Origin of the sequence: Zunongwangia endophytica (assembly GCF_030409505.1) — a bacterium.
Taxonomy (GTDB): Bacteria; Bacteroidota; Bacteroidia; order Flavobacteriales; family Flavobacteriaceae; genus Zunongwangia; species Zunongwangia endophytica.
In genome coordinates this window covers 980,413-1,211,098 of the sequence record NZ_JAUFPZ010000002.1, presented here as the reverse complement: position 1 = coordinate 1,211,098, position 230,686 = coordinate 980,413, and the positions used below count along the sequence as shown (strand labels likewise).

General features: G+C 32.7%; 200 protein-coding genes, 2 tRNA genes and 4 pseudogenes (1 of these 206 cut by a window edge). 50 read left to right on the top strand and 156 right to left on the bottom strand.

The window, feature by feature from the left end:
• The 22 genes from QWY91_RS05470 to QWY91_RS05365 all read right to left on the bottom strand — a co-directional run.
• Positions 1 to 158: the 5' end (the start) of a hypothetical protein gene (locus QWY91_RS05470; RefSeq protein ID WP_290232405.1), read on the bottom strand. It extends 823 nt beyond the left edge of the window; only the first 158 of its 981 coding nucleotides appear in the window; it begins with the start codon at positions 156 to 158; its stop codon lies off the left edge, out of view.
• A gap of 223 nt (positions 159 to 381) precedes the next feature.
• Positions 382 to 1,011, bottom strand: a complete 630-nt coding sequence (locus tag QWY91_RS05465) for an AbiU2 domain-containing protein (RefSeq protein WP_290232403.1) — start codon at positions 1,009 to 1,011, stop codon at positions 382 to 384.
• 73 nt (positions 1,012 to 1,084) lie between these two features.
• On the bottom strand, positions 1,085 to 1,951 hold the full coding sequence (locus QWY91_RS05460; RefSeq protein WP_290232401.1) for an IS3 family transposase: 867 nt from the start codon (positions 1,949 to 1,951) through the stop codon (positions 1,085 to 1,087).
• Positions 1,948 to 2,337 (bottom strand): DNA-binding protein, encoded by a 390-nt coding sequence (locus tag QWY91_RS05455; protein WP_290232399.1) that lies wholly within the window; start codon positions 2,335 to 2,337, stop codon positions 1,948 to 1,950. Before QWY91_RS05455 ends, QWY91_RS05460 begins: the two co-directional genes overlap by 4 nt.
• A 208-nt stretch (positions 2,338 to 2,545) precedes the next feature.
• Complete coding sequence (locus tag QWY91_RS05450; RefSeq protein ID WP_290232397.1) at positions 2,546 to 3,598, bottom strand: serine hydrolase domain-containing protein; 1,053 nt, start codon at positions 3,596 to 3,598, stop codon at positions 2,546 to 2,548.
• Between the two features lie 165 nt (positions 3,599 to 3,763).
• Entirely contained in the window at positions 3,764 to 4,582 is an 819-nt protein-coding gene (locus QWY91_RS05445) for a hypothetical protein (RefSeq protein WP_290232395.1), read from the bottom strand.
• Between the two features lie 163 nt (positions 4,583 to 4,745).
• Entirely contained in the window at positions 4,746 to 5,462 is a 717-nt protein-coding gene (locus QWY91_RS05440; protein WP_290232393.1) for a hypothetical protein, read from the bottom strand.
• Between the two features lie 222 nt (positions 5,463 to 5,684).
• Complete coding sequence (locus tag QWY91_RS05435; protein ID WP_290232392.1) at positions 5,685 to 6,263, bottom strand: hypothetical protein; 579 nt, start codon at positions 6,261 to 6,263, stop codon at positions 5,685 to 5,687.
• A gap of 259 nt (positions 6,264 to 6,522) precedes the next feature.
• Positions 6,523 to 8,073: a HEAT repeat domain-containing protein gene (locus tag QWY91_RS05430; RefSeq protein WP_290232390.1), complete on the bottom strand. Its 1,551-nt coding sequence runs from the start codon at positions 8,071 to 8,073 to the stop codon at positions 6,523 to 6,525.
• A 167-nt stretch (positions 8,074 to 8,240) separates the two neighbouring features.
• Positions 8,241 to 9,353, bottom strand: a complete 1,113-nt coding sequence (locus tag QWY91_RS05425) for a hypothetical protein (RefSeq protein WP_290232388.1) — start codon at positions 9,351 to 9,353, stop codon at positions 8,241 to 8,243.
• Between the two features lie 164 nt (positions 9,354 to 9,517).
• Positions 9,518 to 10,027 carry an SLATT domain-containing protein gene (locus tag QWY91_RS05420; RefSeq protein WP_290232387.1) on the bottom strand — a complete coding sequence of 170 codons (510 nt, stop codon included), beginning with the start codon at positions 10,025 to 10,027 and terminating at the stop codon, positions 9,518 to 9,520.
• A gap of 1 nt (position 10,028) precedes the next feature.
• Positions 10,029 to 10,934: a hypothetical protein gene (locus tag QWY91_RS05415; protein WP_290232385.1), complete on the bottom strand. Its 906-nt coding sequence runs from the start codon at positions 10,932 to 10,934 to the stop codon at positions 10,029 to 10,031.
• Positions 10,935 to 11,105: 171 nt separating this feature from the next.
• Entirely contained in the window at positions 11,106 to 11,978 is an 873-nt protein-coding gene (locus tag QWY91_RS05410) for an XAC2610-related protein (RefSeq protein ID WP_290232383.1), read from the bottom strand.
• A 223-nt stretch (positions 11,979 to 12,201) separates the two neighbouring features.
• A complete protein-coding gene (locus QWY91_RS05405; protein WP_290232381.1) occupies positions 12,202 to 12,717 on the bottom strand; it encodes a hypothetical protein in 516 nt (171 codons plus the stop codon).
• A gap of 222 nt (positions 12,718 to 12,939) precedes the next feature.
• On the bottom strand, positions 12,940 to 14,118 hold the full coding sequence (locus QWY91_RS05400; protein WP_290232380.1) for a PIN domain-containing protein: 1,179 nt from the start codon (positions 14,116 to 14,118) through the stop codon (positions 12,940 to 12,942).
• A gap of 823 nt (positions 14,119 to 14,941) precedes the next feature.
• The gene (locus QWY91_RS05395) at positions 14,942 to 17,236 is read right to left on the bottom strand and encodes an nSTAND3 domain-containing NTPase (protein WP_290232378.1); all 2,295 of its coding nucleotides are present in this window, start codon (positions 17,234 to 17,236) and stop codon (positions 14,942 to 14,944) included.
• 945 nt (positions 17,237 to 18,181) lie between these two features.
• Positions 18,182 to 18,793 carry a DUF4377 domain-containing protein gene (locus QWY91_RS05390; protein ID WP_290232376.1) on the bottom strand — a complete coding sequence of 204 codons (612 nt, stop codon included), beginning with the start codon at positions 18,791 to 18,793 and terminating at the stop codon, positions 18,182 to 18,184.
• A gap of 301 nt (positions 18,794 to 19,094) precedes the next feature.
• Complete coding sequence (locus QWY91_RS05385; protein WP_290232375.1) at positions 19,095 to 19,439, bottom strand: hypothetical protein; 345 nt, start codon at positions 19,437 to 19,439, stop codon at positions 19,095 to 19,097.
• A 374-nt stretch (positions 19,440 to 19,813) separates the two neighbouring features.
• The gene (locus QWY91_RS05380) at positions 19,814 to 20,251 is read right to left on the bottom strand and encodes a hypothetical protein (protein ID WP_290232372.1); all 438 of its coding nucleotides are present in this window, start codon (positions 20,249 to 20,251) and stop codon (positions 19,814 to 19,816) included.
• Positions 20,252 to 21,164: 913 nt separating this feature from the next.
• On the bottom strand, positions 21,165 to 21,743 hold the full coding sequence (locus QWY91_RS05375; protein ID WP_290232370.1) for a CPBP family intramembrane glutamic endopeptidase: 579 nt from the start codon (positions 21,741 to 21,743) through the stop codon (positions 21,165 to 21,167).
• A gap of 358 nt (positions 21,744 to 22,101) precedes the next feature.
• The gene (locus tag QWY91_RS05370) at positions 22,102 to 22,641 is read right to left on the bottom strand and encodes an NUDIX hydrolase (RefSeq protein WP_290232368.1); all 540 of its coding nucleotides are present in this window, start codon (positions 22,639 to 22,641) and stop codon (positions 22,102 to 22,104) included.
• A gap of 1,661 nt (positions 22,642 to 24,302) precedes the next feature.
• Positions 24,303 to 24,376, bottom strand: a tRNA-Met gene (locus QWY91_RS05365).
• A gap of 170 nt (positions 24,377 to 24,546) precedes the next feature.
• Between QWY91_RS05365 and QWY91_RS05360 the strand changes: the two genes are divergently transcribed.
• Positions 24,547 to 24,936 (top strand): START-like domain-containing protein, encoded by a 390-nt coding sequence (locus tag QWY91_RS05360; protein WP_290232366.1) that lies wholly within the window; start codon positions 24,547 to 24,549, stop codon positions 24,934 to 24,936.
• A 52-nt stretch (positions 24,937 to 24,988) separates the two neighbouring features.
• On the top strand, positions 24,989 to 25,834 hold the full coding sequence (locus tag QWY91_RS05355; protein WP_290232364.1) for an aminotransferase class IV: 846 nt from the start codon (positions 24,989 to 24,991) through the stop codon (positions 25,832 to 25,834).
• A gap of 24 nt (positions 25,835 to 25,858) precedes the next feature.
• On the opposite strand, the gene QWY91_RS05350 is transcribed toward QWY91_RS05355, so the two are convergent.
• The 5 genes from QWY91_RS05350 to QWY91_RS05330 form a co-directional block, all read right to left on the bottom strand.
• Positions 25,859 to 26,419 (bottom strand): YqgE/AlgH family protein, encoded by a 561-nt coding sequence (locus tag QWY91_RS05350; protein ID WP_290232363.1) that lies wholly within the window; start codon positions 26,417 to 26,419, stop codon positions 25,859 to 25,861.
• Positions 26,420 to 26,542: 123 nt separating this feature from the next.
• Complete coding sequence (locus tag QWY91_RS05345; RefSeq protein WP_013071944.1) at positions 26,543 to 26,815, bottom strand: HU family DNA-binding protein; 273 nt, start codon at positions 26,813 to 26,815, stop codon at positions 26,543 to 26,545.
• Between the two features lie 184 nt (positions 26,816 to 26,999).
• Positions 27,000 to 27,944 (bottom strand): methionyl-tRNA formyltransferase, encoded by a 945-nt coding sequence (fmt, locus tag QWY91_RS05340; RefSeq protein ID WP_290232357.1) that lies wholly within the window; start codon positions 27,942 to 27,944, stop codon positions 27,000 to 27,002.
• Between the two features lies 1 nt (position 27,945).
• Entirely contained in the window at positions 27,946 to 29,847 is a 1,902-nt protein-coding gene (locus QWY91_RS05335) for a RecQ family ATP-dependent DNA helicase (protein WP_290232355.1), read from the bottom strand.
• Positions 29,848 to 29,849: 2 nt separating this feature from the next.
• On the bottom strand, positions 29,850 to 30,389 hold the full coding sequence (locus QWY91_RS05330; RefSeq protein ID WP_290232353.1) for an AAA family ATPase: 540 nt from the start codon (positions 30,387 to 30,389) through the stop codon (positions 29,850 to 29,852).
• Between the two features lie 85 nt (positions 30,390 to 30,474).
• On the opposite strand from QWY91_RS05330, the gene QWY91_RS05325 reads away from it, so the two are divergent.
• The 3 genes from QWY91_RS05325 to murA all read left to right on the top strand — a co-directional run bounded on the left by QWY91_RS05325 (position 30,475) and on the right by murA (position 32,857).
• Positions 30,475 to 30,768, top strand: a complete 294-nt coding sequence (locus QWY91_RS05325; protein WP_290232352.1) for a DUF493 family protein — start codon at positions 30,475 to 30,477, stop codon at positions 30,766 to 30,768.
• A gap of 114 nt (positions 30,769 to 30,882) precedes the next feature.
• Positions 30,883 to 31,527, top strand: a complete 645-nt coding sequence (locus QWY91_RS05320; RefSeq protein WP_290232350.1) for a DUF4290 domain-containing protein — start codon at positions 30,883 to 30,885, stop codon at positions 31,525 to 31,527.
• Between the two features lie 16 nt (positions 31,528 to 31,543).
• Positions 31,544 to 32,857 carry a UDP-N-acetylglucosamine 1-carboxyvinyltransferase gene (gene murA / locus QWY91_RS05315; RefSeq protein ID WP_290232348.1) on the top strand — a complete coding sequence of 438 codons (1,314 nt, stop codon included), beginning with the start codon at positions 31,544 to 31,546 and terminating at the stop codon, positions 32,855 to 32,857.
• Between the two features lie 67 nt (positions 32,858 to 32,924).
• Here murA and QWY91_RS05310 read toward each other — a convergent pair whose 3' ends face one another.
• From QWY91_RS05310 to QWY91_RS05300, 3 genes are all read right to left on the bottom strand, one after another.
• Positions 32,925 to 33,641 (bottom strand): DUF4198 domain-containing protein, encoded by a 717-nt coding sequence (locus QWY91_RS05310; protein WP_290232346.1) that lies wholly within the window; start codon positions 33,639 to 33,641, stop codon positions 32,925 to 32,927.
• 54 nt (positions 33,642 to 33,695) lie between these two features.
• Positions 33,696 to 36,020: a TonB-dependent receptor gene (locus tag QWY91_RS05305; RefSeq protein ID WP_290232344.1), complete on the bottom strand. Its 2,325-nt coding sequence runs from the start codon at positions 36,018 to 36,020 to the stop codon at positions 33,696 to 33,698.
• Positions 36,021 to 36,282: 262 nt separating this feature from the next.
• Positions 36,283 to 37,740: a TonB-dependent receptor gene (locus QWY91_RS05300; protein ID WP_290232342.1), complete on the bottom strand. Its 1,458-nt coding sequence runs from the start codon at positions 37,738 to 37,740 to the stop codon at positions 36,283 to 36,285.
• A gap of 101 nt (positions 37,741 to 37,841) precedes the next feature.
• On the opposite strand from QWY91_RS05300, the gene QWY91_RS05295 reads away from it, so the two are divergent.
• From QWY91_RS05295 to QWY91_RS05285, 3 genes are all read left to right on the top strand, one after another.
• Positions 37,842 to 38,612, top strand: coding sequence for an MBL fold metallo-hydrolase (locus tag QWY91_RS05295; RefSeq protein ID WP_290232340.1), 771 nt, complete (start codon positions 37,842 to 37,844; stop codon positions 38,610 to 38,612).
• Entirely contained in the window at positions 38,602 to 39,102 is a 501-nt protein-coding gene (locus QWY91_RS05290) for a hypothetical protein (RefSeq protein ID WP_290232337.1), read from the top strand. Before QWY91_RS05295 ends, QWY91_RS05290 begins: the two co-directional genes overlap by 11 nt.
• Before the next feature lie 64 nt (positions 39,103 to 39,166).
• The gene (locus QWY91_RS05285) at positions 39,167 to 39,685 is read left to right on the top strand and encodes a DUF6624 domain-containing protein (RefSeq protein WP_290232335.1); all 519 of its coding nucleotides are present in this window, start codon (positions 39,167 to 39,169) and stop codon (positions 39,683 to 39,685) included.
• Between the two features lie 199 nt (positions 39,686 to 39,884).
• On the opposite strand, the gene QWY91_RS05280 is transcribed toward QWY91_RS05285, so the two are convergent.
• The 9 genes from QWY91_RS05280 to QWY91_RS05240 all read right to left on the bottom strand — a co-directional run bounded on the left by QWY91_RS05280 (position 39,885) and on the right by QWY91_RS05240 (position 50,499).
• The gene (locus QWY91_RS05280; protein ID WP_290232333.1) at positions 39,885 to 41,078 is read right to left on the bottom strand and encodes an acetate/propionate family kinase; all 1,194 of its coding nucleotides are present in this window, start codon (positions 41,076 to 41,078) and stop codon (positions 39,885 to 39,887) included.
• A 1-nt stretch (position 41,079) separates the two neighbouring features.
• Entirely contained in the window at positions 41,080 to 43,173 is a 2,094-nt protein-coding gene (gene pta, locus QWY91_RS05275) for a phosphate acetyltransferase (protein ID WP_290232331.1), read from the bottom strand.
• 204 nt (positions 43,174 to 43,377) lie between these two features.
• Positions 43,378 to 44,037, bottom strand: coding sequence for an alpha/beta hydrolase (locus tag QWY91_RS05270; protein WP_290232329.1), 660 nt, complete (start codon positions 44,035 to 44,037; stop codon positions 43,378 to 43,380).
• Positions 44,037 to 44,375, bottom strand: coding sequence for a magnetosome magnetite crystal formation protein family (locus tag QWY91_RS05265; protein ID WP_290232328.1), 339 nt, complete (start codon positions 44,373 to 44,375; stop codon positions 44,037 to 44,039). The genes QWY91_RS05270 and QWY91_RS05265 overlap by 1 nt, the downstream gene beginning before the upstream one ends.
• A 4-nt stretch (positions 44,376 to 44,379) precedes the next feature.
• On the bottom strand, positions 44,380 to 45,639 hold the full coding sequence (locus QWY91_RS05260; protein ID WP_290232325.1) for a dihydroorotase: 1,260 nt from the start codon (positions 45,637 to 45,639) through the stop codon (positions 44,380 to 44,382).
• A complete protein-coding gene (locus QWY91_RS05255; protein ID WP_290232322.1) occupies positions 45,636 to 47,561 on the bottom strand; it encodes a BatA domain-containing protein in 1,926 nt (641 codons plus the stop codon). The genes QWY91_RS05260 and QWY91_RS05255 overlap by 4 nt, the downstream gene beginning before the upstream one ends.
• 148 nt (positions 47,562 to 47,709) lie before the next feature.
• Complete coding sequence (locus QWY91_RS05250; protein ID WP_290232321.1) at positions 47,710 to 48,930, bottom strand: sensor histidine kinase; 1,221 nt, start codon at positions 48,928 to 48,930, stop codon at positions 47,710 to 47,712.
• Positions 48,931 to 49,026: 96 nt separating this feature from the next.
• Positions 49,027 to 49,791 (bottom strand): TIGR02757 family protein, encoded by a 765-nt coding sequence (locus QWY91_RS05245; RefSeq protein ID WP_290232319.1) that lies wholly within the window; start codon positions 49,789 to 49,791, stop codon positions 49,027 to 49,029.
• 48 nt (positions 49,792 to 49,839) lie between these two features.
• Positions 49,840 to 50,499, bottom strand: a complete 660-nt coding sequence (locus QWY91_RS05240) for an ABC transporter ATP-binding protein (RefSeq protein WP_290232317.1) — start codon at positions 50,497 to 50,499, stop codon at positions 49,840 to 49,842.
• A 178-nt stretch (positions 50,500 to 50,677) separates the two neighbouring features.
• Between QWY91_RS05240 and msrA the strand changes: the two genes are divergently transcribed.
• Both msrA and QWY91_RS05230 read left to right on the top strand, forming a co-directional pair.
• Positions 50,678 to 51,217: a peptide-methionine (S)-S-oxide reductase MsrA gene (gene msrA / locus QWY91_RS05235; RefSeq protein ID WP_290232315.1), complete on the top strand. Its 540-nt coding sequence runs from the start codon at positions 50,678 to 50,680 to the stop codon at positions 51,215 to 51,217.
• Between the two features lie 74 nt (positions 51,218 to 51,291).
• Entirely contained in the window at positions 51,292 to 51,591 is a 300-nt protein-coding gene (locus QWY91_RS05230; RefSeq protein ID WP_290232313.1) for a hypothetical protein, read from the top strand.
• Between the two features lie 84 nt (positions 51,592 to 51,675).
• On the opposite strand, the gene QWY91_RS05225 is transcribed toward QWY91_RS05230, so the two are convergent.
• The 8 genes from QWY91_RS05225 to QWY91_RS05190 form a co-directional block, all read right to left on the bottom strand.
• Entirely contained in the window at positions 51,676 to 53,979 is a 2,304-nt protein-coding gene (locus QWY91_RS05225) for a TonB-dependent receptor (protein ID WP_290232311.1), read from the bottom strand.
• A 71-nt stretch (positions 53,980 to 54,050) separates the two neighbouring features.
• Positions 54,051 to 54,371 (bottom strand): hypothetical protein, encoded by a 321-nt coding sequence (locus QWY91_RS05220; protein ID WP_290232309.1) that lies wholly within the window; start codon positions 54,369 to 54,371, stop codon positions 54,051 to 54,053.
• 3 nt (positions 54,372 to 54,374) lie between these two features.
• A complete protein-coding gene (locus QWY91_RS05215) occupies positions 54,375 to 54,674 on the bottom strand; it encodes a DUF6787 family protein (protein WP_290232307.1) in 300 nt (99 codons plus the stop codon).
• Between the two features lie 45 nt (positions 54,675 to 54,719).
• The gene (locus QWY91_RS05210; RefSeq protein WP_290232305.1) at positions 54,720 to 55,145 is read right to left on the bottom strand and encodes a DUF6146 family protein; all 426 of its coding nucleotides are present in this window, start codon (positions 55,143 to 55,145) and stop codon (positions 54,720 to 54,722) included.
• Between the two features lie 25 nt (positions 55,146 to 55,170).
• On the bottom strand, positions 55,171 to 55,782 hold the full coding sequence (locus QWY91_RS05205; protein WP_290232303.1) for a DUF937 domain-containing protein: 612 nt from the start codon (positions 55,780 to 55,782) through the stop codon (positions 55,171 to 55,173).
• Positions 55,783 to 55,857: 75 nt separating this feature from the next.
• Positions 55,858 to 56,829 (bottom strand): NAD(P)-dependent oxidoreductase, encoded by a 972-nt coding sequence (locus QWY91_RS05200; protein ID WP_290232301.1) that lies wholly within the window; start codon positions 56,827 to 56,829, stop codon positions 55,858 to 55,860.
• A gap of 20 nt (positions 56,830 to 56,849) precedes the next feature.
• A complete protein-coding gene (serC, locus tag QWY91_RS05195) occupies positions 56,850 to 57,914 on the bottom strand; it encodes a 3-phosphoserine/phosphohydroxythreonine transaminase (protein WP_290232299.1) in 1,065 nt (354 codons plus the stop codon).
• Positions 57,915 to 57,999: 85 nt separating this feature from the next.
• On the bottom strand, positions 58,000 to 59,067 hold the full coding sequence (locus QWY91_RS05190; RefSeq protein ID WP_290232297.1) for an acyl-CoA reductase: 1,068 nt from the start codon (positions 59,065 to 59,067) through the stop codon (positions 58,000 to 58,002).
• Between the two features lie 143 nt (positions 59,068 to 59,210).
• Between QWY91_RS05190 and QWY91_RS05185 the strand changes: the two genes are divergently transcribed.
• Positions 59,211 to 59,558, top strand: a complete 348-nt coding sequence (locus QWY91_RS05185) for a 4Fe-4S dicluster domain-containing protein (protein WP_290232296.1) — start codon at positions 59,211 to 59,213, stop codon at positions 59,556 to 59,558.
• Positions 59,559 to 59,608: 50 nt separating this feature from the next.
• Here QWY91_RS05185 and QWY91_RS05180 read toward each other — a convergent pair whose 3' ends face one another.
• Complete coding sequence (locus QWY91_RS05180) at positions 59,609 to 60,487, bottom strand: AraC family transcriptional regulator (RefSeq protein ID WP_290232295.1); 879 nt, start codon at positions 60,485 to 60,487, stop codon at positions 59,609 to 59,611.
• Between the two features lie 218 nt (positions 60,488 to 60,705).
• Between QWY91_RS05180 and QWY91_RS05175 the strand changes: the two genes are divergently transcribed.
• On the top strand, positions 60,706 to 61,281 hold the full coding sequence (locus QWY91_RS05175) for a T9SS type A sorting domain-containing protein (RefSeq protein WP_290232294.1): 576 nt from the start codon (positions 60,706 to 60,708) through the stop codon (positions 61,279 to 61,281).
• Positions 61,282 to 61,429: 148 nt separating this feature from the next.
• Here QWY91_RS05175 and QWY91_RS05170 read toward each other — a convergent pair whose 3' ends face one another.
• Positions 61,430 to 62,119 carry an NUDIX hydrolase gene (locus QWY91_RS05170; protein ID WP_290232293.1) on the bottom strand — a complete coding sequence of 230 codons (690 nt, stop codon included), beginning with the start codon at positions 62,117 to 62,119 and terminating at the stop codon, positions 61,430 to 61,432.
• Between the two features lie 256 nt (positions 62,120 to 62,375).
• Between QWY91_RS05170 and QWY91_RS05165 the strand changes: the two genes are divergently transcribed.
• The 18 genes from QWY91_RS05165 (at position 62,376) to QWY91_RS05080 (ending at position 87,399) form a co-directional block, all read left to right on the top strand.
• Positions 62,376 to 65,453 (top strand): SusC/RagA family TonB-linked outer membrane protein, encoded by a 3,078-nt coding sequence (locus tag QWY91_RS05165; protein ID WP_290232292.1) that lies wholly within the window; start codon positions 62,376 to 62,378, stop codon positions 65,451 to 65,453.
• A gap of 11 nt (positions 65,454 to 65,464) precedes the next feature.
• A complete protein-coding gene (locus QWY91_RS05160) occupies positions 65,465 to 67,033 on the top strand; it encodes a RagB/SusD family nutrient uptake outer membrane protein (protein ID WP_290232291.1) in 1,569 nt (522 codons plus the stop codon).
• A gap of 20 nt (positions 67,034 to 67,053) precedes the next feature.
• Positions 67,054 to 68,598 carry an alpha-N-arabinofuranosidase gene (locus QWY91_RS05155; protein WP_290232290.1) on the top strand — a complete coding sequence of 515 codons (1,545 nt, stop codon included), beginning with the start codon at positions 67,054 to 67,056 and terminating at the stop codon, positions 68,596 to 68,598.
• Positions 68,599 to 68,603: 5 nt separating this feature from the next.
• Entirely contained in the window at positions 68,604 to 70,226 is a 1,623-nt protein-coding gene (locus tag QWY91_RS05150; protein ID WP_290232289.1) for an arabinan endo-1,5-alpha-L-arabinosidase, read from the top strand.
• Positions 70,227 to 70,236: 10 nt separating this feature from the next.
• Complete coding sequence (locus tag QWY91_RS05145; RefSeq protein WP_290232288.1) at positions 70,237 to 72,621, top strand: glycoside hydrolase family 127 protein; 2,385 nt, start codon at positions 70,237 to 70,239, stop codon at positions 72,619 to 72,621.
• Positions 72,618 to 73,580, top strand: a complete 963-nt coding sequence (locus QWY91_RS05140; protein WP_290232287.1) for a glycoside hydrolase family 43 protein — start codon at positions 72,618 to 72,620, stop codon at positions 73,578 to 73,580. The genes QWY91_RS05145 and QWY91_RS05140 overlap by 4 nt, the downstream gene beginning before the upstream one ends.
• Position 73,581: 1 nt before the next feature.
• The gene (locus QWY91_RS05135; RefSeq protein WP_290232286.1) at positions 73,582 to 74,577 is read left to right on the top strand and encodes an arabinan endo-1,5-alpha-L-arabinosidase; all 996 of its coding nucleotides are present in this window, start codon (positions 73,582 to 73,584) and stop codon (positions 74,575 to 74,577) included.
• Between the two features lie 24 nt (positions 74,578 to 74,601).
• On the top strand, positions 74,602 to 75,702 hold the full coding sequence (locus tag QWY91_RS05130; RefSeq protein WP_290232285.1) for a glycoside hydrolase family 43 protein: 1,101 nt from the start codon (positions 74,602 to 74,604) through the stop codon (positions 75,700 to 75,702).
• 259 nt (positions 75,703 to 75,961) lie between these two features.
• Complete coding sequence (locus tag QWY91_RS05125; RefSeq protein WP_290232284.1) at positions 75,962 to 77,635, top strand: ribulokinase; 1,674 nt, start codon at positions 75,962 to 75,964, stop codon at positions 77,633 to 77,635.
• 6 nt (positions 77,636 to 77,641) lie between these two features.
• Positions 77,642 to 78,346, top strand: a complete 705-nt coding sequence (locus QWY91_RS05120; protein WP_290232283.1) for an L-ribulose-5-phosphate 4-epimerase — start codon at positions 77,642 to 77,644, stop codon at positions 78,344 to 78,346.
• 20 nt (positions 78,347 to 78,366) lie between these two features.
• Positions 78,367 to 79,875: an L-arabinose isomerase gene (gene araA, locus QWY91_RS05115; RefSeq protein WP_290232281.1), complete on the top strand. Its 1,509-nt coding sequence runs from the start codon at positions 78,367 to 78,369 to the stop codon at positions 79,873 to 79,875.
• 12 nt (positions 79,876 to 79,887) lie between these two features.
• On the top strand, positions 79,888 to 81,072 hold the full coding sequence (locus QWY91_RS05110; protein WP_290232279.1) for an aldose epimerase family protein: 1,185 nt from the start codon (positions 79,888 to 79,890) through the stop codon (positions 81,070 to 81,072).
• Positions 81,073 to 81,076: 4 nt separating this feature from the next.
• Complete coding sequence (locus QWY91_RS05105) at positions 81,077 to 82,780, top strand: sodium:solute symporter (protein WP_290232278.1); 1,704 nt, start codon at positions 81,077 to 81,079, stop codon at positions 82,778 to 82,780.
• A gap of 554 nt (positions 82,781 to 83,334) precedes the next feature.
• Positions 83,335 to 84,357 (top strand): LacI family DNA-binding transcriptional regulator, encoded by a 1,023-nt coding sequence (locus tag QWY91_RS05100; RefSeq protein WP_290232276.1) that lies wholly within the window; start codon positions 83,335 to 83,337, stop codon positions 84,355 to 84,357.
• Between the two features lie 172 nt (positions 84,358 to 84,529).
• Positions 84,530 to 85,069: a hypothetical protein gene (locus QWY91_RS05095; protein ID WP_290232274.1), complete on the top strand. Its 540-nt coding sequence runs from the start codon at positions 84,530 to 84,532 to the stop codon at positions 85,067 to 85,069.
• Entirely contained in the window at positions 85,066 to 85,926 is an 861-nt protein-coding gene (locus tag QWY91_RS05090) for an ABC transporter ATP-binding protein (RefSeq protein WP_290232272.1), read from the top strand. Before QWY91_RS05095 ends, QWY91_RS05090 begins: the two co-directional genes overlap by 4 nt.
• 1 nt (position 85,927) lies before the next feature.
• Positions 85,928 to 86,743, top strand: a complete 816-nt coding sequence (locus QWY91_RS05085) for a DUF2705 family protein (RefSeq protein WP_290232270.1) — start codon at positions 85,928 to 85,930, stop codon at positions 86,741 to 86,743.
• Complete coding sequence (locus QWY91_RS05080) at positions 86,740 to 87,399, top strand: hypothetical protein (RefSeq protein ID WP_290232269.1); 660 nt, start codon at positions 86,740 to 86,742, stop codon at positions 87,397 to 87,399. The genes QWY91_RS05085 and QWY91_RS05080 overlap by 4 nt, the downstream gene beginning before the upstream one ends.
• Before the next feature lie 78 nt (positions 87,400 to 87,477).
• Here QWY91_RS05080 and QWY91_RS05075 read toward each other — a convergent pair whose 3' ends face one another.
• The 65 genes and pseudogenes from QWY91_RS05075 to QWY91_RS04760 form a co-directional block, all read right to left on the bottom strand.
• The gene (locus tag QWY91_RS05075; RefSeq protein WP_290232267.1) at positions 87,478 to 88,431 is read right to left on the bottom strand and encodes a hypothetical protein; all 954 of its coding nucleotides are present in this window, start codon (positions 88,429 to 88,431) and stop codon (positions 87,478 to 87,480) included.
• Between the two features lie 93 nt (positions 88,432 to 88,524).
• Positions 88,525 to 89,556, bottom strand: a complete 1,032-nt coding sequence (locus QWY91_RS05070) for a serine hydrolase domain-containing protein (protein WP_290232265.1) — start codon at positions 89,554 to 89,556, stop codon at positions 88,525 to 88,527.
• A gap of 246 nt (positions 89,557 to 89,802) precedes the next feature.
• Positions 89,803 to 90,603: a type 1 glutamine amidotransferase domain-containing protein gene (locus QWY91_RS05065; protein ID WP_290232263.1), complete on the bottom strand. Its 801-nt coding sequence runs from the start codon at positions 90,601 to 90,603 to the stop codon at positions 89,803 to 89,805.
• 74 nt (positions 90,604 to 90,677) lie between these two features.
• Positions 90,678 to 91,262 (bottom strand): Crp/Fnr family transcriptional regulator, encoded by a 585-nt coding sequence (locus QWY91_RS05060; RefSeq protein WP_290232261.1) that lies wholly within the window; start codon positions 91,260 to 91,262, stop codon positions 90,678 to 90,680.
• A gap of 289 nt (positions 91,263 to 91,551) precedes the next feature.
• Positions 91,552 to 92,652: a TlpA family protein disulfide reductase gene (locus tag QWY91_RS05055; RefSeq protein WP_290232259.1), complete on the bottom strand. Its 1,101-nt coding sequence runs from the start codon at positions 92,650 to 92,652 to the stop codon at positions 91,552 to 91,554.
• Between the two features lie 54 nt (positions 92,653 to 92,706).
• A complete protein-coding gene (locus tag QWY91_RS05050) occupies positions 92,707 to 93,561 on the bottom strand; it encodes an IS3 family transposase (RefSeq protein WP_290232257.1) in 855 nt (284 codons plus the stop codon).
• Positions 93,558 to 93,929 (bottom strand): transposase, encoded by a 372-nt coding sequence (locus QWY91_RS05045; RefSeq protein ID WP_290232255.1) that lies wholly within the window; start codon positions 93,927 to 93,929, stop codon positions 93,558 to 93,560. The genes QWY91_RS05050 and QWY91_RS05045 overlap by 4 nt, the downstream gene beginning before the upstream one ends.
• A gap of 163 nt (positions 93,930 to 94,092) precedes the next feature.
• Complete coding sequence (locus QWY91_RS05040; protein ID WP_290232253.1) at positions 94,093 to 94,761, bottom strand: hypothetical protein; 669 nt, start codon at positions 94,759 to 94,761, stop codon at positions 94,093 to 94,095.
• Between the two features lie 813 nt (positions 94,762 to 95,574).
• Entirely contained in the window at positions 95,575 to 95,892 is a 318-nt protein-coding gene (locus QWY91_RS05035) for a type II toxin-antitoxin system RelE/ParE family toxin (RefSeq protein ID WP_290232252.1), read from the bottom strand.
• On the bottom strand, positions 95,883 to 96,125 hold the full coding sequence (locus QWY91_RS05030; protein ID WP_290232249.1) for a hypothetical protein: 243 nt from the start codon (positions 96,123 to 96,125) through the stop codon (positions 95,883 to 95,885). Before QWY91_RS05030 ends, QWY91_RS05035 begins: the two co-directional genes overlap by 10 nt.
• A gap of 1,348 nt (positions 96,126 to 97,473) precedes the next feature.
• Entirely contained in the window at positions 97,474 to 98,346 is an 873-nt protein-coding gene (locus QWY91_RS05025; RefSeq protein ID WP_290232248.1) for an XAC2610-related protein, read from the bottom strand.
• A gap of 160 nt (positions 98,347 to 98,506) precedes the next feature.
• The gene (locus tag QWY91_RS05020) at positions 98,507 to 99,325 is read right to left on the bottom strand and encodes a sulfurtransferase (protein WP_290232246.1); all 819 of its coding nucleotides are present in this window, start codon (positions 99,323 to 99,325) and stop codon (positions 98,507 to 98,509) included.
• A gap of 2,254 nt (positions 99,326 to 101,579) precedes the next feature.
• Positions 101,580 to 102,188 carry a DUF4145 domain-containing protein gene (locus tag QWY91_RS05015; protein WP_290232245.1) on the bottom strand — a complete coding sequence of 203 codons (609 nt, stop codon included), beginning with the start codon at positions 102,186 to 102,188 and terminating at the stop codon, positions 101,580 to 101,582.
• Positions 102,189 to 102,248: 60 nt separating this feature from the next.
• The gene (locus tag QWY91_RS05010) at positions 102,249 to 102,524 is read right to left on the bottom strand and encodes a hypothetical protein (RefSeq protein ID WP_290232243.1); all 276 of its coding nucleotides are present in this window, start codon (positions 102,522 to 102,524) and stop codon (positions 102,249 to 102,251) included.
• A 53-nt stretch (positions 102,525 to 102,577) separates the two neighbouring features.
• Positions 102,578 to 103,432, bottom strand: coding sequence for an IS3 family transposase (locus QWY91_RS05005; protein ID WP_290232192.1), 855 nt, complete (start codon positions 103,430 to 103,432; stop codon positions 102,578 to 102,580).
• The gene (locus QWY91_RS05000) at positions 103,429 to 103,800 is read right to left on the bottom strand and encodes a transposase (RefSeq protein ID WP_290230433.1); all 372 of its coding nucleotides are present in this window, start codon (positions 103,798 to 103,800) and stop codon (positions 103,429 to 103,431) included. Before QWY91_RS05000 ends, QWY91_RS05005 begins: the two co-directional genes overlap by 4 nt.
• A 188-nt stretch (positions 103,801 to 103,988) precedes the next feature.
• Positions 103,989 to 104,633: an alpha/beta hydrolase gene (locus QWY91_RS04995; protein ID WP_290230421.1), complete on the bottom strand. Its 645-nt coding sequence runs from the start codon at positions 104,631 to 104,633 to the stop codon at positions 103,989 to 103,991.
• A 132-nt stretch (positions 104,634 to 104,765) separates the two neighbouring features.
• Positions 104,766 to 105,322: pseudogene (locus tag QWY91_RS04990) on the bottom strand (CPBP family intramembrane glutamic endopeptidase).
• A gap of 1,101 nt (positions 105,323 to 106,423) precedes the next feature.
• Entirely contained in the window at positions 106,424 to 107,386 is a 963-nt protein-coding gene (locus QWY91_RS04985; protein WP_290232241.1) for a hypothetical protein, read from the bottom strand.
• A 693-nt stretch (positions 107,387 to 108,079) separates the two neighbouring features.
• Positions 108,080 to 108,277 (bottom strand): hypothetical protein, encoded by a 198-nt coding sequence (locus QWY91_RS04980; RefSeq protein WP_290230428.1) that lies wholly within the window; start codon positions 108,275 to 108,277, stop codon positions 108,080 to 108,082.
• Between the two features lie 143 nt (positions 108,278 to 108,420).
• A complete protein-coding gene (locus tag QWY91_RS04975; RefSeq protein WP_290230430.1) occupies positions 108,421 to 109,728 on the bottom strand; it encodes an erythromycin esterase family protein in 1,308 nt (435 codons plus the stop codon).
• A gap of 53 nt (positions 109,729 to 109,781) precedes the next feature.
• Complete coding sequence (locus QWY91_RS04970; RefSeq protein WP_290230431.1) at positions 109,782 to 110,636, bottom strand: IS3 family transposase; 855 nt, start codon at positions 110,634 to 110,636, stop codon at positions 109,782 to 109,784.
• Entirely contained in the window at positions 110,633 to 111,004 is a 372-nt protein-coding gene (locus QWY91_RS04965) for a transposase (protein WP_290230433.1), read from the bottom strand. Before QWY91_RS04965 ends, QWY91_RS04970 begins: the two co-directional genes overlap by 4 nt.
• Before the next feature lie 933 nt (positions 111,005 to 111,937).
• A complete protein-coding gene (locus QWY91_RS19360; protein ID WP_353958638.1) occupies positions 111,938 to 112,129 on the bottom strand; it encodes an integrase core domain-containing protein in 192 nt (63 codons plus the stop codon).
• Positions 112,075 to 112,791: pseudogene (locus QWY91_RS04960) on the bottom strand (IS3 family transposase); the annotation flags it as partial. The gene QWY91_RS19360 and the pseudogene QWY91_RS04960, both read right to left, overlap by 55 nt.
• Positions 112,788 to 113,159, bottom strand: coding sequence for a transposase (locus QWY91_RS04955; protein WP_290230433.1), 372 nt, complete (start codon positions 113,157 to 113,159; stop codon positions 112,788 to 112,790). The pseudogene QWY91_RS04960 and the gene QWY91_RS04955, both read right to left, overlap by 4 nt.
• 253 nt (positions 113,160 to 113,412) lie before the next feature.
• A pseudogene (locus QWY91_RS04950) lies at positions 113,413 to 113,628 on the bottom strand (HepT-like ribonuclease domain-containing protein); the annotation flags it as partial.
• Between the two features lie 82 nt (positions 113,629 to 113,710).
• Positions 113,711 to 114,046, bottom strand: coding sequence for a nucleotidyltransferase family protein (locus tag QWY91_RS04945; RefSeq protein ID WP_290230436.1), 336 nt, complete (start codon positions 114,044 to 114,046; stop codon positions 113,711 to 113,713).
• 799 nt (positions 114,047 to 114,845) lie between these two features.
• Positions 114,846 to 115,295, bottom strand: a complete 450-nt coding sequence (locus QWY91_RS04940) for a hypothetical protein (RefSeq protein WP_290230438.1) — start codon at positions 115,293 to 115,295, stop codon at positions 114,846 to 114,848.
• 204 nt (positions 115,296 to 115,499) lie between these two features.
• A complete protein-coding gene (locus QWY91_RS04935; protein ID WP_290230440.1) occupies positions 115,500 to 116,165 on the bottom strand; it encodes a hypothetical protein in 666 nt (221 codons plus the stop codon).
• Between the two features lie 84 nt (positions 116,166 to 116,249).
• Positions 116,250 to 117,116 carry an IS3 family transposase gene (locus QWY91_RS04930; RefSeq protein ID WP_290230442.1) on the bottom strand — a complete coding sequence of 289 codons (867 nt, stop codon included), beginning with the start codon at positions 117,114 to 117,116 and terminating at the stop codon, positions 116,250 to 116,252.
• Positions 117,113 to 117,502, bottom strand: coding sequence for a DNA-binding protein (locus QWY91_RS04925; protein WP_290230444.1), 390 nt, complete (start codon positions 117,500 to 117,502; stop codon positions 117,113 to 117,115). The genes QWY91_RS04930 and QWY91_RS04925 overlap by 4 nt, the downstream gene beginning before the upstream one ends.
• 208 nt (positions 117,503 to 117,710) lie before the next feature.
• The gene (locus tag QWY91_RS04920; RefSeq protein ID WP_290230446.1) at positions 117,711 to 118,334 is read right to left on the bottom strand and encodes a hypothetical protein; all 624 of its coding nucleotides are present in this window, start codon (positions 118,332 to 118,334) and stop codon (positions 117,711 to 117,713) included.
• Positions 118,335 to 118,597: 263 nt separating this feature from the next.
• The gene (locus QWY91_RS04915) at positions 118,598 to 118,921 is read right to left on the bottom strand and encodes a type II toxin-antitoxin system PemK/MazF family toxin (protein WP_290230448.1); all 324 of its coding nucleotides are present in this window, start codon (positions 118,919 to 118,921) and stop codon (positions 118,598 to 118,600) included.
• Positions 118,912 to 119,157, bottom strand: coding sequence for an AbrB/MazE/SpoVT family DNA-binding domain-containing protein (locus QWY91_RS04910; RefSeq protein ID WP_290230450.1), 246 nt, complete (start codon positions 119,155 to 119,157; stop codon positions 118,912 to 118,914). Before QWY91_RS04910 ends, QWY91_RS04915 begins: the two co-directional genes overlap by 10 nt.
• Before the next feature lie 256 nt (positions 119,158 to 119,413).
• Positions 119,414 to 121,297 (bottom strand): hypothetical protein, encoded by a 1,884-nt coding sequence (locus QWY91_RS04905; RefSeq protein ID WP_290232239.1) that lies wholly within the window; start codon positions 121,295 to 121,297, stop codon positions 119,414 to 119,416.
• Between the two features lie 235 nt (positions 121,298 to 121,532).
• The gene (locus tag QWY91_RS04900; RefSeq protein WP_290232238.1) at positions 121,533 to 122,531 is read right to left on the bottom strand and encodes a glycosyltransferase; all 999 of its coding nucleotides are present in this window, start codon (positions 122,529 to 122,531) and stop codon (positions 121,533 to 121,535) included.
• Between the two features lie 2,352 nt (positions 122,532 to 124,883).
• On the bottom strand, positions 124,884 to 125,279 hold the full coding sequence (locus QWY91_RS04895) for a hypothetical protein (protein ID WP_290232236.1): 396 nt from the start codon (positions 125,277 to 125,279) through the stop codon (positions 124,884 to 124,886).
• Between the two features lie 147 nt (positions 125,280 to 125,426).
• The gene (locus QWY91_RS04890) at positions 125,427 to 125,906 is read right to left on the bottom strand and encodes a hypothetical protein (protein WP_290232235.1); all 480 of its coding nucleotides are present in this window, start codon (positions 125,904 to 125,906) and stop codon (positions 125,427 to 125,429) included.
• Positions 125,887 to 126,588, bottom strand: a complete 702-nt coding sequence (locus QWY91_RS04885) for a serine hydrolase domain-containing protein (RefSeq protein ID WP_290232233.1) — start codon at positions 126,586 to 126,588, stop codon at positions 125,887 to 125,889. Before QWY91_RS04885 ends, QWY91_RS04890 begins: the two co-directional genes overlap by 20 nt.
• A gap of 237 nt (positions 126,589 to 126,825) precedes the next feature.
• A complete protein-coding gene (locus tag QWY91_RS04880) occupies positions 126,826 to 127,755 on the bottom strand; it encodes an alpha/beta hydrolase family protein (protein WP_290232231.1) in 930 nt (309 codons plus the stop codon).
• Between the two features lie 247 nt (positions 127,756 to 128,002).
• Complete coding sequence (locus tag QWY91_RS04875) at positions 128,003 to 129,271, bottom strand: chloride channel protein (protein ID WP_290232229.1); 1,269 nt, start codon at positions 129,269 to 129,271, stop codon at positions 128,003 to 128,005.
• Positions 129,272 to 129,333: 62 nt separating this feature from the next.
• Complete coding sequence (locus QWY91_RS04870) at positions 129,334 to 130,200, bottom strand: IS3 family transposase (RefSeq protein WP_290232227.1); 867 nt, start codon at positions 130,198 to 130,200, stop codon at positions 129,334 to 129,336.
• The gene (locus QWY91_RS04865; RefSeq protein ID WP_290230444.1) at positions 130,197 to 130,586 is read right to left on the bottom strand and encodes a DNA-binding protein; all 390 of its coding nucleotides are present in this window, start codon (positions 130,584 to 130,586) and stop codon (positions 130,197 to 130,199) included. The genes QWY91_RS04870 and QWY91_RS04865 overlap by 4 nt, the downstream gene beginning before the upstream one ends.
• A gap of 870 nt (positions 130,587 to 131,456) precedes the next feature.
• Entirely contained in the window at positions 131,457 to 133,520 is a 2,064-nt protein-coding gene (locus QWY91_RS04860) for a hypothetical protein (protein WP_290232225.1), read from the bottom strand.
• An 845-nt stretch (positions 133,521 to 134,365) separates the two neighbouring features.
• On the bottom strand, positions 134,366 to 135,253 hold the full coding sequence (locus QWY91_RS04855) for a YDG/SRA domain-containing protein (RefSeq protein WP_290232223.1): 888 nt from the start codon (positions 135,251 to 135,253) through the stop codon (positions 134,366 to 134,368).
• 185 nt (positions 135,254 to 135,438) lie between these two features.
• Entirely contained in the window at positions 135,439 to 135,936 is a 498-nt protein-coding gene (locus QWY91_RS04850; protein WP_290232221.1) for an ASCH domain-containing protein, read from the bottom strand.
• Complete coding sequence (locus tag QWY91_RS04845; RefSeq protein ID WP_290232219.1) at positions 135,933 to 136,895, bottom strand: hypothetical protein; 963 nt, start codon at positions 136,893 to 136,895, stop codon at positions 135,933 to 135,935. The genes QWY91_RS04850 and QWY91_RS04845 overlap by 4 nt, the downstream gene beginning before the upstream one ends.
• Before the next feature lie 338 nt (positions 136,896 to 137,233).
• Positions 137,234 to 138,283, bottom strand: a complete 1,050-nt coding sequence (locus tag QWY91_RS04840) for a hypothetical protein (protein ID WP_290232217.1) — start codon at positions 138,281 to 138,283, stop codon at positions 137,234 to 137,236.
• An 82-nt stretch (positions 138,284 to 138,365) separates the two neighbouring features.
• Positions 138,366 to 138,932, bottom strand: coding sequence for a hypothetical protein (locus QWY91_RS04835; RefSeq protein WP_290232215.1), 567 nt, complete (start codon positions 138,930 to 138,932; stop codon positions 138,366 to 138,368).
• A 267-nt stretch (positions 138,933 to 139,199) separates the two neighbouring features.
• Positions 139,200 to 139,709: a hypothetical protein gene (locus QWY91_RS04830; protein ID WP_290232213.1), complete on the bottom strand. Its 510-nt coding sequence runs from the start codon at positions 139,707 to 139,709 to the stop codon at positions 139,200 to 139,202.
• 63 nt (positions 139,710 to 139,772) lie between these two features.
• Positions 139,773 to 140,639 (bottom strand): IS3 family transposase, encoded by an 867-nt coding sequence (locus tag QWY91_RS04825; protein WP_290232211.1) that lies wholly within the window; start codon positions 140,637 to 140,639, stop codon positions 139,773 to 139,775.
• Positions 140,636 to 141,025 carry an IS630 transposase-related protein gene (locus QWY91_RS04820; RefSeq protein WP_290232209.1) on the bottom strand — a complete coding sequence of 130 codons (390 nt, stop codon included), beginning with the start codon at positions 141,023 to 141,025 and terminating at the stop codon, positions 140,636 to 140,638. Before QWY91_RS04820 ends, QWY91_RS04825 begins: the two co-directional genes overlap by 4 nt.
• A gap of 334 nt (positions 141,026 to 141,359) precedes the next feature.
• On the bottom strand, positions 141,360 to 142,214 hold the full coding sequence (locus QWY91_RS04815; RefSeq protein ID WP_290230874.1) for an IS3 family transposase: 855 nt from the start codon (positions 142,212 to 142,214) through the stop codon (positions 141,360 to 141,362).
• Entirely contained in the window at positions 142,211 to 142,582 is a 372-nt protein-coding gene (locus QWY91_RS04810) for a transposase (RefSeq protein WP_290230433.1), read from the bottom strand. The genes QWY91_RS04815 and QWY91_RS04810 overlap by 4 nt, the downstream gene beginning before the upstream one ends.
• Positions 142,583 to 143,236: 654 nt before the next feature.
• A complete protein-coding gene (locus QWY91_RS04805; protein ID WP_290232207.1) occupies positions 143,237 to 144,007 on the bottom strand; it encodes a phospholipase D-like domain-containing protein in 771 nt (256 codons plus the stop codon).
• Positions 144,008 to 144,168: 161 nt separating this feature from the next.
• Complete coding sequence (locus QWY91_RS04800; RefSeq protein WP_290232205.1) at positions 144,169 to 145,110, bottom strand: 5'-nucleotidase; 942 nt, start codon at positions 145,108 to 145,110, stop codon at positions 144,169 to 144,171.
• Between the two features lie 173 nt (positions 145,111 to 145,283).
• Positions 145,284 to 145,436: a hypothetical protein gene (locus QWY91_RS04795; protein WP_290232204.1), complete on the bottom strand. Its 153-nt coding sequence runs from the start codon at positions 145,434 to 145,436 to the stop codon at positions 145,284 to 145,286.
• Between the two features lie 58 nt (positions 145,437 to 145,494).
• Positions 145,495 to 147,044: pseudogene (gene tnpC, locus QWY91_RS04790) on the bottom strand (IS66 family transposase).
• Positions 147,045 to 147,119: 75 nt separating this feature from the next.
• Complete coding sequence (tnpB, locus tag QWY91_RS04785) at positions 147,120 to 147,461, bottom strand: IS66 family insertion sequence element accessory protein TnpB (RefSeq protein ID WP_290232202.1); 342 nt, start codon at positions 147,459 to 147,461, stop codon at positions 147,120 to 147,122.
• A gap of 121 nt (positions 147,462 to 147,582) precedes the next feature.
• The gene (gene tnpA, locus QWY91_RS04780) at positions 147,583 to 147,738 is read right to left on the bottom strand and encodes an IS66 family insertion sequence element accessory protein TnpA (RefSeq protein WP_290232200.1); all 156 of its coding nucleotides are present in this window, start codon (positions 147,736 to 147,738) and stop codon (positions 147,583 to 147,585) included.
• A 195-nt stretch (positions 147,739 to 147,933) separates the two neighbouring features.
• Positions 147,934 to 150,237: a PHP domain-containing protein gene (locus QWY91_RS04775; RefSeq protein ID WP_290232198.1), complete on the bottom strand. Its 2,304-nt coding sequence runs from the start codon at positions 150,235 to 150,237 to the stop codon at positions 147,934 to 147,936.
• Between the two features lie 192 nt (positions 150,238 to 150,429).
• Positions 150,430 to 151,011 carry a hypothetical protein gene (locus QWY91_RS04770; RefSeq protein ID WP_290232196.1) on the bottom strand — a complete coding sequence of 194 codons (582 nt, stop codon included), beginning with the start codon at positions 151,009 to 151,011 and terminating at the stop codon, positions 150,430 to 150,432.
• 213 nt (positions 151,012 to 151,224) lie between these two features.
• Entirely contained in the window at positions 151,225 to 152,877 is a 1,653-nt protein-coding gene (locus tag QWY91_RS04765) for a HEAT repeat domain-containing protein (RefSeq protein WP_290232195.1), read from the bottom strand.
• A gap of 225 nt (positions 152,878 to 153,102) precedes the next feature.
• Positions 153,103 to 153,969: a LysR family transcriptional regulator gene (locus QWY91_RS04760; protein ID WP_290232194.1), complete on the bottom strand. Its 867-nt coding sequence runs from the start codon at positions 153,967 to 153,969 to the stop codon at positions 153,103 to 153,105.
• A gap of 105 nt (positions 153,970 to 154,074) precedes the next feature.
• Between QWY91_RS04760 and QWY91_RS04755 the strand changes: the two genes are divergently transcribed.
• Entirely contained in the window at positions 154,075 to 154,707 is a 633-nt protein-coding gene (locus QWY91_RS04755; protein ID WP_290232193.1) for a LysE family translocator, read from the top strand.
• Between the two features lie 81 nt (positions 154,708 to 154,788).
• Here the strand turns inward: QWY91_RS04755 and QWY91_RS04750 are convergent, their stop codons facing one another.
• The 31 genes from QWY91_RS04750 to QWY91_RS04600 all read right to left on the bottom strand — a co-directional run bounded on the left by QWY91_RS04750 (position 154,789) and on the right by QWY91_RS04600 (position 185,132).
• Positions 154,789 to 155,643 (bottom strand): IS3 family transposase, encoded by an 855-nt coding sequence (locus QWY91_RS04750; protein WP_290232192.1) that lies wholly within the window; start codon positions 155,641 to 155,643, stop codon positions 154,789 to 154,791.
• A complete protein-coding gene (locus QWY91_RS04745) occupies positions 155,640 to 156,011 on the bottom strand; it encodes a transposase (protein WP_290230433.1) in 372 nt (123 codons plus the stop codon). Before QWY91_RS04745 ends, QWY91_RS04750 begins: the two co-directional genes overlap by 4 nt.
• A gap of 185 nt (positions 156,012 to 156,196) precedes the next feature.
• Positions 156,197 to 157,183, bottom strand: a complete 987-nt coding sequence (locus QWY91_RS04740) for a hypothetical protein (protein WP_290232191.1) — start codon at positions 157,181 to 157,183, stop codon at positions 156,197 to 156,199.
• 190 nt (positions 157,184 to 157,373) lie between these two features.
• Positions 157,374 to 158,903 carry an LA2681 family HEPN domain-containing protein gene (locus QWY91_RS04735; protein ID WP_290232190.1) on the bottom strand — a complete coding sequence of 510 codons (1,530 nt, stop codon included), beginning with the start codon at positions 158,901 to 158,903 and terminating at the stop codon, positions 157,374 to 157,376.
• 235 nt (positions 158,904 to 159,138) lie between these two features.
• Positions 159,139 to 159,462: a hypothetical protein gene (locus QWY91_RS04730; protein WP_290232189.1), complete on the bottom strand. Its 324-nt coding sequence runs from the start codon at positions 159,460 to 159,462 to the stop codon at positions 159,139 to 159,141.
• Positions 159,453 to 159,926 (bottom strand): hypothetical protein, encoded by a 474-nt coding sequence (locus QWY91_RS04725; RefSeq protein ID WP_290232188.1) that lies wholly within the window; start codon positions 159,924 to 159,926, stop codon positions 159,453 to 159,455. Before QWY91_RS04725 ends, QWY91_RS04730 begins: the two co-directional genes overlap by 10 nt.
• Before the next feature lie 881 nt (positions 159,927 to 160,807).
• Positions 160,808 to 161,446: a DUF3885 domain-containing protein gene (locus tag QWY91_RS04720; protein ID WP_290232187.1), complete on the bottom strand. Its 639-nt coding sequence runs from the start codon at positions 161,444 to 161,446 to the stop codon at positions 160,808 to 160,810.
• Between the two features lie 141 nt (positions 161,447 to 161,587).
• Positions 161,588 to 162,490, bottom strand: a complete 903-nt coding sequence (locus QWY91_RS04715) for a hypothetical protein (RefSeq protein ID WP_290232186.1) — start codon at positions 162,488 to 162,490, stop codon at positions 161,588 to 161,590.
• A 169-nt stretch (positions 162,491 to 162,659) separates the two neighbouring features.
• Entirely contained in the window at positions 162,660 to 163,340 is a 681-nt protein-coding gene (locus tag QWY91_RS04710; RefSeq protein WP_290232185.1) for a hypothetical protein, read from the bottom strand.
• A 1,050-nt stretch (positions 163,341 to 164,390) separates the two neighbouring features.
• Positions 164,391 to 165,014 carry a hypothetical protein gene (locus QWY91_RS04705; RefSeq protein ID WP_290232184.1) on the bottom strand — a complete coding sequence of 208 codons (624 nt, stop codon included), beginning with the start codon at positions 165,012 to 165,014 and terminating at the stop codon, positions 164,391 to 164,393.
• Positions 165,015 to 165,211: 197 nt separating this feature from the next.
• Complete coding sequence (locus tag QWY91_RS04700) at positions 165,212 to 165,739, bottom strand: DUF6933 domain-containing protein (RefSeq protein WP_290232183.1); 528 nt, start codon at positions 165,737 to 165,739, stop codon at positions 165,212 to 165,214.
• Between the two features lie 379 nt (positions 165,740 to 166,118).
• Positions 166,119 to 166,685, bottom strand: a complete 567-nt coding sequence (locus QWY91_RS04695; protein ID WP_290232182.1) for an outer membrane beta-barrel protein — start codon at positions 166,683 to 166,685, stop codon at positions 166,119 to 166,121.
• A gap of 161 nt (positions 166,686 to 166,846) precedes the next feature.
• Positions 166,847 to 167,389, bottom strand: coding sequence for a hypothetical protein (locus QWY91_RS04690; RefSeq protein WP_290232181.1), 543 nt, complete (start codon positions 167,387 to 167,389; stop codon positions 166,847 to 166,849).
• Positions 167,390 to 167,504: 115 nt separating this feature from the next.
• A complete protein-coding gene (locus tag QWY91_RS04685; RefSeq protein ID WP_290232180.1) occupies positions 167,505 to 167,966 on the bottom strand; it encodes a hypothetical protein in 462 nt (153 codons plus the stop codon).
• Between the two features lie 171 nt (positions 167,967 to 168,137).
• On the bottom strand, positions 168,138 to 168,746 hold the full coding sequence (locus QWY91_RS04680) for a toll/interleukin-1 receptor domain-containing protein (protein WP_290232179.1): 609 nt from the start codon (positions 168,744 to 168,746) through the stop codon (positions 168,138 to 168,140).
• 1 nt (position 168,747) lies between these two features.
• Positions 168,748 to 169,632, bottom strand: a complete 885-nt coding sequence (locus QWY91_RS04675; RefSeq protein WP_290232178.1) for a DUF4231 domain-containing protein — start codon at positions 169,630 to 169,632, stop codon at positions 168,748 to 168,750.
• A complete protein-coding gene (locus QWY91_RS04670; protein WP_290232177.1) occupies positions 169,632 to 170,219 on the bottom strand; it encodes a TIR domain-containing protein in 588 nt (195 codons plus the stop codon). Before QWY91_RS04670 ends, QWY91_RS04675 begins: the two co-directional genes overlap by 1 nt.
• 170 nt (positions 170,220 to 170,389) lie before the next feature.
• A complete protein-coding gene (locus tag QWY91_RS04665; protein WP_290232174.1) occupies positions 170,390 to 170,572 on the bottom strand; it encodes a hypothetical protein in 183 nt (60 codons plus the stop codon).
• 80 nt (positions 170,573 to 170,652) lie between these two features.
• Complete coding sequence (locus tag QWY91_RS04660; protein WP_290232172.1) at positions 170,653 to 171,225, bottom strand: hypothetical protein; 573 nt, start codon at positions 171,223 to 171,225, stop codon at positions 170,653 to 170,655.
• Positions 171,226 to 171,420: 195 nt separating this feature from the next.
• Positions 171,421 to 172,095 carry a hypothetical protein gene (locus QWY91_RS04655; protein ID WP_290232170.1) on the bottom strand — a complete coding sequence of 225 codons (675 nt, stop codon included), beginning with the start codon at positions 172,093 to 172,095 and terminating at the stop codon, positions 171,421 to 171,423.
• A 226-nt stretch (positions 172,096 to 172,321) separates the two neighbouring features.
• Positions 172,322 to 173,851, bottom strand: coding sequence for a hypothetical protein (locus QWY91_RS04650; protein ID WP_290232168.1), 1,530 nt, complete (start codon positions 173,849 to 173,851; stop codon positions 172,322 to 172,324).
• Positions 173,852 to 174,060: 209 nt separating this feature from the next.
• Positions 174,061 to 175,902, bottom strand: a complete 1,842-nt coding sequence (locus QWY91_RS04645; protein WP_290232166.1) for an ATP-binding protein — start codon at positions 175,900 to 175,902, stop codon at positions 174,061 to 174,063.
• Between the two features lie 246 nt (positions 175,903 to 176,148).
• Positions 176,149 to 176,589, bottom strand: a complete 441-nt coding sequence (locus tag QWY91_RS04640) for a hypothetical protein (RefSeq protein ID WP_290232164.1) — start codon at positions 176,587 to 176,589, stop codon at positions 176,149 to 176,151.
• The gene (locus tag QWY91_RS04635; RefSeq protein WP_290232161.1) at positions 176,573 to 177,898 is read right to left on the bottom strand and encodes an AAA family ATPase; all 1,326 of its coding nucleotides are present in this window, start codon (positions 177,896 to 177,898) and stop codon (positions 176,573 to 176,575) included. Before QWY91_RS04635 ends, QWY91_RS04640 begins: the two co-directional genes overlap by 17 nt.
• Positions 177,899 to 178,227: 329 nt before the next feature.
• Positions 178,228 to 179,043, bottom strand: a complete 816-nt coding sequence (locus QWY91_RS04630; protein WP_290232158.1) for an 8-oxoguanine DNA glycosylase OGG fold protein — start codon at positions 179,041 to 179,043, stop codon at positions 178,228 to 178,230.
• A gap of 453 nt (positions 179,044 to 179,496) precedes the next feature.
• Entirely contained in the window at positions 179,497 to 179,865 is a 369-nt protein-coding gene (locus QWY91_RS04625; protein WP_290232157.1) for a hypothetical protein, read from the bottom strand.
• A 177-nt stretch (positions 179,866 to 180,042) separates the two neighbouring features.
• Positions 180,043 to 180,774 (bottom strand): DNA-deoxyinosine glycosylase, encoded by a 732-nt coding sequence (locus QWY91_RS04620; protein ID WP_290232155.1) that lies wholly within the window; start codon positions 180,772 to 180,774, stop codon positions 180,043 to 180,045.
• A 167-nt stretch (positions 180,775 to 180,941) separates the two neighbouring features.
• Complete coding sequence (locus QWY91_RS04615) at positions 180,942 to 181,613, bottom strand: hypothetical protein (RefSeq protein WP_290232153.1); 672 nt, start codon at positions 181,611 to 181,613, stop codon at positions 180,942 to 180,944.
• Between the two features lie 230 nt (positions 181,614 to 181,843).
• Positions 181,844 to 182,959: a hypothetical protein gene (locus QWY91_RS04610; protein ID WP_290232152.1), complete on the bottom strand. Its 1,116-nt coding sequence runs from the start codon at positions 182,957 to 182,959 to the stop codon at positions 181,844 to 181,846.
• Between the two features lie 704 nt (positions 182,960 to 183,663).
• Complete coding sequence (xerA, locus tag QWY91_RS04605; RefSeq protein ID WP_290232150.1) at positions 183,664 to 184,875, bottom strand: site-specific tyrosine recombinase/integron integrase; 1,212 nt, start codon at positions 184,873 to 184,875, stop codon at positions 183,664 to 183,666.
• Positions 184,876 to 185,058: 183 nt separating this feature from the next.
• Positions 185,059 to 185,132: transfer RNA gene (locus QWY91_RS04600), tRNA-Arg, on the bottom strand.
• Positions 185,133 to 185,348: 216 nt separating this feature from the next.
• On the opposite strand from QWY91_RS04600, the gene QWY91_RS04595 reads away from it, so the two are divergent.
• A complete protein-coding gene (locus QWY91_RS04595) occupies positions 185,349 to 186,323 on the top strand; it encodes a type I phosphomannose isomerase catalytic subunit (protein ID WP_290232148.1) in 975 nt (324 codons plus the stop codon).
• A gap of 96 nt (positions 186,324 to 186,419) precedes the next feature.
• Here the strand turns inward: QWY91_RS04595 and QWY91_RS04590 are convergent, their stop codons facing one another.
• Both QWY91_RS04590 and QWY91_RS04585 read right to left on the bottom strand, forming a co-directional pair.
• Complete coding sequence (locus QWY91_RS04590; protein ID WP_290232147.1) at positions 186,420 to 186,806, bottom strand: cytochrome c oxidase assembly factor Coa1 family protein; 387 nt, start codon at positions 186,804 to 186,806, stop codon at positions 186,420 to 186,422.
• A gap of 4 nt (positions 186,807 to 186,810) precedes the next feature.
• The gene (locus tag QWY91_RS04585; protein WP_290232145.1) at positions 186,811 to 187,218 is read right to left on the bottom strand and encodes a hypothetical protein; all 408 of its coding nucleotides are present in this window, start codon (positions 187,216 to 187,218) and stop codon (positions 186,811 to 186,813) included.
• A gap of 121 nt (positions 187,219 to 187,339) precedes the next feature.
• Here QWY91_RS04585 and QWY91_RS04580 point away from each other — a divergent pair, with 121 nt between their 5' ends.
• Entirely contained in the window at positions 187,340 to 187,696 is a 357-nt protein-coding gene (locus tag QWY91_RS04580; RefSeq protein ID WP_290232143.1) for a nuclear transport factor 2 family protein, read from the top strand.
• A 104-nt stretch (positions 187,697 to 187,800) separates the two neighbouring features.
• Here QWY91_RS04580 and QWY91_RS04575 read toward each other — a convergent pair whose 3' ends face one another.
• From QWY91_RS04575 to QWY91_RS04565, 3 genes are read right to left on the bottom strand one after another with little or no spacing between them, the layout of a single operon-like run.
• Positions 187,801 to 188,331: a GNAT family N-acetyltransferase gene (locus tag QWY91_RS04575; RefSeq protein ID WP_290232141.1), complete on the bottom strand. Its 531-nt coding sequence runs from the start codon at positions 188,329 to 188,331 to the stop codon at positions 187,801 to 187,803.
• Between the two features lie 50 nt (positions 188,332 to 188,381).
• On the bottom strand, positions 188,382 to 189,080 hold the full coding sequence (locus QWY91_RS04570) for a carbon-nitrogen hydrolase family protein (RefSeq protein ID WP_290232139.1): 699 nt from the start codon (positions 189,078 to 189,080) through the stop codon (positions 188,382 to 188,384).
• 13 nt (positions 189,081 to 189,093) lie between these two features.
• Positions 189,094 to 189,933: a metallophosphoesterase gene (locus QWY91_RS04565; protein ID WP_290232137.1), complete on the bottom strand. Its 840-nt coding sequence runs from the start codon at positions 189,931 to 189,933 to the stop codon at positions 189,094 to 189,096.
• Between the two features lie 151 nt (positions 189,934 to 190,084).
• Here QWY91_RS04565 and QWY91_RS04560 point away from each other — a divergent pair, with 151 nt between their 5' ends.
• Positions 190,085 to 190,291 carry a hypothetical protein gene (locus QWY91_RS04560; protein WP_290232135.1) on the top strand — a complete coding sequence of 69 codons (207 nt, stop codon included), beginning with the start codon at positions 190,085 to 190,087 and terminating at the stop codon, positions 190,289 to 190,291.
• Positions 190,292 to 190,875: 584 nt separating this feature from the next.
• On the opposite strand, the gene QWY91_RS04555 is transcribed toward QWY91_RS04560, so the two are convergent.
• Together QWY91_RS04555 and QWY91_RS04550 are read right to left on the bottom strand one after the other, a co-directional pair.
• Complete coding sequence (locus QWY91_RS04555; protein WP_290232134.1) at positions 190,876 to 191,223, bottom strand: hypothetical protein; 348 nt, start codon at positions 191,221 to 191,223, stop codon at positions 190,876 to 190,878.
• A gap of 117 nt (positions 191,224 to 191,340) precedes the next feature.
• Entirely contained in the window at positions 191,341 to 191,535 is a 195-nt protein-coding gene (locus QWY91_RS04550; protein ID WP_290232132.1) for an FUSC family protein, read from the bottom strand.
• A gap of 266 nt (positions 191,536 to 191,801) precedes the next feature.
• On the opposite strand from QWY91_RS04550, the gene QWY91_RS04545 reads away from it, so the two are divergent.
• From QWY91_RS04545 to QWY91_RS04530, 4 genes are all read left to right on the top strand, one after another.
• Positions 191,802 to 193,475 (top strand): M1 family metallopeptidase, encoded by a 1,674-nt coding sequence (locus QWY91_RS04545; RefSeq protein ID WP_290232130.1) that lies wholly within the window; start codon positions 191,802 to 191,804, stop codon positions 193,473 to 193,475.
• 101 nt (positions 193,476 to 193,576) lie between these two features.
• The gene (locus QWY91_RS04540; RefSeq protein WP_290232128.1) at positions 193,577 to 194,965 is read left to right on the top strand and encodes an aminopeptidase P family protein; all 1,389 of its coding nucleotides are present in this window, start codon (positions 193,577 to 193,579) and stop codon (positions 194,963 to 194,965) included.
• A gap of 180 nt (positions 194,966 to 195,145) precedes the next feature.
• The gene (gene lacZ / locus QWY91_RS04535) at positions 195,146 to 198,280 is read left to right on the top strand and encodes a beta-galactosidase, LacZ type (RefSeq protein WP_290232125.1); all 3,135 of its coding nucleotides are present in this window, start codon (positions 195,146 to 195,148) and stop codon (positions 198,278 to 198,280) included.
• A gap of 919 nt (positions 198,281 to 199,199) precedes the next feature.
• On the top strand, positions 199,200 to 201,446 hold the full coding sequence (locus QWY91_RS04530; RefSeq protein ID WP_290232124.1) for a S9 family peptidase: 2,247 nt from the start codon (positions 199,200 to 199,202) through the stop codon (positions 201,444 to 201,446).
• Positions 201,447 to 201,463: 17 nt separating this feature from the next.
• Here QWY91_RS04530 and QWY91_RS04525 read toward each other — a convergent pair whose 3' ends face one another.
• On the bottom strand, positions 201,464 to 202,306 hold the full coding sequence (locus tag QWY91_RS04525) for a helix-turn-helix domain-containing protein (protein ID WP_290232122.1): 843 nt from the start codon (positions 202,304 to 202,306) through the stop codon (positions 201,464 to 201,466).
• Positions 202,307 to 202,439: 133 nt separating this feature from the next.
• On the opposite strand from QWY91_RS04525, the gene QWY91_RS04520 reads away from it, so the two are divergent.
• The 11 genes from QWY91_RS04520 to QWY91_RS04470 all read left to right on the top strand — a co-directional run bounded on the left by QWY91_RS04520 (position 202,440) and on the right by QWY91_RS04470 (position 224,539).
• Positions 202,440 to 203,357, top strand: a complete 918-nt coding sequence (locus QWY91_RS04520) for a dihydrodipicolinate synthase family protein (RefSeq protein WP_290232120.1) — start codon at positions 202,440 to 202,442, stop codon at positions 203,355 to 203,357.
• 18 nt (positions 203,358 to 203,375) lie between these two features.
• The gene (locus QWY91_RS04515) at positions 203,376 to 204,944 is read left to right on the top strand and encodes an aldehyde dehydrogenase (NADP(+)) (protein ID WP_290232118.1); all 1,569 of its coding nucleotides are present in this window, start codon (positions 203,376 to 203,378) and stop codon (positions 204,942 to 204,944) included.
• A 6-nt stretch (positions 204,945 to 204,950) separates the two neighbouring features.
• Positions 204,951 to 205,952, top strand: a complete 1,002-nt coding sequence (locus QWY91_RS04510; RefSeq protein WP_290232116.1) for a 4-hydroxyproline epimerase — start codon at positions 204,951 to 204,953, stop codon at positions 205,950 to 205,952.
• Between the two features lie 10 nt (positions 205,953 to 205,962).
• Positions 205,963 to 207,204 (top strand): NAD(P)/FAD-dependent oxidoreductase, encoded by a 1,242-nt coding sequence (locus tag QWY91_RS04505; RefSeq protein WP_290232114.1) that lies wholly within the window; start codon positions 205,963 to 205,965, stop codon positions 207,202 to 207,204.
• 243 nt (positions 207,205 to 207,447) lie between these two features.
• The gene (locus QWY91_RS04500) at positions 207,448 to 210,441 is read left to right on the top strand and encodes a SusC/RagA family TonB-linked outer membrane protein (protein ID WP_290232112.1); all 2,994 of its coding nucleotides are present in this window, start codon (positions 207,448 to 207,450) and stop codon (positions 210,439 to 210,441) included.
• An 11-nt stretch (positions 210,442 to 210,452) separates the two neighbouring features.
• Positions 210,453 to 212,045 carry a RagB/SusD family nutrient uptake outer membrane protein gene (locus tag QWY91_RS04495; RefSeq protein ID WP_290232110.1) on the top strand — a complete coding sequence of 531 codons (1,593 nt, stop codon included), beginning with the start codon at positions 210,453 to 210,455 and terminating at the stop codon, positions 212,043 to 212,045.
• A gap of 199 nt (positions 212,046 to 212,244) precedes the next feature.
• On the top strand, positions 212,245 to 214,497 hold the full coding sequence (locus tag QWY91_RS04490) for a S9 family peptidase (RefSeq protein WP_290232109.1): 2,253 nt from the start codon (positions 212,245 to 212,247) through the stop codon (positions 214,495 to 214,497).
• 117 nt (positions 214,498 to 214,614) lie between these two features.
• The gene (locus tag QWY91_RS04485; RefSeq protein WP_290232107.1) at positions 214,615 to 217,668 is read left to right on the top strand and encodes a beta-L-arabinofuranosidase domain-containing protein; all 3,054 of its coding nucleotides are present in this window, start codon (positions 214,615 to 214,617) and stop codon (positions 217,666 to 217,668) included.
• A gap of 56 nt (positions 217,669 to 217,724) precedes the next feature.
• Positions 217,725 to 219,419 carry a DUF885 family protein gene (locus QWY91_RS04480; protein ID WP_290232105.1) on the top strand — a complete coding sequence of 565 codons (1,695 nt, stop codon included), beginning with the start codon at positions 217,725 to 217,727 and terminating at the stop codon, positions 219,417 to 219,419.
• Positions 219,420 to 219,437: 18 nt separating this feature from the next.
• Positions 219,438 to 221,756, top strand: coding sequence for an alpha-L-arabinofuranosidase family protein (locus QWY91_RS04475; RefSeq protein WP_290232103.1), 2,319 nt, complete (start codon positions 219,438 to 219,440; stop codon positions 221,754 to 221,756).
• Between the two features lie 86 nt (positions 221,757 to 221,842).
• A complete protein-coding gene (locus QWY91_RS04470) occupies positions 221,843 to 224,539 on the top strand; it encodes a DUF5695 domain-containing protein (protein ID WP_290232101.1) in 2,697 nt (898 codons plus the stop codon).
• Positions 224,540 to 224,785: 246 nt separating this feature from the next.
• Here QWY91_RS04470 and QWY91_RS19355 read toward each other — a convergent pair whose 3' ends face one another.
• Both QWY91_RS19355 and QWY91_RS04465 read right to left on the bottom strand, forming a co-directional pair.
• The gene (locus tag QWY91_RS19355) at positions 224,786 to 224,938 is read right to left on the bottom strand and encodes a DUF2726 domain-containing protein (protein WP_353958661.1); all 153 of its coding nucleotides are present in this window, start codon (positions 224,936 to 224,938) and stop codon (positions 224,786 to 224,788) included.
• Positions 224,939 to 225,126: 188 nt separating this feature from the next.
• Positions 225,127 to 227,247, bottom strand: coding sequence for an AAA domain-containing protein (locus QWY91_RS04465; protein WP_290232099.1), 2,121 nt, complete (start codon positions 227,245 to 227,247; stop codon positions 225,127 to 225,129).
• Positions 227,248 to 227,442: 195 nt separating this feature from the next.
• Between QWY91_RS04465 and QWY91_RS04460 the strand changes: the two genes are divergently transcribed.
• Positions 227,443 to 227,892: a CHY zinc finger protein gene (locus QWY91_RS04460; protein WP_290232097.1), complete on the top strand. Its 450-nt coding sequence runs from the start codon at positions 227,443 to 227,445 to the stop codon at positions 227,890 to 227,892.
• Between the two features lie 464 nt (positions 227,893 to 228,356).
• On the opposite strand, the gene QWY91_RS04455 is transcribed toward QWY91_RS04460, so the two are convergent.
• On the bottom strand, positions 228,357 to 230,678 hold the full coding sequence (locus QWY91_RS04455) for a penicillin-binding protein 1A (RefSeq protein WP_290232095.1): 2,322 nt from the start codon (positions 230,676 to 230,678) through the stop codon (positions 228,357 to 228,359).
• Between the last annotated feature and the right edge of the window lie 8 nt (positions 230,679 to 230,686).

The window sequence follows — 230,686 nt, the reverse complement described above, 5'->3', positions numbered from 1 at the left end:
CCTTTTTGAATAAAAGGCAAAAAGTCCTTTTCTCCTATTCCGACTTTTAGACTATCATTTTTTACAGGTTCGTAATATTCAACCATTTTCTGTGAAAAAGATTTCGTGCTAAAATTAGTCAGGAAGAGTATAATTAATACCTTAAAAGGTGTTTTCATTATCGTTTTTTTAAATTACGCACAACGGTATTGTATATGAAAAGTAGCGCTGAAAAAGTGCGCAAACCATTCGGTTGAACTCAAGCCGAATTTTTAAATTTTTCTATTTATCTTTTTTTCTCAAATAGCCAAATTTAAAAATTTGGCGACCTCGAAAAAGTGCCCGAACCTTTGTGTTGGCAACAACTCGCGCTATTTTTTATATACATTGTTCTATGCAGTACTATTCCGTCATCTTTTTGAAAAGTTCAGACCTTTCCTTTTCTTCAATAACGTTCATTTTGCATAATTTCTCTATTATGTTTTCGAGACTTGTAGCTGGCGAAGCTAAAATATCAAATTGCATAGATGTTTCGTAATGAACTAGATATAATTCTTTAATCAAGTCTTTAACTATTCCCAAAAGTTTTTCCGTTTGAGTATGACTAACTAAATTCCTTATATCTTGATTATTTCTGTCTTCGTGAGCATAAACTTTGTCTCTTTGCTCTATTAAATTGTCAATTAGATGCTTATTATCCTGAATTCGGATTAAAATTGCATCTAAAAATTCGGCATCGAAGTTTAGTGATTTAAAATATCCATTTGGTTTAAGTTTAGATACGAATTTTGGAATATTAAATTTCTCATTTTCTTTCTGATTGAATAATTTTGACAGCTCCAAGACAGTATTCCTCCAAAAATATATCTTGCAGAAATAGAAGAAAGGATTTATGTTTTTTAAATAGCTTTCATATTCAGAGGAATCAATGTTTTTGTAAAGCTCTTTATTTATCAAGAACGTTTCTTGGGCAGAAAAGTATATGTCTTTAATCCGTTTTAAATCATTCTCGAACTCTTTCTTTTTACTCATAATTTGATGATTGGCACGATGTTTTGTATTATACTGAAATAGGTTGACCATTTTTGGTTCAATTTTGGACATTTTAAATGGTCAATACTTCTAAATTCTGTTTGTTCCTTTTGTAGGAATGATAGTCTACATTTTTGTTCAAATGAACAAAGTTAGGGGTGTTCAATTTGAGACTAAAATGTGGTCGCTTATTGTTATAAATTTCCACGGCTCGTTTGACCATCTTCTTGGCTAATTTAGTGTTTTTTATGGTACGTTTTAAATCGTATTCATATTTGAGTGTTCTGTTAATGCGTTCTGCTATCGCATTTTCATAAGGATCATACTTTTCGGTCATACTCATAAGTATTCCTTCTTGCTCAGCGAAGCCGGTATATAGTGGATTACAATACTGAATTCCTCGATCGGAATGATGGATGAGTTTCTGATTTTTGTATTTTCTATTTTTAAGCGCCATTTTAAGTGCATCTATACAAAGAGAGGTTTTCATATGGCTTGCTAGTTTATACCCCATAATTTGCTTTGAATAGGCGTCTGTGACCAGAGCCAGGTAACTATGGCCACTCTGTGTTTTGATATAGGTGATATCGCTTACCCAAAGTTGTTCAGGTCTACTAGGTACTTTATTCTTTATCAAGTTTTTGTATTTAAAGAATCGATGTTTTGAATCGGTTGTAATATGGGATCGCTTTAATTTAGGAACGAGTAGGTTATTCATTCGCATTACTCGATAGAATTTATCTCTTCCTATTTTGATACCGAGTCGGTTCATATCATCCTTTAATTCTTTATAGAGTTTAATCCCACCGGTACGCATTCCATACTTACTTCGGTAGTCTTTTATAAGCCGAATGATCAGCTGTTGCTGAACTTGTCTGGTCTTTTGAGATCTTAATTGTTTATAAAAAGCTTGTTTAGAAATCCCAAAACATTTGATCAACCATTTTCTTTTGAACGGTTTAGTTTCTTTTTTTCGATCTCGTCTGCTAATGTTTTGGGCAAAGACTTTTTTGCCATATCAACTCCTGTAATAAGTTCCATGTCAGCAATAATATCTTGCTGGAAGTCTTTTACAAACTCGAGTTCCTCTATTTTTTCTTTAAGTTTCTTGATTTCATCTTTCTTGCTCATCACTAGTTTCTTTTGTTCTAAAGTACTGTATTTTTTTAACCAGTAATAGATGGAAGCTCTGGAAACTTGATATTTAATAGCAGCACGATTAATAGAAATCTGTGCATTTTGGATCTGATCGATGATCAGCAGTTTAAGATCGTAACCTACTTTTTTGTAGGAATTTTTTCGACAGTGTTCATTTTGTTCATTCATTAGGTATAGTACTAAAAGGTTTAATTTTTAGTCAACCTATTTCAGGAAAGTACATCAGGAGTTATTTTGGCTAACGGTCTCGTATAATCGTCAGTTGCGGTTTGGTTAAAAACTAAGATAGCTAAAATTCCTGACTTTTATACTTACGCGATCGTGTCCGCAGGACACAAAGCCGCAATTGCTATTATACGTTGTTGGCGGTAGTTTTTTATTCGATAAGGCTAAATATTTTGTTACTTATTTGTTCTAAATCTGCCGTGTCCGTATTGCAGAGAATAATCAATATTCTATTAAATTCTTTGTCCGTTATAATTTCTGAGTTAAAACCGTCGATATTTCCTCCTCGTCTCAATACAGGAAAAGAATATGTTTTATCATCCAAGAAAAAACCATATGTCGGAAAACCTTGTAACCAATCTATGTAATTCTCATTCTGTTTTGTAACTAAATATCTAATATTATTTTTTTTAGAAATCAATTTGTTATTACGTAATGCATTGAGTAATTTATGTAAATCTTGAGTAGTAGAATAGATTTGACCTGCACCGAAATAATTTGATATAAATCTCCTATCATTGTAAAGTTTATCCTCGGGTTTTCCACTTCCAAAAGTATAATTATGATAGCCGTAAGCGAGATTAGGAATAACTTCGCTTTCATTTATAAAACCTGTATTGTTTAATTCTAATGGTTTTATAATCATATTGTTGATTGCGTTCGAAAATTTTTCTTCTGTAATATTTTCTATGATTTTTGATAGCAGAACATAATCCACATTATTATAATTAAAATCGATTGTATCTAATGGTTGCTTTCTTTTGACAAAATCTTTGATAAAATCATCTATTTTATATTTAGAAAGATAAGCTTTTATAGGTTCGTTATACAACCCGGATTTATGAAGTAAAAGGTCAGAAATTGTAATATTTCCGCAATTCTTTAGTAAACTATCAATATATTTTGTGACTTTATCCTTAAACTGAATTTCTCCTTTTTCTTGAAGTTGTAAAATTGAAATTGCAGTAAACAATTTTGTGGTTGATGCAATCGGGAATTTTGTATTGTTATCAATTGGAACTTTAAATTGGAAATTTGCGAATCCTTTATTTAAATCGGTTATTACTTTTCCATTTTTTATTACAAGTATTGAACCGTTAAAATGACCTAATTCGTGCTCTTTATTTATAATACTATCAATTTGTTTCTTTTGTCCAAAACAAAAAGTAGAAATGAATAAAATTAAAAAAAGACTATTTTTCATTGAATTTCTGTTTTTTTTAAAATTACCGCCAACGGTTTTGTGTATGATTTCGTTGCGTGTTTCAGCACTAAAGTTAGCAAATAAATCACAGATAGAAAGTCCGCGAGGACTTTCGTAAGTAGGCTAGAACTAGCAATGAATTATACACGGTGTTGGCAACAGTTTTTATTTTTCGTAAAACTCTTTTAAGATAATATTTTTCCCTTCTTTTAATTTTCTCAATTCACTTAAAATATAATATCTATGCATAAACCCGCAAAGCACAACAATTTTTTTACCTTGATTCTTTTCAGAAATTTGCATTATGTTTTTAGCCATTGTTTGATTTCTTAAATCCCAAAAAACATCAGCTAACTGATATCCATCTCGGTAACTAATTTTTTCTCCGTTTGGTTTGGTATGAAAACGAGTTGCAAATTCATCTCTTTTATTCGTTATTTTTTTTAGCATTTTATATTGATAATATTGTCTTTCGGCACAAATACTGTCAGTTGATGCGTTATTGAATTTTTCGGGGGATTTAGATGCTAATATTATTAATGGATCTAAGAGCGCTTTGTATTTATTATGAATTTTAGCTTCTTTATCAGATAATAAACCAACATTATTTAAACTATCTATGAGTTTTGTTGTTAATCCATCTGTAGGTCGTGAGCCAGTATTTATCCTATATTCATTTCTACCTTCAAATTCATATGGTCTCAATTTAGTTGTCGGGTATTTTTCAATATATTTTTCCGATGCCATTCGTTCATTACTATTTGAAACATTTTTGTGTCTAAAATTAGAAGTGAAGAAAGAAGAGTCTAGTTCTTCTAATATAAAATCGGGTTGTACATCTTCCAATATATTGAAGAGAATCTCAGAATTAAAATTATATTCTGGTTTATGAAGTGTTCCAATAACTATTATCTCAGTTGACTTTTCAGTTTTACAAGATAAAAGTGTTATTAAAATCAGTATTATTATTATTGGTTTACTCATTTTTTAAATTGTTGCCAACGTGATTGTGTATGATTTCGTTGCGTGTTTCAGCAACTAAATTAGCAACTACAAACCAAATAGGAAATCCGCGAGGATTTTCGTAAATAAGCCTGCACTAGCAATGAATCATACACGTTGTTGTAAGTAGTACTTTCTCGCTAATTTATAAATTCGGATTTGGAATTGTACTTTCATTATTCCATTCACGATTATGCCAAAAAGTATTCGTTTCTGGTCTTTTATAACCATAAAGTCCACGACTACTTTTCATAACTTTTAATTCTTCTCCTTTTCTCCATAAAAACCCAATATCAACATTTCCTTTGGTTTCTAAATTTGGGTCTTCGTATCGTGTGAAATTTAATTTATAACCTGTAATCCAATCTGGAATTTCAGAAATCAATTCATTAGCGATTTTTTCTGCTTCCGCTTTGAAGTTCGCTATATTTTTTTGTCCGTAAACAACAATATTTCCACGTAATGTATTAATTCCGCAATAAGCTGTAGATTCTATTGAACCATAATAATCTGGTTCAAAATTTTTATGATTCTCAAACTGTGATTTTATTTTTTTGTCTAAAATTTTAATAACATCGTAATGATAATAGCTATCTATTTCTTTTAATTTCGAAATAGGAATATTCAGTTTTTCAGCAAGTTTATTATAATCAGTTCCCATTCTTGTCCCAATATCTCCTCCATTATTCCATCTGTCAACATTCATATATTGATGAATATTTTTTATTTGTTCCATTGAAAAGCCATTTAATTCAGCTGGAATTTCAGGAACTTCATTTTGTTTTTTGTCAGATTCAGATTTCGATTCTTTGCAACTTATTCCTAAAGTTAAAATCAAAACGATTAATATTAATTTTCTCATTGAAGTTGGTTTGGGTATTACTTACAACGGTCTTGTATATGGATCGTAGCGTGTAAATTAGCGATATTTATTCGGATTGAGCACAAGTCAGATTTTTAAATTTTACTATTTATCTTTTTTTATTGGAAATCGTCAAATTTAAAAACTTGGCGACTTTCCAAAATGCCTTAATTTCGATTAAGCAACTGATTAGCTATGAGCTATATACGTTGTTGTAAACAGTTAATTTATTTGTTTCCATAGTTCTTTGTTTTCGAAATCATAGAATTCTAAAATTCCTCCTGGATTTGCTTTTAAAATATAACCGATTTTTGGATTTGAATTGATTGTGTCTTTCAGAATGAACAGTACATCATTATAATCTGTTCCATTAAATTGGAAATTCTGATAGTATTCGATTTGTGAATATTCAAAATTATTGCTTGAGAAATTTGTCGGTCCAACTAAACCGAAAGTATCATTTTCCGTAAAGGAAATTAAAATTCCATCTTGAAATGAATTATAATTCTCTTCAAAATATTCTCTGATGAAGTATTCATCTTGCACATCGGTTTGGTAAAATTTTTCCTCAAAACAGTCGTAGTCCATTGCCAATCCAGTAAATGAACTTGGTTCCGTTCTATTATAGTCATTAACTGTAAATTTTAATGTGTCATTTTCGTTGGTGTATAATATTGTATCGTTCAATTCAAATGAAATGTATTCATCGTACTCTTCTGGGAAGCCAAAACAATCGTATTCACAGGATGTTATAGAAATTAATATTATTAGTACTACGCAGAATAAATAAATCTTTCTCATTGGTTCTTTAATTGTAGATGTTGAGACTACCCATAGGTTGCGTTTAATTGTTTACAACGTGATTGTATATGAAAAGTAACGTCGAAATTAGCAATTATTTCTCCGGCATAAAACAAGCCAAAACTTTTGCATTTTGATTTTATCTATACTTTTCAAAAGCCAAATCAAAAGATTTGGCGACTTACCAAATATACCAAAAATTTCAGTTTAGAAAAGACCTAGCTATTTTTTATATACGTTATTACAAGCTGGCTTTCTTTTATTTGAAGTAAAAGTCAAGTCCACTTACTGGGTTTGTTTTAAAATATTGTTTGTCTTCGTGGGTCTCGTTTACAAAGCTGAAAATCTGTTTTGCTCTTTCAACTTCCCCTTGTTTTGGTGTTGAGAATAGTCTTACTGCTCTAGTTCTCCAAATTTGCAAATAGCCAAACGCCAATTGTCTAATGTTCTCGTTTTCATCAATTGTTCCAATCATTAAATCAGGAATTGCTGTCCAACCACCAACTTTGTTAAAGAGTTTTAGCATTGACTTTTTTAATTCATAGTTACCTGTTTCGTAAATGGTTTTTGCCTTTGTCAAAATTTCTTGTCGCGGAATGTGGGATAAAAATTCAATGATTACGTTTCTAAGTCCAATGTATTGGCTGTCAAGATTGGCAAAAGCAAAGTCATAAGCACATTCTTCGTCAAGTTTGCAAAGAGCCAAAAATGCTGTCTTTTTAATTTTTATTTTTTTGTCTTTCAGATATGACTTAACTATTTCCAAATACTGTTTACCTTCAGTTTCAGCAAGTCCGCTTAATGACCCAATGACTTGTTTGTTTTCTTGTAAGTTGTCATTGTAAAATTTGGCGAAGTCAATGTTTGAATGTTTAAGCGTGAACCTTGCAAAATTTCTTATTGTCGCGGAACTGTCCGCTAAAAATCCCTTTACTATTGTTTTAAATTCGCTTTGGTCCTTAAGACAGTAAAGTGTTTGTAGTCGAATTTTTGCAGACTTGTCATTGAGTAATTGGTCGATTTCACTTTCACCAAGCATTTCAAAATGCTCAATGGCTAAGTTTCTAATTAAAAAATGTTTATCGTTTAGTAAAAGTTTCAGTTCTGCTGATTTTTGGGTCAGAGAAATTGAAATATGTTTTGCTAAAAGCAACCTTATTTTGTCTGGATATTTTTTGAAATTTTCAATGACATATACTCTGTTTGTCGAAGCTATGAACTTAATAATATCTTGATAAACACCACTTAAGTTCGTCCGTTCGACTTTTTGTAGCCACTCAAAAATTGGCAAATTATCAATTAAGCTGTCAATGTAATTGGTTGTTTTGTAGTTGTTAATGCCGTTTAGTGCAGCTTGTCGAACCGGCAAAACCCAATCAGCTAAGCGATAGATTAAAAATTGAATAGCTCTTGAACTATCAATCTGTGAAAGTTTTTTAACTGCTTTTTCTCTAACGTACCCACTTCCATTTAATGAACTAATTGCTAATAATTCTACATATTGGTCCTTTGGGAAATTTGCTTCATAAAAGTCAATATCACTTTTTGAAATTCCACAATGTTTAAGAGTGTTGTAATATCCTTTTTTGCTGTCAATCTTTTTAAATAGGTGAGTAATTGTCTTGGAAGTGGTTTCTCTTATTTCATTGTTGTCGTCTTTCAGAAACTCTGTCAAGCTGCAAATAAGATTTGAATAACCTTCATTGGCAATTTTAATCAAGGCGTTAATTTTCTCTTCTGTGTTGTCCTTTGAGAAAAACCAAGTCTTGTTAGGTCGTCTTAAAATTTCTATGTATTGCCAAATTTCCATTTCTTGCTGTGTCGTCTTTTAAGCTTGCTTTTAACGTGATTGTGTATGATTAGTGGCGTTTTTAAGTACCTAATTTAGCAAATAAAAAACGAATAGAAAATCCGCGAGGATTTTCGTAAGTAGGCGAGAACCAGCCATTAATTATACACGGTGTTGTAAGTAGTACTTTATTCATTTTTCGGCATTGGCTTTAAAACTAATTCCTCAATTATTTCATAATCTTTATCTCCCCAATGTCTATCTCCTGGAATTGCAGGAATTTCTAACCAATGTGTTACTTCGTCTTTTTCAAGTGATTTCTTTTTAGGGAGTAAATCTCCTCTTTGATTTTTTTGAATGGAATTTAGAGTTTCGTCAAGTTCGTTTATTGATTTGTATTCTGTTACAATAAGTGAAATTAGATTGAAAAGACCAATTAAAGCATTATCAACTTTTTCCTTACTTAATTGTTTACCATTATGAATGAAGTCATTTCGAGTTTTTCTCGCAAGATTGAGAAGTTCATAAACCTCAATTGGAATAAACTCCTTTTGAAATAAAACTTCTATACGTGTAGAAGTGGTCCAACTACGGAAATCTTTAAGGAAATCTTTTCGACCTGCTATAACTCCATTAATTTCTTTATCGATAACTTCTGATTTCCAAATTTGATTAACAAGTTGTTCAATTGAAGTCCAAAGAAAAATTAAACTTTCAGACCATTGATTTCGAACATAATGAGATGTTCCGTCAAGTAACATATTTGGTGAAAGGTTAGGAATCTTGTCAAAAATATTTTTCCCTTTTAGATAAGCGCTTTTTAAGACACTTACACTAATTGACTTTGGTTCAAGTAATTTAATAGAATCCATAGTTCCAACAAGTTTACTTCTTATTGATTTATGAAATCCTGCAATTAACCCTGAACTTCCTCCGTGAATTTTTATATAGCCATTAAAAAATAATGTCCCATAAGAAATATTGTCAGGTTGGACAGATTCAGAATATATTCCACCTAATAGAAGTATTCCCAATGTTTGATTAAATTTCTCAAGTGAATTTTCCTTATTAGCAAAATCTTTAGTTGCTGGCAAAACTAAACTCCCATCGTATCCAATCCCTAAAGAAAAAGGTGCTATTCCAATATCAATAAACGTTGACATTCTATTCAACTTGACATAATCATATTCATTTTCGTTAATTTCTTTAAGTGATGCATTCCAATTATCAGTTTCTCTTTCAATTATTCTGAAAGGTCTACAATTTCCTATTATAATTGGTGTGTGATTATTTTCTTCCAATTTGAGTTTTTGTTGGTTTGGGTATTACTTACAACGTGTTTGTGTATGGCTCGTTGCGGAAAATCAGCTATGATTTTACGCCGCAACCTAAAGATAGCAAATTGCAATGAATTCCGATTAGGAATTTAACCGTAATGAGCTATACACGGTGTTAGCTGTAGTTTTTATTCCTCAATAGTTTCTAAAAAACTTAATTCTTCTGGATATTTTTTCAAATCTTTGACGGTTTTCTTACCCTTTTTAAATTTTCGATTACTTACGTAAACGGATTTTAAATCAGCCCATTCGTTTTTTATTATTTCTATTTCTTGAGTTCTATTTTCATTTGTCATATTAGTATTTAAAATTAACTCAATACTATGTCTCATTTTCTCATAATTGAAACCTATGCGTTTATGATTTTCCGCTTTTTCACTTGGTTTTAAAAATGTTTGAAGACCAGTTAAAATTGCCACAATTAATAAGATAAATGGAAATAAATAATCTTGAACCCAAGGAATATGAATCTTTGGAAATCGATAAGAAAACGCTACAATAGTTGAAATTATAAAAGCACTAATCCCAATCCATTTTTCAAAAGTTGACCAAAATATTGATTGATAACAATGAGCGTATTCTAACTGATGAATTTTTCTCATCCAATCTAATAACATTCTTCTTAGGCTCTCATCCATATTATATTTGGGTATTAATTTTGTTCAATAATTCTGTTGGGTCGATAATCATTTTTCGATTAATCTCCGATTCTGAAATATGTTTAGGTCCAATCACAATAGATTTATCTAATCCGTTTTTCCCAGTAAAAGAAAAGAACGTAGCAGAAGGTAAAGGTGAATTTGTATGACCTGATTTATGTAATTTTCCGGCATCTATTTTATAATTTCCGTTTTTGAAATGTATTTCTTCGGATGTTTGATAAAGTTCTATATCGATTTTTTCATTTACAGCTTTGGACGTGTGTCGGTTTACTTCGTTTAATGAATCGTTATAAACTACTTTGAAAAAAGAGTGTTTAGAATTCTTTGAGTTAATATTATAATCAAATCTGTTATTAATTATTCGTCCTGTTATTACCCAACTTTCAGCAAAAAATGTATGCGTATGAATTGAAAAGTTCTCACACTTTTCTGTATCAATATATTGATTTAAAGAATCGTCCCAAATGTGTAATCTAATGAAATCGAAGTTTTCTAAGGATTCATCAAATTTATATAATGGAATTGACAAAAAACCTTGTGAACCGATTGATGAAATTGTGTAATTTATTGGAATAATTTTGATTGATTTTGAAATTAGTTCCCAAACGAACTTTATATCTAATTTTTTCTTGTTTTCTCTACAGTAAATTATTTCCCTAACTCCAATAAGCCTACAAACTATAGATTTTACGTAAATATCTGTCTCTTTTTTGATTAGACTTATAAGTTTATCAATTGAGACTATTTTTGAATCTAAATAGATTAGCTCACAAATATCATTTTTAGACTTTATAACAGTTTTAAATTCCCCTCCGTATCCTTTGAGTAAAGGTTCGTAAAAAGTTTTAAATTCTTTTTCGCTTATATCTTTGTTTTGATTCATTAATTACTTTGTTTTCAGTTTCGTGGCAAATTACAGCTAACGGTTTTGTATAACAATCAGTTGCGGATTGATTAAACACTAAGATAGCTAAAATTACCGATTTTGTGCTTGCGTGGTCGTATCCGCAATAGACAAATCCGCAATTGTTGTTATACGGTGTTAGCACCAGTTTTATTCACATTCAACTTCAATAAAATCTTTTTGCTTTTCATCATAATCAAGGCATTCTTCTTCTATTAAAACCATTTCATTATCGTCCACTTTATAAGTAGCGTTCCTATGACTTCTACCAGCACAACATTGATTATGTTCGTAAATGAGTTTTGATTCATTATCAAATTCTAAAGAAGTCCCGCTAAAATTACTTTTTATATACTGGTTTGAATTTGGGTCCCTTAAGATGTAAATACTCGAGGTATTTGGTCCAGCATAACTGGCCTCAAAAACGGAAAAATCTTCAATACCGTCAAAGTTGTAATCTCCAACACTCACGTTATCAATTCCGAACAGTTGGCAATCTAATTCTATAGTTTGTATTAGTTTGTCTGACTTTTTTTCAAATATTTTCACACCAGAAATTCTTCCATAGAGTTGTCCTTTTTCTTTTGTGATTATCGTTTTGAAATAATGTTCCTCTGTAGTGTTTGATTGAATAAGTTCCCTAGTTTTCCATTCAACATTATTACCATAATCAATTTCAAAATCTTTTTTTAATGAAATTGGATAAGTTTTAGATCCATCAATACTAATCCATTTTCCTTTAATGGTTTTATCACTTTCTTTGAAATCTTTAAAAATCAAAATGGCAGATTTTTTTTCGGAATAATCTTTTTCTAAAAGTTTTAATTCTCCATCTTCTAATCTACCATTAATTGTAATTGGAGTATCAAATTTGTCATAAACATAGTAAGCACGTGAATCGCCATCTTTGTAATGATACATTATTAATGTTATGTTATACTTTCCTAAATTACCAGAATAGCTAGATTGACTATTTCCAGAAATTGAAGTTAGTATCATTAATAATAAAAGTTGTATTTTCATTTTTGTCAAATTGGTGCTAACGAGTTTGTATATGGAAAGTAGCGTAAAAACAAGCACAATTTATTCGGTTTAACACAAGCCAAAACTTTTGCATTTTGTTTTTAACTTTACTTTTCAAAAGCCAAATCAAAAGATTTGGCGACTTACCAAATATACCGAAAATTTCGGGTTAGGGCAGAAGAAGCTATTTTTTATATACGTTGTTAGCCACCGTTTTTTTCGTTTAACTTACCCAACTTCCGAGACTTTCTTTTTCAATCCATTTTCCGTTTACTAATTTGTAAATCCTTTCTTCTCCGCCACCACATAGTCGTCCGCAAACAGTCCCGATTTGTACATATGCTAAATTGAATGCTTCATTAAATATCGGTTTGCTTATTGAGCAGTATCCATTTTCGCAATTTGTATCAAACCAATCCCAAAATCGAAATTTACTATTTTCTGACTTTTGTTTAAATTCTTCAAACTGTACTTGAGTTAAAATATTCTTGTTAGGAACTAAGTCCGCTGTGATTTTAAACTTTTTGTAAAGTCTTGATTGAATTTTTAAATGAACAGTATCTTTTATATTCAAATTATCCTTTACATAGTCATTAAAATTCGAAACCATTGAATGAGAAACTGCTCTTGGTTTTTCTGTTATGCAACTCGACATTAAATATCCGTTTCTTTTTTCTTCTAAAATATGTGTTATTAATTCATTCGTTTTTTGAGCGTCCAAATCCTTCAATTTTTTCAAATCAGTTTTATTGTCCGTTTTGCAACTAAAATTCAAAATGAGAATTAAAAATGATATGTAGAATGTTGTTTTTTTCAAATGGTGGCTAACGGTCTCGGCTATGAGTAGTTGCGTGGGTTAGTACTTAACTTTGCAAGTAAACACCAAACTGAAAATCCGCGAGGATTTTCAGAAATAGACGAGAACAAGCAATTACTTATAGCCATTGTTGGGCACAGTTTTTTAATTATTCCTTTTGTAGTTAATATAATTATGTTTTAGTTTACTTAATCTTTTCTGTAACATTTCTCTTTCTGTCTCCATTTCTTTTTTATGTTCCATCATTATTCTGTAATGCTCGGGTATTTCCTTGTCCATTTTCTCTCCTTCATAATATTTCGCAATATTTTGTTGAGAATAGTTATCCAAATCATCATCCATATTTCTAATCACATAGTTTAATTCGTCTAATTGTTCTTGACTGTTGACAATTTCGTTTTTAATGAAGTTCAACTTTTTTAAACGATTTTTTTTATGAATTTCAATCTTTTTAATTTCTTCCATTTCGGCTTTTTTCATAGCCATAATTTCGTTTAAAGCTTGTTTATTTATTTGTTCTTTTAGAAATGTTTGTCCATAGCTTAAGAATTTTTCTGATGAATACATATGAAATTCCATACCAGATTTTTCATAAATTTCCTCTACTAATTCCTGTCTTGGTCCCATATTTCGACCATCTTTAATTTTCCACCACCAATCAATTTTTCTTTCATCAGTAATTAAAATGACGTTTTTCTTTTGAGTTTTTGCAATATCTATAATTTGATTCCATAAAACTAAATCTCCGTATTTTCTGTTGTCCTTTTTAGTTTTTTCATCTTCGTAACCAGGTGGTATCTTATTTTTATATCGACTTTCACCTTCTTTAAATACTTCCTCTAACTTTTCCTGATTATATTTCTCAGATATCTTCCCTTTGAAAAGATTTGAAATCTCATCGTAAACAGGGTCTTCTTTTAGATAATCACAGTACTTTTTAATACTTACTTCTACTTCAGAGTTAACATTTTCAAAAACCGTATTCAAATCTTCATCGACCTTTTGTGATAAGAAAGGTGGCTTATTTGTTGTTTGCAAATCCTTTTGAATTTGCGTTATTTTTCCTAAGAACTCTTTGTATGCTTTTTCTTGTTCTGCAATTACTTCGTATCTATTTCTATTATACTCTAAAGCTGACTGATAAGGTAAAAAGATTTGTTGTGAAAACTTTGAAATTAAGTGAAGAATTGTGTTTTTGGTTTCGTTAGAATACCTATAAAGGTTTAATAATACATTTGCATCAAAGGCAATGATTCCTGATTTCCAAATATTCTTTATATCAGATTCTGTTTTCCTTGAATAACCGGGAAATAATTCTTTCATATTTGTTTCGTTAAATTGTGCCCAACGGCTTCGTATAATCGTCAGTTGCGGGTTGTTTAAAACTAAGATAACTAAAATTACCGACTTTTATGCTTGCGCGATTATGTCCGCAGGACAAAAAGCCGCAATTGCTATTATACGTTGTTACCTTTCTGTTGCGACACGTTCTGGTTTAAAGATTTCCTTTAAAAATTATAGTCAGATTTATCGAATATTGGCTTATAAGAGATTTTATTCTTTATTGTTTTTCAGAGTGGGAGAGAACCTTTTGAGATTTAATTTTATGGTGAAATTCTATAGTTTTAAGTTTCTCCAGCGTTGCTTTTAAATTTTAAGTTGAATTTTTCAAGTATTATTTTGGGAGAGATTGATTCCCGCGTAATATTTGGTTTTTTAAGTTTCAAATTCTATCTAATTTCCGCCAAGAAGCTTTATTCTTTGTTTTAGAAGTGAATAAAAATAGTACCTGATTTTATACAATTTCGATAATATTATTCTGATTTGTCGTTTGCGTTGTTGCTAATTTTTTAAGTTCATCTTTTGATTTAAATAATTTTAGGAGTGATTTTTTCGGTTAATTTTATAAATAATTTAGTCTTATTTTATCGAATTTCGAGTTAAATTTTCCTGCGGTTAGTTAGCCTTTTGGGAGAGATTGGGATCAGGAGCAATTGAAGGTAACGGTTACGGTTATCGCAAGTTACGGGAGTAAGGACGCGAAATTGTCGGATTAAATTTTTTTTTCCTGGTTTCTAAAATTACACTTTTTCCGCAATACCCGTTATTTGCGATTAACCGATGTTGGCAACTGTTTCTTAGACAATTATCTTTCGAAGATTGAATCTATATCGTCTTCTAATGAGTAACTAGATCTATAGCTTCCCCTATGATCATCATCATAATAAGAATCACGCGCGTAATTTTCTAAATAGATGTTTGCCCTATGATCCATATCTATGTTTGATACAATATTCCCAATATTAACATCAATTCTATCCAAAGCGGATTGGTTGAAATCTGATAAAAAATCACTAAGTCTATCATATGCTTCGGACTCCGCCCCTGATATGTCAATCTCAAAATCACGATTGCCATCGGGATAATATATATTATTTATATAGTTTGAAAAGTCTATATCCAAGTTATATTCGGATGCCATTTGTTCTAAAAAGACTTCGATATGGTCTTCTACTACTGATAATATATGGGAGTCATTTACATTGAACTCCTCGATAAAATTTAATAATATCTTTAACGTATCTTCATCTAACATTGTATCAATAAATTTATATAAAAAATCATAGTTATCAAACTTCAACTTGTATTCCACTCCTGTCAAAATTCTAAGAAGTTCATATAGATTTTGACCACAAGGGCATTCAGAATTAGTCAGGGTTTTGATGAAAAGTTTTATTTCGGTTTCCAACTGATCATTAAAATAATCTAGATAAATTAATGTTATTAAAAAATCCCAATTTTCCTCTTCCAATTTTTTTTGATAAAAGTTTTTAAACAATTTTTCTTGTACGCTTCTTAAGCATAGTTTTTTTACTTTACCAGATAATGAAATACTTTTAAAATAGCTTATTGCATTCTCGCTATTCAATGAAATCAAAATATTGGAAATTAATTGACTTTCTCCCGAATATGAATTAAGTATAAAATCCGCAATAGACGGATTGAATAAAGTGTATTCATATTTATCAACTCCAATATGATTTCTATTCAATAAAGATTTAGTAGCAAGCTTTCTAACGGCTTCAAAACTTTTATCAGAATGATCACCCAAATTAATGGAATGAATTTCAAGAAATTGGTTATATGATTCTCTTAGTAAATCTTCTGAAATTTTTCCATTGTTATAAACAGTTAAAAATGTCAATGCACGTACGCAATCATCTGTTTGATTTTGAAAGTAATCAGCCCAAATATCCTCGGGGTGTTCTAAGCTCTTTTTAATATAATTCCAATAGTTTTCAGATTTAATATTTCCCACTCTAACGCTATCCGTTACAAAACCTATGATTCTAGGATTAAAATTTCTGTGCTTAATAATTGCCTTATAACGCTTTTCTTGATAAATCTTATCGATATATTCTTTAGCCAATTGTGAATGATATATATGGTTATATAAGATTTTTGCTTTATCAATTAAAGTCAAGTTTTCTACTCTAAGTAAAAATTCGTTATCTCGGATCTTGCCATTCTGAAATTGATGGCTAAAGCTATAAGCCTTATTTAAAATGTTTGTTCTTGAAGTCAAGATGAATTTTTTGGAATTATCTTGAGAAACTCTATTTATAAATTTTACTATATGAGAATCTCTTTTATTATTTATAGCATCATAAAGATTACTTCCCAAAAAGTCATCACAATAGAATAATATCTTTCTTTTTTCATTATGTCTGAATAGGCTTTCAGCTTCACTTATACTTTCTTCAATATCATAGAACTCATATCCTTTTGCGATGTAAATCAATGCTAAATTATCGGCCAGCGTAGTTTTTCCAATTCCTGGTTCACCGGTTAAAATGATTACATTTTTATCCTCTAAAATCTTTAATCCTTTCTGGTGATTTTCAGTTATCGCGTATTTATGGTTACTTCCTTTTATTTCACGTATAGTGTTTTCGCTTCTTCCTTTGATAGCATTATTATAAATGATTTCCAGAATTGAAGAACTTGAAATCCAAAGTTTAAAATTTTGTTCAACTATGTCTTGATTTTCTCTTTTCGACAAAAAACTATTTAAATCTTCTCTCCCGAAAATATCATCTTCTCGAAGGATAAAAGGGGCAAAAATTTGTTTTATTTCTTCTTTATTAGATCTTGATAGATTTTTAGAAGTAACGAAAATGTATTTACTAGGTTTTAGTTTTTGAACTTTTTTAAATTCTTCTGTTTTTAATTTATAAATAAGATTTTTGTAAGGTGTTTCGAAATAGTGCTTGCATTGGATAATTGCCTCTTTTTCTTTGCCAATCCAGAAGCGGCCATCAACTCCTCCATCCTTACCAGGCTTAAAAATCTCAACTCTTTTGTCTAATATTCTTTCTATTATTGAAGCTGATAGTACTTCAAATTCCCTGTCGTTAAGTTTTGAAAAATCAAATTTCATTTAGATTAAGTCTTTCTCAAATTTAAATCTTTTAAATAAGATTATTTTAATGAGGATTTGAATTGCTGTAGAGAAATTGTTGCCAACGTCTTCGTATAATCGTCAGTTGCGGATTGGTTGAAAACTAAGATAGCTAAAATTACTGACTTTGATGCTTGGGCGATCGTGTCCGCGGGACACAAAGCCGCAATTGCTATTATACGTTGTTGTAAAATGTAGCGACACATTCTGCTTGGTACGTTCTACTATTTTGTCCGTTTAAATTATTGGTCAAAATTATCCAATATTAGATTTCTATAGAATGTTTTAAATTTTGAGAGTGGGAGGTAAGTCATTTGATTTTATAAATTTTTATTCTAATTTTTTACATTTTGAATTTCTTTAGGGTTTTGGCTTTTTTAATTCTAAGGTTAGAACTTTCCAATTTTTAGATCTGATTAATTGATTTAGCATACTGCTTTTCCACACAGTTTTTTACTTCTTTAATTTTTTTTAAATTTTAAGTTCTTATTTCTGCGTTCTGTTTTGCGTAGATATTTTTCCGCTATTTTTCTCCGCATTGTTGCTCAAATTTAAGGTCAATTTTCATTTAGAATAAAAACGAGAGAGCGATTTTATCAGTTTATTTTTACTTAAAGTTCTAAAATAATTAAGTCTGATTTTATCGAATTTTGATTTTTTTCTGTGCGACCAGTTCTGCTTTTGGTAGAGATAGGGATCCGGAGCTATTTTTTACAACGGTGCGGTATAACCGTCAGTTACGGGTTAATATGCGTTAATTTTCGGTTTAGCACAGTCATTCGCAATTATGAATGTATTCGGACATAGTCAAATCCGCCGTAATTGCGGTTATACATTGTTATATGCCGTTTTTTTGTTCAATTGTTAAATAGTAGATAAATATTAAAGTAAAATGTTTATTCGGGAACTCAATGATTTTTATACCTATTCTTGTGATATAATATCAATCAAAACGTATTTTACAGAATATGGTTCTGCTTGAATAATCTTTTCCACGTTTAATCTATATGTATAACCTTCTTCATAATCGAATCCTTCTATATTTAATAAAGGCTTCTTATAATCTTCACCACTTTCCTTGACAAATAAGGCTTGTTGAATTCCGTCTTCTAAAAGTGAAATAAATCCAACTTTTGTCGGGCCAACTTCCATTTCAAATTGTTGTTCACTATTTTGAGTAATAGCTTTTTCCTTCGAAAGTGTTTTTATAAATTCAAAATTGATTGATGATCCATCTTGTGGTGGATTTTTTAAAAAAGTTTTTCTTGCCTCTATTTTGTATTCATAACCCTTTTCATAATTTAAGTTTGCATAAATATTCCCTCCATTTGTCAAAATTCTTTTTTCCTGATTATCGCTCTCCGAAAATAATAAAAATTCCCCATACACATCTGTTGAAAAAAGAAATCCTCCAATTCCTGTTTCTGGATAAATTGTCATTTCAACTATTTTTTCCATATCTCCGTCATCGTCTTTAGAACAACTAGAAATAAATATAATTATTAAAAAACATAGTAATATGTTTAAATTTCTCATTTTGGCTATTTTTCAAATTATTATTTAACTATAAGATGTTTATTATATCAAAAGGTTGCGTTATAAAGGATTTTACAAATGGCATATAACGGTCGAGTATATGAAAAGTAGCGCTGAAAAAGTGCGCTATCCATTCGGTTGAACTCGAGCTGAATTTTTAAATTTTTCTATTTATATTTCTTTTTTCAAATAGCCAAAATTAAAAATTTGGCGACCTCGAAAAAGTGCCCGAACCTTCGTGTTTTCAACTGCTCGCGCTATTTTTTATATACATTGTTACCACACGTTTTTATTTTCCATTTCAGAAAATCAGATGTTCAAGTTGATTTCTGATTGAGAATAGAAAAATCAAAATTAAAAGTGTAATCACATTTGTTTTGAAATTCACATATTCTTGCTTTTTATACTTTTTTATAATTCTGTAGACCAAAAATCCGCCAACGAGTAAAATCGGCAGAAAATTTAAAATTAAGTCAACATACCATAAATTTGCAATTCTGCTGGAAGTTGCTCCTGAACCATAAATTAAGAAAAAAGCAAATATCTCAATCAAAATCAGAAGTAATAAAATTCCAAAAAACAGAACTGACCTTATTCCAATTCCGAGATAATTTGTCTTTATTTTCCAAAATTCCGCAGTTTTCAATTCCCTCGTTTTAGTTTTTTTTAAATATTTTGAATGCAATTCCGGCAACAACTATTATCGGAATAACATACATAATTAGTTTTGTCAATCCATTATTCATAACACTACTTGCTTGTCCGCCTTCGCCGAAAACCAGTAAGAAAATTATAGTTTCTAAGAAGTACAAAAATATCAATAGAATTAATAATCCGATGATTTTTAGTGCTATTTTCAATGTTGAGTTCAAATGTGTGGTAACGGTTTCGAGTATGGACAGTTGCGAGCTGGTTAACTAGGTTTTGTCCATTTAAAATAAATGTAGCTAAAAACATCGAATATCGATTAAATATTTAGCCGCAATTGGCTATACGCGTTGTTGTGCGTTCGTACTTTTTTTATTCCAATGTCATTTGCAATACCAATTTCATTCGTCCATTTTTTCCATCACTATTCCGTTCCCAGTAATAAAAATCGTAACGTTTACTTTTATTTTTTTGTCCGAATTCGATTAAGTCCAAAAGTCCGAAAGATAATTTATTCCAATATTTGTCTGATTCCGTTATTCTTAATTTCCGATTTTTTTCATCACGAACGAATAAAATGTATTTACAATTCGAACATCGAGTGTCTTTTCCATAACGAATTGAAATTGTATCAGAATCTTTGATTTCAGATTTCTTTATTTTGATATCTAAGTCTTTAGAAACAGAGTTGAATTTCGCGATTATTTTGTCATTCTTATAAACGTGCCAATAGTCCAAAGTATCTAATTCCGAACTAAATCCTTTGAAGGATAAAGTAAGTAGTAATATGATAATTATTTTACTCTGCATTGTTTTCAGGTATAACGCACAACGGCTCCGGTTATGATTTGTTGCGGAAAAGTCCAACAGGACTTTTCGGTTACGGCTGTAATTTAGCAAATATTCCTGGAATTTTTGGTATAAAATTCCGCCGCAATGAATTATAACCGTTGTTAGCCAATGTAACGACACGCCAAATTTTGTTTTTAGTTCTTATTCTTTAAAAATGTTATCAGATTTATCGAATATCGGCTTAGATTAGATTTTAAATTTTAATGTTTTTCAGAGTGGGAGAGGAGTATAAAATTCTAAAATTTAAAGCGAAATTTTACAATTTGAACTTTTTTCAGTGTTGCTTTTTAATTGTTAGCTGAATTTTCAATTCATATTTAGGGAGAGATTTGTTCTGCGTGATGATTTCCGCATCGCTGATGATTCTAGAGTTTAGATTTCATTTAAAAGTTCAAATTTTCAGTATTTTTTCTCGTGCTTGCCCACTTAAAGTCAGTTTTAGCTTCTAAAAATAGCCGTCAATTTTATCCAATATTGGATTTCATTTATTTGGTTTTTTTATTCTTTAAGTCTTTAAAAATATAGTTCGATTTTATCGAATTTTGATTATAATTTTTTGCGATCAGATCGGTTTTATCAGCGAGTTTTTTCCGCTTTTCTTTTTAAAAATGTTCTTCGTTTTTATGGAATTTCGAGTGTTGATTTTCCTGCGGTCAGTTCGGTTTTCAGAAAGTGTTTTTGTCAGGAGTTATTTTGGCTAACGGTTTTGAGTATGGACTGTTGCGGATTTATTCGCCAGGTTCTGTCCGCTTAAAATAAAGATAGCTAAAAACATCGAATATCGATTAGGTATTTAGCCGCAATTGTCTATACGCATTGTTGGCAGCTGGCTTTTCCCTTCTATTTTATAAAATAAATTCAAGTACTTTACTTAACTAAAGAAATTATTAGATAAATTTATTAATGAATGTATTACTATGGGTATTACTAGATTCCTTGTTTTAATATAAACTAAACTTAATATTATTCCTATAAAAAATGCTGTTGAAAAAAACGAATAATCCAAGTGTCCCAAACTGAACAAAAAACTTGAAATTAATATTGCAGTAATAGTTTTATATTTTTCATTGATTTTTTCAAAGATTATTTTTCTATAAAAAGTTTCTTCCAATATAGGCATTAACAAAAGAGTCCTTAAAGAATAATAGCACTGTTCGAAACTTGTTATATTCCAAGTTATCTTTTGTAAAGAATAGCTGTAAATTTTTTCTTCGTTTAAAATTTTATCTATTAGGTCAGGTAAATCCAGAAATGGCCAGATAACAACAATTAAAATTGTTACAAAAATACAAACCATAATATTCCTTAAATTAGGAATTTTTACATTCTTAAGAGTATTATTTTTATAATAATATGTATAAAAACAAACCACAATTAACAATCCTAGATCAATACTAATAGCCATTTCGGTTCTAGTATAATCATCATTTTCAATAGTCGTATTCACCATTAAAAATAACGAAATTTGAAGAACTACTAATAAGAGGAAAAGGCCCAAAACTTGGATAATCGGATTGTAATTTTTATACGTCAAGATATTATCTTTAGGTCACATTTATTTTTTATGTGTAATTTTAGCTTGCTGCCAACGAGTTTGTATATGGAAAGTAGCGTAAAAACAAGCGTCATTTTTTCGGTTTAGCACAAGCCAAAACTTTTGCATTTTGATTTTATCTTTACTTTTCAAAAGCCAAATCAAAAGATTTGGCGACTTACCAAATATACCAAAATTTACGATTTAGAAAAGAAGTAGCTATTTTTTATATACGGTGTTGTGCCACGTATTTTTCCCAATTATTTTTGTGATTTTACAAGGTATAAAATTCTTCTAATATTTTCATTTTCCAATTTTCATTTTCCTTGTACTGAAGTAAAGTTCCACCCCAAACTTCATTTGGTTTGGTCATTGTTTTTTCAATCATTTCGTTAATGTGAGGGAAAGTAATAGTTTCAATTGCTTTGTCAACAGATAGCCACTTTATTTCTTCAATTCCATCGGGTTTTTTAATATTCTCTTCTTTTACTTTTGCAGTATAAACATTTCTCAAAGATGTTGATTTTTCTCCTTTTAGCTCTCTTTTTAATATGAAAACTCCATTTAATTTAAGGTTTTCTATTTTAATTCCATACTTTAAGGCAATACTGTCCAAGCCTTTTTTAATTGATAATTCTTTAGTTTGGTACATTCCTGGCGTTACCCAAAAATCAGCGTTCTCAATTTTAACTACCATTAATTCATTTTCAGCGTTCAAAATTACAAGTCTATGGAATATTGGAATGTCCTTTTCAACTTGAGCATTAACTGATTGAAATAAGACAAAAAATATTAGGATGACAATTTTTTTCATAATAGTGTTTTTTTATATGTGGCACAACGGCCCCGGTTATGATTTCGTTGCGGATTGTTTTGAGCGGACTTGTCCGCTTCGCCTAATTTAGCAAATATTCCTGGAATTTTTGGTATAAAATTCGGCCGCAATGAATTATAACCGTTGTTAGCCAATGTAACGACACGCCAAATTTTGTTTTATTTCTTATTCTTTAAAAATATTATCAGATTTATCGAATATCGGCTTAGATTAGATTTTAAATTTTAATGTTTTTCAGAGTGGGAGAGGAGTATAAAATTCTAAAATTTAAAGCGAAATTTTACAATTTGAAGTTTTTTCAGTGTTGCTTTTTAATTGTTAGCTGAATTTTCAATTCATTTTTAGGGAGAGATTTGTTCTGCGTAATGATTTCCGCATCGCTGATGATTCTAGAGTTCAGATTTCATTTAAAAGTTCAAATTTTCAGTATTTTTTCTCGTGCTTGCCCACTTAAAGTCAGTTTTAGCTTCTAAAAATAGCCGTAAATTTTATCCAATATTGGATTTCATTTATTTGGTTTTTTTATTCTTTAAGTCTTTAAAAATAGAGTTCGATTTTATCGAATTTTGATTATAATTTTTTGCGATCAGATCGGTTTTATCAGCGAGTTTTTTCCGCTTTTCTTTTTAAAAATGTTCTTCGTTTTTATGGAATTTCGACTGTTGATTTTTCTGCGGTCAGTTCAGTTTTCAGAAAGTGTTTTTGTCAGGAGTTATTTTGGCTAACTCGTTATATCCTCATAAAAATACACTTTTAACCGGTTCATTTTCCGGATATCGACACTTTTTAAACTTTTTCACCAAATTGTGTTATTTATATTAATAAATATTTACTAGCATGTTTTAAGAGCAAATAATTTAATTACAGTTTAAGTATTTGGTAGAAGTTATTAAGCAAAATCTTAGAAATCTCAGCGTTGCTATTTTCTTTAAAAACTATAATGAAAGACTTTATAAAATGAAATTAATAAAAGTTTTTACAAAATTTTTATGAGTCCTGCTTGACCTTATTGATTTATAAAAGCTAGGCTTAAATTCTATATACCAATTCGGTGATAAAATACTCTGGATGTAGGTTTTATAGGAATTTAACTAACCTACGCTAGTTCTATCCTTATATATTAATTTTTACATTAAACGCTCAGATGACTTGAAGACCTTTAAAATATATGGTTGTAGTCTATAACTCACCCGACTTTAGATCAACAAACTAAACTTAAAGTAACAATCTTTTTACTCACAATTATCAAAGCATATTTTTTATCGATAAGGTTACGCAGTAAATGGTAATATATTGGAGCGACTTTTTAGAGATATAATTTTTCGGAAGAATTAGAATTTTAAAATTATTTATACATCCTTTTCAGAAAAATAAAGTGAAAATAAATTAAATATTTAGGGGAAATATTTTAAGTAAGACAGTTAAGTTCTTAAAATTTTGTTGTCAAATGATGAATCCATTCAAAAAACTTCAAATAAAAAATTAGATATTAATCTTAAAATTTGATCTCAATTATCATCAAATGAGATTATTCTAAGTCACTAATTTTAATTTATCTGAAATAGATAAAATTCTGTACCTATTCTGTACCCATTAAAAAACAAAAAGCTTCACATTTCTGTGAAGCCTTGTTATTACTGTAGCGAGACCGAGATTTGAACTCGGGACCTCCGGGTTATGAATCCGACGCTCTAACCAACTGAGCTACCTCGCCGTATCTTGCAGTATTACTGCCTTCAAAACAATTGCGGTGTGCTGCAAATGCGGGTGCAAATATATAAACAATTTGAAAAGCCACAAACATTATTTTAGAAAATATTTAAATTGTTTTCTTTTAATGTTACTAATTAATATATATATTGCTCGAAACTAATAAATCGAAAAATGGAAGATAAGATAAAGTACGAAATGGAATTTCCAATACATGCTTCTCCTTCATTGCTATATCAATATATTTCAACTCCTTCAGGATTAAGTGAATGGTATGCCGACAATGTAAATTCGCGTGGCGAATTATTTACCTTCATTTGGGAAGGTAGTGAGGAACAAGCTAAGCTTGTAAGTAAAAAAAGTGATGAGCGTGTTAAATTTAGATGGTTAGAGGAGGAGGATACTCCATTTTTCTTTGAAATTCGTATACAGGTAGATGATATCACTAAAGATGTGTCTATAATGATAACCGATTTTGCTGAAGATGAAGACGAAGTTGAAGAAGGAAAAATGCTTTGGGAAAATATGATTACAGATCTTAAACAGGTTTTAGGATCGGTTTAATATTCGATATATAAAACTTACCTTTGCCCCGCTATAAAAACGGGGCTTTTTTATGATTAATTTTAACGGAAACATACAGGAAGAGGATAAAGCAAATCTATCGATTACTAATCGTGGTTATGCTTATGGTGATTCGGTATTTGAAACGATAAGAGTTATTAACGGAAAGGTAATGTTTTGGGAAGATCATTATTTTAGATTAATGGCTTCCATGCGTATCATGCGGATGGAAATTCCAAACCAATTTTCTCCGGAGTTTTTAGAAGAAGAGATTCTTCAATTAATTGAAAAAAATAACCTTCAGTCGAAGCCTGCACGTGTTAAGTTTTCCGTTTTTAGAAAAGAAGGAGGTTTTTATACACCGGAGGTTAGGGACATAGAATATTTTATTCTTGCTTCAGAAATTAATAATGCTTTTTATATTCTGAATGATGACTTTTATGAAGTAGAGCTTTTTAAAGATCACTACGTAAATTCGGGATTGTTATCTACTATTAAGTCAAACAATAAGGCTATAAACGTTTTGGGAAGCATATTTGCCAAAGAAAACGATTATCATAACTGTTTATTGATCAACGAAAATAAATCTGTTGTAGAGGCGCTTAATGGCAATTTGTTTTTGGTAAAAGGAAATACTATTAAGACGCCCCCTTTAACTGACGGATCTTTAAACGGAATTACGAGAAAGCAATTAATTAGTATTATAAAGAAGCTTCAGGAATATAATTTTGAGGAAAAATCTATTTCTCCATTCGAATTACAAAAGGCAGATGAGCTTTTTATTACCAATGTGATTGTTGGAATACAGCCCATTTCAAAATACCGAAAGAAGGAATACGAAAATACAGTAGCCAAAGATCTGCTTGCTAAACTTAATGCGAAAGCAAGGTTAGGCTAATGAAGTAATTTAGGAAGTCTAATTTTAATTATAACTAGGGTTTTCTGGTGCGTTAGACCATAATACATACTCACCGCCCAATTGCATCATTTGGTCTTTCCAAAACGAATCGTATGGTCTTTCGATTACATTCTTTTGATCTTCGTTAGTTACTACAATCCAAGAATTCGCATCTAGCTCAATATTTAATTGTTCAGCGTCCCATCCGGAGTAGCCTAGGAAAAACCGAATTTGCTTTTCGTCAATTAAATTCTGAGAAATTAATGTTGTTACGGCATCAAAATTTCCACCCCAGTAAATTCCATCAGCTATTTCTACGCTATCTGGGATTAAATCTGGAATACGATGTATAAAATAAAGATTATCCTGTTCGACGGGACCCCCGTTATAAATTTTAAAATCTACATTTAAATCGGGGAGAAGGTCTTTTAAGGTAAAATCAAGCACCTTGTTTAAAATAAATCCAACAGAACCATTATCAGAATGTTCCGCTAGCAAAACGACTGATCTGTTGAAAGATACGTCTCCGGTAATAGAAGGCTCAGCTATTAAAAGGTGGCCTTTAGAGGGTTTTAGTGCAATCATAGGCATACTTTTTAACTAATCTAACTAATAATTATTAGTCGTACAATAAAATATTAAAAAAATCAATAAAAAAAGCTTTCCGCTAGGAAAGCCTTAATACTTTAACTAAAAAGGTGAAAATTATTAGTTTACAGCTTTTTGTAAGTCTGCACCAGCTTTAAATTTCACTACGTTTTTAGCAGCAATTTTAATTGTCTTTCCAGTTTGTGGATTTCTACCTTCACGTGCTGCTCTTTTCGATACAGACCAAGATCCAAAACCTACTAGGGAAACTCTATCTCCTTTTTTTAGAGAAGTTTCAATTCCTCCTAAAAATGATTCCAATGCTTTTTTAGCTGCCGCTTTAGAAATTCCTGCGTCCTCAGCCATTGCGTCGATTAAATCTGTTTTGTTCATAATTTGAATTTAAATAATTGTTGGTTAAACACTCTGTTCAATTGCACTTACAAATTTATATGGATTTCTCAGCCATGCAAGGAATAGCAAGGGAAAACGGATTGTTTGTTGATAACTTTGGCAAAATGTTAATAATTGAGCCTTAAATTTATTGATTTTTTATGATTTCAGTATTCACAAGGGTTCAGAGCATATAGGCCTCTTCTTCCAGGGTTAAACCGTTTAGCAAATCTTTTACTCTCATTTTTCGTTTTCCCGGTAACTGCATTTCGTTTACTAAAATAAAACCATCCGACGCTGCAATTTTAATTTGGTGATTTTCAACACTTACTTTTCCTATAGATTCTTTATGTTCTTTCAGGATCATTTCGCAATCAAAAATCTTCACATTCATTTTGTCGCCATTCTGAAAAAAGCACCACGCTGCAGGATAGGGATTAAGTCCGCGAATAAGATTGTAGATCGTTGTGGTATTTTTTGTCCAATCGATTTTGGTGTTCTCACGTGTTAATTTTGGAGCGGGTTTCAGTTCTACCTCTTTATTTTGTAAAATGGTCTTTACTTCACCATTTTCGATTAATTTTAAGGTATCTACAATTAATTCAGCCCCCATATTCATTAAGCGATCATGAACTGCTCCTACGTTTTCTGTTGCCTGGATATCTATTTCCTTAGATTTTATAATCGCACCCGTATCTATTTTTTCATCAATAAAAAAAGTTGTTGCTCCAGTAGTTTTCTCGCCATTGATCACAGCCCAGTTAATGGGCGCCGCACCGCGATATTCGGGTAGGAGGGAAGCATGCAAATTAAAAGTCCCGTACTCTGGGAACTTCCATACTTTTTCTGGTAACATTCTAAAAGCAACTACAACCTGTAAATTTGGATTGAGTTCTTTAAGCTGATTCTCAAATTCTTCAGATTTTAAATTGGTTGGTTGTAAAACAGGCAAACTTTTAGTGAGCGCAAACTTTTTAACAGCACTTTGGTTTAATTTTCTACCACGCCCTGCAGGTCGATCGGGAGCAGTAACCACACCAACGACGTTGTAGCCCGCTTCGAGAATTTTCGCAAGACCTTCGACTGCAAAATCTGGTGTTCCCATAAATAATACTCGTAAATCCTTCATTTTAATTTGCTTTATAGGTGTTTGTTGGTGTTCTTTTAATTCTATTTTTTTCAACTAAAAGTCGTAAAACTTCTAAAATATGAGATTCAGAAAAAGCTAATTCAGCGACTAATTCCCTTGATGATTTTTCAGAATGTCTCAATTTTTTCATGAGTTCCAAATAAATCATATTCATTAAATCTCGAGTTAATTTTCCTGCTTGTTGTTTGGTACAAACAGAGCATATTCCGCAGTTATCAATTTCTTTTTCGCCAAAATAACTCAATAGTTGTTTGCTTCTACAGGTTTTGTCGTTGTCGATATACGTTAAAACTTGCTCTATTTTTTCTTTTTTATTCTGAAGATATTGCTGAATGAATTTTGTATGCGGAATCAAGGTACGTTCATCTTCCCGAGGTACTAAAAACGTGACTGAAGCATCGTGCTGGGCATGATCAAATTCAATAATTTCATCTTTTTCCAATTTCTGAAGTAATCGCAACGCCTCGTCTTCAGTACTATTTGTTTTTTTAGCTAATGATGTAATGTTTATGGCAGTGAGATTTTCAAAAACACCGCCATAAGTGCGTAAAATAGATCTTGCAAATTCAGAAATTTCAGGGCGCGATTGTAAATAATGATTTAAACTTCCCGGGGAAACTTCAAATTTCACAAATGTCTTTTTGTGAAATTCTTCACTCAGTTTCAAAATAGAACAGCGCTCTAATATTTGCAAAGCCGAATATGCTTTATGAATATTGAAAGCGTATTGTTTGCAAAAAGAGTTGAAATTGAAGTTGAAGATTTCCTGTTCTCCTTCGCCGTAGGCTACTCTAAAATAGCTAAATAACTTTTTGTAGATTTCCTTAATTTCAGAAATTGAAGGTAGTTTCGCCAAAAATTGATTTTCTAAAACGGGAATATCGCCTTTATTGGTAATGGCTGTTGCCGTTGCAAAATTTCCATCTCTACCAGCACGACCCGCTTCTTGAAAGTAACTTTCTAGATTTTCGGGTAAGTTTAAATGAATAACGTGTCTAACATCGGGTTTATCGATGCCCATGCCAAAGGCAGTTGTGGCAACCATTATCCTAAATTTATTCTTTAACCAATCTGCAAGCTTTCGCTTTTTTTCCTGCTGTTTCATTCCGCCGTGAAATGCTTCAGCCTGATAGTTTTGCGATTTTAGATAATTGGCAATTTCTGTGGTTGCATTTCTACTTCGAACATAGATGATAGCCGTTTCTTCCGTAGAAGTTAAAAGTTTAGAGACCTCATAAAATTTATCTTCAGCAACTTTTACATTGTAAGCGATATTAGGACGATAAAAGGATTTTTTGTGTAGCTTTAAATCGGGTAACTCCAATTGATCCTTTATATCTTCAATAACATCCAAAGTTGCCGTTGCGGTTAACGCAATTAGTGGAATGTCTGGTTTCAAGGCTTTAAAAATAGAGATATTGCGATAAGCTGGTCTAAAATCGTGTCCCCATTGTGAGATACAATGTGCTTCGTCTATTGCAATTAGATTCACATTCATTAGCCGAATTCGCTCTTGCACCAGTTCCATTTGCAATCTTTCTGGCGAGAGATACAGGAATTTGTAATTTCCGTAAATACAATTATCCAGTTTTTTGTCAAGATCATCAAAAGAGATCCCTCCCGTAATAGCCATCGCTTTTATTCCGCGGGACTGGAGGTTGCTTACCTGATCTTCCATTAACGCAATTAGCGGAGAAACGACGATACAAATACCATCCTGTAATTGCGCAGGTACCTGAAAACAAATAGATTTTCCGCCTCCGGTTGGTAATAGCGCAAGTACGTTTTCTCCTTCTAGAACCGAAGAAATTATAGGCCACTGTAGCGATCTAAACGCTTTATGCCCCCAATATTGGTCTAATATTTTTAAAGCTTCCTGCACTATTAGCGCTCGATATGTTTTAAAATAAAATCAGCTCGTTCTTTTACCGTTCCGGTAGGAACTACTAATGGCTTATAACCGTAGTTAATGTAAGTATTCGATAAAAACTGAGATATTTTCTCGGCTTCCTCGAAACTTTCATAGCGTTCGTTATCGCTTTTATAAATTTCTTCCCAAGGAGGTAACATAAACACCTGCTCATATTTCCTTTGTTTACAAGTAGAAATAAAAGGTTCGTCATATTTGGTATTAAAATAATCCATATATGCCACCACGTCATGCACGCCACGATCTATAAAAATAAGATCTTGCTCAGAAGCTTCTGCTTCGCGATATTGCGCATCTCTACCTTCTAGGAGTTTTTCACTAAAGAGCAGAGGTTGCTCCAGGAATAATTGATCTATTCCCTCTTTTTGAGCTTCTAAGGTTACCTGTCTCGAAATTTCGTGCAGGCAAGTGTAGCCTCTTTTTTCCAGTTCGAAAATAATCGAAGATTTTCCCGTTCCTGGTCCGCCGGTTATTACAATTTTCTTTGCTTTCACTTCGCAAATTTCGACATTTGATTTTAATTATAAAAATGGTATAAAGCTTGTATCTTTGTTACCTTAAATTTTTGAATAGAAAATTATGAGTGAATCTAAAAATCCTGACGAATTTTACGCAAAACTGAAAACTCAACTTCAGGATACAGCGATATGGCCTTCAGAATATTTGTACAAATTTATTGTTCCTTCAAAAGAAGAGAAAATAAAAGGAGTTGAGGATATTTTTGACAATATGGGCGCGGTTATTACTACCAAAAAGTCTAAAAAAGGAACCTACACTAGCGTTTCCATAAACGTAACGATGCAAAATCCAGATGCAGTAATTTCCAAATACAAAGAAGTGGGACAAAAAATAGAAGGTGTAATTTCCTTATAGCACTTTTATTGCTAAAAACCCGTTATCTTTTATTCAACTTGGTTAATATTTCTTATTTTGCAGGCAGAATAAACTTCTGCAATTAAATATTACCTAATTTAAATCGAATTTTTTTTGACAAACGCATTAGAATATAACTCTGAGAGGAGTACGTTGATAATTCCTGAATACGGAAGACATCTACAGAAAATGGTAGAGCACGCCGTAAGTATTGAGGATGATGAAGAGAGAAACCGCGTGGCTAATTCTATAATCGCGGTAATGGGGAATATGAATCCGCATCTTCGTGACGTGGCAGATTTTCAACATAAGCTTTGGGATCAACTTTTTATTATCAGTGATTTTAAATTAGATGTAGAATCACCGTTTCCAAAACCTAGCCGTGAACAATTGGAAGAGCGTCCAGATGCTCTAGATTATCCACAAAATTTCCCTAAATATCGTTTCTACGGAAATAATATTAAGAGGATGATCGATGAGGCAAAAAAATACGATGATGGTGAATTTAAAGATGCATTAGTGTTAGCGATTGCCAATCACATGAAGAAATCTTTTCTTAATTGGAATCGTGATACTGTAGATGATAATGTGATTTTTGAGCATTTGAAAGAGTTGAGTGATGGTGATTTGAATCTGAAGAATTCAGATGAGGATTTAAGTGATTCTTCTAATCTTATGCGTGGTGGTGGTAAAAAGAAATACACCAAAACCAACAATAATCCAAAAAGACCTAGTCGTAAAAGCCGTAAACGCTACTAAAATTTAACCAAATTAAATGGGAACTTTTCAGATAGAAGGGGGGCATCAGCTTCAGGGGAAAATTCAGCCTCAGGGAGCAAAAAATGAAGCCTTGCAGATTCTTTGTGCAGTGTTATTAACTTCAGAAGAAGTAATTATCAATAATATACCAGATATTATTGATGTCAATAAATTAATAACCTTATTAGGGAATCTTGGCGTTAAGATTCAGAAATTAGGGAAAGGTCGCTATTCTTTTAAAAGTGATCAATTAGATCTTGAATATTTACAAAGCGAGCAGTTTAAGAAGGACGGAAGTGGCTTAAGAGGTTCTATTATGATCGTTGGCCCACTTTTAGGAAGATTTGGTAAAGGATATATTCCTAAACCAGGAGGTGATAAAATTGGTCGACGTCGTTTAGATACGCATTTTGAAGGTTTTATAAATCTTGGAGCTACTTTTCGATACAATAAAGAAGATCGTTTTTATGGAGTGGAAGCTCCTAACGGACTTAAAGGAAAGTACATGCTTTTAGAAGAAGCATCGGTAACCGGTACTGCTAATATCGTGATGGCTGCTGTAATGGCAGAAGGAACTACGACAATTTACAATGCTGCTTGTGAACCTTATCTACAACAGCTGTGTAAGATGTTGAATTCTATGGGAGCTAACATTAGTGGCGTAGGATCCAACTTATTAATTATTGAAGGAGTAAAAGAATTAGGAGGTTGCGAGCATACTATTTTACCAGATATGGTAGAAATAGGATCTTGGATTGGTCTTGCAGCAATGACGAAAAGTGAGATTACTATTACCAACGTGAATTGGGAGATGCTAGGTTTAATTCCTACTACCTTTAAAAAACTGGGAATTAGAATTGAGCGGCGAGGTGACGATATTTTTATTCCCGCACATACTGAGGGTTACGAGGTACAAAGCTTTATAGATGGCTCTATAATGAATATTAGTGATGCACCCTGGCCTGGTTTTACACCCGATTTGCTGAGTATCATTTTAGTAGTTGCTACGCAGGCTAAAGGCAGTGTGCTTATACACCAGAAAATGTTTGAAAGCAGACTTTTCTTCGTAGATAAGCTTATCGATATGGGCGCGAAAATTATCCTTTGCGATCCGCATCGAGCTACAGTTATTGGCCATGATTTCCAGTCAACATTAAAAGCGACTACAATGACATCGCCAGATATTAGAGCGGGAATTTCCTTATTAATTGCGGCACTTTCTGCAAAAGGAACATCTACGATCCATAATATCGAACAAATCGATAGAGGTTACGAAGATATTGAAGCTCGATTAAAAAGTATAGGTGCTAAAATAGAACGTATAGAATAATTGTCGGAAAATATATAAAGTAATAAAAAAGCCTCGAAAATCATTTTCGAGGCTTTTTTATTTAAAATTATTTCTTCGGAAAACAATAGGTAGCACAATGCCAGATAAATTCGTAATCTTCCCCATTGTAAGTTCCCGGAACTTCTTCATTTTTGGTAGTTTCTACCGTATAGGTTGTATTCCAAGGAAGTTTAAAAGAAATTTCACCTTCAGCATCTGTAGTTAGTGTTTTAGACCATAGATCTGAAATATAAATTTTCACTTCCTGTTCTTTTAAAGGCTGACCTTTGTAGTTTACCTGAAGTATTTTTTCTTCATTTTTATGCGGAAGCTCTTTAATGCTTAGTCCATGTTCAGTAATAGTTGAAGCCGCATCGGTTTTTCCTACCTTAACTTTTGCAAAAGATTGGTAATAGGTTTTAAAAATTCCGAAGTCATATTCAGAATAATCTACAACATCAATATTATCATTCTTTAGCTGAACAGTGTAAACACCATTTGTAGTAGGAGTGAAGCTACCAGAATAATAATCTTCTTTTTTATCTAAATTCAGCTTAGTGGAAGTTCCATCGGGATGAATTACCCAAACTTCAAATTTAGCAACACTTTTAAAGGCTTCTCCGTCGGTTTTTTCAATAACACCATAAGTATACTCGCCGTAGTGAATTTTTACATTTTGCTCTTGATTAAGTTTACCGCTGGGATTTGTTTCTATCCATAAATAATGAGCAAATGATGTGCTGTAGCAAAGTAAGAATAGAAAAATTAGGCTTAGTTTTTTCATTGAATGATAGATTTATAGTGTTTGTTATTAGATTTTTGAATTTAATAATAAGATTTAAAATTTATAGTTAAGGCTTAATCTAAAGTTTCTGCCCGGTTCACTTTGCCAGTAGACGTATGTACCATAATCTGCACCAGAGTATAAATATTCGTTTAGGAGATTATTTAGGTTAACTGACACGCGGAAGTTATCATTTTCCCAACTTAAAGCACCGTCCATTCTAAAATAATCTGGAAGATCTGTCTGTCCATTGGCTCCCCAAACCCAAGAAGAACGATCTATTAAATACTGGTAACCTAGTGAAAGACCCACTCCTTTTAAATTTTGCGTCTGAAACTTATAATCTAACCATCCATTAGTGATGTGTTTAGAAAATCCGGCAATTGGGTTTCCATCGGCATCTTCTACGTTTGTATAGGCATAGTTTAGAATAAGATTTAAGCCTTTGGTAATTTCACCGCGGGTATCAAACTCGAAACCACGAGAAGTAATATCGGTATCGACCTGCACTGAATAGTTGGCATCTTCAGGATCTGCAACCAGAAATTTATCTTTATGAATATCAAAATAAGTAGCGGTAGCATTCCAATTACCGTTGAAGAATTCAAATTTTAAGCCTCCTTCGATATCTTCAGCAGTTACAGGATCAAAGGGTTCACCAATTCTATTGGTTCCCTGTTCTGGCAAGAAAGTTTGGTCGTACATTCCGTAAGCAATTAAATTATCTAAGATCGAAAAGGAAACTGCAACACGAGGTGTAAATACTTTATCATTTGAAGGTACACCGTAAGCACTGCTTTCAAATTCGGTGTATCTTCCTGCAAGTGTCACGCGAAGATCATCATCTAAAAAGCCTACTTGATCCTGAATATAATAAGACAGATAATTGGAAGTTATAATTCCACTGGCGCGTTGTTGTAGTTCCGTACTTCTATCAAATTCTGGCAATATAGCTGCAGGCTGAGGATCATAGATATTAAATGGATTATCCTGTGTATCTAAATTGACGCTTTGTGCCCAATCTGCGATATAGTTTTTATTTCCGTAGTCTAAACCGCCTAAGATCGTATGGGAAATATCACCAGTTAATTCTTTACCATTAATAAATACCTGTCCCAGTTTTTGTTCTTCTTTAGCATCCCATATACTAATACTTCTTAATAAATCACCATTATCCTTAACTCCAAATGAACTGTCTAACCAAAGACTGGAGCCTTCGTGCTCATAATTGATATAACTAAGCTGTGCGGTTAAATTCCAATGCTGATTTAACTGATGTTCAAAATTGATAAAGCCGTAATGCTCTTTCATAACCGCAGGCCCAAGTCTTGGATCAGATAACGTGAAATCTCGATCCACATCGGCATATTCGTTAGGAGCAAAAACATAGGCAGATCCTATAAGTTTTGTTTTGTAATATTGATAAGTATACTGTGCAGTTATTGATGTTTTATCGTTAAAGTTATATTTTATACTCGGTGCGATCGTGTAACGATTTTCTGGCTCGTAATCTCTATGAGCTTCTTTAGTTGACGCGGCACCTACAAATCGATATTGTAGTTTTTTATCTTCAGATAAATTGCCTTCGATATCTGCAGTAGCACGCAATGTACTGTAACTACCGGTAAGAATACCAATTTCGCCGCCAGGGTTTCCTGTTGGTTTTTTGGTAACTACGTTATAAAGTCCGCCAGGCTCACCGCTAGAAAGCATAAAGGCAGATGGCCCTTTAACCACTTCAATCCGATCTACTAAAGCAAGATCTTCAGCCATTGGGCCCCAGGTGGAAAGAACGTTCATTCCATTTCGAAAAGGCGGAATTCTAAACCCACGCATATTGATTCTTGCAAAATTTCCCCAATGTTCGATCATTTGCGCGCCACTTACGTTTCGGGTAACATTTTCCATGATAGAAATTGTGGCTTGATCTTTTAATACATCATTGGTAATGATCTGGATATTCTGAGGAATATTAATGATTTCTTCGTTTAGTTTTAGGGAAGGTGAGACTTTGCGAGTGGTGTATGAAGTTTCTTTTTCTCCTGAAATCAAAACATCAGACAGCGAATTAATTTCTTTTTGAAGCTTGATTTCGATGTTTTCATTGGATTGAATATTGATCTTCAATTCTTTTTTTATAAAGCCAATTTCAGAAATTATAATCGTGTATTCCCCTTTTTTGATGTTATCAAGTTTAAAAGAACCATCTTGATTGGTATAGGTGCCGTAGGTAGAATTCTTTAAATATACGTTGGCGTTGCTAATGGGGTTTTGCTGTTCATCAAAAACATACCCGCTTAGTTCTACATCCTTATTTTGAGAATAACTGACGTAGAATCTACTTAGAATAAGAAGAAGTAAAAGTAGTGTTTTTTTCATTTTTATTTAGATTAATTATAAATAATAAAACAAATGTATAAAAGGAGCGCTAAGAATCACAAAAAAGTGTGGCTTATTTTTAATGATTCTATATAATATTTTGAAAATGAAATTTATTCGGAGATATAATGTTGAATTACAGTATATTGAATCTCACTAATAGAAAGTGAAAAATTTTAAGTAATACATCTTTTGAGATAAACTCTAAAAAAAAGCGATCAGAATTTCTGATCGCTTTTTTATGAATATGATTTAAAGAGTATTAGACTTTTTCAGCCTTCTCTTTATTTTCTTTGTAATGAAATAAGTTTTGTTCTTTAATCATGCTAGTCGTTTTTTCAGGTAGCATATCTTCCCAGCCTTCTTTACCATCGGTTATCATTTGTAACACTTCTCTAGAGTAAATATCAAGAATTTCTGGATTATAATTTTCTATATCTTCTACACGACCATTATACTTAAAGAATTTGTACAATTCTTTCATTCTTGGGTGCACCATTAAATTTTCACTCGTGGTAATTTCACCAGTTTCAGAATCTTTCAGTGGATATAGATAAACTTTTAAATCTTTAAAAAATAATTTACCAAAAGCTTCCAGAATTCCACCGCTTAAATGGCGATAGTATTTTTCATCAAAAACATCGATTAGGTTATTTACTCCCATAGCAAGACCCATTCTCATTTTCGAGTATTTGCTAAAGTATTCTACCACCTTATAATATTCCTGAAAATTAGAGATCATTACTGTTTGTCCCAAAGAGCAAAGAAGCTCTGCGCGATCCATAAAATCTCTTTCATCGATCTCACCTTCAGCTCTTAGATTGGATAGTGTAATTTCAAAAATCACCTCGGTATCTTCTTCAGAAACTCTATTTTCACTAAAGAATAATTCTCTGGATTTTTCAAACATATCCATGTTTACCTTAGTTACAGGTCTAAAACTACCGCGAAGGGCAAGGATATTTTTCTTGTAAAGAATTTTTGCTGGTAAAACATTATTTCCGTTCGGGCTAAACATTACCGCATCGGTCATTCCGTTTTTAACCAACTGTAAGCTCATCAATCGATTATCAACTTTATCGAATCTTGGTCCAGAAAAGTTAATGGTATCAATTTCTAATTGATCTTTGTCGATGTGATCGTATAAATAGCGAAGTAATTTTTTAGGGTTATCGAACTTATAATAAGCGCCGTAAATAAGATTGACACCTAAAATTCCTAAAGTATTTTGTTGATGGCGGGCATCGTTTTCTTTAAATCGAAGGTGAAGACTAATTTCATTATAATCTTCCTCTGGACTTACCTGGTAACGAATTCCAACCCAACCATGACCTTTATATTTTTTTGCAAAATCGATTGTAGCCACCGTATTGGCGTAGCTAAAGAAAAGTTTATTGGGGTGTTTCTCTCTAGAAATTCTTTCTTCGATTAATTTAATCTCGTGAGAAAGCATTTTTTTAAGTCGGGCTTCAGTAACGTATCTTCTGTCATCTTCAACGCCATAAATAGCATCACTAAAATCCTTATCGTAAGCACTCATCGCTTTGGCAATCGTACCCGATGCACCACCGGCTCTAAAAAAATTTCTTACAGTTTCCTGTCCTGCGCCAATTTCAGAGAAGGTACCATAAATATTTTCGTTTAGATTGATGCGTAGCGCTTTACTTTTTATAGAAGGAACATTCTCAAATTCCTTGTCGCCCATTATGGTGATTGGCATATTTTTCCTTTTAGATGAATTCCTTTTTTACGCTGTCAAAGGTACTAAAACACCAAGGTAAACAAAAAATATTAATTAACTTTGTCAGAAATATAACATTCTTGAAAGTTACATTTCTAGGCACAGGCACATCACAAGGAATCCCAATTATTGGAAGTAATCATCCCGTTTGTTTAAGCGAAAATCCTAAGGATAAACGCTTAAGGGTTTCGATTATGGTCGAGTGGAACGATCTAAATATACTTATAGATTGCGGCCCCGATTTTAGAATGCAGATGCTGGCAAATAATTTCAAAAAGTTGGATGCCATCCTTTTTACTCACGAGCATAATGATCATGTTGCTGGTTTAGACGATATACGCCCGTTTTTCTTTAGACAGGGCGATATTCCAATTTACGCACATAATCGTGTTTTAGATGCTTTAAAAAAGCGATTTGACTACATTTTTGTTACTGAAAATAAATATCCGGGAGCACCTGGCGTTAAGCAGCATATCGTTACTAATGATAGTTTTGAGATCGGTGGAAAAGAAATTATTCCGGTAAGCTATTTACATAATCGATTACAGGTCTACGGTTATCGAATGGAAAAGTTTGCGTATTTAACCGATATAAAATCTATTTCTGAAAAAGAAGCCGAAAAACTGAATAATCTTGATGTAGTCGTTGTTAGTGCATTACGTGTAGAGCCTCATCATTCGCATTTCAATTTAGCTGAAGCACTAGAGTTTATCGAAAAAATTCAACCCAAAAAGGCATATTTAACGCATATAAGTCATTTGCTTGGTTTTCACGAAGAGGTAGAGCAATCTTTACCCGAAAATGTACATTTAGCTTATGATAATTTGAAAATAACGATTGATGAAAAATAAGATCCTACTATATTTATTCATATTCGCTGCGCTGTTTGCGATATTTATTTATGTGAACGACAAGAAAATTTTGGACGATCAAACAAGCAGAATCGTAAGTCTCCAAAAGAAATTAGATAAGTTAGAAGCTGAAGAGGAAAATACAGAAACTAATGCACCTGAAGGTTTTTATGATTTTAGTCTGAAAAGAAATGAGCCCGCAATCACCTATTTTGAAAATAATGGATTTCAAGCGGCTGAAGTAGAGCAGAAAGTTCAGGATGCTTTAATTGATATGAATAAAGCGGAAGAGGATAACGAGATGGTTCCTTTTGAAGGCATGAAAGATCCTATGCGTATCAATAAAATCAAATTGCTTAATCACAAATGGGTAATCGCTGAATTCACCGATGGAGAACATTGGGGAGAAGTTTTATTGAAGTATTTTATTAGTGACGATGGAAGCGTTGAATTTGAGCCACTAAACTCTTTTCTATATCCTGCCGAATAATTTTTATACCTAATTACGATTAACAAATCTTTACCTGATTCGTCTTTATAGAAAGACATAAATCATGCAAAGATTATCATCAGTAATTTTAGTGCCGCTTTTATTTATATTTCATGCTGTTTTTGGCCAAAATGAACAAATTTTGGCACAATTAGATTCTATTTGGAACACAGATCAGGGAATAAGGATGAAGTTAGTGAAACTTCAACAGGAAGGGAAAACTAAAACTTCAGAATTCAAAGATCTTATTTCTGAAATGAAAATTCAGGATTCGATCAATCAAAAAAAAGTGGATGAAATTTTACAAAATGGATGGCCAAAAAACCTTAATCTTCAGCAAAATCGTACCTTATTTTTAGTCATTCAGCACGCCGATTTAGAGACACAAAAAATGTATCTTCCTATTATCGAATCTGCGGTTAAAAATGGGCAAACTTTACCTTCAAATCTTGCATTATTAAAAGACAGAGTGGCACTTAGAGGAGGAGGAAAGCAAATTTACGGAAGTCAGGTTTGGATCGATAATACCACTGGTAGAAAATATGTTCGGCCATACAAAATCCTGAAAAAGTTGATAGCATAAGAGCAGAAGTAGGTCTACCTGATATGCAAACTTACCTTCTGCAAGGATTTCAAATGAAATGGAGTCTTGAAAAATATTACGAACAATTACCGAAAGTGAAAGCGCTAACTGGCAAGAAGTAATTCTTCAATTTCAAATTATATAAAAAAAGCCCAGATTATTTAAAATCTAAGCTTTTTTTGTTTTAGAGATAACTAATTTATTTAATCAAATTATATGATTGCTTAGCAATTTCCAACTCTTCGTTAGTAGGAACGATTAAAATTTGTTTCTCTGCTTCAGGCGAATTTATAGGACGAATTGTTTTTCCGCGAACATCATTTTTTCGATGATCCAGATGAAGCCCTAGATATTCCATATCTTCTAAAGCAATCTTTCTAATAACACTGCTATTTTCACCAATTCCGGCTGTAAATACAACGGCATCAACGCCATTTAAAGCAGCGATATAAGAACCAATATATTTTTTAATGCGATACCCGTTCATGTAAAGCGCTAATCGACAGGTTTCATTACCTTCAGCCGATTTCTCTTCAATATCGCGCATATCGCTATAACCGGTAAGTCCTAACATTCCGCTTTCTTTCAGCAAAATATCATTTACTTGTTGCGGAGTGTAACCAAGCTTATCGATTAAATAAAAGATTACAGATTGATCGATATCACCAGCACGAGTTCCCATTATAAGTCCGTTTGCCGGTCCCATTCCCAAAGAATGATCGATAGCAATTCCATCTTTAATAGCACTAATGCTGCATCCATTACCAAGATGTACTGTGATTATTTTTTCTGAAGGAAGGCCTTTTTCATTCAAATATGCAATTGCTTTTTCAGAAACATATTTATGGCTGGTTCCATGAAAACCATAAGATCGTACCGCATTTTCTTCCATAAACTTTTTAGGAATAGCATATTGATATGCTTTTTGCGGCATAGTATGGAAAAAGGCAGTATCAAAAACGACTACTTGTTTCGCATTTGCAAAAACTTTTTCAGCTACTTCAATTCCTCTTAAATTATGAGGATTATGTAAAGGAGCCAACGGAAATACATTTCTAATCTCTTCTTTAACTTCAGCAGTAACTTCAACTGTTTTTGTTAAACTTTTTCCGCCGTGAACCACACGATGTCCAACAATCTGAATATGATTTTCATCCTCTATTACACCAACGTCACTATCCATCAAAAAAGCAGTAATTCTTTTTAGTCCGGTTTCGTGATCTGGGATTTCTACTTCTTTACTAAGTTTGGTTTCACCTGCATTATAATGTATTAAGGCTCCCTCTAAACCTATGCGCTCTACCAGTCCGCTAGCCGCAACAGTTTCTTCTGGCATTTTTATAAGTTGGTATTTTATAGAAGAACTCCCTGAGTTTATAACTAAAATGTTCATATTAAATTCCTTGTGCCTGGATAGCTGTTATAATTACTGTATTAAAAACGTCGTCTACGGTACACCCTCTACTTAAATCGTTAACCGGTTTATTAAGTCCCTGTAACATTGGCCCTATAGCCAAAGCTCCGGTTTCTCTCTGTACTGCTTTGTAAGTGTTGTTACCAGTATTGAGATCTGGGAAAATAAGTACACTGGCTTGTCCTGCAACTTCAGAATCTGGTAATTTACTTTTACCAATTGTAGCATCGACCGCAGCATCGTATTGAATTGGACCTTCCACCTTAAGATCTGGTCGTTTATTTCTAACAATTTCTGTAGCTTCACGAACGCGGTCTACATCTTCACCTTTACCTGAAGTTCCTGAAGAATACGACAGCATTGCAATTTTAGGTTCAATACCAAATGCGAGACTACTTTCTGCGGAAGAAATTGCAATTTCAGCAAGTTCTGCGGCATTAGGATTAGGATTAATCGCACAGTCGCCAAATACTGAAACTCGATCTTCTAAACACATAAAGAATACTGAAGAAACTACTGATACTCCTGATTTAGTTTTAATAAACTGAAGTGCAGGCCTAATGGTGTGTTGGGTAGTATGTGCAGCTCCAGAGACCATTCCGTCGGCATCACCTTTATGGATCATCATGGTTCCGTAGTAAGAAACATCGGCCATCATATCTCGAGCCATATCCATATTTACATTCTTATGTTTTCTTAGTTCATAAAAAGTTTCTGAATACTCGTCGTATTTATCTGAATGCACCGGGTCGATCACATCGATTTTGCTTAAATCGATATTTAGACCAAGATCGGCGATCTTATTTTTAATTTTATCGATACTTCCTAACAGCGTAATGTCTACAATATTCAGTGCAATAAGACGCATTGTGGCAATTAAAATACGCTCGTCTGTACCTTCAGGAAGCACGATTCTTTTTCTAGATTGCTGCGCACGCTTGTAAAGACTATACTGAAACATCTTTGGCGTAAGCGCTTTTGGCTGAAAATTGAAGAGTTTTTCAGTAAGACTATCAAGATTTAAATATTTATCTGAAACAGCCAGAGACGTCATGATCTTCTGTTTACTGTCTTTATAAATTTTGGACTTGATATTACCAATACGGTTAGTCACATTAAAAGTTCCACCTTGTACAGAAACTATAGGAACGATTTGTGAAAGTCCTTCGATTAGTTTTAAGATACTATCCTCGGGGATTAGTCCGCCGGTAAGAATAATTCCTGATATTGGAGGATAATTAGCTGAAATATGTGCTTGCAACGCACCAAGAATAATATCTGCGCGATCTCCCGGAGTAATGACTAGACTATTTTCTTTAAGTTTGGTGAGATAGTTACGCAGTTGCATTGCGCCAACTCCAAAATTCCCGGTTTGATTATTTAAATGCGTTTCTCCAAATATAACTTTACCTTCCAGTTCTTCTACAATCTCTTTGATGGTAGGGTGGAGCAAAGTCTTTACCATGGGTACGATAGAAACTTCTACTTCTTTCGGGAAAAAATTATTGAGATCGGTTCTAACATTTTCAATATTTTCTTCCTGAATTTTATTAGCAACTACGCCAATAACTTTAACATCACGATTCGTGAACGAGCTGTAAACAAAATTCAGTGCGTCAACGAGTTCCTTCTGACTTTTATCCTTACCGCTTGAAATAATTATTGTAGGAAGGCCCAGGTTTTTAGCAATGGTTACATTGGTGTCGAATTCAAAAACATTTCCTTTTACAGAAAAGTCGGTACCTTCAACCAAAACAAAATTGAATTCTTCTTCCAGTTTTTTATACTTCTGGATAATAACATCAATTACCTCGCCTGCTTTACCGTCATTTCTTTTATCAACCAGTTCTTTTCGGGTTACTCCGTAGGCTTCTTCGTAAGGAATTTCTATATCGAATTGCGATAAAACCGTTTCGATATGATTATCTTTTTGACCGTCGGGAAAATCGTCAATAATAGGTCTAAAATATCCTACTTTATCTGTTTTACCTAAAAGCGTTTGCATTAGTCCCAGGGAAATTAAAGACTTTCCACTGTCTTCTTCCATGGTAGCAATGTAGATACCTTTATTCATAGTGCTTATTTTTTCTCTTAATGAGATTTGATGCTATTTCCCAAATTTTGTTGGGATATATAACAGTTAAATTAGTTTCAATCACTTTCTTTTTCTTCTGAAAGTGTTACAAATTTACCAGTAATTTGAAGCATGAAACCTAACAAATGTCATATTAAAAAGTTAAAATAACTTTAAATAAAAAGATCAAAATCGATAAATAAGCTATGTTCTCTTCTCCAACCACTCCTTAAGTTCAAAGAAGTTTTGTGGCGCTACACCATGACCTACGGGAAATTCAGAATAGGTGTTTTTGATATTTAATTCATCTAAAAACGGCTTTGTTTTTCTAGCCCATTCGATAGGAATAACCTGATCTACGCTTCCGTGGGAGCAGTAAAAATCTAAATGTTCAAAATCGTTATTTTCAAAGCCATTTTTAATAATGTCTTTATTTACATAACCACTTAGCGCAATTATATTTTTGATTTTTTCGGGATAGGAGAGTGCCACAGCATAACTTAAAATACTGCCTTGGCTAAATCCTAAAATGCTGACTTTCTTTTTATCTATAGGATAAGCGTCTATGGCTTCATCTATAAAATTAGCTATCAAATCTCTAGATTTTATAGCCTGCTCATCATCACTAAATTTGCCGTTTGCATCGTCAAAATAAATAGTATACCACGCGTTGCCACTAGGCTGCATTGGGTAGGGAGCTTTTACCGAGATCACAAAAAACTCTTCCGGTAATTCGCCGGCAAAACTGAAAAGGTCTTGCTCGTTGCTTCCGTAGCCGTGAAACATAAAAACTACTGGAGCTTTTTCGGTTTGACCTTTGGGTTGCTTTATAACGTGTTCTAAAGAAAGTTGTGCTGTTTGCATTACGTAATTGATTTAAACCATTTTTGAAAATACTCACCGATATACGGAATTAACCTAAACTCACCCTGTATGGCCGCTATTAGTCCGTAGATCGCTAAAACAACATAAACCAAATAAAATGCGGTAGGTATAAAAAAGTTAGTGAATATAGATGCAATAGCGCCCAAAACATAAAATAGTATATGTGTGCCTAGAGCTTGCCGTATATGGAAGCTAGCAAATTTATGTTTGTTTTCCATATTGAAAAAAATGGCAAGTACAAGGCCAAATATTGTAATGTAGGCCGTTATCGCAGCAGTTTTACCATTTGTAGGGGTATTTTGGGTATTCTGATTCATTCTTTTAAAATTCTTCGGAAATAATTAATTGATTGTTATTGAAAATTCCGATCGCTTTTCCTTTTAATTGTTGGCCTAGAAATATACTATTTTGAGAAATAGAAAGAATATCAGATTTTTCAAAAGTGTATTTTTCTTCAGGTAAAAAGAAACTTAATTTAGCTAATTTTTGTTCTGCTAAAGTCGAAATTTCAGCTTTAAAGCGTTCTTTGTCACGCGTTAAGATCGCTACAGTTTCTTCCGTAGAAAAAATAGTTTGTAAAGCACCAAAAGCACTTTCTAAACCAATGCTTCCGTAGTTGGCATTATCGAATTCTACTTTCTTATTTTCAATATCTATAGGATCGTGATCGCTGGTAACAAAATCGATAACACCATCTTTTAAAGCTTTAATAAGCGCTTTAGTATCTTTTTTAGTTCTAAGCGGCGGCATTACTTTGGCGCGAGTATCAAACTCACTGAGCAAATCGTCGGTAAGTACTAAGTTATGGATGGCAACGCTGCATGTTATGTCTAAACCTTTCTTTTTAGCCTCTTTAATTAAGGCAACCGATTTTTCTGTAGAAATTGTAGGAATGTGCAATTTGCCACCAGTATATTCTAACAAATACAAATCTCGTGCAATTTGTAAGTCTTCTGCAAGATTAGGAATTCCTTTTAATCCTAAAAGCGTGCTGTTATGATGCTCGTTTACAATTCCCTTACCGGCAATACGTTTTTCTAACGGAAAGGATTGTACCAATCCGCCAAAATTCTGTGCGTACTGCAATGCAATTTTGAGCAAATTAGGATTGCTAACGGGCTTTTTATAATCTCCAAAGCTAACCGCTCCGGCATTTCCCATATCGTAAAGCTCGGCTAGATCTACACCTTTAGATGCAACTGTTAATGTCCCGGTTGGCAGTAAGTTGACGGCGTTTCCCTGCGCTTTTGCTTTAACTGAATAAATCGTCGAACTATTGTCGATGGTTGGCTTCGATTGCGCATTTAAAACAACATCGGTAAAACCGCTAAAAGCCGCAGTTCTTAATCCATTTTCTATAGTTTCACGCTCTTCGTAACCTGGTTCTCCAAAACTTACGCTGGTATCCAGCCAACCTTGCGAAACATGTAAACCTTTAATATTTATTTCTTTATCGGCTTCAACTTCAATAGCATTTCCGATTTTTTTAATGATGCCGTCCTGAATAAGAATATCGGCTTGTTTTAAATGATAATCGCTTTGTTTATCTACGATTGTGGCTGATTTTATAAGTAGCTTCATTTAAAGAATTTTAAGAGGAGCATCTCTATGGTTAAAAAGATTAGTGCAAAAATAACAAACCATTTCCAAAGCACATCGATTTGTTGCGCTGCTTTTACCGTTTCAAAATAGGTATTTAGATTCGGTTGTTTTTCGATATTTACAAACTCATTTATATCCAGATAATTAAGTTTACTTTCTTGTCTTGGATAATTGTAACTTATAGGTAAAATCTTTTCATCTTGATAGGCTACCATAAAGTTTCCTGCCGTTTCTGGAAGATTTGATGTTGTTACTGTTATTTTATCTGAAGTGTTTTGCTGAAGCGGAATAAAACTATCGCCAGAATTTTGCTGAATCTCTACAACCTGATCGGCATTTCCTGAAATATTTACATCGAACGAATTTTCCTGCCCAACCTCGAAATATAAATCTGGTATTTTTATTGCTGAAATTCCCATATTATAAAACACCGGAACGATTAAAGGTGAATTCTGAAAATTAGAATTCTGCTGATTAATTGCTGCGGAAAACATATAATTTTGACCTGAATTTAGCAAAAATGCATCGTTATTCTGAAAGCTTAAAGCCGCAGTTGCTATTGAAGTGAAGTTGTAAGAAGTTTGAACTTGGGGATACTGAAAATTATCAATTTCTTTCTCGAATGTATTATCAAATATCGGATGCTGAAAAGCAATATCTGTAATTAATAACTCTCGATTTTGTTTTTGCTGAAGTAGCGGTAAATTAAGATTCGATAAAAGCTGATTGTAATTTTCAATAGAAAGTTCAGAAGGTGGGATTATACAAATTGTTACGCCTTTTTTAGATCCTTCAATTAACTGATTCTGCAAAGCGGTATTTAATTGCTTCACTTCATTCAAAATAATAACATCGGCATTGCTAAATACACTGTAATCGACTTCTTCTTCAGTGAAGTTGGTATATTCAAATTGATCTTCAGTAAAAATTCGGTTCAAAAAGTCGGAATCTTGATCTGAAACACTTATAACTTTGATTTTTGGAGATTCCGAAGAACTAAAAAACAGCTCGTTATCATAATACAAACCATTATCTTCAATAGTGATTACACCGTTTTCGATTTCTTCAGCCTGCAATCTAAATTCTATTTCTTGCTTCTTATCTTCTTTAAAATTAATGCTCTTTTTAGCTAATATCTGTTCTCCATTTTTCAGGGTTATAGCAATATCTCGATCTAATTTTTCAGTATTACTAAATGTTGCTTTTAAATTAATATGATTCAGGTTTTTATCAATCACAAAAGCCGAATCGATGCTGATATTTTTAATTTCCTGAGGTTCATTTTTTACAAAATGATATTCTACATTATCGAGCTTATCTAATTTGCCTAAATTTTGCTGAAAATCAGATACCAAAACCAATCGCTGTAGCTCGGCTGGATGGTTTTTGAAAAACTGTTGCGCTTTTAAATTAATGATATCGAAATTAAGCGAATTTGAGCTGTAATCAATATTCTGTATTTCTGCCAGATTTTCTTTGGGAGAAATTATTCCGAAGTCATTTGTGTTGGTGAATAAGCCAAAAGAAGTATCATCTTCAGCATTTTCTAAGAATTGCTGAATATTATAGGCTAACATTGGCCCGTGTTCGCCGCGCAATTGCATGCTAAACGAATTGTCTAGATAGAATAGGGTAGAAGTGGTTTGCTTAGCGGTTTTTCCCGAAGGAAAAAAGGGCTGTGCAAAAGCTAAAATCAATGCACCAAGCGCCAGCGTTCTGGCTGTAAGAATCAGCCACTTTTTAAGCTGATTACTTTTTCGATTTTCCTGAACTACTTTTTTTAGAAACTTGACGTTGGTAAAAGCTTCTTTTTGAAATCGGCGAAATTTAAATAAATGAACGATAAATGGAATAACCAGTAAAATAAGCGCATATAGAACTTCTGGATATTTAAACTGCATACCGGATTTAAAGATTTCTCAAATATAAAGAAATTGTGTGGCAGGCAAACTCGATAATCGAGATTAAATGTAACCAATCTGGTAGCTTTCGGGAAAATTTAAAGTAAATAGGCAGTGTGCTTTCTATATCAATTGATCTGCTCAATTTTTAAAGAGAAAGCGATTTTTTTATACTGAAATCAAAACATGTGCTTTCTCCTAAAACTGATTGAACACTAATTTTTCCACCAAGTGAATTCACTAATTTTTTTACGGTAGAAAGCCCAATACCGTTTCCTTGATTACCCTGCCTATCGGTAATATAAAGTGTTTTGAATAACTGAAAAATATTAGATAGCTGATCTTCAGGAATGCCAATTCCGTTATCTTTTACTGTGAAGTGATAAAAATTTTCATCCTTAAAACTTTCAATATCAATAACAATTTTCTCTTTGTTATTATACTTAATGCTATTGTTTATCAGGTTGATAAAAATCTGTTCTAAGGCAGATCGATTACAATTCAGCATCATATTATCTGATGGAAAATTGATTTCACATTTATCATTAATATTCATTAAATCGATAATATCTTCTAAAAGATGATGGAAATCAAATTCTACAAGATCAGAAGATGCAATGCGATCACTCTCGTAGTGATTCAGTATTCCGTTAATATAATCGCTAAGCTTTAAAGCCGACTTTTTTAAATTAGAAAGATGTTCTTGCCCCTTTTCATCAACATGATCTTTGTATCGAGCTTTAATCAAGTCTGCTGTGATAATCATATTGGCCAAAGGCATTTTCATGTCGTGAGAGACTACTCCGGCAAAATCTTTTAATAAAGAGTTGTGATCGTCTAATTCTTGCTTAATCTTTTCTAGATATAGATTTTTACGTCGCAATTCGAATAATTTCTCTACTTGCTTCGCTAAAGCTTTTAAAGCGCTTTTTTGATCTTCATTTAATTTATTAATCTTAGTATCTAGCACACATAAGGTTCCTAATGCAAAACCATTATTATCAAGTAAAGGCATACCTGCGTAATAAAGAATAGGCGATTCTGGGTTAGAAGTGAAGGGATTATCTTTAAATCGCAAATCTTCTCGTAAATCCTCGACTTCCATTAGATCATCAGGTTCAAGAATAGCATGAGCGCAGTGGGAAAGTCTCCTTTCAGATTCAGCAATCGAAGGGCCGCCATGATTAGATTTGTACCAATTTTTTTCGGTTTCAACTAAAGTAATTAGCGAGATTGGTGTTTTGCAGATGTAGGACGCAAGCTGCGTGATGTTATCGAACTCTTCTTCAGAAACTCCTTTAAGAAGCTCTATGGAATTTAGGGAACTTAAACGTTCCTTTTCATTAAGAGGTGTAGCGGGTTGGATCATGGAATTTTCGCAATTTTCTGATTGAAAAACGGAAATAACGTAAAAACGTTAAGACAAATTTAACAAATTTAAATAGAAATCAATTAAATAGGGCCATCAATATTTTTCGAAGGCTCCAAGTCCAAATAATGCAAAATCATATTTTACCGGATCTTGATGATCTAGTTTACGAAGTGCGGTATCTAATTCAGCTAAAGCTTTAGCATCGTTTTGCTTTCTTTTCAGCAATTTTAATTTTCTTGCAATATTGCCAGAATGCACATCGAGCGGGCAGGAGAGTTGTGAAGAAGAAATCGACTCCCAAATACCAAAATCGACTCCACAATTATCATTTCTTACCATCCAACGTAAAAACATGTTTATACGTTTAGCTGCGGAATTTTTTAGCGGATCGCTAACGTGTTTTTGTGTTCTTTTTTGATGCGGAAGTTCAAAAAAAATCTTTTTAAACTCATGTATTGCTGGCTGAAGCGAGATTGCAGTGGCATGAGTACTGAAAATTTTTTCCAGACCGCCGTGATTCTTATAAATATTTTGAAGGGACCACATAAAATAGCTAAGATCGATACTATTGAAGGTTCGATGTACAAAACCTTCCATGGTTTCTAAATTATTATCGCTAAAATTCAGAATAAAATCATGTGGCGATCGCTCCATGCGCTCCATAAGATCATTCGCATTTTTCAGAATACTTTTTCGATTTCCCCAAGCGATAGTTGCAGCCAAAAAACCTGCAATTTCGATATCTTCTTTTTTACTGAATTGATGCGGAATTTGAATAGGATCTGTACCTATAAAATCTGGAGTGTTATATTGATTAACTTTAAAATCTAGAAATTCTTTTAGTTCGCTTTTCTTCAAAAATATAAACTTTTAGAGGCGATGCTTAGTCGAAAATTACTTAGAAGATTACACAATTTCACCATCAACCATCGTCAATTTTCGATCGGCCATATCGGCAAGCTCTTCGTTGTGTGTTACAATTACGAAAGTTTGTCCAAATTCATCTCGTAGTTTAAAAAAGAGTTTGTGAAGATTTTCAGCAGACTCACTATCCAAATTACCAGACGGTTCATCAGCAAAAATAACTGCGGGGTTATTCATTAATGCTCGCGCTACCGCAATTCGTTGTTGTTCTCCTCCACTTAATGTTGAGGGTTTATGCTTTGCTCTATTTTTTAGTCCTAAAAAGCCTAAAAGCTCCATCGCTCTTTTTTCGGCTTCAGCTTTTGGAGTGTTTTTGATGTACGCCGGAATGCAGATGTTTTCTAACGCAGTAAATTCCGGTAATAATTGATGAAACTGGAATATAAAACCAATATGATCATTCCTGAATTTCGCCAGGCTTTTAGCATTTAGACCATAAATATCAGTTTCGTTGATTATAAGTTTAGATTCCTTATTTTTTTCAGGTAAATCTAATGTTCCCAAAATCTGAAGTAAGGTTGTTTTCCCGGCACCCGAGGCACCAACTACAGAAACAATTTCGCTTTTCGCGATATGAAGATCAACACCTTTTAAAACGTGTAAATCGCCGTAATACTTATGGATATTTTTAATTGTGATCATAACTTCTATAAACAGCTCGAAAATTAGCCAATTTAATCGCGACCCCCAAGTATAAAATCTTTTAATTATTTGCTGAAATACGAAGCGGTAGCTATCCTTTAATTTTTATTAAAATAACGTGAACGGGCTATGCCTTTGCTATTGTAAATCTTACATTTGAGATAAATATTTGCTATTTATGAAAAATGAAGAGTTAGCCACGTTGGCTGCAGGATGTTTTTGGTGTACCGAAGCTGTTTTTCAGCGTCTGGAAGGTGTGAGTGATGTGAAATCTGGATTTACCGGCGGATTCATTAAAAATCCTCCATATCGTGAAGTTGTGACGGGAAGAACGGGACATGCTGAAGGTATTCAGTTTACATTTGATCCTGAGATTATAAGTTTTCAGGAATTATTATTAATCTTCTTTTCTACTCACGATCCCACAACTTTAAATCGCCAACAAAACGATAAAGGAACGCAATATCGTAGTGCTATTTTTTATCACTCAGAAGCACAAAAGCGAATAGCAGAGCAGGTAATTGCTGAATTAGAAAATCAGGAAGTTTTTCAAGATCCTATAGTTACTGAAGTTACAGAAGCATCAGCATTTTATGAAGCGGAAGCCGAACATTATGACTTTTATAATCAGAATCGAGAACAACCTTATTGCCAATATATTATCGATCCTAAAATTAAGAAACTGAATGCTCTTTTTGCAGAAAAACTAAAGCAATAATTATAAAATATTAGTAAGTACCTGAAAACTGGCACTTTATTTGATTTAATTAACTGAATCAATACAAAAAGAAGATGCTAAAAGATAAATTGTTTTTTAAAGGACTATTGCTAGATGGTATTGGTATGCTTACTATGGGAGTTCCTTTAATTGGTCCTTTTTTGGATATTTTGTGGGCACCCTATGCTGCTCGAAAAATGAGAGAAATGTATCCCGGTAAAAAAGGAAAATTAGCTTCGGCTATTGTTTTTATAGAAGAGATTCTCCCATTTACTGATATCGTTCCGACTTTCACGTTAATGTATTTATATACTTACGTGTATAAAAAAGACACTGTTGGTCAAGTACGTACCATCGAAGTTGAAAGCTGGTAATATTATCAAATATTAAATAACAAAAAAGCCTGTTTGAATTCTCAAACAGGCTTTTTTGTTATAATGTAATTCTAAAGTTTAGGATTATAAAAACCACTGAACTGAAACCATAATATTTCTTCCAATATTGGCAATCCCATCGGTTTTAAGTCGGGAAAGATGCGCAATGTATGATTTATCCAGAAGGTTGTTTCCGTTGATAGAGATCTGCACTTCAGATTTTTCTAATTGTACTCGGCCGCCAATTCCTGCTCCTAATAAAGAATAACCTCCAGTTCTAGTTTCAAAAGCGCTGGTGTTCTCTTTATCGAAAACATTCTTTAAGCGAATAAAAGCATACTTATTTTTGATAATCTCACCTTCATTAAATTCTACTCTAAACGTATTGGTAATGCTGTTAGCCGGTATTAGCGGCAAATAAGCATCATCACTTCTTTTACCGGTTACGGTTTCAAAACTGCTTTCTATATGTAACCAATCCCATGGATGCGGGTGGATGTGAATACCTGCTTCACCACCATATAATTCAGCATCATCCTGTACATAATCATACACGGGATTTTCATTCATTGTTTCGCCTGTTGGGCTTAGATAGATGTAATTGTTGATGGTGTTGTGAAAGGCATTAGCAAAAGCTTCAAAATGCTCATTTCTCCATTCAAGAGAAAAATCTATCTGAAAGTTTTGTTCGTTATCCAGATTAGCGTTTCCAACCTCATAACGATTTGCGCCGTGATGCGAACCATTGCTGGTAAGTTCAGCTAAATTAGGAGCTCTAAATCCGCTTGCTAAATTTAGGCGTGCATTTAAATGTTTATTAAACTGATACTTCGCACCAAAGGCACCATTAAAACTATTAAAGTCACGATCGATGGCCTGAATGTATTCAGCATCATCTAAATCACCATACACTTCGCTATCGATATTTCTGGTATCATATCTTAAACCAGCCTGAAAATCCCACTTTGTTAAGTGAAAATGCGTTGTAGCGAATATTCCAAAGTCTACCGTTTCAGCATTAGGGATTAAAACTTCTTCTCCCGTATTTCTATTTTCCTGCCACATTCCCTGTATGCCGGCAATGGTTTCAAAATTACCGAGTTTAGGCAGATTATATTTAATATTATAATTGAAGGTTTCCAACTCCATATCTAAAGCAGGATCTAATGTTTCGCCTTCCTCATCGTGATGATCATGCTCTTCGTGCTCACCTTCGTGATCGTGTTCCTCTTCAGCATGATCTTCATGTTCTTCGCCATGCTCGTGGTGATCTTCAAATTCTTTTCGATTATTAAATTGATAACCAAATTTTGCATCAATACTAGAGTTTGCAAAATAAATTTTATTGTCTAAACTTAGAATATGGTTATCTATTTGTTGGTATGGCAACACAAGAGTTTTCGATGTCGTTTGTTCGCCAATTTCTTCAGGAATTCCTAGCTCGCTACGATTAAAATTGTAACGTAGATCAGATTTAAACTTTTCATTTTGATAAGCAATTCCTGTTTTTAGATCTTTTTCGTTGAATCTCGTATTAGTAACTCGATCACCATTTCCAGCTTTGTAATCTGAATGTTCTGCTAAACTCCCACGAGCGATAAACTTTAGTTTTTCTCCGGAAGTTTTTGCCATGGCACTGGCCTGATAGCCCAAAGTATTACTGAAGTAATCGCCATTTACTTCAGCATTTGTTTCTCCAACCGAAGCATATTGTTCAGGATTCAGATAAAGAACACCGCCCAGCGCATCACTTCCGTAGAGAAGAGAAGCAGGGCCTTTAATTACTTCTACACTACCTATACCTTTAGAGCTAATTCCCAAACCATGTTCACCACCAAACTGCTGATTTTCCATACGAACACCCTGAGTATACGTAAGCACACGATTAGAGCTTAATCCTCTAATTACAGGTTTCCCAATACCGACACCGGTGCTTAAGTTTTCTACTCCGGCTATTTGAGAAATTCCATCAGCAAGGGTTACTGCACCTTTTTTGTTAAGCTCAGAAACACTTTCGCGCTCTACTCGCATCACATTTTCACTTTGTAACTGGTGAAAAGGCGTCGATACAATAACTTCTTCCATTTCTACTGCGGAAGGATTTAAAACAAGCTCAAAGTTAGTTGAAGGGATCGTTACTTCTTGAGAATACGAAGTAAAACCAATCGAAGAAACCACTAATTTGCAATCTCCTGAAGGTAAATTTTTAATTATGAAATTACCATCAATATCTGTAGTAGTACCTTTTTCTAATCTTGGAAAGTAAACGGTAGCACTAAAAACAGGTTCTCCGGTTTCTTGATTCGTTATGTGACCGCTAAATTGATTTTGAGCGTATATAATAGGAGCAATTGCTATAAACAGCAAGGTAATGAGCACTGTTCTCATTGTATTTTATTTAAATGAATTACGAAAAATTTAATTCCGATCTAAGAATATCGAAAAATTGAGATCTTTAATCAAGATAGGCTAGGAGGGCCTCGAAGCTCAAAAGAGAGTTTTTGGTAATCACTTAAAAAATCGTAAAAACTAAAAATATGTTTAACCTGTGAATGAACTATAACAGGTTCGAATGTAAAAACACCGAAATTAAAAGAAGGACTCTGATGAAATTTAGCAAGATCACAATCTAAATCTGACTGATGGATGTGTTGTTTCGCATAATTATCACAAAGACCGTGATGATGACCGCTAAAAATATGTGCGCAATTAGCAATTGCCGGGAATACGATAATAAACGCCGCAAAAACTATGAGGATATTTTTAAGGGTTTTGATCATCTATTATTTAAAAAATTTACCAAGTCCAAATCTGCTTAGCATTTTCTTTTCGAAGGCCCAGAAAAACTCAAATTGGCCAAAAATCCATCCAATTGCTACCAGCAAAACCTGATAAATAGGGAATATCAGCAAGATTCTTGCAGGCCAGTAAATATACCATCCATGCTCTGAAGTAATGCCTAGAAAAGCTGTAACCGGTGTAGCTAATTTTGCAGCCGTAGATCCGGTAATTGCAAAAACTATAAAGATTACAATAAGCTGGCGGTTAGAAGTTAATCCCCAGCGTTCTTTTAATTTCTCCATGTTGCAAAGATATGAAAACCAATGAAGTTATGAAGAGTTCACCACTTAAATGCGAGTCGGGACGCTAAACCTCTGGTTATATTGCCGGCTTAAATAAACAAAATAGTAGTATAGAAGATAATTTACTTCGTATCCATAATCGATCTGAGGATCGTAATTAATTTGCTGCACGTAAAGATTATCGTTATAACGCATCGGTTGGAGCACGCGATTATTATAATCTGTTACTAAAATGCGGTTTTTATTTTCTAAGTAATTTTGAGAATAATAACCTTCAGGGCGTGCAATACTGTTTATAAACAAATTGAAGCCAGGTTCAATTATTATAATTTCATATTCCAGGCTATCATTTGCAATTCGAACGGTATCGTTTTTTGCATTGGCGTTTCTACCGCTTCTACCATTATTCTTGGTTAAACCACAGCCGTATACGAACAGCACCAATAAAACTAAATAAAGTAAATTTTTCATTAGGGCAATTTAGTTAAAAAGATATTTATTTACCACCTGTATATCCTTTTAAAACACCTTCTTCATTATTTTGCTTTCCCAGCACCATTCCAGAAGTTTCATTTATAATATTTGGATCATCCTGCTGGTCTAAAATAGTTTTTAGAAAAGAGTTATTATATTCTGATGTAGAACCTAGCGCGCTATCTATTAGAGATTCTATATCGGTGTCCCTCAAATGCTCTTCTTTCTTTTGTATGCTTAGTATTGCAACGATCACCGGAATAGCAATCTTAGTAATTTGCTGTACAGCAGTTGGAATGATATCTAAAGACACCCCTATAGTTTCTGAAATAATCGAAAGGTTTTCTCCTAAAATTATTTCACTATAATCTTCGCCGTACTCTAAAATTTCTTTTGGTTCCTGATCTGAAATTTTCTTTAAAAATTTATAAGGATCTGGAGCTACTTTTAATAATTCATAGAGACTATCGATACTGCCTTCCTGAATTTTGTTTTTGAAATTACCCAGAATGATGGGCAAAACCATACTAAAAACCGAAGAAACTTTTTCTGAAGATTCTCCGGTTTCAGTTGAAGCTTTTTTTATAATATCTTTTCCAAGATTTGTATTTAAAACATCTAATATCGAGGCCATAACTATTCATTTTTACTGAATGTAATCAATAAAATTTAGCTTGGATGTTAAAGCATTATTATAATCTTGAAAATATTATTTGAAAAAATCCATACCCGATTTTCCATGAAATTTTGAGATGATATCTTTTGCAATCTGTTCTCCGGCATTTTCTGTCGCAACTCCAGTAAGACTACCAATATGTGGCGTAAGCGAAATTCGCTCGTTCATTAAAAGCTTGATGGCTGGCGTAGGTTCGTTCTCAAATGTATCTAAGCCAGCAAATTTTAGTTTGGCTTCCTCTAAAGCTGCTATTAAGGCTTCTTCATCAATTGCTTTTCCGTTAGAAATATTAATGATTCCTGCTTCAGGCTTCATCATAGCAATTTCTTTAGCTCCTAATAATGCTGTTTTCTGAGTTGAAACACTTACACTAACAACATCTGAATTTTTTAGTACTTCTTCCAGAGAAACAGTTTCAAGCTTAATATTTACGGTTTGTTCCTGAATTTCTAATTGAACATTAGATTCAGCTACATTAGGATCTGTAGCAATTACCTTCATTCCAAAACCTAAAGCGATTTTAGCCACTTCGTGACCTACTTTTCCTAGACCAATAATTCCTAAAGTTTTGTCTTTTAGTTCGATTCCGCCGGCATAGAAATTTCTTAAGTCTTTAAAACTCATATCACCTTCTAATGGCATCGTTCTATTGGCATGATGCAGGTAACGACTTCCGCCTAATAAATGAGCAAAAACAAGTTCGGCTACAGATCTACTAGCTGATGCTGAAGCTGTGATCATCTGTATTCCATTCTTTTCGGTACGCGCTACAGAATCTAGGATTTTATGATCACCAATAACCGCAATAAATTTAAGTTGCGGGCACTCATCTACAATCTCATTCTCGATATAAGTAGATCGAGAAATGATCCCTTCAATGTTTTTAGCGTTAATATATTCTTTTAGTTGAGCTTGGGCTACTTTGACCGATAATACATTAAAGCCGGCTTCAGTTAATTGAGAAACTGCGGCTTGTGCAAGCCCATCGGTAACTAAAATATTCATGGATTGATTTAATTTAATTTTTAAGAAATTTTTTCAAAATGCTGCATTACATCGACAAGGACCTGAACACTTTCTATAGGTAAAGCATTGTACATAGAAGCACGATAGCCTCCAACACTTCTGTGGCCATTTAGACCGTTTATGTTCGCTTCTTTCCAAAGCTTATCAAAAGTTGCTTTATCTGCTCCTTCAGCCAGATTAAAAGTAGGATTCATATTAGAACGGTCTTCTTTTTCAGCAAAACCTTTAAATAAAGAATTACGATCTATTTCAGTATAAAGCAATTCTGCCTTTGCATTATTTTGTGCTTCAATTCCTGAAATTCCACCTTTATTTTTCAGCCATCTTAAATTCAGTAAAGAAGTATAAATAGCAAAAACAGATGGAGTATTGAACATGCTATCTTTATCGATATGAACTTTATAATCCATCATCGAAGGGATTTGGCGTTCTACCCTTCCTAAGATGTCTTCTTTAACCACTGCTAGCGTAACTCCCGCAGGTCCCATATTTTTTTGAGCACCAGCATAGATTAAGTCAAATTTTGAAAAATCTAAAGTTCTGGACAATATATCACTACTCATGTCACAAACTAATGGAGCGCTAGTCTCTGGAAAAGATTTCATCTGGGTACCATAAATAGTGTTATTACTGGTACAATGAAAATAGTCTGCATCTTCAGGAATCTGATAATTTTTTGGAATGTAATTGAAGTTTTTATCTTTAGAAGAAGCAACTTCTACAACCTCGCCAAACATTTTAGCTTCCTTTATTGCTTTAGAACTCCAAGTTCCTGTATTGGTATATGCTGCTTTTTTCTGAAGTAGATTGTAAGCCACCATCAAAAATTGCATACTGGCACCACCATGTAAAAATAATGCCTGATATCCTTTATTTTGAAGACCCAAAAGCTCTAGTGATAAAGCGCGCGCTTCTTCTATAACAGAAACAAATGCTTCACTACGATGCGAAATTTCTAAGATGGAAAGTCCGCTGTTATTAAAATCTAGTACTGCATGTGAAGCTTTTTCAAAAACTTCCTGTGGCAGGATGCAAGGGCCGGCACTAAAATTATGTTTTTTCATATAAACTTCAAGATTTGAAACTTTTTCAAGGATTATGGCTTCTGAAATAGATAAATATTCTATTCCAAAATCTGCCAGATATACGTTAGTTTAGGTTAATTAAGAACTGAATGGTATCTACACCATCGGCATAATCCCATAATTTGGGATGTTGTGTTTCTCCGAATTTCACTTCATTTTTCACAGAAGCTTCTTTTCTTACAACACACTGTAACTTTTCAGCTTCTTCTTCTAAATGTTGCTGAAGTTGATTTTGGTCGTCATAATATTCATAAAATAACACCGAGATAGGGGAGCCGTAGTTTTCATCTTCTTTCAGCATTAAAAATCCGTTATCAAGAATATTAAACTGACTCATTAAGTAAACCGCTTTATTGTAATCGTAATTATTCGCGTATTTGTTTTGATTGATAATGTCATTCCAATGAAAAATTCCTTTAAAGAAATGATCAAAATCGTAATTTCTAGGCAAAAATAATTTTGAGACGTTGCGACACCCTAAACCATAGTATCTAAAAATATCTTCGGAAAGTAATTTTAATTCTTCTTTGGATTCCTCACCAGTAATTATAGCGACTGAATTTCGATTCTTACGAATGATATTGGGCTTATTTTTGAAGTAATATTCAAAATATCTCGCGGTATTGTTGCTACCTGTCGCAATCACTGCATCAAAGTCTTCCAGGCGATCTTTGGTAATTCTGATCTTAGATTCAAATTCTGAATTTAATTCAGTTAAATAAGCGCAAATTAAGGGTAAAAGTTGCTTATCATTATCAGACTGTTTAATAAGCACATTATTACCGCTAATGAGAACGCTTAAAAAGTCGTGAAATCCTACCAAAGGGATGTTACCCGCCATAATTATGGCGATCGTTTTAGGAGTTTGTTCCTCTGGGAAGTCATACGGAGATAACCAGCGTTCAAGATTTCCTGAAGATAATGCTTTGCTCCATTGATCTAGAGAGAATAAGACATTTTCTTTTGTAAACCAGCCATTATGATGTACTGCTGAATTGACTTTTTTTTCAAGTTGGTCAAAATATTTCCGGTCTATTTCTGATAGATTTAAAGCAGAAGTGTCCTCAGCTTTAAAATTATTAAGAAAATCGCCTAATTTGGAAAAATATGAAATCCGTTCTTTTATTGTCATTCCTAGATTTGGTTATGAAAAGGCTTCACGTTAAATTTGTAAAAGCGAAATTAAAACTTCCTAGCTGGAAAAACTATAAAATTTCCTAAAAGCTGGCGTAGAAAATAAGATTCGCTTTATTTTTACAACTTAAAAAAACAGCTATGGCAATCATTATAACAGATGAATGTATAAACTGCGGCGCTTGTGAGCCAGAATGTCCTAATACTGCGATTTATGAAGGAGCAGATGATTGGCGCTATGCAGATGGTACCGATCTTTCTGGTGATATCGTTTTACCATCGGGTACCGAGGCAAATGCAGAAGAAGCACAGGAACCGGTAAGCGATGAATACTATTATATCGTACCAGATAAGTGTACAGAATGTAAAGGTTTTCATGAAGAGCCACAATGTGCGGCGGTATGTCCTGTAGATTGTTGTGTGCCCGATGACGATCACGTAGAGAGTGAAGAAATATTGCTAGAAAAGCAAAAGTTTATGCACGATTAAGGAATTTTTTATTCTGAAAAATATAAAGTCCGCTATTTGGCGGACTTTTTTTATGAAATTTGCACGCGTAATTCGTTTCTATATATAGAAGGAGATTTTCCAGTAAATTTTTTGAACTGTTTATTGAAGTGACTAAAATTATTAAAACCACATTCATAACAGATATCAGTAATACTCATTTGTTCTTCGTGTAAAAGTTTAGCTGCATGTGAAAGTCGATATTCGTTTACAAATTGAGTAAAAGTTTTTCCTGTAATTTTTTTGAAAAACCTACAAAACGCCGGTACCGTCATGCTGGTTAATTCTGCTACCTCTTCTAAAGCTATAGAACGCTTAAATTCTTCTTTTACAAAATTGAAAATTTGATTAATACGATTATTATCCTGTAGTTCGGTTTCTAATACAAAACCTTTAGCATTTAAGATAGTGTAATTTTTCGCTTCTTCTAAATGATTAAAAATCTCCAATAAAGCGATAAGTCGGCTAAAAGGTGAACGATACTTAAGTTCTTCAATTTTTTCACCTATATATCTTTTGTCTTCACCATGAAATACAATTCCTTTTTTAGCGGTTTCTAAAAGCGTTACAATATTTTTTGTTTCGGGAATATTGAAAAAAGTATCTCCTAAAAACTCAGGATGAATTTGAATTACGGTTTCTCGCTCGTATTTGTTCAGTTTTTCAGTAAAACCACAATGCGGCAAATTAGATCCTATTAGAATAAGATCCCCTTGGCGGTAATAGGAAACGTGACTCCCAATTTGTCGTTTACCAGATCCACTGCTTATATATACTAATTCAATTTCAGGGTGATAATGCCAAAAGTTATTAGTTTGATTTTGATGAAGATAATCGAAGGTTTCGTATTTAAAAGAACTACCAAATTGAGGTTCTATCTTTTGAAAAGCTGCTCTTTGTGATTTTATCATATCGATAACGTTTTAGTGGATTTTGGGGTGTCTTTTATGAATAATTAATTCTGTCTAAAATTACCCCATATGTGTTAAATTTGCAATATAATAGATTTACGATAATATTTTCGGTTAATATAGCACATGTTTTAGTATATTTTCTACCTAGCTGCGGCTAAGTTTCGCTTTATATTTGCTGAACAATAATTAGAGAATTAACAAAAATCCCGAAAATTATGAAAAATCTATCTAGAATAGCAGTTTTGGTTTTAGCATTAGTATTAACTAATACTTTGAGCGCTAAAGATATAGAAGTTAAAATAAACGATGACAAATTAGTAGTTGAATTAGATCATAGTCAAAAAGGATCTACTTTGGTTCTTACAGATACTAACGGAGAAGTTCTTTTTAGAGATGCACTTATGGAGACCTCTTATAAAAAAGCCTTAGATCTTCACACGATTCCAACTGGAACATATTTCTTAGACTTTGAAAAAGACGATAGTATACTTACTACTGTAATTACTAAAAATGCAGACGGTGTAACGGTAAATAGAAGTGCTTCTAAAATTTTCTTCAAACCATTTTACAAAACAGTAGAAGATAAAGTTTTGGTTTCTTTTACAAACCCAGGGTATGATAATGCAACTTTCAAAGTATACGATCAGTCAGGAAATTTAATGTCTTCTTCTACAAATAACGACTTAGTAGTTAAAAAGACTTTTGATTTTTCTGAAGTTCCTGCTGGAAAGTATGTAATCGCTCTTAAGGTAGCTGGACATACTATCACTAAGACAATAACACTAGGATAAGAAATTCCCAAACAAATTTTGAGAAAAGCCAGACTGAGAAGTTTGGTTTTTTTTATTTTATGAAATAAGACTCGTCTAACTAGTAAAATTTTAAAGTCCAAAACGCGTTTCGCTAAAATGCGCCGTGGGTTTGTTAAGGAGAAAGTTTCTATAGTTTGAAAGAAAAGCCATCATCAGCTTTTCTTTTGTATTTTTCCTGATCGAATTTGTATAAAAAAGAACCTTTTCTTGATGAACTCATGTCTTTTTCTTCCAGTTTGACCAAAATGTCAAACGAATTTATCTTATTAATAAAATTTCTTTTATCCAGTTTTTCGCCTAAAATTGCTTCATAAAGTTTTTGTAATTGGCGCATTGTGAATTTTTCAGGTAAAAGTTCAAATCCTACTGGTCCATTAGATGCTCTATAGCGAAGTCGGCTAATCGCGCGCTTTACCATTTTAGTATGGTCGAATATTAACGAAGGTGCTTCAGATAACGAAAACCATTTGGCTGAATAATTCTCTGTTAGTTCGGTGTCGTGCTCAGTAATATTAATAAGTGCAAAATAGGAAACAGATAGAGTTCGCTCCACTGGATCTCTATCTACCTTACTAAAATTATATAGTTGTTCTAGATATACATTATTTAAACCGGTGAGGTGATGGAGAATTCGATTTGCTGCATGATCTAAATTTTCATGTTTTTTTAGAAAGCCTCCCATAAGCGACCACTTTCCCTTTTCTGGTTCGAAATCTCTTTTAATAAGTAAAATCTTCAGCTCCTCGTCGTCGAAGCCGAAAATAATACAGTCCACAGCAAGTAGAATTTTATCCTCAGAACTATAACTATGAATCATTGGTTGAAATTAGTTGGGCAATTTAGGTTTTTTCAAAAATAAATCATAATTACATTAACTTTTTTGATATATTCGAAATTTTAACAATTAAAGCATGATACCACAGGATACTGCATGTTTGAGGGGATGGAATTATCAAATTCATTTATTTTAAGACCTAAAGTTAAAAATATGTAAAAAATTATTTGCAAATTTAAGTAAACTTTAATTACATTTGGAAATGTAAAATTCACACTTATAAACTAAAGTTTAACTTATGCTAATTTTAAATTTACTTTTAAGAGCATTTAGCACAACTCGAAAACCTTTTCGTGTCTTAGCCTTTTTCATTTTGATAGGCTTTTCTGCTAATGCGCAAGATGGCCAGTTGATTACTGGTACTGTAACTTCTGAAAGCGATGGTCTGCCATTGCCCGGGGTTAATGTTATTATTAAGGGTACAAACAATGGTGCAGTTACCGATATCGATGGTAATTACTCTATTGAGGCTAACGCAAACGATGTAATTGTTTATTCCTTTATTGGATTTAAGCCGCAGGAGGTTTCAGTTGGTGCCCAAACTGAAATTAATGTTGCATTATCTGATGATTTGAATGCCTTAGACGATGTCGTTGTAGTTGGATATGGTACGCAACGTAAGGAAGATCTTACGGGATCGGTTAGTGTAATAGACGCCGACGAAATCCAGAAAGTTTCTAACAGTGATGTTTCTCAAATGCTACAAGGTAGAACAGCCGGTGTTACGGTTACTGCTGATGGACAGCCGGGAGCTGGAGCAAATGTTAGAATTCGTGGAGTAGCTACTTTTGGTAATAGCCAGCCACTTTATGTTGTAGACGGTGTGCCAGTTGGAACATCGATCAGGGATTTTAATCCAAATGACATTGAAAGTATTCAGGTTCTTAAAGATGCTTCCGCAGGTGCAATCTACGGATCTAGAGCAGCCAATGGAGTTGTAATTATTACTACAAAACAAGGTAGAAAAAATTCGCCATTAAAAATTCAATACAGTGGATATTACGGTATTGATGAAGTGGCTCAAAGAATTCCTGTTTTAGGTAGAGAAGATTACCAGATGATCTCTAATGAGAAGAGATTGAATGCTGGACAGCCTCTAATACCAGGAAACGATCCTAATTCTGATTTATTTGTCGATGATATTAATACAGACTGGCAATCAGTTGGTTTAAAGAATGGACACCGACAAAATCATAACATTGGCTTATCTGGTGGTGGTGAAAATATAACTTATAATGCCTCTATCGATTATTTTGAAAATGAAGGGATTTTTGTAGGTAATGGACCAGATTATGAAAGATATTCTGGAAGAATTAATACCGTAATGGAGAAAGGAAGATTTAAGATATCTCCATCGCTTTATTACACACATAGTTTTGAAAATTCATTGACGTTTAGAGACGATGTATTAACTGGGGGACGTCCTCCTTTAATTAATGATTTAATTAATTCTATTCCAACGTTAGGAATTTACGATGAAAATAATGAAGGTGGTTATGCTGGAACGTCATCTGAAATTCACCAGGAAATTATTTTAAACGTACCGGGTATAAATAGTCTTTTTACAAATAATGTTGAAGTAGATAGAATTTTTGCGATCGTTAATCCAGAATTTAAAATTATTGATAACGACAATCACGAATTAACCTACAAGTTAAACACGAGTTATGACAAAACTCATGTGAGAAGTTTTTCTTTTGTTCCTGAATTTGAGATGGGTTATTTCTTTGGATCTGGGATATCTCGTTTAGATGACAATTCTACTATATATACTGTAGGACTTATAGAAAATACGCTGAACTATAAAACTACCTTAGGTAAAAATACTTTTGATCTTATTTTGGGGCAAACTTATCAGGAAAATAAGACTGTCATAAGAACTGCACATTCTGAAGACTTACCTAAGCCGTATTATCCTATACTTTCTAATGGTGTTAATCAAACAGTAGGAGGTCAGCAAATTGAAAGCTCAATTGCGTCATATTTTGGTAGACTTAACTATAATTTTGACGATAGATATCTTTTAACAGCGACGTTAAGAAGAGATGGTTCTTCTAGGTTTAAGGAAGAAAATAGATGGGGAACTTTTCCATCTGTAGCTTTAGGATGGAGAATAAATAACGAAGAGTTTTTTAATGTTTCTGATGATCTAGTAAGTAATCTAAAATTAAGAGTAAGTTATGGTGAACTTGGTAATCAAAACATAGGTGATTATCTTTATCAGGCAGTTATCAATAGAACTATTCCGTATAACTTCAATCTAAATAGAGTTTTAGGTGGCTTGCAAACTAGTGTTATTAACGAAGATATAATTTGGGAGACTACAAAATCGCTAGATATAGGATTGGAAACTAGCTTGTTTAATAACAGGATTGATGTAACTCTGGACTATTATAGAAGAGAGACGGAAGATATACTAGTAGGAGTTCCAATTCCGTGGTCAACAGGTTCTGTTAATGTAAATCCTTTAGTAAATGCTGGTAGTATTAGAAATTCTGGTTTCGAGGGAGAAGTAACTTATCATTATACTAGTGAAGATTTTAATTTTGATATTTCTGCAAATGCGAGTACTATAGATAATGAAGTATTAGCATTAGGAGGAAATCAAGAGCCGATTAATGGAACTGGATCTAGGACCCAGATCGGAAGAGAAGTAGGCGAACATTTCGGATTTGTGTATGACGGTATTTTTCAAACTCAGGCAGAAGTGGATGATCATGCGCTTCAACCTGGAGCTGCGCCCGGGGATGTAAGATTTGAAGACCTAAATGGTGACGGCGAAATCAATGCTGATGATAGAACATTTTTAGGTAGCGCGCTTCCAAGTGTTACTTTTGGATTAAATTTCACAGCTAATTATAAAAGATTTGATTTTACTATGTTTACTTCAGGTGCAGCAGGTTACTATATAAATAGTAGATTATATAGATCGCTAATGCTTTCTACTGGATACATTAATGCTCATGAAGATATTTTGGATCGATGGACACCGGATAATACAGATACGAATATTCCTCGTGTTGTTGCCGATGATCCTAATAACAATGCACGTGATTCCAACAGGCCAGGTTGGTTGCAAAAAGGAGATTATCTACGAATCAATACCTTGTCTTTAGGATATACTTTACCAGAAGATGTTTTTGATAGTGCTATAAACTCTTTGAGAGTGTATGGAACAGTTCAAAATTTACACACTTTTCAGCACTATAAAGGATACAATCCTGATTTTAATTCGGGAATCTTGAATCCAGGTTTTGATAATGGAACTTATCCAAGACCTAGGACTTTTATGCTAGGTGTTGATTTATCATTTTAAAAAAGAATATTATGAAAGTTAGAAATATATTAATGCTATCTATAGGCATGCTAGCAATTACTGGTTGTGAAGATGAACTAAACTTAGAAAATCCAAACAGCATGACCGCTTCTCTGTATTGGGCAGATGAAGATCAAGCTTTAGCTGGAATCAATGCTGTATATACTCCTCTTATTAACGACGGATATTATATGAGGATGACTCCTGCTTTGACGGATGGCCGTGCAGATGATTTTAAGGCAGATAGTCCATGGCCAGATTTGGGCCAAATCTCGAATTTTACTATTTTGCCTACTTCAGATCCAATAAGATGGATGTGGGAAGCTTATTATCAACAGGTTTTTAGAGCCAATCAAGTGTTACAAAATGCTCCAGATATTGAAATGGATGAGGATCTAAAGCAAAGAATTCTAGGTCAGGCATATTTTTTAAGAGGTTTGGCTTATTTTCATTTGGCCATCAATTTTGAAAAAGTACCTATTCCCCTAACTCCTGCTCAAGTTCAAGAGGATTATTATCAACCAACAGGTACAGAAGAAGAATTATGGACGCAAATAAAATCTGATTTTGCTCAAGCTCAGCAAATGCTACCGGTCGATTATGAAAATGTAAACGGACCCGATCGAGCTCAGTTAGGAAGAGCAACCAAAGGTGCAGCTACAGGTTTTTTAGGTAAAGCACATTTATATCAAGAAGAATGGAGCGATGCAGCTGCTGAGTTTAGAAAATTGATTGATGGCCCAGAAGTAAATATCTATTCATTAATGGATGATTATAGAGATAATTTTAGTCCATTTAGTGAAAATAATGCAGAATCTTTATTTGAAGTTCAATTTGCTAATCCAGATCAAGTAGGAGGTTCTGTCAAAAATTACGGTGGAGAGCCACAGAATGCTTGGCAGCAAGTTTCTTCAACTGGTCATACTTATGCACAAGACGGGTTTGGATACTCAGATTTTCTGCCTACAAGATGGATTTATAATAAATACAAAGAAGAAGAAACCGTAGATGACAATATAGATCCTAGATTGTTAGTAACTATTGCTTCTAACGAACCAGAAGCAAATTCAACCACAGTATACGGAGGAGTAGAATGGCCACATGCTCCCGATGCTATTTATCCAAGAAAGTACACACATGATGGTTTAGGTTTTGATTCTGAAAGTGAGGGAGGTAACGAACTTTCTGAAATTAACTATCGCTTAATGAGATATGCTGATGTTTTACTAATGTATGCAGAGGCTTTAAATGAATTGGGGCAGACGCAAGAGGCGTATCAGTATATAAATCAAGTTAGAAATAGAGCAAATCTTGCAGATCTTGAGGATATTGCGCCAAGTCTTTCTCAAGAAGATATGAGAGATCAATTGGCAGAAGAAAGAGCACTAGAGTTCGCAATTGAAAGTATAAGATGGCATGATATTAGACGATGGGGATGGTTATATGATGCTGATAAATTAGCTGAACTTAGATCGCGCGATAATGAATTTGACTCTTGGAGAGCCGGAAAAGAGTATTTGCCTATTCCACAATCTGAGTTAGATGTAAATCCTAACGCTGAACCAAATTCAGCTAATTAATAAACCATTTTTAATTGACTATGAAGAAAAACAGCTTAACAAGATTATCAATAGTTTTATTTCTATTAGGATTTTCAGGACTTAGTGCTCAAACTAAGGTTGATATTGAGGATCAAGATTCCTTATTGATCAATAGAAATATCTACGGTCATTTCGCAGAACATTTAGGACGTAGTATTTACGATGGTTTATATGTAGGAGAGGCTAGTGATATTCCAAATACCGATGGGGTAAGGAATGATCTTATCGAAGCCTTAAAAAATCTTCAAATTCCGATCTTAAGATGGCCGGGAGGATGTTTTGCTGATACTTACCATTGGATGGACGGGATCGGTCCCAAAGAGGATCGCCCGACAATAGTGAATCAATGGTGGGGTGGAGTTACCGAGGATAATAGCTTTGGTACGCATAACTTTCTTAACCTTTGTGAAGAGCTTGGAGCCGAGCCTTATTTAGCGGCGAATATTGGTAGTGGTACCGTAAAAGAATTTGCAGATTGGATTCAATATGTAAATCATGATGGTACTAGTCCTATGGCAGATCTTCGTAAAGAAAATGGAAGAGAAAAATCATGGGGAGTCAAATATTGGGGTGTAGGTAACGAGATGTGGGGCTGTGGTGGAAACATGACACCAGAATATTACGCAAATCTTTACCGTCAGTATGCTACATTTATGACCAGCTGGGATAATGAAACTGGTTTATATCGTATCGCTTCTGGTGCTAATGTGGATGATTATCACTGGACAGAAGTTTTGATGCGTGATGTTCCTCATAATCTAATTGAAGGTGTGGCTTTACATTCTTATTCTTTTGTAGAGTGGGGTAATAAAGGAGACGCTGTAGATTTTAACGAGGCACAGTATTTTTCTACTATGCATACAGCTTTAAGAATGGAAGAGTTGGTAACTAAGCATAGTGCGATAATGGATAAATATGATCCTAAAGGAAATATTGAGCTTATCGTAGATGAGTGGGGAGGATGGTATGACGTTCAGGAAGATACAAATCCTGGGTTTTTATATCAACAAAATACGATGCGTGATGCAATGATTGCGGGAGTTTCCTTAAACATCTTCAACAATCATAGTAAACGTGTGAAAATGGCAAATCTTGCTCAAACTGTTAACGTATTACAAGCAGTAGCGCTAACTGATGGAGCTAAGATGTTATTGACACCTACGTATCATGTAATGGAAATGTATAAAGTTCATCAAGATGCTAAGTTACTTCCGGTTTCTTTTGATTCACCTCAATATTCTTATGAAGGAGAATCTCTACCTGCAGTATCAGTATCTGCGTCTAAAGACGATAAGAATGTTATTCATATTTCCGCGGTGAATATAGATTCTGAAAAAGAGAACGAAGTTGAGTTCGATCTTTCAGGATTTGATATCGATGATTTTGATGCAGAAATATTGGTTTCTGATAAACTTCAGGATCACAATACTTTTGATATTCCAGAAAAAATAATTCCGAAACAATTCAAAGATTTTAAATTCAAAAGAGGGAACTTGAAGATTACTTTACCTCCTTTTTCTGTAGTTGTTTTGGAGAGTAAATAAAAATTATGATAACAATAAATGAAAAATCATATATTAAAAGATTAATAGCAATATTAATCATCATCGGAGCATATTCTTGCTCCGATGATGATTCTGGAGGTTTCGTAGAGGAATCTGAAGAAGAGGAAGAAGAAACTATAGATGAGGAATCAGATTTTGATGGACCTACTTATGATGATGATTATACATCAATTGCATCATGGGAAAATCGATCTTCCTGGAACTTAGCAAATGTTCACGATCCAAGTATAACTAAAGATGGTGACTACTTTTATATGTACCAAACAGATGCATCTTACGGGAATGCACACGAGGGAAATGGTCATTTTCCATACAGAAGATCATCAAATTTGGTAGATTGGGATTTTCAGGGAATGGTATTTTCAGAAGTGCCATCCTGGATCAAAGATTCATTAAATAGTATGCGATCAAATATGGACCCGCCTTTGCCGGCTATAGAAAACCCAACTTATGGTTTTTGGGCTCCTGAAATTGCTGAGGTTGACGGTAAATATAGATTTTATTATAGTGTAGTCGTTACTAATCCTATCGTAGGAAATGACGATAGTGCTTCTTGGACAGAGCGTGCATTTATAGGTTTAGCAGAAACCGACGATCTTGCTTCGAATAACTGGGAAGATAAAGGAATGGTTGTAAGCTCGATTTCGGATGGTTTAGAAACTTATACCAGAACTGGTAGTGGAGATTGGAGTGGCTATTTTAAATATAACGCTATCGACCCCTCTTTTATTAAGGCTGCTAATGGTGATCATTGGTTAATTTATGGTTCTTGGCATTCTGGGATTGCTGCAGTTAAAGTTGACCCATCTACTGGGAAACCATATCAATTAAGTTCTTTAGAGGATTATGGTACGCGCGTTGCCGGTAGAGGTAGCGTAGACCAAAATCGTTGGCAGGCTTTAGAAGGTCCAGAGATTATTTATAATGAGGAGACTGGCTTTTATTATTTATTTCTGGCTTATGATGAATTATCTGTAGCGTACAATACACGTGTTGCAAGATCAGAAAATATTGAAGGTCCATATTTTGGAATTGACGGTGGAAATGTAACCAATGGCGCAGAAGCGTTTCCTGTATTAACACATCCATATCAATTTGATAATCACCCGGGATGGGTTGGTATTGCACATTGTACTGTATTTAAAGATGAAGATACCGGAAAATGGTTTTATTCTTCACAGGGCAGGTTGCCTGAAGGTGTAGAAGGAATCAATGCTTCTAATGCAGTAATGATGGGACAAATTCGAGAAATTTACTGGACTGAAGAAGGTTGGCCGGTAGTAGCACCAGAGAGATATGCAGCGGTTCCAGAGGAAAAAATAGTTAAAGAAGACTTGATCGGAACATGGGAGCAAATCACCTTGCAGTATCAATATAGAACCATGCAAACTTCTGTTGACGTCATTCTTAATGAAGATAACACGCTGGGAGGCGCAATTAGTGGCTCATGGTCTTTTAATGAAGATGCCCAGATATTAAGTATTAACGGAAATAGTTTTATCTTAGATAATGCATGGGATTGGGAGGCATCTCCTAGAAAAACAACAATGACTTATGCAGGTATAGCAAATAACGGCTATTCTGTTTGGGGTAAGAAATCCAGATAATAAAACATCAATGAAATTTAGAATTCTTAGTTTAAAAAGAACAGGTTTAGCATTAGGAGTTATGTTTCTAACTTCAGTAACATTTGCTCAGCAAAGCAAGTTATCACATTTTAAACTTAAGGATGTAAAACTTCAAAATAGCTTATTTGAAGAAGCTATGCATACCGATTTGGAGTATATTATGGAAATGGATCCAGATCGGTTGCTAGCTCCTTTTTTGCGTGAAGCGGGTCTAAGCCCTAAAGCAGAAAGTTATCCCAATTGGGAAAATACCGGGCTCGATGGCCATATTGGAGGTCATTATTTGACAGCTCTTGCTCAGATGTATGCTTCAGCAGGTAGTGAAGAAGCTTTAGAGCGTCTTAATAACATGATTACGGAGCTAAAAAAAGCTCAGGATGCGAATGGCAATGGATACATTGGCGGAATTCCTGAAAGTAACCGAATTTGGAAAGAAATTTCAGAAGGGAACATTAAAGCTGGTGGTTTTAGTCTTAACGATGGCTGGGTACCACTTTATAATATTCATAAAACCTATTCTGGTTTAAGAGATGCTTATCTTATTGCTGGTAATAAGGAAGCAAAACAAATGCTTATAGATCTAACCGATTGGATGATCGATATTACTTCAGATCTTTCTGAAAATCAAATTCAGGAAATGCTTATTTCAGAGCATGGTGGATTAAACGAAACTTTCGCAGACGTTTACAAAATTACAGGAGAAAAAAAGTATTTAGATTTAGCTTATGCTTTTACCCAAAAAGAAATACTTCAGCCCTTAGCGAATAATAAGGACATGCTAAACGGAATGCATGCCAATACACAGATTCCAAAAGTAATAGGTTTTGAAACTATTGCTGCGCTCGATGATAATCAACAATATCATAACGCAGCTTCTTATTTTTGGAAAAATGTAGTCAATAAAAGAACAGTGTCCATCGGCGGAAATAGTGTAAGAGAGCATTTTCATCCCTCAGATGATTTTTCTAGCATGATAAATAGCGTTCAGGGACCAGAAACCTGCAATACTTATAACATGCTAAAGCTGAGTGAAAAGTTGTTTTTAGCGAATCCTGAAGAAAAATATATAAATTTTTATGAGCAGGGATTGTACAATCATATTTTATCTTCCCAGCATCCGGAAGGCGGCTTCGTGTATTTTACACCTATGCGCCCCGATCATTACCGCGTGTATTCCCAACCTGAAACCAGTATGTGGTGTTGCGTAGGTTCTGGTTTAGAAAATCATGGAAAGTACAATCAAATGATTTATACGCATAGCGAGAATGAGCTATACGTAAACCTTTTTATCCCTTCGGAAGTAAATTGGGAAGACAAAAACTTTAAATTAATTCAGACAACTGAATTTCCGAATTCTGAAGAGACTTCATTTAAAATTGAAACCCAAAAACCACAAAAATTAATTATAAATCTTCGTTATCCTTCTTGGGCTGGTAACGGTTTTAAGGTGGAGGTAAACGGAAAAAAAGTGAAATTCGATAAAAAGCCGGGTTCTTATATATCGATCAATAGAAAATGGAAAAATGGAGATCAAATTTCCATGAAATTACCAATGACTATTTCTTCGGAAAGATTACCTGATGGATCCAATTATGAATCTTTAAAATATGGTCCTATTGTACTTGCCGCCAAAACGGGTAAGGAAGATCTAAAAGGCTTATTTGCCGATGCAAGTAGGGGAGGGCATATTGCAGAAGGCGAAAAAATTGCACTTTCAGAAGCACCAATGTTTGTTTTGAATGATATAGAAGATCTAACTTCTAAGGTTACCTCAAATTCAACTGAAAATTTAAGATTTTCAGTTAAGGATGTTTTATACCCTTCAACTTATAGCGATCTAGAATTTGTGCCTTTTTACGAAGTTCACGATTCACGTTACGCCATTTATTTTCCAGTAGAAACTCATAAAAGTCTGGAAGCGATTCAGCAAAAAAGAAAACAGCAGGAAATTGCCGAACGTGAGCTAGAAGAAGCAACGATAGATCTTGTGAATCCTGGTGAGCAACAACCCGAATCTGATCATTTTATTAAATCTGAAAATTCTAATGCTGGCGTAAATAAAGATCGTCACTGGAGAGATGCTTCAGGCTGGTTTAGTTATGAACTTCAGGATGAAAATAATGAAGCCGCTCGAGTGCAAATCACTTATTTTGGTTTGGATGCTAACCGTAAATTTTCAATTTTAGTCAATGGCGAAGTAATTATAAAAGAATCCTTAAAAGGTGAAAAAGGAGAAGATTTTTTCACTAGAGATTATCAACTACCCAAGAAAATTATAGAACAAAAAAACAAAACCCTAACCATTCGCTTTGAAGCAGAAGCAGGCTCTCGTACTGCTGGTATTTACGGCGTAAGATTAATGAAAAAACAATGATGAAAATTTCTAAACTCGTATTATCTGGATTTTTAATAGCTTCTTCAACATTAGCTATCTCACAAGAAGAAAATTTCAATAATCCAATAATTACTGAGAAATATACTGCAGATCCGGCAGCGCTGGTTTATAAAGATTCGGTATACATATATGCTGGGCACGATGAGGCACCGCTAGATCGTAATTTTTATAAGATGGATGAGTGGCTGGTGTATAGCTCTGCAGATATGGTGAACTGGAAAGAACATAAAGTACCTTTAAAAGCGACAGATTTTAAATGGGCTAAAGGATCTGCCTGGGCTGCTCAGGTGATTGAAAGAGATGGTAAGTTTTATTGGTATGTTACTGTAGAACATGATGATAGTCATCCAGGAAAAGCCATTGGTGTTGCGGTTTCAGATTCTCCCGTGGGGCCTTTTAAGGATGCTCGTGGTAGTGCTATAATCACTAACGATATGACTACTGAATATACAGATATTTCTTGGGATGATATCGATCCTACCGTTTGGATCGAAGACAATGGTGATGCTTATTTATATTGGGGGAATACGCAGTTATATTGGGTGAAATTAAAAGATAATATGATTGAATTTGAAGGAGAAATTCAAACTGTAGATCTTCCTCATTTTACCGAAGCGCCATGGATTCATAAAAAGGACGACTGGTATTATTTATCGTATGCCTATAAATTTCCTGAGAAAACAGCGTATGCCATGAGTAAATCTATAGAAGGACCATGGGAGTACAAAGGTATTTTAAATGAAGTTGCTGGAAATTCAAATACCAACCATCAAGCAGTTATAGAATTTAAAGATAAGTGGTATTTTGTTTACCATAACGGAAGTATTCCAACTCACGGCGGAAGTTTCCGAAGATCAGTATGCATCGATAGGCTTTACTATAACGATGATAACACGATTAAAAGAATAATTATGACCTCTGAGGGAATACAGAAATAATATGAAAAATATAAAATATTGCTTATTAGGGATTGTGCTAAACAGCTTTTTTGTTTCGGCACAAATGGTGACACCAACCAACGAAACTATGGTTCACGATCCGGTAGCCATAGAGGCAGAAGGGAAGTATTATATGTTTTGTACCGGTAGAGGAATTTCAATGTTTTCTTCGGAAGATTTAAAAGAATGGAAACATGAAGCTCCGGTTTTTGCTGAAAAGCCATCCTGGACAGATAGTGTGGTGCCAGAGTTTAGAAATCATATTTGGGCCCCAGATGTTGTAGCGCATAATGGTAAATTCTATTTATACTATTCGGTTTCCGCTTTTGCCAAAAACACTTCTGCCATCGGTCTTACAATCAATACTACTTTAGATCCAGAAAGCCCAGATTATAAATGGGAAGATCAGGGAATAATCGTTCAATCTGTTCCTAATCGCGATATGTGGAATGCTATAGATCCTAATATTGTTTTTGATGAAGAGGGAACGGCCTGGATGAATTTTGGGTCATTTTGGGACGGACTCAAATTGGTTAAATTGAGCGAAGATTTAAAATCAATTGCTCACCCAGAAGAATGGTATACAATCGCGAGAAGAGAGCGTTCTTTCGATATCGAGGATAAAAATCCTGGTGATGCAGCGCTAGAAGCACCTTTCATCTTTAAAAAGAATGAATGGTATTATCTTTTTATTTCCTGGGATCTATGTTGCCGGGGTGAAGAAAGTACGTACAAGGTAGTTGTTGGACGCTCTAAATCTGTAAAAGGACCATATTTAGATAAATCTGGTAAATCTCTAGCCATGGGCGGTGGTACTTTAGTAGTCGAAGGGAACGAAAAGTGGTATGGTGCTGGTCACAATAGTGTTTATACTTTTGATGATAAAGATTATATGTTTTTCCATGCTTATGATGCTCAGGATGGTGCAAAACCAAAACTCAGGATTAAAGAATTAAGTTGGGAAAATGAATGGCCAAAGCAGCTAAAACTGAATTAAAAACTCACACGAAAAACAATGAATATGAAGTTTAAATCATTTTTAAATATGTTTTTGATGGTCTTCTCAATTTTTGGAATGACCAGCTACTCACAATTAAATGCACAGCAAACATCTAAAGATAAAAATTATGTAAAATCTAATGATCCTATAGTGCTACAGCGGGCAGATCCCTTTATTTATAAGCATACAGATGGTTATTATTATTTTACTGGTTCTGTACCTACCTACGATGCTATCGAAATAAGAAGAGCAAAAACAATCAAAGGATTACAAGATGCCAAACCATTTAAAGTTTGGAAAAAGCATGAAAGCGGACCCATGAGTCGGCATATTTGGGCACCAGAAATTCATTATTTAGATGGAAAGTGGTACGTTCATTTTGCTGCAAGTGAAGAAGACGATATTTGGAAACTAAGACCTTACGTTTTAGAATGTAAAGGTCAGGATCCACTAAAAGATGAATGGGTTGAACTTGGACAAATGCAGGCAGCAGATGACGATCCTATGAGTTTTACCGATTTTTCTTTAGACGGAACTGTTTTTGAGCATAACGGAAAACGTTACTACTGTTGGGCAGAAAAAACCGGCGGACAGTTCGCAGCTTCTAATTTGTATTTAGCTGAAATGGAATCTCCTATAAAACTGAAAACAGTTCAGTTTATGTTGACCACACCAGATTACGATTGGGAACGTATAGATTTTTGGGTGAATGAAGGTCCTGCAGTCATTAAGAATGCGGGTAAAATTTTCATTACTTTTTCAGCAAGTGCGACGGGAGCTTCTTATAGTATGGGAATGATGGAAGCAGATGAAGATGCAGACTTATTGGATAGAAATTCCTGGAAAAAATCAAGAAATCCAGTATTAGAAACAAACGAAGATAAAGACATCTATGGTCCTGGTCACAATTCTTTTACAGTAGATGAAAACGGAGATCCTTTAATGATTTATCATGCAAGAGATTACGAAAAGGCTGTTGGAGATCCTAAAATGGTGCCAGACTCAGACAAACGATCTTTAGAAGAAATTAAAGCAGATCCATTGTATGATCCTAATCGTCATGCACGGGTAATGGAAGTGAAATTCGATGAAAATGGCAGACCTGTTTTTGAATTATACTAGAGAATTTAACAATATCGAGTTAAATTAGGAGTCGATTAAATTTTAGTAAATTATGATTTAATCGTCAATATTCTTTAGATGCTTCAGTAAAAATAAAATCAATTGAGAATAAGGTGAATTTGGAATATAAAATTCATTTAAAGAGTAGCCTTATTCTTTTGATCTTTTAAGATTAAAGAAATCTTAAAATTATAAGTGTTTTGATTACACTTAATAAAAGTAAAATTATATATTTGTTTCAGACTAAAAGTTAAAATACATGGAAAGTTATGTAATAGGACTTGATTACGGGACAGATTCTGTAAGAGCTGTTTTAGTAGATAGCAAAAGTGGAAAGGAGCTTGCTTCAGACACGTTTTGGTATCCGCGATGGAAAAAACAACTTTTTTGTGATGCAAGTCTCAATCGATTTCGGCAACATCCTTTAGATCATATTGAAGGTCTGGAGAAAACAATAAAAGGAGTCATTGAAAAAAGCGGCGTAAAAGGCGAAGCTGTAAAAGGTATCTGTATTGATACCACAGGTTCTTCTCCTGTACCGGTTACAGAAGATGGAACTCCTTTAGCATTAGTAGATGGATTTACTGATAATCCAAATGCAATGATGATCCTTTGGAAAGATCACACATCTATTAAAGAAGCTAACGAAATTAACGAGTTAGCGGAAAATTGGGGTGGAGAAGATTATACAAAATATGAAGGAGGTATTTATTCTTCTGAGTGGTTTTGGGCAAAAATCACACATATTGTTCGAGAAGATGAAGCCGTTAAAGATGCTGCATATTCTTGGATGGAACATTGTGATATTATGACATATCTTCTTATTGAAGATACCGATCTAGCTTCTTTTAAAAGAAGTAGATGTGGAGCAGGGCATAAAGCAATGTGGCACGAGAGCTGGGGAGGTTTACCTTCAGAAGAATTTTTAGGAAAATTACATCCTTATTGTGCTGCTTTACGATCGAGATTGTATACTGAAACTTATACTTCAGATGAAGTTGCTGGTAATATTAGCAAAGAATGGGCTAAAAAATTAGGACTTTCAGAAGATACTGTAATCGCAGTAGGTACTTTCGATGCACATTCAGGAGCAGTTGGAGCCAAGGTAGAAGAACATGCACTAGTTCGTGTAATGGGAACTTCAACTTGTGACATTATAGTTTCTCCATACGATGTAGTAGGAGATAAAACTGTTAAAGGAATTTGCGGACAAGTAGATGGATCTGTGATACCAGGAATGGTTGGTTTAGAAGCTGGACAATCTGCTTTTGGCGATGTGTTAGCATGGTTCAAAAATGTTTTGTCATGGCCTTTACATCATTTAGTATATAATTCTGAAGTTCTTTCAGAAGATCAAATTAAGGCTTTAAAAGAGGAAGTAGATAAGAACTTTATTAAAGAGTTATCTGCTGAAGCGGAAGCTATAGATATTAATGACAGCATTCCAGTTGCTTTAGATTGGATTAACGGTCGCCGTACTCCAGATGCAAATCAGGAATTAACAAGTGCCATTAGCAATCTTTCTCTAGGAAGTAAAGCTCCTCATATTTTTAAAGCATTAGTAAATTCTATTTGCTTTGGTGCGAAAGAAATAGTTGATCGTTTTAAAGACGAAGGAGTAGAGATTAAATCTGTGATTGGTATTGGCGGCGTAGCGAGAAAATCTCCGTATATCATGCAGACTTTAGCAAATACTTTAAATATGCCAATTAAGATAGCCTCTTCAGATGAAGCGCCGGCTTTAGGATCTGCGGTTTATGCTGCAGTGGCTGCTGGTTTATACGACGATGTTATTACAGCTAGTAAAACTTTAGGAAGCGATTTCGAAGCGGAGTATTATCCTGAACCAGAAATGCTTGTTGAATACGAGAAACAAATGGCAGCTTATAAAGAGTTAAGTCATTTTGTTGAAGAAAGTATCACAAAAAAATAATAGATAATGAGTTCTAAATATCAATCACTAAAGGAGGAATGTTACGAGGCGAATATGCAATTAGATGCATTAAATCTGGTAATTTATACTTTTGGGAACGTTAGTGCAGTAGATCGCAAAGAAAAAGTTTTTGCTATCAAACCTAGCGGTGTACCGTACGCAGAGCTTAAGCCTGAAGATATTGTAATTCTAGATTTCGATAATAACGTTATCGAAGGAGAGATGCGACCATCTTCTGATACTAAAACCCACGCATATTTATATAAGCATTGGGAAAATATAGGGGGAATTGCTCACACCCATGCAACATATTCTGTAGCATGGGCTCAATCCCAGTTAGATATTCCAATTTTTGGAACTACTCATGCAGATCATTTAACTGCAGATATTCCTTGTGCTCCACCAATGAAGGATGAGTTGATTGCTGGTAATTATGAATATAATACCGGTATTCAGATTCTGGATTGCTTCAAGGATAAAGGTTTATCTTATGAGGAAGTTCAAATGGTTTTATTAGGAAACCATGGTCCTTTTACATGGGGACCAACTGCGGCGAAGGCAGTATATAATAGTAAAGTATTGGAAGAAGTTGGTAAAATGGCTTATCTAACTTTACAAATTAATCCTAATGCCCCAAGATTAAAAGATTCTTTAATTAAAAAACATTACGAGCGTAAGCATGGTAAAAATGCCTATTACGGTCAAAACTAATAACCCTAACAAAATAATCAATGGTTGCTATAGAAAGTAAAGAAATCTGGTTTATAACAGGAAGCCAGCATTTGTACGGACCTGAAACTTTAGAGCAGGTAGCAAAAAACTCAAAAGAAATCGTAGAAGGATTAGATACTTCTTCAGAAATTCCGGTTAAAATTGTTTATAAGGACACCGTAAAAACTGAAGATGAAATCGCAGCAGTTATGCGCGATGCTAATAATTCAGAAAAATGTATCGGCTTAGTAGCCTGGATGCATACGTTTTCTCCTTCAAAAATGTGGATTAAAGGTTTAACTTTATTAAGTAAGCCAATTTGCCATTTACATACGCAATTTAATGCTGAAGTGCCGTGGAGTGATATCGACATGGACTTTATGAATCTGAACCAATCTGCTCACGGTGATCGTGAATTTGGTTTTATGATGTCTAGAATGCGTAAAAAACGTAAAGTAGTAGTAGGACACTGGAAATCGGATAGAGTACAAAAGAAACTTGGTATTTGGTCTCGCGTAGCTTTAGGATGGGACGAAATGCAAAATTTAAAAGTTGCTCGTATTGGAGACAATATGCGTAATGTAGCCGTAACTGAAGGTGATAAAGTGGAAGCGCAGTTGAAATTTGGAGTTGCTGTAAATGCATACGATTCTTCTGACGTTGTAGCCAAGATTAATGAAATTACCGATGAGGAACTAAATCAACTTTTAGATACTTACGCTAAGGATTATAATCTTACTGATAGTCTTAAGGAAGGTGGCGATCAAAGACAATCTTTAGTCGACGCTGCTAAAATTGAACTAGGTTTACGTAAATTTTTAGATGAAGGCGGTTTTAAAGCATTTACTGATACTTTCGAAAATCTTGGAGAATTAAAACAATTACCAGGTCTTGCTGTGCAACGTCTTATGGCAGATGGTTATGGCTTTGGTGGAGAAGGAGACTGGAAAACAGCTGCTCTAACCAGAGTAATGAAGGTTATGGCTTATGGCCTAGAAGGTGGAACTTCTTTTATGGAAGATTATACTTACCATTTCACTCCAGAGAAATCTTTAGTAATGGGATCTCACATGTTAGAGATTTGCCCAAGTATAGCAGATGCAAAACCTTCTTGTGAAGTTCATCCATTAGGAATTGGAGGAAAAGAAGATCCTGTACGTTTGGTGTTTAATTCTCCAGCAGGAGACGCAATCAACGCTACTTGGATCGATATGGGAAATCGCTTTAGACTTATAGTAAATGAAGTTGAAGCAGTTGCTCCTGAGCAGGAATTGCCAAAATTACCTGTAGCTAGAGTTCTTTGGGATTGTAAACCAGATCTTGAAGTAGCTGCGACAGCTTGGATTTTAGCTGGTGGTGCACACCATACAGTTTATTCTCAGGCCTTAACTACAGAATATATGGAAGATTTTGCAGATATTGCCGGAGTAGAACTTTTGGTAATAGATGATAATACCAGAATAAGAGAATTTAAAGATACGTTGAATGCAAATGAAGCGTATTACCATCTCTTTCAACATAAAATGTAACTGTTTTAAATTATGAGAAAAATAAAGCATACGGTTTACTTCCTATGTTTATTCAGTTTTCTGTTTTCCCTTACCAATTGTAAGGGAGACGGAAAGTCTGAAAAAACAGAAGAAGAGGTAACCACAACCGAATCCGAAATCGATTTCTTATCTAAAGAAGATTACGGTACAACTGCTGAAGGTGAAAAGGTAGAGCAATATACCTTAACAAATGAGGCTGGGATGGAAGTGAAAATAATCACTTACGGTGGTCGTATAACGTCACTTAAAGTTCCAGATAAAAATGACGAATTTGAAGATGTAATTTTAGGCTTCGATTCATTAAGTCAGTACACTTCAGAGCACCCTTATTTTGGTGCTTTAATTGGTCGATATGGGAATAGAATTGCAGATGGCAAATTCAGCCTGGATGGTGAAGAATATCAACTTCCGCAGAATAACGGAAAAAACTCTCTTCACGGTGGTGATCAAGGTTTTGATAAAGTAATGTGGACAGCAGAAGTTCCATCCGATAGTACTTCTTTAGTACTTAAATATGCTAGTAAAGACGGAGAAATGGGATATCCAGGAAACCTTGATGTTACTGTTACTTATACTCTGAATGAAGATAATTCTCTTGATGTAGCGTATGAAGCTGAAACTGATAAGAAAACTGTTGTTAATCTTACACAACATTCTTATTTCAATTTGACCGGTAATTTTGACGAAACGATTTTAGATCATGAAGTGACTATAGCTGCAGATGAGTTTTTACCTGTAGACGAAACTTTAATTCCTACCGGAGAGTTTAAAATGGTTGAAGGTACTCCTTTCGATTTTACTGAAGCTAAGAAAGTAGGTAAGGAGATTGAAGCTGAAAATAAACAATTAGAATTAGGACAAGGTTATGATCATTGTTGGGTTTTGAATGATCAATCTGAAAGCATGCATTTTGCTGCTTCAGCTTATGATCCAGAAAGTGGTCGTTTTCTAGAAGTTTCTACTACCGAGCCGGGAATTCAATTTTACACAGGTAATTTTCTTGACGGGACTTTACCACGCCAGGGTGGAGAAGGTACTTATGCAAAACGTTCAGGTTTTTGTTTAGAAACACAGCATTATCCGGATTCACCAAATCAGGAAAAATTTCCTTCAGTAGTTCTAAATCCTGGAGAGAAATACAATTCGAAAACAACATTTAAATTTTCTGTAAAATAGTAATATGCAAACATTCGAATTTTTAGACTGGGTCGTTATTGGTGTTTTTTGTCTGCTACTTATAGGAGTTATTGTCTATGTTGTGAGCCAAAAATCTAATAATTCTGAAGACTATTTTTTAGGAGGAAAGGACGCTGGTTGGATCGCAATCGGAACATCGATATTTGCTTCGAACATTGGTTCTGAACATTTAATCGGTCTTGCCGGGGCTGGAGCTTCCAGTGGTATGGCAATGGCACACTGGGAAATCCAGGGATGGATGATACTTATATTAGGATGGGTTTTTGTTCCTTTTTATAGTCGAAGTATGGTATATACTATGCCAGAATTCTTAGAACGTAGATATAATAAAGAGTCACGTACGATTCTTTCAGTTATATCTTTAATTAGTTATGTACTTACCAAAGTAGCCGTAACAGTTTATGCTGGAGGATTAGTTTTTCAGGAAGTTTTTGGTATTGAAACGCTTTGGGGAATTGATTTCTTTTGGATTGCTGCAATTGGATTAGTATTAATTACTGCTTTATATACCATATTTGGTGGAATGAAGTCGGTGTTATATACTTCAATTTTACAGACACCAATCTTACTTTTAGGTTCAGCTATAATTGTTGTATTAGGACTTAAAGAATTAGGAGGCTGGGATGAAATGATAGCCATTACTAGTGCTGTAGAAGTTAATGACTACGGAGATTCTATGGTGAATCTAATAAGAAGCAATAAAGACGAGAACTTCCCATGGTTAGGTGCATTAATTGGATCTTCTATAATTGGATTTTGGTACTGGTGTACAGATCAATATATCGTTCAAAGAGTGCTTTCAGGTAAAAACCTAAAAGAATCTCGACGTGGAACTATATTTGGTGCTTATTTAAAATTATTACCTGTTTTTCTATTCTTAATTCCAGGTATGATAGCATTTTCACTTCACTATCAAAGTGTATCTACAGGAGGAGAAGGTTTCTTACCATTTTTAGATAACGGTGTAGCGAATGCCGATGCGGCTTTCCCTAATTTGGTCGCCAAATTATTGCCTGCCGGAGTAAAAGGATTGGTAGTTTGTGGAATTTTAGCAGCCTTGATGAGTTCTTTAGCTTCTTTATTCAACTCTTCTGCAATGCTATTTACCATAGATTTCTATAAAAAACTGAAACCTGAAACACCAGAAAATAAGTTAGTAAGAATAGGACAAATTGCCACCTTAGTAATCGTGGTTTTAGGTATTCTTTGGATTCCTATTATGCGAAGTGTTGGTGATGTATTGTATACCTATTTACAAGACGTACAATCTGTATTGGCACCAGGTATCGCAGCTGCTTTCCTATTAGGAATTACATGGAAGCGTACCAGCGCGAAAGGCGGTATGTGGGGATTAATTTCAGGTTTGATTATTGGATTAACTCGTTTAGGCGCAAAAGTATATTATAGTAATCTAGAGGTATCTGATGATACAATATTCAAATACCTTTTCTACGACTTAAACTGGCTTTATTTCTGTGGTTGGATGTTCTTATTCTGTATACTAGTAGTGGTAGTCGTTAGTTTATTAACGGAAGCACCAGATACTGCTAAAATAAAAGGTTTAGTATTTGGAACTACCAGTAAAGAGGATGATGATGAAGATCGTAAAAGTTGGAATAAATGGGATGTTATACATTCTGTAGTTATTCTAGGACTAACAGGAGCATTCTACTGGTATTTTTGGTAGAATTGTTTTGATATTTTTAAAAACCGGTAATGTACATTACCGGTTTTTTTATGAGCTATTTCATTGAAATTGAATAAATTGTTTTATTTGCTAAAAGGTTTTATGTATATTTGATTATTACTTTGAATATACAATACACTTAGAGTTTGTAAGTGTGAATTTTACATAAAGGGGAGAGAGGGTAGTGTCTCTCTCCCTATTCTAAGAGCTTCTTCGTACTGTGTCAAAATCGTATTTTCTCAATCTTTTCATTTTTTGAATTTTATTTCCAAAAGCAGTAATTTATTCATATTATAAATTATGTGTTCCGACGGTTAAATAGCTGTATTTATTCAAAAAATTAAGGGTCAAATGAAATAATTTTCGTTTCTTTTAATAAAATTCTATGGATATTTAGGTGTTGTTTATTTCTGTCAAATAGTAAAATTCAGCCGTTTAAATCTAAGAATTTCTAAATGTTACTGGATTGATTATGTCAATATATTAATCTGTTTTCAGAAAATGAAAATCGAATAAACAAACTATAATTTTACGTACTATAACTCTCTATTAAAATGAAAAATAAGCGCTACTCCATTAAAGATATTGCTGCAGCTTTAAATGTATCTGTGACTACAGTTTCGTTTGTGCTGAATGGAAAAGCTAAGGAAAAACGTATTTCAGATCAGGTAGCAAAGAAAATTATCGAATATGCGAAATCAATAAACTATAAACCCAATTTGCTTGCTCAAAGTTTACGTACTGGACGCAGTAAAATTATAGTGGTAATGGTTGAAGATATTTCAAATTACTTTTTCTCTAAAGTAGCGCGTATTATTGAAGATATTGCATACGAAAAGGGGTATAAGGTATTATTTTGTAGCAGTGAGAATGATGATGAGAGATCAAAGGAATTGATTAATTTGTTTAGAGAACGCCAAGTGGATGGCTATATAATAGTGCCTTCTCCCGGCATAGAAAGTGAAATTCAGGATTTAGTAGAAGATGATATTCCTGTAGTTTTATTTGATCGTTACTTTCCCGATTTAGAAACGAACTATGTGATTGTAAATAATGCTGAAGCAGTTCAACATGCAACCAATCGTCTAATTGAAAATTCGTTTAAGAAAATAGCATTTGTAACCATCGCATCAGAGCAAACGCAAATGCAGGATAGAAAAAACGGATATAAAATCGCGTTAGAAGATAACAATCTTAAAGAATTCATTTTAGAAGTTCCTTTTTATGAAAATAATAAGTCAAAAATTAAAGCACTGATTCAAAATTTTCTGAATAAAGAAGACGTAGATGCGCTATTTTTCGCAACCAATTATCTAACTCAAATTGGGTTAGAGGTGATCACGGAATCTTTTCCTGATCTGATGAATAAAATAGGAATAAGTACTTTTGATGATAACGACTTTTTTGAAATTTATTCGCCTTCTATTACCGCCGTATCTCAACCTATGGAAAAAATAGGGCAGGAAGTGATGAATATTATGCTAAAAATGTTGAAAGATCCTAGCGGAAAACCCATTACCAGTCAAAAAGTTCTTTCTACAACCTTAAACGAACGGGATTCATCTACTGGGCGTTAGTAGAGTTTATATATCTAATTTAATGGTTCTTAAATAGACTTTAGAAGCTTGATGACATTATAAAATAGAGATATATTTCACCGATTATAAATTTAAGTTAAAGCGGATCAATGAATGTACTCGTGTGAAACAATGATTTTATATTTGCAAGGATTGTTATTGCCTTTCCAATATGAACTTCCATGATTTACCAAAACAGCCCACAATTTTAAAATCTTATTGGAATGTAGGGAAACTGTTATACGGTGCACTTCTATTATTTATTATAGAAACTCTTTTCTATTATTCTGAATTCCATAAATCCTTAGATTCTGAAGATCTACTGATTATTAGCTTTTGGTTGTGGTGTTTGATGTTCTCTTTTATCCACATGTTTTTGGTACTGGCAGATGTTTGGTCCAGATTTCAAAATTATAAAAGGGTAAAAGATCAATTATTTCGACATGGATTTACTTCAAAAATCGCCAAAAATTATATGGGAAGTAAGTGCCAGCGAATGGCATTTTTGGCAGCCGCAAAAGAGCTTGGCTTAGATAACGATGTCAAACGATATTATCAAAAAAGTGGCGTAGCCTGGTATCATTTTATTCCTATATTTATGCTTAAAGATCCCTTATTTCTCTTCCGAAGATATTTTTGGTCGCGTACATTTTTGGAGCGTTATTATTCCCCTAAATTTGATTTTAGAAACCATCAAAATCTACTTTATTGATTTTAGAGGTAACCAATTTAACCAAAAGATACAAATCTGGTAATGCAGTAGATAACATTTCTATTCAGCTAAAGTCAGGAGGAATTTACGGTTTGCTAGGTAAGAATGGTGCTGGTAAAACCACATTATTTAAACTATTAACGAACTTGATTACGCCAGATGAAGGGTCTCTTAAAATTAATTCGGCTAAATTGAAGCCTATTGGAGCGATTATCGAAAATCCCGGCTTGTATGGTTATCTAAATGCTTACGAGAATCTTAAGATTTTTGCTGAAATTCAAAATGCTCCAAGAAATAATGTAAGTCTTCAAGAATATTTAAAAAATGTCGGACTCCCACTAGATAGAAAAGATGCAGTACGTAATTTTTCTATGGGAATGAAACAACGGTTAGCAATTGCGATAGCGCTTCTAAATGATCCCGAAATTATCATTTTAGACGAACCTTTTTCAGGATTGGATCCTACCGGAGTTTCGTCTTTGATTCAGCTTATCAAATCACTTGCTGCAAATAATAAAGCAGTGCTTATCTCTTCTCATTTAATGAATGAATTACAGAATTGCTGTAATTATTTATACGTAATCGATAATGGGAAAATCGTTAATCAAGGAGACACCAATATATTATTTGAAAATTGTGTTTCAAAATATGTAATTAAAGGAGATGGAATAGAAAAAGCGGAAAATTTGTTACCAAATCTAATTTCTTCAGAAAAAAATAGAATAACGATTGCATGCGCAACTTCTGAAATTTCTGAGGTTTTACAAAAGCTACTTGAAAATGGATTCTTAATTGCAAGCTGCACCCCTCAGGTAACCTTAGATGAGCTTTTAAATCCCATCCGCAATGTTGTATAGGATGTTAAAGATAGAGCTATTTAAGCTCTTCAAAGAAGCAAAAACCTGGTATGCCATTGCTGCGGTATTAATCATAGAATTCATCATCTTTTTTGCGGCCTATTATCAGGGAAGAACTGTTTTAGAACTCTTATTAGATAATTTGAGGCAATCTTTTTATTTTGAAGGGAACCTGCTTAACGGTAACCTTTTACTTTATATAGTATTAAATTCACTTTGGTTTAATCTTCCCTTAATTTTGATGATCGTGAGTTCAGCATTAATTACTGAGGAATATAAAACCGGAACGCTTAAAACGCTTATGCTACAGGCAGTGAGCAAAAAAAAGCTAATTATAGCCAAGTATATTACCTCTCTTATATTTACAATTTTGATGTTGGGAATCTTAATGCTCACAAGTTTTTTACTGGCTTACAGCATTTTTGGTGATGGGGATTTAGTAGTTTATCTGGGAACTTTAAATTTTTTCTCTTCGGAAGAAGCCTTTTTTCGAATCATTTGTGCTTTTGCTTCAGGAACATTAAGTATGATTTTCTTCACTACCGTAAGCATAACTTTGGGAATTTTCCTGAAGGAGCCAACTAAAACCTGGATAGCATCTGCGCTATTCTTAATTCTGTGCTCTATTATTTTAAAAGCAGATTTTGGAATGATGAATGATCTATTATTTCCGAAATTAACTAATTCCTGGCAGCAGTTTTTCAATTACGACTTGGATATAAAGAAAATCGCCTTTAATAATTTACTTCTTTTTATCTATACGTTGTTGTTTGCTGGTTTTGGGATTTATAAATTTAGTAAAAGCGATATTGGATGAAATTGAACATATTTTTCTGCATTTTACTTAGTGTTACTTCAGCTTTAAAAGCTCAGGAAATAGATGAGGATCTATTAGCGATTAAAAAACAAATGGATCAGATTTCTCATTTTACCGCTGATATTGTAATTGATGTGGAAGCCCCTTTTATAAATATGCCATCAAAGAGTGCTACTATGAATTACAATCGTGGTGAGAAAGTAAAGTTTTCTAGCAATGACTTTCTAATCTTTCCTAAACGTGGATTGGATTTTACGTTTTCAGAACTTTTTGAGCATCCATTTATTAGCGTAGATCGAGGCTTCCAAACGGTCGACAATAAAGAATTAAAAGTTTTAAGTATTATTCCGAAAGATGATAAGGCCGATATGGCGATGGCAACTCTTTATCTGGATACTGAAAATAAACATATCATTATTTCAGAAATTACAACAAAAAAACAGGGAAGTTATCGTCTGGATATGAATTACACTTCCGAAGAAATATTACCTAGTTATGTTGAAGTTTCTTTTGCTATCGAGAATCTTAAGATTCCGCTTAATTTTATGGGGAGTGATACCAAAATCGATCGTAAAACCATGCGAAACTCAGATACCAATACAGGTAAGGTAAAACTACAGATAAAAAACTATAAGATTTCAAGAGATTTTAGATAATCTGAAAATGAAATTTTTGGGATTAGTTTTCAATTCTATTTCAAGAATAAAATTGCTACTGACTAATCTTGAATTGAATTACTTTATTCCAAATCGATTATTCACCAAGTCAATAACTATCGTATTATTCATAAAAAGGTCATTCCCAATAACACCTTTTGCATTTTCAGATTCTAAAGTTTTTACTGCAGTTTTTGCTTCCGTAAAAAAGGCTTTTTTGTTGTTTATCGGTAGGTTTAAATCGGCAATTTTAACTGCAGTAGTTATATCGCTTCCTGTAAAGCTTATTTTTTCTCCGAAGGATCTGAGTTGCTTATTTTGTTTAAAGCTTTTATTGGTTAATTTATCAAACAAATTTTTATCTACAGTGGTTAGCGGAAATAGACTAGCCTGAGTACTATACATAAAACGATGGCTATTGCCGCCTGCGATTAGATCTAAATACAGCTGGTTATTTTGGAATTTTAAGGGTGTAAAACTAAAATTCTGTTCTTCCCAGGTTTCAAGTTTATCGGTAATAACTAGGTTTTGAGATTTAAAGTTGATTATAAGAATTTTGCCTTTAATTTCATTGGCACCAATTGTACCAATAAGATCTAGATCATTAAGATCTCCATTATCGCCAAAATTCTGCTGAATAAATAGATTGTCAGATTTTAATTTTTGATCATTTCTGAAAGCTAGTTTGTTGTAAAATACATTATAACCATCTCGATGCTGAATATTCTGACTTAGTTTAGGATATGCTGATGTAATTACTTCTAACGAATCGCCATAAATTACGTTGTGATTAATCCCAAGATCCAATTGCATCTTGAAAGTTTTGTCGATACCTTCAAATTTAACAGGTAAAAGAATAGCGCCGTGATTTATAGTGATGCCATCTTGTTTCAGTTTGAGCCATTGAAAATTGACGGTGTCTGAAGCTATTTGATAATCATCTTCTGAAATTTTCACGTCTTTCTTACAAGCAAAAGCTAAGGAAACGATGATGCTGTAAGCAAAGATTTTAATAGCTGATTGGCGAAACATAGTAACTGAGTTTGATTGATGGCGTTAATTGAAAACTAATATAATATATTTTACATATCAATTATAGCGGGATGAAGAAGAATGGTATATTTTTTACTTACGAAGTATTTTAACGATTCTGTTATATACTATTTCGTTTAAATTCCATTCGTAGCCGTCAAAGTTTGTAGTATTTGTAAATTGAACAACGACCGCATCGATATCATCATGATATTTAGCAATGGTTTGATAACCGGGTATTAAACCGGTGTGGTTATATCGATAAATTGAAGAATAAATGTCTTTTTCTTTTTGATCTTTAAAAACACTACCATCGTTAAGAGCCCTAATAAATTTTCCTACATCTTCTGCGGTAGAGACCATTGAATCTACTTTGTCCGTTTTTAAATCCTGCTCGTAACCAATATAATAACCGCTCATTACATTATTGATATCTACATCTTCAATCGATCCATGAGTATTATTAAGATCTAGCGGATCTAATATATTTTCTTGAATGTAAATAAATGAATCGTACCCTAGCACTCGATTGATAATACGATCAATTAGTAGGTAATTGGTATTAGAATATTCATAATCGTCTCCCGGATCGAACTTAGCAGGTAAATCTAAAACCAACGCCAAGTTTTCATCTGCCGTTTCTTTTGGGGCAGCCCAATACATATAAGTATCGGTATAATTAGGAATACCACTTCGATGCTCTACCATCATTCTCAAAGTAATTTTATCAGCATTTTCTATTCTGTTTTTTAATTCAGGCAAATAATCACTCAATGTTTTATCTAAAGATAGTTTTCGTTCTCGTACTAATTTTGCTACAGTCACTGCTTTATACAATTTGCTTACACTTGCTATTTTGAATAGTGTATTAGGATCGGCCGGAACTTTAGTTGCTCTATTTTTATATCCGGCAGTGTAAAATTCAGATTCGCTATCTTTCTTATCTACATATATAATGATTCCATCAAAACCAAGTTTAATAGCTTCATTCGCCTGTTCCTGAATAGTAGTGGGTAAAGGCATCAACCAGGCTTTTAATAGTATCCACGGAACAAAAAATAAGGAAATAATTGTACCTAAAGCTAAGCCAATGCGCAGTATGTTTTTGGAAGTTTTACGAGACAATTTTAGAAATAAAGATTTTAAAAAGGTTATGAAATTTTAGAGTGATTAAATGTAATAAAAATAATAATTTGAAATGCTAACGAATTTGAGACGGTGCTTGTATTTTTATTAATATAAGTGTTTTAAAAAACTGAAAATTAATAGGTTAGTGGTTTGGTTACTTCATTTTATTCATTAATTATTTCAAAAATAAACCGCAACTTGAAAGTCTCAAGTCGCGGTTTTAAAATGCTTGAGAATTTTTTATTACTTCAATCTTTGAGCTAAAATTTCAGCAACTTTTTCTGAAGATGCAGGGTTTTGTCCGGTAATCAATAAACCATCTTCTACAGCATACGGAGTCCAGGCTTCCTTTTTAGAATAAACACCACCATTCTTCTTCAGCATATCTTCTACTAAGAATGGAACTACATTGGTAAGTTGAACCGCTTCTTCCTCTTCATTTGTAAATCCGGTTACTTTTTTTCCTTCAACTAAAGAAGATCCGTCAGCATTTTTAGTGTTTTTAAACACACCTGGCGCGTGGCAAACTGCGGCAACCGGTTTGTTATGATTATAAAAATCTTCAATTAGGGCGATAGAATTTTTATCTTCAGCTAAATCCCATAACGGTCCGTGGCCACCAGGATAAAATACCGCATCGAAATCTTCCTGATCTACAGTTGCTAACTTCAATGTTTCAGCTAGCACATTTTGTGTAGCTTCATCTTTATAGAAACGTTTTGTAGCAGTGGTTTGAGCGTCTGGAGATTCACTTTTAGGGTCTAATGGCGGTTGCCCACCTTTTGGTGATGCTAAAGTAATCTGAAACCCCTTATCTTTTAGAAGATAGTAAGGAGCTGCAAATTCTTCAATCCAAAATCCGGTTTTTTCTCCGGTTTCTCCTAAATCTTCGTGACTAGTTAATACAAATAATACCTTTTTCATTTCAGTGTTTTTTTTAGGATGTTCGCTTTTACTTTGTGTATTCGAATTTTCTTTTTTTGTGTTTTGACCACAAGAAGAAAATAAAGCAATAGCGAATATCGCTGTTAATACTCGTTTCATTTATTGTTTCAATTGTTTAACAAGTACAAAGCTAAGGGAGAAGTAGAATTTAAAAATTGATGTATGATAAGAAATTACTTTGCGTGGCTTTCTTTTCGTATTCGACTTAAACTTTCTGTAGTTATGCCCAGATACGAAGCGATATGGTAATTTTTTACATTTTGCTCTATATCTGGATAAGACTTTATAAATGCAGAATATCGTTCTTTTGCAGGTTGTGCTAAACTGGCTAATATTCTCTTCTGAAAACTTGCAAAAGCGCCTTCCATTTTTTTTCTGAAGAACGTCTCCAGTTGCGGGATCTCTGCAAATAGGCTTTCCATACTCGCTTTAGAAATTCTATAAAGTATCGCATCCTGAATACACTCAATATTCATAATAGCTGGAGTAGAGGAGAAGAAGGCCGTGTAATCGCTAATCCACCAGTCTTTAATAGCAAATTGTAAGGTATGTTCTTTCCCAGCTTGGTCTATAAAATAGGTTCTCAGACAACCCTCATTTACATAATATTGAAAATGAACTATTTCTTGGACTTTTAATAAAGTATCGCCTTTTTTTAAAGTAATTTTTTCAATTTGATTTTCAATGAGATCAATTTGATGAGGAGAAAAGGATACTCCTTTAAAAATTTCGAATACAATTGAATTTTCGGGTTGCATATAGATTAGTAGAAAACTTTATAATTCAATATTAATAAATTAAATATTGAATTACGGAAATTTAAAAATCCTATTGAGGTAGAATTTTAAATATTTATCTACTTGCAATAATAAAATTGACAGTGTAGTACTAAAGGGTTTAATTTTTAGTCAATTTATTTCGGGAAAAGTACAGTAGCGGAAGATGGGACGCGGACTTGTCAGCTTAACTTTTACTTACTTGTTTTATAAAATTACCTTTTTTTAAATAAAAACTGCTACTTGGGATTAATCGTTGTTGCCTGCAGTTTTACTCGTTAATTAAGTTTTGAATATCCTTTTCTATATCCTCTGAGTAAACAACATATTCTTTTTTTACTTTACCTTCTTTATCAATAAGAAAATATCTAGGAAAACTATCAACTCTATATTTTTCATGAATAGTTTGATCACCAAGTAAATTTGGAAACGTTATACCTTTTTCCTGTATTAGTTTTATAGCATTTTCTTTGTTTTCTGTTACTACTCCAATTACTGAAAGGTCTTCATTATATCTTGTTTTTAATTCCTGTACTTTAGGAAACGATTTTATACATGGACTGCACCAGACTTCCCAAAAGTCTATTAGGGTAACTTTTCCATTTTCAAGAATGAGGTTTTTATTATCATTCTGTAAATAAGGTAAATCAATTTTTGGAAATTGTTTATTTAAAATTGGATTAGGAGTTTGTTTCTTTTCACCAATATATTGAAAATTAGAAATTTTGTTTTTAATATCTGAAACAGAATTTTTAACTTCTTGATTAATTTTTACATTGTTTAATTCGTATTGATACATAGAATTGTTTCCTAGCGATTTTTTGCGGTTTATAATCTTAATAGGAAAGAAATCTTTCTTTCTTAATTCGATTATTTTTTCTCTATCGGTTATTTCATATACTGTATCAGCCTCAAATGAATATTTAAGAATATACTTGTTTTCTTTCTCTAATAATTCCAAGTTTTCATATATAGAGTCGAGTTGAAAGATGTTTTCTACAACCATTTGACCACCAGGACTTCCTAAAACTCCTTTGTGGTAAATAGATTTAAAGCTGTTTTCTTGATCTTTGATTTCAAATGCCTTGCTATTTTCATATAAATTAGCTTTGTCCAAATCGTTTCTTTTACCGTAGAATGAAAAGCCAAACATCTTATCTTGAGGTCTTTTTTCAATGAGTGCATATCCTGTGTTATTCCAAACAAAGCCGTCTGAAAAAGTATCAATTCTTTGCACTTTATACTCTACTTTATCAATGTTTTCTACATGCCGATGGAATTCAGCTATTACATCCTCTAAATTTTTCTTTTTCTCCTTTTGACAGCTACAAAATGTAATAACTGCTAGAAGCATTAATAATATTCTTTTCATTGAATTCTTATAAAAATGTCTAGTCCTAAAATATGGCTACAGGTTAAAATTGATTTACGCTGTTAATTTATACACCATATTTGGTGTTTGATAGTCTAAAGATAAATGTAATCTTATTTCATTATACAAATTAATTGCATTTTTTGTAGCCCTCTTAGCATGTTGTAGGCTATCAAAGGTCTGGTCGAGATAGAATTCGTCTTTTAATATGCCATTTACCCGTTCTGCGATTGCATTTTCGTAGCAATGATTTTCTTCAGTCATACTGATTTCTATGCTATTTCTTTTAAGGATTTGAGTGTATACATTGCTACAATACTGAATACCTCTGTCGGAATGGTGTATTAGCCCGGTAGTATCTTCAGCTTGATATAAAGCTTTGTTAAAAGCTCTCTGACAGCCTTTAAGTTCTAGGCTATTGCTTATATCATAACCAACTATTTTACGACTGTGCATATCTGTAATTAGCGCCAGATAACAAAAGCCCTTTATGGTCCTTATATAAGTAATATCACTTACCCAGACTTGGTTGGGTTTTGTTACTTTGAGGTATTTGATGATATTTTTGTATTTGCGGAACCTGTGCAATGAGTTGGTGGTTCTGGAACTGTATTTTTTTCTAAGTGTAAGCATATTATGTTTTCTAAGAATGTTGAATAAGGTATCCCTACCTATTTTTAAATCGGCATTTGTAAACTCTTTGTCGAGTGATCTGGTCAGTTTTCTAACACCTTCCCTAGGAAGGGATCTGCGCCTTTTCTTGACTATGGCAACAACCTTATTTTCTACTTCTGAACGTTGGTCTTCTCTATGTTTGTATTTATAGTAGGCGTCACGTTTAAGGCCAAAATAGGCTGTTATGGCTGAAAGGGATGCAGATCCTCTGGATTTATGCTTGGCCTTGATCAAGGCTTGATACTTAGTTTTTTTTTAAGTTCAAGCACTGATTTATAGCCCAGCTGTTCTGCTGCCACTTCAAGATAAGAATCTTCTATAAGGGCGTCCATATCCTTTTTCAAAAGAAGTTTCTTCAGCTGTTCAATTTCTTTTTGAAGCTGTTTGATGCGTGTAATCTCATCTTTTGTTTTCACAGTCACTCTGGTGTTCATAAGGTCTTTACGGTTATATTTTTTGATCCACTCGTTGATGGTTGTTGGAGCAATACCGTAAGCTTTACCTAGTTGATACTTGTTTAATTTTCCTGCCGTAAGTTCGTCTAAAATTTTTAGTTTGAACGATTCGGAATACCGTCTGATTACTCTGTCATTTTTATACATAATGTTTGAAATTATGTAGCCTTTATTCAGGACGAGTCAATATTACCGCTAACGTGTTTGTGTATGGTTAGTTGCGTGGTTAAGCAACTAATTTAGTAAACAAAAACGAACGTGAGAAAATTCCGAAGGAATTTTCCAAATAGGCAACGACCAAAGCAATTAATTATACACGTTGTTGTGCGTAGGCTTTTGTTTCATTCAGTTCCACGGCTTTCATTAATATATTGTCAATATGTCGAGTCGATATTTTTCTATTAAATTCGTTTTTCAATTTGTTTTTTTGAGCAAAACATTTATAAAAAAAGGATGCGTATTCTTTATCAGCATTTTCCGAATTAATTTGTTCTTTGTATTTATATTGAAATTTCGTCTTTAAAAGTCCAATTGCTTTTACAGCTCTTGTATCATAAATAAAAAATAAGTGAGGAAGATGGAAATGTAAATATTTTGAAGAAAAAGATCTTTTGTTTTGCTCTGTTAATTCCTTAATCAAACTAGTTAAATAAAAATGAACTTTTAAAATTTCGGGAATATTTTTTTCGTCCAGTTCTGTTTCAGATTTCAGTTTTTCTAAATAAAAATCCAATTTTGATTTTTTAAATTCAGGTGCAACTTTGTCAATATAAAAATTATCGTTTTGTTCCTCTTTGGTTTTATTTTTTCTTCTTTCAATTGCAGCTGCATAAGTTCGACCAATTAAAACGGTTTTTCCAATAATTTTGTCCGTTTGTGTATGAGTGAAATTTTCTCTGCACATTGAGTAAAGAATTTCGTTGCTAAAATCCCATTCAGAACGTTCGGTTTTGTCAATAAATTCTTTGTCAATCATCATAATTTAGTCGAATTACCTGTTGTGAAATTTGCTGTTTTTAGCTTACGCACAACGGTTTGGGTTATGATTATGTTGCGTGAAAATCCGCTAGGATTTTCAATTGTGTAACTAAATTTAGCAAAAAGTCTTGAATTTTCGATAGAAAATTCAGTAGCAATTAATTATAACCATTGTTGCCAGCTTTGCCGACACGTTCTGCATAGTACAATTCAATAATTTTTTCCATTTCTACATTTTAAAAATAATTAATAAATCTATCAAATTTCAATTATTAATTTTTATCAAATAGGGCAGAAAAAAACTTTATAAATATTGATTTTATTATTTATATTTTCTCGGGTTCTGCTTTCTTGCTTTTTGTATTTTTTCAAAGAGTTATTGGTTCATCGCTTCGTTTTTAGAACTGAGTAAGTTTTTCTTTTGTTCTGAATATTTTCTTTAAAAACCAATCTTAAAATATAGATTTTCGATTGTTTTATATTCGTCAATTTTAGATTGTCAGTACTGACAAAAATTTAAGGAAATGAATCTCAATTTTATAGATTTTGAATCCTATTAACCTTCAATTCTTTTAAATAATATTCGGTTTGACTGAGTTTCGGAGGCATTTCTGGCAACGTGTTTATATATGACAAGTAGCGAGCAAAAATGAGTTAATTTTCGATTTGTCACAAGCCAAAACTTTTGCGTTTTGATTTTTAATTTTAGTTCAAAAAGCCAAATCAAAAGATTTGGCGACTAACCAAATATACTGAAATTTCCGGTTTAGAAAAGACTTAGCTATTTGTTATATATGTTGTTGGCAACTGGCTTTTATTTCATTTCATTAATTTTTCCTGGATCTTGCCTTGTGTCAAAAATATTAGCAATTTCGATCCGATTAAAATCAAGATTAATCCAATAAACTATTTTGTAATTCTTAAATACTAAATATCGAAATTCTTGTTTTCTATGCTGCAAGCTGGTTTCAACTTGTCCAATTTCTGGTTGCTTTTCAATCCCTATAGTCGAGTCAACGATTCCATTAACTAAATTTTCAGCGACTCTTTTACTTGCTTTAATTAAATAATAGCTGTAAATATCCTCAAGTTTATTTTCCGCAAGCTCTAACCAATAAACTTCTAACTCCATTTTTGGATTTTAGCTTTTAAATCCGTTGCTTTTATTATTCTTCCATTTTTAGAGTCTTCCATTGCTTGGTCAATTTCTGCGTTATATTGCTCCATTGTCATTGGCTTGAAGTTCTTTTCAGTTAATTCAGCTTTCCTTTTGCGTAATAATTTTTCAAGTCCGCTAACGATTTCCTCATTTTGAAGTCTTAAAAACTCTTGAACAAATGATATTTTTCTTGCTTCTAAATCCATTTCCTTTTATCTTTTTATCAAAGATACAAAAATATCGATTTTGGTTGTTTTTTATGATTGTCTAATTTTTTTTAGCTTGTTGCCAACGGCTCCGGTTATGATTTGTTGCGGAAAAGTCCGCTAGGACTTTTCGGTTACGGCTGTAATTTAGCAAATATTCCTGGAATTTTCGGTAGAAAATTCCGCCGCAATGAATTATAACCGTTGTTACCCAATGTAGCGACACGCTTTGATTTATTTTTTGTTCTTATCCTTTTTTAAAATGTTGTCAGATTTATCGAATATCGGTTTAGATGTGATTTTACTTCTTAAATTTTTTAAAGTGGGAGAGAGGTTTTTGAGCGTCCAAATTGAAAAGAGAGTTTTACAAATTGAAGTTTCTCCAGCGTTGCGATTAAATTTTAAGTTGAATTTTTCTAATTTAATTCTCAGAGAGATTGGTTCCGCGCAGCATTAGCTTTTTAAGTTTGAATTTTAAATTGAAGTTATTTTAATTATTAGTTTTCCGTAGTGCGTTAAATCCCAAAAATTGCCGGCCAAATTTTACAATTTCACCAATATTTTTTAATTCCTTATCCACTTTGTTGCTTAGCTTTTTAAATTAGAATTTTCATATAAATGAATTTCAGCGCACGATTTGATTGGTAGATTATTTCTTGAATTTCTAAAATAATTTACTCTGAATTTAACGAATTTTGATTCTAAATTTTCTTCGGTCATTTTTGTCAGGAGCTATTTTGGGTAACGGTATTGTATACCCGTCAGTTGCGGTGTTTAGAAAACTAAGATAGAAAAAATCCCTGAATTTTACGCTTTCGATATTGTGTCCGCAGGACACAAACCCGCAATTGCTGGTATACGTTGTTGGTTACTTTAGCGACACGTCTTGCTGAGAACGTTCTGCTTAGCGATCCCACTTTATCGTTCCTGCTTTTAAAATTAAATAAGCCTGAAATATTAGCTTTAAAACGAATTTTAATGCAGGTTAAATGCGTAACGATTCAGAAAAATAGAGTAGTGCTGAGAGAACTTTATCCGCAACAGATTATCCATCAAAATTTATCCGTCTGAGTAAGTTTGTCAGTTAACTTTGAATTTTATTTCCGCTCAGAATAGCCATCCAGATTATCGTTTCTGCTTTTGCCTTATGTTTGATAAGTTTCAGTGAGTTTGATGATAAAATACTCTGATTTCGTTTTCGGAGCTATTGTTACCAACGGTTTTGTATAACAATCAGTTGCGGATTGATTAAACACTAAGATAGCTAAAATTCCCGATTTTGTGCTTGCGTGGTCGTATCCGCAAGAGACAAAGCCGCAATTGTTGTTATACGGTGTTAGCACCAGTTTTATTCACATTCAACTTCAATAAAATCTTTTTGCTTTTCATCATAATCAAGGCATTCTTCTTCTATTAAAACCATTTCATTATTGACCACTTTATAAGTAGCGTTCCTATGACTTCTACCAGCACAACATTGATTATGTTCGTAAATGAGTTTTGATTCATTATCAAATTCTAAAGAAGTTCCGCTAAAATTACTTTTTATATACCGGTTTGAATTTGGGTCCCTTAAGATGTAAATACTCGAGGTATTTGGTCCAGCATAACTGGCCTCAAAAACGGAAAAATCTTCAATACCGTCAAAGTTGTAATCTCCAACACTCACGTTATCAATTCCGAACAGTTGGCAATCTAATTCTATAGTTTGTATTAGTTTGTCTGATTTTTTTTCAAATATTTTCACACCAGAAATTCTTCCATAGAGTTGTCCTTTTTCTTTTGTGATTATCGTTTTGAAATAATGTTCCTCTGTAGTGTTTGATTGAATAAGTTCCCTAGTTTTCCATTCAACATTATTACCATAATCAATTTCAAAATCTTTTTTTAATGAAATTGGATAAGTTTTAGATCCATCAATACTAATCCATTTTCCTTTAATAGTTTTATCACTTTCTTTGAAATCTTTAAAAATCAAAATGGCAGATTTTTTTTCGGAATTATCTTTTTCAAAAAGTTTTAATTCTCCATCTTCTAATCTACCATTAATTGTAATTGGAGTATCAAATTTGTCATAAACATAGTAAGCACGTGAATCGCCATCTTTGTAATGATACATTATTAATGTTATGTTATACTTTCCTAAATTACCAGAATAGTTAGATTGACTATTTCCAGAAATTGAAGTTAGTATCATTAATAATAAAAGTTGTATTTTCATTTTTTGTCAAATTGGTGCTAACGGTTTCGATTATCGCAAGTCACGGGAGTAAGGATGCGGAGTTGTCGGCTTACCGTTTTATTTATTGGTTTTCTAAATTACACTTTTTCGGCAATACCCGTTATTTGCGATGAATCGTTGTTACCCAAAGTTATAATATTTAGATTTTCTCCAAAGTTCCCCATTCAGTCCAGGAACCATCGTATAAAGACTTTTTGTTTTCTAGTACTAATTCACTCGCTAAATAAACGATGCAAGTTGTTACTCCTGATCCACAACTAAAGATCAATTTCGTAGAAGTTGCATTAATGTTTTTAAATACTAATTTCAAATTCTCTGGTTCTTTAAATTTCCCATAATTTAGAACTTTTTCAAATGGAATATTTATTGAATTTGGTATGTTTCCACTTCTAAGGTTTTTTCCCGGCTCTGGTTCTAAACTATTAAATCGTTTAGAATTTCTTGCGTCAATTACTAATATTTCATCATTTTCTAAATTCTGTTTTATAAAATTTAGATCTGAAATCATATTATACTGGAAGTCGGATTTAAAATTTCCTTCATTAAATTCCAAATCATATTCTTGTTGAGTTGGAAATTTTCTTTTAATCCATTCTGGTAATCCTCCATTAAGAACCGAAACATCTTTATGACCCATAATTTTAAACATCCACCAAACTCTTGGACTATGGTAAACACCTAAATTATCATACAATATTATTTTGCTTGAGTCATTAATACCTAATTTCCTGCTGTTAATTTGAAATTGCTCAGGATTAGGTAGCGTGTTGGGAAAAATGGATTCAGAGTCTCTAAAATCATTTTTAAGGTCAAAATATCTCGCTCCTTTGATCTTAATTTTTTCAAAATCTGATTGAAGTCCTGCTTTATTAGATTCCGTGCTACAATCTAATATTATAATATTTTCATTTGCTAAAATTTCATTTAATTCATCAACGCTTAAAATCGGATATTTCATTAACAACGAAAACTTGGTTTATAATTTTGGGTAACGGCTCCGGTTATGATTTGTTGCAGAAAAGTCCGCCAGGACTTTTCGGTTACCGCTGTAATTTAGCAAATATTCCTGGAATTTTTGGTATAAAATTCCGCCGCAATGAATTATAACCGTTGTTAGCCAATGTAACGACACGCCAAATTTTGTTTTTAGTTCTTATTCTTTAAAAATGTTATCAGATTTATCGAATATCAGCTTAGATTGGATTTTAGATTTTAATGTTTTTCAGAGTGGGAGAGGAGTATAAAACTCTAAAATTTAAAGCGAAATTTTACAATTTGAAGTTTTTTCAGTGTTGCTTTTTAATTGTTAGCTGAATTTTCAATTCATATTTAGGGAGAGATTTGTTTTGCTTGATGATTTCCACATCACTGATGATTCTAGAGTATAGATTTCATTTAAAAGTTCAAATTTTCAGTATTTTTTCTCGTGCTTGCCCACTTAAAGTCAGTTTTAGCTTCTAAAAATAGCCGTCAATTTTATCCAATATTGGATTTCATTTATTTGTTTTTTTTATTCTTTAAGTCTTTAAAATAGAGTTCGATTTTATCGAATTTTGATTATAATTTTTTGCGATTAGATCGTTTTTTCCGCGAGTTTTTTCCGCTTTTCTTTTTAAAAATGTTCTTCGTTTTTATGGAATTTCGAGTGTTGATTTTTCTGCGGTCAGTTCGGTTTTCAGAAAGTATTTTTGTCAGAAGCTATTTTGGGTAACGTCTTCGTATAATCGTCAGTTGCGGATTTGTTGAAAACTAAGATAGCTAAAATTCCTGACTTTTATGCTTACAAGATTTTGTCCGCAGCACGAAATGCCGCAATTGCTATTATACGTTGTTAGCCAATGTAACGACAGCTCTGATTTGTTTTATTGTTCTTATTTTTTAAAAATTTTGGTCAGATTTATTCATTATCAGCTTTTTTATAATATAATTTTTTAAGTTTTCCAGAGTGGGAGTGTGGTGTTTTTTGTTTTTAATTTTTTGTTTAAAATCTCCAATTTGATCATTATCGGTCAGGAATGTTATTTTTTATTTTCTTGATGAATTTCAATTAAAATTTTCCGAGAGATTGATTCTCCGTGGTGTTTTTCCGCGTTCCTGATTATTCAAGTATTCGGATTTCTTTAAATGTTGAAATTCAGTGATTTTTGCTGTCATTTTTTGTCCGTTTAGATTTCTAAAAATCACAGTCAATTTTATATATATAGGATTCCATTTAATTAATTTTCTATTTTAGAAACTGTAAAATAGTGTCCGATTTTATCGAATTTGGATTAAAATTTTTTCTGCGGTCAGATCTTTTTTAAAAGCGTGTTTTTCCGTTTTTCTCTATAAAATAATCTTTGTTTTTATCGAATCTCGAGTGTTGATTGTTCTATGGTCAGTTCAGTTTTCAAGAAGTGTTTTTGTCAGGAGTTATTTTGGCTAACGGCTCCGGTTATGATTTGTTGCGAAAAAGTCCGCCAGGACTTTTCGGTTACGGCTGTAATTTAGCAAATATTCCTGGAATTTTCGGTAGAAAATTCCGCCGCAATGAATTATAACCGATGTTACCCAATTTAGCGATACGCTTTGATTGGTTTTTTTTTATCCTTTTTTAAAATGTTGTCAGATTTATCGAATATAGGTTTAGTTGCGATTTGACTTTTTAAATTTTTCAGAGTGGGAGAGAGGCTTTTGAGCGTCCAAATTGATAATAGAATTTTACAATTTGAAGTTTCTCCAGCGTTGGGATTAAATTTTAAGTTGAATTTTTCTAATTTAATTCTGAGAGAGATTGGTTGCGCGCATCATTAGCTTTTTAAGTTTGAATTTTAAATTGAAGTTATTTTAATTATTAGTTTTCCGTAGTGCTTTAAATCCCAAAAATTACCGGCCAAATTTTACAATTTCACTAATATTTTTTAACTACTTGTACGCGGTGTTGCTTAGCTTTTTAAATTAGAATTTTCATTTAAATGAATTTCAGCGCACGATTTGATTGCTTGATTATTTCTTGAGTTTCTAAAATATTTTACTCTGAATTTAACGAATTTTGGATCTAAATTTTTTTCGGTCAGTTTTGTCAGGAGCTATTTTGGGTAACGGTCTCGGCTATGAGTAGTTGCGTGGTTTAGTACTTAACTTTGCAAGTCACACCAATACGGAAATTTCTCGATAATTTCCAAAGTAGACGAGAATAAGCAATTACTTATAGCCATTGTTGTGCATAGTTTTTACTTCTTTTTTTTTAATTCAGGTTTTCCAACCTTCTCCAGTTTTATATTCAATTCTTTTCTTCTTCTTTCAAGTTTTATTGGCTGTATGAAAGTAAAATCAAAAAGAGCTTCTATAACTTCAATTAACCATTCAGCTTCACCATTTTCGACAGTAACTATTTCACCAGTATTTTTATCTTTCGTAGGGTGTGCTGCGAAATTCCCAACATTTCTAATCGCGTCTACCGCATCAGTTAAATGTGTAGGAATTCCATCTAATGTTATGAATTTTTGAATTTCCTGAGCAAGACTTCTTTCATTGATGTTGTATTTTTCTCGTAAAATGTTTTGTAATAATCTTCTACTCAAAGCAGCCGAAGCTTTTGGGCTTGCAGACAATACTTTTAAAGCTTCTTCATAATCCTCAACAAATAATTTCGGGATATCTTCTGAATTTTCAACTTTCGAATTATTAGGATAAATTAAAGTTTGTGTGAATTCTTCTTCTTCATTCACACCATTTCCGCTTTCCTCTCCTTCAACTAAATAAGCAACTACTTTTTTACAATTTGGACACGTACTATACTTAATTTCTACAGAATACCCTTCTTCTTTATCTGCTCTCATAGATTGGGAATATTCCCATCTGTATTTAACAGCTGTACTGCAATGCGGACAAATCATAACTTAATTTATTGGATTTGTGTAAATTTTTAAATAATTATAATCATTGTTTCTAAAAATCTCTAAATAACCGATTATTATTCCAGATTTTAAAACTCTGTGTTTTTCAAAAACTCCAGTGTAATTATTAAATTTTTTGTTTATTATACTTTCCTCAAATTCAATTTCGACTTCGTTTTTTCCATTATCTAGAATCACATTGTTAATAGCATCATTGATATGATTTTTCAAGTCCTTTTTATCAAAATCATCATTTATTTCAAAATTGTAATGTTCCATAGTTATTTTTATAAATGTCTAGTCCTGAAATATAGCTACAGTTTAAAATTGATTTAAGCTGTTAATTTATAAACCATATTTGGTGTTTTATAGTCTAAAGATAAATGTAATCTTATTTCATTATACAAATTAATTGCATTTTTTGTAGCTCTCTTAGCGTGTTGTAGGCTATCAAAGGTCTGGTCGAGATAGAACTCGTCTTTTAATATGCCATTTACACGTTCTGCCATCGCGTTTTCGTAGCAATGGTTCTCTTCGGTCATACTGATTCTTATGTCATTTCTTTTAAGGATCTGTGTGTATACATTGCTGCAATACTGAATACCTCGGTCTGAATGGTGTATAAGTGCGTCAATATCTTTAGCTTGATATAAAGCTTTATTCAAAGCTCTTACACATCCTTTGAGTTCCAAGCTGTCGCTGATGTCATAGCCAACAATTTTGCGACTATGCATATCTGTAATGAGTGCTAGGTAACAAAAGCCTTTTATAGTTCTGATGTAAGTGATATCGCTCACCCATACTTGGTTTGGTCTAGTTGTTTCTACATCTTTAATGATATTCTTATACTTGTAGAACCTGTGTAATGAGTTCGTTGTTCTAGAGCTGTATTTTTTTCTAAGTGTCAGCATATTGTGTTTTCTAAGAATGTTGAATAAGGTATCCCTGCCTATTTTTAAATCGGCATTTGTAAACTCTTTGCTCAGTGATCTGGCAAGTTTTCTAACCCCTTCTCTGGGAAGTGATCTGCGCTTTTTCTTGACTATATCAATAACTTTTTTCTCTATTTTCAAACGTTTGTCCTCTCTACTTTTGTATTTGTAGTATGCATCCCGTTTAAGGCCAAAACAAGCTGTTATAGCTGAAAGAGTAGCAGATCCTTTAGCGTTCTCTTTTGCTTTGATCAAGGCTTGATACTTAGTTTTTTTTTAAGTTCAAGCACTGATTTATAGCCCAGCTGTTCTGCTGCCACTTCAAGATAAGAATCTTCTATAAGGGCGTCTATATCCTTTTTCAAAAGAAGTTTCTTCAGCTGTTCAATTTCTTTTTGAAGCTGTTTGATGCGTGTAATCTCATCTTTTGTTTTCACAGTCACTCTGGTGTTCATAAGGTCTTTACGGTTATATTTCCTGATCCACTCGTTTATGGTTGTTGGAGCAATACCGTAAGCTTTACCTAGTTGATACTTGTTTAATTTTCCTGCCGTAAGTTCGTCTAAAATTTTTAGTTTGAACGATTCGGAATACCGTCTGATTACTCTGTCATTTTTATACATAATGTTTGAAATTATGTAGCCTTTATTCAGGACGAGTCAACCTTGTTGCCAACGTGATTGTGTATGGTTAGTTGCGTGGTTAAGCAACTAAGTTAGTAAACATTTACGAACCCGTGAAAATTCCGCAGGAATTTTCGCAAGTAGGCTAGAACCAAGCAATTAATTATACACGGTGTTGCCCACAGTTTTTATTCCACGTCGTAATTTCCATTCGCCCACTTTATTGTCGGTTCAATCCATTCATTTAATGGTTTAAATAAAAATCCGTGTCCCATTCCTGTATTCAGTTCGATTTCTTTAAAGTGTTTTATTTCGCAATTCGAGATTTTCTTGCGTTCCAATGAAGAAACTCCAAATGGGTCGGACTTTTCGTAAATCGTTAAAATATTTCCGCAAAAATTGATTTCAGGTATATTTTGAATATCACTATTCCTAAAACTTGCAATAAATACAAAATTCAAATCTTGATTATTTGCTAAAGTCGAAACGTATTGAGCGATATATCCGCCTTTTGAAGTTCCAACCACAGTTATTTTTCTCGGTTCTATTCCGTTCTTTATTAAACTGTCAATTTGGGTTACGATTCCGATTGCGTATTCTCTTGCGTTAACATTTCCATTCCGTTTTTCGGATATTACTTTAAGTCCTCCTTTTTTAAATTCAGCAATAATTTCGTTGTATTCAGTCCGCCCAAATTCGGGATGCAACTCATTCAATTCTTGTTCTTCTAAAAATCGATTATGAAGGAAGAAAACAAATCTGTCATCATTTTTGTTTCCGCACGCAAATAAAGTTGAGCAAAAAAGAATTCCAATTAATATTCTTATTTTCATTGATTTACGATTTTTCTCAAATTGTGGGCAACGGTCTCGGTTATCGCCAGTTGGCGGAGTATGGGACTCGGATTTGTCGGCTTAGTGCTGGTTTGTTGGTCAAGTTAATTATTTTCTTAGTAACGGTGCCGCTTATTGGCGATGAACCGTTGTTGTGATTAGTTTTTTTCTTCTATAATGAATTGAAATTGCAACTATTGTAATCAGTATAGCAATTAAAGATATTATTGATCCTCCAAAACCAAAAGCACCGCCATTCAAAAGATTTTTTTCTGGTATACTTAATTTAAAGACTGAATAAGTATTTTGGCCACTTACATTAAAACCTAAAATGGTTTGAAAAAAATTCCAGCTAAAATGTAGGGCAATTGGGAACCATAGATTTTTTGTGTGGATATAACTTATTCCTAATAAAATCCCAGCAAGAAAATGTTTATAGAACCTATAAGATCAATGTTAGGATTGAGTCCATGCATCAATGAGAATAAAATTGCTGATATAATGAGAGCAATATATTTATTAAAAGAATACATAAGGTTTCTCAAAATATAACCTCGAAATAGAATTTCCTCGGTAAAAGATACCAGAACAAATATCACTATTGAAGTTAATATTTGATCAAAGTCTAAATCGATGTTTTGAATTTTTATTTCTCCTAGAATTTTTAATAATCCAAATCCTAAGAACATTATTATAGCGCCAATTGAAAATCCAGCCCAAAAGCTTTTTATTTCATTTCTAAACCTCAATCCTACATCTATAAACTTCTCTTTATCTATAAGTTTTACAAATATCCAAACGACTAGCATGGTTCCTAGAAAAGATGCGAATTGAATGGCTAATCTTTGCTCTGGAGTTTTCTCAATTTCTAAATCACTATATGAAAAACCTACTAAAATTCTTGTTACGATTTGGAAAACTCCCACAATAAAAATATGTGGAAGAATGATAAATAGAATTCTTAACCATCCCTGGTATTTTGATTGTTCACTCATAATAAAAAATTAATCACAACGAGTTTGTATATGAAAAGTAGCGTAAAAATAAGCGCAATTTTTTCGCTTTAACACAAGCCAAAACTTTTGCATTTTGATTTTATTTTTACTTTTCAAAAGCCAAATCAAGAGATTTGGCGACTTACCAAATATACCAAAATTTACGATTAAGAAAAGATGTAGCTATTTTTTATATACGTTGTTGCCTAAAGTGCTTTTCCGCACAGCTTTTCATTTGTACTTTATCGTTCTTTAGCTTTTTGGTTGACTGAATTCAAATTAAAAATTTTAACCAGATTTGTAATTTGCCTTTATCCGCAAGTATTAGAAAATAGAGTAGTGCTGAAAAATTTTCATCCGCGATTATTTATCGAGCTTGAGTAAGTTCAAGTCTACTGAGTTGTAATTTTATCCGCAACAATTTCTCCATTTCAATTTATCAATCCGAGTAAGTTTAAATCCGCTGAGTTCTAGTTTTTTTATTCAAATTTAAGTTTCTCCGCGCAAATATTTCTAGTCAGTTTCATCCGTCCCAATTTTTTCGTTTTGAGTAAGAAATATCCATACGGATTTTCAAATAGCTTAGGTTCAAATTTAGAAAAAAGACTAAAAAATAAGGAAAGTTTCAGTTTAACTCGCTGAAAATTACGCATTTTTGGCAACGGTGTTGTATAACAATCAGTTGCGGATTGGTTAAAACTAAGATAGCTAAAATTACCGACTTTTATGCTTGCTCGTTTGTGAGCTTAGGACACAAAGCCGCAATTGTTGTTATACGGTGTTGTAGCCAGTGTTTTATTGTTCTACTGGAATTTTTTTATCGGAGCAGTATTTTTCAATTTCAGAATCATTTTTAAAATAATCGTCGCAAAATTCATTTAGCTCTTTTTCTGTTGATTTATAATACCTATCCGTTGCAGTCATTAATTTATCCACTTGTTCAATAAATGTTGCAAATTCTGTATTTATTTTACAAAGTTTATCAATTGTTTTAAAATCTAAATCACGGTAAGTTGCTGGAAATAATATTTTACTTTTGTAAGGATTAGCGTTTAATTCAATTATTCCGATACCAAAAGATTGATTCAATCTTTCCATTTCTTCTGATAAGCTATCGCTAAACTCAAATGCTACCAAATAACCATAATTTGCCCAACTGAAATTTGAAACAGCTTGAAAAAATGCCTTTTTTAAATCTGAATCACTATTTATTTCTTTTTTTACTTCGTAAGAGCTTAGTTTAAACGTATCAACTCTATTTATTGATTTTAAGAAATTTTGACTTGCTTTAGTCTGTAAATACAAAAATTTAATTCCAACCATATCTGGATGAGTCCAAATTTGGTTATTATCTTTTCCGTTTTTTGATTGTTCGTGGAAAATAGTTTTGGAATATATTTTTGTATTTTTAAGATAACTACTTAACAATTTATGTAAATCTCTTTCTAAATAACTTTTTGATAGTTTTGCTTTTGGTTTGACTTCTTCAGGGATGCCGGCTAAAATTTCTAAATCAATTTCAGTTTCATTTTTTGTTAGATAATAAGAGTAACTACCATTTTCTTGCTTTATCCTTTTGACTCTGCTATCCTCATTTCTTATGAAATCTCCAACAAGAGCCGATACAGTGGAAGCTGGTGTTTTAGCAGGACCAAAATCATAATATTTATTTTCAATTATATGGTTATAAATTTCCATATAGTTTGCTAGTCCTTTTATCTCTTCTAAACTTTTTAATATAGCTTCTTTAATTGTCATTTATAATAGTTAAGATTTTTGTGAACATTGGCTACAACGATTTTGTATATGGCTCGTAGCGTGAAAATTATAAATTATTTTCGGTTGAGCACGAGCCATATTTTTAATTTTTGCTATTTATCTTTTTTATTGGAAATCTTCAAATTTAAAAATTTGGCGACTTTCCAAATATGTCTTAACTTTGATTAAGCAAGTGATTAGCTATGAGCTATATACGTTGTTGTAAACAGTTATTTTTTCCGCAATGTATTTCTCAATTAGTTCTTTGTCCGTTTTATTTTTTAATATTAATAATTCGTTGTTTTTATGTGTCCGATAATTCATTAAGAACTTCGTTTTTCCACTCCGAGTTAATTCCGAGTATTCAAATCGGTTTGGGTCAAACTTTTCAGTTATCAATTCCGTTTTTTGAGTTCGGTAGAGTATTTTTTTCAGTCGAGTTAATTTTCCGCTTTTCTCGTCTATTTTTAATTCCGAGTAGTAAATCCAAGAAGCAAATCGGTAAATAGTGTATCCTATTAAGGTTAAAATCGCAACAAATATTCCGACTCCAATTCCGATAAACCAAATCAGGAATATGAATGAAGTAGAAGTCCAAATCAATAGTTCTTTCCATTTAAATTGAGTTCGGTCACTCAAAGTGTGAATGTTCCCATTTTTAGAAATTATGAAATAGTCTTCGTTTTCGTTCATTTAAAATGAGTCATAAATTAGTCTTATTCCAATTGCAAAAAGAATGAAAGCTCCTAAAATGAATTCAATAGTGAATGACATTCGCATATAATCTTCATTTTTTCTTTGAGCAACAAATTTCTTTCTTTCGTAATCATACCAAATAATTCCAAGTGCTATTAGTAAAGCTCCAAGTATAAATGTTAGCACGTTTTCCATAATTGTTTACAACTGTTTAGTGTATGATTTCGTTGCGTATTTAAACACAAAAGTTAGCAAATAAATCACAGATATAAAGTCCGCGAGGACTTTCGTAAGTAGACTATAACTTGCAATGAATTATACACATTGTTGTAAAATGTTTATTTCGCAATCAGATTATTAGTTGGAAGTGAAATATTCTTTACAAAGATTAATCCGTCGTACATTTCTGAAAACTTTTTGTTATACAAATTATTTTTTTTAGGATTGAAACCACCACCACCTGCAACTATTTGTTTCCTTTTCTTTTTGAAGAAATACGAGGAATTACCATCTAAAGCTATTGACATATCAATAAAATAAATTTTGTCCTTTGCCAAATTAAGTGTTTCGGCATAAGTTTTAGCGAATGGTTCTTTTATTTCAACTTTTTTCCAACTAGGTTTTTCATCTTTAGTCGAAAAATAACCAGCTTGTGTACCTGTACCAAAGTCAAACCCTACACTATAATAATTATTTTTATAATATTCTTTTAAATGCCTGCCTAAATTATAAATATTTCGTCTGCTATAATTCCCAGCTTTTTTATTATTAATATGTTCATTATGAGCCCATATAAAAGCTTTACCGTTATTAGATTTATTTTCAACTATCCATTTAACATTTTCAAACATTTTTAAATCTCTATCTTGACTGTAGTTATTTTGTACGTAATATGTGTATTTAGTTAGATAATCTAAGGCTCTTATTCCAGAAATAACCTCTTCGATATTCTTCTGATTCTTTATCTTGCTCTTAAAATCCAGTAAAATGCTTTTAATTTCATTTAGCTTTGGTATTTGAATATCCGCCCAATCAGTTGACTTATTGTAAACAACTTTTTTTTCTGCGCACTTGTCGGCTACTAAAAGTAGTTCTTCACTCACAGAGATTTCAAATTTTTTGACCAAATCTCGTATTTCTTTGTTTATATCCTTTACATTTTGAATGTCCATACCATAAAAACGAATTTGCTCTTCCTCTGGTTTATTAAGATTATAATCTCTCATCCATTCTAATAAATCGACCACTTCTTTGCAATACCAAAATCCAGTGCTAAAATTTTTCGCAATAGTTTCTGCGTTTCCCTTTCCTCCGCTTATCCATTCGTTAATTCCAGCTTCTGAGGTATATGAATCTTCCATAATAAACGTTTTTACACCTTGATTTTTAACTAAATATTTGAAGAATTTGGCCTTTATATTAAAAAATTCTTTTCCTTGATGAGTAGCTTCTCCAAACCCAAATAACTTAGCATCGGCAAATTTTTTCGGGATGCTATTGTTGAATATAGTAATGTTCGTATCAGGATTTGCATCTTCAATTTTAATTGCATTTTCATTAATCCAGTTTACTACTTTATAATTTTGGGCGTATGATTGAAATAATACAAAAAATGTAATGACAGAAATATAAGTTCTTAAGTGCACAGTGTTTTTTTTAAATGTCTAGTCCTGAAATATAGCTACAGTTTAAAATTGATTTAAGCTGTTAATTTATAAACCATATTTGGTGTTTTATAGTCTAAAGATAAATGTAATCTTATTTCATTATACAAATTAATTGCATTTTTTGTAGCTCTCTTAGCGTGTTGTAGGCTATCAAAGGTCTGGTCGAGATAGAACTCGTCTTTTAATATGCCATTTACCCGTTCTGCGATTGCGTTTTCGTAGCAATGGTTCTCTTCGGTCATACTGATTCTTATGTCATTTCTTTTAAGGATCTGTGTGTATACATTGCTGCAATACTGAATACCTCGGTCTGAATGGTGTATAAGTGCGTCAATATCTTTAGCTTGATATAAAGCTTTATTCAAAGCTCTTACACATCCTTTGAGTTCCAAGCTGTCGCTGATGTCATAGCCAACAATTTTGCGACTATGCATATCTGTAATGAGTGCTAGGTAACAAAAGCCTTTTATAGTTCTGATGTAAGTGATATCGCTCACCCATACTTGGTTTGGTCTAGTTGTTTCTACATCTTTAATGATATTCTTATACTTGTAGAACCTGTGTAATGAGTTCGTTGTTCTAGAGCTGTATTTTTTTCTAAGTGTCAGCATATTGTGTTTTCTAAGAATGTTGAATAAGGTATCCCTGCCTATTTTTAAATCGGCATTTGTAAACTCTTTGCTCAGTGATCTGGCAAGTTTTCTAACCCCTTCTCTGGGAAGTGATCTGCGCTTTTTCTTGACTATATCAATAACTTTTTTCTCTATTTTCAAACGTTTGTCCTCTCTACTTTTGTATTTGTAGTATGCATCCCGTTTAAGGCCAAAACAAGCTGTTATAGCTGAAAGAGTAGCAGATCCTTTAGCGTTCTCTTTTGCTTTGATCAAGGCTTGATACTTAGTTTTTTTTTAAGTTCAAGCACTGATTTATAGCCCAGCTGTTCTGCTGCCACTTCAAGATAAGAATCTTCTATAAGGGCGTCTATATCCTTTTTCAAAAGAAGTTTCTTCAGCTGTTCAATTTCTTTTTGAAGCTGTTTGATGCGTGTAATCTCATCTTTTGTTTTCACAGTCACTCTGGTGTTCATAAGGTCTTTACGGTTATATTTCCTGATCCACTCGTTTATGGTTGTTGGAGCAATACCGTAAGCTTTACCTAGTTGATACTTGTTTAATTTTCCTGCCGTAAGTTCATCTAAAATTTTTAGTTTGAACGATTCGGAATACCGTCTGATTACTCTGTCATTTTTATACATAATGTTTGAAATTATGTAGCCTTTATTCAGGACGGGTCACTATTTAAATTAGAATTTTCATTTAAATGAATTTGAGTGCAGGATTTGATTGCTTGATTATTTCTTGAGTTTCTAAAATAATTTACTCTGGATTTAACGAATTTTGATTCTAAATTTTCTTCGGTCAATTTTGTCAGGAGCTATTTTGGGTAACGGATTAGGTTATGATTTCGTTGCGGAAAAGTACGCCAGTGCTTTTCAGTTACGGCTGTAATTTAGCAAATATTCGTGGAATTTTCGGTAGAAAAATTCCGCCGCAATGAATTATAACCATTGTTGCCTTTCTGTTGCGACACGTTCTGCTTTTTATTTTAGTGATATTTCTATAGAGTTTTGTTCAGATTTATCCAATATCAGCTTTTTTAAAATTTATTTTTTTAAGTTTTCTAGAGTGGGAGCGTGGTGTTTTTTACTTTCAATTTTTTGTTTAAAATTTTCAATTTGATTTTTTTGGGTTTTAAAGTTTGTGAGAGATTTTTCCGAAATATTGCTCATTTTCTTAAGTCGGATTTTGATTTTAAGTTTTTATTTCTGCGGTTTGATATTGCGCTAAGATTGATTTTAATCTTTAATCCGTTTTTTTTGAACTTTTATTCACTAAAAATAGTTTTCAAATTTAGCGAATTTCGACTTTAATTGTTTTTCGGTCAGTTCAGTTTTTGCGCTCTTTCTACGGAACATTTTCCACTTCCTTGCTTATTTTCTTTAGTTCGCATTTTTAATTTGAATTCGATTTTAGAGTGCCATTTTTAGCTTTCGTTTTTTATTTCAAAAAAATAGTGGCTAATTTTATCGAATTTCGAGTAATATTTTTTGTGTTCTGTTCTGCTTTCGGGTGAGATTGGGTCAGGAGCAATGTCTAGTCCTAAAATATGGCTACAGGTTAAAATTGATTTAAGCTGTTAATTTATAAACCATATTTGGTGTTTGATAGTCTAAAGATAAATGTAATCTTATTTCATTATACAAATTAATTGCATTTTCTGTAGCCCTCTTAGCGTGTTGTAGACTATCAAAGGTCTGGTCGAGATAGAACTGTCTTTTAATATGCCATTTACACGTTCTGCCATCGCGTTTTCGTAGCAATGGTTCTCTTCGGTCATACTGATTCCTATATTATTTCTTTTAAGGATCTGTGTGTATACATTGCTGCAATACTGGATACCTCTGTCAGAATGGTGTATAAGTGCGTCAATATCTTTAGCTTGATATAAGGCTTTGTTCAAAGCTCTTACACAGCCTTTTAGTTCTAGGCTATTGCTGATGTCATAGCCGACAATTTTGCGACTATGCATATCTGTAATGAGTGCTAGGTAACAAAAGCCTTTTATAGTTCTGATATAAGTGATATCGCTCACCCAGATTTGGTTTGATCTAGTTGTTTCTACATCTTTAATGATATTCTTATACTTGTAGAACCTGTGTAATGAGTTCGTTGTTCTAGAGCTGTATTTTTTTCTAAGTGTCAGCATATTGTGTTTTCTAAGAATGTTGAATAAGGTATCCCTGCCTATTTTTAAATCGGCATTTGTAAACTCTTTGCTCAGTGATCTGGCAAGTTTTCTAACCCCTTCTCTGGGAAGTGATCTGCGCTTTTTCTTGACTATATCAATAACTTTTTTCTCTATTTTCAAACGTTTGTCCTCTCTACTTTTGTATTTGTAGTATGCATCCCGTTTAAGGCCAAAACAAGCTGTTATAGCTGAAAGAGTAGCAGATCCTTTAGCGTTCTCTTTTGCTTTGATCAAGGCTTGATACTTAGTTTTTTTTTAAGTTCAAGCACTGATTTATAGCCCAGCTGTTCTGCTGCCACTTCAAGATAAGAATCTTCTATAAGGGCGTCTATATCCTTTTTCAAAAGAAGTTTCTTCAGCTGTTCAATTTCTTTTTGAAGCTGTTTGATGCGTGTAATCTCATCTTTTGTTTTCACAGTCACTCTGGTGTTCATAAGGTCTTTACGGTTATATTTCCTGATCCACTCGTTTATGGTTGTTGGAGCAATACCGTAAGCTTTACCTAGTTGATACTTGTTTAATTTTCCTGCCGTAAGTTCGTCTAAAATTTTTAGTTTGAACGATTCGGAATACCGTCTGATTACTCTGTCATTTTTATACATAATGTTTGAAATTATGTAGCCTTTATTCAGGACGAGTCACAATTGAAGGCAACGAGTTTGTATATGAAAAGTAGCGTAAAAACAAGCACAATTTTTTCGGTTTAACACAAGCCAAAACTTTTATGTTTTGATTTTATCTTTATTTTTCAAAAGCCAAATCAAAAGATTTGGCGACTTACCAAATATACCGAAAATTTTGGGTTAGGGCAGAAGAAGCTATTTTTTATATACGTTGTTGCCAGTAGGCTTTTATTTATACTAGACCTTCTATTTCTTCCTTAAGTTTAATCAGATGACGATTTATTATAGCCCAAACTATTGAATTATCAATGCTATCATAAGCGTGAACTAATCTATTTCTAAATCCAATAATTTGTCTATCGTTTTCAATTTCTAAATTTGGATTTATTTTTCTAAGTTGATTTAAAGCTTCTCCAATTATAGCTAATTGTCTTTCTACTGCACTTTGAGTTTTTAAATCTTCTTAGTAAATATTAAAATCTGAAATATCAACAGTAAATTTTTCTATTAAGTCGATGGCTATTAAAATATCAGATAGATATTTCTTGCTTTTGTCCGTCATAGATTAAAATTTTTGTTGAATCAATACTTTGTTTTAGAATAGGATTTTTAATGGAGGTGCTGGTCAATAAATCAACTTTTCTTTGAAAAAACTGTTCGAATTTATCCCAAACGTTCATTAGATTTTCTCCACGTTCAATAGGATCATCATTATCGATTTCTATTAATAAGTCAATATCACTAAATTCTTCATTAAAGTCATTTGTAATTGAAGAGCCAAATGCATATAAATTCTTCACATTATGAGTTTTGCATAATGATAAAAAATCAGTCATTTTATATTTTATAGATTCTTTCAAATTCATATTGCTAATATAAGCTATTTTTCCGAATTCTTATTTTTGTTTAGCTTACTGGCAACGGTTTGGATTATGATTATGTTGCGTGAAAATCCGCTAGGATTTTCATTTTAAAACTAAATTTAGCAAAAAAGCTTGAATTTTCTACCGAAAATTCATTAGCAATTAATTATAACCATTGTTGCCAGCTTTGCCGACACGTTTTGGTTAGTTGAGTCTGATATTTTTTCCGTTTCTACATTTTAAAAATAATTAATCTATCTATCGAATTTCAACTATAAATTTTTATAAAATAGGGCAGAAGTCAACTTTAGAAATATTGATTTTATTATTTATATTTTCTCGGGTTCTGTTTTTTTGCTTTTTGTATTTTTTTCAGAGAGTGATTGATTCAGCGCTGCATTTTTAGAATTGAGTAAGTTTTTCTTTTGTTCTGAATTTATTATTTTGATTTCAAATCTTTCTTCTTTTTATTTCGGTCAGAATATTTTCTTTAAAAAACAATCTAAGAATATGTATTTTCGATTATTTTATATTCGTCAACTTTTGGATTTCAGTACTGACTAAAATTTAAATAAATCAAACTCAATTTTATAGATTTTGAATGCTATTAACCTTCAATTCTTTTAAATTGTCATCGGTTTGAGTAAGTTTTTCGGAGGCATTGCTGGCAACGGCTTCGAGTATGGACTGTTGCGGGATGTTTTGCAAGTTTGTTCATGCTTAAAATAAATATAGCTAAAAACATCGAATATCGATTAGATATTTAGCCGCAATTGTCTATACGCATTGTTGTGCTTAGTTTTTATTGTTCTAATTGTATTTGTTTGTTATAGTTTTTAGCTTTTCGATCTTTTAATATTCCTATAGTCAGTCCAATTGACATCCCCAATGGTAATCCTAAAGCAATAAAAACGGGATTTTTTGTTACGACATAACATATAACACCAATAGGTAGTCCAAATACTCCTATTCCTATAGATAACCAATTATTCTCGTGATAATTTATTGTAGTTATTCCTAATCTTTTATTTAACATTTTTAAAATTTCAGAGCAACTATTTTCAATAAATTTCACTAATTTTCTATCATTTCCTTCAAAATCATTTATTTTTTCAATTTTATGATTGATTTGATTTAAAATATCATCAGGGATTTCTTTTTTTTCTATTTCTTTTTTCAATGATTCTAGTTTGTCGTATGCTTTTCGAAGTTTCTTATTAATATTTGGACGGCGGTCTATTTTTTTTACCATTATATTCTATTTTCTGTGCGATACATTAATTTTAATTTAATTAGCTTTTCGGGTGATTATTTAAAAATTATGCACAACGTCTCGTATAAAAACTGTGCGAGCTGGTGCGCGTGATTGTCCGAAAGACAATCTGCTGAGCAAGCGAGCAGGGAGTTTCGATTTGAGAACAAATTAAGCATTGTTTTTATATGTTGTTACCCACCGTTATTCTGTTATATTCATCCTTCTATTAACTTCCCTTTTAAGGCTATCATTTTTAATGGCAATATCATAACCATACTCATCAAGCCAATTCCTTTTCGTTAGTTGATATTCCTTCATAACGTCTGGCAAAGCTCCCAAATAAACTAGCGTTAAATATTTCAATTTTGGCAAGCTCATTAAACCTTCAGTGTCAGTTATAGCAGATTCGATTATGGAGTTGTCAAATCCCTCTATAATAGATTGTGCGTAGTAAATATTGGTTAATGACTTTGCTAATTCGAAATCAACATTATCGATTATATTGGAGTTGAGATAGGTTTGATATGCTGTGGAACGGAGCATAGGCGTTTGTAAACCTTCCCAGTTTCTTAAGTCACTACCGTCTAATTGCATCCAATTTGAATCGTTTTGTCCTTCTAAGCTATCAATTTCTGTAAGCAAATTCGAATGATATTCATAAATATATTCAATTCTATTGTGATTATACTGTATTTCGGAAGCAATATATCTAATAGAAACCTCTAGGGTTTTAGAATCTTTTTGCGTTTCTCTATATTCTGTAAGCCAGAAAGCAAAAAAGACACTTAGAAAAATCAAGAAGCCTTGAATCAAATGATCACTAATTCTCTGGCTTATCTTCAATTTAATCTTATTATTTTTTGCCATAAATTAATTTTCTCTTGTCTGTCTTAAACATTCTATGTATTATACTGAAATAGGTTGACCATTTTTAGTTCAATTTTCGACATTTTAAATGGTCAATACTTCTAAATTTTGTTTGTTTCTTTTGTAGGAATGATAGTCTACATTTTTATTCAAATGAACAAAGTTAGGGGTGTTCAATTTGAGACTAAAATGTGGTCGCTTGTTATTATAAATTTCCACGGCTCGTTTGACTATCTTCTTTGCTAATTTAGTATTTTTTATGGTACGTTTTAAATCGTATTCATATTTGAGTGTTCTGTTGATGCGTTCAGCTATCGCATTTTCATAAGGATCATACTTTTCGGTCATACTCATAAGTATTCCGTTTTGCTCAGCGAATCCGGTATATAGCGGATTACAATACTGAATTCCTCGATCGGAATGATGGATGAGTTTCTGATTTTTGTATTTTCTATTTTTAAGCGCCATTTTAAGTGCATCTATACAAAGAGAGGTTTTCATATGGCTTGCCAGTTTATACCCCATAATTTGCTTTGAATAGGCGTCTGTGACCAGAGCCAGGTAACTATGGCCACTCTGTGTTTTGATATAGGTGATATCGCTTACCCAAAGTTGTTCAGGTCTACTAGGTACTTTATTCTTTATCAGGTTTTTGTATTTAAAGAGTCGATGTTTTGAATCGGTTGTGATATGGAATCGCTTTGTTTTAGGTACTAAAAGATTGTTGATACGCATTACTCGATAGAATTTATCCCTTCCTATTTTAATACCAAGTTGATTCATATCACCCTTTAATTCTTTATAGAGTTTAATCCCACCGGTACGCATTCCATACTTACTTCGGTAGTCTTTTATAAGCCTAATGATCAGCTGTTGCTGAACTCGTCTGGTCTTTTGAGATCTTAATCGTTTATAAAAAGCTTGTTTAGAAATCCCAAAACATTGGATCAACCATTTTCTTTTGAACGGTTTAGTTTCTTTTTTTCGATCTCTTCTGCTAATGTTTTGGGCAATGACTTTTTTGCCATATCAACTCCTGTAATAAGCTCCATGTCAGCAATAATGTCTTGCTGGAAGTCTTTTACAAACTCTAGTTCCTCTATTTTTTCTTTTAGTTTCTTGATTTCATCTTTTTTGCTCATCCCTTGCTTCTTTTGTTCTAAAGTACTGTATTTTTTTAACCAGTAATAGATGGAAGCTCTGGAAACTTGATATTTAAGAGCAGCATGATTGATGGAAATCTGCGCATTCTGTATCTGATCAATGATGACCAGTTTAAGATCGTAGCCCACTTTTTTGTAGGAATTTTTTCGACAGTGTTGATTCTGTTCTTTCATTAGGTATAGTACTAAAAGGTTTAATTTTTAGTCAACCTATTTCAGGAAAATACGTGTTTTCAGCTTGTTGCCAACGGTTTTGTATATGGTTTGTTGCATGTTTTAAGCACTTAATTTAGCAAATAAAAACCGAATAGAAAATCCGCGAGGATTTTCGTAAGTAGGCTAGAACTAGCAATAAATTATATACGGTGTTAGCGGTAGTTTTTTAAAACCAATGTGTTGTTGTGTTAGGTAATTCGATATTATTTTTTTCTTCAATCTTTTCAATTTCATTAATTATTTTTTGGTAGTCATCATAGTTTTTCATTCGGGAAAAGTTCGATATTAACATATCCTTATTCAATGTGTTAATATAAGGTGTGATGATTCTTATTTTTTGTTCAAAAGATTGGATATAAGTGTGTTTTATATAAGAAAGTGAAATGAAAAACAATGTAGATAAGAAAAATACTCCATAGAAAACTTTTCTCAAAGTCAAGTTCTTTCTATTTTTCGCTTCATTTTTTTCTCCTTGTTGCTTTTTCTTTTTTCCTTTTATTTCCTCTTTTTTTATTTTTCTAGGAATTACTGTTGCGATAAATGCACCTAATGCAAAACTTAAAACTATTCCATTGAACAATAGTATTATTATGAAATCATAGTCAGGTTTTCCAAAAGCCATCTCTTCAAAAACTCTATTATATAAACTTTGAGAAATTGATTTATAGAAAATGACAATCGAATTTCCAACAAATTCCAAAATCGGCTGAAGAAAATATATAAACAATATCGTCCCAATAATTCCTGCTAAAAGCGAGTTTCTATTTATTTTCTCAAAAAAGTTTTTCATATTAAAAAAGTTTCAATGCGTTTTGCTGAGTAATTACCGCTAACGAGTTTGTATATGGAAAGTAGCGTAAAAACAAGCGCAATTTTTTCGGATTAGACCAAGCCAAAACTTTTGCATTTTGATTTTATCTTTACTTTTCAAAAATTAAATCAAAAGATTTGGCAACTTACCAAATATACCAAAATTTACGGTTTAGAAAAGACGCAGCTATTTTTTATATACGTTGTTGCCATTAGTACTTTTTTCGGCACCAAACTTCGACTTTAATCCACAAAAGTTTCTTTTATAATATTTTTACAACTTTGAATTTCAGATTTCGACAATTTATCAAAACTTTTCAATATTCTCGATTTGTCAATTGTCCTTATTTGATCGATTGCAATCATCCCTTTCTTTCCATTATGCTTAACTTTAATTCTGGTCGGATAGTTTTTTAGGTTTGTTGTCATTGGGGCAACTACGATTGTTCTTAAATACTTATTAATCTCATTCGGTGAAATAATCACAGAAGGTCTTGTTTTTTTAATTTCACTTCCGATTGTAGGGTCCAGATTTACCAATACAATTGAATATTGCTTTAACTCCATTCTTCAAAATTTTCATCTTCAAAGACATCATTGAATAACAATCGATCGTCATTATTCTCACGCATTTCTTCAAAAGCTTTTTCCCAGTTTTTTCTCGGGCTACTAATTGGTTTCAGGATTATTTGTCCTTTATCCAAAATCATCTCTACTTTATCTTTTATATTATATTTTTCTAAAATAGTTTTGCTTAAACGTAGACCTTTAGAGTTTCCAATTTTTATAATAGCTGTTTCCATAATTTTATTAATGTATATACAAAGTTATTACAAATTATTAGACCCGCAAAGTTTTTTTTCGTATTAATGGCAACGTGTTTGTATATGGTTTGTTGCGTGTTTCAAGCAACTAATTTAGCAAATAAATCACAGATAGAAAGTCCACGAGGACTTTCGCAAGTAGGCAAAAAGCCAGCAATAAATTATATACGGTGTTGGCATTTCGTTGTTTTTTTAAGAGTTCAAATTATGTTAAAGATTTAGAAAATATTGCTTGTTAATTAGTATAAGTATGTATTTTGTTAATTCCTTTATTAATTTTTTTTCCAAATGAAGTAATTTGAATTTCAGAATTATCTTTAATATTTATTCCTCCAGCATTTCTCATATTATTTCCATCTAAAAAAATACTTCCGAAAAGATTAAAATCGGTTATTTTACTGTTATTCATTGAAAAAGTATAAACATCCAATGCATCTTTATTGGTCCCAGCATTTCTAGATCCTATTAAATAATAGATATCGTCTTCTTTAAAAATATTAATATTTTGCGTTTTCCCAAAAGTTTCATTATTAGAGAATTTGATCCAGTTTTCTGTTAAAGAAACCCAAGTATTACTTTCTTTATTTAAAAGTTTATATTCCATATCCATAGCTTGAGTTGTAATTACAATGATCAATCTTTCAGTTGTATTTATATCAATATAGCCAGCAGCTTGCGCGTCACTTGAGGTAAACTCAAAATCTGTTATGTTAGAAAGGTTATTTTCAAAAAACCTAATTATTTTTTTAGAACTTCCACTTGGTGATGCTTTTTCAGCAAGAGCGACAACTAATGTATTTTCGTTGAATTGAATACCACCTGCATGTCCATATCCATCTGTTACTTTAACGTTATTTGCCTCAACGATTCCATTTTTAATAGGGACAATTAACCCTTTTTTAGTACTATTGTTATAATTACTTGATGAAAGTATGAATGAATTATTGTTAACAGATTGAATTCCTTGGATATGCTCGTCAGCATCACCTAAATAAGGATATTCTTTAGTGCTTGAGAAGACAACGTCTTGAGAAATGGGTGATATAGAAAGTAAATTTGATAAAAATGGTTTTAAATAAAAATAATTTAATGATAATCTAGGACTACTGTTTGTTTGTATTCCATGTATTTTATAATCGCCAGTCCATGTTTGGCCATCGAAAGATGCGTAGTATATATCATTTGAACGACCAGCTTTATAATTAGTATAAAGTTTATTTTCGAATACTGTACAAGAGGGAGATTCACTGGTTTGTATGTTATTGCCATTAACTTTTATTTTATTATTTCCAGTCCATGTTTGGCCATCGAAAGAAGCGTAATATACATTGTTTGAACGACCAGCTTTGTAAACAACATATAATTTATTATTAAATACGGCACAAGAGGGAGATTTACTCGTTTGGATACTACTACCATTAATTTTTATTTTATTATCTCCAGTCCATGCTTGGCCATTAAAATAAGAATAATATGTATTGTTTGAACGACCAGCTTTGTAAACAATGTAAAGTTTATTATTGAATACAACAGAAGAAGGTGTTTTACTTGTTTGAATACTATTGCCATTAATTTTTATTTTATTATCTCCAGTCCATGTTTGGCCATCGAAAGAAGCATAATATACATTATTCGAACGACCACCTTTGTAAGTAATATATAATTTATTATTAAATACAGTACAAGAGGGAGATTCACTGGTTTGTATGTTATTACCATTAATTTTTATTCTATTATTTCCAGTCCATGTTTGGCCATCGAAAGAAGCGTAGTATATATCATTTGAACGACCAGCTTTGTAAACAACATATAATTTATTATTAAAAAATACTTGACTAGGACTTTTACTTGATTGAATATCTACATTATTAATAGTTATTTTTTTTTCTATAGCAACACATTTTTCTGTTTTTGGTATAAAATGAGAATAGTAAATATCATTTGAATTACCAGCTTTGTAAAGAGAAATAAGGTGGTAATTCAAATATTGTTTACTAGAAATGACTTTGTTTTTTGAAGTTGTAGAAGGAATATACTCTTCAGTAGAAGGAATATACTCTTCATTTGTACATCCAACGAATGTTATTAAGGTAATTAATGTGAAAAATAAGTTTTTCATGATATTTAATATTTATGAATAAGTTTATGTAATAGAGGTTCTTTTCTAATACGTTTATTTTTTATAATTTTGTTGTTCGCAATGTGTATTAAAATGAATGCCAACGGGGTGTATAAGATTAGTTGCGTGTTTTAAACACTAAAGCTATAAAATAAAACACAAATTTATTATCGATGAAAACTTTCGTAAATAAACTAAAACCAGCAATTAATTTTATACGTTGTTATATATAGTTTTATTCAAATTTTAAATATTTTGTTTCTTGAACTTTTTTTAATTGAGGTTTCGTTTTATTTAATTTATCTCCTTTAAGAACAATATGATATTTATCTAAATAATTTAAAGCCATTATTTTACTATTAAAGGTTTCATAAGCGTATTCGCTACAGGTTTTTGGGTTAAAATCATAAGAATTTATGATGGAATTAACGATTTCATCTTTTTTGTTGCTTAAATATCCTACATCATTTATGACTAATTCGCTTAAAGAGCCATATGGGGTGCCAAAAACAGGACAGCCATAAAATAAACTTTCTATTATTGCTAAACCAAAAGGTTCATGCCATAATACTGGAAATATTAATCCTCTTGAAATGTTTAGGTATCGTTCTTTTTCTTTTCCTCCAATCATCCCTTTAAAATTAACCTTACTAGAAAAAGTGTAATTCAATCCCATTTTTAGAACTCTTTCATCGAATCTATTTCCTCCTAGAATATTTAACTTTTCATGTTCTATTTTTTTTATTATTTGAATTGCTCCTTTTAAGTTTTTTACACCCCATGAAGCTTTACCAAGAAAATGAAATCCATTTTTTTTTAAATTTAAATCAGGTTTAGAATACTCATTAAAACATAATCCGTTGTAAACAAAAGAGTTAGAGTTGTGTCTTTCAGCGTGATTTCTAGACACAAACACAGTGTTCTTATCAAAAGAATAATCATTGTTAGTATTTCCATGTATTGTAATTAGATATGGTTTTTTTATTAATTCTAAATTTTTTGGTATAAAATTAAAATGTATTATATCTATATCTTTAGGGATCTGTTTATATAGTGGAATGTTATTATCAATACTAATAATATTAGCAAATTCACATTTAGAACCCTTTTTGACCAAATAATTAATTTTATGTCCAAATTTTACAAGTTCTTTTCCAAGAGACCATATAACTCTTTGAGTACCTCCATAAAGTAGAGCTGGTATTATAGAATTATCTACTATTAATATATTCATATTTTTAATTATATATAACGTCTGCGGATATCGAAAGTAGCCATTTAATTACTGGCTAGTTTGATATCACTGTTTAGAGTAAAAATACTAAAACTTTTCTAATAGCAATCAATTTGGCTATTTTCGATGATTCGCTGTTGTGTGCAGTAATTTTTTGAACCGGCCTTAGCTGTAGCCTTTTAAAGATCATTATGTTATTCTATTTCAATTATTCAAAAAATTACGGAGTAAGCGCGGCGCAATCATTTAAAGGGTATGTTTTTGACAATAATTGCTCTCATCAAGGTCGGGACTGATATGCGCAGTTATTGACAAAATTCTAGGATCAAAGTAAGATAGGGGAGTCCGTATCCTTGCTCCATTGTGATTAAGGTACTTGATTTTGTCAAAAAAATCCACTACTTTAACTCAGGCTTTTATACGAGTTCGCTCGTCTTTGAAAGTGCAATTTCATACGATCTCATCGAAAAGCCTGGGTTGAGGAGTTGTCATTCCCCAACTATCACACTTGCGCAAGGCTACGTCCTTTATTGAGATAAGAAAAATTACTTTTTTCATATTCTATATTTTATATAAGATGCGCTTCTGAATCAATGGTTGCGTGAAAAAATTGCTCACAACGTCTTCGTATAATCGTCAGTTGCGGATTATTAAAACCTAAGATAGCTAAAATTACCGACTTTTATGCTTGCGCGATTTTGTCCGCAGGACAAAAAGCCGCAATTGCTATTATACGTTGTTGTAAAATGTAGCGACACGTTCTGATAAACAATATTACCTTTTTTCTACATTTTTAAATTCTTATTTTTCTAATGAATATGAATTTCTATCAGATCTTATCTTTTTTAAATTTATAGAGTGGGAGAGAAGCTTCTGAGCGTTAAAATCGATGGTGAATTTCTATAATTTAAAGTTTACCCAGTGTTGTTTTTTAAATTTTTAAGTTGAATTTTCAAATTTAATTCTAGGAGAGATTGGCTCCGCGCAATGATTGTCCTTTCTAATTTTATATCTTTTTTAATTTTCGTTTTCCAGCTAGATTAGATATCCGTTTTGTTAAAAGCAAGAAAATTAGTGTCCAAATTATGTAATTTCGTACATAATTTCTTATCCGCGGTGTTGCTAATCTTTTAAGTTATAATTTTATTTTTATGAATTTGAGAGCGTGATTTTGTCAGTTTAAATTTTAAATAATTTGTTCTGATTTTATCGAATATTGAATATAATTTTCTTTACTCAGATCAGTTTTTAAACAACAAAATTGTCGGTTTTCTTTTAAGAATATTATCCGATTTATCTAATTTTACTCATTTTCGATCAATTTGGTTTTCGATAGCGATCTTCTCGGGAGCTATTTTTTACAACTCGTTTGTATATGGAAAGTAGCGTAAAAATAAACGCAATTTTTTAGTTTTAGAACAGTGCTAAAACTTTTGCATTTTGTTTTTAACGTTACTTTTCAAAAGCCAAATCAAAAGATTTGGCTACTTACCAAATATACCAAAATTTCCAGTTTAGAAAAGACATAGCTATTTTTTATATACGTTGTTACCTGTAGGCTTTTCAATTGCCTTTATCAGTTTATTTTCGTTCTGTTTATTTCTTCCCATCGATACAACTGAACTTCTTTTATCCGGGTCGCAAATACTATTCACTAATAATTTTCTTTTATCAAATATTATAGTTATTTGTTCTCCCCAACTTCCCGAAAAAAAACTTGGATGAGTTTTAGCAACAATTCGATTTGAATTTTTTGAGATAATTTGCCATTCTAATTTATCCGCAACTTGTTCAATTATTTTATTAAGTTCAGCTCTATTAAGTGAGGTATTAACTTCTTTAAATTTCAGACGTTTTCTTTATATAAAAAAATAGAATACCGATTAAAGTTGGAATAATAAAAACCAAATTTCTTCAGATTTTATCGGTTTAAGCGTATTCTCAAAATAGACTTTCAGATGCAAGAACGTAAATGTCAATGGAATTATGAAACAAAAGCCAACTACTTCATAATGAGAAAACTATTTCCAATTACTCAATTTCAACTCTTTATTCGCTATAGAATATTTTATTTCCTCATTATTCATCCAGATTTGATGTGCTTGGTTTTTTAATTAATAACTAAATTTCAAAATGTTGACGATTTTTTCAGCTTACAGGTAACGGTCTTGTATATGGCTCGTATCGTGTAAAATAGCGATTATTTTCGGTTGAGCACAAGCCAGATTTTTAAATTTTACTGTTTACTTTTTTTATTGGAAATCGTCAAATTTAAAAATTTGGCGACTTTCCAAATATTCCTTAACTTCTTTTAAGCAACTACCAAGCTATGAGCTATATACGTTGTTGGCGTTAGTTTTTAATTTTCAATTCAGCGTATTTTTCTTTCCGACAAAGTATTTCCGCTTTCATTTCAGTCAGGTTAATTTTTCCAAGTTTTAGGTCGGTCAAAATCGTTCCATCTTGTCTACAATCATTCTTATATTCCATTTCCGTAAACTTGCTCAAGTCCGATGAATTTGTCATTCGTAATTTATCTCCGTTATCGGTTTCGGCAATGAATAAAATCAGAGAGTCTTTTCTTTTAGTATTTAATTCCGTTAAATTTTTAATTTCCACAATACTTGGCCAAACGTCTAAATTCTGTTTTTTAATTATTGCTTTTCTCAAATTATACATTTCAATCGGTTCATATTCTACAAATTCTCCGTCTTTTTCCTGTCCAAAAATTGTGAATGGAATAAACATTAAAAATAGCAATATGTTTGTCTTTATGTACTTCATTTCAAATTAACGCCAACGTCTCCGTATATGAAACGTAGCATGTAAGAAGACGCTATCGTTTCGGATTATACACGAGCCGAATTTTTAAATTTTTCTTTTATCTTTATTTTACTAAAAGCCAAATTTAAAAATTTGGCGGTCTTTGCAAGTACACACAGACCTTTCGGAAAGCCTATAATAGCTATGTTTTATATACATTGTTGGCATTAGTTTTTTTTCCGTTTCTATTAAGTCTCTATCTATAATTCCAGCTAAATGTTTCATAATTTTATTAACGCTCAAAAGTTCCCGAGAACCATTGGTGAGAAAAATAATTGTAAGTTTCTTTTCAATGTATTTTTTATAGCCTGTAGAAAAACTTCCAGTATAATAATAGGAAATATTATTATTTGTTTTGTCCATATACCAACCATTGGTATAAAGTCTTCCATCTTTATAATCAAAAGGCTCAAATAGTCTTGATTTGGAACTCTTCTTGATTATTTGGTTATTGTCGAATTTTTTGTCCCAATCAATAAATCCGTTTAGAGTTATATTAAAACCGGATGCTCCATATAAATATTCGGGATTATTATAGTCTGTTTCTCTCAAATATCCTTTTGTGGGATAATCGCTGTAAGAAGTTGCTCGGTTTTTTTAGTACGGCCAAACTGTTCCCTTCAAAAATTGCAGAACTATCAGAAGCTGAAAATTGAGTTTCCATAATGTGGTCAGCAAGACTTTTGTTACTCACTTTTTTAGAAATAAGGTTTAACAGCCAAAAATTTGTTTGATTATAGTCGAATTTATTACCTGCATCAAATTTTATGGTGTCTTTATATACTTTTGATTTGGCAACGTCTTCAGATTCTCTTTCGTAAACTGCAATTTCGGGTAATCCTGATGAGTGCGATAAAAGATTTTTTATTTGAACATTTTTCCAATCTTCTGGAAGGTCATCTAAATATTGTGCAATTTCATCTTCAAGCTTAAACTTATTTTGTTCAATTAATTTATGGACTGCAACACTTGCAAATATTTTAGATGTTGAAAACAAGGGGAATTTTGTTTTATCGTTTACTGGAATTTCGTAGTCCAAATTTGAAAATCCGTAATATTTTTTGTGAATTATACTGCCATTTTTGATTATTGCTAATGCTAATCCAGGAATGTCATTTTTAGTCGAAATTTCGTTTATATAATTGTCAACTTTTTTGTTCAGTAAACTATCTGTTTCCTGTCCATATGATATTGTTGCAATTGTAATAAATATTGACAAAATTATTTTCTTCAAATCTGCTCTTTTTTAAGTTCTGTGTTTTTTAAATTAATGCCAACGTCTCTGTATATGAAAAGTAGCGCTGAAAATAGGCTGTTACTTTTCGGATGAAACACAAGCCGAATTTTTAAATTTTACTATTTATCTTTTTACTTGGAAATCGTCAAATTTAAAAATTTGGCGACTTTCTAAAAATACCCAAACCTCAGTGTTAACAATGACTTACGCTATTTTTTATATACAATGTTAGGGTTAGTTTTTTATCCACTCAATTGCATTTTCAGACATTTTTTTGTAGTCGTGACCTACATTTTTTATAGTGTCTATTTCCCAATTAAATGTCCAATTATTTTTGTTCTTCAATTTCTTATTAGTATTAAAAAAAGCTGTTCCACGCTCCAATCTATGTGCTCCTTGTTCCATTGCCAATTCAGTTGTTCTAAAAGTTCCTAAACTTGGGTTATTATCTAATTCGCCCAATAGAATAACCAATCTCTTATTGTAAGATTTTTGCAAATCTATTCCTGTATTTTGAATACCGTACGGAAATTCAAATTTATCGTTTGGTAGACTATAAAAGCCAGAATTTGCAGAGATAGCCGTTCCAATTCTCGATTCGGGCATTAACATTACCATTCTATGCACAAATTGTCCGCCAGCAGAATGTCCAAAAATGTCGTATTGTTCGTTTGTAATATTGTTAACCGATTTAATATGGTCAAATATGTTTTCAACCACTGTGTATGCCCATTCGCTTTTTGGGTTTTTAGTTCGGAAAAAGGTAAATAGATTTCCCTCTTGATAGTCGTTAGTTGTGTATTTTGAGAACTTATTTTCGAATTCAGGCGCAATAATTAAAAGGTTATTTTCATCAGCTAATTCAATCCAAGCGTTTAGATAGTCATCTGCATTTCGTCCACCACCGTGCATAACGAAAACTACTTTGTCTTTATCATTCCAACTTTCAGGTTTGTAAGTCCATACCTTAATCGATTTTCTCTCACTATCTTTATAAGCGTAGATAACAAAAGAGTCTATTCCGCTGTTAATTTTTTTGATTTCAGTTATTTCAGGTCCTTTTGGAAGTACATAGAGGTAAATGTAACCTGCAACTGAAAGAAGCAAAAGGATAGAGAAAGTATATAAAATTATCTTTTTTAAAATTCTAAAAGTCTTGTTCATTTGGGTTGGTTTGTTTGTGAACTCAAATTTAGTTTTAGATAATATCTCTTTTAATTTTTTCTTTCCGAATTGTTGATTTTCGAAGACGAAATGTTTTTTAATTAACCCTAACGTTTAGTATATGAAAAGTAGGCGATTTCGAAGTACAGAACTTTCGGTTAAGCACCAAGTTTTATATGAGCCAAAACCCTTGATTTTACCATTATTTCGCCTATTTTTTATATACATTGTTGTATGCCGTATTTCTTTATTCTTTCTCCATTTGTGAGCCAATAAAAGGAATTCTTGGGGCTAAAAAATAGCCTGTTAAACTTGCAAATAAGATTGGGATAAAATGTCCAAACCCTGTCAATGTTGCAAGTAAAATAGTTGTACTCATTGGTGTTCGAGTTACACAAGCGTTAATTGCAGCCATACAGCTAACTATCGCTAATGTCAAATTTATTGTCGGGAATAGTTGATGGATAATTAGTCCTAACGTAGCTCCTACGAAAAATAGCGGAATAATAAATCCACCTCTCCAACCTGATGTTACCGTTATTGAGATGGCGATAATTTTAAAAATTAAAATTGCAAACAATATAGTCAATGGAAAGTTCCCTGAAAGTAGTTCGTTAAGTTCGTGATGTCCAAAATATCGGGTTAATGGAAAGTAAAATGCTATGATGCCAAGTATAATTCCTCCAATTAGCGTTTTGATGTAAATTGGTATGGGTTTTTTCTCGAAAATTGATTTGAAAAATTTGGTACAAAAAATAAAAGCCCAACCAAAGGCTGCTCCGATTATTGCAAAGAGAACTGCATAGCCAAAATCAAAAATCCCTGAATATTCATAAGCAGATAAATCCCAAATAGGACCAAGTCCCAAATGAATGATTAAGGCGAAAACTAAATAGCTAAAGCAACTTGCAACAAATGCAGGAATAATTGCTTTGTAATACTCAACTGCGTGTTTGTGATGAAGAATTTCTAATGAAAAAAGGCTACCACCCAAAGGCGCACCAAATAAAGCTGTAAATCCTGAAGCCATTCCTGCGATACTTAATGACCTTAATTCTTCTCCTTTTAGTCGAAACAGTTTTCCTATCCAAGTTCCTGTTGAGCCTGTTACTTGAACCAATGATGCTTCGGGTCCGAGACTTCCACCTGACGCAACGCATAGTAATGAAGAGAGAACCATTGAAGGATTATTTTTAGGGTCAAGTTTTCCTTTATTAAATCGGATATTGTTTACAATCAAATGTATTTCTCCTGGGTCTCCAATGAAATGAATTATCAAACCTGCTAAAAGTCCACAAATAGCCATTACAGGAATTACTTGCCAACCACTAAAAAAGGCTAATTGATGAGTTAGAAACTCAAGTCCAATCCAATAAGCTCCTGCAATAATTCCACCTATTAATCCAAGTAAAGCCCATAACAAAAAAGTCCGACTGAAAACGAAAGGGTTAAACCGGACAGGTTGGTCTAAAATGTTTAAATACGTTACTAATTTTCTTCTTCGTTTTAATTTCACTGTTTCGTTTCTATGTATTATACTGAAATAGGTTGACCATTTTTAGTTCAATTTTCGACATTTTAAATGGTCAATACTTCTAAATTTTGTTTGTTTCTTTTGTAGGAATGATAGTCTACATTTTTATTCAAATGAACAAAGTTAGGGGTGTTCAATTTGAGACTAAAATGTGGTCGCTTGTTATTATAAATTTCCACGGCTCGTTTGACTATCTTCTTAGCTAATTTAGTATTTTTTATGGTACGTTTTAAATCGTATTCATATTTGAGTGTTCTGTTAATGCGTTCTGCTATCGCATTTTCATAAGGATCATACTTTTCGGTCATACTCATAAGTATTCCTTCTTGCTCAGCGAAGCCGGTATATAGTGGATTACAATACTGAATTCCGCGATCGGAATGATGGATGAGTTTCTGATTTTTGTATTTTCTATTTTTAAGCGCCATTTTAAGTGCATCTATACAAAGAGAGGTTTTCATATGGCTTGCCAGTTTATACCCCATAATTTGCTTTGAATAGGCGTCTGTGACCAGAGCCAGGTAACTATGGCCACTCTGTGTTTTGATATAGGTGATATCGCTTACCCAAAGTTGTTCAGGTCTACTAGGTACTTTATTCTTTATCAGGTTTTTGTATTTAAAGAGTCGATGTTTTGAATCGGTTGTGATATGGAATCGCTTTGTTTTAGGTACTAAAAGATTGTTGATACGCATTACTCGATAGAATTTATCCCTTCCTATTTTAATACCGAGTCGGTTCATATCATTCTTTAATTCCTTATAGAGTTTAATCCCACCGGTACGCATTCCATACTTACTTCGGTACTCTTTTATAAGCCGAATGATCAGCTGTTGCTGAACTTGTCTGGTCTTTTGAGATCTTAATCGTTTATAAAAAGCTTGTTTAGAAATCCCAAAACATTGGATCAACCATTTTCTTTTGAACGGTTTAGTTTCTTTTTTTCGATCTCTTCTGCTAATGTTTTGGGCAATGACTTTTTTGCCATATCAACTCCTGTAATAAGCTCCATGTCAGCAATAATGTCTTGCTGGAAGTCTTTTACAAACTCTAGTTCCTCTATTTTTTCTTTTAGTTTCTTGATTTCATCTTTTTTGCTCATCCCTTGCTTCTTTTGTTCTAAAGTACTGTATTTTTTTAACCAGTAATAGATGGAAGCTCTGGAAACTTGATATTTAAGAGCAGCATGATTGATGGAAATCTGCGCATTCTGTATCTGATCAATGATGACCAGTTTAAGATCGTAGCCCACTTTTTTGTAGGAATTTTTTCGACAGTGTTGATTCTGTTCTTTCATTAGGTATAGTACTAAAAGGTTTAATTTTTAGTCAACCTATTTCAGGAAAATACGGCCGCTTATTGCTCACAACGGCTTCGGTTATGATTTGTTGCGGAAAAGTCCGCTAGGACTTTTCGGTTACGACTGTAATTTAGCAAATATTCCTGGAATTTTCGGTAGAAAATTCCGCCGCAATGAATTATAACCGTTGTTACCCAATGTAGCGACACGCTTTGATTTATTTTTTGTTCTTATCCTTTTTTAAAATGTTGTCAGATTTATCGAATATCAATTTAGATGTGATTCTACTTCTTAAATTTTTTAAAGTGGGAGAGAGGTTTTTGAGCGTCCAAATTGAAAAGAGAGTTTTACAAATTGAAGTTTCTCCAGCGTTGCGATTAAATTTTAAGTTGAATTTTTCTAATTTAATCCTGAGAGAGATTGGTTCCGCGCAGCATTAGCTTTTTAAGTTTGAATTTTAAATTGAAGTTATTTTAATTATTAGTTTTCCGTAGTGCGTTAAATCCCAAAAATTGCCGGCCAAATTTTACAATTTCACCAATATTTTTTAATTCCTTATCCACTTTGTTGCTTAGCTTTTTAAATTAGAATTTTCATATAAATGAATTTCAGCGCACGATTTGATTGATAGATTATTTCTTGAATTTCTAAAATAATTTACTCTGAATTTAACGAATTTTGATTCTAAATTTTCTTCGGTCAGTTTTGTCAGGAGCTATTTTGGGTAACGGTCTCGGCTATGAGTAGTTGCGTGCTTTAGCACTTAACTTTGAGCAAGTACGCACTAAGCTGAAAGTCCTGGCGGATTTTCAGAAGAAGGCGAGAACAAGCAATTACTTATAGCCATTGTTGTACACAGTTATTTTATTAATTCAACATTTTTCCATTTTCATTAAATAATTTAAAGCTTTTATATGATGTTGATAGAAATGATTTTTCTTCTTTAGTCATTAAATCTTCGAATTTATAACTTGGTAATTCAATGTCTTTAGGTATTCCTAACATCAATAAGTTTCCATTATTTAATAAAACAAAGCGGACATATTTTCTTTTCGGAAATGACACATATAGAGAAATTGCATTTTCAAAGTCTAATTCGCTTACTAATTCCTTTGGCATATCTTCGGTCACTTTGTTTCTGTAATTAACAAATGACTTGTCGGTTGTGAATTTTATGTAAACCTTATTTTCTTTATTATCGTTGATGATTTTTTGTAAGAATAAATGTTCCTCAACACGAGATTTCAATTCGCTTTTTTTGTTAATAAAATTTTGAAGTGGCGTTATTTCTTCTCCAATTGCCATTGTCAAGTCGTAAATAATCTTTCTGTCAGAGTTTTTGTCAAAAAGTTTTGCTTGCCAACAGTCTCCGTCAAAACTGTAAGAATAAATATTTGCGATTATTGAGGATTTGATTTCAAAGTTATCCAACGCTTGTTTTTCCCGAAAAAGCAAATCGTATAATTGCTTATTAGGGTTTTCAATTCTTGATTTTATCTCTTTTGGTAGAAATGGAATTAGATTTTCTATGTATTTTTCTAATTGATTTTTTTTGATACTGTCCTTAACAAAGTATTGGTAATTTTTAAGCGTATTATAAAAATGAAGCTTATTGAAGGCATCAATTTCTTTGTCTCTAATTATTTTGAAAGTTGTATTCTCAAAATATCCTTGTTTGTCAGAATTTAAATTAGCATATGCTTTTGCGATTTTACTACCATCTGAAAAATAGTGGGTTTGGATTGTATCCTTAATTCTAACGTTAGAACCCAATAAGATTTTATCAATATCTATATCGAGTTGTGCAAGTTCTTCTATATAAGTTTTTCTTGCGTTAGAAGCAATATTGCTATTTGCATTTCTAGAAACATTGTCATTCATTATGTTCAAGAACGATTTTATAAAAACATTCCAATTTTGAGTTTTAGAAGCCAAACTTGCAATTCTTTTTTGTTGAACTATCGGTCCGTTATCAAAACTACAAGACCCCACTTGTCTGTTTTGTCTCATTAATTCTAAGGCTCTTTTTTTCGAAATAAGTTGAGTAGTAAAATCCTCTAAATCTCCGTTTGAGACTTTGTTTTTTTCTGCGTAATCTAAAGCTCCTAATAAGAGATTTTTAAAATTACTATCATTTGTATAAAGGCTATCTGCAAATTTATCTTTTTTAGATAGCCATTCATTTAGTTCGTTTCTACGAGCTATATAATCTTGTTCTTTCCTATAAGGTGGTTTGTTGGTTTTTAGTTCATAATAGCTCACTAATGAGTCAATAATAGTTCTTTTATATGGTCTAAATTCATTTGACTTATCATCATTATCATAAAAAATAGCTGTTTCCGGTTTTACTATTAGGTCAGTGTAATTTATCCAATCTGAAAGTCTTTTAGGAATAGCGACTGAATTGAATTCATCATTTAAGTAGAAACCTTTTATTATAGTTGATTCTTTATGTTCACTCCATTTTTCTTGGTAAGAAGAGAAATATATTCTATTATTTTGCTTTTTATTTAAAAAGATTTCAATTCTATAATTTTGGTTATCTATAATGTGTCTTTGACTTTTACCAATTTCAAATGACTTTATCTGTAGATTCTTTTCATTTTTGTAATTTAAATAGTCATTTTTTATAATTAATAAATCTTTATCAATTTGTAACCCTTTGAATTTATTTTGCAATTGTTCAATATTCTCTGATTTTTTTAATTCAGATAGAAAATTGTTTGGCTCTTTTGTAATTATTTTAAAATAAGTAGCTGTTGTTTGTGGTAGAGAGTAAAAATTAGGTGTATAACTTTGATTATAATTCCCTTCCAAGTCATTTATAATTGAATCCAGTTTTGGAATATCACTTTTGTTAATTATCGAATTTTGACAGAAAATATTTCCTGAAATCAATAAGGTTAGTAATATGTAAAATGATTTTCTCATAATTGTGTACAACGTCTTCGTATAATCGTCAGTTGCGGATTGGTTGAAAACTAAGATAGCTAAAATTCCTGACTTTTATGCTTGCGCGGTTGTGTCCGCAGGACACAAAGCCGCAATTGCTATTATACGTTGTTGTAAAATGTAGCGACACGTTCTGCTTGTTACGTTCTACTATTTTGTCCGTTTAAATTTTTGCTTAAAATTATCGAATATTAGATTTCTATAGAATGTTTTTTAAATTTTGAGAGTGGGAGAGAATCACTTGATTTTATAAGTTTTTCGTATATTTTTTTCATTTTGGTTTTCGGAATTTTTAATTTTCAATTACAACTTTCCAATTTTAAATCGCAGAGATTGGTTAAGCGTACTTCTTTTACACACAGTTTTCTAATTACTTAAATTCTTTTTTAATTTTAAGTTTCTATTTCTGCGTTCTGTTTTGCGCTGATATTTTTTCTAATTTTTGTCCGCTTTGCTGCTCAAATTTAATTTTACATTAAAAATAAAAAACGAGAGAGCGATTTGATCTGTTTATTATCACTTAAAATTCTAAAATAATTAAGTCTGATTTTATCCAATTTTGATTATTATTTTTTCGGTCAGTTCTGCATTTAAGAATTTGAGTTGGTTTGGAGCTATTTTTTACAACGGTATTGTATATGAAAAGTAGCGTAGAAATTAGAGATTAATTCTCCGCCATAAGACAAGCCAAAACTTTTGCATTTTGTTTTTATCTTTACTTTTCAAAAGCCAAATCAAAAGATTTGGCGACTTATCAAATATACCGAATTTTTCGTTTTAAAACTATATAGCTATTTTTTATATACGTTGTTAGCACCAGTTATTTATCTGTTCTTTTCATCATAAAAGTGTTCTAAGTGATATCTTAAATAATCCTTATTAATTAGATGACCTTTCATTATTTTTAATTTCCCTTCAATTCCAATTAATTCAAAGTTTTTAAGAATTCCAAAACCACCATAGTCGAACATCACGTGATGATTAGGACATAAACAAAGCAAATTGTCTTCTGAATCAGGTCCATTATGTGGCGCTCCTAATGGTTTAATATGAGCTGCCTCTGCATAATAACCTGAAGAAGTTTCAATTTGTGTGTCACATACTTGACAAGTGTATTTATATTTTTCTTTTATTTTTTTGGAAAGGATAGTATCTCGAACAATTCTTTGTACTCTAGTTTCTATCCTTTTTGTTTGTTTATCCTCTTTTGAATTGTATTCAGCTTGCTCTTCTTGTAAAACATTTGATTGCTTTTTTAATTCTCCCTCAATTTTTCTAAGCCTAAAACGCCAAACAATAAAATTGCTTTTACCCTTTTCTTTCCAGTAATCTTCTACTCGAAAAAGTCCATCATATCTATAATTGTCTTCTGGTGCAAAGTTTGATTTTCTATGAGCTCCTCTAATTACTCGTACAGGAAGTCCATTTTTACAACTTTCAGCAAGAGCTAAATTACCTCTTACTAATTCTTGGTTTGTTACTTGTTTTCCTGTTGATAAATCTCTTCCTCCGTGCCCTGTATAAATTATTATATCTCCATAGTCTTCATCATCCTCATAACCTCCTGATACAATTATTGAATCAGCTCCCTCATTTTGACCTCCACTAATCCCAGCTTGAGTAGGTTTATGAACACCACTTTGCGAAAGTTCTAGTCTGTTTCTAAAACTATCACCTTCATAAAGTCCTGGAAGTTCTCCAAATATTCTCATTTTTTATTCTAATTGGTGCTAACGAGTTTGTATATGGAAAGTAGCGTTAAAAAAGCACAATTTTTTCAATTTAGAACAAGCCAAAACTTTTGCATTTTGTTTTTAACTTTACTTTTCAAAATCCAAATCAAAAGATTTGGCGACTTACCAAATATACCAAAATTTACAGTTTAGAAAAGACGCAGCTATTTTTTATATACGTTGTTGGCAACTGGCTTTTTATCAATTTTATTTAGAATCTGTTTTAGAACGCTAAAATTAATTTCATCACTCTTTATATAGGAATAAGTTTGTGGAGGCATAAAATTTGGGAACGCTTTCTTTAAATCTTTCAACTCAATAGAATATTTAGAAAAATTTTTTATTTCTTTCAATTCTATTCCAAATGCATTTTCATTGGTTTTACAATATTCATTGAACTGATATTTTGTTATTCCTGTTTTAGAGCCATACTTGTTCCAAAAAGTTTTTTTATCCTCTTTGATTAAATTATTTATTTTACATATAGCCCATAGTTCTTTAATTGGTGATGTAACATAAATCAAAATGTAATTTTCCTTATTTACCTTTTTAGGGGTAGACTTTCTTAATTCTATAGTTTTTTTTCCAATCAATATTTTCTCAGCAAATTCTGGCTTTACTGATATTAATAATATACTCTCTACCGAAATATCACTTTTCATTTTTCCATACCTCTTTTATAAATTGCAAGATACGTTTCAGTTTTAATTTTAATTGGAGATAAAACCATAAAATTTTTACTTTCTTTTTCTTTAAATAAATTTCTAAGAAATTTTAAATCTACTGGCCTATTTAGAAGCTCAGTGTCAGAAAAAACAACCACCATTATTTTATTATTTTTGTCAGATGTTTTTTCAATATCTTTCCATTTATAGATGCCTAATTGTTCAAATTGCTTAAATAGTTTTTTTGAATTGTCAATAAAGATTTCATCAATATATGAGACTGCTTTGATTTGCCCTTTTTCTTTAGTAATGGGATTTTCACTGGTATACCATAATATTCTTGCAGGAGCTGATAATGATCGCTTAGATGGTGATCTGTAATAAACATTTTCTCTATTTAATAAAAGTTCATTTTTAGATTCAAATAAACGTAATTTTTCATTAGACCGATCATCAAATAATTGTTCTGCCCATACAGGTTTAATCGGTATGATAAATGTTGCAATATCTAAATCCTTAATTTTTATAGGGGATAGGTGCCTTTCAAAATTATATTTTTTTAAAAAAGCGTAATTTTCTCTATTTTCTTCTAAATCAATTTGATTTATAAATTCTTTGAAATAATCTTTTGAGATCAAATTTTTGATTTCGTCGAATGGTACAATTTTTTTTAAATTTATTTTTTCCCAATTCTTACCTTTTTTTATAAATTTAGCTTCCGTAATCGAATTTAAAATATCTTCTTCAAGATAATTTTCTGAAATTTCAATTAAAGATCTATTTTCATTTGTTGAAGCTAAAATAGCTTTAAACAGAAGATGCTTAGACAAAGTGATTTTTAAACTACTATTTAAAAATCTAAAGACGGGTATGGACAACTTTAAATTTGAACTACGATCAAAAATTATAAAAGCTAAAATTTGATCTCCTTTTGAAATTGTTATTAATTCATACAAATTTGGAGATGAAAGTGCAGTTCTAATTATTCTTTGAAATTTATTTTTTCTTTCGTTTGCTTTTAGAAACTAATTTGTGAAATAATCAATGTTTTCACTGGTCACTCTTTTAGAATTTATATTAGTTCCAATTAATCTTTGAGGTTTGTATTTAGAAATTTGAATATTTTCATCTAGTTGGGTAATGAATTCACTTGGACGGCAAATATTTAGTTCGTATTTCTTGAAAAAGAGTTTATTTTGTAATAAAATTTGATCTCTTGTAATAAAAAATTGCGCTCCTCCAATTATAAATAGTCAAGAACAGGTTGAATTTTCAAAGCTTTTCTTCTTTCTTTCTATTTCTTGATCAATTCCATATTGTGGTAAAGTTTCTGTTGTATAGTTGGAGGAATAAAACTCTGGAATGTTGTCCAAAAATCGGATGAGAAATTTGTATTTGTATCGTGGCTTATATCAACGGTTGCTAATTTAAATTTTTCTCTATTCATATATTGAATACTATTGACAAAGAAATCTTGTTCTAATTCATAATTAATTTTTTCATCTTTTTTTTCCCTTTCACTACTGAAGTATTTAGTAACCCGTTTTATACTGGCAATTTTGGTTTCATTTGAACTAAATTCTTCCTGTATTAAATGATGATTAATCACAGTTTTTAGACCCAATAACGAAATTTTTCTTGGATTTTCAGGCGTATAGTATTCAATCGTTAAAACCGAACCATCATTTTCATTTTCAATATTGCCAACCCAATCCTCATTTAACATTTCTGAAAAAGTTTCATCTCTATTCTTCCACTCGCTTAATAAAATTTCTTCTTCGAAAGTGAAAGGCAGTAAATTAGATCCTAACATACTCACAGCCTTTGGTTTTGCTTTCTTTAATTCACTTATGTAGCTTTTATCTTTAAAAATTCTGGACTCTTTAATGTTGTAATCTTTTACTTTAGATTTCTTTGTATCGATAAAGTACTCTATTATTCCATCAGAAAAAGATTGAGGTTTATTATCAATAAGTTGGTAGCTTATGTAATAACCTGTAATCTTTAGATATCGTGGATTCTTGGAAGTTATAACTACCTCTTGTAAATTTTCATAATCAGAAGGGGACAATAAGAATCTGTCTTTTTTTAATAAATCTTTATATGGCAAGTATTTAATTTCAAAATTTGAATGAAAAATATTAACAGTATCATTTTTTAAAAGTTCATTTTTTTTAAATCGACTTATTCCATTAGAGTTACTGACAGACAATATTTTTCCATCTTTATTAAAGACTTTTACATTTGGAATAGGTTCGCTGGATGTCTTATTTACAAATTGAATCTGCGAATAACCAGAGAGTGCTATTAATAGCATAGCGATAATAATAAATTTACTCTTCATATTATATTTTGGCTGAATTTGTCTGTTTCTATTGGTTTGATAAGTTTAGAGCTATTGTTCGGTTTTCGTATTTTATAGCTAATTATTTAATAGATATTAATTCTCCTTCTTCCGGTTTGGTTGACCAGTGAACTTGCCAAAGATTACCGTTTATTTTATCAAGAAGTAAGTAATTCCAATTATTTTTAGTCGGATAGAGAATAAACCTATTGTCGATTGTATTTTGCTTCTCAATGAGAGAAAAGCTGTTTAGAGAGGTAATCCTATTTTTTTCAGGTCTCGTATCCCAATTAAGTTGCCATATTTTACCATTTATTTGGTCTAGAAGTAAGTAATTGGAATTATTTTTAGTTGGATATAGTATGAACCTATTATCCACTTCATATTCTTTCTTTATTAATGATAAAGTATTCAAAGGTATATCTAATTGTTTTGTTTCTTTTTGATCAAATTTAATTTGCCACATTTGTCCAGTTCGTGTATTCAATTTGATAAAATACCACATGTTTACGGTTGGAAAAATTCTATATGTTTTAATGAAATTTTCATTTTTCTGATGTAAATCATTTTGGTTTTTTTCTATTTTCATTTGAGCCAACAAATTCATATTCAACAGAATTGTGATTGCTAAAATTGTATACTTTTTCATTGTATTGAAATTTTTAAAGTTTTGATTTTTTCTGAAAATAATTGGCTACAGATCTCTATTTTCGAATAATCAAAATTGATATTTTTTACTTATTAAAATTTAAATCGCTTTTTTAATGTTGGTGGCAACGTGTTTGTGTATGGTTAGTTGCGTGTTTAAGCAACTAATTTAGTAAACAAAAACGAACGCGAGAAAATTCCGAAGGAATTTTCCAAATAAGCACTTGCCAAAGCAATTAATTATACACGGTGTTACCCAACGTTTTTATTATTTTATTTTTCCGACCTGTTTCAAAATCAGAAGTGTAATTGTGAGTAAAATTCCAATTCCGCAAAGAAAATAACCACCATACTTATCTTTATTCCCGCGAATAAAATATGCTTCTCCATCTTTGTCAATAAATTGGACTGTTTTATTTAATCTTAAATCTCTATTCCGTTGTAAAGGTGTTTTGTCAGCGAGATAAATAGTTATTTTATCTCCAACTTTAAGTTTGTCCAATTGTTCAAATTTTGGGCTGAAATCTCCAGTTTCTTTTCCAACAAATATGTCAAACACAAGAGGAAAATCAGCGATATGTATAAATCGATGGTTTCCTTTATTTCTATAATTTATTTCTTGAAATGTTTTGTCGAAATAATCTATTTTTCCAGTAACATTTTCAAATTCAGTTTTCTCTTTACTTCCTCTAATTGATAAATAAATTCCAAATCCGATAATGGCAATACATGCAATAAGTGATTTGTAAAATATTTCTTTAGGTTCTTTTTTAGTCAATTTCGGTCGGTTTTGTATTATACTGAAATAGGTTGACGATTTTTGGTTCAATTTTTCGACATTTTAAATGGTCAATACTTCTAAATTCTGTTTGTTTTTTTTGTAGGAATGATAGTCTACATTTTTATTCAAATGAACAAAGTTAGGGGTGTTCAATTTGAGACTAAAATGTGGTCGCTTGTTATTATAAATTTCCACGGCTCGTTTGACTATCTTCTTAGCTAATTTAGTATTTTTTATGGTACGTTTTAAATCGTATTCATATTTGAGTGTTCTGTTAATGCGTTCTGCTATCGCATTTTCATAAGGATCATACTTTTCGGTCATACTCATAAGTATTCCTTCTTGCTCAGCGAAGCCGGTATATAGTGGATTACAATACTGAATTCCGCGATCGGAATGATGGATGAGTTTCTGATTCTTGTATTTTCTATTTTTAAGCGCCATTTTAAGTGCATCGATACAAAGTGAGGTTTTCATATGGCTTGCTAGTTTGTACCCCATAATTTGCTTTGAATAGGCGTCTGTGACCAGAGCCAGGTAACTATGGCCGCTCTGTGTTTTGATATAGGTGATATCACTTACCCAAAGTTGTTCAGGTCTACTAGGTACTTTATTCTTTATCATGTTTCTGTATTTAAAGAATCGATGTTTTGAATCGGTTGTGATATGGAACCGCTTTGTTTTAGGTACTAAAAGATTGTTGATACGCATTACTCGATAGAATTTATCCCTTCCTATTTTAATACCGAGTCGGTTCATATCATTCTTTAATTCCTTATAGAGTTTAATCCCACCGGTACGCATTCCATACTTACTTCGGTACTCTTTTATAAGCCGAATGATCAGCTGTTGCTGAACTTGTCTGGTCTTTTGAGATCTTAATCGTTTATAAAAAGCTTGTTTAGAAATCCCAAAACATTGGATCAACCATTTTCTTTTGAACGGTTTAGTTTCTTTTTTTCGATCTCGTCTGCTAATGTTTTGGGTAATGACTTTTTTGCCATATCAACTCCTGTAATAAGCTCCATGTCAGCAATAATGTCTTGCTGGAAGTCTTTTACAAACTCGAGTTCCTCTATTTTTTCCTTTAGTTTCTTGATTTCATATTTTTTGCTCATCCCTTGTTTCTTTTGTTCTAAAGTACTGTATTTTTTTAACCAGTAATAGATGGAAGCTCTGGAAACTTGATATTTAAGAGCAGCATGATTAATAGAAATCTGCGCATTCTGTATCTGATCAATGATGACCAGTTTAAGATCGTATCCCACTTTTTTGTAGGAATTTTTTCGACAGTGTTGATTTCGTTCTTTCATTAGGTATAGTACTAAAAGGTTTAATTTTTAGTCAACCTATTTCAGGAAAGTACAGTCCTCATAATTGTGTATAACGGTTTCGAGTATGGACAGTTGCGGGCTGGTTTGCCAAGTTTTGTCCGCTTAAAATAAATATAGCTAAAAACATCGAATATCGATTAAGTATTTAGCCGCAATTGTCTATACGCGTTGTTGGCAATTGTTTATTTAGTTCGATTTAAAATGATTTATAATATAGTCAATATGCGTTAGCATTGAAATGATTTTTAAAGAATTTAATTCAGTACCATAACTAGTGTCTAGTCCTAAAATATGGCTACAGGTTAAAATTGATTTAAGCTGTTAATTTATAAACCATATTTGGTGTTTGATAGTCTAAAGATAAATGTAATCTTATTTCATTATACAAATTAATTGCATTTTCTGTAGCCCTCTTAGCGTGTTGTAGACTATCAAAGGTCTGGTCGAGATAGAACTCGTCTTTTAATATGCCATTTACACGTTCTGCCATCGCGTTTTCGTAGCAATGGTTCTCTTCGGTCATACTGATTCCTATATTATTTCTTTTAAGGATCTGTGTGTATACATTGCTGCAATACTGGATACCTCTGTCAGAATGGTGTATAAGTGCGTCAATATCTTTAGCTTGATATAAGGCTTTGTTCAAAGCTCTTACACAGCCTTTTAGTTCTAGGCTATTGCTGATGTCATAGCCGACAATTTTGCGACTATGCATATCTGTAATGAGTGCTAGGTAACAAAAGCCTTTTATAGTTCTGATATAAGTGATATCGCTCACCCAGATTTGGTTTGATCTAGTTGTTTCTACATCTTTAATGATATTCTTATACTTGTAGAACCTGTGTAATGAGTTCGTTGTTCTAGAGCTGTATTTTTTTCTAAGTGTCAGCATATTGTGTTTTCTAAGAATGTTGAATAAGGTATCCCTGCCTATTTTTAAATCGGCATTTGTAAACTCTTTGCTCAGTGATCTGGCAAGTTTTCTAACCCCTTCTCTGGGAAGTGATCTGCGCTTTTTCTTGACTATATCAATAACTTTTTTCTCTATTTTCAAACGTTTGTCCTCTCTACTTTTGTATTTGTAGTATGCATCCCGTTTAAGGCCAAAACAAGCTGTTATAGCTGAAAGAGTAGCAGATCCTTTAGCGTTCTCTTTTGCTTTGATCAAGGCTTGATACTTAGTTTTTTTTTAAGTTCAAGCACTGATTTATAGCCCAGCTGTTCTGCTGCCACTTCAAGATAAGAATCTTCTATAAGGGCGTCTATATCCTTTTTCAAAAGAAGTTTCTTCAGCTGTTCAATTTCTTTTTGAAGCTGTTTGATGCGTGTAATCTCATCTTTTGTTTTCACAGTCACTCTGGTGTTCATAAGGTCTTTACGGTTATATTTCCTGATCCACTCGTTTATGGTTGTTGGAGCAATACCGTAAGCTTTACCTAGTTGATACTTGTTTAATTTTCCTGCCGTAAGTTCGTCTAAAATTTTTAGTTTGAACGATTCGGAATACCGTCTGATTACTCTGTCATTTTTATACATAATGTTTGAAATTATGTAGCCTTTATTCAGGACGAGTCAGCATTGCTGGCAACGGTATTGAATACCCGTCAGTTGCGGTGTTTGGAAAACTAAGATAGAAAAAATCCCCGAATTTCACGCTTTCGATATTGTGTCCGCAGGACACAAAACCCGCAATTGCTGGTATACGTTGTTGCCTAATGTAGCGACACGTTCTGCTGAGTACGAACTGCTAAGCGATTCCTGTTTATCGTCCCTGAGCTTTTTAGTCCGTTTAGATTAAATTATCATTTTGAAAATGAATTATAAATTGAATTTTTATCCGCAAAGATTAGAAAATAGAGCAGTGCTGATAAAATTTTATCCGCAACAATTTATCTTTTTTCTTTTCTTTTCTATTCGAGTGAGTTTAAGTCCACGTATTGCTAACGTCACTTTTAGCCATTCCGTTTTTTCATTTCTGCTTTTCCCGAAAAATTGATAAGTTTCAGTGAATTCAATGATTTAAACTTCTGATTTGGTTTCGGAGCTATTTTTGGCAACGTTTATGTATAACAATAGTTGCGAGTTTGCATGCGAGAATTTTCCGAGGGAAAATCAGACGTTACAAACACGCAATGACCTTTGATTAAGCACTAAACCGCAATTGTTGTTATACGGTGTTAGCCACAGTTATTATTCTTTGTTCAATTCCAATTGTAGCTGTTTGAACTGTTCGGCAAATTCTTCTGCTACTTTTCTATCATCAACAACTTCAACAGTTTCTTTATTATATTCAGCTCTTCTTGACCAATTATAAGAGCCGTGTATAACTTTCTGTAAATCAATGACACAAAATTTATTGTGCATTAAATTATCATTAAATGCTCCAAACTTTGGATAGCCTTTTATATTTAGTTTGTCCTTGTATTTATCATATTTTTTCTTATTTATTTCGTCTTTACTCACAATAATGCGAATATCAATTCCCTCATTACTTTTTTCAACAAGTAAATCATAAATTTCATCTAATGTAAACCAAGCAACAGCAATCCAAATCGTAAATTTTGCTTGATTTATAACGTCAATTATTTTATTTTTTTGTTTTTCAAATACGACTTCTACATCAGCAGGTTGTTCAACAGGGTGTTGAACTATTTGAGGCACGAAATTTATTTCTTTAATTAAAAAACCACAGTTTGTCGGAAGTAATTGGTCACAATATTCCTTGAGTATAGTATGTGTTCTTTGATTTATGTTCGGAAGTTCTGAAATAGGAAGTGAAAAAATGATTGAACACCAATATGTATTCCATATCTTATGTGTGAAATTACTGGTTTCTTGAAATGACATAGTACATTTTTTTAATAATTCAGCTATGTCATTTTGCTGTTTGTGTTCTACATATTCAATTAAGGCCTTAAAGAAGTCTTGTTCAGGTGGTAATTCATATGTGAAATCGCTCATTAGTGTTGTTTTTTTAATTGTGGCTAACGGTCTCGGCTATGAGTAGTTGCGTGGGTTAGCGCTTAATTTAGCAAGTACACATCAAACTGAAAATCCGCGAGGATTTTCAGAAGTGGGCGAGGACAAGCAATTACTTATAGCCATTGTTGTGCGTTCGTTTTTTATTTTTCTTTCTTCTTTTTTTCGTATTTTCTAAGAGGTGAATCTGTCTTATATAATACCTTTCCAGATGGAACTACTTTACTAGAGCCATCCAAATGAGTTTCTTGGTCATCAAAGAAAATATGTGCTCCAAATGCTTTTAGAACTTTATCTTTTGATAAACCACCCATAAAATAAGCTTCATCAACATAAACACCCCAATGACGAAGAGTTTTGATTACTCGCATATGACTTGGTGCATTTCTAGCTGTTACAATTGCTATCCTTAAAGGTGTTAATTCTATAGTGGTAGGCAAGAATTCTTGAATTTTAGATAGTTTTCTTAATAATTCAGCGAATGGTCCGTCATTGAGTGTCACGTCTTCATTTTCGGATTCGTGTTTATGAAAAGCTTCTATTCCTTGTTCTTTATAAATCTGTTCCGATTCTTCTGAGAAAACTACAGCATCTGCATCAAATGCAAATTTTACTCTGTCAATTTCGGGAACATAATCTGTTGGTGGTTCATAAATTAAAGCTGTGGCACAATTTGACGTATCACTTATTTTCTGAACATCTTCTTCATCTTTTGATAAAAACAAATCAATATCAAACGCGTCAATAAATGGCGAAAGTGGTTCTCCTCCAGAAAACGCCCATCTTGTAATTGGAAGATTAAAATGTTTGATAGATTTTAAAACTCTAACTCCAGTTTCCGGACTATTTCTAGACATTACGACAACTTCTACAATTTGTTTTGAAGCGATATCATTTAGTTTTAATAAACTCTTAATTAGAGGAAAAGCAGTTCCTTCTGTTAATAGTTCATCTTCGTGTTCTAACTGATATCGTCTGAAGCCCTCAATGTTTTCTTTTTTGAAGATTTCATTTTCTTTTTCTAAGTTGAAAAGTGCCCTGGAAGAAACTCCTACTACTAATATTTTTGAAATGTCTAATGCCATATTTTTTAATGTTTCGGTTTTCTTAAATGACGCACAACGTGTTTGTATATGGTTTGTTGCGTGTTTTAAGCAACTCATTTAGTAAATAATTACCGGCCAAGAAAGTCCGCGAGGACTTTCGTAAGTAGGCGGGAAGCCAGCAATAAATTATATACGGTGTTGCCAGTAGTCTTTTATTCAGATGCCTCTATTTTATCTTCCTCTTCCTCTTCCTCTTCCTTAAAGATGTCAGAAATTTTACCTAACATATCTTCTAGATTTTTCTTTTCGTCTTCTGTTAAATTACCAAAATCAGTATCATCAATGGTATGTATGCGGCCCACCAACCACATCTACTAACTTAGCATAATTTTATTTACCGGATTCCCTTCTTGTAAACTTGATCTAAACTTGCTGTAATTTCTTGTAATTCTGTGGGTAGAGATTTCGGATGTTCTTATGGTTGATGGACATAATATTCTCTAGGGTATATTTAAGCCACTCAAATGGATTCACCTCGTGCTTTTTGCAGATGGCAAAGAAGGAATAGATTCCTGCGGCTCTTTCTGCTGCTGAATGAGAACCTGCAAACAGGTAATTTTTTCTGCCCAGTGCCAATGGCCTGATGGCATTTTCCACTAAATTATTATCGATCTCCAGAATACCATCAAAAAGATAGGCGCTAAGTTGGTCCCAACGATCCATAGAATACTTGAAGGCCTTTCCGATAGGACTTTTGGGAAGGATTAGCCGATGCTTCATCTGATCGAACATCCATTTGCCAAATTCATTGATGACAGGCAGTGCTTTTTCCAATCGCAGGGACTTACGCTGCTCCGGGCTTAAGTTTTGCTCTCGTGCCTGGGCTTCTACCGCGTATAGTTTCTGGATAAAGCCCAATGCTTTTTCAGCGCGCTCCCTATCATTATCTTTTGCCTTGTCAAATTCCCTTCTGGCGTGGGCCCAGCAGTTCAGGTGGGTAACCCCTTCACGCTTGCCGATTTTATCATAAGCGGCATAGCCATCACTTTGAAGGTAGCCTTTAAACCCGGCCAATACATGATCGGCAGCCTCACGGCTACGCCCGGGCCTGTAATCAAAGAGTACGCTGCCATCCATGGGACAATGATGTACCCAATAATACCCTTGATGTGTTTTTCCTTTTTTAGCGGGATCCATTACCCTTATGGGGGTTTCGTCACTTTGCAGATATCCTTTGGAGCGAATATCCTCCAGTAGGTGTTGGTAAAGGATATCGATGATTTTAAGGCTTTGCCTGGTCCAGCCTTCCAGTGTGGAGGAGGCTATGGGGATATCCGCCCTTTTAAAGCGTTGCAGCTGTCGGTAGAGCGGGAGATGGTCCTGGTACTTATCGACCAAGATCGAAGCTAGGAGTCCGGCCCCGGGATTCCCTTTTCGATCACCCGCTCGGGAAGTTCCCCGATGATTACTCCTTCTTTATTGGTTGGAGCATACTTATAGCGGATGTAGCGTTTAATATAGTATCTGGCAGGCTCGTATTCCAGCTCGTCGGTCACTTCCTTGCCAATACAAACCATATCGGTAATATCTTCTTCAGGATAGATCTCGATCTCTTTGACCTCAAGATGCTCCGGAAGGGCCATTCTTCCTTTGTGGTTGGAAGTTTTTTTGCGACGCTGGCCACTGAGCTTTTCTTTTAACCCGGATTCTTGTGCCGCTGCCTTTTGGGGCTCCATTTCAAAGGGAAGGCCCAACTGGTTCTTATCCCCTTCGAAACGTTCCCTTTTTTGGCCAAAGGCCAGACGTTTGTAGTACTCCACCTGGAATTTCAGGTCAGCAATCTCATGCTGTGCTTTTTTAACTTCTTGCTCCCTTTTGGAAACACTTTTTTCAGCTTTTCCCCTCTTTTTCGTCTCCTTCTTCAGGAGGACCAAAAGCTGATCTTTAGTAAGGTTTTCTAAGGGTTCTTGCATGGGTTAAAGATACAAAAACAGACCTGTTAAACCTACCGTGAACCCCTGTTTTTACTAATAAAACACGATTATTTTCTAGTGGGAGTAGCGCAGTTTCTGAACACTTTTTTCAACCGTAATACCCTCTATCATCAGTACCAATTGCGGCCAGGTAAAACTGGTCTGATCTTCTTTAATTACAGGCGGAGTAAAGCTTCCGCGCTCCAGACGTTTGTAGTATAAAACAAAGCCGCCCCGCTCCCAGTGAAGCAGCTTGAGATGGGTGCGGTTACGGTTAAGAAAAACGAACACATCACCGCTGGTAGGCTTCCGGTTGAGCTCATTTCTCACCAGCCCGCTCAAGCCATTAAATGATTTTCGCATATCACAAGACTTACGATAAAAGTGATAATTATGGGAGGAACCTAAGGAGAACATTAATACAACTTAACTAACCGGGCAATAAGTCCCAGGTCCGCAGCATTCATTTGGAGTTTGACCCCGTTGGGATAAATAAGTTCCAGCTCACCCGATGACGACTTTAATCCCTTGGTAACTTCTACAAATCCCCGGGCCGATCTTCATCTTTCTTTTTGCGGATCCAGTAACAAAAGGTGGAAGGACTGATTCCTTTTTCTTTGCTAAAAGCTTTTGCCGAAAGACCGCTATTACGATAGTCATTAACTAAAGTGTACATTTCTCCCTGTTTGCTCATAATAAATATTATTTTAGAGCAAAGCTATCGGTAGAAAGTTAACTAATCAAGATGCAGTTGGTGGGGTGGATACAATGGTATTATTTTCGAGAAGTTGTTTTATCATTTCAGTATATGTAAACTGAACTGGAATAGTTCCTTGCTGTATTTTTACAGTTATATCGTTATTATCTTCTTTATTAAATATTAATTTCATTATTCGCTGAATTTTTTGAGGTTATATTTTTTTACTCTTTTTTTAATTGAAGATTTACCTCCGTCTGTAATTTTTGCAATTAAATCAACAACACTTGTTCCTTCAATTTCGCCTTCTAAAGGACTTGATTTTATTATTAATTTATTATTTTCATTTTTGCACAGAATTATATTTTGTGCATCTGCTAACATTGGGATTGTTGCGTTATGAGAAACTAAAATTATTTGTTTTTTATTTTTTATTTTTTTTACAGCAGTAACTAATCCTTTATTTATGTAATCAGTTGCTAAATTATCCTCTGGTTGGTCTATTATTATTGGTGCACTATCTTTATCATACCCTAGTATTATATCAAGAATTACAGATGTTTTCCAACCAGGACTAAGTTTATCAAATTCACGACCATCATTAGTAATGATTTTGTATTTTTTCTTATTTAACTCTTCGAAACTGTTGTAAATTCTGTTTTCGAAGTCATCATAATCTTGAACTTTAGGTTTTTGTTTTTTGAAATTACTTTCAAATAATAATTCAGGTGTAATATTTTCAAAACCGCTTATTTTATTTTTTAGAAAATGGTTAACTACTTCGATAAACTTATCTGTACTTAATATAAAATCATTCTCTATATATAATTTGTGTCCCATTGATTCTATTTCCTCTGAATCAAAATTGAGAGTATAGCTTGAAATTGAATTTATAGTTCTATGAAATTTTCTATAGGCTCTCACATATTTTTTTAAAGACTCTAAAAGCTTGATGAAATTTTGACTCTTTGTTTGTTCTTCAGAGTTTGAATGTCTCAACACTTGATTGTATGACTCTTGCTCTTGCACAAGTAAAGTTCTAACTTGTTTTTCCTTATTTGATATAGTTAAAACATTTGATAATTCATCTTTAAGTTTAGTTACCAAATCTGAATCGTGTTCAACAAATGGGTATTTAGATAAAAAGTCATCTATAGAATCCAAAGATTGTACATATTCATCATAAGTGCCTTGTGAAAATCTTAATTTCTCATTCTCTAATTCATTTGATTGAAGATTGTCATAAATATTGGTTTCTAAATTATCTCTTGTAATTAATCTTGAAATAATAGGTGTGGTTTGTAATGTTTGGCTCTCGGCTTCAAGAATTTTTACACTTTCAATTAATGATATTATATTCTTTTTAAATTCTCGCAAGCCATTATTGATACTTGTTTTAATTTCTTCGTCTCCTGGAAATGCTCTTTTTATTATATCTATATTTTCAATTTTATCGTCACTAATATTATTTACAACTCCCATAATATAATTTTGAGAGAGGTAATGAGGTTTCATACCTGATGGATTTACAATATTAATTTTATCAATTTCATATTGTTTATAAATAGAATCTTGAACAGTCTTATTTATACCTCTAACAATAGAATCTACTAATAATGTTTTGCCACTAGAAGAGCCTCCAATTATTACATTTAATCCAGAAGTTAGTTCTACATCTATATCTAGGTTTTTTTCTTTATGAGAAACTGATTTAATATTCTCGGAATAAAATTTAGGTTTATTTTCTGAATAAATTAATCTGGATTGTTCGGATAAAGAAAGTCTTAATCCATTGAAAGTTGGTTTTGCAAGCATCCAAGTTGGATTAAATGGATTTTTGTCTTTACCATTAGGATAAGTTGAAGGTGTATAATTATCACTACAAGTGATAAGATTTACGAATTCATTTATTCCAAGTTTTTTAAAATATGCTTGAGTTTTTTCAAGGCCTTTGTCTCCTCTTGCAGTAAATCCTTCGAAATGATTGTAATAAACATTTCTTTCTAAAGTACTATCTAATCTTGTATCTTTTGGAATTGAAGTATTAAAAGTAGCGTGCGATTGTCCTCCGTGAGGAAGTAGCATAAATTCGTAAGAATCAAATTTATTAATTATCTCCTGTATTGTAGGAATCTTTGGGTCTTTTTTGACAACTTCCTTATTAGAGTATAATTCATCTAATTTTTTGTTTATATCGTCAAGAATAACTTCTGTAATTTCTATAAGGTCAAAATAAATATGACAATGATAAGCTGGACAATCATCATAATTTTTTATGTGTAATTCTACACCAAGAATTATATTTAAATTTAATTCCACCGCTTTCAGATAGGCACTTTTATTAACCATATTATGGTCTGTTAGCGAAATCAAAAATTCAGAATTACCATTAAATTCTTTAATTTTAGCGACTAATAAATCAATATCATAATCTTCATTTACCTGATTAGGATTTGCAGAAGTATGAATGTGTGTATCTAAGTAAATTGGATTCAATGAGTATGTTTTTTAGATTACTGGCAACGAGTTTGTATATGGAAAGTAGCGTAAAAACAAGCACAATCTTTTCAGTCTCACCATAAGCCAAAGCTTTTGCATTTTGATTTTATCTTTACTTTTCAAAAGCCAAATCAAAAGATTTGGCGACTTACCAAATATACCAAAATTTACGTTTTAGAAATAACATAGCTATTTTTTATATACGTTGTTACCCACCGTTTTTTTTCGCAATCTTTGTTTTCGGTCGTAATTATATTTCCATATTTGATACCGTAATTTACCCAAAAATTTATTCCATTCTTGCCTAATTCCACCTAATTCCCAATTCACATCGAATTTTTTTTGAATCTCATCAGAGTTGGGTTTTTTCGCAACGTAAGGTGGAATCGATACTTTACAATGCAACATCGGTTCATTATCTATTATTGTTGAATAAAATTCCGCTGTGTGAGCTGTTTTGAGAAAATATCTTATTTCGACTATGGTTTTGTTATTTAGAGATTTATAAATATAAAGATTTATGTCGTAAAGATTCTCAAATAATTTATTCAATTCCGCCACAATTTCACTTACCGATTTGGGCGTTTTTTTGTCGTTAATTTTCTTTCTTATTTTCGCTTGTTCATAAAGATTTCCTCCGATTGAATTGTCAATTTCGGACATAATATAATCACACTTTCTCGAGATTTTATTCCAACACATATCAGTTGCCATATCAAGTAAACTTGAAGTCGCGTCTATGATTTTATTTTCGAGATTTGCTTTTTTCAAAATGGTGGGTAACGGTTTTGTATATGGCTCGTAGCGTGTAAATTAGCTTTTAATTTTCGGTTGAGTACAAGCCAGATTTTTAAATTTTACTATTTATCTTTTTAATTGGAAATCGTCAAATTTAAAAATTTGGCGACTTTCCAAATATGCCTTAACTTTGTTTAAACAACTGATTAGCTATGAGTTATATACGTTGTTAGGGCACGTTATTATCTACCATTCTGCTATTATTTCTTTCACTAATTCCGAAATATATTCAGATTCACTATTTTCAAATGATAATATATATTTCTTCGCTTTTTCTCCTTTTATTTTTGATAATGCTCTCAAGTAAGCTTGACAATTTCCATCACTTCCTTCTCTTTCTTTTTCGCTTATCTCAATAATTCGGTCAATTGAACTTTTATCATTTAGGTTTGCAAGTCCAATTGATGCATTTCGGTTCATTGAAAATCCCGAATCTTTATTGTAGATAACATCTTTTAAAATTCCTTTATGTTCTTCTTTTGGGAATTTAGATAAATACTCAATCGCTGTTCTTTTCCATTCCGAACTTTCATAAGTATTATAAATATTTGTATAAACGTTTTGAAGTGTATCTATCTCATTATTAATTAGGATATGTGTAATTGGTGAAACTCGCTTTCCGGGGTTTTTTAGTAGCTCAACAAGTTTTTCAATTACTATTTTTGATTTAGTATTTTTTAGAGCGTCCACAGTCCAATATCGAACTGATGAATCGTCATTGTCTATATAGTTCAAAAGTATTTCTTCAGATACGGAATCTTCTCGTCCTTCAAGAACCTTAATCAACGTTTTTTGAATCGTTAGATGTTTTGTTGTTTTTAAAGTTGTTTGAACATCATTTAACAATTCGTCAGAGAATAGAAGCGGTTTTCTTAAAGTATTGAAATAGTACTTTTCAGGGATTTCTCGGCTTGAAACAAGTTCAAGCCAATATTTGACACTTTCTGGATTTTTTGATTCTAAAAAGCCGTTTAAAATGTCTTTAGAAACAACTTTTTCTGAATTAGCAAGTTGTTTTAAATAACCCACATCTTCTTTTGTTGGACTATTTGCCAACGCTTCAATAGCAATAGGACGAGTTTTTATACTGTCTAATAAAGGAACAAAAGTCTCTTTTAGATTCCCCATTTCTAATTCTTTCACAGAATATATTGCATAACCTTTTATGTTATAATCCCAATTCTTTACCGCATCAAGTAATAGCTTTTCAGTTTTTTCATTCTTTCCGGTTTTTGAAAGTAATTGTGCAGAAAGAATTTTAGCTTTTAGGTTTGTGCTATTAATTCTGTTGTAAGCGGTATTTTGAAGTGAGTCTTTGTTTAGTTGGAAATACATCGGAATCATATGACTATCTCCAAAATTCTCGTTCTCAATTAAAAAGTCAAAAAGAGGTGTTGTATGGCTTGTTTGTAAATACATTAATGCCATTCCAGACCAAATTAAGTTTCCTTTAGTTTCCTCTGTTTTTAGTTTTTCTAAAAGTGTCTTTTCATAATTCTTATCTCCAGCTCCAGCAATTACTAAATAAGAAAGTAGTCTTTGGTTTGGGTTTTCTGAATTTAGTAGACTTTGGATATTGTATTTATAATCGTCTGTTTCTTTAAATTCGGAAAGTGGATATTGAACTATTCGTTCATTTTTGAAACTTGCAGTAAGTTGAGTTATGTCACTATGAGGTGTTAGTAAATTTGAATATGTTCTGAACATTTCATTCAATTCGGATTCGCTAAATTCAGTTTCGGTGGCTTTTTTAAAATCCTTTTTAAATTCGTCAATATTCTGTCCGAATGAAGCGATTGAAATTAAAAATGTTCCTAAAATTATGATGTATTTCTTCATTTCGTTCTAATGTGCCCTAACGGTATTGTATATGGCTCGTAGCGTGTAAATTAACGATTATTTTTCGGTTAAGCACGAGCCGAATTTTTTAATTTTCTTATCACCTTTTCCTTTCAATAAGCCAAATTAAAAAAATTGGCGGACTTCGCAAATATGCCATAACTTTGATTAATCAACTAATTAGCTATGAGCTATATACGGTGTTAGCACCAGTTTTTGTTTTCCTCACACAGTTTCTGCATATTCAACGACTTTTTTTATGGTTTTATTAAGTTCGTTTTTTCTCCAATTTACATACAAATCAATTTTTTCATCAAATTTGATAAATCGTAAATTTTGAACCTTAGCAGATTTAAATGAAAGTGGTAGAATTGAAATCCCTATTTCTTTAGAAACTAGACTTAATATCATACCGCCAAAATCTGACTCAATTGTTGTTTTTGGTTCAAATCCATATTTATCAAACAAGCTTCTCAGCAAAGAAGCAAAAAATGTTGTCTGATGTAATCCTGAAATAATAAATTTTTCATTTTGTAGATCAGCTATGTTATTAAACGTCTTTTCCTTTATCCAATGATTATTTGGAACAACCAAACAAATGGGTTCTGAATATAATTTTAAAGTATCAATATTTCCATTTTTAATTTTATCCCTACTAAAAGCTATATCCGTACGATAGTCCAATAATAATTTTTCGTGATTTTCATCTGTAGGTTCTGTCAGCTCTAATTTAAGGTCAGGTAAATTAGTATTTAAAATCTTTAAAAAGTTAGGTAAAAATTCAAATGTTATAGAACCGGGATACGTTATGGAAACAGTTCCTAAATTACCCGCATCAATCTTTTTAGCTTGCCTTAATATTTGGTCAAATTCATTTATTTTATCTGTCCAATGCTCTTGAAGAAATTTGCCCGCATTTGTTAATTTCACATTCCTTTTATCCCGTTCAAAAAGCTTTATTCCCACTTCATCTTCTAAAGCTTGAATTTGTCGGCTTAATGAAGATTGAGAGATAAAAACTTTTTCCGCTGTTTTCCAAAAATGGAGTTCTTTAGCAAGTTCTAAAAAATATTTAATTTGTTGAATCGTCATAAGTAATGCAATTTACGCATTAGTCAATCAAAAATATGTATTTTTAGATTGAATCCCAAGTAGTTTCTTTGCTGAAAGTTTTAGTTTAATTCGAAAAGAACAGAAATGATTGGAATCGAAAACTTATTCGCTTTTATGGTAACGGCTTTATTTTTCATAATGACGCCAGGAATTGATACGATATTTGTTTTGAACAAGTCTATCGCTCAAGGTCGGAAATCAGGGGTTTATGCCACTTTGGGCGTGAATGCAGGTGTTTTAACTCACACTTTATTTGCCGCATTGGGATTGTCTGTCATTATTGCCAATTCAGCATACGCATTTACTATAATTAAATATGTAGGTGTTTTTTATTTAACCTACTTGGGATTTTTGAAGTTTAAAAATAGAAAGGATTTTTTGCCTACAAATGATGAAAAGAAAGTACAAGAAAAGGGGAAAAATGATTTTTGGTCTGGATTTTTAACAAATACATTAAATCCGAAAGTTGCATTATTCTTCTTGGCATTTTTTCCTCAATTTATCAATCCAACTCAAATGGAAAACCCTGTTCCGTTTATTATATTGGGTCTTGCTTATGCATTAATTGGAATTGTTTGGTTTTTTATTTTGACGGTATTTGCCAGTGTTTTTTCTCAAAAAATCAAGAACAATCCAAATGCTGGTCTATGGTTAAATAAATTAAGTGGATTTGTATTTATTCTAATGGGAATAAAAATTGCATTAAGTGAAAATTAAATTCTACAACCGTCTTTTGTTTAGTCGGGTGCTTTTTTTCAAATGTCTAGTCCTGAAATATAGCTACAGTTTAAAATTGATTTAAGCTGTTAATTTATAAACCATATTTGGTGTTTTATAGTCTAAAGATAAATGTAATCTTATTTCATTATACAAATTAATTGCATTTTTTGTAGCTCTCTTAGCGTGTTGTAGGCTATCAAAGGTCTGGTCGAGATAGAACTCGTCTTTTAATATGCCATTTACACGTTCTGCCATCGCGTTTTCGTAGCAATGGTTCTCTTCGGTCATACTGATTCTTATGTCATTTCTTTTAAGGATCTGTGTGTATACATTGCTGCAATACTGAATACCTCGGTCTGAATGGTGTATAAGTGCGTCAATATCTTTAGCTTGATATAAAGCTTTATTCAAAGCTCTTACACATCCTTTGAGTTCCAAGCTGTCGCTGATGTCATAGCCAACAATTTTGCGACTATGCATATCTGTAATGAGTGCTAGGTAACAAAAGCCTTTTATAGTTCTGATGTAAGTGATATCGCTCACCCATACTTGGTTTGGTCTAGTTGTTTCTACATCTTTAATGATATTCTTATACTTGTAGAACCTGTGTAATGAGTTCGTTGTTCTAGAGCTGTATTTTTTTCTAAGTGTCAGCATATTGTGTTTTCTAAGAATGTTGAATAAGGTATCCCTGCCTATTTTTAAATCGGCATTTGTAAACTCTTTGCTCAGTGATCTGGCAAGTTTTCTAACCCCTTCTCTGGGAAGTGATCTGCGCTTTTTCTTGACTATATCAATAACTTTTTTCTCTATTTTCAAACGTTTGTCCTCTCTACTTTTGTATTTGTAGTATGCATCCCGTTTAAGGCCAAAACAAGCTGTTATAGCTGAAAGAGTAGCAGATCCTTTAGCGTTCTCTTTTGCTTTGATCAAGGCTTGATACTTAGTTTTTTTTTAAGTTCAAGCACTGATTTATAGCCCAGCTGTTCTGCTGCCACTTCAAGATAAGAATCTTCTATAAGGGCGTCTATATCCTTTTTCAAAAGAAGTTTCTTCAGCTGTTCAATTTCTTTTTGAAGCTGTTTGATGCGTGTAATCTCATCTTTTGTTTTCACAGTCACTCTGGTGTTCATAAGGTCTTTACGGTTATATTTCCTGATCCACTCGTTTATGGTTGTTGGAGCAATACCGTAAGCTTTACCTAGTTGATACTTGTTTAATTTTCCTGCCGTAAGTTCGTCTAAAATTTTTAGTTTGAACGATTCGGAATACCGTCTGATTACTCTGTCATTTTTATACATAATGTTTGAAATTATGTAGCCTTTATTCAGGACGAGTCAAAATTGGTGCTAACGGTCTTGTGTATGGTTAGTTGCGTGTTTAAGCAACTAATTTAGTAAACAAAAACTAACGCGAGAAGGTTCTGAAGGAATTTTCCAAATAAGCAACGACCAAAGCAATTAATTATACACTTTGTTGACAACCGTTATTTTTTTATTTTTTCATATAAGTACTTATTCGACAATAAGTTTAATTCCATACGTAGAGTATCTTTTTTTTCAAGAAAAGAAACAAAATATCCGCCACCTTCATTGTCTGTAAAATAGCAATCTTTAGTTAGTGGAATAAGGTTTAGCTGAAACTCCTTATTTCTATAAAACAGTATTGAATCATTTGCGAATTTAATAGCTATTGTATCTTTTAGAGTTTTACTTGAGTATAAACCTTTATATTGAGAAATAAGAGAATCTTTTTTCAATAAGTTTTTACTATCAAGGTTGTATTCATTTGTCATTTTTGAACGCAAACTATACGCTTTTTTAAGAAAGTCCTGATTATGTTTAAGTTGATTTTTAATTGCAATTATTGCATATTGACTGACATATGATTTATATTCTAGCGAAGTAATAAAAAAATCAACAACGTCTTTTTTTATTTCTCCTTTATATGTCAAATCTCCAAAAGTTTTAGTGTTTTTAGCTAACATTGGTAAACTTTTGTCATAAACAAAAGTTGACATTCTTTGGTTAACTTCTTTTATATTTTCATTTATAGAATACAGTTCTTTTAAACTTGAAAGTAATTCTTCCTTATACTTATTATCAGCTACATTTATTGATATTAAGTTTTGAAATGCCTTGTCTTCAATATTTAAATTATAAAAGAATAATATCAAATAGGCTAAATTTATATCTTTGTAATACGCTTCAGGTTCAATCAAATCATTCATCACTAAATAAATTAAAGAGTCTTTTTCTTTAATTTTCAAAATGGTTTCTTGAGCTTCTTCTATGTTCCCTTCTAATTCCGAATACGCACGCAATAAATTATTATCAATTTGCTTTTTGTATTGATTATTAGCATTCCTGTTATTAATATATAAAGCCACAAGAATTCCCAAAACGATTAGGCATAACTCTCCTATTGCATAAAAAAGATATCGTTTCAGTTTGTTGTCTATTATTGATTTCAACTTAATTAATTTCAATGTTCCTTTTTAATGATGAATTCTGTTTAATGGTTGTCAACGTTGTTGTATATGGTTTGTTGCGTGTTTTAAGCAACTAATTTAGTAAATAATTACCGACAAAGAAAGTCCGCGAGGACTTTCGTAAGTAGACGAGAAGCCAGCAATAAATTATATACGGTGTTACCACCTGGCTTTATCTTTTAAATTCATCTTCTAATTTTACAAACTCAATCGGAAGAATTGGTTTTGTGAATTTTTTCTTTTTTTCTTCTAAATTGATTCCTAACGATAGATAAATCATACTTGCTCGGATTAGCTTAAATAAATTTAATGTCTTTCTTTCAAACTCTTCTCTTTCTATTACATAAGTCAGTCCATTATCAAAAAGTCCATTTTTTCCAAATTCCACAATTTTAAAAGATTTGTGTTCTATGAAATTTCTAATTTGTGCTAATTCTTTCGCTTCTGGTTCTATAGGGTCAGAAAAGGATGAATTTTTGACATATAAATCTTTGCTTAACCAATAAAGACCTCTAAAAGCCCAATTTTGAGTTGCAACAATTTTTTCATTCATTTTTTTTGTTTTTGTTTTCTTGTCATAATAAGACCAAATACCTCTAAATGAAACTTGTTCTGGTTTAAATCCAAGTTTTAAATAGTCATTTATTAAGTAGCCAATTTTATCTAAAATCGAATAACATAACCTAAAAGATGTTTTTACTTTTTCGCTACTATAAGAATAAACCGCATAATCTAATATGTCAATTTGTAAATTATCTTTATCTGAAAAATGAAGTTCCTTATGATTTAAACCTTCAAATAATAAATGCCTTGCTGAAACAAACTCTTGTTTGATTTGATTGAAAATAGTTTGATAAACTGGTGGTTCATCAAATTTTAATGTTATTGATGGAAGAAGTAGGCAATCGTGTCCTGCAATATTTTCGATTACAATATCATTAAGTGGATTTAAGAAAAGATGATTTGTTAAACACCAAGTTCTGTATTCTTTTTCAAGTTTTGAATCTCCAATTGAATAATCGTTTAAGTTTGGAATATTTGTTAGGCTTTCTTTGTTAAATCTAGATTCTAATAAATTAATAATATCTTGAAAACCTTTTTTAGCATCTTCGTAAATATCTGATTTTAATGCATTTTTCAAATGTTTGTAGCCAAATTTGTAGAACAAAGATTGATGCCCATTATCATATAAGATCTTGGAATAATGAACTAAACCAAAACCAATATTTCCAATTGCCATTGCAAATTTTGGGTCTATTTTTAATGCTGAATTCCAATATAATTGAGCTTCTGAAAAACGACCAATATGACTAAATAGATTTCCCAAGTTTGTTAGAATTTCACATTTCTTAAAACTATTAGTACTATCTTTTGAAAACAAATGAGCTAATCTTAAATTTATTATTTGCTCTTCAAGCTCTTCTAATTCAAAACTCCAAAATTCATCTGAATTTAAGTTTTGTGTCAATTGTTGAAAATATGACCATCCATTTGCAAGATTATAATGAAAAATCATTTTATTCTCATTTGAAAAGTCAATAGGGTTCTGTTCGTTTGCTAAATTTATTCCAAATTTAATATCACTAACACTTTGTTGTTCTCTGCCATTTTCAAATATTATTCCAAGCAAAGAAACAATCTGTTCAGGGTCAAAACCATTAAAGTCCTTAAGGTTTAATATTTCTTCGTATGTTAAATTCACGTAGGATTTTTTTTAGCTTGGTGGTAACGTGTTTGTATATGGCAAGTAGCGTGCAAATTAGCGATTAACTTTCCGCTGAAAAACAAGCCAATTTTTTTGTTTAAGTTTTTACCTTTAAAATTCTAAAATGCCAAATAAAAAAATTGGCGACTTTCCAAATATAGCAAAATTTTCGATTTATAAATGACTTAGCTATTTGTTATATACGGTGTTGTAAAACGTTTTTTATAATTTGTTATTGCAAAACTTGTATTAAAATCAAAGCACAAGTAATACAGAATAATATTTTTTCGTTGACTTTATTATTTTTAATATTCCATATTCCGATTATCAGTAGAATTGTAAAAATTGACCCATAAACTAGAGTTACGTTAGAGTAAAGATCAGCAGTTTTATAATAGAATGGGACTGGTCCTTCTCCTCCAAAAGGGTAATTTTTGGTTTCTTGTAAAATACCAACTTTATAAAATTCGGATAAACAGAGTAAAGAAAAAATACCGTTAACAACAATATTAAATCCGCCTAATATTTTATGTGAAGTGTTTTTTTCTAACACCATTCAATTAATTTTTTCTCAAAATCAATTATTGGAATAGCGGTACATCCTCCAATTTTATCGGCTTTTATTTCTTCATAATTTTCCGCTAAAATCCATTTTCCGCTTTTGTGTTTTAAAACCATTCCGTTAAAAATAGTTTTTTCTCCAGTTAGATTAGTAGTTAAATCTTGAGTTATAATTATTTTGTTTCCTTTTATTTCTATATCACAAGTTCTATTTTGAATCCTATCTCCAAATTCGGCAAAATAAATTTCATATTTAAATTTACCTTGAGGAATTGTGTCAGTATTTTTCACTATAAATCTTTGCTTATTATCGGGTGATTCTTTTTCGAGATTATATTCATTAAAACCTAAATTATCAGAAGTTTCTCCGAAAAATTGAGTTCCAATAATTCCAAATCCAAGGATTAATAGCCAAATAAGTGCAAAAATTTTAAATGATATGTTCAGAATTTTTTTCAAATGTTTTACAACGGACCAGTATAACCGTCAGTTACGGATTAAGTTAGCGATTATTTTCGGTTTGACACAGGTTTTAGCAATTCCGAGTGGATTCGGACGTAGTCGAATCCGCCGTAATTGCGGTTATACATTGTTACCTGTTGTTGCGACACGTTCAGCTTTTTAGTTCATATTTAATTATATTCTAATTTATCAAATTTCGATTATTTCTATCAAGACTTTTATTTATTATTTATCAGAGTAGGATGAAAGTGAGTTTTTCAGCTATTTTTGTCCGATATTCTTTAAATTGTGGTCTTTTTTATCGAATTTTTCTATGAAATTAACCGATTCTGATTTTGTCATTTTCGAATTCAGTTTGATTTTATAAAAGACCTTTCAATTTTTTTCAAGTCTTTTCTGCGTTTGAGTGATCAAATCTTTTGTTCTAAATACTTCTTTTAAGTCTGTAAGTTCTCTTATTTTTTCTTTTCTCAGAATTCTGAGTTTTGTCTTAAAATTAAGCTTCGAAAATTTGATTTTCGATTAATCGATTTTCTTTTTTTGCATTCTAATTTTCTTCTTTTTCAGCTGAGTTATTATTCATTAGAATCAGATCTTATTTTATCAATTTTGAGTTTGAATTTCGTCAACTCTTTTCATCATCACCGGCTCGAGTGAGTTTTTGGAGCAATTACAGGTAACGTGATTGTATATGAAAATTAGCGTTGAAATTAGCGATTAATTCTCCGCCATAAAACAAGCCAAAATTTTTGCATTTTGTTTTTAATTTTACCTTTCAAAAGCCAAATCAAAAAATTTGGCGACTTACCAAATATACCAAAATTTACGATTTAGAAAAAAAGCAGCTATTTTTTATATACGTTGTTAGCAATAGTGATTTACGCGAACTGTTTTTCCATTTCACTTCTCTGCGTTTCAACTATCCAACTGTCAAATTTATTTAGATTTTCTTTCAAATCAGAAACTTCATCGCTAAACATTAAACAACCTCTATCGTCATACATCCAAAACCATTTTTTGGATTTTGGTTGAAAAAAGTAAACTAATTGATGAACTGTGGGTTCAAATCCCATTTCGGTATTCGCAATTCCATTAAATATCTTTGAATAGGGAATATCATTTCTATCTGCTAAATATATTGTCAATTTCCCTTTCGTCCATTCAATCTCCGTTTCGTGGTCAAAATAACGTAGTGCTAATTTTTCATTATAATCTTCGTGCTTAATTTGTTCCGTATTTAAAATTCCGTGTATGTAATTTGGTGTTCGAGCAAACATTTCGTCATTTAAGTCATAAATCAGGATATACAATTTAGAGCTTTCTTCGATATGGTTTTCAAACAATTCAATCGCACGTTTTGTGGCTTGTTTTACACGCTTTTTTGTTCCGTTTTCAAATGGGTCGCCTAATTCAAAACGCAAATGATATTTTAGTCCACGTTCAATGGTATTAAAATCAGTCAGTTTAATTGACGAACCTAAATAGTTTAATTTTTGTTCGAGTTTTTTTTTCATCATTATTGCTAACGGTTTCGGCTATGAGTAGTTGCGTGGGTTAGCACTTAATTTTGCAAGTACGCACCAAGCTGAAAATCCGCGAGGATTTTCAGAAGTAGGTGAGAACAAGCAATTACTTATAGCCATTGTTGTGTACAGTACTTAATTACTAGCTATTGAAATTATCATTGCTATAAAAAATATATCTATAGCAATAAAAAGTGCACCAAAAGTATAATCTAATATATTATGTTCAAAATCTTCCATACTGACTATGCTTTTCAATAAAGAGAGTAAAAAGAAAATAATGAAGATTGTTATGGCTATCCATTTAGCTCCCAAAAATTTAATCAAATATTCTCCCAACATTAAAAAGTTCGACTTTTCTACCTTTTCATATTGTTTTATAATATTAAAATTCCCATCAGCTATATTACCTTTTAGTGAAATTGTTAAATTATTTATATTGCTTATTAATGCATCTAATTCTACAGATTCATTAGGGTTGATTAGACTTGGTAGATAATTGAAATTAGTGTTTCCATCTCTAGACGTGATATTAATCACATCGTTCCTTTGTCCTGCATTTTTGATTTTGACAACATCCAACAACAAAGGTATTTTCTTTAAACTGTCATTTTCAATTTTACTATAATTTGACTTTATACTAAACTCAATTGGACCATCTACAAAATCACTTTTTTTAATAGCTTTAGTTCCGTTGTTTGTTAAAACAAATTTTATTTTTCCAATATTTTCTGTCTTTGAATTATTAAATAAGACAGAAATATTATTTGCTAAATTAGGGCTTATGTTTGTGAACGGTTCAGCCTCAGAATAAGTGCAAACTAATTCTAGTTTTTCTTCATTGGAAATAAAAGAAAAGATGGCAATAGAAATCGTCAGAATAATAGTGATTACTCCAATAATATTAGTTGCTTGAGTGTACCAAGGTCTTTTACTTTGAAGTATATGTTTTCTTTTTTTTAATTCTTCCTCTTTTTTTCTTATTTCAAGTATATTATTTAGGATTTCATCTTTGCTAGGTTTTTTATCTTCTTCCATTCAGTTTTTTTTGTATTGTACACAACGGTTTCGCTTATCGCAAGTTGCGGGAGTAGGGATGCGGACTTGTCGGCTTAACCGTTTTCCTTCCTGGTTTCTAAAATTACGCTTTTTCGGCAATACCCGTTATTTGCGATGAAGCGGTGTTGTGTGTAGTGCGAAAACTATTTTAATTACCTTTTATTATTTCGATTATTTTTTCCATATAGTTCCATTTTTTCTGGGTTTGCATTGTTATTGGATGTGGAACTCTGTAAGTATGGAAAGGAAAGTTCTTACTAGAAATTCTTGCTAGTTCTGCTTTATCAAAATTTTCACTTACTGCATTAAATGTCAATTGATCTTCTAATTGATATTGAATTTTTTCATCCCAATCTGATCCCGTAAAAAATATAATTACATCTGGATTTGTAATTTTAATTTCATTTTTTAAAACTTTAAAATTGTTAGAAAATAACTTGAAATCCTCAAGAGAAATAGCCGTACCCTCCTTGGCTTTAGAAAATTTTGAAGTATTTGACCATAAAAAATTCTTTTGACCAATAGTTTCAGGCATAAGAATATTTTTAAAATCGTAAATGTATTGCCAGAATACTGTGTAATTTCCATTTTCACAAAGTTCAAATTCTTTATATCTATGAATTGGATAAGATATTTCGTGATATAAATCTCCTAACCATCCATTAGGTTCTCTACCTAAAAATAGAATCTTATATTTAGAATTAAAATATTCTTCTTCCCAACAATGCATTAATAAAGGACCATCGATATTCTCTGCCTTTATATCAGCACTTGTTAATTTTTTAATTTCAGAACTATAGAGGTCTAAAAGTTTGTCATTAATATCCATTATAACTTCGACCATTTATGGAATGTTGCTTTTGGACATCCTGAAGAAGACGGTAAATTTTTGCTCTTTACGACTGTTGAGCAATTTTTACATTGATAATTTGTATTTCCTACTTCTCCTAGGTTTTGCCAATTATGAAAAGTTGCAGATGGGCAGTTTGAGGCACTTGGAAGGGAATTACTTTGCAATAATGTTGCGCAATTTTTACATTGATAATTTTTCATTTAATATAATTGTGTTAGTTAATATTATTTTGATTTAATTCTGATGAGCATTACACACAACGGCTCCGGTTATGATTTGTTGCGGAAAAGTCCGCCAGGACTTTTCGGTTACGGATGTAATTTAGCAAATATTCCTGGAATTTTCAGTAGAAAATTCCGCCGCAATGAATTATAACCGATGTTACCCAATGTAGCGACACGCTTTGATTGGTTTTTTGTTCTTATCCTTTTTTAAAATGTTGTCAGATTATCGAATATCGGTTTAGATGTGATTTGACTTTTTAAATTTTTCAGAGTGGGAGAGAGGGTTTTGAGCGTCCAAATTGATAATACAGTTTTACAATTTGAAGTTTCTCCAGCATTGGGATTAAATTTTAAATTGAATTCTCAGAGAGATTGGTTCCGCGCAGCGTTAGCTTTTTAAATTGAAACTATTTTGATTATTAGTTTTCTGTAGTGCTTTAGATCCCAAAAATTAACGGCCAGATTTACAATTTCACTAATACCTTTTAAATACTTATCCGCGGTGTTGCTTAGCCTTTTAAATTAGAATTTTCATTTAACTGAATTTCAGCACATGATTTGATTGCTTGATTATTTCTTGAGTTTCTAAAATAATTTACTCTGAATTTAACGAATTTTGATTATAAATTTTCTTCGGTCAGTTTTGTCAGGAGCTATTTTGGGTAACGGTTACGGTTATCGCAAGTTGCGGGAGTAGGGACGCGGACTTGTCGGATTAACCATTTTCTTTCCTGGTTTCTAAAATTACACATTTTCGATAAAACCCGTTATTTGCGATTAACCGATGTTGTACGCTGGGCAATTATACCTCTTTAGTTTCTGTGATTTTAGCACTAGCTCCTTTACCGACTATTTTTGAGACATATTTGTTTTCTAATTTATCTTGGTAAACAACATCAATCTCATATTCACAATCCTTTATATGTATATTGCCGCTCTGTCTTCCAAAAATATATCTTCTTTGTCCTTTTTCAAGATCATAAGGTAATGACTCGCTATGTAGAATAATGTCATTTGAATTAAGTCGAAACTCAAGTAGTCGAGCCTCTTCACCCTTATTATTTAAATCAATCTTTAATTCGCCATCTATTCCAGAATACCCTGCACCGTTTAACCACAAATTTGGCTTTACACTTAATTTTAGTTTCTTTTCCTCGATAGCTTTTAGCTCAGAAAGAGCTTTGTCATCTTGTTCCTTTAATATTGAAGTATTTCTAAAAATTTCAACTTGTTGAGATATTAATTCATTTTGATCTTTCATCGTCTCATTTTGAGCTTCTAAAAAAGTTGCAATTCCAGTCAATTTGTCTATTTGAGTTTGTTTGTCTTTGTCTCTTCTAAACAAAAATAAAAATGCTCCGAATGTAGCTAAGGAACCTATTGCTCCAAAAATATTGAATATTAAATCTAAATTTTGTTGTGTCATAGAATTTCGTTTTGCCTTGCGTACAACGAGTTTGTATATGGAAAGTAGCGTAAAAACAAGCGCAATTCTTTTGGTTTAACACAAGCCAAAACTTTTGTATTTTGTTTTTAACTTTACTTTTGAAAAGCCAAATCAAAAGATTTGGCGACTTACCAAATATACCAAAATTTACGATTAAGAAAAGACGTAGCTATTTTTTATATACGTTGTTGTGCGTAGGCTTTTATCATTTCGTTCATTTTTTCTTTAGGATATTTCAAGTTCAACATTTTATTTGGTGAACTATTTAATCTATTGTTTAAATCTCTAAATGGCATATTCTCAAAAGTTCCATAATCATATTTCCAGTCATCCATCTGAAATAGACAATTGTTCAGAGAGCCATTAGTGCTTCTGTCGTTGTTCGTTTCGCACAAATTTATTTCTCCAATTATTTTCTCAACTAATTTATAATCTGTTATAATTCCATCGTAAGTCAACTGGGAATATAGGGTTTCTTTGAAAATAGTTGATATGTTTTTTAAATCAGGTTTTTTTAAATTTGGTAAAATCAGAAGGTATTTTGTCAATTTATTAATAATTAACCAACATTTTTTATTACTAACATAAAATAGAGTAGCAGTCCAATTTCCTAAATATTCATTTTCTTTATTTTCAGTTTGAGAAATGAATTCATTCGTTACTTTTTCAAGTTTTCGAGTAGTATATATGTTTGTTCCAATCATCAAATTTATATTTCACGTTGCCCTCGTATTTCTGTGTGAAAAACCGCCGGGATTTTAATTTTATGAATTTATAAATTTCTATTTCAAAATCTAAAAAATCTCCAATTTAAATTCCTGCATAATATTCTTCAAACTCAAAATCGAGCGTAAAATTTTTTAAGTTATGATTTGTTTTTAGTTCGTAAATATCCCAAAGATTTTAATTTTAGACTGATTTTGGTTGTTTTCTCAGCTTACGCACAACGTCTTCGTATAATCGTCAGTTGCGGATTGGTTGAAAACTAAGATAGCTAAAATTCCTGATTTTTATGCTTGCTTGAATTTCTCCGCAGGACGAAATGCCGCAATTGCTATTATACGTTGTTAGCAAAAGTTATTTTCAAAATATATAATATCCGATACTAACTTGAATTAACGTATTTGTTCCTTTTACTAACTCACCATCATAATTTGGTTTGTCAATTGCCTTTGTTAATCCTTGATATAAATTTAGTTCTAGAAAAAAGTCTTTAATTTTTTGTCCAATCCCTAGGTTTATTCCTAAATCAAAAGTTTCTCCCTCGATAAAAGGGGTATATTTTTCTTCAGATACTAAAATACCAATTTGAGGTCCAGCAAGAATATATGTTGATTCATAGAATTTAAAATTTAGAGGAATATTAAAATAATTAGATTTATAATCGATATGTTCAATACTACTAGAACCTCCATCACGATTTCCTTGCTGAGAATACACCAATTTAGGTCTAAACTTTATCTTTTCATTTAAGTCAAATTCATAAAATCCACCTAAATGAAATCCCATTTTATCTGTTATTGAAACTTGCCCTAAAACTCCCTCTGATATAGATGAATTATTTAATCCAATTAAAACTCCCATCTTTTTTTGAGAATAAGAAATAATAGGTAATAAAATCAATAATGAAATAGGAATAATTTTTCTCATTTAGTTCGATTTTAATTTTTGCTAACGTTCTCGAGTATGGCCAGTTGCGGGTTGGTTTGCCAGGTTTTATCCGTTTAAAATAAATATAGCTGAAAACATCGAATATCGATTAACTATTTAGCCGCAATTGACCATACGCGTTGTTGTACACCGTTTTATAGTTACGCATATCCGTTAATTTGTAAATCGTAATAAGTATTTTTTGTTAGGTTAATTTTGATATTAAAAAAGCAGTTTCCTCCATCTAACATCATTATAATTCGATCTTTTGGAATTGGATTTTCATCCTTACAGAAGAAATTTATCCAGATGACTTTCTCTCCTTTATCATTTATTATTGGCAGATATTGTCTTTTAAATTTTTTAAGATTTAATTCATAACCAGTTTTATTCCATTTGTCTTTTGGATTTTCTTCATTATGTTTTTTTAGATACGTTTTCTGTCTTTTGTTATTTTCTTCTACAGCTTTTTCTAAAATATCTTCAATTTGTAATAATTCTGAGTTATTTAAGTCTGTTGCTCTACCTTTTCCTACGATCCATTCATATTTTGGTTCAAACTTTATTAAAACATAATCTGAAGAATCTAATTTAAACTCTTGAATAGAGTTATTTTTTAAATCTTCAGTACTTTTTCTATCAAATTTATTGTTTTGATTAAAAGTAATAATAAGGGGCAGAATTATTAAAATTAGATTTTTCATCGTTTCAAATAAAATGGTTTACAACGGTCCCGGTTACCGCAAGTTGCGGGAATAAGGAAGCGGATTTGTCGGATTAGTTGTTTTAATAATTGGTCTCTAAAATAACAATTTTCATCTAGCTACCCGTTATTTGCGGTGAACCGTTGTTAGGTGCTGGCGGCTTCGTCAGATTTTTTATTGTATTTAAAGTTGTCATTATTACAATTGCAGCTTTTCCCGTTTCAATTTGAAAAGTTTCATTTCTGTTTTTATAGTCAATAGTTCTAAACTTTTTTAATTCAGGATTTTCAATTTCACCTTTAAAATTCCCAAAATCATAACGTACAATGTCTTGGAATTTTACAGTTCTTTTTATCGAATTATTTACTTCTATAATTCTTCTTGTTGTAATTATCGTTTTTGAGTTTTTGTCAGCAATCTCAATTATTGGAATTTCTTTTTTGAACAAATCAAAGTCAGTTTTAATTTTTTCCGGATCTTCATTATTGAGTTTGGTGAATTTCCAATCCGTTTCTTTTGGCTGTAAACGATTTATAGCTGCTTTAGTATTGTTATATATTGATTTGTCTGATTTCATTTTTTGTTACGATCGCCATCCGCTTGCACCTAACGGTCCAGTATAAGAATAGTAGCGGATTTTATGCTTTTACTTTTCGGTTTTTTACTGTCGTTTGATTTATGTATTTCATTTTCGTTTTAGCGACTAAACCGCTATTATTTTTATACAATGTTGGCAACTGCTATTTTATTACAATTTCCAATTCAGCACATTATCTAACGGATGTTTCATATCTGATGCAGAAAAAACTCGACTTTCATTAATCAAAGATTTTTCAATTCGGTTAGTTATTTTTGATATATAAATATTTAAACTTTTAGTTCCTCTTATTATATTTCCAACTTGCATATAATCTGGAAGACTTTTTTCGGAAATGTCTTTTAATGTCAAAATCGACAATTTTATTCTATCTGGTTTTTCGTCTTTTTTCAATCCTTTGTCTAAAATTGCTGAATGTCCATATCCAACTTCAAATGGCACCCATTGAGATTTATACGTCTTCTCGGAAACAACAACTAACATATGTGAACTGTTTCTAATTCCTTCTTTGATACTTTCTGTAATTTTTATGGGATTTTTTTCTCTTGCAGCAATTTGAAGTTCATTATCTAACTCATCTAAATAGTAATCGATTTCTGCTTGTTTTAAATATTCTGCAATTTTTCTGCATTCCGCTTTATCTTCTTTTTTATGGCTCAAAAAAACGCAAGGACGATCTCTGAAAGCAGGTTTATTATATGCCTCTAAAACCCATTCTATGCTTTCGTAAAGCTCAGCTTTATTTAAACCTTTCTTCATATTATTTACGTCTTTGTGCCAACCAAAGAGTATGCTCTCTTGAAATAGCATTTTCAGAATCAAGAATGAATTCCGATAGTTCTTCTTCAGAGCTTACATTGTAAGATAGCTCCTTTATAAAATTTAGTTCTTCGGATGCTGTTGTATAGGCTTGTTTTTGTTCTTGGTGTTGTTTTATTTGTAGCCAACTAATAGCAGAAGAAGCAATTGTAGTTAATAATCCTACTACATTCCAATTGCTTTCTGGATTGTTCATAAGTATGACAACAGATATTAATGCAAAAAATTGAGAAGCTATTATTACCCAAAACCAAAAATTGTACCTGCTCTTATTCCATTCTGCTTTTTTTGAGTACCAATTTTGCTGGTCCTGAATTCTATTTTTAATATAGTAGCTTTTCCTCTCGTCCATTGAAAGATTGCGTAATTCCATCATTTTAGAAGTAACAATTTCTTGATTCAATATTTTCGAATCCATTGTTTTTGACAAATCCTTAAATTCGTTCGCAACTTCTCTAATTCTTTCAATAAATCTTTCTTTTGCAGTATTTATATCTAAATTATGCTCAAAATATTCAGCACAGGTTACAAACCTCCAAGTAAGGGTCTTACTTGATTCTGCTAGAGCTCTTCCTTGATACCAAATGTCCTCATATTTTTTACTTTTTAAGATTATAGTTAAGATTAAACCAATAAGCAGAAATAATCCGGTAAAACTATAAATCCAAAATTTTTGTGAAACATCTTGAAAACTATATATAGCGAGTAATGAAGCAATAATCATTGAAATTAAATCTATACGAATAATATTCAAATATGATTTTTGAGACTTTATGGATGTGCTGTCAGCAGCTTGATAGTAATTTGGAAAGTCTTTTAATTCCATTATGGTTTCACTTTAGTTTTATTTGCAACTGGTTCGCTTCTTTTGTTAAAAGCCTTATCTATATAAAATTCTGGATTTTGTATGAAATCACTCCATTTTACTAATACGCAAAACCTGTCATCTTCACTCCAAGAGCATTTTCCATATGCTGGAATGTAATAATTGTGGTGAAATTCTTTTATAACGGTTGAGTCGTTTATTCCAACATAATTATGAGAGCCACCACAGGTTGGACAATTATATGAACCTTGATAAACAGTATCGTACATTGATGGTAGAACTATTCCTAAAATTCCACTTTTCGAGTTATTTTGTCCATTATAAAGTGATGCTTGCAATTCTTTTTTAATATATAGTTGTTCGTGAGAACCAAGATTTTCAGAGCTTCGTGTTCCGATTAAGAAAATTGTTACAGTTGAATCAGAAAGGTAGTCTTCTCGAATTTTTCGCATAATATATTCATCATTAAACGAAATTATTGGTTCGTTCAATGATTTGTCTATCATATCGATATTCATTTCATCTCGGATATGATTTTTATATGCAATATCCTCTGTTTTAAAGCTTACAAAACATTTATGTGCCATATGTTTGTTTATAGTTGTTGCCAACGGTTTCGAGTATGGACAGTTGCGGGTTGGTTAGCCAGGTTTTGTCCGCTTGAAATAAATATAGCTAAAAACATCGAATATCGATAAAGTATTTAGCCGCAATTGGCTATACGCATTGTTGGCAACTGGCTTTATTCTAATTATCTTTAATTGCTATTCTTTTTCTTAAGCATTAAAACAAAACAGGCAATAAATCCAACTAAGTAAATAATACCCAAAATTGTTTTTTTAAATGCAAAGGTGTGGAAATCAAAATTACGAAGCATTGCCATTCCTATTGGCAAAGCCAAAATCGCAAAAATTATATTGAAACCTATTTTATTCTTCATTTTTTATTTTTAAGATTATCATCAAATTATTGGCAGAACATAAAGTCGCAATTGTTGTTATACGTTCTTGGGAACTGGCTTTATTCCGTATCAATCTCTTCCAATAATTTTTTGTAATTCTCTATTAGTCTCTTTTCTTGAGTTACAATATCTGTCATTGTTACAGCTAAAAAACCGTAAAATTTTCTATCACCATTATCGTTTTCTTTAAAATCAATTTTCATCATCAAACTTGACAGTATGAGTTGAGTAAAATCTTTATATGCTGATTGCATAGTGTAGATCTCGTTAATATCCTGAATTTCTTCAAATTTTAAATTGTTGATAAGCCCAGTTTGAATTCCTGTGTCAAAAGCACCATTACCTAAAATAACGGTCCGAGTTCCCTTAAAAAACGGCGGCAATGATACCATTTCAATATTATCTGAATTTTGAATAATTCTTGAACTATCTCTAACCATTATATGATAATCTAATACCTCGGAAATTTTTGATTTGTTTGATTTTATTTCAGTTATAATATTTTTTCTTAAGAGTTCTGTTTGAGATTTCCTTTTATTCGTTTCCGACCAATTTGATAAAACGAACCCCAAATAAACGCCAATCATAACGGGTATTATTTGTACTAAAATTTCTCCAATTTTCTTTCTCATCTATTAAGTTTTAGCTTGTTGCCAACGGTTTTGTATATGGCTCGTAGCGTGCAAATTAGCGATAACTATTCGGTTAAGCACGAGCCGAATTTTTTAATTTTCTTATTACCTTTTTTTCTCAATAAGCCAAATTAAGAAATTTGGCAGACTTGCAAATATGCCTTAACTTCGATTAAGCAACTGATTAGCTATGAGCTATATACGGTGTTGTGGCACGTTTTTCTGTACCCAGTTTTTTTTGTTATCAATTATTTTCGCTGGTAAAGGTTCAATTTCGTTTTTCATTATACATTCCAAACAAGCATTAATTATTGTTTCCGTTCCGCTCAAATTCAGTATTTCATCCTGCTTAGGTTTTCCGTATTCTATTGCAATCATTGATGCCCAAACTGATATTCGATATTGAGATTCCATCAAATAACCTAAAAAGTTTTGGATTCCTCTTTGAGCCAAAAGTTCTTTTCCTAATTCAACTATTTGTTTGTATTCATTGAGGTTTCTTTTATCAAAGTCAAAAGGATGAATTGATGCCAAATAAAGGTTTTTGCAACTAAATAGAAAGTCAGTTCCTTTTTGATTAGTCGGCAACTTAACCGGTTCAATATTCATTCTATCCGCAACTTTATCCATTCGGTTTTTCCGCTCAACACTTAATTCCATTTCGCATTCAGTTATGATGTATGCAAGATGTTTATAGGCTATTCCGTATTCTCGATTTTCCAAATATTCCGCAATGATTTGTTTTCCATTTTTTATTCCGAGACTTTCTATATTTGATTGTTCAATTCTATTCGACCAAACAGAATTCAGAATCTCATTGCTCAATTCGGCAATCTCTTTCTTTAATGATTTCTGAAATGTTTTAATCAAATCTCGATGTTTTTTAAATGTGCCACAACGGGCTTGTATATGGCTCGTAGCGTGAAAATTAGCGATTATTTTCGGATTAAGCACAAGCCAGATTTTTAAATTTTACTATTTATCTTTTTTATTGGAAATCGTCAAATTTAAAAATTTGGCGAATTAGCAAATATGCCTTAACTTCGACTAAGCAACTATTTAGATATGAGTTATATATGTTGTTGTACGCAGTTTTTTATTCGCTGTAAATTGTTAGTTCAACATCTCTCTGGCTATATTCCAAAACAACAATTTTATTGTCTTTTGTCCATTTTTGTTCAACGCCATTTTTTTCCGATTTAGAACTATCAGGTTCTCCCAATTTTCTTTTTAGATAGTTTGATATGTAATCGAATTTCTCTTTATATATTCTTTCTACTTTTTCTTTATTGGACATTGAAGCAACAACATCTTCTATGCTTTGATTTTTGTTTCTGTTTTTTCCCCACTCAAAATTTATTAGCTGTATTATTTTGTCATTTTCCGAATAGTAGTACATCGTTACAAGACTCAATTTTTCATTTTCAATTTTTCTGTAAATTCTTGGTGTCGCAACATTTCGACCATCAAGACGATAGGTTGAAATTTTATGTTTTTGAGTAATATCCGTTGCATTTATCTCCTGCTCAATTTTATCTATTTGGCTTAAAGTCAATGAGCTAAAATTTGAATAATAATTGTCAAAGGTATTTTCAAGCCATTCATTCATTTTCTTTTCGCCAAATACTGGTTCTATATAAATGTTGTTGAATTGGGTAACTTTAAAATCATTTTTGTTAATCTCTATAATTCCGTAAACAGAATCCTTGTCTGTCCGGAATTGAATAGATTGAAAGTTATTGTTTTGAATAGGGTTTCTTGTGTCGTAATACCATTGAAAAGGTCTGATTTCAGATTTAAATTCGTAAAATGGAACCAACTTTTTATTTTCTATAGTGCCAATTTTGGTTGAAATACTGTCTTTGTATAAATGGTAAAGTTTTTCATTAGAAATGAATGATGTTGCTAATGAAAATGTCGGATTGAAATAATCGTCATTTTCATATTCAAATACTGTTTCTGCTCCGTTTGTAGAATAATTACCTTCTCTATGGTATCTTTCATCAATTACCGCTTTTTGATAGTTGTAAGGCTCTTCGCTTTTATCCAACTTTTTAGGATTGTCAATTTTTAAAACAGATTTTCCTGTTGTTAAATAATATGAATCTTCTAATTTATTTATAACTGGTGTAGTAGCACCAATCTCAAACTGTTGTCCCGTTTGTTTGTCTTTGAACCAAGTTACACCACCCCATTCTTCAAAATCGAGAGAATAAACTGAATATTCTTTATCATCGTAATATAAATCAATTCCTTTTTTTGTTTCTATCCAAATGTTGTTTGATTGGTCAAGATAAAAAGTGTTATGGCCATAATATTCAGTTGTAAATATTGTATCGTTTTTAATATATAAATCGTAATAGACGGTTTGAAGTTTTTTAGGAACATCAATTTGAGATTTGATTTTACCGTCTTTATCAAGAACGTAAAATTGATGATTAGAACCTGAACTAAACTTGTCATTGTCAGTTTTAAAATAACAATAAAAATTTTCGTTGTGTTTTAACCAAGGTCCTGGACTTCCCGGAATATTAATTTCAATATTTTCATAACTCACATTCAGTTCTTGAGATTGGCAAGAAGCTGTTGTAAATAACAAAATTATTATGTGAATTACGTTTTTCATAAATTGCGTACAACGAGTTTGTATATGGAAAGTAGCGTAAAAACAAGCGCAATTTTTTCGGTTTAGAACAAGCCAAAACTTTTGTATTTTGATTTTATCTTTACTTTTCAAAAGCCAAATCAAAAGATTTGGCGACTTATCAAATATACCGAAAATTTTGGGTTAGGGCAGAAGAAGCTATTTTTTATATACGTTGTTGTAGGCAGTGCTTATTCTGTGCTAAATTTACTTTTTATGAAATTCAAAAATGCGCTGTTTCTCGCATTAGCATCTTCAACAATAGCATCAATATCCCACATAAATATTCCTACAGGTACTGTTCTTTTTGGTTTCAAAGAGATAGTTACATCTTTTTCATTATAATAGAGTTTACCAGATGAATAAAGCTCTGTGAAATCACTCGATAAGGCAAGTTCAGTTTCCTCGTTGAATTCAATAATCCCATAATACCAGATTCTTTGAATCTTATTATCATAGTATTTCATTAAATTTCTAGCTCTTGTTTCAAGTTGAAGAACAGCTTTTAAATTGTCATAATGATTTAATCCTCGTTTTTTTAGTTCAACAATTACAACATCAAAAGGTTTATTCTCCTTAGGATTGTTTGAAAAAATAAATGCAAAATCAGGTCGGTCAGTATCTTTTTGCACTTCTTCTCCGTCAACTACAAATTCAACTAATTCAGACATTTCACGGTCACTAAGTGTGACTTCATAAGTCATAAACTTGTCATCTAGCAACCAAGAATTATTTTTATAAATATCATTAACAAAATTTGATTTCTCAAATCTACCTTCTTTACCCTTAGATGCAATTAGATTGTGAAGGTCTGCTTCACTTTCTGCATTAGTTGATGCTTTTAGCCTTTCTATTGTTAGTTGTCTAAATAAAATATATTCTGTTAAAGCTCTTGCGGAAATTTCCAGCGATTTATTAAATTGTTCATCAGTTAGATGATTTGCTTCTAATATTTCTTTTTGAGCTTTAAAAAACTGCTCTTGTGCATTTCTTAAAATCTCATTTCTTTTGATATAACCAATTTTATCTGTATCAAAATATCCATTGAGATGAGGATAGAGATTAATTAGACCTTCTTTTATTTTAGAGTTATTCTTTTTTATTTTAGGTATGCGTTCTTCAATTAGTTCAATAACTTTTTTTCTGAAAATTTGCTGAACATCCTGTAGTTCTTTATTTGATAAAGTTAAGTTTTGTCTAGAAGCATCAACCTTACCTGTAAAGTAGTCTGAAAACAGTAAGAAAACCAATTCATATCCTAATGGAATGTTTTCGTTTGCTATCAAATCGACTTTATGTGTTCTATTATCTACAGAAATTGCCGAGATTAAAGAGGTTTTATTTACATCAATCTCTTTTATTGAATAGTACAACTGAAATTTATCAATTAAATTTAAAGTACTGTCTAATTCTACGAATGCTAATTTTGGAATTTCATTGCTAGAAAGGCTCTCTGATTGTTCCTTTCCATCAATTGTAGTTTTTATATTTATTTCAACATTAGATTTCTTTTGCTTGAGCTTAAATAAGCGTGAATAAAACTCTTCTAGAATTCTTTTCTTAATTTCTTTGGGTTGAAGATATTCTGTTTTCGCAATCCTTTGTAGAGCATAATTTCGCATCGTAAACGTTGTTCCATTGTCTCTTTTTGAAACTTCGTTAATTACGAAGTCGTCTTCTTTAAATTCTTGCGAAAATTTGAATACCCTGTTTTTTGTGTTTGAAAAAGTGCTGTCAACTTCAATATTATCGAAATAGCATAAATACACCAATCTTCCCAGTCCTTTGTGAGAGCTTTCTTCTACATCAAAAAGATTCGAGAATTTTTTATATCGCTTTTCATCAAAACCTACACCGTTATCTTGAATAACTAGTTTTAAAGTTTCTGGTTTATTAAAGGCCTCAATGAAAATATTAATACCAATCTTAGTGGCTTCAGCATCAAATGAGTTACTTAACGCTTCGAAAAATAACATTTCGAATGAGGAGTTTCCGAAAAACATTTTAACTGCTTGCCCTAATTTTACTTTCATTTTTTATTATAGGTATTTCATTTTGTTTTAAAAAATTTTAAAGATAACTAAAAGCAGCTTTTTTTAGTTCGTTATGTGATTTTTTTCAGTATGTTTTTGCATTGCCTACAACGGTTTCGGCTATGAGTAGTTGCGTGGGTTAACACTTAATTTAGCAAGTACACACCAAACTGAAAATCCGCGAGGATTTTCAGAAGTAGGCGAGAACAAGCAATTACTTATAGCCATTGTTGGGCATTCGTTTTTTTAAGTATTCTTTTTTTTCGTTATCCAAAATTCGTGTTCTTTATCTAAAAAGACAATATGAAATATATTGTCTTCTATATGTCCAATTATACACTCTTTACCTTGAATATGCATTGTACACCAAGTTACATCGGGTAAAACGTGTTTTGGATGTGTAAAAGCAGATTCTGGGGGAAAAGTTACTTTTGTATATGGTTTAATTATTTGTTGAGCAGTAGCTTGAGCCATTGTCATTTGACAGATGCCTCTTAATTTATTTATCATTAAAGCGAGAAGTTTTTCTTCTTCCCATTCTTCAAAGTCTTGACCTTGATTTATGTCGAAATCTTTAAAACTCAAAACAATAAAAGATTCCCTCTTATTGTTTCTAGTTTCTAATGTTTTTGATTTTCTATTTAATGAGGCTTTACTTCTTGATTTGAATTTATTTCCCTTTCCCATAAAGCAATTGATTTAATTTTTCATCAATGTCAAAATAAGGGATAGCACCATATTTGCCATCTAAGTAATTTTTGTCAAATGCAGACTTATTACGGACTTTATCAGTTTTAAAATCTCCTAAAGAAACTAATTCTGATGCCCCAAATTGATTCTTTTCAACAAACCAGATTTGGTCTCTTCTAAAGTTTTCTTTATTTAAAAGCGATATGTCGTGAACAGCACATATTAATTGAGCGTGATTTGTATTGAACTTGTGAAAGAAGTCAATTAATCTTAATGTCAGATGGCTGTGAAGTCTTGAATCTAGTTCATCCACTAAAAGAACTTTACCGTTTTGCAATGTATCAAACCAAGGACCTAATAAATACAATAGTTTTTTAGTTCCTTCTGATTCTTGCTTATCAAAATTGAAAGGAACAGAATCAATTAAAATATTGTTTTCATCATATTTTCTATGATATGTAATAAGTTGGTCTCTCTTTGGTTGTTTAGATTGTATTTTATGAATACTAGTTAAGAGGTTTATTATTTCTTCATCCTTCTCTTTTTCTTTTAATACTTCTAAATCAATATCATTAACATCTTCTTCAGTGGTTGATAAACTTGAAATTTCAAGATATTTTATGAAGTGAAGAACCCAATTAAAAAAGTTTTTATCTGATTTTAATTTATCTATTGTATATCTCTTGTGTCCTCTATCGTGAATACCATTAACAAAGTTAAATTTCTTAAACCATTCAACTATGCTAGATGAAGTTTCTTTTCCTAAAGTGGCTAACAGCGAAAGGAATAATACATTTTCCTTTACGTCTGTTTCTTTGCCTAATGCTTCTTCAAAGGATGATTTGTTTATTTTAATATCCTGTAAATCTCTTTTGAAAAGATAAACTTCTTTAGAAGTTGTATGAAATAACCATTCGGCAATAATTTTATTGTCATCTATCTCAAATCCATATCTATATTTTACATTGTTATTTATAAATACTATTTCGAAATAGCTGGATTCATTTTCACTTTTAGAACTTAAAATAAACTTTTCCAATGGAAATTTTCTTTCGTTATTATCCATAAGTGCATCACGAAAAGAATTTATTACTGTTCCTTTCATAAACCCCATAGCTTCCAATAAATTACTTTTTCCACTAGCATTATTTCCATAAATAATAGCAGATTTCAGTAAGCTTAATTTTGGATCTATTTGAAAAGTATGTGTTTCGTTATGTTCCTTAAATGATTTGGCTTTTACCATTGAAAGAGTAGTCAAATCTTTAAAAGACAAGAAATTTTCTACACTAAATTCTATTATCATTTCTATTTGTTTTTTATCAGTGCAAATATATAACAAAAATAAAAATATGCAAATAAATTGCAAAAAATGAATTTTGATAGTTTTTTTTAAATGATGCCCAACGGGATTGTATATGAAAAGTAGCGTAGAAATTAGCGCTTAATTCTCCGCCATAAAACAAGCCAAAACTTTTGCATTTTGATTTTACCTTTACCTTTCAAAAGCCAAATCAAAAGATTTGGCGACTTACCAAATATACCAAAATTTACGATTTAGAAAAGAAGCAGCTATTTTTTATATACGTTGTTGCCAAACGTTTTTTTATATACCTACTTAATTATTTGTGTAAATTAATTAAAAACTATTTCTAGATTAGATGTCACAATTTTCCACAATTCAATTCTAGGGTTTTCTGGATTTTTGTTTTTCCCTAAATGTTGTCCAAATATGAATTCTTCCAGTTTAGATGAAGTACATCCTATTTCATTAGCCCATTTATCGAAATCATTTATGTAGGATTCATAGCATTCTCCGTAGAGTTTATTGTCTATCTCAACCAATCCTGGCGAATTAGAAAAGTTTAATTTTATGGCTTTAAAGTATTTTTTCACTTTATCAATCTCCTTGTTTTGAAGTAATAATGCTAAATACGCATTTTGAGTCCATTTATCAAAGATTAAAGGTTTGATAGGTATATTATCGTTTTCTACTCCTATGAAATAAAATAATTTTGTAAAATAAGCTGGACCAATTCCTTTGATTTTAGCTTCATTTCTATAATATTCAAAAGCTTTATTAAATTCCTTTTTTTCTAAATTGTTGGTTACAATATCGATGTCTTTTAAAATTTTATCTTTAGGATGCTTCAAAAATTTAGAGTAAAATGTATTTGATTTATTTTCAGATCTAGTAGCATTTATCCCTCCCCAAAGCATTGCACAAGTAAATGCTAAATATTTATCATTTTTTCTGAATAATCCTATAACTTCTTTTTTATCTATATTGTTTTTGTCAAAGTAATAATCTAATTTTTTCTTTAAAAAAGAGTTGGAACTTTCATAGAAAATTGGGTTTTTGTAAATACTTAAGTTGTTGTTAGCCAATGACTCTTCGGGCGGAGATTTAAATATTCTAATTTTATTATCTAATAAATATTTTGGAGTCATTTTTAAATGTTTGGCAACGTGATTGTGTATGATTTCGTTGCGTATTTAAGCACTAAAGTTAGCGAATAAATCACAGATAGAAAGTCCGCGAGAACTTTCGTAAGTAGGCTATAACTAGCAATGAATTATACACGGTGTTGGCAATAGTATTTTAATTGTTAAAAAATAATAATGTTCCTAAAAGAGAAAAAAATGTACAAATAAATAATCCATAAATTCCAATTTTTAAGGATTTGTTTAAATCTTTTGTCTTTAAATAATTAATTAATACCAAAAGGAACATTGAAATAAGTCCTATTGACGCGACTGAAACTGCTCTTTTCAGAACATTTATTACTAAATCAGTTTTTAAAAAATCAAAATCCTCCTCTGACCCAAGAAATAAAAACCTGGAAAGGAATAAAATAAAGAAAGAACTGATTCCTAACCAAGTATAGTTGAATAATTTAATCATTAATCGACTTTGTATTTACTTGGTTCTAGTGTTTCAATTTTCGGCATTACAGTAATTTCAGATTCTCCGTCTATTGAGTAAAATTCCAATTCAGTCGGCATTTGGTCAGTTCCGAATACAGATATTCCAATTAATTCTCCATTTTTGCCTTTTCCAGAGTAATCTATTATTAAATTGCCCTTTTGAATTTCCGAATCAAATGTTTTTCCAAATATTATAGTCGGACATTTTCCACATCCACATCTGGCAATAACTTTTAGATTTCCGATTAAATTAGTCCATTCCGATTTTTCTTTTTCAAACAAATGAGTCAGAAATTCAATTTCGGATCTGGTCAATTCTCTTTTATCAGGAATGCTATATTTCATTTAGTTATTCATCTGTTTTTTGTATGCTGCTATATTATTGCCAACGGTTTTGAGTATGGCCAGTTGTGGTTTGGTAGGCCAGGTTTTTTCCGCTTAAAATAAATATAGCTAAAAACATCGAATATCAATTAAGGATTTAGCCGCAATTGGCTATACGCATTGTTGGCAGCCGTGGTTTTACTTTATTATTTTCTTCCAAACTTCTACAATTTTATCCAAGCTGTATCTGGCATTTGCAGGGCTTGTACTTGGAAGAGAATAGTATTTAAAATTCTCTTTTCTTATAAAATATTTATCAAATAGGGATTCTGTTTTTTTACCATTAAAAACAATAGTTTTTAAATTCGGATGAATTTTTATAAATCTATTTAAATCATTTGGTTCTTCTTTAAAAATTGCAGTATCTAAACTTCCTTTTCTATCTGCTTTATGTGCAACATCCCGTACTGCAATTTTTGACTTAGCTAATAATATTTTCTTTTCATCATAATTCTCAGGTAATTGGCTATTTGTTATTCTTGAAATAATTTTCCAAAATCTATTTCTTGAATGTGCATAGTATTCTTGAAGTTCAATAGATTTATCGCCTGGTAAAGTTCCTAATATCAGAATCTCGATGTTCTTATTCGTTATTGGCTCAAAGGAACTTTTAGTAAAAGTATCGGTCTCTATTTTTCTAGATTTCTTTTTGTCCGTTTTTTGTTCTTTAGAAAGACTTACTAAAGATCCATTTCTTTCAAAAAGGTGTGAATACTTTCTTGTTCTACCGTGGACTTGGAAAGCTGTAATTTCTGATTTGTCTTTTTTTTGGTACAATCCTTTTTTATTTAAATCATCCGCAATTTCTTGTGTAGTCATTGCTTTATTCTTTTTCTTAAGAACCAATTCAATTGCGGAATGTAACGTCATATTAAATTTGAATTTTTCTAAACCATTGCTGCCAACGGTTTTGAGTATGGCCTGTTGCGGGTTGATTTGCTAGATTTTGTCCGCTTAAAATAAATATAGCTAAAAACATTGAATATCGATTAAGTATTTAGCCGCAATTGGCTATACGCATTGTTAGGCAAAGTTGATTACTCTATATATTCTTTTTGCTCAGTCCATTCATTTAAAGCTTCATACCTCACAGCCTGCCAATTGTTACAGTGAAAAGCTCCACTTAAGATTGTATCATTTTTAGAATACCCGAAATCTTCTGGTAAAATTATTTCATAAGTTCCCCAAACATTCTGGGCGATATTATAATTGAATGTGTTTATATAAATCTTGTAATTGCTGATAGAAAGGGAATCTATTTTTTCATTGTTAAATTGTCTTTCTTTTGAAGCTTTTAATAGTCCAACCTTTTGAACAATTGAATCTTTTATGTAAATAGTTGGAAATCTATATTGTCTTGGTGGACCTGGCAAAAAATACGTTGACATTTTATTTCCTTTCTTTAATTCGCTTTTGCTTGGAAATTCAATCCGAGGTTGAATAATTAGACTATTTTCTTTAATATTTTTCTCACAATTGCAAAAAGCGATAAGTGTATCAGATTTACTATTTTTCAGATATGCTAGATCAACTTTTCTTTTTTTAAGACTTGTATCCTTTTTAAGGAAAGATTCGTATTTATTTTTTTTATAAGAAGTAGAATCAATCTTAGAAATCGACTTTGTCTGATCCCTTATATCAATATTGCTTCCTCGTCTCTTACAAGAATATATGCTCAGAAATAATATGATTAGCAGGATTTTTCTCATCAATTTTGCCTAACGGTTGTGTATAAGAACAGTAGGGCGGGAAAACGCGCGAACCATTCGGTTGAGCACAAGCCGAATTTTTAATTTTTCTTATTATATTTTCTTTGTTAATAAGCCAAATTTAAAAATTTGGCGACCTCGCAAAAGCGCCCGAACCGTTCGGTTTTGCTACAATTGCCCTATTGTTTTTATACGTTGTTATGTGTAGGCTTTATGCGCAATCTTTTAATCTATGCCAACAATTCTTTGATATAATTTGATGTTCCATTTTCATAATCTTTTATGTCTCTACCAAAAAATTGTTCGAAATCCTTAATCAAATTATCGTACAACTCTGGTTTCGTTTTATCTTTCCAGTTTACGACTTCAATTTCAGTTTCTACATCTACCATTCTTGATAATAATTGTCTCATTTCAAAGTCAGCTTGTGGTAAAGAATAACCAACAAATACTATTTTCTTGGCTTCCGACAATTCAATTCCAGCATTTTGCCAAATTATTTTGTATTGCGGATTAGACAAGTCTTTTAAGAAAGTTGGCATAATCAAATTTGAATTTAGATTATGTGCTTTGTATTTGCCAAAATTATTATTACAATGTTTACAAGATGGTTTGTCAATTGTTGAATATGGATTCATTGCAATTTTCTGATTGAACTTTACATAAATTCTATGGCATTTTGGACATTGAAGCCAGTTCATCGAACCGTGTAATTTTAAAAGCTTGACATTAAAACCTCCTTTACCCAAAATTTCGAGACCTGGCTTAACAGTTTCATCGGTTTCGTCGTAAGAGCTAACATAACAGCAATAATCTACAACTGCAAGTTCGCCAGAGTCCTTAATCGTATTGTATATTGAATTATCGAGAAGAATATCCCAATTTGTACTAATTACGGAAACTGGGTCAAGCCTTCTGTAGTTATCGTTTTTTCTTGATTTCGCTTGCTCAACTAAATATTCAGCAAAATCGTCAATATAACCTTTTGGAGAATGCTCTAATAAGTGTTGTAGTGTCATTCCGATTAATTCGAATATAAGATTTCGTTTTCTTTTCAATTCATCTACAGACAGATTTCTAAAAGAAACATTATTAGCTATACAACTATCTAAAGGTGTAAAAATATCTTCTAATGGAATTGTCTCTTGTAATCTTTTTGGAATGCCTAAAGTTTTATTCAAAAACTTGATAAACTCATCAATTTTATTATCATTAAAAATATGAGGTAATGTCTTATGAATTCTAAAGATTTCGCTAACCAATTTTTCTTGAGAAGGTGCGCGAGCTTCTACAGAAAATCCTGCTCCAAGAATATAAACTGTTTTAGTCTTTTTTATTTTTGCCATAGTTTTTTTTCAAGCTTACACATAACGTCTTCGTATAATCGTCAGTTGCGGATTGGTTGAAAACTAAGATAGCTAAAATTCCTGACTTTTATGCTTGCGCGGTTGTGTCCGCAGGACATAAAGCCGCAATTGCTATTATACGTTGTTGTAAAATGTAGCGACACGTTCTGCTTGGTACGTTCTACTAGTTTGTCCGTTTAAATTAGTGGTCAAAATTAACGAATATTAGATTTCTATAGAATGTTTTTAAATCTTGAGAGTGTGAGGGAAGTCATTCTATTTTATAAGTTTTTCGGTTATTTTTTCATTTTTGGCTTTAAGGCGTTTTTATTTAAGTTAGAATTTCCAATTTCAGATCGGAAAGATTGGTTCAGAGTGTTGCTTTTCCACACAGTTTTTTAATTACTTTGATTCTTTTTTTAGTTTAAAGTTCTTATTTCTGCGTCCTGATTTGCGCAGATATATTTTTCCGCTATTTTTCTCCGCATTGCTGTTCAAATTCAAGGTCAATTTTCTTTTAGAATAAAAACGAGAGAGCGATTTGATCAGTTTATTTTTACTTAAAGTTCTAAAATAATTAAGTCTGATTTTATTGAATTTTGATTATTATTTTTTCGGTCAGTATTGCATTTAAGAATTTGAGTTGGTTCGGAGCTATTTTTTACAACTCGTTATATCATCATAAAAATACACTTTTATCCGGTTCAGTTTCCGGATATCAACACTTTTTCGTCTCCATTTGCGATATTTGTTATACGCTCTACAGCTAGATCTAAGGGGTTTTTAATTTTGTTTAAATCCTTTTGGGCTACATGAGTATAGATCATGGTGGTCTCTGGTTTAGAATGGCCTAGTAGTTCCTGAATATATCTAATATCGACTCCGTTTTCTAGCATGTGAGTAGCATAACTATGTCTTAGGGTATGTGGTGTTACTCGTTTCGAAATTCCAGCTTGCTTGCAACTTATTTTTAAGAAATTTCTAACCGAGCTAGGAGTATACGATTTGTAATCTCTGCCTTCAATTAAAAAATTCCGGGGTTCATAAGTCATCAAATAATTATTCAATAATGGTTTTACCGTTTCACTTAAGTTAACCACACGGTCTTTTCTATTTTTCCCCTGTTTTACATGTATGACATTTCTCGAAAAATCAATATCACTTCTTTTAAGATTAAGTAATTCTCCAATTCTTAAACCAGCCGAATATAACAATGCAATAATAGCTCTATGTTTCAGATTTCGAGTAACCTGTATTAATTTTAGTACTTCACGATCAGACAAAACTATGGGTAGATATCGACTTTTTTTAGGTCGCTCATACTCACTAGCGTCAAATTCTTCGAATCCACAAAGTTCAGTAAGATATTTAAAAGCACTAATACCCTGGCGATGGCTGCTAATACTATAATTTTCTTCAGCCATAACTTTGGTCATAAAGTAATCTAAATCACGATTAGTATATTCATTAACGGGTTTAAATTTAAATAAATCTAAGAAGCGCAATACGAAGAAACCATAGCTTTTTATTGTGCTTTCACTTAACCTTTTTCCGCGTAAATATCCTACATAATCTTTCAATAGAAATTGATGATTTTTGGGTAAATATTGATAAAGTATCTTCATGGTTGGTTTACGACCAGAATGTCTTTTTATAGGATTTGGAATATATTCAGGTATTTCATCATTTCTAAACGCATCTCTATTCAGTATAAATCCAGCCTTTCGACAGTAAAGCTTTAAGTCGATAAATTGAAATGGAGAATAACCAATATAATAAGTAGCTTGAGATTGAGACCATTTGATATCTTTATAAGACTTAACAAAAACTCGAGTTTTCTGATCATTATCAAATTTTATAGCAATTTGTTTTGTACCTCGATGGATAAGCGGAGTAAGTGTTATCGATTTATTCATAATCCTAAAAATATAAAGTAATGATTATCAAATCATAAAGTTAAGTAATTACTGTTTTCTTTAGAAGTAATTAGAATGTTAAAAATTACTTTTGAGGAAAGTATGGGAAAGAAAATTGTTCGCTAGAAGGAAGTGAATGGTCTAAAAACAACAAAACCCCGCGAATAGCGAGGTTTGATGTTGTGATTGCGCCAGGATTCGAACCTGGGACCGCCTGCTTAGAAGGCAGGTGCTCTATCCAGCTGAGCTACGCAACCAATTTGCGGTTGCAAATATAATCTCTTTTTGTTTTAAAACAAGCCTTTTTTTAAGAAAAATCAGCTTTTTATTTCGTCTGAAAGTTTTAATACTGAAAAACAAATAGTTAGTGTTTCTATTTTTAACAAACTAAAATTTCAAAATATAATCCCTCAAGGTATTCTTAAAGTTTTTCCTTATTTTTAGCCTCAACTTAATTCTAACAATACATTACAATGCTTAATTACCCGATAAAATTTACGCCAATTCTTAAAGAGAAAATTTGGGGAGGCGAAAAATTGGCCACCATTCTTAATAAAGAATCAGATGCAAAAAATCTTGGTGAAAGCTGGGAAATTTCAGGAGTAAAAGGTGATATCTCTGTGGTAGAAAATGGAGCGCTTAAAGGAAAAACCTTAAAAGAGCTTCTAGAAGAATATAAAGGAAAATTTTTGGGTGAAAAGGTTTTTGCTGATTTTGGAGCAGAATTTCCTTTGCTTATCAAATATATCGATGCAAAAACTGCTTTATCTGTTCAACTTCATCCCCATGATGATCTTGCAAAAGAACGCCACAATAGCTTTGGAAAGACAGAAATGTGGTTTATCATGCAAGCCGATCAAAATGCCGATATCAATGTAGGTTTTAAAGAAACAATTACTAAGGAAGACTATATAAAACATCTCGATGAAGGTAAAATAACTGAAGTTTTAAATTTCGAACAGGTTGAAAAAGGAGATAGCTTTTTCATCAATACCGGGAAGGTTCATGCAATTGGAGCAGGAGTGCTTCTAGCTGAAATTCAGCAAACATCAGATATTACTTATAGGATCTATGATTGGGATCGAGTAGACGATGAGGGTAACTCAAGAGAATTGCATACAGCTTTGGCTATAGATGCTATTGATTTTGAGAAGAAAGATGATTTTAAAATGGAGTACAGTAAAACTCCAAATGAATCCTCGAATATTGCTGATTGCGAATATTTTACAACAAATTACTTACCTGTAAAAGGAAGTATTAAGAAAGATTATTCAGCTTTAGATAGTTTTGTTATTTATATGGCGGTAAGCGGAAAAGCTACTGTTAGTGTAGAAGGAAACGCTGAAGCAATAGAGCAGGGGCAAACGTTATTAATTCCTGCGGAAAGTAAAAATGTTGAAATTACTTCGGATGATTGCGAATTGCTGGAAGTATCAGTAACTAGATAGATTTTACAACCAACATAAAACCGAAAAAGCTAATCTGAAGATTGGCTTTTTCAGTTTTTGAATATTTTTAATGCTTTAGTAAAAATCCAAATAATGCTATTCGATAGTCACACGTAAGGAATCCTTATCTCTTAAATGAATATTATCATACTCCCACACGTCATTAATTCGATGTGCTTCAATATCCATAACCCCGTTAGCTTTCGTTCCATTAACCTTAAAAATAAGTTTAACCGAATTTTGATTGTCTGAATATTGAACGTCACCATTCAGCAGTGAGAGGTTATCTTTAAGTGCTATTTCTCCAAAGTTCTTTAGCACTTCTTCATCATCATTAGCAATATTTATTGCGTTTTCGTGGAGTGCTTCATCTGCATAAACTTCAGTAAAATTAGAAATATGAGTACCTAAATTTGTGTTGGAAAAGGCTAATATTAGCAATACGATAACAAGACTGATACTTACGATAAGCCATTTTTTCATAATCTTATTCTTTAAATTTATTGTTTTCAAAAAGTGCTCTTACTTCAGGTTTTTGTATTTCGATAATGGTCAGAATTCCAAGTATAATTCCTAAAATACCGGTTAAACAATTTACCACGGAAACAACAATTATAAAACTCCAATTTCTATGTTCCTTTAGGTATTTAGCAGCTAAAAAGGTAAGCACTGATAATAAGATAGAAATTAAGATGAATACACCACCAATTAAAAAAAATACAGCATGAAATAAGCTGAAAAAATGATCGGGCATGCCTTGCGATGGGATCACAAATCCAAGAATAACATAAATTAATCCGAATAACGAAAGTGCTAAATTGAAAACAGCTTTTATTATAAAAAGAATTCTGTAAGTTTCTAAATTCCTAGCTGGATTGGATTGATAGGTTTCCATATTTTGAATGAATAATGTCTAAAAGCAATTTACGCTATAAAAGTATTTGATTGGCAATTTCAGTTTAGATATTTTAAAAATTTATAGTATTTTGAAATCTCTAGCACAGAAACGGTAGACAATGGACAGCAAAAAAGAAGAACTTTTAATAGATTTTAATAAGGCATTCGCTAGCGGAAATGACCAATTTATGCTAGATCATGTTACAGATGATTTTCATTGGATCATGATTGGTAAGAAAGAAGTAAAAGGAAAAGAAAACTTTTCTAAGACCTTAAAAGAGATGCAAGACCATACTACAGATGATCTTGAATTTGTAGATGTGATTATTCATGGTAACAAAGGCTGCGTTAATGGTAATATGAAAATTAAAACTCCCAATGGGGCTGCTTTAAGTTTTTCTTTTTGCGATGTTTACGAATTTAATTCGGATGAAAATAAGATTCAAAAAATGACTACTTACGTGATAGACAGATGATAAATTAAAAACGACTCAACTTTCTTTAAAATAGATCCTATAAGCTAAAGAATACTTACTAAAAAAAGTTCTTAAAAAGTTCAAATATGGTTTTTTAGAAGTTCTTAAATATGAAATTCTTCAGGATAGACTACAATACCAAAAATATGTTTTGCTGCATCGGGGACTAATTCCTTCAGCATAAAATTCTTTTTTGGAACTTCAAATGGTGCCTGTATATCAAAATTAATAGCAGGTTCGTAATCAAATCTAGGATAATACTCTTCGTGACCTAAAACCAATACTAATTCGTATTCAAGTTCCTTAGCTTTATCGTGCGCACTTTGTAACAATTTAGAGCCAATCCCATTGTGCTGCATCTCGGGAAGTACCGCAACAGGAGCCAGTGCAAGCGCTGGAAATTTATTTTTATTGTTCTGGATCGTTATTTCACTAAGCATAATGTAGCCAACAATTTTTTTATCAACTTCGGCTACCAAAGATAGTTCTGGAACAAAGGCGTACGATTTGCGTATACGATTCACAAGAAATTGCTCCTGGTGATCGCTATTGGATTCGTTTAAAAAAGACGCTTTAATTACTTCAAAGACATCATTGTAATCCGCTGGTTTCTCCTGCCTAATTGTTACTTCCATATTGCTGAAAAATTAAAAGCAATGTAGCTAATTTTAAGCTTAACTTCTCACTATTCGAGGTTAATTATTAGCAAGTATTCTTCTTCATTTAAAAATTCTATTTTTTCAGCATTTTCATTAAAAGCAAAACTCTTTCCGCAGCAAATCATTCCATCTGCTTTTCCGATAGCATTTACTAATAGCGTCGGAATTTTATTTTTTTCTGAAATCATTTTCAATTCATTTTTAGCTTTTTTCATTCCTATTTGAGGTTTTGCTACACTTGCCAAAAAGAAATCAATATTTTCTGAAGCAATGTCTTCTCGTTGCTCTTGAACAAAAAATTCATAACAAATAGCCAGCTTTATTCTTTTCTGCTGAAGTTCAATCACGGAAGAATTTGATTTAGGCTGAAAGAAATGTATTTCATCTGAATGCAAAAATTGTTTATAATAGAAGCGATTTTCCATATTCGGTTCAAAAATAGCCATCGCAATATGAAGCTTAGTATCTAATTTTATCGGTAAACCTAAAGCTATAGAAATATCGTTTTTAGTACTGAATTCTTTAAAAATGTTCAATCTTTTATCATCTCGATGAAAAGCTAATGATTTCGCCATACTTGGCTCATAATTAGTCAAAGACAATTCAGGAAAAACAATAAGGTCTACTTTTTGCTTGCTCGCTTTTTTGGCGAAATCGAGATGCTTTTTGATATTATCATCAATATTCCCAATTCTCGACCTAATTTGTGCTAAAGCAATTTTCACAGGCTTCTAATTATTAAACCGATTCAAGTTCGAATACGGTAATTTCAGGTCGAACATTAAAACGAATTTGGCGCAAACAGCCCAGAGCACGATTTATATAAAGCATTCTGCCATCATAAAGATCGATTACCCCGGCATCGTAACGCTTATTTTCTACAGGTAAAATAGGTGCTTTTAAAAACGGAGGTTTGCATTGCCCGCCATGAGTATGCCCGCTTAAGATCCAGCCTTTGTAGTCATTCCAAACATCTAAATCACAAACATCGGGATTATGGCAAAGCGTAATATTCGCGATTTCAGGATTATATTTTAAAGTAGCTTTTTCTGGATGAAAATTAGAGCCCCAAAAATCATCGATCCCGATAAAATTAATGCCATTCAAATTTAAAGCTTCATTTCTTAAGATCTGAATATTTCTAGAAGCCAATTGATCTATAATATTTTTAGCAACATGTTCTTCCTCGTAATCAATTCCATAATCATGATTACCCAAAATACCTAGGCTTCCCAGACTGCCGGTAGGAAAATACGGGATAACTTCAGCAAGCTGTTCCAGATTTTTAGGTTCATTATAAGTTACAAAATCGCCCGTATAAACAACAAAATCAGGTTTTAGCTGTTGAGCTTCGTTGAATGAATCAATTATATATTGATAGTCGAAAAAATCACCAATATGAATATCACTAATTTGCATTAGTGTTTTCCCTCTTAATGCTGAAGGAAGATTTTTAACGGGCATTTTTTGATGAACAAATTCTAACCAGAATGGCTCTACCTTCCAGGCATAAAAACTTGGAATGGCAGCTAAGCCGGAAATGATAGCAAGATTTTTTAAAAAGTTTTTTCGATTCATTTAAAATAGAAGAATTGAAACGTTCCGATTTTTGTTTGAAAAATAACTCAATTACTTGAGTATAGCGTAGCACTTTTATAAAAAATTGCAATAATCCTTGTATTGGAAAGAACAGTTAAGAGCTAAACTCACTTGAATTGAATATATAATTATGAAAACTATATTTTGTCTAATTCTAGTTTTAACGCTTTTTGGCTGCATTCATGATGCTCAAAATGAAGATAATTGTAAACCTGAAAATTTTAGTAGTTTTTATGAAGTTTGTAGAACGATTGCTTTATTAGAACTTTCGCCTTTGCAATACAATATAATTGAAGGAGAAAATCTTGTTTTCACTTGTGCTCGTATGTGGGCGTAGTGTGATGAGATTGCTGATGATGAGATTGTGGAAGGAATTATAATTTGAAATATCATCAGATCTAGCGCCCTTCGACTTTGAAATACAGAATTAAAAAATGTAAAGATGCATTACCGAAGAACAGGTGCTTAGACCGAAGGCTAGGCTTATGCTTTCGAAAGAAAAATTTTAACCGGAAGCAGAGTTAGCACTTCGCGATATAGCACTAAAGTGGACTTGGAAGCTGTAATTTGAAATAAAACAATCAAGGTCCAATTTTATAGTGATTTTGTAGTGCTGACAATAGACTAACACTCAGAATTGGGATTTTAAATCAAGAGTCTAATAACCTCTATTTTAAATATTTATAACGAATTATTTGTGTGATCGAATTATATATTTTAAATTGCTTCATAATTAAGCATTAAGAGCCCTAATCCTGAATGCTTAATTTATAAGAGTAAAATTTAAGCTATCCCAAAATGTCTTAGACAACGAAAGCGCCCTGAAAATTTTCAGGGCGCTTTTTAGTTTATTATTTACTGAGAATTTTTATTCTCTAAGCATATCATCCAAAATTAATCAATAGAATTGTGGAATATTGATTATTTATATGGGTCTCCACTAGCTGCAGTAACGATGCAAATTAGGTGTAGTATAATTCCTGGAAAAATGAATAAAATATAGCCTATAGTCACAAATATGAGCCATAATATACCAGCGGCAACCTGCCCTTTGTAAATATGGCCAATTCCGGGGAAAAAGATACTAAGTAAAATTGCTAATCCCGAATTCCATTTTGGATACTTATTGATAACGGTTACAGGTGCTTGGTTATGTGAATAATGCTGTTGGCTTCCTTTATCTAAACGCTCCCCGCAATGCCAGCATTTAATAGCTTCTAATTTAATAGTCTCGGCACAATACGGGCATTTTTTAGTGTTATATTCCATAATTCATTGATCGATTACAAATTAGACTAGCATCATGAATAATTGTTACACCTTTATATCAAAAAGATCTACTACGAATTATTTGTATAATGTGGATATTTTAAATCTACTATGTCTTTATTTTGAGGTATTTACTAATTTATAAATTAAAAATAATGGGATAAGCGTTGCAAGACCCATCGTATTATTAAATATGCTATAGACGATTATTCCTATACAAACTCCAATAAGCATGGCGTTTATTATTTTTGAATTCGATGCTTTTTTCTTACCAGCAGCTGCATCGACCTCGGTTAATTTATTTTTAGTCATTGATTGAATTATTAGATAATATTAAAACTAGCTATTCTTGTAATATTTTATGGATAATAATGTAAAATTCTTAAATCTTTTTAATTAGTCTTTAGTTTAGTGAATGATTGTTTACTTTCTAATTATTCAATTATAAACTTTGAAATCACAGTGATTATTTCAGCGTATTTTAACTTTAATTGATACTATATTACCTATAAAAGTGATATTCGTTGCTTATTGAACAAATATTTTACAACTTTACGGGAAACTATCTTCTAAAATTTATGCTTAGATATAATTCCCTACTACTTTTATTGCTACTGCCATTATTTTCACTTCAGGCTCAAGAAACCCAATTTACTCATGCCGATACGCTTAGAGGAAGTATAACTCCAGAAAGAGCGTGGTGGGATGTTATGCGTTATGATATTTCAGTAACGCCAGATTTCAATAAAAAATATACTTCAGGATTCAACAATATCACTTATAAAGTGGTGCAAAACGAGCATCCAAATCTAATGCAAATCGATCTTCAGCAACCATTGGTGATCGATAGTATTATTCAGGATAAAAAAGAATCACTGAGTTTTACAAGAGAAGGGGATGTGTATTTTGTAAAAACTTCGTCTCAAAACATCGATTCTGAGCATGAAGTAAAGATATATTTTAGCGGAAAACCCCACGAAGCCATTCGCGCACCCTGGGATGGTGGCTGGACATTTACTAAAGATGAAAAAGGCAGACCTTGGATGACGGTTACCTGCCAGGGACTTGGTGCTTCTATTTGGTATCCTAATAAAGATCACCAAAGCGATGAGCCAGATCGTGGCGCTTCGCTAACCATGCGTGTGCCCAAAGATTTAATGGCCGTTGCCAATGGGCGTATGCTAGATAAAAAAGAGCATAACGATGGTACTATTTCTTATAAGTGGGGCGTGGAAAATCCGATTAGTAATTATACAATAATTCCGTATATCGGACATTACAAAAATTTTTCTGAAGTGTATACCGGTATAAAGGGCGATTTAGACCTTAATTATTGGGTAATGGATTATAATTTAGAAAAAGCTAAGGATTATATGCCTACTGAAGTTCATAATCTTTTGGACGCATTTGAATATTGGTTTGGTCCTTATCCTTTTTACGAAGATGGTTACAAACTTGTAGAAACGGAACATACGGGGATGGAGCACCAATCTAATGTTTCCTACGGAAATTATTACGCCGGCGGTTATCGTGGTAGAGATGGCTCGGGAACTGGTTTAGGTTTAACCTGGGATTTTATTATTATTCACGAAAGTGGTCACGAATGGTTTGGTAATAATATAACCACTAACGATCTGGCCGATATGTACGTTCACGAAAGCTTTACTAATTATAGCGAAACCTTGTTTTTAGATTATGTCTACGGAGAAGAAGCGGCCAACGATTATAATTATGGAACCAGAAGCGGAATTCAAAATAAAAAACCAATAATTCCTGCTTACGGAGTAAATGCACAGGGAAGCGGCGACATGTATCCAAAAGGCGGAAATATGTTACACAGTATTCGCCATAGTTTAGATGATGATAAGTTGTTCAAGAATATTCTAACCGGCTTAAATATGACATTTCATAACAAAACGGTAGACGGTACAGAAATTCAGGAATATATTTCAGATAAAGCGGGGTATGATTATTCGAAAGTTTTCGAACAATATCTAACCACTACAAAAATCCCAAAACTTCAGTTATATGTAGATGCTCCTAATAGCCAGATGTATTATAGATATACTAATGTAATCGATGGTTTTAATTTGCCACTGGTTTTAAAAGGAAATGAAGAGAGAATAAAAATAATTCCAAATTCAGACTGGCAAAGTGTAGGAATTCAGCATAAAAATCAGTATTTATTTACACCTTGGCGCATAGAGCATCAGTATTATGTAAATGTAGAATTACTCGATAATCGAGATTAATTTTTCAAATTCTGATATTGATTGTTCGAACCAAGAAATAATTTATAATAATTGCTTCATGGGTTTGTCCTATGGTAGTTAACTAAAAAATGGAAGAATAGATGTTTTCAAAAGAAACTTATGTAGAAAGGCGTGAAAGCTTAAAGAGAAAAATGAAATCCGGAATTCTGATTTTCCCTGGAAATAAGGAAACAGGAATGAATTATAAAGATAACTGGTATCCGTTTCGACAGGATAGTAGCTTTTTATATTACTTCGGAATAAACCTTCCCGATCTTTATGTACTTATCGATTTAGATAATGATAAAGAGATTTTATTCGGAGATGATCTTACACCTGAAGATTTTGTCTGGGTTGGAGCGGTAGAACCACTATCAACTTATGCAGAAAAATGCGGTCTTTCTGAAGTGCAACCTATGGCAAAACTGGAAGATTATATTAAAAATGCGCAGCAAAAAGGACAAAGCTTGCATTATTTACCGCCTTATAGAAATAAAGTAACTATTGAAATTAGCAATCTTACCGGAATTCCGGTAAACGAAGTTGATGCTCATAAATCGGAAGCTTTTACCAAAGCCGTGATTGCACAGCGTTCTATAAAATCTGCTGAAGAAATTACTGAATTGCATAAAGCGGTAAATATTACTGCAGCCATGCACCGCCATGCCATTAAATGGACAAAGCACGGAGTAACCGAAAAGCAAATTGCAGGTGAATTACAAGCGATCGCTGTTGCCGGTGGTGGGAATATTTCGTTCCCAATAATTCTAACCAAAAACGGCCAATATCTTCATAATCATGCCACGCAGGCGGTAGTAGAGAATGGCGATATTGTTTTATGTGATTGTGGTGCAGAAACCGCCATGAATTATGCTGGTGATATGACGCGTACATTTCCGGTAGCCGAGCGATTTACCGATATTCAACGAGAAATTTATTCGATTGTATTAGATGCGCACGAATCTTCTTCGGCGGCACTAAAACCGGGATATCGTTTTAAAGATGCTCATTTATTAGCCTGTAGCCGAATCGTAGATGGTTTAAAAGGTCTTGGCTTAATGAAGGGGAATACGCAGGATGCGGTAAATGCCGGAGCGCACACCTTGTTTTTCCAATGTGGTTTAGGTCACTTTATGGGAATGGATGTGCACGACATGGAAAATTTCGGAGAACAGTTAGTGGGTTATACCGATGACGTTAAAAAAAGTACTGAATTTGGACTGAAATCTTTGCGCTTAGGTAAAGCACTTGAAGAAGGAAATGTACTTACGGTAGAACCGGGAATTTACTTTAATCCGTTTTTAATTGATTCCTGGAAAGCACAAGGAAAATATACCGATTTTGTGAATTATGATGAAGTCGAGAAGTTTAAAACTTTTGGTGGAATGCGAGTGGAAGAAGATTTCCTAATCACCGCAAACGGCAAAGAATTGCTGGGAGATCCATTAGCTAAAACTATAGATGAAATAGAAGCACTTAAAAATTCTTAATTAGTAAAGTACAATACAACTGTTTATTGAATAATTGCCGTCACCCTGAACTTGATTCAGGGTCTCATCCGTTGAAGGATTGTTTTGGACAAACAAATACGGAGGCAGATAAAAGGAAGATTAAAACTTTATTTATAATCATCAACATGATTTTATTATAATTAAAAACTGAAAATTGCTATGAACAAATCAAGATTACTTAAAACCGCTTATTTTTTTAATTTTTTGTTCATAGCATTTTCTCTTTCCCTCAAAGCTCAGGAAAATCCGGAATGGCAGCGCCTGAATGTTTTATCGGTAAATACCGAGCAACCTCGTGCTAATTCCTACTATTTCGAGTCTGAAGAAGCTGCATTAGCTGGGGAGTATAAAAAATCAGCTAACTACAAAAGTCTAAACGGAACCTGGAAATTTCACTTTGCTGAAGTTCCCGAAAAAAGACCGGTAGATTTTTACAAAAACGATTTTAAAGTAAATAAATGGGACGATATCAAAGTACCTGGCGATTGGCAATTAGAGGGATACGATTTTCCGCTATATGTAAGTGCTGGTTTTACTTTCGAAATTAATCCGCCATTTGTTGATTCAACTTATAATCCAGTAGGTTCTTATAAACGTTCTTTTACATTATCAAAAGATGAATTATCAAATGAAAAAGACTTTTTTCTTCATTTTGGAGCGGTAAACAGTGCTTTTTATGTTTGGATAAATGGAGAGAAAGTTGGTTATAAAGAAGGCACCAAAACTCCGGCTGAATTTAAAATTACCAAATATTTAAATAGCGGTGAAAATGATATTTCGGTAGAGGTATATCGATGGTCTTCTGCCAGTTATCTGGAAGATCAGGATTTTTGGCGATTAAGCGGCATCGAGCGTGATGTGTATATCTACAAAACTCCAAAATCTCGAATTAAAGACTTCTTTTTAACGCCGAATTTAGATGAAAATTACGATAAGGGAATTCTTAATGGATATGCGGTAATTAATGCTGAAAAAAACAGAAAAAATCTTCAGTTACATCTGAAGCTTTGGGATGGCGATCAACTAATTTCAGAAGTAATAAAACCAACTTCAGATTCTAAAAATGATACGCTAAACTTTCAAATTTCAGAATTAGATATCAAACACTGGTCGGCAGAAAAACCTAATCTTTATTCGGTAAGCTTAAGTCTTAAAGATGCAGAGAAAGAATTGATGGCTACTTCAGCAAAAATAGGTTTCAGAACTTCAGAAATTAAAAACGGCCAACTTTTAGTCAACGGAAAACCAATTTTACTGAAAGGTGTGAACAGGCATGAACACGATCAAAACACAGGTCATGTGATCTCGCATGAATCTATGCTTCAAGACATCAAACTATTCAAAAAATACAATATAAATGCGGTTCGAAATTCGCATTATCCTGCAGATCCTTATTGGTATGAGTTATGTGATAAGTACGGCATTTACATGATCGACGAAGCGAATCTAGAAAGTCATGGTTTTGGTTACGACGAAGATAAAACACCTGCCAATAAACCCGAATTTGAGAAAATGCATCACGATCGTATTGCGCGAATGATGCAAACCAATAAAAATCATCCTTCGATTATTATTTGGTCGATGGGGAATGAAGCTGGCGATGGCCCGGCATTTATAAAAAATTATCACTGGTTAAAGAACAACGATCCTAGCCGCCCGGTGCAGTATGAGCGTGCAGAACGTGGTGAAAATTTTCAGGACCCGCATACCGATATTATACCCTGGATGTATGCTAGCGTAGATTATGTAAAAGATAATTATTTGGGCAACTATCCCGATCGCCCATTTATTTGGTGCGAGTACGCGCATGCTATGGGAAACAGTACCGGCGATCTGGTAGATCTTTGGAATTTTGTATACGAAAATCCACAAATTCAGGGTGGATTTATTTGGGATTGGGTAGACCAGGGATTTGTGAAAACCGATGAAAGCGGTGAAGAATATTGGGCGTATGGTGGTGATTTTGGACCCGATCGCTATCGGGATGATGCTAATTTTGTGATTAACGGACTCGTAAATCCAGATAGAACGCCGCATCCTGCGCTTTACGAAGTTAAAGATGTTTACCAGAATGTAGATATCAGCTTAAAAAATGAAAATTCAGATACTTTTACTTTTGAGATTGAAAATCGATTCTTTTTCACCAATTTAAATGACTACGAAATTTCTTATGAGCTATTGAAAAATGGCGAAGTAATAGAAACTGAAATTCTTGATAAAATTGAATTGAAACCCCAAGAAATAACTAGTTGGAATAAGAATTTTGAGTTTGAAAAGAAAGCCGAATACTTTATAAATTTCTATGTGAAAACAACGAATTCGGCTAATTTAATTCCTAAAGATCATATCCTTGCGAAGAAGCAAATTCAACTTCAAAAAGCCAGCGAGTTCAGCTTATCCAAAATTGCTTCCGGAAAATTAAAAACTAAAAATAAAGGCCAGGATCTTATAATTTCGAATAAAGAATTTCAGGTAGTTTTCGATAAAGAAAGTGGGCAGCTTTCAGCTTATACTTTTCAGGGAAAAGAACTAATTAAACAAGGGCCGAAACCAGATTTTTGGAGAGCGCCGACGGATAATGACTTCGGAAATAGCTTTCAGAAACGCGCAAAAGCCTGGAAAGAGGCAACGAATAATCCAAAATTAATAAATTTTAAAACGGAAAAAGAAAAAGATTTTGTTGAGGTTGTTACCCATTATCAGTTAGATTCGGTTTCTTCTAATTTAAAGATTTCGTATAAAATTTACCATAACGGAAGTATTGAAGTCAGCAATAATTTTGAGTTTAATGGAGATCCAGATAAACTAACTTCTTTGCCAAGATTTGGCAACGCGATGGTAATTCCGCTGCAATACGATAAAGTAGAATGGTATGGTCGCGGGCCGTATGAGAATTACTGGGATAGGAAAACTTCTGCTTTCGTAGGAATTTATAAGTCAAAAGTAGATGATTTATATGTGCCTTATATACGACCACAGGAAAATGGCTATAGAACCGACAATCGTTGGGTGAAATTAAGCGATAATGAAGGAAACGGAATCAAATTTACCGGAATGCCATTAGTTTCGTTTAGTGCCTTACGGAATCCTACTTCAGATTTTGATCCTGGTTTAGAAAAAGCCCAACGACATACTAAGGATATTAAACCTAGAGATGCGATTTATTTAAACATCGATTATAAACAAATGGGTGTTGGTGGCGATAATAGTTGGGGTGCAAAAACCTGGAAAAAGTATCAATTGCAACCTAAGAATTATAATTATACCTATTGGATGGAGCCGATTTTAAACTGAGTAGTTACAATTTAGTATTGAAAAGTTAGATCGCTTCGCTGTTAGAAATTAGAAAATAGACTTGAGTTAATTTGATAATGTGCCGATTTGAAAATGGATTTTAAGCTATTGAGAGAGGATCAATTTTAAATTATATATGCTGAATTTTGAATAGTTTGCAGTCAGAATGCTTTTTTGACCGTCATGCTGAACTTTATTCAGCCAGAAATTAGGACTTATTGTATCAACTTGATAATTTGAAGATGCATTATGCTTAGCAAAATCGTAATTGACGGTATTTGAAATGAATTTTATAAGTACTAAAAATGGATGATTATTTACTGTGCTAATTGTAAATTGAACCCGGCCTATCGAAAATTGCTCGTAAAATTGGATGTGAAAGAAGCGTAAAAATTTTAGGTTGTTTGAGCGTAGCGAGTTCCTAAAATTTAGCTTCCGAACGTACAATTTAGAGCAAGGTTAGTAAGCCTAGACTTTTTTGGTTCTTTTTTCGGTGATGGAAAAAAGAAAGAACATGATTAGAAGTCAGAAGTTATCGCTTCGTTGTTTGAAATTAGAAGATAGACTTGATTTAATTTGATAATGTACCGATTTGAAAATGAATTTTAAGCTATTGAGAGTGGATCAATTTTAAATTATATATGCTGAATTTTGAATAGTTTGCAGTAAGAATGCTTCTTTGATCGTCATGCTGAACTTGATTCAGCATCCCATCATGCTTCGCAGATTCTGAATAGCAGAATGAGATTCCGTGTCAAGCACAGAATGACGTAACGAAGTCGAGAAGTCTAATTTGAAGGTACAGAAAAGAATCAAGATACAGGATTTGATGATTTGAAAATAATTTTTGAATTTAAATACTAAACTTAAAAGCTGAAAGCTAAGCGCTAATAGCTAAAAAACTGTAAACTAATATCAAATGGCCATAAAATATTTTTTAAGAATATCGCTAGTGCTTTTCTTTTCTGCTTCTGTAATTGCACAAGAAAATGATTCCTTATTAACCTTAGAACGGATTTATTCATCTTCTGAATTTAGAAGCGATTATCAACGACCAATTTTTTGGATTGAAGAGGGAGATGCCTTTGTAAGTATAGAAAAAGATAAAGCAGGTAACGACGAACTTATTCGTTACGAGAGTAAAAATTACAAGAGCAGTACATATTTATCTGCTGAAAATCTAAAAGTACATGGCCACAATTTAGCTATTGAAGATTTTTCGTTATCACCCGATGCAAGTAAGGTATTAATTTTTACAAACTCCAGCCGAGTTTGGCGATCGAATACAAAAGGAGACTTTTGGGTTTATGATTTTGATACCAAAGAATTAAAACAATTAGGTAAAGATTTCCCATCATCTTCTTTAATGTTTGCTAAGTTTTCAGAAGATAATCAGTTTGTGGCTTATGTTCAAGATTTCAATATTTATAAAGAAAATTTTAAAACGGGAGCCATCACCCAACTGACTAAAGATGGTACCGGCGATATTATTAACGGAACTTTCGATTGGGTATACGAAGAAGAATTCGGAATGCGAGATGGTTTTATGTGGAGTCCAGATGCAACCAAAATTGCGTTTTGGCAATTAGATGCTTCAGAGATTGGCACATTTTATATGATTAATAATACAGATTCTGTGTATTCGGAACCAATTCCACTTCAATATCCCAAAGCAGGTTTTAATCCTTCTTCAGCAAAAGTTGGAATTGTAGACGCTGAAACTTCCGAAGTGAACTGGATTCCCATGCCCGGCGATCCTGTTCAGCATTATTTACCGGCAATGCAATGGCTTAACGAAGATTTAGTATTGATTCAGCAAATGAATAGAAAGCAAAACGAACTGAATATTTTTACCTATCAGCCATCGACCAATCGATTAAAAAAAGTATATACCGAAACTGAAGATACATGGGTAGATTTGCGCTATCCTGATATTTCTTCTAACCAATGGGGAAATAACGATCAATTACTAGTAGATAACGGAAAGTCATTTTTGCGAATGACGGAGAATGATGGATGGCGCCATATTTACAAAGTGAATTTAGAATCTGGAAAACAGACATTGCTTACGCCTGGAGATTACGATGTAGCAACGTATTACCAAACCGATAATAAGAATTTGTATATCGTAGCTTCACCAGATAATGCGACTCAGCGTTATTTATATAGCGTTCCATTAAACGGAAAAGAAAAATTAACTAAAGTTACCCCAAATCAATTCGAAGGAGTAAATACCTATAATGTGTCGCCTAACGGAAAATATGCGATTCATAAATTTACTAACTTAAATACACCAATTTCGATTAATTTAGTAAGTCTTCCCAAGCATAAGTCGATTAAAAATTTAGTCGATAATCAGCATTTGAAAAATAAATTAAATACGCTTAATCTTCCTGAAACCTCTTTCTTTAAGGTAACTACTGAAAACGGAATTGAAATGGATGCAAGAATCACGAAGCCATTAAATTTTGATGCTGAAAAAAAATATCCGGTCTTGTTTCATGTGTATGGTGAACCTTGGGGTGTCGTAGCAACCGATCAGTGGATTGGGATGTACGAAATTTTTATGGCACAGCAGGGTTTTGTGGTAATAAGTATGGATAACCGTGGTACGCCAACTTTAAAAGGGAGTAAGTGGCGAAAAAGTATTTACCAAAACATGGGAGTAATAAATACTAACGATCAGGCACAGGCAGCAAAAAAGGTCTTAGCTACTTATAATTTTCTGGATGAAAAACGCGTGAATGTTTGGGGATGGAGCGGAGGAGACTCGATGACGCAGAATTTGTTATTTAGGTATCCTGATGTTTATCAGACCGGAGTAGCGGTTGCCGGAGTAGCTAATCAGTTATTTTACGATAATATTTACCAAGAGCGTTATATGGGACTACCTAGTGAAGATAAAGAGAAATTTATAGAAGGTTCTCCGGTAACTTATGCTAAAAACCTAAAAGGTAATTTATTATTGATTCACGGGACGGGCGATGATAACGTGCATTACCAAAATATGGAATTTCTGATAAATGAGTTAATTAGGAATAACAAACAATTCGATATGATGTCTTACCCAAATCGTTCTCATCATATTTCTGAAGGTAAAAATACATCAATTCATTTATATACTTTAATCACTAATTATTTTTTAAAACATAATGGTATGAAATAACGAATGTTAGATAAAAACTAATCTGTCTGTTGGCGATATTGGGTAGGCGTTATTCCCTTTAATTCTTTAAATTTTCGGTTGAAATTGGCGATGTTTTGGAATCCGCACAATTCTGAAATTGCGGAAACTGGTAGATCATGATCTTTATAAAGCAACTTGCAAGCGCGTTCGATTCTAATTTCTATTAAAAACTGAAAAAAGGTTTTATTCGTTCTTTTTTTAAAGTAGCGACAAAAAGCATTTTTACTCATAAAGGCAATTTCAGCGATATCCTCTAGGGCGATATTTTCCTGAAAATTATCCATGGCGTATTGAAAAACATCATTCATCCGTTTTCCTTCATCTTCTGTGTATTTTTTTTGATAAACAAAAGAAGATAAGGGAAGACGTTCTGCGTGCGTTAGCTCATTTAAAAGCAAAAGTAAACTGGCAACTCTTTCAATTTTGCTTTGATGTTTCAGATTGTCAAAAAGATGGAACCGTTTTTCATTAGACTGAATCTTCATACCGTATTCAGATTCGTCAAAAAACTTCTGAATTCCGCTAAGATCAGTAAGGTTGAAGAATTCCTTTCCGAAGGATTTCTTAGTAAAAAATAGCGTATACATTACCGAATTGGGATGTGCTTCTGCATCACTTCTAAAGACGTGCGGAATATTTTCACCAATGATAAGAATATCGTGGGGTTTATATTCATTAATACTGTCACCAACAATTAAAGATCCACTGCCTTCCATGATATAACTAATCTGAATTTCCTCGTGCTGATGCAACTTATCGTAAAAAACGATTTCATGGTCTTCCTGATATACAAGGGCTTCTTTTTCGGGCTTTGGGATTTTGAAGGGTAGGACTTTCATTGGTTGGTTTTTGTAAATATTATTAAAAAAAAACCAATAAATCAATTTTAATGGTAATATAGTATAAGGTTCTGCTAATCAATACAAATAGAAAGCACTTTAATCGATTTAATTTTGTTAAAAAATATAAATTATGGCAATCAAATGGGAAGGGGTTATGCCCGCAGTAACCACTAAGTTTACAAAAGACGACGAACTGGATCTAGTTACGTTCGAAAAAAATATCAAAGCACAATTAGATGCAGGTGTAAACGGAATCATCTTAGGAGGAACTTTAGGTGAAGCTAGTACGCTAACACCGGCAGAAAAAGAAACGCTTGTAAAGAAAACTCTAGAAATTACTGCAGGGCAAGTACCGGTAATCATAAATATTGCAGAGCAGTCTACAAAAGAGGCAATTCAAGTTGCAAAAAATGCAGAAGCTTGGGGTGCGCAAGGTTTAATGCTTCTTCCACCAATGCGTTATAAAGCTACAGATCACGAGACTGTAATATATTTTAAAGAGATTGCTAAAAGCACATCTTTACCGATTATGATCTACAACAATCCAGTAGATTATAAGATTGAAGTAACTATTGAAATGTTTGAAGAACTTTTAGCAGATTGTCCAACAATAGAAGCGGTAAAAGAATCTACACGAGATATTAGTAATGTTACTCGTTTGAAGAATAAATTTGGGGACCGTATCAAGATCTTATGTGGGGTAGACACGCTTGCATTAGAAAGTATGGTTGCAGGTGCAGATGGTTGGGTAGCTGGATTAGTAGCTGCATATCCTGCAGAAACTGTAGCTATTTATAAATTAGTGAAAGCCGGTGATTTAGAAGAAGCCTTAAGAATTTATAGATGGTTTATGCCATTATTAGAATTGGATATATCTCCCCAATTAGTACAAAATATCAAGTTAGCTGAAGTAGCGACCGGTTTAGGAACAGCGCATGTTAGAGCACCTAGATTAGTATTACAAGGAAAAGAATTAGAAAGAGTACAGGGTATTATAGATACAGCGATGGCTGTAAGACCAGAGCTAATAGACTATAAATCATTATAATTAATAAAACAAGAAAGCATGATTACAGGAAAAAATTATATTGGTGAGGAGCTTTCCAGTAAAGGTGATGTAAGCTTTAAAACTTTTGATCCAAAAGAGAATAAAGAAACAGCTGCTACTTTTTACGAAGCTACAACTGAAGAGGTTGACGCTGCTGTAGAAAAGGCAGCTTCGGCTTTTAAAATATACAAGCAGAAAACGGACTCGGAAAAAACGGAGTTTCTAGAAGCTATAGCAGTTGAATTAGAATCGAATGCTGAAGCTTTAAAAGAAATTTACAGAGCTGAATCTGGATTGCCAGAAGGTCGTTCTAATGGTGAATTTGCGCGAACTTGTAACCAGTTGCGAGCTTTTGCCGAAATGCTGAAAGAAGGTAGCTGGGTAGAATCAATTATTAGTAATCCTGAAGGGAAACCTGATATTCGAAGAATGCAGGTACCTTTTGGCCCTGTTGCTGTTTTTGGAGCAAGTAACTTCCCATTTGCCTTTTCTACTGCTGGTGGTGATACTGCAAGCGCATTGGCTTCAGGATCTCCGGTTGTAGTAAAATCTCATCCTTTACATGCCGGTACTGGAGAACTGGTTTCTGAAGCAATTATTAAAGCAGCTAAAAAAACAGGAATGCCAGATGGTGTTTTCTCTAATCTAAACAGTAAAGGAATTGAAGTTGGCGAGTGGTTGGTAAAACATCCAAAAATAAAAGCGGTTGGCTTTACCGGAAGTTATAAAGCAGGTACAGCGCTTACTAAATTAGCGGCAGATCGCCCAGAACCAATTCCTGTTTATGCTGAAATGGGAAGTATTAATCCTGTATTGGCTTTGCCTTCAGCATTAGAAGAAAAAGGTGATTTTTGGGCTGAGCAATACGCAGGATCAATAACAGCAGGATGTGGTCAATTTTGTACGAATCCGGGTCTGATTTTAGGAATTGAGAGTCCGGCTATGGAAAGCTTTGTACAAAAATTAGGTGAGAATTTATCGAATCTTGCTCCTTCTGTAATGTTAAGTCCTGGTATTGAAAAGCAATATGAAACGTCAAAAGCTGAAATTTTAAATCAGGAAGGTTATCATGAAGTAAGCAAATATGATGGTGAACTTCAACCAAACTTCGGAAGGCAACACGTAATTACTGTTCCGGGAGCTGAATTTCTTCAGAATAAAAACTTTCATAAAGAAGTTTTCGGTCCTTTTTCAGTAATTGTAAAATGTAAAGACAAAACCGAACTTGCAGAAGTAATTCAGCAATTAGAAGGTCAGCTTACGGGTACTGTATTAAATTCCGAAGAAAAAGAATTAAATGAGTTTGCTACTATAATCGATTCGCTTACAGAAACTGTTGGCCGAATTATTTATAATAGTGTACCAACGGGAGTAGAGGTTTGTGCTGCAATGACGCATGGTGGGCCATTTCCGTCGACCTCAAATGCTAAATTTACTTCTGTAGGTTTAACAGCAGTCCAGAGATGGGTTCGCCCGGTTTCTTTTCAGGATTGGCCGCAAAGCTTACTTCCGCAGGCTTTAAAAGATGAAAATTCATTAGGTATTTTAAGGAATATCAATAATAAATACACAACAGATAGCTTATAGATTTTAATGGCAAGAAAAACTTTTTTTTGTGTTGATGCGCATACTTGTGGGAATCCGGTAAGAGTAGTTGCCGGTGGTGGTCCTTTTATTGAAGGAGCGACCATGAGTGAAAAGCGTCAAAATTTTATGAGAGAATACGATTGGATTAGGCGCGGTTTGATGTTCGAACCACGAGGACATGATATGATGAGCGGAAGCATTTTGTTTCCGCCATCAGATCCCCTAAATGATTGCGGAATTCTGTTCATAGAAACAAGCGGTTGTTTACCTATGTGTGGTCATGGTACAATCGGTACCGTTACCGTAGCAATAGAAGAAGGATTGGTTGCTCCAAAAACGCCTGGCGTTTTAAGACTGGAAACTCCTGCCGGACTGGTGAAAGTAACTTATAAGCAGGAAGGAAGAAAAGTAACTTCGGTTAAAATTGTAAATATTAAATCGTATTTAGCAAAAGAGAATATTACCGTACATAGTAACGATCTTGGCGATTTAAAAGTTGATGTTTCCTACGGTGGAAATTTTTATGCGATTGTAGAAGTTCAGGAAAATTTTAAAGGATTAGAACACTATCAAGCTAGCGAGTTAATAACCTGGAGTAGAGAATTAAGAAGTAAGCTTAATGAAGAACATGAGTTTATTCATCCTGAAGACTCTACCATTTTTGGGCTAAGCCATATTCAATGGACTGGCGCTGTAATAGATGAAAAATCTACTGCGAGAAATGCCGTTTTTTATGGTGATAAAGCTATAGATCGTTCACCATGTGGTACAGGGACTTCAGCAAGAATGGCCCATTGGTATGCAAAAGGCAAGTTGAAAAAAGGCGATCTATTTGTTCACGAAAGTATTATAGGTAGTAAATTTATAGGACGGATAGAAGAAGAAACCGAGCTGGGCGGTAAAAAAGCCATTATACCAAGTATTGAGGGTTGGGCAATGGTTACCGGTTATAATAATATCGTTATTGATGATGACGATCCTTATGCTCACGGATTTCAGGTACTTTAAAATTTAAATTATGAAGAGAGTTACAATTATTGGCGGAGGAATTACAGGACTATGTTCAGCTTATTATTTGGTAAAAGCAGGTCATGAGGTCACTGTTATTGATAAAAGTACTATTACCGATGGTGCTTCTTTTATTAATGCAGGTTATGTAACGCCCAGCCATTTTGTACCCATCGCAGAACCGGGGATGATTAACCAGGGAATAAAATGGATATTCAATAATTCTAGTCCGTTTTATATAAAACCTCGTTGGGATATGGATTTCTTCAAATGGTCTTGGTATTTTAAAAAATCTTCAACTAAAAATAAAGTATCAAAAGCTATCCCCGTACTTAAAGAATTAAATGAAAAGAGCCGAGATCTTTATGCGGAAATGCTGGAATCGTTTGATTTCGATTTTCATATGGAGCGTAAAGGGCTTTTAATGGTTTATAAAAGTGCTAAAAATGAAGCGCACGAAGCTAAACTTGCTGAAAAAGGAAAAGACTTAGGACTTGATGTTTCTGTTTTAGATAAAAAAGCACTACACGATCTTGAACCTAAATTCAGTGAAGATGTAATTGGAGGTGTACACTACGAATGTGATGCTCATAGTACACCGAATCTTTTTATGAAGAATCTAAAGAAATGGCTTACAGAACATGGAGTTAATTTTATTTTAGAGGAAGCGGTTACTGGTTTAGATGTCGATAACAAAACAATAAAGGCTGTTACCACTATAAATAAAACTATTGAAGCCGATGAATTTATTCTGGCTGCAGGCAGTTGGACTTTTCCGCTAGCCAAAAAACTCGGACTTAATATTCCTATCCAACCGGGAAAAGGATATAGCATGAGTATAAGTCGAGAAACGGATATTCATTTACCAGCGATACTTACGGAAGCTAAGGTTGCGGTAACCCCTATGCAAAATTTCACCAGGTTTGCCGGTACTATGGAATTTTCAGGAAACAATACTACTATCTTACCTAATAGAGTAGAGGCTATCGCAAAAGCTGCATCAAATTACTATTCTGGATTTACGTTAACTTCTGAAGAAAAACAATCTGCGACCAGTGGATTAAGACCGGTGTCACCAGATGGTCTACCATTTATAGGAAAATCTTCAAAATTTAAAAATCTAAATGTTGCAGCAGGACATGCTATGATGGGCTGGAGTTTAGGCCCAATAACAGGAAAGCTAATTTCTGAAATTGTAGATGCCAATCATACTTCAGTATTATTGGAACCTTTTGATTTAGAGCGTTTTTGACCAGAGTTTACTACTTTATCGTAATTATTATATAAGTCGGTTTTGAAACCGACTTTTTTATTCTATAAACTTAAATTGATTAAAATTTAAGTTAGTATATCAATATTGTTAATATAGTATCGTTTTTAGATAACATTAACTTAAAAATTTATTAAAGCATATTGTAGATTTACTTTATCATTATTTCATAATTATCTATCAAATGATAGTAAAAAAATAATATAAATCACAAAATCTATAATTATGTTTAAAATTTTACATTCTTTTTTGCGGAATGGTCCTGGTTTTAAAAAAACAGGTATTCTAATATTCGTGATCGTTTTTAGTTCCCAAATGCTGTGTGCTCAATCGACGGTTACCGGATTGGTACAAGATGATCAAGGAGTGCCAATCCCTGGAGTATCTGTTAAAGAAAAGGGGACTAATAATGGAGCTGCAACTAATTTTGATGGAGAATTTAGCTTGAATGTTAGTACAAACGACGCTATCTTAATGTTTACTTTTATAGGTTATGCAACTAAAGAAATTAATATTGCAGAGGGTGGAACTTCTTTAAAGGTGACTTTAGAAGAAGATTTACAAGCTCTTAACGAAGTTGTTGTAATTGGGTATGGAACCCAAAAAAGAGCCGATGTAACAAGTGCTGTTGCAACAGTAAGTTCCGATGATTTTATTCAAGGTAATGTAAATGATGCTGCACAGCTAATTCAGGGAAAGGTGGCAGGATTATCAGTCTCTACACCCTCTGGTGACCCTACCCAGGGCGCGCAAATTATGTTAAGAGGAATTTCTTCTATAAATGGTAGTTCTGCACCATTAATATTAATAGACGGAGTTCCAGGAAATTTACAAACAGTAGCGCCAGAGGATATTGCTTCTATAGATGTACTAAAAGATGGTTCGGCCACTGCGATTTATGGTACCAGGGGAACTAATGGTGTGGTAATAATTACTACCAAAGATGCAGGCAGAGAAATGAAACCAACTATAGATTATAATGGATATGTAACCTTTTCAGAAATTAATAATCGTATGGATTTCTTAAGTGCTTCTCAGTTACGAGAGAAATTCGCAGAAGGTTATTCTTTTAATGGAGCCAATAATCAAGATTATAATGCTAATACAGATTGGTTAGATGAAATAACACAAAATGCAATAAGCACAGTGCATAACCTCATTTTTAGAGGGGGGAATAAAACTACAAATCTTACTGCTTCACTTAATTATCGCGATAACGAAGGTATTTTTATTAAAACTGATAACAAACGATATTCAGCACGTATCGATGTAAATCACAACATGTTTGATAATAAACTGAAATCTAATTTCAATATAATCACAAGTGAACAATCATTTTTTACAGGAGGGGATGGTAGTAGTTTTAATCCATATGTTTACCGCCAAGCTTTAATTAGAAATCCCACAGAACCAGTTAGAAGAGAAGATGGCAGCTGGTATGAAAGAGATGTTTATTTTTATGACAATCCTGTTGCTTATCTAGAAGAAACAGAAGGTCAAAATAGATATAGAAATTTACGGGTTACAGGTAGTTTAAGTTTCGAACCTATTGATAATTTGATTATTAAAGGGTTATACACCAGAAAAGGCAATTACAATATTAGAGGTTTTTATCAAACAAAAAATCATGTTTCTACCACAAAAAATGGAATACAGGGTTACGCCTCCAGAGGAACTGATGATTATGTCGGAAATTATGGGCAATTTACCATAGATTATGAAAAAATGATAGGGAATCATAAGTTCACCATTTTAGGAGGATATAATTATGAAGATAATGTTTACGAAGGTTTTTACGCAACCAACCGCAACTTTCCTACAGATGCTTATACATACAACAATATAGGAATTGGGCAAGGTTTACCGCTTGGCGAAGCCGGCATGGGTAGTTCTAAAAGTTCTGATAAACTTATAGCTTTCTTTTCAAGAATTACTTACAATTATGATGATCGTTACCTGTTAATGGCCAGTATTAGACATGAGGGGTCTTCGCGATTTGGTGCTGACAATAAATGGGGTGATTTTCCAGGAGTTTCTGCGGGTTGGAGAATTAATCAGGAAGATTTTATGAGCGATATTTCATGGATAGATAATTTAAAATTAAGAGCTGGTTTTGGAGTTACTGGTATCAATGCTGCAAATTCATATCAATCTTTAAGTAGCTTAAATTATGACAGTTACTTTCTTTACAACAATAGATGGATAAGAGAACTGATTCCAGCCAGAAATGCCAATACAAACCTAAAATGGGAGAAAAAAGAAGAAATTAATGCGGGTATTGATTTTAGTTTTTTCGGCGGAAGACTAGGTGGAGCGCTAGATTATTACAATCGAACAACCAAAGATGCATTGTATGACTATGATGTTCCCGTACCTCCATATCTTTACAGTACCATTAGAGCCAATGTAGCACAATTGAAGAACGAAGGTTTTGAAGCGTTAATTAACTTTGTGCCTTTACGAACTGAAAGTTTTCAATGGAGCGGGAACGTAACCTATTCAACCAATAAAAATAAATTGATTTCAATTTCTAATGATCAATTTGATACCACGAACGATTTCTTTTATGCTGGTGGCATAGGGGAACCTATTCAAATTTCCAGTCATATCGTGAAAGTTGGGGAGAGTATAGGGAATTTTTATGGTTTGAAAAGCGTGGATATTAACGATGAAGGTATTTGGATGATAGAAACCCCGGATGGTGAAATCATTCCGGCAACCGAGTCTGATGCTTCAGACAGACAGATCATTGGGAATGGTTTACCGAAGCATTATCTAAGTTGGAACAACACCTTTACTTACAAAAATTGGGATTTAAATGTGAATATGCAAGGGGCTTTTGGGTATCAAATTCTAAACTCACAACGCATGTTTTATGAAAACCCAACGGTGGGCTATAATGTGTTAGAATCTGCTTTTGATGAAGTGTATGGCAAAGCCGTACTAGCAGATGTACAGCGCTATGTAAGTCATTACATTGAAGACGGTGATTACTGGAAAATCAACAACATCACCTTAGGTTATACTTTTAATACAGATGCCATTGATTATCTAGAAAACCTAAGATTGTATGCAACAGGTCTTAATTTAGTAACGCTAACCGGTTATAAAGGAATCGATCCAGAGGTTAATAGAGCTGGTCTAGCGCCAGGTATCGATGATAGGGATAAATATCCAACTACACGATCTTTTACATTGGGAGTTAATCTAACTTTTTAAAATTATTTATTATGAATCATAGAAATATTCAATACATAAAACGTCCTGCACTTTGCTTAGTAGTATTCTGTTTGATGACATTCCAATCCTGTACTAATTTGGATGAAGAAGTGTTTTCTGAAATTACGGAAGATTCTTTTGTTCCGGCAGAAGAGGATATTATAGCGCTTTCAGCTTCCGCTTATACACCACTGCGATTTATCATGGGATGGCAAGGTTTATTTGATCTTCAGGAAGAATCTGCAGACATGTTCATAACTCCTACAAGGCCTAATGGATGGGATGATGGAGGTGTTTATAAAAGAATGCATTTTCATACCTGGAATGAAACCCAATGGCAACCAAGAAATACCTGGATTACCTGTTTTAATGGCATTAACAATATTAATCGTGTGATCTCACAAATAGAGAGTGGCTCTTTACCAATAGAGGAAGAACAAGCTTTAAATGTTATTTCTGAAATGCGCGCTGTAAGAGCTCTTTATTATTCTATATTGGTAGATACTCATGGCAATGTACCTATTTTAGAAGATTTTAGTGACGCTATCCCACAGCAGGCGACTAGAGAAGAGGTCTATAACTTTATTGTTACAGAATTAAATGAAGTTATTCCTAACTTAAAGGAAACCGTAGATCAAACTACCTACGGCAGCTTAACTAAATGGGGAGCTTATCAGATTTTAGCTCGTGTATATCTTAATGCTGAAGTTTACACCGGAAATCCTCAATGGGAAGAATGTGTCCAAGCTTGTGATGAAATTATAAATTCCGGAAAATTTACTTTAGATCCTTCTTACAGTAACATATTTAGTACTGAAAATCAAACTTCCTCTGAAATTGTTTTCGCGGTGCCTTATGATTATATCTATGCAAGTGAATGGAGCCAGCATATGAAAATGCTTTTACCAAGTCACCGAGATGTCTTTAATATGCAGGCGCAACCCTGGGGTGGATCAAGCTGTAATCCTCAGTTAATCGATAGTTATGAAAATGGCGATCAGCGATTGCAAGATACCTGGTTAATGGGGGACCAACTAGATGCAGATACGGGAGAGGTTCTTTTTTCCTTAAGAAAAGAAATGCCAAGTATTTACAATAGCGCCGCTACGGATGGATATCGTTGTAATAAATATAGTGTAGAAGCAGGAGCAACCGGTAGCCTAAGTAATGATTTTCCATATTTTAGATATACCGATGTGCTTATGATGAAAGCTGAAAGTTTATTAAGGATAGGAAATAGTGCGAAGGCAGCTGAACTGGTAAGTATGGTCAGGATGAGATCTTTTGAAAATTCTGAAGACGCTAAGGTAACAGGAGAAGAACTTGAAAGCGATACTACCGTCGAATATGGATTTCTAGTGGAAGATGGTACAATTTCAGATCCCGGTGATCAAAGTCCTGTATCATTTGGAAGATTTTTGGATGAACTTGCTTGGGAATTTGCAGGTGAAGCCAGAAGACGGACAGATTTAATACGATTTGGCGTTTATCAAACTAAAACCTGGTTTAATCATCGACCTCAGGGTAATTATACAGTGTTATTTCCAATTGGCCTAGAAGAATTAAATACCAATAATAATCTTCAACAAAATCCAGGATACTAAAAAAACTTGATTTGGCTTAGTTTTAAACCAACGGATTGCTAATAAGCATTTCGTTGGTTTATTTCGTTCATATAAATAGTTTTAATTAGATACTATAAAAACCCTAAAATCTATAAATTTAATGTTTAATGTTAATATTGTATAAGTTTTGGGTAAAAATCATAAAGAATTTTAACAGTTTCGTTATTATATTTAAATCATGAAATTATCTTATTCACTTTTATATTTTATATTCTTTAACTTCCTTAATTTAACGCATGTTGCCGCTCAAGGAACTATTGAAGATTACAAAAGAGCAGAATCTATAGATACCTTATTCAGTAATAAAGTTTTTAATACTCCAAAATCTTTTAATTGGTTAAATGATAGCGAGTTTTGGTATAAAAATAACGCTAAAAATGGCGCAGAATATATTTTAGTAAATGCTGACACTAAAACAAAAAATAAAGCCTTCGATCATCAAAAATTAGCAGAAACCCTTTCGACTCAACTAGAAAAGAAAATTGTAAGTTCTAAAATCGATATTTCAGCATTAAAATTCGATGAAAATAAGTCGAATTTGGAATTTCTAATCGATACCTTAAAATTCAATCTAAATTTATCGAATTATAAGTTAATCATTTTAGATACAGTTCCGAAACGAAAACGACATAGCGGATATTGGGGCGGTCGGGGTAATGAAAGAGCGGGAGAGCCAATACCGTCACCCGATCAAAAATATGTTGCTTTTATAAAGAATTTCAATCTTTATATTAAGAATAAAAAGACTTCAGAAGAGACACAGCTAAGTTTCGACGGAAGCAAAGGCTTTTTTTATGCAGCAAATATTATCTGGTCTCCGGATAGCAAAAAAATCATGTCTTATAAAGTTAGACTCGGTGAAGAACACAATATATATTTTGTGGAATCCAGCCCAGAAGATCAACTTCAACCAAAATTACAGACTAGAGATTACAGAAAACCGGGAGATGAGTTAGATTTTAAGAGTCCACAGCTTTTCGATGTCGCTTCTAAAAAACATATTCCCGTTGCAACCGATTTATTTTTGTCTCAGTACGGAATTTACAATTATAAGTGGCTAGAAGATAGTTCAGCGTTTATGTTTGAATTTAATCAGCGTGGTCATCAGGTCTACCGTGTTTTAAAAGTAGATGGGAATTCAGGAAAAGTAACAGCCATTATCGATGAAACCAGCCTAACTTTTATAGATTATAGCGGAAAAAAATATCGTCATGATGTAACCGACAAGGATGAAATTATATGGGCATCAGAGCGTGATGGTTTTAATCATTTATACCTTTACGATAGCAATACGGGAAAAGTTAAAAATCAGATTACTTCAGGAAACTGGCCGGTTAGAGAAGTAGTGGAAGTAGATGACGAAAATCGTCAAATTTATTTCACTGCCAGCGGTTTGGATAAAGATCAGGATCCTTATTTGATTCATTATTGCAGTATTGATTTCGACGGAAAGAATTTTACCCGTTATACATCAGAAAACGGAAATCACAACGTCACTTTTTCACCCGATAAAGAATATTACATCGATCAATATTCTAGAGTTGATATGCCGGCGGTTACGGTTTTGAAAAAAACAGGTAAGAAAAAGCCAACATTAGCTTTAGAAGAAGCAAATATTACTGAATTAGAAAAAACAGGATGGAAAAAACCTGAAGTTTTTACCGCAAAAGGTAGAGATGGCGAAACTGATATTTGGGGGATTATTATGCGCCCTACCAATTTTGATCCTTCAAAAACATATCCGATCATTGAATATATCTATGCAGGACCGCATGATTCTTTTGTTCCGAAGGAATTCAGTAGTTATTATTGGGCGTTGAGTTCTTTAGCCGAACTTGGTTTTATCGTTGTGCAAATCGATGGAATGGGAACTTCAAACAGATCGAAAGCTTTTCACGATGTATGTTGGAAGAATTTAAAAGATGCCGGTTTTCCAGATCGTAAATTATGGATTACTGCAGCGGCTGAAAAATATCCATATATGAATACGGATAAAGTTGGTATTCGAGGAACTTCTGCAGGTGGCCAGAGTGCCGGTGGTGCTGTGGTTTTTAATTCAGATTTTTATGATGTAGCTGTGGCTTCTTGTGGTTGTCACGATAATAGAATGGATAAAATTTGGTGGAACGAACAGTGGATGGGCTATCCTATTGGTCCGCATTATGCCGAATGCTCTAATATTGAAAATGCAGCCCAAATGCAGGGAAATTTAATGCTTATTGTAGGTGAGGTAGATGATAATGTAGATCCTGCATCGACCATGCAGTTTGCAGATGCATTAATTAAAGCGAAAAAAGATTTTGAATTGGTTGTTTTGCCTGGAGAAAATCATACCTCTGGAGGAGAATTTGGAGAGCGTAAACGAAGAGATTTTTTCGTGAAACATCTATTGGATGTAGATCCACCATCTTGGAGCCAGATCTATAACTAATCCTTTATTGAAGATTTACTTCTTTAGCAATTACAAGTAATTTTCTGACTTATAACTGTAGCCAAATTTACTGATCTTAAAGAAGAAACCTAATTTTTATACTGAAAGATTTAAAATATGAGAATGTACAAAGTGATCGTCTGTTTTTTATGTAGTTTTTTTGCTGCAGGAATTGTAAAAGTTCAGGCGCAGGGTGATCAAATCCTCGACGGAATTGGAGAAACAGGATTAATTGCACGCTATGTTTTTGCGAATAATGCAAAAGATTGGTCACGTAATAATTTACATGCTCAAATTGAAGGAGATGTTCATTTTATCGAAGATGAGGTTTTTAAAAATGTACTTTCGCTTTCTAAAGGAGCTTATGTTTCGCTTCCTGCTTCAGTTCTATATAATATAGAGTCTATTAGTATCTCTGGATGGATTAAGCTGAATTCAACTTCTACAAACCAATATGTATTTGACTTCGGAAAAAATAAGACTTCACATGTTTATTTAGCTCCGCGTGGAACAATTCAAGATGAAAAATTTCAAGCGAGAATTAGTAAAAACGCAGGTGAAAATTTTAGTTTATCATCTTCAGAATCTGAATTAGTAAAAGACAAATGGATGCATTTGGTTTTGGTAATCGACATTCCTTCAAAAACCATTAAAACTTTTGTGAATGGAGAACAAAAAATTTCAGAAGAAAATATCGATTTAGAGTTATCTGATGTTTTTAATTTATCGCCCGGACAACAAAATAAGTTGTTTGTAGGAAAAGCAATTGCTCAGAATACCGCATTATTCGATGCAAGTATTCACGATTTTAGAATTTACAGAATTGGTTTATCCAATAATCAGATTAATACTATTTATACAAATGCGATACGAAAAGAAGACGGTGTTGTAAATGAGCATAAAGAACCTCAGGATAATTTACCGCAATTTTCAGAGGATACTTCTCAGTTATACAATGAGTTTCTAACTTCTGTGGAAAATATAGAAGTAGAAACACAAAAAGGAGTTTTACCAAGATTGCCTAGAACTATTTCTGGAAAATATAGAGATGGTATTCACGGCCCAAAAATTAAAGTAGTTTGGCCTGCACCTACAGATAATACTCAGGTTTTACAAACGGGTACGTACACGCTTACAGGTTCAATTGCCGGATCAGATTTAAAGCCTAAAGCAACTATTCATGTAAAAGAAAAGAACGCTTCAGAAAAACCAAATAGAGAAGTAGATGTTTTTGGTTTAGATCAGGTATATCTTGAGGCCAATGCAAATGGGGAGTCTTCAAAATTCATTGAAAATCGAGATAAATTTATAAATACACTTGCTAAGACCGATCCAGATTCATTTTTATACATGTTTCGGAATGCTTATGGAAAACAGCAGCCAGAAGGAGCAAAACCTCTTGGCGTTTGGGATACTCAGGAAACTAAATTGCGAGGACATGCTACCGGTCATTATTTAACCGCTATTGCGCAAGCTTATGCCAGTACTGGTTACGATAAAACATTACAAACTGAATTTGCTGATAAAATGGAGTATATGGTAAATACCTTATATGATTTATCGCAATTATCAGGTAAACCTACAGCAGACAATAGCACCTTTATTGCGGATCCTACTGCCGTACCAAAGGGTACCGGAAATGATATTTACAGTTCAGATTTAAGTGAAGAAGGCATTCGTAACGATTACTGGAATTGGGGAGAAGGTTATATAAGTGCTTATCCTCCTGACCAATTTATTATGTTAGAAGATGGTGCGACTTATGGCGGACAGGAAACTCAGATTTGGGCACCGTATTATACCTTACATAAAATTTTAGCGGGTTTAATGGATGTCTACGAAGTAAGTGGGAATGAGAAAGCATTAACTATTGCTGAAGGAATGGGAAGTTGGGTGTACGCCAGATTAAGGGAGTTACCTAAAGATACTTTAATTAGTATGTGGAATCGTTATATCGCTGGTGAATACGGTGGTATGAATGAAGCTATGGCACGTTTATATAGAATTACAGATAAAGATGAATATTTAGAAACGGCCCGACTTTTTGATAATATCCAAATGTTTTTTGGTGATGCTAATCATTCCCATGGTTTGGCTAAAAACGTAGATACGTTTAGAGGATTACACGCCAATCAGCACGTACCACAAATTATAGGGGCGCTAGAAATGTATTGTGATTCCGATAAATCTGAGTATTTTGATGTAGCCGATAATTTTTGGGTGAAAACTACAGGCGATTATATGTACAGCATAGGTGGAATTGCAGGAGCAAGAAATCCTGCTAATGCAGAATGTTTTATCGCACAACCGGGGACGATATACGAAAATGGCTTTTCTACGGGTGGGCAGAACGAAACCTGTGCGACTTACAATATGTTGAAACTTACGCGAGATCTATTTCTTTACGAGCAGCGTCCTGAACTTATGGATTATTACGAGCGTAGTTTATACAATCATATTTTAGCTTCAGTAGCAGAAGATTCTCCAGCAAATACCTATCATGTTCCGTTGCTACCGGGGTATAAAAAAAGTTTTGGTAATCCAGATATGACAGGTTTTACTTGTTGTAATGGTACGGCGATAGAAAGTAGTACTAAACTTCAAAATTCAATCTATTTTAAAGGAGCTGGCAACAAAGCATTGTATGTTAATCTATATGTTCCATCTACTTTACATTGGGATGCACAAAAAATAACCTTAAAACAAGAAACTAATTTCCCGAAAGAAGATCACACCAAACTCACCATTAATGGAAAAGGTAAATTCAATCTAAAATTACGAGTGCCAGTTTGGGCAACTAATGGTTTTATAGTAAAAATTAACGGAAAAACTCAAGATGTAAAGGCAACTCCGGGAACTTATTTAAGCCTAAATAGAAAATGGAAAGATGGAGATACTATAGAATTAAAAATGCCATTCGATTTCCACTTAGATCCTGTTATGGATCAGCAAAATATTGCTAGTTTATTTTACGGACCGATTTTGTTAGCAGCTCAGGAATCTGAACCAAGAGCCGAGTGGCGTAAAGTAAGTTTTGATGTTAAAAATATAGGAGCTTCCATTAAAGGAAATCCTGAGAAATTAACTTTTGAGATTGATGGCGTAACCTACAAACCGTTTTACGAAACTTATGGTAGACATTCAGTATATCTAGATGTCACTTTGGAATAATTATACATTCAAAACGTCAATTTTCAATTTTAATATCTCAAAATTCAGCTTTAATCATGAAGAAATTTTTAAGTAGTCTTATCGTTTTTTTAAGCTTTTCAGTAAGTATTTATGCTAATGAAATGATAGATGTGATTAACACATTTAAAGCTGATAAATATGCATTAAGGCGTACTTATACGCTCCGCGAGTCTTCAGAATATTATAGTCGTTTTAATACGTTTTACGGGGATTGGCAAAAAAAACTTAAGAATATTGATTTTGAGTCTTTATCGAACGATGGAAAAGCCGATTATGTGCTTTTAAGAAATTTGATTGATAAAGAAACGTACTTACTTGATCAGGACTTTGGAGCTTTTAAAGAAGTTGCTTCAGTGGTAGATTTTGCTGATAATTTGTACTCTTTTATTCAGCGACGAAGAAGAGGAAAACAACCTGATGCAAAAGCATTGGCAATGACTTTTAACGAAGCTGAAAAAGCTATTTCAGAAAAAATAAAAACGCTTGAAAATGCCGAATATGAAGATTGGTTTAAAGCTGAAAAAGCTGCAGCGATAATTTATTCCTTAAAAACAGGTCTTAAAGAAGCTTATACTTTTTATTATGATTATGATCCAGATTTCACCTGGTGGATGAAGACTCCGTATGCTTCTTTAGATCAAAAATTGAAGGAATATGCCGAATTTCTAAACGAAAATTATTCAAAAGAAAGTCAAAAAGACGACGGAAGTGGAATTATTGGGAAACCTGTTGGCCGAAAAACATTGATTAAAAACTTAGAATTTGAGTTTATACCCTATTCGCCAGAGACTTTAATTTCTACTGCTGAAGAACAGTTTGATTGGTGTAAGGCGGAAATGATTAAAGCTTCAGAAGAAATGGGGTATGGCAAAGATTGGAAAGCGGCTTTAGAGCATGTGAAGAATACTTATGTGGCGCCTGGAAAACAACCGGAACTGATTAAAAATTTATACAATCATTCGGTAAACTTTATAGAAGAACGCGATCTTATTAGCATTCCTGAACTCGCAAAAGAAACTTGGGGAATGATTATGATGACACCAGAACGCCAAAAAGTGAATCCGTTTTTTACTGGTGGTTGGGATATCAGCATTTCGTATCCTACAGAAGGGATGTCACACGAGGATAAATTAATGAGCATGCGTGGTAACAATCCAAATTTTTCATTTCCTACCGTTCAACATGAATTACATCCTGGCCATAATCTTCAATATTTTATGAAACAACGTCATAAGCCGTATCGTAATTCTTTTGATACTCCTTTTTGGATGGAAGGTTGGGCATTGTACTGGGAGATTAATCTTTGGAATAAAGATTTTCCAAGAACTCCGGAAGAAAAAATGGGAATGCTTTTTTGGAGAATTCACCGCTGTGCACGAATCATTTTCTCACTGAAATATCAATTAGGAGAATGGACGCCACAAGAATGTATAGCTATGTTAGTCGACAAAGTTGGGCACGAATATGCCAATGCCGAGGCTGAAGTTCGCAGATCTTTTGCAACCTCGTATACGCCACCCTTATACCAATTAGCGTATATGACGGGGGGATTGCAATTCTATGCATTACGTAATGAGCTTTTGGAAAAAGGGTGGACAGAAAAACAATTTCATGATCGTGTGATGCAGGAAAACAATATGCCAGTGGCGATACTTCGCTTATTACTAGAAGATAAAGAAATACCAAAAAACTATAAAGCAAGCTGGAAATTCTCAACCGATTTTAACTAAATCGCCAAAATATAACCAATGAAAAAAATAAATATTTTATATCTGTTTTTGCTGATTTTTAGCATTTTTTCGTGTGGAGAAGAAGTAAACAACGCTTTATTATCACCGGCTAAAAATACAACGGTGAAAAAGAGTGGTTGGGAATACGAATCTTGGAGTGGTGCTGAACATTATACCGATACAGTTTCAAATCAATTTGACTCGCAAGTTCTTATGTTATCCTCAGATACGTTAACTGCCGAACGTTGGTTTAAAAAAATAGCGATTAAACCTTTTGCAACTTATAAAGTAACGGGTTATGTAAAAACTGAAGCTGTAGAAGGAGAAAATAATCAAAGTGGTGCGGGACTTCGTTTAGGGAAATTCGAGTTTACCGGAGATACTATTTTTAGAGGAACTACAGATTGGACTAGAGTTGAAATGCAATTCTCCACAGAACTGGATGACAGTTTTATTTTAGAGTTGCTATTGGGAAAAAAAGGTAGGGCTAGAGGGAAAATTTATTTCGATAATTTTCAGCTAGAAGAACTTTCAGCAAAAGAATTACATCCAAAGGTAACTTTAAATGTGGATGAAAAATTAGAACCTATGTCTCCCTACATTTATGGTCAGTTTATCGAGCATATGGGAAAATCGATCTACGGCGGTATGTGGGCAGAAATGTTAGACGATCGCAAATTTTATTACGTACCAGGAACTTCAAAATCACCGTGGCAAACACTTGCTGATACGAATTCAGTTAAAATTGATAGTTCCTATACTTATGCTAAGGGACAATTACCGGTGTATCAGGTTGAAAATAAATTAAGCTTAGAACAACAAAAATTAGCGCTTGTTTCCGGTAAAACGTACGAAGGCCGATTGGTTTTTAAAGGAAAAGGCATTGAAAAAGTTACTGTTGCTTTAGACGGAAATAAGAAGAGTTTTGATGTTTCTAGCAGTAATTTTCAGAAGATAGCTTTTGAGTTTTCTTCGGAAGAAACTAGCGATATTGGAAGTTTAGAAATTAATTTTGAAGGAAACGGGAAATTAACTTTAGCCGCTGCATCTTTGATGCCTGCCGATAATATTAAAGGGTTTAGACCAGAAGTGATTGAATTAATGAAACAATTGGATGCACCAATTTATCGCTGGCCTGGTGGCAATTTTGTTTCAGGTTACGATTGGAAAGACGGTCTTGGCGATCCCGACAAACGCCCAACTAAATTTGAGCGAGCCTGGAACGGATTGGAATATAATGATGTAGGGATTCATGAATTTATGGAGCTTTGCGATATTTTAAAAACCGAAGCCAATATTGCGGTAAATACCGGTTTAGGAGATGCGGAACTTGCAGCTAACGAAGTTGAGTATTTTAATGGTGATGTAAGCACTGAAATGGGAAAATGGAGAGCCAAAAATGACCATCCTGAACCCTATAACGTTAAATTATGGGCAGTTGGAAACGAAATGTTTGGAGACTGGCAACTAGGGCATATGCCTATTGAGGATTATGTAAAAAAGCACAATAAAGTAGCCAAAGCAATGTGGGATGTCGACCCAGATATCGATCTTATTGCGGTTGGATATCCCGGGAAATGGAATGATATGATGTATAAAAACAGTGCAGCATATATGACGTACATCAGCGAGCATTTTTACAAGCAAAACTGGCATGCCGGCGGTTTACTAACGCATGTTAACCAAATACCAGAAGTTATTGCAGCAGTAGCAGAAGAGCATCGAAGTGCTCGCAGAGAAATTCCTGGATTAGCAGATAAGAATATCAAAATAGCGATGGATGAGTGGAATTATTGGTACGGTCCCCATGTTTATGGCTTGTTAGGAACACGATATTTTTTAAGAGATGCGCTGGGTATCGCTGCCGGGTTAAATGAATTTTCTCGCCAATCTGATATGTATTATATGGCAAATTATGCGCAAACCGTAAATGTTATAGGAGCCATTAAAACCACTAAAACCGATGCTTGGTTAGAAGGTACGGGATTGGTTTTAAAATTATATCGCCAAGAATTTGGAACACAGCCTATAAAACTTAATGGATCCCCAGAGCCTTTAGATGTTTCAGCAACCTTAACAGAAGATGGATCATTTCTAACAATTTCAGTAGTAAATGCAACCCACGAAAGTCAGATTTTAAAATTAAATGGAATTTCAGAAAAAATAGTTCCTTCAGGAAAATCGTTTATTATTTCAGGAGAAAATGATATGATTTATAATGATGAAGACCATAAAAATCGAATTAAAATTTCTGAAGCTACTATCGAAGTTTCAGAAAACGGTCTTGCTATTCCGAAAGAAAGTGCAGGAATCTATAAGTTTAAACTAAAGCAATAAGTGTTGCATACTGCTTATTGCGACAAAATAAAAATTGTAATTGAGAACTAACCTCAAAATGTTCAATCTCAATCTTAGCTAAAAATATGACAATAAAAACTAAATTTAAGAACCTATTACTGTTGTACCTCATAGCAACAACGGCAAACGCACAAGAAGAATCGACTTACTGGGATAATATCAAAGATCGAGAATCGACCCTTGGTATCGATGAAGGTTTTACAGAAGTAAAAACCGAGGAATTTACACTAAAACTCGTAAATGCTTCGCAAACGGTAGCCGGATTATACCCAAACTCAGATCCAGATTTCGATTTTACTACTGGAGAGCGAATCGAGATTCGTGATAAAGATAGCATCTATTATATTGGCGATCTAAACTTTAGGATTAAGGGAGAAGATGGAGAATGGGAAACTTTTTCAACAGCTTATCACAGAAAAAAGGTAGAAAGTTTGCCGATTTCGGGTAATGTTTTAGCCGCTTCAGATTTAAGTAATACGCTAGGAGAAGAAAATCCATTAAGTATCAAAAGATTTTATGAGCAGAAAAATGGTGAGTTAATATTACGATTTGAAATTACCAACCCTACAAACAAAGCGATAGAAATTGGTGCATTAGGAACACCAATGGCTTTTAATAATATTTTAGAAGGAAAACATTTGGATGAAACACATACCGAAAATGTGTTTTTCGATCCTTATATAGGGAAAGATGCAGGGTATGTAGAAGTAAAACATCTTAAAGGAAAAGGAGAAGCATTATTGGTTTTACCAGAATCTAATATGCCATTCGAAAATTATCGTCCGTTAAATGATGATCTTACTACAAGAAGTATTGTTTTTGAAGGTGTGCACGAATGGATGGCTTTAAGTAAAGCTTACGCTGAAAACGAATGGAAAGGGAAAGAGCAGTGGAATACACCAACATCCTTAATGCTTAACGCTGGAGAAACTCAGGATTTTGCTTTAAAGTTTGTTTTAGCACCTAGCATTAAACAGATTCAGGATAAATTATTAGAGGAGCAAAGACCCGTTGCAGTAGGTGTTCCCGGTTATGTGTTGCCGATGGATGTTGAGGGAAAATTGTTTCTGAATTATACGGAAGAAGTTGAAGACTTTAAAATTGAACCAAAAGGAGCTCTTAAAATTTCTGAAATAGAAAAAAAAGAAAGCGGATTTACCGAATATCAGGTAGAAGGAAAAATTTGGGGTAGGAGCAGAGTCACTGTAACCTACAAAGATGGTTTAGAGCAAACGATTAACTATAAAGTTATTGAACCGGAAACAGAACTTGTAGACGATTTTGCTAATTTTTTATTCACTGAACAATGGTTTGATCAGCCAGATGAATTTTTTGGAAGAACGAATTCTATAATTTCTTATGATTATGAGGATAAGAAACAGATCACTCAGGATAGCCGTGCCTGGGTTGCAGGTTTAAGTGATGAAGGCGGAGCTGGAAGCTGGCTTGGTGGTGTGATGAAACAACTCATTCAGCCAGAAAAAGAAGAGATCGAAAAACTTGAATTATTTATTGACGAAACACTTTGGGGCGGAATTCAGTATGATGAAGGGGAAAGAAAATATGGTGTTAAGAAAAGTGTTTTTTATTACGAACCAGATGAAATGCCGGAAGGAACATATAGCGATACTATTAATTATGATACCTGGGCTGCCTGGGACAAAGAAGGTGCAGACGATTTTGGGAGATCGTATAACTATCCTCATGTAGCTGCAGCACATTGGGTAATGTATCGTTTAGCTAGATATCATAAAGGTTTGGTCGACAACCACGATTGGAAATGGTATTTAGAGCATGCTTATCATACAGCAGTTACGATGCCTGAATTGGCGCCATGGTATGCTCAATTTGGGCAAATGGAAGGAACTGTTTTTCTTATGATCTTAAAAGATTTACAAGCAGAAGGATTAACTGAAATGGCAAAGAATTTAGAGGCTTCTATGAAGAAAAGAGCCGATCATTGGGAATCGCTTAATTATCCTTTTGGTAGCGAAATGCCTTGGGATTCTACCGGACAGGAAGAAGTGTTTATGTGGAGTGATTATTTTGGTTATACCAAAAAAGCTGATATTACTTTAAATGCAATTCTAGCTTATGTTCCTACCATGCCGCATTGGGCATACAATGGTAATGCACGTAGATATTGGGATTTCTTATACGGCGGGAAATTATCTAGAGTAGAAAGGCAAATTCATCACTATGGCTCTGGTTTAAATGCAATCCCGATCTTAAAAGCTTATAGAGATCATCCTGATTTCTATCTATTAAAAGTTGGATATGCCAGTACGTTGGGCGCAATTTCGAATGTTACTCAGGATGGTTTTGGATCTGCAGCTTTTCACTCGTATCCATCAACCATTAGAATCGATTATTTATCGGGAGATTATGGATCTAACTTTTTTGGTTACGCCATAAATTCTGCAACTTATATTACTAAGAATGAAGATTTAGGATGGCTTTCTTTTGGAGGTAATTTAAAAGAAACAAAAAATAACATAGTAGTAGAATTAACCACTGCGGCAAAAAGCAAGATATATATCGAGCCTAAAGAACTTTGGTTAGAATTAGATGCTGGAACTTTTAAGGAAGTGAGTTATAATAAATCTATAGGAGAAGTTGAAGTTATTTTAAATGCAAAAGATAATCATAGCGAATATGCTTATTTGAGAACGAATAAAGAACTGAATTTGAAATACGATAAAATGAACGGAGCTTATAAAATTCCGTTATCTAAGAAGCCAAAAACAATTGTTATAAAATAGCATTTTGTTTCAATTAGTTTTTGAGTGTGAATTTTACATGTTGAGAGAGGCCGATGGCCTCTCTTTTTTTTTGAAATTGATAATTTTAGACGCTAATTTTAATTCTTGGAATAAATAACCTTCTAAACTATTAATTAACTAAGCAGAAGAGAAATTTTATTTTGAGTATAATATTTCAATCAGCTTATTTCTTATTATTTCTTTTTCATGGCTTCCATCAGTTCTAAAGCGTAACAAAGGCAAGTTTTATTTTTTTAGAATACGATCTTTTATTCGATCTCTTCCAAATTGTTTACTGCCTTGTTTATGAAATTTAAAGCCATCGACTTCAATCGCAAGCACCGCTCCTTTACCAAGCTTATTATAAATTAAAAAATCTAAATGCGTTTTGGATGCGATGCATAGTTTAATTCAATTTGATCCATTCTGGAAGCATCTTGAATAAGGTGCCTTAGAGAATAATGAGGTAGCACATCATATTTAAGAAATATTTTCTCACTTAAGATTTTCTTTAGCAAAGCATACATTAAGTTTTCGCTATCGAATTCTGATATATTTTTCGATTTTTGAAGTATATTTTTTCTTTTTTAGTCATAACACTTGTATAATAAATCGAATACTGAGTTTAATTCACTGTAAATAGTATCAAAGTTATTATATCGAATGTAATTGATAAGGTCTGTTATATGACCATCTTTTTTATTATCATTTCCATGTATAACAACAATCAATTGGTCTACAGCCCGTGATACGGCAACATTTATACGATTTTCGTTATCGGTAAAGTCAGAAATTTCATTATCGACCGTAGAAAGTATGATAACTTCATTTTCACGGCCTTGAAACTTGTTCACGGTGTCGGCTTTAATAGTATTTCCCGTAAAGGCTTGCTTCAAAGCATCAGACTGTTTACGGTAGGGTGTTACAATCCCTAAATCTACAAGATCAAGCTTTTCATTGGTTATAATTTCCTGCTTTATGACGTCTATCTGTCGCTGGTTCATAAGCTCTCTTGCATGGTTTCCTTCTACAGTTTTATATACTTTGAGAGGCTGGCGTTTATTTTTATTAGTGGTATGAACAATAAGTTGATTATTGTAAAATTTTTGATTGCAAAATTCTATAATTTTAGGATGACACCGATAATGTTCGCGCAAAAGAGTTTTCGGAATCTCTGGTAATAACTCTAATAAAGAAGATAATAGGCTATGATTTGAATATCGATAAGCCTCCTTAAGTTTATAAGAATCGAAGATCATATCTGTTTTCCTTTGTACATCTTCATTAACCACATTTGGTAATTGCTTTACATCTCCAACAATTATTGCTTGTTTTGCGCAGGATAAAGCAAGCACTCCAGTTGCTAGATCTACCTGAGAAGCTTCATCGATTATCACATAATCATAAAGAATATTATGTGATAATGCTCTTTTTAGAGAGTAGGTAGTACTCATAATTACTGGATAGTCTTTTATAAATTCCTCGGATTTTTGTCGCAGTTCATTAATACTATATATTTTTCTCGTCTGTTTTCTATAACGTTTATGCAACTCAGCTTTAAGCAAAAACATGCAGTAGTTTGTATACGTTTTCATTTTTTCATCAAAAGAAAAGTTTTTTAAAAACTGTTGCGAGTGATCAATTCTTTTATCCAGCTCTTTAATTTTAGCGTCGTAGTAATTAAACTGGCAGTTTATAATCATTTCATCGAGCGTGTGAGTACGAAATGATTCCTCTTTAAGTCCGTATTTAAAACGATATAATAGCCTCTTAAAAAAGCCTGGCTTGTTTTCTTTTTCTGCGTAGGCGTCAAGAGAAACCCATAGTTTAAGTATTTTTTCGGCAGAAATACTTTTTCTAAAATTTAATGGTTCTATGATTTTATCTTGATATGTATCTTTAAAATGTCGAAATTCAGTTTTAAATTGATCAATTTCTAGTTTTAGTAATGCCAACTCATTTTTATTATCCTGATTTTCAGAAATCTGAGTAAGTAAATTTGCAATATTATCTTTTAAATAGTTTTCTTTTTTTATTGATAAATTAAACTGCGATAAATCTGGAACCTGTTTCTGTGATTCGATAAACGCCTGTTTCTTTTTAGAACTTCCCAAAAGGGCAGCAATAAATGATAATCCATTTTTCTCCAGTTTTTCGTAAACATTCTCTGTAGCTGAATTATTACTTGAAACCACCGCCACGGTTTGATTGTTAGATATTGCGTTAGCTATAATGTTTAAAATAGTTTGCGTTTTGCCGGTACCTGGTGGGCCTTCTATAACACTTAATTTTTTGGATAAGCCATTACTTACTGCTTGTTTCTGGCTTAAATTAAAACCGAAAGGGAAATATTTTGGGTCGGAACTATCATAATTACCCGGACTTAAATTAGCCTTTATAAAATTGGAAAGCACACTTTTTTCAGGAATGGTATAAATACTCTCATAACTTTTAGCAAGTATATTCTTTCCTGTTTCTGATTTTAGACCTATCGCATCTTCAATTTCTTTTAAATACTTGAAAACCTCAAAAGCATTATCGTTGCTCACCGCAGTTTTGATAATTTTGGCTCGGTTTTTACTATAAGCAAATTCTCTATTACTGTTTTTGAATACGATAACACATCGGTTAGCTTTGTACGAATATTTTTCGATCCTATCGGTTTCATCCTTCCCGTCGATGTATATGAGTTCCCTTTTGAGTGCCATTTTGAATATCGAAGATTTTATCTAGTTGGAAGTATTTTATTCATTTTATAATTAATGAAAATCAACAATTTAAAAGTACTTATTTTATCTAAAAATTCAGAGAACCGTTCTAATTTAATAAGATGCTTAGTATATTTGAGGCCAAAAAAATATAGTTTGGAAGGAATAATCCATTTTAAAAAATACTGCGGAATAATGAAATCAAGATATATGCTGAGCGTTTTAATATGCTTGTTTTATTTCAATTTCACTTATTCTCAGAAGAAGAAACCAGCATCTACAAATATTTTCCAGATTGACAATATAACTGTTTACGGGCAATCCATAGATAATCAAACTCGCTGTGTACATTGGCATAGTTCGCTAGATGTTATCGCTATAAAATTTAAATGCTGCGATAAGTACTATCCTTGCTTTTCCTGCCACGAAGAAGCAACTAATCATGAGCACGAGGTATGGCCAAAAGATGAGTTTTTTGAAAAAGCTATCCTATGCGGTGTTTGTGGCTACGAACTTAGTATAATCGAATACATGGAATCGGGTAATAGCTGCCCAATCTGTAAAGCCAGTTTTAATCCTGGCTGTAGTAATCATTACCATCTATATTTTGAAACTGACGAAGATCACGAAACTAAGAGCAGCTGAAGCTTTTAAGTTATAATATTTAGCTGCTTTTAGTTAAGATTCAAATTACTATCTATAAAATTAGAAAGCTCTTTTTTTAGGGATTTTGTAAAATCCACTCATATTTTAGCAAGTATATTCTTTCGTCTTGCTGGTACGTTATATTCTTAAAATTCGGTAAAACCGTATATCTAACAGTTGAAAAACCAAGGAATGTGATGATGTGCAATGCGAAGCAATTTAACTTGACGAACATGCATTTTTGCAAAATTGTTCAAAACACGATGGCTTATTTACCGAAATTAAGCAAAAGATACTTTCGCTACTATTCGATAATTTTAGTTTATAACTATTCAATTTTAGGTTAAAATTATTCAGTGTTTGCATAGAATTTATCCGTACCGGGATATTTCATATAAATTATTAAGGCTTATTAATAGAAAAGTTTCTTCTAATTCAACAGCGATTTGAGCATATTTCCGATCCTAATTATCTTTCTTTTTTCCGCCGAATAATCTACTGAAAAAACCTTTTTTCTTTTTCTGTTTTTCTTCTTTCACTGGTTGATCCATATCAATTTCTGCAGGTTCATCTTTTTTACTTCCGAAGAGTTTTTTCAAAAAGCCATCTTCTTTGGTTGGCTCGCAATCTAATAGTTCAGCAACTTCAGACGAAGGTTGTTTAAAACGCGCGCTAGTAATAGAACTAAAATATTCGTCTGCATTCATTTTTTGCATCATTTTACCAAAAATCGGTAAAGCCGAATTTGCTCCTTGTCCTATTCGGGTATTTCTAAAACCAATTCGGTGATCGTCACTTCCTACCCAGGTTACGGTTACAAGATTTGGCGTTACGCCAACAAACCATCCGTCTTTGTTATTTTGAGTGGTTCCGGTTTTTCCAGCAATATCGTTGTTCAGTCCGTAGGTATATCGTAATCGCGTAGCGGTTCCTTCATCTACCGTCGCCTGCATCATATTTACCATAATTTCTCGAGTTTCTTCGGAATAAGCAGGTTCTTTAGTTTTCGAAGGCTTAAATTCAGCTAATAAGTTACCAGCGCCATCTTCAATTTTCGTAATGTAATAAGGGGTAGAAGGCCTTCCAGAATTCACAAAGCTTGTATAGGCCTGAGTAAGTTCTTTCATATTCAATTCCGCAGTTCCTAATGCGATCGAAGGCACTTCCGGAAGATCAGACTCAATTCCCATTTGATGCGCTTTTTCTACAACATTTGGAATACCCGCATCCAACAATACTTTTACAGCAATAGTATTCATAGAATGACTTAACGCGTATTTCATGCTATAATTTAAATCTTCATCTTCTTCCTCTGAAGTTGCATTTGTTGGTTTCCATCCATCTTTATAAGTTACTGCACGACCAGAATAGTATGTACACGGTTCAATACCATTATCAATCGCTGTGGTATAAACTATAGGTTTAAAAGTAGAGCCGACCTGTCGTTTACTTTGCGATACATGATCGTATTGAAAATATCTAAAATCTACACCACCAACCCAGGCTTTTACAGCGCCGTCTTTAGGATCTACAGAAAGTAAGCCCGAATTTAAGAATTTTAGATAGTGCTTTATACTATCTATAGTGCTGGCTTGTCGCGTAACGGTTCCATTATACTCAAAAAGCTCCATTTGCTTTTTCTTTTGGAGCTCTTGCATAATTTCAGTTTCAGATAATCCATCTTCTTTTAAGTTTTTATAAGCTTTAGAACGCTGGATGGCATCTTTTAAAATAGCATCATTGGTTAGCCATGGTGCTCGAGATCCATAAGAATCTTCATGTTGTTGTTGCAAATTAGCCATATGTTCTCTCATCGAAGCTTCGGCAACACTTTGCAGTTTATAATCTAGCGTAGTATGAACAATCAATCCATCTCTATAAATATTGTAATTTTCGCCATCTTTATTTTTGATGGTATCCAGTACATTGCTCAAATCTTTACGAATTTGCTCTCTAAAATAAGGCGCCAGTCCTTTTTTATTGCTGTAATTCTTGTAGTTTAAAACCAGATCTTTTGCTATATATTTTTCCTTCTCTTTTTCAGTTAGGTAACCATATTTTTCCATTTGGGTTAGCACAACATCACGCCTTAATCTGCTTCTTTCAGGAAAAATTCGAGGATTATAACGATGTGAAGCTTTGAGCATCCCCACCAAAACAGCGGCTTCTTCAACAGCTAGATCTTTTACATGTTTCCCAAAAAATTTCATTGAAGCACTTTCAATTCCGTAGGTATTGTCACTAAAAGGAACGGTGTTAAAGTAAAGCGTGAGGATATCTTCTTTACTGTAAATATTTTCAATACGCTTAGCCATGATGCCTTCCTGAAACTTATTCACTACAATCCCAAGCGCTCCATAGTCTTTTCTTCCGTAGATATTTTTAGCAAGCTGAAGGGTGATGGTACTTCCGCCACCAGAACTTTCATCCTGAAGCAGGATCGTTTTAAAAAATACACGTGCTAAACTACGATTATCGATTCCATTATGTTCATAAAACCGAACGTCTTCCGTAGCAATTAGTGCTTCGATCAAAGACTTAGGAAGATCTTCAAACTGTATAGGCTGCCTGTCGAAAATGTAGAATTTCCCTATTAGTTTTCCGTCATTAGATAAAATCTGAGTAGCTTTATTCTGCTGTAATTCGCTAAGCTCTTGTTTGGATGGAATTTCACCCCACATACCAAGATAAATGCTCGTAAAAAACAAGATAAAGAGAACGAATAAACCTAGGAATATTCTTAGAAACCATTTTAGAATGGGGGATTTTTTAAGTTTGGACAGCATAGATTTCA

Coding starts and splice junctions, on each gene's coding strand:
- QWY91_RS05200 (WP_290232301.1), bottom strand. CDS start 56,829: ATGAATATTTTAGTTACCGATGGGCTTGCACAAGCCGCAGTTTCTCAA.
- QWY91_RS05040 (WP_290232253.1), bottom strand. CDS start 94,761: ATGATGATTGACAAAGAATTTATTGACAAAACCGAACGTTCTGAATGG.
- QWY91_RS04690 (WP_290232181.1), bottom strand. CDS start 167,389: ATGAAAAATCTAATTTTAATAATTCTGCCCCTTATTATTACTTTTAAT.
- QWY91_RS05435 (WP_290232392.1), bottom strand. CDS start 6,263: ATGAGAAAGATTTATTTATTCTGCGTAGTACTAATAATATTAATTTCT.
- QWY91_RS05440 (WP_290232393.1), bottom strand. CDS start 5,462: ATGAGAAAATTAATATTAATCGTTTTGATTTTAACTTTAGGAATAAGT.
- QWY91_RS04560 (WP_290232135.1), top strand. CDS start 190,085: ATGAAAACTATATTTTGTCTAATTCTAGTTTTAACGCTTTTTGGCTGC.
- QWY91_RS04515 (WP_290232118.1), top strand. CDS start 203,376: ATGATTACAGGAAAAAATTATATTGGTGAGGAGCTTTCCAGTAAAGGT.
- QWY91_RS05375 (WP_290232370.1), bottom strand. CDS start 21,743: ATGGTGAATACGACTATTGAAAATGATGATTATACTAGAACCGAAATG.
- QWY91_RS04540 (WP_290232128.1), top strand. CDS start 193,577: ATGTTTTCAAAAGAAACTTATGTAGAAAGGCGTGAAAGCTTAAAGAGA.
- QWY91_RS04905 (WP_290232239.1), bottom strand. CDS start 121,297: ATGAAAAACTTATTTTTCACATTAATTACCTTAATAACATTCGTTGGA.
- QWY91_RS04525 (WP_290232122.1), bottom strand. CDS start 202,306: ATGAAAGTCCTACCCTTCAAAATCCCAAAGCCCGAAAAAGAAGCCCTT.
- QWY91_RS05310 (WP_290232346.1), bottom strand. CDS start 33,641: ATGAAAAAACTAAGCCTAATTTTTCTATTCTTACTTTGCTACAGCACA.
- QWY91_RS04915 (WP_290230448.1), bottom strand. CDS start 118,921: ATGGAGTTAAAGCAATATTCAATTGTATTGGTAAATCTGGACCCTACA.
- QWY91_RS05355 (WP_290232364.1), top strand. CDS start 24,989: ATGATTAATTTTAACGGAAACATACAGGAAGAGGATAAAGCAAATCTA.
- QWY91_RS04695 (WP_290232182.1), bottom strand. CDS start 166,685: ATGAGAAAAATTATTCCTATTTCATTATTGATTTTATTACCTATTATT.
- QWY91_RS05370 (WP_290232368.1), bottom strand. CDS start 22,641: ATGAAAAAAATTGTCATCCTAATATTTTTTGTCTTATTTCAATCAGTT.
- QWY91_RS04500 (WP_290232112.1), top strand. CDS start 207,448: ATGTTTAAAATTTTACATTCTTTTTTGCGGAATGGTCCTGGTTTTAAA.
- QWY91_RS04985 (WP_290232241.1), bottom strand. CDS start 107,386: ATGACAATTAAAGAAGCTATATTAAAAAGTTTAGAAGAGATAAAAGGA.
- QWY91_RS05120 (WP_290232283.1), top strand. CDS start 77,642: ATGAGTTCTAAATATCAATCACTAAAGGAGGAATGTTACGAGGCGAAT.
- QWY91_RS05400 (WP_290232380.1), bottom strand. CDS start 14,118: ATGAAAGAATTATTTCCCGGTTATTCAAGGAAAACAGAATCTGATATA.
- QWY91_RS05450 (WP_290232397.1), bottom strand. CDS start 3,598: ATGAAAAATAGTCTTTTTTTAATTTTATTCATTTCTACTTTTTGTTTT.
- QWY91_RS04455 (WP_290232095.1), bottom strand. CDS start 230,678: ATGCTGTCCAAACTTAAAAAATCCCCCATTCTAAAATGGTTTCTAAGA.
- QWY91_RS04470 (WP_290232101.1), top strand. CDS start 221,843: ATGACAATAAAAACTAAATTTAAGAACCTATTACTGTTGTACCTCATA.
- QWY91_RS05430 (WP_290232390.1), bottom strand. CDS start 8,073: ATGGAAATTTGGCAATACATAGAAATTTTAAGACGACCTAACAAGACT.
- QWY91_RS05390 (WP_290232376.1), bottom strand. CDS start 18,793: ATGAGAAATTTAAACATATTACTATGTTTTTTAATAATTATATTTATT.
- QWY91_RS05445 (WP_290232395.1), bottom strand. CDS start 4,582: ATGAGTAAACCAATAATAATAATACTGATTTTAATAACACTTTTATCT.
- QWY91_RS04820 (WP_290232209.1), bottom strand. CDS start 141,025: ATGAAAGAACGAAATCAACACTGTCGAAAAAATTCCTACAAAAAAGTG.
- QWY91_RS05105 (WP_290232278.1), top strand. CDS start 81,077: ATGCAAACATTCGAATTTTTAGACTGGGTCGTTATTGGTGTTTTTTGT.
- QWY91_RS05095 (WP_290232274.1), top strand. CDS start 84,530: ATGAACTTCCATGATTTACCAAAACAGCCCACAATTTTAAAATCTTAT.
- murA (WP_290232348.1), top strand. CDS start 31,544: ATGGGAACTTTTCAGATAGAAGGGGGGCATCAGCTTCAGGGGAAAATT.
- QWY91_RS05215 (WP_290232307.1), bottom strand. CDS start 54,674: ATGGAGAAATTAAAAGAACGCTGGGGATTAACTTCTAACCGCCAGCTT.
- QWY91_RS05265 (WP_290232328.1), bottom strand. CDS start 44,375: ATGAATCAGAATACCCAAAATACCCCTACAAATGGTAAAACTGCTGCG.
- serC (WP_290232299.1), bottom strand. CDS start 57,914: ATGAAAAAACATAATTTTAGTGCCGGCCCTTGCATCCTGCCACAGGAA.
- QWY91_RS04685 (WP_290232180.1), bottom strand. CDS start 167,966: ATGAAATCAGACAAATCAATATATAACAATACTAAAGCAGCTATAAAT.
- QWY91_RS04850 (WP_290232221.1), bottom strand. CDS start 135,936: ATGAAAAGTGATATTTCGGTAGAGAGTATATTATTAATATCAGTAAAG.
- QWY91_RS05345 (WP_013071944.1), bottom strand. CDS start 26,815: ATGAACAAAACAGATTTAATCGACGCAATGGCTGAGGACGCAGGAATT.
- QWY91_RS04665 (WP_290232174.1), bottom strand. CDS start 170,572: ATGAAGAATAAAATAGGTTTCAATATAATTTTTGCGATTTTGGCTTTG.
- QWY91_RS04935 (WP_290230440.1), bottom strand. CDS start 116,165: ATGGCAAAAAATAATAAGATTAAATTGAAGATAAGCCAGAGAATTAGT.
- QWY91_RS05085 (WP_290232270.1), top strand. CDS start 85,928: ATGTTAAAGATAGAGCTATTTAAGCTCTTCAAAGAAGCAAAAACCTGG.
- QWY91_RS04510 (WP_290232116.1), top strand. CDS start 204,951: ATGGCAAGAAAAACTTTTTTTTGTGTTGATGCGCATACTTGTGGGAAT.
- QWY91_RS05455 (WP_290232399.1), bottom strand. CDS start 2,337: ATGAATGAACAAAATGAACACTGTCGAAAAAATTCCTACAAAAAAGTA.
- QWY91_RS04645 (WP_290232166.1), bottom strand. CDS start 175,902: ATGAAAGTAAAATTAGGGCAAGCAGTTAAAATGTTTTTCGGAAACTCC.
- QWY91_RS04595 (WP_290232148.1), top strand. CDS start 185,349: ATGCTTAATTACCCGATAAAATTTACGCCAATTCTTAAAGAGAAAATT.
- QWY91_RS05360 (WP_290232366.1), top strand. CDS start 24,547: ATGGAAGATAAGATAAAGTACGAAATGGAATTTCCAATACATGCTTCT.
- QWY91_RS04460 (WP_290232097.1), top strand. CDS start 227,443: ATGAAATCAAGATATATGCTGAGCGTTTTAATATGCTTGTTTTATTTC.
- QWY91_RS04660 (WP_290232172.1), bottom strand. CDS start 171,225: ATGAGAAAGAAAATTGGAGAAATTTTAGTACAAATAATACCCGTTATG.
- QWY91_RS05300 (WP_290232342.1), bottom strand. CDS start 37,740: ATGCCAATCACCATAATGGGCGACAAGGAATTTGAGAATGTTCCTTCT.
- tnpB (WP_290232202.1), bottom strand. CDS start 147,461: ATGTTCTCCTTAGGTTCCTCCCATAATTATCACTTTTATCGTAAGTCT.
- QWY91_RS04475 (WP_290232103.1), top strand. CDS start 219,438: ATGAAAAAAATAAATATTTTATATCTGTTTTTGCTGATTTTTAGCATT.
- QWY91_RS04980 (WP_290230428.1), bottom strand. CDS start 108,277: ATGGAAAACGTGCTAACATTTATACTTGGAGCTTTACTAATAGCACTT.
- QWY91_RS04865 (WP_290230444.1), bottom strand. CDS start 130,586: ATGAAAGAACAGAATCAACACTGTCGAAAAAATTCCTACAAAAAAGTG.
- QWY91_RS04650 (WP_290232168.1), bottom strand. CDS start 173,851: ATGAAAAACGTAATTCACATAATAATTTTGTTATTTACAACAGCTTCT.
- QWY91_RS04670 (WP_290232177.1), bottom strand. CDS start 170,219: ATGGCACATAAATGTTTTGTAAGCTTTAAAACAGAGGATATTGCATAT.
- QWY91_RS04520 (WP_290232120.1), top strand. CDS start 202,440: ATGGCAATCAAATGGGAAGGGGTTATGCCCGCAGTAACCACTAAGTTT.
- QWY91_RS04480 (WP_290232105.1), top strand. CDS start 217,725: ATGAAGAAATTTTTAAGTAGTCTTATCGTTTTTTTAAGCTTTTCAGTA.
- QWY91_RS04925 (WP_290230444.1), bottom strand. CDS start 117,502: ATGAAAGAACAGAATCAACACTGTCGAAAAAATTCCTACAAAAAAGTG.
- QWY91_RS05065 (WP_290232263.1), bottom strand. CDS start 90,603: ATGAAACGAGTATTAACAGCGATATTCGCTATTGCTTTATTTTCTTCT.
- QWY91_RS05130 (WP_290232285.1), top strand. CDS start 74,602: ATGAAGTTTAAATCATTTTTAAATATGTTTTTGATGGTCTTCTCAATT.
- QWY91_RS04625 (WP_290232157.1), bottom strand. CDS start 179,865: ATGAAATATAGCATTCCTGATAAAAGAGAATTGACCAGATCCGAAATT.
- QWY91_RS05305 (WP_290232344.1), bottom strand. CDS start 36,020: ATGAAAAAAACACTACTTTTACTTCTTCTTATTCTAAGTAGATTCTAC.
- tnpA (WP_290232200.1), bottom strand. CDS start 147,738: ATGAGCAAACAGGGAGAAATGTACACTTTAGTTAATGACTATCGTAAT.
- QWY91_RS05045 (WP_290232255.1), bottom strand. CDS start 93,929: ATGTATAAAAATGACAGAGTAATCAGACGGTATTCCGAATCGTTCAAA.
- QWY91_RS04640 (WP_290232164.1), bottom strand. CDS start 176,589: ATGGGAAAGGGAAATAAATTCAAATCAAGAAGTAAAGCCTCATTAAAT.
- araA (WP_290232281.1), top strand. CDS start 78,367: ATGGTTGCTATAGAAAGTAAAGAAATCTGGTTTATAACAGGAAGCCAG.
- QWY91_RS05015 (WP_290232245.1), bottom strand. CDS start 102,188: ATGAGAGCAGATAAAGAAGAAGGGTATTCTGTAGAAATTAAGTATAGT.
- QWY91_RS05240 (WP_290232317.1), bottom strand. CDS start 50,499: ATGATCACAATTAAAAATATCCATAAGTATTACGGCGATTTACACGTT.
- QWY91_RS05010 (WP_290232243.1), bottom strand. CDS start 102,524: ATGGAACATTACAATTTTGAAATAAATGATGATTTTGATAAAAAGGAC.
- QWY91_RS04995 (WP_290230421.1), bottom strand. CDS start 104,633: ATGAAAATAAGAATATTAATTGGAATTCTTTTTTGCTCAACTTTATTT.
- QWY91_RS05110 (WP_290232279.1), top strand. CDS start 79,888: ATGAGAAAAATAAAGCATACGGTTTACTTCCTATGTTTATTCAGTTTT.
- QWY91_RS04715 (WP_290232186.1), bottom strand. CDS start 162,490: ATGGAAGAAGATAAAAAACCTAGCAAAGATGAAATCCTAAATAATATA.
- QWY91_RS04585 (WP_290232145.1), bottom strand. CDS start 187,218: ATGGAAACCTATCAATCCAATCCAGCTAGGAATTTAGAAACTTACAGA.
- QWY91_RS04495 (WP_290232110.1), top strand. CDS start 210,453: ATGAATCATAGAAATATTCAATACATAAAACGTCCTGCACTTTGCTTA.
- QWY91_RS04700 (WP_290232183.1), bottom strand. CDS start 165,739: ATGATTGGAACAAACATATATACTACTCGAAAACTTGAAAAAGTAACG.
- QWY91_RS05145 (WP_290232288.1), top strand. CDS start 70,237: ATGAAATTTAGAATTCTTAGTTTAAAAAGAACAGGTTTAGCATTAGGA.
- QWY91_RS05285 (WP_290232335.1), top strand. CDS start 39,167: ATGCAAAGATTATCATCAGTAATTTTAGTGCCGCTTTTATTTATATTT.
- QWY91_RS05380 (WP_290232372.1), bottom strand. CDS start 20,251: ATGCAGAGTAAAATAATTATCATATTACTACTTACTTTATCCTTCAAA.
- QWY91_RS04630 (WP_290232158.1), bottom strand. CDS start 179,043: ATGACTCCAAAATATTTATTAGATAATAAAATTAGAATATTTAAATCT.
- QWY91_RS05395 (WP_290232378.1), bottom strand. CDS start 17,236: ATGAAATTTGATTTTTCAAAACTTAACGACAGGGAATTTGAAGTACTA.
- QWY91_RS05415 (WP_290232385.1), bottom strand. CDS start 10,934: ATGAATCAAAACAAAGATATAAGCGAAAAAGAATTTAAAACTTTTTAC.
- QWY91_RS04530 (WP_290232124.1), top strand. CDS start 199,200: ATGGCCATAAAATATTTTTTAAGAATATCGCTAGTGCTTTTCTTTTCT.
- QWY91_RS04910 (WP_290230450.1), bottom strand. CDS start 119,157: ATGGAAACAGCTATTATAAAAATTGGAAACTCTAAAGGTCTACGTTTA.
- QWY91_RS04555 (WP_290232134.1), bottom strand. CDS start 191,223: ATGGAATATAACACTAAAAAATGCCCGTATTGTGCCGAGACTATTAAA.
- QWY91_RS04810 (WP_290230433.1), bottom strand. CDS start 142,582: ATGTATAAAAATGACAGAGTAATCAGACGGTATTCCGAATCGTTCAAA.
- QWY91_RS04745 (WP_290230433.1), bottom strand. CDS start 156,011: ATGTATAAAAATGACAGAGTAATCAGACGGTATTCCGAATCGTTCAAA.
- QWY91_RS04575 (WP_290232141.1), bottom strand. CDS start 188,331: ATGGAAGTAACAATTAGGCAGGAGAAACCAGCGGATTACAATGATGTC.
- QWY91_RS05155 (WP_290232290.1), top strand. CDS start 67,054: ATGAAGAAAAACAGCTTAACAAGATTATCAATAGTTTTATTTCTATTA.
- QWY91_RS05185 (WP_290232296.1), top strand. CDS start 59,211: ATGGCAATCATTATAACAGATGAATGTATAAACTGCGGCGCTTGTGAG.
- QWY91_RS05165 (WP_290232292.1), top strand. CDS start 62,376: ATGCTAATTTTAAATTTACTTTTAAGAGCATTTAGCACAACTCGAAAA.
- QWY91_RS04710 (WP_290232185.1), bottom strand. CDS start 163,340: ATGGATATTAATGACAAACTTTTAGACCTCTATAGTTCTGAAATTAAA.
- QWY91_RS05205 (WP_290232303.1), bottom strand. CDS start 55,782: ATGGCCTCGATATTAGATGTTTTAAATACAAATCTTGGAAAAGATATT.
- QWY91_RS05220 (WP_290232309.1), bottom strand. CDS start 54,371: ATGATCAAAACCCTTAAAAATATCCTCATAGTTTTTGCGGCGTTTATT.
- QWY91_RS05020 (WP_290232246.1), bottom strand. CDS start 99,325: ATGAAATATCCGATTTTAAGCGTTGATGAATTAAATGAAATTTTAGCA.
- QWY91_RS04610 (WP_290232152.1), bottom strand. CDS start 182,959: ATGGCAAAAATAAAAAAGACTAAAACAGTTTATATTCTTGGAGCAGGA.
- QWY91_RS05030 (WP_290232249.1), bottom strand. CDS start 96,125: ATGGATTTAGAAGCAAGAAAAATATCATTTGTTCAAGAGTTTTTAAGA.
- QWY91_RS04465 (WP_290232099.1), bottom strand. CDS start 227,247: ATGGCACTCAAAAGGGAACTCATATACATCGACGGGAAGGATGAAACC.
- QWY91_RS04620 (WP_290232155.1), bottom strand. CDS start 180,774: ATGACGTTACATTCCGCAATTGAATTGGTTCTTAAGAAAAAGAATAAA.
- QWY91_RS05060 (WP_290232261.1), bottom strand. CDS start 91,262: ATGCAACCCGAAAATTCAATTGTATTCGAAATTTTTAAAGGAGTATCC.
- QWY91_RS05465 (WP_290232403.1), bottom strand. CDS start 1,011: ATGAGTAAAAAGAAAGAGTTCGAGAATGATTTAAAACGGATTAAAGAC.
- QWY91_RS05170 (WP_290232293.1), bottom strand. CDS start 62,119: ATGATTCATAGTTATAGTTCTGAGGATAAAATTCTACTTGCTGTGGAC.
- QWY91_RS05350 (WP_290232363.1), bottom strand. CDS start 26,419: ATGATTGCACTAAAACCCTCTAAAGGCCACCTTTTAATAGCTGAGCCT.
- QWY91_RS04720 (WP_290232187.1), bottom strand. CDS start 161,446: ATGATGAAAAAAAAACTCGAACAAAAATTAAACTATTTAGGTTCGTCA.
- QWY91_RS04835 (WP_290232215.1), bottom strand. CDS start 138,932: ATGAAAAAGTATACAATTTTAGCAATCACAATTCTGTTGAATATGAAT.
- QWY91_RS04800 (WP_290232205.1), bottom strand. CDS start 145,110: ATGGCATTAGACATTTCAAAAATATTAGTAGTAGGAGTTTCTTCCAGG.
- lacZ (WP_290232125.1), top strand. CDS start 195,146: ATGAACAAATCAAGATTACTTAAAACCGCTTATTTTTTTAATTTTTTG.
- QWY91_RS04485 (WP_290232107.1), top strand. CDS start 214,615: ATGAGAATGTACAAAGTGATCGTCTGTTTTTTATGTAGTTTTTTTGCT.
- QWY91_RS05035 (WP_290232252.1), bottom strand. CDS start 95,892: ATGGAGTTAGAAGTTTATTGGTTAGAGCTTGCGGAAAATAAACTTGAG.
- QWY91_RS04635 (WP_290232161.1), bottom strand. CDS start 177,898: ATGATAATAGAATTTAGTGTAGAAAATTTCTTGTCTTTTAAAGATTTG.
- QWY91_RS04615 (WP_290232153.1), bottom strand. CDS start 181,613: ATGAGAAAAATCCTGCTAATCATATTATTTCTGAGCATATATTCTTGT.
- QWY91_RS04545 (WP_290232130.1), top strand. CDS start 191,802: ATGCTTAGATATAATTCCCTACTACTTTTATTGCTACTGCCATTATTT.
- QWY91_RS05290 (WP_290232337.1), top strand. CDS start 38,602: ATGAAAAATAAGATCCTACTATATTTATTCATATTCGCTGCGCTGTTT.
- QWY91_RS05150 (WP_290232289.1), top strand. CDS start 68,604: ATGATAACAATAAATGAAAAATCATATATTAAAAGATTAATAGCAATA.
- QWY91_RS05125 (WP_290232284.1), top strand. CDS start 75,962: ATGGAAAGTTATGTAATAGGACTTGATTACGGGACAGATTCTGTAAGA.
- QWY91_RS04855 (WP_290232223.1), bottom strand. CDS start 135,253: ATGAGAATATTTGGAGAACTTCCAGGACTTTATGAAGGTGATAGTTTT.
- QWY91_RS05025 (WP_290232248.1), bottom strand. CDS start 98,346: ATGAAAATACAACTTTTATTATTAATGATACTAACTTCAATTTCTGGA.
- pta (WP_290232331.1), bottom strand. CDS start 43,173: ATGAATAAAGGTATCTACATTGCTACCATGGAAGAAGACAGTGGAAAG.
- QWY91_RS04765 (WP_290232195.1), bottom strand. CDS start 152,877: ATGAAGAAATACATCATAATTTTAGGAACATTTTTAATTTCAATCGCT.
- QWY91_RS05410 (WP_290232383.1), bottom strand. CDS start 11,978: ATGAAAATACAACTTTTATTATTAATGATACTAACTTCAATTTCTGGA.
- msrA (WP_290232315.1), top strand. CDS start 50,678: ATGAAAAATGAAGAGTTAGCCACGTTGGCTGCAGGATGTTTTTGGTGT.
- QWY91_RS05225 (WP_290232311.1), bottom strand. CDS start 53,979: ATGAGAACAGTGCTCATTACCTTGCTGTTTATAGCAATTGCTCCTATT.
- QWY91_RS04675 (WP_290232178.1), bottom strand. CDS start 169,632: ATGGAATTAAAAGACTTTCCAAATTACTATCAAGCTGCTGACAGCACA.
- QWY91_RS04860 (WP_290232225.1), bottom strand. CDS start 133,520: ATGAGAAAATCATTTTACATATTACTAACCTTATTGATTTCAGGAAAT.
- QWY91_RS05420 (WP_290232387.1), bottom strand. CDS start 10,027: ATGGATGAGAGCCTAAGAAGAATGTTATTAGATTGGATGAGAAAAATT.
- QWY91_RS04755 (WP_290232193.1), top strand. CDS start 154,075: ATGATTGGAATCGAAAACTTATTCGCTTTTATGGTAACGGCTTTATTT.
- QWY91_RS04805 (WP_290232207.1), bottom strand. CDS start 144,007: ATGAGCGATTTCACATATGAATTACCACCTGAACAAGACTTCTTTAAG.
- QWY91_RS04680 (WP_290232179.1), bottom strand. CDS start 168,746: ATGAAGAAAGGTTTAAATAAAGCTGAGCTTTACGAAAGCATAGAATGG.
- xerA (WP_290232150.1), bottom strand. CDS start 184,875: ATGAATAAATCGATAACACTTACTCCGCTTATCCATCGAGGTACAAAA.
- QWY91_RS04490 (WP_290232109.1), top strand. CDS start 212,245: ATGAAATTATCTTATTCACTTTTATATTTTATATTCTTTAACTTCCTT.
- QWY91_RS04705 (WP_290232184.1), bottom strand. CDS start 165,014: ATGACACAACAAAATTTAGATTTAATATTCAATATTTTTGGAGCAATA.
- QWY91_RS05230 (WP_290232313.1), top strand. CDS start 51,292: ATGCTAAAAGATAAATTGTTTTTTAAAGGACTATTGCTAGATGGTATT.
- QWY91_RS04580 (WP_290232143.1), top strand. CDS start 187,340: ATGGACAGCAAAAAAGAAGAACTTTTAATAGATTTTAATAAGGCATTC.
- QWY91_RS05255 (WP_290232322.1), bottom strand. CDS start 47,561: ATGCAGTTTAAATATCCAGAAGTTCTATATGCGCTTATTTTACTGGTT.
- QWY91_RS04730 (WP_290232189.1), bottom strand. CDS start 159,462: ATGGTGTTAGAAAAAAACACTTCACATAAAATATTAGGCGGATTTAAT.
- QWY91_RS04565 (WP_290232137.1), bottom strand. CDS start 189,933: ATGAATCGAAAAAACTTTTTAAAAAATCTTGCTATCATTTCCGGCTTA.
- QWY91_RS05260 (WP_290232325.1), bottom strand. CDS start 45,639: ATGAAGCTACTTATAAAATCAGCCACAATCGTAGATAAACAAAGCGAT.
- QWY91_RS05175 (WP_290232294.1), top strand. CDS start 60,706: ATGAAAAATCTATCTAGAATAGCAGTTTTGGTTTTAGCATTAGTATTA.
- QWY91_RS04965 (WP_290230433.1), bottom strand. CDS start 111,004: ATGTATAAAAATGACAGAGTAATCAGACGGTATTCCGAATCGTTCAAA.
- QWY91_RS04840 (WP_290232217.1), bottom strand. CDS start 138,283: ATGAAGAGTAAATTTATTATTATCGCTATGCTATTAATAGCACTCTCT.
- QWY91_RS05140 (WP_290232287.1), top strand. CDS start 72,618: ATGATGAAAATTTCTAAACTCGTATTATCTGGATTTTTAATAGCTTCT.
- QWY91_RS04920 (WP_290230446.1), bottom strand. CDS start 118,334: ATGAAAAACTTTTTTGAGAAAATAAATAGAAACTCGCTTTTAGCAGGA.
- QWY91_RS04945 (WP_290230436.1), bottom strand. CDS start 114,046: ATGAATTTGAAAGAATCTATAAAATATAAAATGACTGATTTTTTATCA.
- QWY91_RS05160 (WP_290232291.1), top strand. CDS start 65,465: ATGAAAGTTAGAAATATATTAATGCTATCTATAGGCATGCTAGCAATT.
- QWY91_RS04880 (WP_290232231.1), bottom strand. CDS start 127,755: ATGAACAAGACTTTTAGAATTTTAAAAAAGATAATTTTATATACTTTC.
- QWY91_RS05325 (WP_290232352.1), top strand. CDS start 30,475: ATGAGTGAATCTAAAAATCCTGACGAATTTTACGCAAAACTGAAAACT.
- QWY91_RS04550 (WP_290232132.1), bottom strand. CDS start 191,535: ATGACTAAAAATAAATTAACCGAGGTCGATGCAGCTGCTGGTAAGAAA.
- QWY91_RS05210 (WP_290232305.1), bottom strand. CDS start 55,145: ATGAAAAATTTACTTTATTTAGTTTTATTGGTGCTGTTCGTATACGGC.
- QWY91_RS05135 (WP_290232286.1), top strand. CDS start 73,582: ATGAAAAATATAAAATATTGCTTATTAGGGATTGTGCTAAACAGCTTT.
- QWY91_RS05250 (WP_290232321.1), bottom strand. CDS start 48,930: ATGATCCAACCCGCTACACCTCTTAATGAAAAGGAACGTTTAAGTTCC.
- QWY91_RS04505 (WP_290232114.1), top strand. CDS start 205,963: ATGAAGAGAGTTACAATTATTGGCGGAGGAATTACAGGACTATGTTCA.
- QWY91_RS05190 (WP_290232297.1), bottom strand. CDS start 59,067: ATGACAATAAAAGAACGGATTTCATATTTTTCCAAATTAGGCGATTTT.
- QWY91_RS05080 (WP_290232269.1), top strand. CDS start 86,740: ATGAAATTGAACATATTTTTCTGCATTTTACTTAGTGTTACTTCAGCT.
- QWY91_RS04940 (WP_290230438.1), bottom strand. CDS start 115,295: ATGGTAAAAAAAATAGACCGCCGTCCAAATATTAATAAGAAACTTCGA.
- QWY91_RS05270 (WP_290232329.1), bottom strand. CDS start 44,037: ATGCAAACAGCACAACTTTCTTTAGAACACGTTATAAAGCAACCCAAA.
- QWY91_RS05100 (WP_290232276.1), top strand. CDS start 83,335: ATGAAAAATAAGCGCTACTCCATTAAAGATATTGCTGCAGCTTTAAAT.
- QWY91_RS05280 (WP_290232333.1), bottom strand. CDS start 41,078: ATGAACATTTTAGTTATAAACTCAGGGAGTTCTTCTATAAAATACCAA.
- QWY91_RS05055 (WP_290232259.1), bottom strand. CDS start 92,652: ATGAAAAGAATATTATTAATGCTTCTAGCAGTTATTACATTTTGTAGC.
- QWY91_RS04895 (WP_290232236.1), bottom strand. CDS start 125,279: ATGTTTATTCCATTCACAATTTTTGGACAGGAAAAAGACGGAGAATTT.
- QWY91_RS04900 (WP_290232238.1), bottom strand. CDS start 122,531: ATGAATATATTAATAGTAGATAATTCTATAATACCAGCTCTACTTTAT.
- QWY91_RS04760 (WP_290232194.1), bottom strand. CDS start 153,969: ATGACGATTCAACAAATTAAATATTTTTTAGAACTTGCTAAAGAACTC.
- QWY91_RS04590 (WP_290232147.1), bottom strand. CDS start 186,806: ATGAAAAAATGGCTTATCGTAAGTATCAGTCTTGTTATCGTATTGCTA.
- QWY91_RS04955 (WP_290230433.1), bottom strand. CDS start 113,159: ATGTATAAAAATGACAGAGTAATCAGACGGTATTCCGAATCGTTCAAA.
- QWY91_RS05075 (WP_290232267.1), bottom strand. CDS start 88,431: ATGTTTCGCCAATCAGCTATTAAAATCTTTGCTTACAGCATCATCGTT.
- QWY91_RS05180 (WP_290232295.1), bottom strand. CDS start 60,487: ATGATAAAATCACAAAGAGCAGCTTTTCAAAAGATAGAACCTCAATTT.
- QWY91_RS05000 (WP_290230433.1), bottom strand. CDS start 103,800: ATGTATAAAAATGACAGAGTAATCAGACGGTATTCCGAATCGTTCAAA.
- fmt (WP_290232357.1), bottom strand. CDS start 27,944: ATGAAGGATTTACGAGTATTATTTATGGGAACACCAGATTTTGCAGTC.